This is a genomic window from Serratia sp. TMDUHS_CL, from assembly GCF_037137105.1.
Lineage (GTDB): Bacteria > Pseudomonadota > Gammaproteobacteria > Enterobacterales > Enterobacteriaceae > Serratia > Serratia nevei.
In genome coordinates this window covers 1-230,686 of record NZ_JBBBDV010000008.1, presented here as the reverse complement: position 1 = coordinate 230,686, position 230,686 = coordinate 1, and the positions used below count along the sequence as shown (strand labels likewise).

At 60.3% G+C, this 230,686-nt stretch carries 203 protein-coding genes, 4 tRNA genes, 1 riboswitch and 2 other annotated features; of the genes, 132 read left to right on the top strand and 75 right to left on the bottom strand.

Annotated elements, in window-relative coordinates; all coding sequences use genetic code 11:
- The first annotated feature begins 116 nt into the window (after window positions 1–116).
- From deoC to deoD, 4 genes are all read left to right on the top strand, one after another.
- Complete coding sequence (gene deoC, locus WCL58_RS16430; protein WP_004933072.1) at window positions 117–896, top strand: deoxyribose-phosphate aldolase; 780 nt, start codon at window positions 117–119, stop codon at window positions 894–896.
- A 66-nt stretch (window positions 897–962) separates the two neighbouring features.
- Complete coding sequence (deoA, locus tag WCL58_RS16425) at window positions 963–2,285, top strand: thymidine phosphorylase (RefSeq protein ID WP_336851377.1); 1,323 nt, start codon at window positions 963–965, stop codon at window positions 2,283–2,285.
- A 70-nt stretch (window positions 2,286–2,355) separates the two neighbouring features.
- Window positions 2,356–3,579, top strand: coding sequence for a phosphopentomutase (deoB, locus tag WCL58_RS16420; RefSeq protein ID WP_049198074.1), 1,224 nt, complete (start codon window positions 2,356–2,358; stop codon window positions 3,577–3,579).
- A 96-nt stretch (window positions 3,580–3,675) separates the two neighbouring features.
- The gene (deoD, locus tag WCL58_RS16415) at window positions 3,676–4,407 is read left to right on the top strand and encodes a purine-nucleoside phosphorylase (protein WP_336851376.1); all 732 of its coding nucleotides are present in this window, start codon (window positions 3,676–3,678) and stop codon (window positions 4,405–4,407) included.
- 169 nt (window positions 4,408–4,576) lie between these two features.
- On the opposite strand, the gene WCL58_RS16410 is transcribed toward deoD, so the two are convergent.
- Window positions 4,577–5,260 (bottom strand): YtjB family periplasmic protein, encoded by a 684-nt coding sequence (locus WCL58_RS16410; RefSeq protein WP_336851375.1) that lies wholly within the window; start codon window positions 5,258–5,260, stop codon window positions 4,577–4,579.
- A 110-nt stretch (window positions 5,261–5,370) separates the two neighbouring features.
- Between WCL58_RS16410 and serB the strand changes: the two genes are divergently transcribed.
- From serB to WCL58_RS16390, 4 genes are all read left to right on the top strand, one after another.
- Entirely contained in the window at window positions 5,371–6,348 is a 978-nt protein-coding gene (gene serB, locus WCL58_RS16405) for a phosphoserine phosphatase (protein WP_016929162.1), read from the top strand.
- A gap of 19 nt (window positions 6,349–6,367) precedes the next feature.
- Entirely contained in the window at window positions 6,368–7,753 is a 1,386-nt protein-coding gene (radA, locus tag WCL58_RS16400) for a DNA repair protein RadA (RefSeq protein ID WP_025159617.1), read from the top strand.
- Window positions 7,754–7,811: 58 nt separating this feature from the next.
- Window positions 7,812–9,083, top strand: a complete 1,272-nt coding sequence (nadR, locus tag WCL58_RS16395) for a multifunctional transcriptional regulator/nicotinamide-nucleotide adenylyltransferase/ribosylnicotinamide kinase NadR (RefSeq protein ID WP_336851374.1) — start codon at window positions 7,812–7,814, stop codon at window positions 9,081–9,083.
- A 133-nt stretch (window positions 9,084–9,216) separates the two neighbouring features.
- Window positions 9,217–10,650, top strand: a complete 1,434-nt coding sequence (locus WCL58_RS16390) for a glycosyltransferase family 39 protein (RefSeq protein WP_141957928.1) — start codon at window positions 9,217–9,219, stop codon at window positions 10,648–10,650.
- Between the two features lie 31 nt (window positions 10,651–10,681).
- On the opposite strand, the gene WCL58_RS16385 is transcribed toward WCL58_RS16390, so the two are convergent.
- The gene (locus WCL58_RS16385; RefSeq protein WP_164268589.1) at window positions 10,682–11,683 is read right to left on the bottom strand and encodes a zinc-binding alcohol dehydrogenase family protein; all 1,002 of its coding nucleotides are present in this window, start codon (window positions 11,681–11,683) and stop codon (window positions 10,682–10,684) included.
- A 97-nt stretch (window positions 11,684–11,780) separates the two neighbouring features.
- Between WCL58_RS16385 and WCL58_RS16380 the strand changes: the two genes are divergently transcribed.
- Window positions 11,781–12,692, top strand: coding sequence for a LysR family transcriptional regulator (locus WCL58_RS16380; RefSeq protein WP_038878520.1), 912 nt, complete (start codon window positions 11,781–11,783; stop codon window positions 12,690–12,692).
- 30 nt (window positions 12,693–12,722) lie between these two features.
- On the opposite strand, the gene ettA is transcribed toward WCL58_RS16380, so the two are convergent.
- From ettA to WCL58_RS16360, 4 genes are all read right to left on the bottom strand, one after another.
- Entirely contained in the window at window positions 12,723–14,390 is a 1,668-nt protein-coding gene (gene ettA / locus WCL58_RS16375) for an energy-dependent translational throttle protein EttA (RefSeq protein ID WP_025159620.1), read from the bottom strand.
- A 142-nt stretch (window positions 14,391–14,532) separates the two neighbouring features.
- A complete protein-coding gene (locus WCL58_RS16370) occupies window positions 14,533–15,030 on the bottom strand; it encodes an OmpA family protein (RefSeq protein WP_033649136.1) in 498 nt (165 codons plus the stop codon).
- Window positions 15,031–15,068: 38 nt separating this feature from the next.
- The gene (locus WCL58_RS16365) at window positions 15,069–16,316 is read right to left on the bottom strand and encodes a diguanylate cyclase domain-containing protein (RefSeq protein ID WP_038878524.1); all 1,248 of its coding nucleotides are present in this window, start codon (window positions 16,314–16,316) and stop codon (window positions 15,069–15,071) included.
- Window positions 16,313–16,918 carry a YfiR family protein gene (locus tag WCL58_RS16360; RefSeq protein WP_060422355.1) on the bottom strand — a complete coding sequence of 202 codons (606 nt, stop codon included), beginning with the start codon at window positions 16,916–16,918 and terminating at the stop codon, window positions 16,313–16,315. The genes WCL58_RS16365 and WCL58_RS16360 overlap by 4 nt, the downstream gene beginning before the upstream one ends.
- A gap of 639 nt (window positions 16,919–17,557) precedes the next feature.
- Between WCL58_RS16360 and sltY the strand changes: the two genes are divergently transcribed.
- Window positions 17,558–19,486, top strand: coding sequence for a murein transglycosylase (sltY, locus tag WCL58_RS16355; RefSeq protein WP_226908226.1), 1,929 nt, complete (start codon window positions 17,558–17,560; stop codon window positions 19,484–19,486).
- 54 nt (window positions 19,487–19,540) lie between these two features.
- Window positions 19,541–19,870, top strand: coding sequence for a trp operon repressor (gene trpR, locus WCL58_RS16350; protein ID WP_016929152.1), 330 nt, complete (start codon window positions 19,541–19,543; stop codon window positions 19,868–19,870).
- 11 nt (window positions 19,871–19,881) lie between these two features.
- Here the strand turns inward: trpR and yjjX are convergent, their stop codons facing one another.
- Window positions 19,882–20,400, bottom strand: a complete 519-nt coding sequence (gene yjjX, locus WCL58_RS16345; protein WP_060422361.1) for an inosine/xanthosine triphosphatase — start codon at window positions 20,398–20,400, stop codon at window positions 19,882–19,884.
- A 101-nt stretch (window positions 20,401–20,501) separates the two neighbouring features.
- Between yjjX and gpmB the strand changes: the two genes are divergently transcribed.
- Complete coding sequence (gpmB, locus tag WCL58_RS16340; protein ID WP_038878534.1) at window positions 20,502–21,149, top strand: 2,3-diphosphoglycerate-dependent phosphoglycerate mutase GpmB; 648 nt, start codon at window positions 20,502–20,504, stop codon at window positions 21,147–21,149.
- Here gpmB and robA read toward each other — a convergent pair.
- Window positions 21,146–22,015, bottom strand: a complete 870-nt coding sequence (gene robA, locus WCL58_RS16335) for an MDR efflux pump AcrAB transcriptional activator RobA (RefSeq protein WP_038878537.1) — start codon at window positions 22,013–22,015, stop codon at window positions 21,146–21,148. The genes gpmB and robA overlap by 4 nt on opposite strands.
- 342 nt (window positions 22,016–22,357) lie before the next feature.
- Here robA and creA point away from each other — a divergent pair, with 342 nt between their 5' ends.
- Window positions 22,358–22,837, top strand: a complete 480-nt coding sequence (gene creA, locus WCL58_RS16330) for a protein CreA (protein ID WP_038878540.1) — start codon at window positions 22,358–22,360, stop codon at window positions 22,835–22,837.
- A gap of 52 nt (window positions 22,838–22,889) precedes the next feature.
- Here the strand turns inward: creA and arcA are convergent, their stop codons facing one another.
- Window positions 22,890–23,606 carry a two-component system response regulator ArcA gene (gene arcA / locus WCL58_RS16325; RefSeq protein ID WP_004933003.1) on the bottom strand — a complete coding sequence of 239 codons (717 nt, stop codon included), beginning with the start codon at window positions 23,604–23,606 and terminating at the stop codon, window positions 22,890–22,892.
- 630 nt (window positions 23,607–24,236) lie between these two features.
- Here arcA and WCL58_RS16320 point away from each other — a divergent pair.
- The 5 genes from WCL58_RS16320 (at window position 24,237) to thrC (ending at window position 29,968) form a co-directional block, all read left to right on the top strand.
- On the top strand, window positions 24,237–24,923 hold the full coding sequence (locus WCL58_RS16320) for a tRNA/rRNA methyltransferase (RefSeq protein ID WP_060422374.1): 687 nt from the start codon (window positions 24,237–24,239) through the stop codon (window positions 24,921–24,923).
- 194 nt (window positions 24,924–25,117) lie between these two features.
- Entirely contained in the window at window positions 25,118–25,204 is an 87-nt protein-coding gene (thrL, locus tag WCL58_RS16315; RefSeq protein WP_071532847.1) for a thr operon leader peptide, read from the top strand.
- Window positions 25,143–25,260, top strand: a sequence feature (Thr leader region). Its footprint overlaps the gene before it by 62 nt.
- A gap of 24 nt (window positions 25,261–25,284) precedes the next feature.
- The gene (thrA, locus tag WCL58_RS16310; protein WP_336851373.1) at window positions 25,285–27,744 is read left to right on the top strand and encodes a bifunctional aspartate kinase/homoserine dehydrogenase I; all 2,460 of its coding nucleotides are present in this window, start codon (window positions 25,285–25,287) and stop codon (window positions 27,742–27,744) included.
- 1 nt (window position 27,745) lies between these two features.
- A complete protein-coding gene (gene thrB, locus WCL58_RS16305; RefSeq protein WP_016929148.1) occupies window positions 27,746–28,675 on the top strand; it encodes a homoserine kinase in 930 nt (309 codons plus the stop codon).
- Window positions 28,676–28,678: 3 nt separating this feature from the next.
- Entirely contained in the window at window positions 28,679–29,968 is a 1,290-nt protein-coding gene (gene thrC, locus WCL58_RS16300) for a threonine synthase (RefSeq protein WP_060422384.1), read from the top strand.
- A 46-nt stretch (window positions 29,969–30,014) separates the two neighbouring features.
- On the opposite strand, the gene yaaA is transcribed toward thrC, so the two are convergent.
- Together yaaA and WCL58_RS16290 are read right to left on the bottom strand one after the other, a co-directional pair.
- The gene (yaaA, locus tag WCL58_RS16295; protein WP_060440926.1) at window positions 30,015–30,791 is read right to left on the bottom strand and encodes a peroxide stress protein YaaA; all 777 of its coding nucleotides are present in this window, start codon (window positions 30,789–30,791) and stop codon (window positions 30,015–30,017) included.
- A 106-nt stretch (window positions 30,792–30,897) separates the two neighbouring features.
- On the bottom strand, window positions 30,898–32,334 hold the full coding sequence (locus WCL58_RS16290) for an alanine/glycine:cation symporter family protein (protein ID WP_308343194.1): 1,437 nt from the start codon (window positions 32,332–32,334) through the stop codon (window positions 30,898–30,900).
- A 383-nt stretch (window positions 32,335–32,717) separates the two neighbouring features.
- Here WCL58_RS16290 and tal point away from each other — a divergent pair, with 383 nt between their 5' ends.
- The 3 genes from tal (at window position 32,718) to WCL58_RS16275 (ending at window position 35,842) form a co-directional block, all read left to right on the top strand.
- Entirely contained in the window at window positions 32,718–33,671 is a 954-nt protein-coding gene (tal, locus tag WCL58_RS16285) for a transaldolase (protein ID WP_004932982.1), read from the top strand.
- 151 nt (window positions 33,672–33,822) lie between these two features.
- Window positions 33,823–34,410: a molybdopterin adenylyltransferase gene (gene mog / locus WCL58_RS16280; protein WP_004932980.1), complete on the top strand. Its 588-nt coding sequence runs from the start codon at window positions 33,823–33,825 to the stop codon at window positions 34,408–34,410.
- 124 nt (window positions 34,411–34,534) lie between these two features.
- The gene (locus WCL58_RS16275) at window positions 34,535–35,842 is read left to right on the top strand and encodes an MFS transporter (protein WP_060422391.1); all 1,308 of its coding nucleotides are present in this window, start codon (window positions 34,535–34,537) and stop codon (window positions 35,840–35,842) included.
- Between the two features lie 44 nt (window positions 35,843–35,886).
- Here WCL58_RS16275 and satP read toward each other — a convergent pair whose 3' ends face one another.
- Window positions 35,887–36,486, bottom strand: a complete 600-nt coding sequence (gene satP / locus WCL58_RS16270) for an acetate uptake transporter (RefSeq protein WP_025301520.1) — start codon at window positions 36,484–36,486, stop codon at window positions 35,887–35,889.
- Between the two features lie 324 nt (window positions 36,487–36,810).
- Between satP and dnaK the strand changes: the two genes are divergently transcribed.
- The 4 genes from dnaK (at window position 36,811) to nhaR (ending at window position 42,435) form a co-directional block, all read left to right on the top strand.
- Window positions 36,811–38,724, top strand: coding sequence for a molecular chaperone DnaK (gene dnaK, locus WCL58_RS16265; RefSeq protein WP_004932972.1), 1,914 nt, complete (start codon window positions 36,811–36,813; stop codon window positions 38,722–38,724).
- Window positions 38,725–38,830: 106 nt separating this feature from the next.
- Entirely contained in the window at window positions 38,831–39,940 is a 1,110-nt protein-coding gene (gene dnaJ, locus WCL58_RS16260; protein WP_336851372.1) for a molecular chaperone DnaJ, read from the top strand.
- Between the two features lie 236 nt (window positions 39,941–40,176).
- On the top strand, window positions 40,177–41,343 hold the full coding sequence (nhaA, locus tag WCL58_RS16255; RefSeq protein WP_033649145.1) for a Na+/H+ antiporter NhaA: 1,167 nt from the start codon (window positions 40,177–40,179) through the stop codon (window positions 41,341–41,343).
- Between the two features lie 192 nt (window positions 41,344–41,535).
- Window positions 41,536–42,435 carry a transcriptional activator NhaR gene (nhaR, locus tag WCL58_RS16250; RefSeq protein ID WP_004932962.1) on the top strand — a complete coding sequence of 300 codons (900 nt, stop codon included), beginning with the start codon at window positions 41,536–41,538 and terminating at the stop codon, window positions 42,433–42,435.
- Between the two features lie 71 nt (window positions 42,436–42,506).
- Here nhaR and rpsT read toward each other — a convergent pair whose 3' ends face one another.
- The gene (gene rpsT / locus WCL58_RS16245; protein ID WP_033637053.1) at window positions 42,507–42,770 is read right to left on the bottom strand and encodes a 30S ribosomal protein S20; all 264 of its coding nucleotides are present in this window, start codon (window positions 42,768–42,770) and stop codon (window positions 42,507–42,509) included.
- A gap of 390 nt (window positions 42,771–43,160) precedes the next feature.
- Here rpsT and ribF point away from each other — a divergent pair, with 390 nt between their 5' ends.
- Genes ribF through ispH form a run of 5 tightly spaced genes read left to right on the top strand, consistent with a single transcriptional unit; the run spans window position 43,161 to window position 48,877 of the window.
- Window positions 43,161–44,099 carry a bifunctional riboflavin kinase/FAD synthetase gene (gene ribF, locus WCL58_RS16240; RefSeq protein ID WP_033637054.1) on the top strand — a complete coding sequence of 313 codons (939 nt, stop codon included), beginning with the start codon at window positions 43,161–43,163 and terminating at the stop codon, window positions 44,097–44,099.
- Window positions 44,100–44,131: 32 nt separating this feature from the next.
- On the top strand, window positions 44,132–46,948 hold the full coding sequence (ileS, locus tag WCL58_RS16235) for an isoleucine--tRNA ligase (protein ID WP_038873361.1): 2,817 nt from the start codon (window positions 44,132–44,134) through the stop codon (window positions 46,946–46,948).
- A gap of 13 nt (window positions 46,949–46,961) precedes the next feature.
- A complete protein-coding gene (lspA, locus tag WCL58_RS16230) occupies window positions 46,962–47,471 on the top strand; it encodes a signal peptidase II (protein WP_038873364.1) in 510 nt (169 codons plus the stop codon).
- 1 nt (window position 47,472) lies between these two features.
- Window positions 47,473–47,943, top strand: a complete 471-nt coding sequence (fkpB, locus tag WCL58_RS16225; RefSeq protein WP_033637057.1) for an FKBP-type peptidyl-prolyl cis-trans isomerase — start codon at window positions 47,473–47,475, stop codon at window positions 47,941–47,943.
- Window positions 47,924–48,877 carry a 4-hydroxy-3-methylbut-2-enyl diphosphate reductase gene (gene ispH / locus WCL58_RS16220; RefSeq protein WP_038873368.1) on the top strand — a complete coding sequence of 318 codons (954 nt, stop codon included), beginning with the start codon at window positions 47,924–47,926 and terminating at the stop codon, window positions 48,875–48,877. Before fkpB ends, ispH begins: the two co-directional genes overlap by 20 nt.
- A gap of 273 nt (window positions 48,878–49,150) precedes the next feature.
- On the opposite strand, the gene WCL58_RS16215 is transcribed toward ispH, so the two are convergent.
- Window positions 49,151–50,056 carry a LysR family transcriptional regulator gene (locus WCL58_RS16215; RefSeq protein ID WP_227818464.1) on the bottom strand — a complete coding sequence of 302 codons (906 nt, stop codon included), beginning with the start codon at window positions 50,054–50,056 and terminating at the stop codon, window positions 49,151–49,153.
- A 212-nt stretch (window positions 50,057–50,268) separates the two neighbouring features.
- Between WCL58_RS16215 and pvcA the strand changes: the two genes are divergently transcribed.
- From pvcA to kefC, 8 genes are all read left to right on the top strand, one after another.
- Window positions 50,269–51,234 carry an L-tyrosine isonitrile synthase gene (gene pvcA / locus WCL58_RS16210; RefSeq protein WP_060422401.1) on the top strand — a complete coding sequence of 322 codons (966 nt, stop codon included), beginning with the start codon at window positions 50,269–50,271 and terminating at the stop codon, window positions 51,232–51,234.
- Window positions 51,235–51,330: 96 nt separating this feature from the next.
- Window positions 51,331–52,194: a TauD/TfdA dioxygenase family protein gene (locus tag WCL58_RS16205; RefSeq protein WP_049272798.1), complete on the top strand. Its 864-nt coding sequence runs from the start codon at window positions 51,331–51,333 to the stop codon at window positions 52,192–52,194.
- Between the two features lie 24 nt (window positions 52,195–52,218).
- Window positions 52,219–53,478, top strand: coding sequence for a glycosyltransferase (locus WCL58_RS16200; RefSeq protein WP_194573093.1), 1,260 nt, complete (start codon window positions 52,219–52,221; stop codon window positions 53,476–53,478).
- Between the two features lie 263 nt (window positions 53,479–53,741).
- Complete coding sequence (gene dapB / locus WCL58_RS16195) at window positions 53,742–54,563, top strand: 4-hydroxy-tetrahydrodipicolinate reductase (RefSeq protein WP_336851371.1); 822 nt, start codon at window positions 53,742–53,744, stop codon at window positions 54,561–54,563.
- A gap of 470 nt (window positions 54,564–55,033) precedes the next feature.
- Complete coding sequence (carA, locus tag WCL58_RS16190; RefSeq protein WP_141957952.1) at window positions 55,034–56,182, top strand: glutamine-hydrolyzing carbamoyl-phosphate synthase small subunit; 1,149 nt, start codon at window positions 55,034–55,036, stop codon at window positions 56,180–56,182.
- 16 nt (window positions 56,183–56,198) lie between these two features.
- A complete protein-coding gene (carB, locus tag WCL58_RS16185) occupies window positions 56,199–59,423 on the top strand; it encodes a carbamoyl-phosphate synthase large subunit (protein WP_033649161.1) in 3,225 nt (1,074 codons plus the stop codon).
- Window positions 59,424–59,594: 171 nt separating this feature from the next.
- Complete coding sequence (gene kefF / locus WCL58_RS16180; RefSeq protein WP_060422413.1) at window positions 59,595–60,152, top strand: glutathione-regulated potassium-efflux system oxidoreductase KefF; 558 nt, start codon at window positions 59,595–59,597, stop codon at window positions 60,150–60,152.
- On the top strand, window positions 60,145–61,998 hold the full coding sequence (gene kefC, locus WCL58_RS16175; protein WP_038873391.1) for a glutathione-regulated potassium-efflux system protein KefC: 1,854 nt from the start codon (window positions 60,145–60,147) through the stop codon (window positions 61,996–61,998). The genes kefF and kefC overlap by 8 nt, the downstream gene beginning before the upstream one ends.
- 35 nt (window positions 61,999–62,033) lie before the next feature.
- On the opposite strand, the gene WCL58_RS16170 is transcribed toward kefC, so the two are convergent.
- A complete protein-coding gene (locus tag WCL58_RS16170; RefSeq protein ID WP_015376619.1) occupies window positions 62,034–62,648 on the bottom strand; it encodes a LysE family translocator in 615 nt (204 codons plus the stop codon).
- 126 nt (window positions 62,649–62,774) lie between these two features.
- On the opposite strand from WCL58_RS16170, the gene WCL58_RS16165 reads away from it, so the two are divergent.
- The 4 genes from WCL58_RS16165 to WCL58_RS16150 all read left to right on the top strand — a co-directional run bounded on the left by WCL58_RS16165 (window position 62,775) and on the right by WCL58_RS16150 (window position 66,732).
- Window positions 62,775–63,575, top strand: coding sequence for a threonine/serine ThrE exporter family protein (locus WCL58_RS16165; RefSeq protein ID WP_060426347.1), 801 nt, complete (start codon window positions 62,775–62,777; stop codon window positions 63,573–63,575).
- A complete protein-coding gene (locus tag WCL58_RS16160; RefSeq protein ID WP_033637072.1) occupies window positions 63,572–64,036 on the top strand; it encodes a threonine/serine exporter in 465 nt (154 codons plus the stop codon). Before WCL58_RS16165 ends, WCL58_RS16160 begins: the two co-directional genes overlap by 4 nt.
- A gap of 143 nt (window positions 64,037–64,179) precedes the next feature.
- Window positions 64,180–64,662 (top strand): type 3 dihydrofolate reductase, encoded by a 483-nt coding sequence (gene folA / locus WCL58_RS16155; protein WP_038873402.1) that lies wholly within the window; start codon window positions 64,180–64,182, stop codon window positions 64,660–64,662.
- 180 nt (window positions 64,663–64,842) lie between these two features.
- On the top strand, window positions 64,843–66,732 hold the full coding sequence (locus WCL58_RS16150) for a PhoX family protein (protein ID WP_336851370.1): 1,890 nt from the start codon (window positions 64,843–64,845) through the stop codon (window positions 66,730–66,732).
- Window positions 66,733–66,779: 47 nt separating this feature from the next.
- Here the strand turns inward: WCL58_RS16150 and apaH are convergent, their stop codons facing one another.
- The 6 genes from apaH to lptD all read right to left on the bottom strand — a co-directional run bounded on the left by apaH (window position 66,780) and on the right by lptD (window position 73,541).
- Window positions 66,780–67,631: a bis(5'-nucleosyl)-tetraphosphatase (symmetrical) ApaH gene (gene apaH, locus WCL58_RS16145; RefSeq protein ID WP_336851369.1), complete on the bottom strand. Its 852-nt coding sequence runs from the start codon at window positions 67,629–67,631 to the stop codon at window positions 66,780–66,782.
- Between the two features lie 2 nt (window positions 67,632–67,633).
- Complete coding sequence (gene apaG / locus WCL58_RS16140; RefSeq protein ID WP_016929119.1) at window positions 67,634–68,011, bottom strand: Co2+/Mg2+ efflux protein ApaG; 378 nt, start codon at window positions 68,009–68,011, stop codon at window positions 67,634–67,636.
- A gap of 12 nt (window positions 68,012–68,023) precedes the next feature.
- The gene (rsmA, locus tag WCL58_RS16135; protein WP_060422426.1) at window positions 68,024–68,842 is read right to left on the bottom strand and encodes a 16S rRNA (adenine(1518)-N(6)/adenine(1519)-N(6))-dimethyltransferase RsmA; all 819 of its coding nucleotides are present in this window, start codon (window positions 68,840–68,842) and stop codon (window positions 68,024–68,026) included.
- Complete coding sequence (pdxA, locus tag WCL58_RS16130) at window positions 68,835–69,827, bottom strand: 4-hydroxythreonine-4-phosphate dehydrogenase PdxA (protein WP_142110718.1); 993 nt, start codon at window positions 69,825–69,827, stop codon at window positions 68,835–68,837. The genes rsmA and pdxA overlap by 8 nt, the downstream gene beginning before the upstream one ends.
- Entirely contained in the window at window positions 69,814–71,115 is a 1,302-nt protein-coding gene (surA, locus tag WCL58_RS16125) for a peptidylprolyl isomerase SurA (protein ID WP_048232625.1), read from the bottom strand. Before surA ends, pdxA begins: the two co-directional genes overlap by 14 nt.
- A 65-nt stretch (window positions 71,116–71,180) precedes the next feature.
- Entirely contained in the window at window positions 71,181–73,541 is a 2,361-nt protein-coding gene (gene lptD, locus WCL58_RS16120) for an LPS assembly protein LptD (RefSeq protein WP_060422429.1), read from the bottom strand.
- A 228-nt stretch (window positions 73,542–73,769) separates the two neighbouring features.
- Here lptD and djlA point away from each other — a divergent pair, with 228 nt between their 5' ends.
- Window positions 73,770–74,591 carry a co-chaperone DjlA gene (gene djlA / locus WCL58_RS16115; RefSeq protein WP_015376627.1) on the top strand — a complete coding sequence of 274 codons (822 nt, stop codon included), beginning with the start codon at window positions 73,770–73,772 and terminating at the stop codon, window positions 74,589–74,591.
- Between the two features lie 45 nt (window positions 74,592–74,636).
- On the opposite strand, the gene rluA is transcribed toward djlA, so the two are convergent.
- From rluA to WCL58_RS16100, 3 genes are all read right to left on the bottom strand, one after another.
- Complete coding sequence (gene rluA / locus WCL58_RS16110; RefSeq protein ID WP_336851368.1) at window positions 74,637–75,287, bottom strand: bifunctional tRNA pseudouridine(32) synthase/23S rRNA pseudouridine(746) synthase RluA; 651 nt, start codon at window positions 75,285–75,287, stop codon at window positions 74,637–74,639.
- A 57-nt stretch (window positions 75,288–75,344) separates the two neighbouring features.
- Window positions 75,345–78,251, bottom strand: coding sequence for an RNA polymerase-associated protein RapA (gene rapA, locus WCL58_RS16105; protein WP_070915012.1), 2,907 nt, complete (start codon window positions 78,249–78,251; stop codon window positions 75,345–75,347).
- A gap of 247 nt (window positions 78,252–78,498) precedes the next feature.
- A complete protein-coding gene (locus WCL58_RS16100; RefSeq protein ID WP_084826860.1) occupies window positions 78,499–80,865 on the bottom strand; it encodes a DNA polymerase II in 2,367 nt (788 codons plus the stop codon).
- A gap of 214 nt (window positions 80,866–81,079) precedes the next feature.
- Between WCL58_RS16100 and WCL58_RS16095 the strand changes: the two genes are divergently transcribed.
- Window positions 81,080–81,856, top strand: a complete 777-nt coding sequence (locus WCL58_RS16095; RefSeq protein WP_038873425.1) for a DedA family protein — start codon at window positions 81,080–81,082, stop codon at window positions 81,854–81,856.
- A 29-nt stretch (window positions 81,857–81,885) separates the two neighbouring features.
- Here WCL58_RS16095 and ilvN (WCL58_RS16090) read toward each other — a convergent pair whose 3' ends face one another.
- From ilvN (WCL58_RS16090) to sgrR, 7 genes are all read right to left on the bottom strand, one after another.
- Window positions 81,886–82,179: an acetolactate synthase small subunit gene (gene ilvN, locus WCL58_RS16090; RefSeq protein ID WP_016929110.1), complete on the bottom strand. Its 294-nt coding sequence runs from the start codon at window positions 82,177–82,179 to the stop codon at window positions 81,886–81,888.
- A 3-nt stretch (window positions 82,180–82,182) separates the two neighbouring features.
- Window positions 82,183–83,877, bottom strand: a complete 1,695-nt coding sequence (gene ilvB / locus WCL58_RS16085; protein WP_038873428.1) for an acetolactate synthase large subunit — start codon at window positions 83,875–83,877, stop codon at window positions 82,183–82,185.
- 111 nt (window positions 83,878–83,988) lie between these two features.
- Entirely contained in the window at window positions 83,989–84,102 is a 114-nt protein-coding gene (gene ivbL / locus WCL58_RS16080; protein WP_154747116.1) for an ilvB operon leader peptide IvbL, read from the bottom strand.
- 88 nt (window positions 84,103–84,190) lie between these two features.
- On the bottom strand, window positions 84,191–84,895 hold the full coding sequence (gene thiQ, locus WCL58_RS16075) for a thiamine ABC transporter ATP-binding protein ThiQ (RefSeq protein ID WP_038873430.1): 705 nt from the start codon (window positions 84,893–84,895) through the stop codon (window positions 84,191–84,193).
- Complete coding sequence (thiP, locus tag WCL58_RS16070) at window positions 84,882–86,489, bottom strand: thiamine/thiamine pyrophosphate ABC transporter permease ThiP (RefSeq protein WP_336851367.1); 1,608 nt, start codon at window positions 86,487–86,489, stop codon at window positions 84,882–84,884. The genes thiQ and thiP overlap by 14 nt, the downstream gene beginning before the upstream one ends.
- Window positions 86,465–87,451, bottom strand: a complete 987-nt coding sequence (thiB, locus tag WCL58_RS16065; protein WP_060440784.1) for a thiamine ABC transporter substrate binding subunit — start codon at window positions 87,449–87,451, stop codon at window positions 86,465–86,467. Before thiB ends, thiP begins: the two co-directional genes overlap by 25 nt.
- A gap of 57 nt (window positions 87,452–87,508) precedes the next feature.
- A riboswitch (TPP riboswitch) is annotated at window positions 87,509–87,627 on the bottom strand.
- A 37-nt stretch (window positions 87,628–87,664) separates the two neighbouring features.
- A complete protein-coding gene (gene sgrR, locus WCL58_RS16060; protein ID WP_060440783.1) occupies window positions 87,665–89,326 on the bottom strand; it encodes an HTH-type transcriptional regulator SgrR in 1,662 nt (553 codons plus the stop codon).
- Window positions 89,327–89,416: 90 nt separating this feature from the next.
- Here sgrR and sgrT point away from each other — a divergent pair, with 90 nt between their 5' ends.
- From sgrT to WCL58_RS16045, 3 genes are all read left to right on the top strand, one after another.
- Window positions 89,417–89,590 (top strand): glucose uptake inhibitor SgrT, encoded by a 174-nt coding sequence (gene sgrT, locus WCL58_RS16055; protein WP_004932838.1) that lies wholly within the window; start codon window positions 89,417–89,419, stop codon window positions 89,588–89,590.
- Between the two features lie 154 nt (window positions 89,591–89,744).
- A complete protein-coding gene (locus WCL58_RS16050; RefSeq protein WP_060422450.1) occupies window positions 89,745–90,941 on the top strand; it encodes an MFS transporter in 1,197 nt (398 codons plus the stop codon).
- A gap of 144 nt (window positions 90,942–91,085) precedes the next feature.
- Window positions 91,086–92,558 (top strand): DASS family sodium-coupled anion symporter, encoded by a 1,473-nt coding sequence (locus WCL58_RS16045; RefSeq protein WP_070915003.1) that lies wholly within the window; start codon window positions 91,086–91,088, stop codon window positions 92,556–92,558.
- A 37-nt stretch (window positions 92,559–92,595) separates the two neighbouring features.
- Here WCL58_RS16045 and leuD read toward each other — a convergent pair whose 3' ends face one another.
- From leuD to leuA, 4 genes are read right to left on the bottom strand one after another with little or no spacing between them, the layout of a single operon-like run.
- Window positions 92,596–93,198, bottom strand: coding sequence for a 3-isopropylmalate dehydratase small subunit (gene leuD, locus WCL58_RS16040; protein ID WP_060422456.1), 603 nt, complete (start codon window positions 93,196–93,198; stop codon window positions 92,596–92,598).
- A gap of 9 nt (window positions 93,199–93,207) precedes the next feature.
- On the bottom strand, window positions 93,208–94,608 hold the full coding sequence (gene leuC / locus WCL58_RS16035) for a 3-isopropylmalate dehydratase large subunit (protein ID WP_084826856.1): 1,401 nt from the start codon (window positions 94,606–94,608) through the stop codon (window positions 93,208–93,210).
- A 1-nt stretch (window position 94,609) separates the two neighbouring features.
- Window positions 94,610–95,701, bottom strand: a complete 1,092-nt coding sequence (gene leuB / locus WCL58_RS16030; protein ID WP_033649192.1) for a 3-isopropylmalate dehydrogenase — start codon at window positions 95,699–95,701, stop codon at window positions 94,610–94,612.
- A gap of 2 nt (window positions 95,702–95,703) precedes the next feature.
- A complete protein-coding gene (gene leuA, locus WCL58_RS16025; RefSeq protein WP_004932820.1) occupies window positions 95,704–97,278 on the bottom strand; it encodes a 2-isopropylmalate synthase in 1,575 nt (524 codons plus the stop codon).
- A gap of 872 nt (window positions 97,279–98,150) precedes the next feature.
- Between leuA and leuO the strand changes: the two genes are divergently transcribed.
- The 5 genes from leuO (at window position 98,151) to cra (ending at window position 105,125) form a co-directional block, all read left to right on the top strand.
- Window positions 98,151–99,098: a transcriptional regulator LeuO gene (gene leuO / locus WCL58_RS16020; protein ID WP_060440779.1), complete on the top strand. Its 948-nt coding sequence runs from the start codon at window positions 98,151–98,153 to the stop codon at window positions 99,096–99,098.
- A 466-nt stretch (window positions 99,099–99,564) separates the two neighbouring features.
- A complete protein-coding gene (locus WCL58_RS16015; RefSeq protein ID WP_100396046.1) occupies window positions 99,565–101,373 on the top strand; it encodes an AMP-dependent synthetase/ligase in 1,809 nt (602 codons plus the stop codon).
- Window positions 101,374–101,689: 316 nt separating this feature from the next.
- The gene (gene ilvI, locus WCL58_RS16010; RefSeq protein WP_043148148.1) at window positions 101,690–103,408 is read left to right on the top strand and encodes an acetolactate synthase 3 large subunit; all 1,719 of its coding nucleotides are present in this window, start codon (window positions 101,690–101,692) and stop codon (window positions 103,406–103,408) included.
- Between the two features lie 2 nt (window positions 103,409–103,410).
- A complete protein-coding gene (gene ilvN, locus WCL58_RS16005; protein ID WP_004932806.1) occupies window positions 103,411–103,902 on the top strand; it encodes an acetolactate synthase small subunit in 492 nt (163 codons plus the stop codon).
- A gap of 218 nt (window positions 103,903–104,120) precedes the next feature.
- Entirely contained in the window at window positions 104,121–105,125 is a 1,005-nt protein-coding gene (cra, locus tag WCL58_RS16000; RefSeq protein ID WP_004932801.1) for a catabolite repressor/activator, read from the top strand.
- Between the two features lie 37 nt (window positions 105,126–105,162).
- On the opposite strand, the gene WCL58_RS15995 is transcribed toward cra, so the two are convergent.
- The gene (locus WCL58_RS15995) at window positions 105,163–105,603 is read right to left on the bottom strand and encodes an L-alanine exporter AlaE (protein ID WP_084826854.1); all 441 of its coding nucleotides are present in this window, start codon (window positions 105,601–105,603) and stop codon (window positions 105,163–105,165) included.
- Window positions 105,604–106,466: 863 nt separating this feature from the next.
- Here WCL58_RS15995 and mraZ point away from each other — a divergent pair.
- The 16 genes from mraZ (at window position 106,467) to lpxC (ending at window position 124,318) form a co-directional block, all read left to right on the top strand.
- The gene (gene mraZ / locus WCL58_RS15990) at window positions 106,467–106,925 is read left to right on the top strand and encodes a division/cell wall cluster transcriptional repressor MraZ (RefSeq protein ID WP_025159638.1); all 459 of its coding nucleotides are present in this window, start codon (window positions 106,467–106,469) and stop codon (window positions 106,923–106,925) included.
- 2 nt (window positions 106,926–106,927) lie between these two features.
- The gene (gene rsmH, locus WCL58_RS15985; RefSeq protein WP_049200285.1) at window positions 106,928–107,869 is read left to right on the top strand and encodes a 16S rRNA (cytosine(1402)-N(4))-methyltransferase RsmH; all 942 of its coding nucleotides are present in this window, start codon (window positions 106,928–106,930) and stop codon (window positions 107,867–107,869) included.
- Entirely contained in the window at window positions 107,866–108,186 is a 321-nt protein-coding gene (gene ftsL / locus WCL58_RS15980; RefSeq protein WP_015376645.1) for a cell division protein FtsL, read from the top strand. Before rsmH ends, ftsL begins: the two co-directional genes overlap by 4 nt.
- Window positions 108,187–108,228: 42 nt before the next feature.
- Complete coding sequence (locus tag WCL58_RS15975; protein ID WP_004932790.1) at window positions 108,229–109,992, top strand: peptidoglycan glycosyltransferase FtsI; 1,764 nt, start codon at window positions 108,229–108,231, stop codon at window positions 109,990–109,992.
- On the top strand, window positions 109,979–111,466 hold the full coding sequence (gene murE, locus WCL58_RS15970) for a UDP-N-acetylmuramoyl-L-alanyl-D-glutamate--2,6-diaminopimelate ligase (protein WP_060422468.1): 1,488 nt from the start codon (window positions 109,979–109,981) through the stop codon (window positions 111,464–111,466). The genes WCL58_RS15975 and murE overlap by 14 nt, the downstream gene beginning before the upstream one ends.
- Complete coding sequence (murF, locus tag WCL58_RS15965; protein ID WP_308343203.1) at window positions 111,463–112,824, top strand: UDP-N-acetylmuramoyl-tripeptide--D-alanyl-D-alanine ligase; 1,362 nt, start codon at window positions 111,463–111,465, stop codon at window positions 112,822–112,824. The genes murE and murF overlap by 4 nt, the downstream gene beginning before the upstream one ends.
- A complete protein-coding gene (gene mraY / locus WCL58_RS15960) occupies window positions 112,818–113,900 on the top strand; it encodes a phospho-N-acetylmuramoyl-pentapeptide-transferase (RefSeq protein WP_004932782.1) in 1,083 nt (360 codons plus the stop codon). The genes murF and mraY overlap by 7 nt, the downstream gene beginning before the upstream one ends.
- Before the next feature lie 2 nt (window positions 113,901–113,902).
- Complete coding sequence (gene murD / locus WCL58_RS15955) at window positions 113,903–115,222, top strand: UDP-N-acetylmuramoyl-L-alanine--D-glutamate ligase (RefSeq protein ID WP_033641855.1); 1,320 nt, start codon at window positions 113,903–113,905, stop codon at window positions 115,220–115,222.
- On the top strand, window positions 115,219–116,421 hold the full coding sequence (gene ftsW / locus WCL58_RS15950) for a cell division protein FtsW (protein WP_038873480.1): 1,203 nt from the start codon (window positions 115,219–115,221) through the stop codon (window positions 116,419–116,421). Before murD ends, ftsW begins: the two co-directional genes overlap by 4 nt.
- A gap of 3 nt (window positions 116,422–116,424) precedes the next feature.
- Window positions 116,425–117,489, top strand: a complete 1,065-nt coding sequence (gene murG / locus WCL58_RS15945) for an undecaprenyldiphospho-muramoylpentapeptide beta-N-acetylglucosaminyltransferase (RefSeq protein ID WP_004932773.1) — start codon at window positions 116,425–116,427, stop codon at window positions 117,487–117,489.
- An 84-nt stretch (window positions 117,490–117,573) separates the two neighbouring features.
- Window positions 117,574–119,049, top strand: a complete 1,476-nt coding sequence (gene murC / locus WCL58_RS15940) for a UDP-N-acetylmuramate--L-alanine ligase (protein WP_025301571.1) — start codon at window positions 117,574–117,576, stop codon at window positions 119,047–119,049.
- Window positions 119,042–119,962 (top strand): D-alanine--D-alanine ligase, encoded by a 921-nt coding sequence (locus WCL58_RS15935; RefSeq protein WP_060422478.1) that lies wholly within the window; start codon window positions 119,042–119,044, stop codon window positions 119,960–119,962. Before murC ends, WCL58_RS15935 begins: the two co-directional genes overlap by 8 nt.
- A 1-nt stretch (window position 119,963) precedes the next feature.
- On the top strand, window positions 119,964–120,815 hold the full coding sequence (gene ftsQ, locus WCL58_RS15930) for a cell division protein FtsQ (protein ID WP_004932761.1): 852 nt from the start codon (window positions 119,964–119,966) through the stop codon (window positions 120,813–120,815).
- Window positions 120,812–122,068, top strand: coding sequence for a cell division protein FtsA (gene ftsA / locus WCL58_RS15925; protein WP_004932758.1), 1,257 nt, complete (start codon window positions 120,812–120,814; stop codon window positions 122,066–122,068). The genes ftsQ and ftsA overlap by 4 nt, the downstream gene beginning before the upstream one ends.
- Before the next feature lie 74 nt (window positions 122,069–122,142).
- Window positions 122,143–123,297, top strand: coding sequence for a cell division protein FtsZ (gene ftsZ / locus WCL58_RS15920; protein ID WP_004932757.1), 1,155 nt, complete (start codon window positions 122,143–122,145; stop codon window positions 123,295–123,297).
- Window positions 123,298–123,400: 103 nt separating this feature from the next.
- Complete coding sequence (lpxC, locus tag WCL58_RS15915; protein WP_004932754.1) at window positions 123,401–124,318, top strand: UDP-3-O-acyl-N-acetylglucosamine deacetylase; 918 nt, start codon at window positions 123,401–123,403, stop codon at window positions 124,316–124,318.
- 104 nt (window positions 124,319–124,422) lie between these two features.
- Here lpxC and WCL58_RS15910 read toward each other — a convergent pair whose 3' ends face one another.
- Window positions 124,423–124,938, bottom strand: coding sequence for a DUF721 domain-containing protein (locus WCL58_RS15910; protein WP_033637110.1), 516 nt, complete (start codon window positions 124,936–124,938; stop codon window positions 124,423–124,425).
- Window positions 124,939–124,964: 26 nt separating this feature from the next.
- On the opposite strand from WCL58_RS15910, the gene secM reads away from it, so the two are divergent.
- The 3 genes from secM to mutT all read left to right on the top strand — a co-directional run bounded on the left by secM (window position 124,965) and on the right by mutT (window position 128,771).
- Window positions 124,965–125,495: a secA translation cis-regulator SecM gene (gene secM, locus WCL58_RS15905; protein ID WP_038873490.1), complete on the top strand. Its 531-nt coding sequence runs from the start codon at window positions 124,965–124,967 to the stop codon at window positions 125,493–125,495.
- Window positions 125,496–125,577: 82 nt separating this feature from the next.
- Window positions 125,578–128,286 (top strand): preprotein translocase subunit SecA, encoded by a 2,709-nt coding sequence (gene secA / locus WCL58_RS15900; RefSeq protein ID WP_038873493.1) that lies wholly within the window; start codon window positions 125,578–125,580, stop codon window positions 128,284–128,286.
- Between the two features lie 80 nt (window positions 128,287–128,366).
- On the top strand, window positions 128,367–128,771 hold the full coding sequence (gene mutT, locus WCL58_RS15895) for an 8-oxo-dGTP diphosphatase MutT (RefSeq protein ID WP_060440772.1): 405 nt from the start codon (window positions 128,367–128,369) through the stop codon (window positions 128,769–128,771).
- 39 nt (window positions 128,772–128,810) lie between these two features.
- Here mutT and yacG read toward each other — a convergent pair whose 3' ends face one another.
- From yacG to coaE, 3 genes are read right to left on the bottom strand one after another with little or no spacing between them, the layout of a single operon-like run.
- The gene (gene yacG / locus WCL58_RS15890) at window positions 128,811–129,002 is read right to left on the bottom strand and encodes a DNA gyrase inhibitor YacG (RefSeq protein ID WP_004932737.1); all 192 of its coding nucleotides are present in this window, start codon (window positions 129,000–129,002) and stop codon (window positions 128,811–128,813) included.
- Between the two features lie 51 nt (window positions 129,003–129,053).
- Window positions 129,054–129,806, bottom strand: coding sequence for a cell division protein ZapD (gene zapD / locus WCL58_RS15885; RefSeq protein WP_336851366.1), 753 nt, complete (start codon window positions 129,804–129,806; stop codon window positions 129,054–129,056).
- 5 nt (window positions 129,807–129,811) lie between these two features.
- Window positions 129,812–130,426, bottom strand: a complete 615-nt coding sequence (coaE, locus tag WCL58_RS15880) for a dephospho-CoA kinase (protein ID WP_100396053.1) — start codon at window positions 130,424–130,426, stop codon at window positions 129,812–129,814.
- Between the two features lie 362 nt (window positions 130,427–130,788).
- Here coaE and WCL58_RS15875 point away from each other — a divergent pair, with 362 nt between their 5' ends.
- A complete protein-coding gene (locus WCL58_RS15875) occupies window positions 130,789–131,832 on the top strand; it encodes a GMP reductase (RefSeq protein WP_015376656.1) in 1,044 nt (347 codons plus the stop codon).
- A 51-nt stretch (window positions 131,833–131,883) separates the two neighbouring features.
- On the opposite strand, the gene hofC is transcribed toward WCL58_RS15875, so the two are convergent.
- From hofC to nadC, 4 genes are all read right to left on the bottom strand, one after another.
- Window positions 131,884–133,083 carry a protein transport protein HofC gene (hofC, locus tag WCL58_RS15870; protein ID WP_336851365.1) on the bottom strand — a complete coding sequence of 400 codons (1,200 nt, stop codon included), beginning with the start codon at window positions 133,081–133,083 and terminating at the stop codon, window positions 131,884–131,886.
- The gene (gene gspE / locus WCL58_RS15865; RefSeq protein ID WP_084826848.1) at window positions 133,080–134,522 is read right to left on the bottom strand and encodes a type II secretion system protein GspE; all 1,443 of its coding nucleotides are present in this window, start codon (window positions 134,520–134,522) and stop codon (window positions 133,080–133,082) included. Before gspE ends, hofC begins: the two co-directional genes overlap by 4 nt.
- Before the next feature lie 5 nt (window positions 134,523–134,527).
- Entirely contained in the window at window positions 134,528–134,965 is a 438-nt protein-coding gene (gene ppdD / locus WCL58_RS15860) for a prepilin peptidase-dependent pilin (protein WP_084826847.1), read from the bottom strand.
- 190 nt (window positions 134,966–135,155) lie between these two features.
- Window positions 135,156–136,046, bottom strand: coding sequence for a carboxylating nicotinate-nucleotide diphosphorylase (gene nadC, locus WCL58_RS15855; protein WP_102985451.1), 891 nt, complete (start codon window positions 136,044–136,046; stop codon window positions 135,156–135,158).
- Window positions 136,047–136,130: 84 nt separating this feature from the next.
- Here nadC and ampD point away from each other — a divergent pair, with 84 nt between their 5' ends.
- Together ampD and ampE are read left to right on the top strand one after the other, a co-directional pair.
- The gene (gene ampD, locus WCL58_RS15850; protein ID WP_084826845.1) at window positions 136,131–136,727 is read left to right on the top strand and encodes a 1,6-anhydro-N-acetylmuramyl-L-alanine amidase AmpD; all 597 of its coding nucleotides are present in this window, start codon (window positions 136,131–136,133) and stop codon (window positions 136,725–136,727) included.
- A complete protein-coding gene (gene ampE, locus WCL58_RS15845) occupies window positions 136,727–137,581 on the top strand; it encodes a beta-lactamase regulator AmpE (protein WP_126191778.1) in 855 nt (284 codons plus the stop codon). The genes ampD and ampE overlap by 1 nt, the downstream gene beginning before the upstream one ends.
- A gap of 60 nt (window positions 137,582–137,641) precedes the next feature.
- Here the strand turns inward: ampE and hemL are convergent, their stop codons facing one another.
- Window positions 137,642–138,931 carry a glutamate-1-semialdehyde 2,1-aminomutase gene (gene hemL / locus WCL58_RS15840; RefSeq protein WP_049272773.1) on the bottom strand — a complete coding sequence of 430 codons (1,290 nt, stop codon included), beginning with the start codon at window positions 138,929–138,931 and terminating at the stop codon, window positions 137,642–137,644.
- 174 nt (window positions 138,932–139,105) lie between these two features.
- Between hemL and clcA the strand changes: the two genes are divergently transcribed.
- Together clcA and erpA are read left to right on the top strand one after the other, a co-directional pair.
- Window positions 139,106–140,545, top strand: coding sequence for a H(+)/Cl(-) exchange transporter ClcA (gene clcA, locus WCL58_RS15835; protein ID WP_047728941.1), 1,440 nt, complete (start codon window positions 139,106–139,108; stop codon window positions 140,543–140,545).
- Window positions 140,546–140,634: 89 nt separating this feature from the next.
- Complete coding sequence (erpA, locus tag WCL58_RS15830) at window positions 140,635–140,979, top strand: iron-sulfur cluster insertion protein ErpA (RefSeq protein ID WP_033649222.1); 345 nt, start codon at window positions 140,635–140,637, stop codon at window positions 140,977–140,979.
- 56 nt (window positions 140,980–141,035) lie between these two features.
- On the opposite strand, the gene WCL58_RS15825 is transcribed toward erpA, so the two are convergent.
- From WCL58_RS15825 to mtnN, 4 genes are all read right to left on the bottom strand, one after another.
- Window positions 141,036–141,284 carry a hypothetical protein gene (locus WCL58_RS15825; RefSeq protein ID WP_139159353.1) on the bottom strand — a complete coding sequence of 83 codons (249 nt, stop codon included), beginning with the start codon at window positions 141,282–141,284 and terminating at the stop codon, window positions 141,036–141,038.
- 200 nt (window positions 141,285–141,484) lie between these two features.
- Window positions 141,485–142,099: a TRIC cation channel family protein gene (locus WCL58_RS15820; RefSeq protein WP_038873529.1), complete on the bottom strand. Its 615-nt coding sequence runs from the start codon at window positions 142,097–142,099 to the stop codon at window positions 141,485–141,487.
- Window positions 142,099–142,884, bottom strand: coding sequence for a vitamin B12 ABC transporter substrate-binding protein BtuF (btuF, locus tag WCL58_RS15815; protein ID WP_064290783.1), 786 nt, complete (start codon window positions 142,882–142,884; stop codon window positions 142,099–142,101). Before btuF ends, WCL58_RS15820 begins: the two co-directional genes overlap by 1 nt.
- 22 nt (window positions 142,885–142,906) lie before the next feature.
- Window positions 142,907–143,608 carry a 5'-methylthioadenosine/S-adenosylhomocysteine nucleosidase gene (gene mtnN / locus WCL58_RS15810; protein ID WP_049200308.1) on the bottom strand — a complete coding sequence of 234 codons (702 nt, stop codon included), beginning with the start codon at window positions 143,606–143,608 and terminating at the stop codon, window positions 142,907–142,909.
- Between the two features lie 129 nt (window positions 143,609–143,737).
- On the opposite strand from mtnN, the gene dgt reads away from it, so the two are divergent.
- A complete protein-coding gene (dgt, locus tag WCL58_RS15805; protein WP_336851364.1) occupies window positions 143,738–145,255 on the top strand; it encodes a dGTPase in 1,518 nt (505 codons plus the stop codon).
- A gap of 179 nt (window positions 145,256–145,434) precedes the next feature.
- Window positions 145,435–146,874, top strand: coding sequence for a serine endoprotease DegP (degP, locus tag WCL58_RS15800; protein WP_033637134.1), 1,440 nt, complete (start codon window positions 145,435–145,437; stop codon window positions 146,872–146,874).
- 67 nt (window positions 146,875–146,941) lie between these two features.
- Here the strand turns inward: degP and barA are convergent, their stop codons facing one another.
- Entirely contained in the window at window positions 146,942–149,668 is a 2,727-nt protein-coding gene (gene barA, locus WCL58_RS15795) for a two-component sensor histidine kinase BarA (RefSeq protein ID WP_336851363.1), read from the bottom strand.
- A gap of 66 nt (window positions 149,669–149,734) precedes the next feature.
- Between barA and rlmD the strand changes: the two genes are divergently transcribed.
- The 8 genes from rlmD to WCL58_RS15755 all read left to right on the top strand — a co-directional run bounded on the left by rlmD (window position 149,735) and on the right by WCL58_RS15755 (window position 160,700).
- Window positions 149,735–151,084 carry a 23S rRNA (uracil(1939)-C(5))-methyltransferase RlmD gene (gene rlmD, locus WCL58_RS15790; protein ID WP_060706237.1) on the top strand — a complete coding sequence of 450 codons (1,350 nt, stop codon included), beginning with the start codon at window positions 149,735–149,737 and terminating at the stop codon, window positions 151,082–151,084.
- A 9-nt stretch (window positions 151,085–151,093) separates the two neighbouring features.
- Entirely contained in the window at window positions 151,094–153,325 is a 2,232-nt protein-coding gene (gene relA / locus WCL58_RS15785) for a GTP diphosphokinase (protein ID WP_060422513.1), read from the top strand.
- Between the two features lie 102 nt (window positions 153,326–153,427).
- On the top strand, window positions 153,428–154,222 hold the full coding sequence (gene mazG, locus WCL58_RS15780; RefSeq protein ID WP_336851362.1) for a nucleoside triphosphate pyrophosphohydrolase: 795 nt from the start codon (window positions 153,428–153,430) through the stop codon (window positions 154,220–154,222).
- A 348-nt stretch (window positions 154,223–154,570) separates the two neighbouring features.
- The gene (gene pyrG / locus WCL58_RS15775) at window positions 154,571–156,208 is read left to right on the top strand and encodes a glutamine hydrolyzing CTP synthase (RefSeq protein WP_102985444.1); all 1,638 of its coding nucleotides are present in this window, start codon (window positions 154,571–154,573) and stop codon (window positions 156,206–156,208) included.
- 81 nt (window positions 156,209–156,289) lie between these two features.
- Entirely contained in the window at window positions 156,290–157,585 is a 1,296-nt protein-coding gene (gene eno, locus WCL58_RS15770; protein ID WP_038873548.1) for a phosphopyruvate hydratase, read from the top strand.
- A 297-nt stretch (window positions 157,586–157,882) separates the two neighbouring features.
- The gene (locus WCL58_RS15765) at window positions 157,883–159,073 is read left to right on the top strand and encodes an NAD(P)/FAD-dependent oxidoreductase (RefSeq protein ID WP_102985443.1); all 1,191 of its coding nucleotides are present in this window, start codon (window positions 157,883–157,885) and stop codon (window positions 159,071–159,073) included.
- Window positions 159,070–159,474, top strand: a complete 405-nt coding sequence (locus WCL58_RS15760; protein ID WP_180548120.1) for a hypothetical protein — start codon at window positions 159,070–159,072, stop codon at window positions 159,472–159,474. The genes WCL58_RS15765 and WCL58_RS15760 overlap by 4 nt, the downstream gene beginning before the upstream one ends.
- A 29-nt stretch (window positions 159,475–159,503) precedes the next feature.
- Window positions 159,504–160,700, top strand: coding sequence for a methionine gamma-lyase (locus WCL58_RS15755; RefSeq protein ID WP_336851361.1), 1,197 nt, complete (start codon window positions 159,504–159,506; stop codon window positions 160,698–160,700).
- Between the two features lie 36 nt (window positions 160,701–160,736).
- Here the strand turns inward: WCL58_RS15755 and WCL58_RS15750 are convergent, their stop codons facing one another.
- From WCL58_RS15750 to WCL58_RS15735, 4 genes are all read right to left on the bottom strand, one after another.
- Window positions 160,737–162,131 (bottom strand): amino acid permease, encoded by a 1,395-nt coding sequence (locus WCL58_RS15750; RefSeq protein ID WP_087762922.1) that lies wholly within the window; start codon window positions 162,129–162,131, stop codon window positions 160,737–160,739.
- Between the two features lie 102 nt (window positions 162,132–162,233).
- The gene (gene hutH, locus WCL58_RS15745) at window positions 162,234–163,769 is read right to left on the bottom strand and encodes a histidine ammonia-lyase (protein WP_019455102.1); all 1,536 of its coding nucleotides are present in this window, start codon (window positions 163,767–163,769) and stop codon (window positions 162,234–162,236) included.
- Entirely contained in the window at window positions 163,766–165,457 is a 1,692-nt protein-coding gene (gene hutU / locus WCL58_RS15740) for a urocanate hydratase (protein ID WP_041033306.1), read from the bottom strand. The genes hutH and hutU overlap by 4 nt, the downstream gene beginning before the upstream one ends.
- Window positions 165,458–165,832: 375 nt before the next feature.
- Window positions 165,833–167,173 carry an MFS transporter gene (locus tag WCL58_RS15735; RefSeq protein WP_336851360.1) on the bottom strand — a complete coding sequence of 447 codons (1,341 nt, stop codon included), beginning with the start codon at window positions 167,171–167,173 and terminating at the stop codon, window positions 165,833–165,835.
- A gap of 327 nt (window positions 167,174–167,500) precedes the next feature.
- Between WCL58_RS15735 and queE the strand changes: the two genes are divergently transcribed.
- A complete protein-coding gene (queE, locus tag WCL58_RS15730) occupies window positions 167,501–168,172 on the top strand; it encodes a 7-carboxy-7-deazaguanine synthase QueE (protein WP_047728915.1) in 672 nt (223 codons plus the stop codon).
- 29 nt (window positions 168,173–168,201) lie between these two features.
- Here queE and queD read toward each other — a convergent pair whose 3' ends face one another.
- Window positions 168,202–168,561, bottom strand: coding sequence for a 6-carboxytetrahydropterin synthase QueD (gene queD / locus WCL58_RS15725; protein ID WP_004932638.1), 360 nt, complete (start codon window positions 168,559–168,561; stop codon window positions 168,202–168,204).
- Window positions 168,562–168,997: 436 nt separating this feature from the next.
- Between queD and cysJ the strand changes: the two genes are divergently transcribed.
- The 3 genes from cysJ (at window position 168,998) to WCL58_RS15710 (ending at window position 173,311) form a co-directional block, all read left to right on the top strand.
- Complete coding sequence (gene cysJ / locus WCL58_RS15720) at window positions 168,998–170,800, top strand: NADPH-dependent assimilatory sulfite reductase flavoprotein subunit (RefSeq protein ID WP_336851359.1); 1,803 nt, start codon at window positions 168,998–169,000, stop codon at window positions 170,798–170,800.
- On the top strand, window positions 170,800–172,515 hold the full coding sequence (gene cysI / locus WCL58_RS15715) for an assimilatory sulfite reductase (NADPH) hemoprotein subunit (RefSeq protein ID WP_038871907.1): 1,716 nt from the start codon (window positions 170,800–170,802) through the stop codon (window positions 172,513–172,515). Before cysJ ends, cysI begins: the two co-directional genes overlap by 1 nt.
- 61 nt (window positions 172,516–172,576) lie before the next feature.
- On the top strand, window positions 172,577–173,311 hold the full coding sequence (locus WCL58_RS15710) for a phosphoadenylyl-sulfate reductase (protein WP_336851358.1): 735 nt from the start codon (window positions 172,577–172,579) through the stop codon (window positions 173,309–173,311).
- A 55-nt stretch (window positions 173,312–173,366) separates the two neighbouring features.
- Here the strand turns inward: WCL58_RS15710 and WCL58_RS15705 are convergent, their stop codons facing one another.
- Window positions 173,367–174,437 (bottom strand): aminopeptidase, encoded by a 1,071-nt coding sequence (locus WCL58_RS15705; RefSeq protein WP_060422571.1) that lies wholly within the window; start codon window positions 174,435–174,437, stop codon window positions 173,367–173,369.
- A gap of 260 nt (window positions 174,438–174,697) precedes the next feature.
- On the opposite strand from WCL58_RS15705, the gene cysG reads away from it, so the two are divergent.
- The 5 genes from cysG to WCL58_RS15680 all read left to right on the top strand — a co-directional run bounded on the left by cysG (window position 174,698) and on the right by WCL58_RS15680 (window position 179,537).
- Entirely contained in the window at window positions 174,698–176,128 is a 1,431-nt protein-coding gene (cysG, locus tag WCL58_RS15700; protein ID WP_060440757.1) for a siroheme synthase CysG, read from the top strand.
- A gap of 22 nt (window positions 176,129–176,150) precedes the next feature.
- Window positions 176,151–177,059 carry a sulfate adenylyltransferase subunit CysD gene (gene cysD / locus WCL58_RS15695; RefSeq protein ID WP_004932620.1) on the top strand — a complete coding sequence of 303 codons (909 nt, stop codon included), beginning with the start codon at window positions 176,151–176,153 and terminating at the stop codon, window positions 177,057–177,059.
- A gap of 11 nt (window positions 177,060–177,070) precedes the next feature.
- On the top strand, window positions 177,071–178,498 hold the full coding sequence (gene cysN / locus WCL58_RS15690; RefSeq protein WP_084826840.1) for a sulfate adenylyltransferase subunit CysN: 1,428 nt from the start codon (window positions 177,071–177,073) through the stop codon (window positions 178,496–178,498).
- Complete coding sequence (gene cysC / locus WCL58_RS15685) at window positions 178,437–179,126, top strand: adenylyl-sulfate kinase (protein ID WP_336851357.1); 690 nt, start codon at window positions 178,437–178,439, stop codon at window positions 179,124–179,126. The genes cysN and cysC overlap by 62 nt, the downstream gene beginning before the upstream one ends.
- Window positions 179,127–179,210: 84 nt before the next feature.
- Window positions 179,211–179,537: a DUF3561 family protein gene (locus tag WCL58_RS15680; RefSeq protein ID WP_164119960.1), complete on the top strand. Its 327-nt coding sequence runs from the start codon at window positions 179,211–179,213 to the stop codon at window positions 179,535–179,537.
- A 52-nt stretch (window positions 179,538–179,589) separates the two neighbouring features.
- Here WCL58_RS15680 and WCL58_RS15675 read toward each other — a convergent pair whose 3' ends face one another.
- The 3 genes from WCL58_RS15675 to WCL58_RS15665 form a co-directional block, all read right to left on the bottom strand.
- On the bottom strand, window positions 179,590–180,312 hold the full coding sequence (locus WCL58_RS15675; protein ID WP_336851356.1) for an amino acid ABC transporter ATP-binding protein: 723 nt from the start codon (window positions 180,310–180,312) through the stop codon (window positions 179,590–179,592).
- Window positions 180,296–181,015 carry an amino acid ABC transporter permease gene (locus tag WCL58_RS15670; RefSeq protein ID WP_042706788.1) on the bottom strand — a complete coding sequence of 240 codons (720 nt, stop codon included), beginning with the start codon at window positions 181,013–181,015 and terminating at the stop codon, window positions 180,296–180,298. Before WCL58_RS15670 ends, WCL58_RS15675 begins: the two co-directional genes overlap by 17 nt.
- 114 nt (window positions 181,016–181,129) lie before the next feature.
- Window positions 181,130–181,900: a basic amino acid ABC transporter substrate-binding protein gene (locus WCL58_RS15665; protein ID WP_039568898.1), complete on the bottom strand. Its 771-nt coding sequence runs from the start codon at window positions 181,898–181,900 to the stop codon at window positions 181,130–181,132.
- Between the two features lie 403 nt (window positions 181,901–182,303).
- Here WCL58_RS15665 and ftsB point away from each other — a divergent pair, with 403 nt between their 5' ends.
- The 8 genes from ftsB (at window position 182,304) to rpoS (ending at window position 188,609) form a co-directional block, all read left to right on the top strand.
- Window positions 182,304–182,624: a cell division protein FtsB gene (ftsB, locus tag WCL58_RS15660; RefSeq protein ID WP_016929043.1), complete on the top strand. Its 321-nt coding sequence runs from the start codon at window positions 182,304–182,306 to the stop codon at window positions 182,622–182,624.
- A 3-nt stretch (window positions 182,625–182,627) separates the two neighbouring features.
- Window positions 182,628–183,335 (top strand): 2-C-methyl-D-erythritol 4-phosphate cytidylyltransferase, encoded by a 708-nt coding sequence (ispD, locus tag WCL58_RS15655; RefSeq protein WP_060422529.1) that lies wholly within the window; start codon window positions 182,628–182,630, stop codon window positions 183,333–183,335.
- A gap of 10 nt (window positions 183,336–183,345) precedes the next feature.
- Window positions 183,346–183,819 (top strand): 2-C-methyl-D-erythritol 2,4-cyclodiphosphate synthase, encoded by a 474-nt coding sequence (ispF, locus tag WCL58_RS15650; protein ID WP_336851355.1) that lies wholly within the window; start codon window positions 183,346–183,348, stop codon window positions 183,817–183,819.
- A gap of 4 nt (window positions 183,820–183,823) precedes the next feature.
- Window positions 183,824–184,870 (top strand): tRNA pseudouridine(13) synthase TruD, encoded by a 1,047-nt coding sequence (truD, locus tag WCL58_RS15645; RefSeq protein WP_336851354.1) that lies wholly within the window; start codon window positions 183,824–183,826, stop codon window positions 184,868–184,870.
- Complete coding sequence (gene surE / locus WCL58_RS15640) at window positions 184,851–185,612, top strand: 5'/3'-nucleotidase SurE (protein WP_084826836.1); 762 nt, start codon at window positions 184,851–184,853, stop codon at window positions 185,610–185,612. Before truD ends, surE begins: the two co-directional genes overlap by 20 nt.
- The gene (locus tag WCL58_RS15635) at window positions 185,606–186,232 is read left to right on the top strand and encodes a protein-L-isoaspartate(D-aspartate) O-methyltransferase (protein ID WP_047728898.1); all 627 of its coding nucleotides are present in this window, start codon (window positions 185,606–185,608) and stop codon (window positions 186,230–186,232) included. Before surE ends, WCL58_RS15635 begins: the two co-directional genes overlap by 7 nt.
- Before the next feature lie 325 nt (window positions 186,233–186,557).
- A complete protein-coding gene (gene nlpD, locus WCL58_RS15630) occupies window positions 186,558–187,556 on the top strand; it encodes a murein hydrolase activator NlpD (RefSeq protein ID WP_038871876.1) in 999 nt (332 codons plus the stop codon).
- Window positions 187,557–187,610: 54 nt separating this feature from the next.
- The gene (rpoS, locus tag WCL58_RS15625; protein ID WP_004932578.1) at window positions 187,611–188,609 is read left to right on the top strand and encodes an RNA polymerase sigma factor RpoS; all 999 of its coding nucleotides are present in this window, start codon (window positions 187,611–187,613) and stop codon (window positions 188,607–188,609) included.
- Window positions 188,610–188,688: 79 nt separating this feature from the next.
- On the opposite strand, the gene mutS is transcribed toward rpoS, so the two are convergent.
- The 4 genes from mutS to WCL58_RS15605 form a co-directional block, all read right to left on the bottom strand.
- Window positions 188,689–191,244: a DNA mismatch repair protein MutS gene (gene mutS, locus WCL58_RS15620; RefSeq protein ID WP_336851353.1), complete on the bottom strand. Its 2,556-nt coding sequence runs from the start codon at window positions 191,242–191,244 to the stop codon at window positions 188,689–188,691.
- Window positions 191,245–191,553: 309 nt separating this feature from the next.
- Complete coding sequence (locus tag WCL58_RS15615; RefSeq protein WP_336851352.1) at window positions 191,554–192,546, bottom strand: Vgb family protein; 993 nt, start codon at window positions 192,544–192,546, stop codon at window positions 191,554–191,556.
- Between the two features lie 29 nt (window positions 192,547–192,575).
- Complete coding sequence (locus WCL58_RS15610; RefSeq protein WP_336851351.1) at window positions 192,576–193,547, bottom strand: aldo/keto reductase; 972 nt, start codon at window positions 193,545–193,547, stop codon at window positions 192,576–192,578.
- A 12-nt stretch (window positions 193,548–193,559) separates the two neighbouring features.
- Complete coding sequence (locus WCL58_RS15605; RefSeq protein WP_319856707.1) at window positions 193,560–194,360, bottom strand: SDR family NAD(P)-dependent oxidoreductase; 801 nt, start codon at window positions 194,358–194,360, stop codon at window positions 193,560–193,562.
- 106 nt (window positions 194,361–194,466) lie between these two features.
- On the opposite strand from WCL58_RS15605, the gene WCL58_RS15600 reads away from it, so the two are divergent.
- The 6 genes from WCL58_RS15600 (at window position 194,467) to chbG (ending at window position 200,673) form a co-directional block, all read left to right on the top strand.
- A complete protein-coding gene (locus WCL58_RS15600) occupies window positions 194,467–195,360 on the top strand; it encodes a LysR family transcriptional regulator (RefSeq protein WP_087762915.1) in 894 nt (297 codons plus the stop codon).
- Window positions 195,361–195,778: 418 nt separating this feature from the next.
- On the top strand, window positions 195,779–196,096 hold the full coding sequence (locus WCL58_RS15595) for a PTS sugar transporter subunit IIB (RefSeq protein WP_004932561.1): 318 nt from the start codon (window positions 195,779–195,781) through the stop codon (window positions 196,094–196,096).
- 12 nt (window positions 196,097–196,108) lie between these two features.
- Window positions 196,109–197,470 (top strand): PTS N,N'-diacetylchitobiose transporter subunit IIC, encoded by a 1,362-nt coding sequence (gene chbC / locus WCL58_RS15590; protein ID WP_049200339.1) that lies wholly within the window; start codon window positions 196,109–196,111, stop codon window positions 197,468–197,470.
- A 43-nt stretch (window positions 197,471–197,513) separates the two neighbouring features.
- Window positions 197,514–198,899: a glycoside hydrolase family 1 protein gene (locus tag WCL58_RS15585; RefSeq protein ID WP_336851350.1), complete on the top strand. Its 1,386-nt coding sequence runs from the start codon at window positions 197,514–197,516 to the stop codon at window positions 198,897–198,899.
- 15 nt (window positions 198,900–198,914) lie between these two features.
- Window positions 198,915–199,763 carry a transcriptional regulator ChbR gene (chbR, locus tag WCL58_RS15580; protein WP_060425318.1) on the top strand — a complete coding sequence of 283 codons (849 nt, stop codon included), beginning with the start codon at window positions 198,915–198,917 and terminating at the stop codon, window positions 199,761–199,763.
- Window positions 199,764–199,911: 148 nt separating this feature from the next.
- Complete coding sequence (gene chbG / locus WCL58_RS15575; protein ID WP_336851349.1) at window positions 199,912–200,673, top strand: chitin disaccharide deacetylase; 762 nt, start codon at window positions 199,912–199,914, stop codon at window positions 200,671–200,673.
- 9 nt (window positions 200,674–200,682) lie between these two features.
- On the opposite strand, the gene WCL58_RS15570 is transcribed toward chbG, so the two are convergent.
- Window positions 200,683–202,062, bottom strand: coding sequence for an MFS transporter (locus WCL58_RS15570; RefSeq protein ID WP_049200345.1), 1,380 nt, complete (start codon window positions 202,060–202,062; stop codon window positions 200,683–200,685).
- Window positions 202,063–202,305: 243 nt separating this feature from the next.
- Here WCL58_RS15570 and pncC point away from each other — a divergent pair, with 243 nt between their 5' ends.
- The 3 genes from pncC (at window position 202,306) to recX (ending at window position 204,543) form a co-directional block, all read left to right on the top strand.
- Window positions 202,306–202,794: a nicotinamide-nucleotide amidase gene (gene pncC / locus WCL58_RS15565; protein ID WP_049272557.1), complete on the top strand. Its 489-nt coding sequence runs from the start codon at window positions 202,306–202,308 to the stop codon at window positions 202,792–202,794.
- 111 nt (window positions 202,795–202,905) lie between these two features.
- Entirely contained in the window at window positions 202,906–203,970 is a 1,065-nt protein-coding gene (recA, locus tag WCL58_RS15560; protein WP_004932541.1) for a recombinase RecA, read from the top strand.
- Window positions 203,971–204,030: 60 nt separating this feature from the next.
- On the top strand, window positions 204,031–204,543 hold the full coding sequence (gene recX, locus WCL58_RS15555; protein WP_060440746.1) for a recombination regulator RecX: 513 nt from the start codon (window positions 204,031–204,033) through the stop codon (window positions 204,541–204,543).
- Window positions 204,544–204,583: 40 nt separating this feature from the next.
- Here the strand turns inward: recX and WCL58_RS15550 are convergent, their stop codons facing one another.
- Window positions 204,584–204,727, bottom strand: a complete 144-nt coding sequence (locus tag WCL58_RS15550; protein WP_162091232.1) for a hypothetical protein — start codon at window positions 204,725–204,727, stop codon at window positions 204,584–204,586.
- Between WCL58_RS15550 and alaS the strand changes: the two genes are divergently transcribed.
- From alaS to luxS, 10 genes are all read left to right on the top strand, one after another.
- The gene (gene alaS, locus WCL58_RS15545) at window positions 204,677–207,304 is read left to right on the top strand and encodes an alanine--tRNA ligase (RefSeq protein ID WP_336851348.1); all 2,628 of its coding nucleotides are present in this window, start codon (window positions 204,677–204,679) and stop codon (window positions 207,302–207,304) included. The two genes, WCL58_RS15550 and alaS, sit on opposite strands and share 51 nt — an antisense overlap.
- Before the next feature lie 252 nt (window positions 207,305–207,556).
- Window positions 207,557–207,742: a carbon storage regulator CsrA gene (gene csrA / locus WCL58_RS15540; RefSeq protein WP_004091602.1), complete on the top strand. Its 186-nt coding sequence runs from the start codon at window positions 207,557–207,559 to the stop codon at window positions 207,740–207,742.
- Between the two features lie 311 nt (window positions 207,743–208,053).
- Window positions 208,054–208,146: transfer RNA gene (locus tag WCL58_RS15535), tRNA-Ser, on the top strand.
- A 3-nt stretch (window positions 208,147–208,149) separates the two neighbouring features.
- A tRNA-Arg gene (locus WCL58_RS15530) sits at window positions 208,150–208,226 on the top strand.
- A gap of 58 nt (window positions 208,227–208,284) precedes the next feature.
- Window positions 208,285–208,361 (top strand) — tRNA-Arg (locus WCL58_RS15525).
- A 52-nt stretch (window positions 208,362–208,413) separates the two neighbouring features.
- Window positions 208,414–208,490: transfer RNA gene (locus WCL58_RS15520), tRNA-Arg, on the top strand.
- A gap of 175 nt (window positions 208,491–208,665) precedes the next feature.
- The gene (yqaB, locus tag WCL58_RS15515) at window positions 208,666–209,232 is read left to right on the top strand and encodes a fructose-1-phosphate/6-phosphogluconate phosphatase (RefSeq protein ID WP_033637176.1); all 567 of its coding nucleotides are present in this window, start codon (window positions 208,666–208,668) and stop codon (window positions 209,230–209,232) included.
- On the top strand, window positions 209,229–209,657 hold the full coding sequence (locus tag WCL58_RS15510) for a YqaA family protein (RefSeq protein WP_004932520.1): 429 nt from the start codon (window positions 209,229–209,231) through the stop codon (window positions 209,655–209,657). Before yqaB ends, WCL58_RS15510 begins: the two co-directional genes overlap by 4 nt.
- An 82-nt stretch (window positions 209,658–209,739) precedes the next feature.
- Window positions 209,740–211,302, top strand: coding sequence for a glutamate--cysteine ligase (gene gshA / locus WCL58_RS15505; RefSeq protein ID WP_049273626.1), 1,563 nt, complete (start codon window positions 209,740–209,742; stop codon window positions 211,300–211,302).
- 166 nt (window positions 211,303–211,468) lie between these two features.
- Entirely contained in the window at window positions 211,469–211,984 is a 516-nt protein-coding gene (luxS, locus tag WCL58_RS15500; RefSeq protein WP_019455133.1) for an S-ribosylhomocysteine lyase, read from the top strand.
- A gap of 66 nt (window positions 211,985–212,050) precedes the next feature.
- On the opposite strand, the gene WCL58_RS15495 is transcribed toward luxS, so the two are convergent.
- The gene (locus WCL58_RS15495) at window positions 212,051–213,340 is read right to left on the bottom strand and encodes an HlyC/CorC family transporter (RefSeq protein WP_038871814.1); all 1,290 of its coding nucleotides are present in this window, start codon (window positions 213,338–213,340) and stop codon (window positions 212,051–212,053) included.
- Between the two features lie 42 nt (window positions 213,341–213,382).
- The gene (locus WCL58_RS15490) at window positions 213,383–214,174 is read right to left on the bottom strand and encodes a cytochrome C assembly family protein (RefSeq protein ID WP_004932506.1); all 792 of its coding nucleotides are present in this window, start codon (window positions 214,172–214,174) and stop codon (window positions 213,383–213,385) included.
- Window positions 214,175–214,343: 169 nt separating this feature from the next.
- Between WCL58_RS15490 and ffh the strand changes: the two genes are divergently transcribed.
- From ffh to rplS, 5 genes are all read left to right on the top strand, one after another.
- The gene (gene ffh, locus WCL58_RS15485) at window positions 214,344–215,705 is read left to right on the top strand and encodes a signal recognition particle protein (protein WP_004932504.1); all 1,362 of its coding nucleotides are present in this window, start codon (window positions 214,344–214,346) and stop codon (window positions 215,703–215,705) included.
- A 214-nt stretch (window positions 215,706–215,919) separates the two neighbouring features.
- On the top strand, window positions 215,920–216,168 hold the full coding sequence (rpsP, locus tag WCL58_RS15480; RefSeq protein WP_004932501.1) for a 30S ribosomal protein S16: 249 nt from the start codon (window positions 215,920–215,922) through the stop codon (window positions 216,166–216,168).
- An 18-nt stretch (window positions 216,169–216,186) separates the two neighbouring features.
- On the top strand, window positions 216,187–216,735 hold the full coding sequence (rimM, locus tag WCL58_RS15475; protein WP_019455135.1) for a ribosome maturation factor RimM: 549 nt from the start codon (window positions 216,187–216,189) through the stop codon (window positions 216,733–216,735).
- A 52-nt stretch (window positions 216,736–216,787) separates the two neighbouring features.
- Window positions 216,788–217,555, top strand: a complete 768-nt coding sequence (trmD, locus tag WCL58_RS15470) for a tRNA (guanosine(37)-N1)-methyltransferase TrmD (protein WP_004932485.1) — start codon at window positions 216,788–216,790, stop codon at window positions 217,553–217,555.
- Between the two features lie 48 nt (window positions 217,556–217,603).
- The gene (rplS, locus tag WCL58_RS15465) at window positions 217,604–217,960 is read left to right on the top strand and encodes a 50S ribosomal protein L19 (RefSeq protein WP_015376707.1); all 357 of its coding nucleotides are present in this window, start codon (window positions 217,604–217,606) and stop codon (window positions 217,958–217,960) included.
- Between the two features lie 142 nt (window positions 217,961–218,102).
- Here rplS and WCL58_RS15460 read toward each other — a convergent pair whose 3' ends face one another.
- From WCL58_RS15460 to WCL58_RS15445, 4 genes are all read right to left on the bottom strand, one after another.
- Window positions 218,103–218,330: an ogr/Delta-like zinc finger family protein gene (locus tag WCL58_RS15460; RefSeq protein WP_016929021.1), complete on the bottom strand. Its 228-nt coding sequence runs from the start codon at window positions 218,328–218,330 to the stop codon at window positions 218,103–218,105.
- Between the two features lie 65 nt (window positions 218,331–218,395).
- Window positions 218,396–218,911, bottom strand: coding sequence for a lysozyme (locus tag WCL58_RS15455; protein ID WP_180548132.1), 516 nt, complete (start codon window positions 218,909–218,911; stop codon window positions 218,396–218,398).
- Complete coding sequence (locus tag WCL58_RS15450) at window positions 218,895–219,116, bottom strand: HP1 family phage holin (protein ID WP_336851347.1); 222 nt, start codon at window positions 219,114–219,116, stop codon at window positions 218,895–218,897. Before WCL58_RS15450 ends, WCL58_RS15455 begins: the two co-directional genes overlap by 17 nt.
- A 250-nt stretch (window positions 219,117–219,366) precedes the next feature.
- A complete protein-coding gene (locus WCL58_RS15445; RefSeq protein ID WP_047728881.1) occupies window positions 219,367–220,131 on the bottom strand; it encodes a DUF481 domain-containing protein in 765 nt (254 codons plus the stop codon).
- Window positions 220,132–220,637: 506 nt separating this feature from the next.
- Here WCL58_RS15445 and WCL58_RS15440 point away from each other — a divergent pair.
- Together WCL58_RS15440 and tyrA are read left to right on the top strand one after the other, a co-directional pair.
- A complete protein-coding gene (locus WCL58_RS15440; protein WP_038871801.1) occupies window positions 220,638–221,714 on the top strand; it encodes a 3-deoxy-7-phosphoheptulonate synthase in 1,077 nt (358 codons plus the stop codon).
- A gap of 3 nt (window positions 221,715–221,717) precedes the next feature.
- Window positions 221,718–222,839: a bifunctional chorismate mutase/prephenate dehydrogenase gene (gene tyrA / locus WCL58_RS15435; protein ID WP_049273621.1), complete on the top strand. Its 1,122-nt coding sequence runs from the start codon at window positions 221,718–221,720 to the stop codon at window positions 222,837–222,839.
- A 61-nt stretch (window positions 222,840–222,900) separates the two neighbouring features.
- Here the strand turns inward: tyrA and pheA are convergent, their stop codons facing one another.
- The 4 genes from pheA to bamD all read right to left on the bottom strand — a co-directional run bounded on the left by pheA (window position 222,901) and on the right by bamD (window position 225,735).
- Entirely contained in the window at window positions 222,901–224,058 is a 1,158-nt protein-coding gene (gene pheA / locus WCL58_RS15430) for a bifunctional chorismate mutase/prephenate dehydratase (RefSeq protein ID WP_060425327.1), read from the bottom strand.
- Window positions 224,059–224,100: 42 nt separating this feature from the next.
- Window positions 224,101–224,227: a sequence feature (Phe leader region), on the bottom strand.
- On the bottom strand, window positions 224,179–224,226 hold the full coding sequence (locus tag WCL58_RS15425) for a hypothetical protein (RefSeq protein WP_101428074.1): 48 nt from the start codon (window positions 224,224–224,226) through the stop codon (window positions 224,179–224,181). (Overlaps the previous feature by 48 nt.)
- Window positions 224,228–224,349: 122 nt before the next feature.
- Window positions 224,350–224,691, bottom strand: coding sequence for a ribosome-associated translation inhibitor RaiA (gene raiA, locus WCL58_RS15420; RefSeq protein WP_004932457.1), 342 nt, complete (start codon window positions 224,689–224,691; stop codon window positions 224,350–224,352).
- 312 nt (window positions 224,692–225,003) lie between these two features.
- Entirely contained in the window at window positions 225,004–225,735 is a 732-nt protein-coding gene (gene bamD / locus WCL58_RS15415) for an outer membrane protein assembly factor BamD (RefSeq protein ID WP_004932456.1), read from the bottom strand.
- Window positions 225,736–225,866: 131 nt separating this feature from the next.
- Between bamD and rluD the strand changes: the two genes are divergently transcribed.
- The 3 genes from rluD to clpB all read left to right on the top strand — a co-directional run bounded on the left by rluD (window position 225,867) and on the right by clpB (window position 230,279).
- A complete protein-coding gene (gene rluD, locus WCL58_RS15410; protein ID WP_004932452.1) occupies window positions 225,867–226,844 on the top strand; it encodes a 23S rRNA pseudouridine(1911/1915/1917) synthase RluD in 978 nt (325 codons plus the stop codon).
- Window positions 226,844–227,575 (top strand): purine nucleoside phosphorylase YfiH, encoded by a 732-nt coding sequence (gene yfiH, locus WCL58_RS15405; RefSeq protein WP_197802423.1) that lies wholly within the window; start codon window positions 226,844–226,846, stop codon window positions 227,573–227,575. Before rluD ends, yfiH begins: the two co-directional genes overlap by 1 nt.
- Before the next feature lie 130 nt (window positions 227,576–227,705).
- A complete protein-coding gene (gene clpB, locus WCL58_RS15400) occupies window positions 227,706–230,279 on the top strand; it encodes an ATP-dependent chaperone ClpB (RefSeq protein WP_025301647.1) in 2,574 nt (857 codons plus the stop codon).
- The last annotated feature ends 407 nt before the right edge of the window (window positions 230,280–230,686 follow it).

Sequence of the window (230,686 nt, the reverse complement as noted above, 5' to 3'; positions counted from 1 at the left end):
TGGCCATGTGCGGTGAGAAGGATCTCAGTTGCCGCCGAGGGAACGCCGTTCCCCTGCGCTATCTTCATGGAACCAAGTCCGCTCGCCAACACCCAGGTACTCAGTTGGAGAGTTTTATGACCGAATTAACCGCAGCAGCGCAACGTGCGCTGAACCTGATGGATTTAACCACGCTGAATGATGATGACACCGACGAGAAAGTGATCGCCCTCTGTCGTCAGGCCAACAGCCCGGCCGGCCACACGGCGGCCATCTGCATCTACCCGCGTTTTATCCCGGTAGCGCGCAAGGCGCTGCGTGAGCAAGGCACGCCGGATATCCGTATCGCCACCGTGACCAACTTCCCGCATGGCAACGACGATATCGACATCGCGCTGGCGGAAACCCGCGCGGCCATCGCCTATGGCGCGGATGAAGTGGACGTGGTGTTCCCTTACCGCGCGCTGATCGCCGGCAACGAACAGGTCGGCTTCGAGCTGGTGAAACAGTGCAAGCAGGCTTGTCAGGCGGCCAACGTGCTGCTGAAAGTGATCATCGAAACCGGTGAGCTGAAGCAGGCCGACCTGATCCGCAAGGCGTCCGAAATCGCCATCAAGGCCGGGGCGGACTTTATCAAGACCTCCACCGGCAAGGTGCCGGTCAACGCCACGCTGGAAAGCGCCGAGCTGATGATGTCGGTGATCCGCGATCTGGGCGTGGCGAAGACGGTGGGCTTCAAGCCGGCCGGCGGCGTGCGCACCGCAGAGGATGCGCTGCATTATCTGCAACTTGCCGATCGTATTCTGGGCGAAGGCTGGGCCGATGCGCGGCATTTCCGCTTTGGCGCTTCCAGCCTGCTGGCCAGCTTGCTGACCGCGCTGGGCCACCAGACCCAGACCGCCGGCGGCGGCTACTGATCGATTTCGTTGGCGGGCGCCAGGCGCGCCCGTCTGCACCGACTCTCGGCGACACAGGGGGATGCCTTGTTCCTGGCTCAAGAAATTATTCGTAAAAAACGCGACGGCCAGCCGTTAAGCGAAGCGGAAATCCGCTTTTTCATCAACGGCATTCGCGACAACGTGGTGTCGGAAGGGCAGATCGCCGCGCTGGCGATGACCATTTATTTCCATGACATGAGCATGCCGGAGCGCGTGGCGCTTACCATGGCGATGCGCGATTCCGGCACCGTGCTGGATTGGAAGAGTCTGGCGCTGAACGGCCCGATCGTCGACAAGCATTCGACCGGCGGCGTGGGCGACGTGACCTCGCTGATGCTTGGCCCGATGGTGGCGGCCTGCGGCGGCTATGTGCCGATGATCTCCGGCCGCGGCCTGGGGCATACCGGCGGCACGCTGGACAAGCTGGAAGCCATTCCGGGCTTCAATATTTTCCCGGACGATAATGCCTTCCGCAAAATCATTCAGGACGTCGGCGTGGCGATCATCGGCCAGACCAGCTCGCTGGCGCCGGCGGACAAACGTTTCTATGCCACCCGCGACATTACCGCTACCGTGGATTCGATCCCGCTGATCACCGCCTCCATTCTGGCCAAGAAGCTGGCGGAAGGGCTGGATGCGCTGGTGATGGACGTGAAGGTCGGCTCCGGTGCCTTTATGCCGACCTATGCGCTGTCGCAAGACTTGGCGCAGGCGATCGTCGGCGTGGCCAACGGCGCGGGCTGCAAGACCACCGCGCTGCTGACCGACATGAACCAGGTGCTGGCCTCCAGCGCCGGCAACGCGGTGGAAGTGCGCGAAGCGGTGCGCTTCCTGACCGGCGAATACCGCAACCCGCGCCTGCTGGAAGTGACGCTGGCGCTGTGCGTGGAAATGCTGCTGTCCGGCGGCCTGGCGCAAGACGAGGCCGACGCGCGCGCCAAACTGCAGGCGGTGCTGGACAACGGCAAGGCGGCGGAGGTGTTTGGCCGCATGGTGGCGGCGCAGCAGGGGCCGATAGACTTCGTCGAACGCTACGATAGCTATCTGCCGGCGGCAACGCTGAGCAAGCCGGTGTATGCTGAAAAGCCGGGCATCATCAGCGCCATGGATACCCGCGCGCTGGGCATGGCGGTGGTTTCGCTGGGCGGCGGCCGTCGCCGGGCGAGCGACGCCATCGACTACAGCGTTGGTCTGACCGAGGTGGCGCGCCTGGGCGATAAAGTGGATGCCCAGCAGCCGTTGGCGATGATCCACGCCAACGATGAAGAGAGCTGGCAGCAGGCGGCCGATGCGGTGCGCAGCGCAATGACGCTGAGCGACAAGGCGCCGGAAGCGACGCCGGTGGTGTGTAAGCGTATCACGGAATAACCCAAGAATCAGGAACGGCCGCGGCTTTTTCGCGGCCGTCCAAAGCGTGAGAACACGCAGGAGAGTACAGATGAAACGCACATTTATTATGGTATTGGACTCCTTCGGCATCGGTGCCAGCGAAGACGCCGAACGTTTTGGCGACCAGGGTTCCGACACCCTGGGCCACATCGCCGAGGTTTGCGCGCGCGGTGAGGCCAACGTGGGCCGCCAGGGGCCGCTGACGCTGCCTAACCTGAGCCGTCTGGGCCTCGGTAAAGCGGCGGAAGAGTCCACCGGCAACTTCCCGCAGGGGCTGGATCGCAACGCCGACATCATCGGCGCTTACGCTTACGCCAGCGAGCTCTCTTCCGGTAAAGACACGCCGTCGGGCCACTGGGAAATCGCCGGTGTGCCGGTGCTGTTCGACTGGGGCTACTTCACGGACGAGCACAACAGCTTCCCGCAGGCGCTTCTGGACAAACTGGTCGAGCGCGCCAAGCTGCCGGGTTACCTGGGCAACTGCCACTCATCCGGCACCGTGATCCTCGATCAGCTGGGCGAAGAGCACATGAAAACCGGCAAGCCGATTTTCTACACCTCCGCCGACTCGGTGTTCCAGATCGCCTGCCATGAAGAAACCTTCGGCCTGGATCGCCTGTATGAGCTGTGCGAAATTGCGCGTGAAGAGCTGACCGAAGGCGGCTACAACATCGGCCGCGTGATCGCGCGTCCGTTCGTCGGCGACAAGCCGGGCCACTTCCAGCGCACCGGCAACCGTCACGATCTGGCGGTAGAGCCGCCGGCGCCGACCGTGCTGAAAAAGCTGGTGGACGAGAAAGGCGGTGAAGTGGTGTCGATCGGTAAAATCGCCGACATCTACGCCAACGTCGGCATCACCAAGAAGGTGAAGGCGACCGGCATCGACGCGCTGTTCGACGCGACCCTGATCGAAATGGAAAAGGCCGGCGACAACACCATCGTGTTCACCAACTTCGTGGACTTTGACTCCTCCTATGGCCACCGCCGCGACGTGGCGGGCTACGCTGCCGCGCTGGAGCTGTTCGACCGCCGCCTGCCGGAGCTGCTGAAGCTGGTGAAAGACGAAGACATCATCATCTTCACCGCCGACCACGGCTGCGACCCGACCTGGCCGGGCACCGACCACACCCGCGAACACATCCCGGTGCTGGTTTACGGCCCGAAAGTGAAGCCGGGCTCGCTGGGCCACCGCGAGACCTTCGCCGACATCGGCCAGACCGTCGCCAATTACTTTGGCCTGTCGCCGATGGATTACGGTAAGAGCATGTTTTAATTCGTGAGTCTCAGACGGCGGCGCAGCTGGCCGCCGTCTGACATGCCACGGTTTATACGTTTAACGCTATTTAATACGATTTAAAGGAAGAAAATTATGGCTACGCCGCACATTAATGCTGAGATGGGTGATTTCGCTGACGTAGTACTGATGCCGGGCGATCCGCTGCGTGCAAAATACATCGCCGAAACTTTCCTGGAAGGCGCGGTGGAAGTGAACAACGTGCGCGGCATGTTGGGCTTCACCGGCACCTACAAAGGCCGCCGCATCTCCGTAATGGGCCACGGCATGGGCATCCCGTCCTGCTCCATCTATGCGCGCGAGCTGATCGCCGAATTCGGCGTGAAGAAGATCATTCGCGTGGGCTCCTGCGGCGCGGTGCGTGACGATATCAAACTGCGTGACGTGGTGATCGGCATGGGCGCGTGCACCGACTCCAAGGTGAACCGTCTGCGCTTCAAGGACAACGACTACGCGGCGATCGCCGACTTCGACATGGTGCGCAACGCGGTCGACGCGGCGGCGGCGCAGGGCATCCCGGCGCGCGTGGGCAACATCTTCTCCGCCGATCTGTTCTACACGCCGGATCCGGACATGTTCCAGGTGATGAAGAAGTACGGCATCCTGGGCGTGGAAATGGAAGCGGCCGGCATCTACGGCATGGCGGCGGAGCTGTACGAAGAGTTCGGCTGCAAGGCGCTGACCATCTGCACCGTGTCCGACCACATCCTGCGTCACGAAGCGACCACGGCGGCGGAACGCCAGACCACCTTTAACGAAATGATCGTTATCGCGCTGGAATCCGTGCTGCTGGGCGACAAAGCGTAATACCCCGGCGGGCGTCATCATGGAGCCCGCCCGTCAATCTATTCATTCCGCTTGGCCAGTTTTGGCTAACGCTTTACCTTTCAATTGGTTGTGGATCCCGTTGTTACGGACAATCTATTCACCGAAAGGACAAGAAAACGGCACGAGCGCATTCAGCGCCCAGCCTGACTTACCCCTTCTTCGGCGCTTCCTGTTTTTTCTCCGGCGCATCCTCTTCGTCGTCTTCCACCGTATTGCCTTCTGCCAACGGCGTGTTGGCGGTCAACAGGTACGGTGACTGCTGCCAGCGGCTGCGGCGGTGTTGCAGCAGGGTGCGCGCCAGAATGATGCCGATCGCCAGCGCCAGCAGGATCATCAGGCGCAGCAGGTTGGTGGTGTTGTCCACCTGCTTGGATTCGGTCGCCAATACGTGGGTGTCGAGGGTGATGCGGATAAAGCCGATCGGGCCGTCTTTGCCCTGAATGGATTCGACCAACTGGTGGTTGAAGTAGCTGCCGGCGCGTTTGCCGTCGAGCGACAGGCGATCGCGTATACTTATCTGTTCCCCGGCGTGAGAGACCAACGTGCCGTCCAGCTGATACACGCTGACGTCGAGAATGCGGCTGTGATCGGTGAGCTGCTTGAGGATGGCGTCGATGCGCGGGGTGTTGCCGTCGTCGTCCAGTAGCGTCGCCAGGCTGTAGGCGACCTGTTTGGTCAGCGTCTGCGCCAGTTCTTCAACCTGCTCGGATCGCGCCATTTGGTGACTCAGGCTAAAATAAGAGGCGCCCTGCATCAGCAGCACCAGCAAAGCCAGGCAAATCAGGATAATAGCGGTGCGGTGCAGGCGAAATTTCAGTTTAGCGCGAGCCATGCAGGTTCCTTGGGCATCGGGGACACTTTATGTTGCCAGAACCGCTGGCGATAGGATAGCTTGATGCGTCGTTTTATCATGCAGCGTTTTTGTCCATTCAGGAGTCAATGATGTCAAACAGTCTGACCTATTGCGATCTTCCGGCGGAGATCTCTCAATGGCCGGGTCTTCCCCTTTCGCTCAGCGGCGACGAAGTGATGCCGCTGGACTACCGGGCGGGCAATACCGGGTGGCTGTTATACGGCAGAAAGCTGGACAAGGCGCGCATTACGCAATTCCAACGTAAGCTCGGCGCGGCGATGGTGATCGTCACCGCCTGGGGCGTGGACGACTATCAGGTGGTGCGGTTGGCGGGCACGTTGACGCCGCGCGCCAAGCTGTTGGCGGCGGAGAGCGGGCTGGACGTGGCGCCGCTCGGCAAGATCCCACACCTGCGCACGCCGGGGCTGCTGGTGATGGACATGGATTCGACGGCGATCGAGATCGAGTGCATCGACGAGATCGCCAAGCTGGCGGGCGTCGGCGAGCAGGTGGCGGAAGTCACCGAGCGCGCGATGCGCGGCGAGCTGGACTTTACCGCCAGCCTGCGCCAGCGCGTCGGCACGCTGAAAGGGGCCGACGCCAACATCCTCAAGCAGGTGCGCGACGAGCTGCCGCTGATGCCGGGGCTGACCAGCCTGGTGGGCAAGCTGCAGGCGATGGGCTGGCATGTGGCGATCGCCTCCGGCGGCTTCACCTACTATGCCGAATACCTGCGCAACCGGCTGCGGCTGGTGGCGGCAGCGGCCAATGAGCTGGAGATCCGCGACGGCAAGCTGACCGGCGAAGTGCTGGGGCCGGTGGTGGACGCACAGTTCAAAGCCGACACGCTGCTGCGGCTGGCGGAAAAGCTTGAGATCCCGCTGGCGCAGACCGTGGCCATCGGCGACGGCGCCAACGATTTGAAAATGATGCAGGCGGCGGGGTTGGGCATCGCCTACCACGCCAAACCGAAAGTGTATGAAAAAGCGCAGGTGGCGATCCGGCATGCGGATCTGATGGGCGTGCTGTGTATTCTCACCGGCAGCCTGAAACACGAAGTGCGATAACGAAAGATTGAGGTAAGACGTGGCAAAAGCGGCAAAACGGGCATTTGTGTGCAATGAGTGCGGGGCGGACTATCCGCGTTGGCAGGGGCAGTGCAGCGCCTGTCATGCCTGGAACACCATCACGGAAGTGCGTTTGGCCGCGTCGCCCGCAGCGGCGCGCAACGATCGCCTCAGCGGTTATGCCGGCGACGCCGGCGTCAGCAAGGTACAGAAGCTGTCGGAAATCAGCCTTGAGGCGCTGCCGCGCTTCACCACCGGCTTTCTCGAGTTCGACCGCGTGCTGGGCGGCGGCGTGGTGCCCGGCAGCGCCATTCTGATCGGCGGCAACCCCGGCGCCGGCAAGAGCACCCTGTTGCTGCAGGTGCTGTGCAAACTGTCCGAACAGATGAAAACCCTGTACGTCACCGGCGAGGAGTCGCTGCAGCAGGTGGCGATGCGCGCTCACCGTCTGGGGCTGCCGACCGGCGGCCTGAACATGCTGTCGGAAACCAGCATCGAGCAGATCTGCCTGATCGCCGAGCAGGAGCAGCCGAAGCTGATGGTGATCGACTCGATCCAGGTGATGCACATGGCGGACATTCAGTCTTCGCCGGGCAGCGTGGCGCAGGTGCGGGAAACCGCCGCCTATCTGACGCGCTTCGCCAAGACGCGCGGCGTGGCGATCGTCATGGTCGGCCACGTCACCAAAGACGGCTCGCTGGCCGGGCCGAAAGTGCTGGAACACTGTATCGACTGTTCGGTGCTGCTGGATGGCGACGCCGATTCCCGCTTCCGCACCCTGCGCAGTCACAAGAACCGCTTCGGCGCGGTCAACGAGCTGGGCGTGTTTGCCATGACCGAACAGGGGCTGCGCGAAGTCAGCAACCCTTCGGCGATCTTCCTCAGCCGCGGCGACGAAGTCACCTCCGGTAGCTCGGTGATGGTGGTGTGGGAAGGTACCCGGCCGCTGCTGGTGGAGATCCAGGCGCTGGTGGATCACTCGATGATGTCCAACCCGCGCCGCGTGGCGGTGGGCCTGGAGCAGAACCGGTTGGCGATCCTGCTGGCGGTGCTGCACCGGCACGGCGGGCTGCAGATGTCGGATCAGGACGTGTTCGTCAACGTGGTCGGCGGGGTAAAGGTCAGCGAGACCAGCGCCGATCTGGCGCTGCTGATGTCGTTGGTTTCGAGCCTGCGCGATCGGCCGCTGCCGAACGATCTGGTGGTGTTCGGCGAAGTGGGGTTGGCGGGGGAGATTCGCCCGGTGCCGAGCGGCCAGGAGCGCATCTCCGAAGCGGCCAAGCACGGCTTCAAGCGCGCCATCGTGCCGCACGGCAACATGCCGAAGAAGCCGCCGGCCAACATGCAGGTGTTCGGGGTCAAGAAGCTGGCGGACGCGCTGGACGTGCTGGAAGAGTTTTATTAATGTCGCCGACGGCGAGAAAGATATGCTATTTTGTTTAGCATACTAAACGGAGGTGGCCATGCCGCAATTTGATTACCTGAAGACGTCCATTAAGCAAAAGGGCTGTACTTTGCAGCAGGTGGCGGATGCCAGCGGCATGACCAAAGGCTATCTCAGCCAGCTGTTGAACGACAAGATCAAAAGCCCGAGTGCGCAAAAGCTCGAGGCGCTGCACCGTTTTCTCGGGCTGGAGTTCCCGCGTAAAGAGGTTAAAGTCGGCGTGGTGTTTGGTAAATTTTACCCGCTGCACACCGGCCACATCTACCTGATCCAGCGCGCCTGCAGCCAGGTGGACGAGCTGCACGTTATCTTGTGCCATGACGAGCCGCGCGATCGCGAGCTGTTCGAGAACAGTTCGATGTCGCAACAGCCGACGGTCAGCGATCGCCTGCGCTGGCTGCTGCAGACCTTCAAGTACCAGAAAAACATCCATATCCACTCGTTCGACGAGCGGGGCATCGAACCCTATCCGCACGGCTGGAACGTGTGGAGCGACGGCATGAAGGCCTTTATGGAACAGAAGGGCATCGTGCCGAGCTTCATCTATTCCAGCGAAGCGCAGGATGCGCCGCGCTACCGCGAGCATCTGGGCATCGAAACCATTTTGGTCGACCCCGAGCGTTCGTTCATGAACATCAGCGGCAATCAGATCCGCCAGGATCCGTTCCGCTATTGGGACTACATCCCGACCGAGGTGAAGCCGTTCTTCGTGCGCACCGTAGCGATCCTCGGCGGCGAATCGAGCGGCAAGTCGACGTTGGTCAACAAGTTGGCCAACATCTTCAACACCACCAGCGCCTGGGAATATGGCCGCGATTACGTGTTTTCGCACCTGGGCGGCGACGAGATGGCGCTGCAGTATTCCGACTACGACAAAATTGCCCTCGGGCAGGCGCAATACGTGGATTTCGCGGTCAAGTACGCCAACAAGGTGGCGTTTATCGATACCGATTTCGTGACTACGCAGGCGTTTTGCAAAAAGTACGAAGGGCGTGAACACCCCTTCGTGCAGGCGCTGATCGACGAATACCGTTTCGATCTGGTGATCCTGCTGGAAAACAACACGCCGTGGGTGGCGGACGGCCTGCGCAGCCTCGGCAGCACCGCCGATCGCCTGGCGTTCCAGCGCCTGCTGGAGGAGATGCTGCGTGCCAACAACATCGAGTACGTGCACGTTGAGTCCAGCGATTACGAAGAGCGTTTTCTGCGCTGCGTCGAGCTGGTGCAACAGCTGCTGGCGGCGGACGCCGGCCGGTTGAGCGCGCCCGCCCATCGTCACGCGGCAGGCTGAGTAAAATTAGCGTAATGTGCGATCGAGGCGGCAGAAACGCCACCCAGGTGCACATTTAACGGCTTGTTTAAACATGGTTCATTCGACAGCGACTAAGTTAAGATTTTCTTTACAATAACGCTTAGAAGAAGACATGTCTTATCGCTTACTCGCTCTCTGGTTGGTCTGCTATGCCGCAGCCTGGACGCTGCTGACTGTTCATCTCGATCCTACCCTGCCTTACGACGCCGTCGAGGCGCTCAACTGGGGCCTCAACGGCGAGTGGGGCTCACCGAAAAATCCGTGGCTGGTCGGTGCGGCGATGCATCCGGCGATCTGGCTGTCGTGGCTGCCGCTGAACGTTTACTGGTATGGCGGGCACTTCATCGCCATCGCCATCGGCATGTTGGGCGTCTGGCTGTTGGCGCGGCGTCTGAGCGGCAGCACCTTGCTGGCCTGGATGGCGCTGCTGACGCTCAACCTGTCCGGCATCATTAATTTCGACATTATTCCCTACAACGACAACTACCTGTTGGTGATGCTGTGGCCGTGGATGGCGCTGTTCTTCCACATGGCGATCTCGCGTTCGGCCAACTGGTGGCCGGCCTTCGCATTGGTGGCCGGTCTGGCGATGATGGCGAAATACTCGACCTTCGCCTTCGTCTATTTCGTGGCGCTGTCGACGCTGTTCGTACCGCAGGTCCGCCGCTGCTATCGGCAGCCGCAGTTCTATCTGGCGGTGGCGATCTGGCTGGCGTTGGTGTTGCCGAACGTGTTCTGGCTGTGGAACCACGACTTTGCCGCCTTCAAATGGGTGGATTCGCAGATCAAGATGCAGCTCAACCTCGACATGCTGCAGTCGCTGCTGCTGGTGTTCTATCCGTCGCTGGTGCTGTGGGCGATCCTGCGGCGCAGCGGGGCGGTGCTGGCCTGGCCATCGGCGTTGCCGATGCGGGTGCTGTTGTGGATCTATCTGTTGCCGCTCGGCATTATCACTTTCTGGTTCTCCTTCAACGTCGGCGGCCGGTTGACCGAGTGGCTGCAGCCGTTCTTCATGCTGGCGCCCGCGCTGCTGGTCGGCTGCGTGCGTCAGCCGCCGGTGCGTTCACTGCGCGCGGCGACCCTCGGGCTGATGTGCGCAGCGCTGGCGGTCTATCTGGGATATGCCGCAGTGATGCTGGGCAACGTGCGCAACGCCGGCCAGAAAATGGTGGGTATCAAGGCGTTCAGCGCCGGGGTGGAGCGGCAGTGGCAGGAGCGGTATGGCGTCGATCTACGCTACGTTGGCGGCGAATACCTGTCGCAGTGGATGACGGTGTACGCCGGTTCCCGGCCGCAGACCATTACGCGCTGGTCCAATCATACGCGCCCGAATATCTACAACGTCAACATCAGCTATCCGCAGATTGCGCAGCACGGCGTCGCCCTGTTCGGCCGGTTGGGCGAAGACTGCGCGCACAGCGACTTCGGCGGTGAGTTGGCCCACTGGCCGAAGATGCGCCTCGATTGGCAGCAGACGCTGACGTTCCGCGCCGATCCGCATGCCGACGAGCAGACGCTGTGCGTCGGCTTCGTCCGCCCGCAGTAACGGCGGCGCAGGGCGCCGCCGCGATTCAGACTTAGTAAGCGATAACCAGCTTGCCTTGCATATGACCGCCGAGCAACTGTCGATGCGCGGCGGTCAGCGTGTCTACCGACAGCCCGTGCAGGGTTTCGCTCAGCGTGGTGCTCAGCTTGCCTTCGTCCAGCAACTGCGCCATCTGCTGCAGGATCTTGCCTTGCTGCGCGATGTCCGGGGTGGTGAACATGCTGCGGGTGAACATGAATTCCCAGTGCAGCGCGGCGCTTTTCAGCTTCAGCGCGTTTTGATCCAACGGCTGCGCGTTCTCGACGATGGTGCAGATATGGCCCAGCGGCGCGACCAGCTCGGCCATCACCGGCCAGTGGCCGTCGGTATCGTTCAGGCACAGGATGTAATCCACCTGCTCGATGCCGTGCTGAGCCAGGTTGCCTTTCAGATCGCGGTAGTCCACCACCAGATCGGCGCCGCGTTCACGGCACCAGGCGGCGGATTCCGGCCTTGAGGCGGTGGCGATCACTTTCACCTTGCTGCGCAATGCGGCCAGCGGAATGGCCAGCGAGCCGACTCCGCCGGCGCCGCCGATGATCAACAGCGTCTTGTGCTCCGGCGCATTGTGAATGTTCAGATGTTCGAACAGCGCCTCCCAGGCGGTGAGGGCGGTGAGCGGTAGGGCGGCGGACTCGGCCCAGTTCAGGCTGCGCGGCTTGTGCGCGGCGATGCGTGAGTCGATCAGCTGGTGGCTGCTGTTGCTGCCGGGACGGGTGATGTCGCCGGCGTACCAGACTTCATCGCCGGGCTTGAAGCCGCTGACGCCGCTGCCCACGCCCACCACGATGCCGCTGGCGTCCCAGCCGAGAATGCGCGGCTGCTGCAGGCCGCTTTTCTGCAGACCGGCGTGCACTTTGGTGTCCACCGGGTTGACCGACACGGCTTTCACCTCCACCAGCAGATCGTACTGGCCGGGAACCGGCATCTCCGGTGAAATTTCGATGAAACCGGCGGGGTTCTGCGGGTCTACGGCAATGGCTTTTATCGACATGATTGTACTCCTTTCAAATGATGCCCCCAGTGTAGACCCGCGGCAGTGGGGTGATAAGATGGACAATATCTAACTGAGTGTTCGTTTAGGGTGAACAATGGAATTCAAACAGCTGCAGGACATGGCGCTGTTCGCGCTGGTGGCGGAGTGCGGCAGCTTCACCGCCGCCGCACAGCGCGTGGGATTGCCGAAATCCAGCGTCAGCCAGCGCATCAGCCAGCTCGAACAGACGCTGGGGCTGCGCTTGCTCAACCGCACCACGCGCCAGCTGAACCTGACCTTCGCCGGTGAGCGCTATCTGGAACATTGTCAGGCGATGATGTCCGCCGCCGAACGCGCCGATCTGGCGCTGCAGCGGCTGCGCGATAACCCGAGCGGCCGCCTGCGCATCTCGACGCCCGCCGGGCTGGGGGCGACCCTGGTGGCGCGGCTGGCGGCGGATTTTCAGCGCCAGTACCCGGACGTTTCGCTGGAGGTGTCGGTGTCCGATGCCATGGTGGATCTGGTACAGGAAGGCTTCGATGCCGCGTTGCGCACCGGCAAGCCGCAGGATTCTTCGCTGATCGGTCGCCGTCTCGGGTATGCGCCGCGCTATCTGTTGGCGGCGCCGTCCTATCTGGCGCAGCATCCGCCGATCGAACACCCGCAGCAGCTGCAACAGCATCGCTGCATCGCCCACCGCGCCTGGACGGCCTGGAATCTGCGCTGCGGCGACGACTACTACCGTTGGCAGCTGCCGCTGGCGCACACCACCGACAACCTGCTCTATGCGCGTGAATGCGCTATCGCCGGTGCGGGGATCACGTTGTTGCCGGCGTTTCTCAGCCGCGAGGTGGTGGCGCAGAAGCTGTTGGTGGAAGTCTTGCCGGCGTGGCGCGCGGAGGGTAATGAGCTGTATCTGGTCTACCCGAGCCGCAAGCTGAATTCCCCGGCGCTGGCCTGTTTTATCGATGTGGTGCTGCAGCACCCGGCGTTTGACGACTACGCGCGCGAGCTGGCGCGGGAATAAAAAAAGGCGCCGCATGCGGCGCCTGGGGGATTACTTGGCGATCTTCTTGTACTTGATGCGGTGCGGCTCGAGCGCGTCGGCGCCCAGCGTACGCTTCTTGTACTCTTCGTACTCGGTGAAGTTGCCTTCGAAGAATTCCACCTTGCCCTCGTCCTGGTAGTCCAGGATGTGGGTGGCGATACGGTCGAGGAACCAACGGTCGTGCGAGATCACCATGGCGCAGCCAGGGAATTCCAGCAGGGCGTTTTCCAGCGCGCGCAGGGTTTCGATATCCAGGTCGTTGGTCGGTTCATCGAGCAGCAGCACGTTGCCGCCAACCTGCAGCAGCTTGGCCAGGTGCAGACGGCCACGCTCACCGCCGGACAGCTCGCCCACGCGTTTGCCCTGATCGACGCCCTTGAAGTTGAAGCGGCCGACATAGGCGCGGCTCGGCATCTCGGTGTTGCCGATGCGCATGATGTCCTGCCCGCCGGAGACTTCTTCCCACACGGTTTTCGAGCCGTCCATGCTGTCGCGGAACTGATCGACGGACGCCAGCTTGACGGTATCACCCAGCACGATGCTGCCGGAGTCAGGCTGTTCCTGACCGGACATCATGCGGAACAGCGTGGATTTACCCGCGCCGTTCGGGCCGATGATGCCGACGATTGCCCCTTTCGGCACAGAGAACGACAGGTCGTCGATCAGCAGGCGGTCGCCGTAGGACTTGCGCAGGTTGCTGACTTCGACCACTTTATCGCCCAGGCGTGCGCCAGGTGGAATGAACAGTTCGTTGGTTTCGTTGCGTTTCTGGTATTCGGTGTTGTTCAGCTCTTCGAAGCGGGCCAAACGGGCCTTGCCTTTGGACTGACGTCCTTTGGCACCCTGACGCACCCACTCCAGCTCTTTCTCGATCGACTTACGACGAGCGGCTTCGGCGGAGGCTTCCTGCGCCAGACGCGCGTCTTTCTGCTCCAGCCAGGAAGAGTAGTTGCCTTCCCATGGAATGCCCTCGCCGCGGTCCAGTTCGAGGATCCAGCCGGCCACGTTATCCAGGAAGTAACGGTCGTGGGTGATTGCCACCACGGTGCCTTCGAAATCGTGCAGGAAGCGTTCCAGCCAGGCCACGGACTCGGCGTCCAGGTGGTTGGTCGGTTCGTCCAGCAGCAGCATGTCCGGTTTTTCGAGCAGCAGGCGGCACAGCGCTACGCGGCGACGCTCACCCCCGGACAGGTGGGCGATTTTGGCGTCCCAGTCCGGCAGGCGCAGCGCATCGGCGGCGCGTTCCAGTTGGGCGTTGAGGTTGTGACCGTCGTGCGCCTGAATGATCTCTTCCAGGCGGCCCTGTTCGGCGGCCAGCTTGTCGAAGTCTGCGCCTTCTTCCGCGTACAGCGCGTACACTTCGTCCAGGCGTTTCAGCGCGCCGACCACTTCTGCCAGCGCTTCTTCCACCGATTCACGCACGGTGTGTTCGAGGTTAAGCTGCGGCTCCTGCGGCAGGTAACCGATCTTGATGCCCGGCTGTGGGCGCGCTTCCCCTTCGATGTCGGTATCGATGCCGGCCATGATGCGCAGCAGGGTGGACTTACCGGCGCCGTTCAGGCCCAGTACGCCGATTTTGGCCCCAGGGAAGAAGCTCAGGGAGATGTTTTTCAAAATATGACGCTTCGGCGGTACGACCTTGCCGACGCGGTGCATGGTATAGACGTATTGAGCCACGTTGCTCTAAGCCTCTCTATATCAGTATTTATAGGATGTCTGGCGGCATGAGTGTAGCCCGTTTCGATCTCGGATCCCAGACATCGCTCAGCGATCGCTAAGTATAACCGTTTATGCGCCGATAAAGGCGCATATTGGTGGCTTATGGCGTGACGACGATCGCGACGCGGCGGTTTTCCGCGCGGCCGCTGGAGGTGCGGTTATCGGCAACGGGATCGCGCTTGCCCATGCCGCGGGTTTCGATATTGGCGCGCGGAATGCCGACGCTGGCCAGCAGGTCGGCCACCGCATCGGCGCGGCGCAGGGAGAGCTGATCGTTATAGCTGTCTTCACCGTAGTTGTCGGTATGGCCGTCCAGGCGGAACTTGGTGATGCCGACGCTCAGCAGCGCACGGCCCATCTTCTGCACCGTCTCGGTGCTTTCCGGGTTCAGCTTGCCGATGTTGTTGCCGAACAGCACCTTATCCGACAGGCCAAACTCCCAGCCGTTATCGGTCAGCTTGAAGCCCTGCGATTGCAGCAGCGCGATCTGCTCGGGCGTCAGGCCCTGCGGCTTGCTCTGGCAGCCGGCGAGCGCCAGCAGGGCGACGAACACCATCGTCAGCAGTGAAAAACGACCTTTAAACAGTTGCTGTATCATAGTCAAAATCCCTAGTTCAAGTGTTATAGCCGGGGCTCTTATTTATGTATAGCCAGCCGCCAGCCTCCGTTATAACGATGCTTTGCCTGATACATCGCATCGTCAGCTTCGTGCAAAAGACCCTGAGGCGTCGAGGCGTGATCAGGGTACAGCGCAATACCGATACTCAGAGAGGTAATGACCGCCTCGTCGTTCGGCAAAATGACCGGTTGCGTCATGCAGTCGATGATGTTGTCAGCGATCTGCAGGACATCTTCCGTGCCGTGTACCGGCGCCAGCAGCACGGCGAATTCATCCCCGCCCAGACGTGCGACCAGATCGGTCTCGCGCAGCTGCGCGCGAATGCGTCCGGCAATGGTGGTCAGCACCGCATCGCCTGCGGCGTGGCCGTAACTGTCGTTCACTTCCTTGAAGCGATCGCCGTCGATAAACAGCACCGCCAATTTTGCCGGCGGCTCGATATCGCCCAGGGCGCGGCTCAGCCGCCCTTCGAAGAAGGCGCGATTCGGCAAGCCGGTCAGGCTGTCGTGCGTCGCCCGGTGGGCCAGCGAGTCGTTCTCCTGCTTCAGGTGGGCCTGCCAAGCCTCCAGCTCGTCGAGCAAGCCGTTGAAATCGTTGCTGAGCTCATGCAGCTCGGCGATCGGCGCCGACGGCACCCGCAGGCCGAAGGTGCGATCGCGGCGCACCGCGTGCGCCACGTTGGCGATGTCGTCCAGCGAACTGACGATGCCGACCAGCATACGGCGCGACAACACCAGGGCGCACAAGGTACTGAGCACCAGGCAGGCGATCATGCCGACCATGCCGCGCAACAGGAAACGCAGCAGGCTGCCGCCGTTGCCGCTCAGCCAGACCTGGCCGACCTGCTTACCCTCGTGGGTGATGGGCAGGATGACCGGTTCGGGCAGCGCCCAGTGTGCGACGATCTGCTCCAGGCCGTGCAGCGGCCCATCGGTGGGATGGCGCCAGTTGGCCAGCATCTTGCCGTTGTTGTCGAGGATCCGCGCGTCCGATACTTCTTCGTTGGAGGCGATCAGCATCAGCGCCTCGCGCGCGGCGGTGCGGTCTTCAAACACCACGGCGGCCTCGACGGTATAACTGATGGAGCGCGCGATCAGGTGCAGGTTGTGGTTGGCATAGGCGCGCAGTGCAAACAGCGCCACCAGCGTCAAAAAGATGCCGGCGGTGCCGACGGCGATCAGCGCCAGCCCAAGATGCACCCGCTGCAGCACTCGGCCCAGCGTCGGGCGCGCATTGCCGGAACGGTTTTTACGCAACAGCCTCATAGCGGCGGCGCCTGTTTGCGTGCCAGCTGCAGCACGTTGGGGTGGACGCGCACGCCGCTGCGCGCCAGGGCGTCCAGGTTGACCTTGAAGCTGGCCTGATCCCCATCGATCTGCAGGCAAAATGCGCTGCCGGCGGAGCATTCGCTATCGTTCTCGCTGATGCTGAGAATGGAGTTGCCGGAAATGCGCTGCATGAAATTTTGTCTCTGCGCGGCGGTGATGTTCCCTAAGTAGATAACATCGCAGCCGGTACTCAGCGTTGGGCTGTCGAACGGCACGCGCTCGGCTTTAATCGGACGCGGGGCGCTGAGCAGGATCGGATCGAACAACCCTTCGGCATACTGGGTGGGTGCGGTCACGCACAACCGGATCGGATTGGGTTCACGCGACCAGCGGGCGTAGCTGATGATGCCGACCACCACGGTCGTTACGGCGTGCGTGCGCTTTTGATAGGGATCATCGGCGGCGCGCGCAGGCCCGGGCAACGTCAGCAGCACCAACAAAACGATCAGCAATAGGCGACCGATATTCAGGCGTGCGGCATGGAAGCCCGGCACGGGGCTTTTTGCGCAACGCATCGCTATCGCGGTCTTACTTGCCATTTTCACCCGCCATTCCGGCCTGATCCACCGCCCGCAGGCCGTGGCCTGACAAGGAAAAATCCGGCCCGCTTGAAGGGACAATCGTTTTGCTGAAAGCTGTCAGTCGCACTGCCTAATGAACACTATCTAACCCATAATTGGCGCGGATTGTATTATAAGATGTCTTCGTTGGGCGCTTTATGTGCTGTTTTCTCGGAATTATCCTACTTATTTTTGATAGTATAAAAATGCCTACCCGGGTTTGCCACCGCTTTTCTGCAAAGTTGGCGCGTTTGGCCAGCTGTCAGGCGATTTGCGCAACGACTGCGTCATTTCGAAAATGTAATAATGTGATAGCTAATAATTAAAAAGTATTTTACTTCTCCAATAAGCACCGGGACGGCTAATAAAAATCCGGTGGCTGGAAATATCCCGCCGGCCTGATTTGTCAGCCAAAGTAAACGTTTTTTACCTGGCTCCCGTCATGGCGATACACTTCTTCTTCTACAGTATTGAATGGATAAGCGATTGCGCTGTCTATGGTAGATATCTGCGTCCGGGCCGTGCGCCCGGCTTTATTTTGTCCCGCGGCGCCGTGGCGCGGCGGTCACCGGGGAGCTGGGCGGCTCCTGCGGTATAACCAGTGAGGAAAGAGCGAGGATGGTCAAGGTGGACAAGCGACGGCTGTTGGCGATGGGGCTGTGCCTGACGGCGTTTTCCGGCGCGGCGCTGGCGGATTCTCTGGATGCGCAACGTCAGCGTTACCAGCAGATCAAACAGGCGTGGGACGGCAATCAGATGGACGTGGTGGCGCAGCTGATGCCGACGCTGCGCGATTACCCGCTTTATCCTTACCTGGAATACCGCGAGCTGACGCAGGATCTGAGTCAGGCGGGGTTCTCCGAGGTGAACGACTTTATCAAACGCAACCCGACGCTGCCGCCGGCGAAATCACTGGCGCCGCGCTTCGTCAATGAGCTGGCGCGTCGCGAAGACTGGCGCACCCTGTTGGCCTTCAGCCCGCAGCCGCCCAAACCGGTGGCGGCGCGCTGCAACTATTACTACGCCAAGTGGGCCACCGGCGATCAGCAGGCGGCCTGGAGCGGCGCCGACGAACTGTGGCTGAACGGCAAAACGCTGCCGAGCGCCTGCGATCGGCTGTTCAGCGTCTGGCGCGGCGCGGGCAAGCAGACGCCGCTCGATATTCTGGCGCGCATGAAGCTGGCGCTGAAAGAGGGTAACAGTTCACTGGTCAGCAACCTCTACAGCCAACTGCCGGCCGACTACCAGACCATGGGCAACGCCCTGGTGCGCTTGCAAAACGATCCGACCACCGTGGAAGCCTTCGCCCGCAGCGTGGGGCCGACCGACTTTACCCGCGCCGCCACCGGCATCGCCTTTGAGCGCCTGGCGCGGCAGGATGTGGAAAACGCGCGGGCGATGATCCCGACGCTTGCGCGGCTGCAGAAAATGAGCGACGACGAGCGGCTGGGGCTGGAAGAGGCGGTGGCCTGGCGCCTGATGGGCAGCGATGCCACCTTTGAACAGGCGCAGTGGCGCGATCAGGTGATCCTGCGCAGCCGTTCGCCTTCGCTGCTGGAGCGCCGGGTGCGCATGGCGCTGGGTAACGGCGATCGGCAGGGCGTGGCGACCTGGCTGGCGCGCCTGCCGGAAGAGTCGCGCAACAAGGATGAGTGGCGCTACTGGCGCGCCAGTCAACTGATGGACGAAGGGAAACGCGCCGAAGGCGAGGAGATATTGCGTAACCTGATGACCGAACGCGGCTTCTATCCGATGGTGGCGGCGCAGAAGCTGAACGCCACTTATCCGGTGATGGTGGCGGTGGCGGCCAAGCCGCGCGCGTCGCTGACCGACGGGCCGGAAGTCGCCCGGGTGCGCGAGCTGATGTACTGGAATATGGACAACCTGGCCCGCAGCGAGTGGGGTTCCTACGTCGCCAGCCGCAGCCGGCCGGAACAAGAGGCGCTGGCGCGTTACGCCTTTGAGCAAAAATGGGCCGATCTGAGCGTGCAGGCGACCATCGTCGGCAAGCTGTGGGATCACCTGGAGGAACGCTTCCCGGTCGCCTGGCCGCAGGAGTTCCGCCGCGCCACCGATGATAAGGGGATCACCACCAGCTATGCGATGGCGATAGCGCGTCAGGAGAGCGCCTGGAATCCGAAGGCACAGTCGCCGGTTGGCGCTTCCGGCCTGATGCAGGTGATGCCGCGCACCGCGCAGCATACGGTGCAGATGTTCAACATCCCCGGTTACGTCGGCCCGAGCCAGCTGTTCGATCCGCAGACCAACATCACCATCGGCACCAGCTATCTGGAGTCGGTCTATCAGCAGTTCGGCCGCAACCGCATCCTGTCGACCGCCGCCTATAACGCCGGCCCGTCGCGGGTGAACACCTGGCTGGGCAACAGCTCAGGGCGGATCGATCCGGTAGCGTTTATCGAAAGCATTCCGTTCTCGGAAACCCGCGGCTACGTCAAGAACGTGTTGGCCTATGACGCGTTTTACCGCTATCTGACGCACCGGCCGGCCAAGGTGCTGACCGACGCCGAGTGGCAGAGACGTTATTGATTTTGACGGCCCTATGGTATGCTGCTGTACTAGTTAAATAGTATGGTGGCTGCCATGACGCAATTATCGTTAAACGACCCCGCTCTTTCAGAACAAGGCAATGAGGATTGGCTGCGCTTCGTCGCGCTGCTGCAGAATTCGTTTGCGCAAGAACTGCATCAACCGCTGCTGCAGCTGATGCTGACGCCGGACGAGCGCACCGCGCTGGGCACTCGGGTACGGATCATTCAGGAACTGATGCGCGGCGAAATGAGCCAGCGTGAGCTGAAAAATGAACTGGGCGCGGGGATTGCCACCATCACCCGCGGATCGAACAGCCTGAAAGCGGCTTCACCGGCGCTGAAACAGTGGCTTGAGCAGCAGTTGCTGCACGACGCGCCCTAACAGGCTCGGGGTTATTGCTGATAGATGGCGTTGTGGAACGGCACCAGCGCCAGCAGCAGCGCCTGATGATAAACGCTGGTGCGGCTCAGCCGGCCGTCGGTGAAGACGCCGATGGCGCCGCCCTGACGCTTCACCTCGGGGTTGCCGGTGATTGCCGCCATTTCGCTGCCCAATTCGCGACCGTCGCGAATACCTTGTAAGATGACTTCCGGCAGCATCAGGCTCGCCGAGCGGGATTCGCCGCGGATGTGCGGGTTCTCGATGGTCATCCAGGCGAAGGTCATATTCTCTTCAATCCCGGCTTCTACGCCGACCCAAAAATCGGCCTCGGGCCTGACCTGGCGCGCTTCCATGACGCGTTGGCGCGAGCCGGTGCGCGTTTCGTGATTGCCTATCGGCTGCAGCGAGACGCCGCTGGCGACGTCGACGGCTTCAATGCGATAGTGGCCCGCGCCAAAGACGTCGTCGAAGGCCAGTTGAATAGCCTTGATCTTTGCCGGGTTGGTAGTTGCAGCGACAACATGGTACATAACGGGTTTGATATCCTTCTGGCCGATACGCCGGGCAGCGGCAAAAGCGCCGCCGGGCCGGGGATAAACGCAAATTTCACGCAGTATAACGGAAAACAAAAATGTTACAGGTATACCTCGTTCGCCATGGCGAAACGGAATGGAACGCGGCTCGCCGCATCCAGGGTCAGTCCGACAGCCCGTTAACCGCCATGGGTGAACACCAGGCCCGTCTGGTCGCCAGGCGCGTCAGCAAAGAAGGCATTACGCATATCATTACCAGCGATCTGGGGCGCACGCGCCGCACCGCGCAGATCATCGCCGAAGCCTGTGGCTGCGAAGTGATTTGCGATCCGCGTTTGCGTGAGCTGCACATGGGGGTTCTGGAAGAACGCCTGATCGACAGTTTGACGCCGCAGGAAGAGCAGTGGCGCAAACAGATGGTCGATGGTACTCCTGACGGCCGTATCCCTCAAGGCGAATCCATGGAGGAGCTGGGCGAGCGCATGCGTGCCGCGCTGGAGAGCTGCCTGATGCTGCCGGAAGGCAGCAAGCCGCTGCTCGTCAGCCATGGCATCGCGTTGGGGTGTTTGATCAGTACGGTGCTCGGGCTGCCGGCCTATGCGGAACGTCGCCTGCGCTTGCGCAACTGCTCACTGTCGCGCGTCGATCACCAGCAGAGCCCGTGGCTGGCTTCCGGCTGGATCGTGGAAACGGCGGGCGATGTCACGCATCTGGACATGCCCGCGTTGGACGAACTGCAGCGTTAACGTCGAATCGGGATCAGGTAATCGCACTTGATCTCGATAGGCGCCTGATGCGGACGGCGCTCGCCTTTCGGATAGAAACGCTCGATGTCGTGCCCCTTGCGGCGCGTCAACTGGAGCGCCGGCAGGCAGGTGCCATACACTGTCAGGATAAAGTCTTGCAGCCCCTCGGTAGGCCCTTCGTAGCTGAACATCGCGAATTCACCGCCCGGCAACACCAGCGGCTGGCCTTCCTGTACCTTGTCAGGCACCTGATCCGGCTCCAGCGCCGTGGTGTACAGCACTTCCTGTTCGTCGTCCTTCTCCTGGCTCGGGCGCGAGTGATGCAGCCCGTACAACACCGGCGGCAGGGTATCGACGTCACCGAGGAACTGGCGCCAGAACTGCGAGCGCAGTTCGGTGCGCACGGTGGTGATCTGTTCCAGCGTACAGGAATAGCTTTGGGTCAGGCCAACCAGATGCTTATCCGGCAACGAAACGAATTCCGGCTGCGGCAGGGTGAAGGCCCCCAGACGGATCGGCGGACAGATGCCGAACGCGTTCCAGTCTTCGGCACGGCGGTACAGCGCCGGCGTTTGCGCAAACTGTTTTTTGAAGGCGCGGGTGAAGGTCTGCTGCGAGTCGAAACGGTATTGCAGGGCGATATCCAAAATCGGCCGGCCGGTCAGACGCAGCGCGACGGCGGCTTTGGACAGCCTCCTTGCCCGGATGTAAGCACCGATGGCGTTACCGGTAATATCTTTGAACATCCGTTGCAGATGCCATTTGGAGTAGCCGGCCTTGGCCGCCACGTTATCCAGCGACAAGGGTTGGTCCAAATGGCTTTCCAGCCAGCTAAGCAGATCACGAATGATACCGGCTTGATCCATAGATCTTCCTCGTAAAGCTTGGGGGTAGGAACCCGAACTGTTGATTCGTCACGCTGGTGCTGCGCTATCAGACCGATCCATGAGCCATTATGCGTTGCACTCTTTGCCTCTGCTGCGCATGCCGCGCCAGAGTTGGATTGGGGTACACCGTAGTGGGCGCAAAGAAATAACGACGCCGCATCATAGCAATTTTTTTACTCCGCGACTCTCAAAGATTTTTGTCACGCTCTGTGCTAAAACGGACGGTGCGGACCCGTAAAAAACCGATTCCGTGAGCTTAGACATAAATAATGGCGATCGCCGAACCTATTTTTGCGGCAAGGTTATATCGGAGTTAAGTAAATGAAAAAAGGCTGGATATTTTTATTCGGTTTGGTTTGCGCAACCGTTGGCAGCGCACAGGCGGAGCAGGTAGGTTCCGTTGATACGGTGTTTAAATTGTTGGGGCCAGACCACAAAATCGTGGTGGAAGCGTTCGACGATCCGGATGTTAAAAATGTAACTTGTTATATCAGCCGCGCCAAAACCGGCGGCATCAAAGGCGGCCTGGGGCTGGCGGAAGACACCGCCGACGCGGCCATTTCCTGCCAGCAGGTGGGGCCTATCGAGCTGAGCGACAAGATCAAAAACGGCAAGGCGGAAGGCGATGTGGTGTTCCAGAAACGCACCTCGCTGGTGTTCAAGAAGCTGCAGGTGGTGCGCTTCTACGACGCCAAGCGCAATTCGCTGATTTACCTCAGCTACTCCGACAAGGTGATCGACGGCTCGCCGAAGAACGCGCTGAGCGCGGTGCCGATCATGCCGTGGGCCGAGACGAAATAAAAAAAACGGGGTTCAGCATGCTGAACCCCGTTTTCATGACGGCAGGCCGGAATTACTCTTCCAGATCGCCGCAGAAGCGGTAGCCTTCGCCGTGAATGGTGGCGATGATTTCCGGCGTGTCCGGCGTCGATTCGAAGTGTTTGCGAATGCGACGGATGGTGACGTCCACGGTACGGTCATGCGGCTTCAGCTCGCGGCCGGTCATTTTCTTCAGCAGTTCGCCACGGGACTGGATCTTGCCCGGGTTTTCGCAGAAGTGCAGCATGGCGCGAAATTCGCTGCGCGGCAGCTTGTACTGTTCGCCGGCCGGGCTGATCAGCGAGCGGCTGTTGATGTCCAGCTCCCAACCGTTGAACTTGTAGCTCTCGACCAGGCGGCGCTCTTCGCCCAGGCTGCCCAGGTTCATGGTGCGCGACAGCAGGTTGCGTGCGCGGATGGTCAGCTCACGCGGGTTGAACGGTTTGGTGATGTAATCGTCGGCGCCGATTTCCAGGCCGAGGATTTTATCCACTTCGTTATCGCGACCGGTCAGGAACATCAAGGCGACGCTGGCCTGTTCGCGCAGTTCGCGCGCCAACAGCAGGCCGTTTTTGCCTGGCAGGTTGATGTCCATGATGACCAGATTGATATCATTTTCAGACAGGATATTGTGCATCTCTGCACCATCATTGGCTTCATGAACAATGTAGCCTTCCGCCTCGAAAATGCTCTTCAGGGTGTTACGAGTGACTAACTCGTCTTCGACAATCAGAATGTGCGGGGTCTGCATATTTGCTACCTAAAATTGCCAACAAAATAGAAAATCGGAAGTACAGAAGTCTCTGTTTTCTTAGAGGAGGGCAGAGATAGCGCCACGTTCCCTCTCAGCAAATGACTAAAGTACGTAAACTCGTTCTTGATGCACTTTCCATCTCATGTCAACAAGATCGCTAGCCTGGTGGGGATGCTGTTCCCTACAACCCCTTGGGGTGCCAAATCGGCGCATATCCTAACCCCATTAACAGCAATATAACAGCGCGTGCCGAATTCATCACCCAACAAAACTACGCTTTGTTGACATATATCAAATTCAATTGTAGCACGTTAACAGATTTGTGAAAAACACTTACAGAAATGCCAGTTTAAGTCACAGAACCTCAAATTCTGTGAACGATTCAGCATTATCCGGCCCGATAGGATACAATTATTCGCTTATTGATCATCGTCTTGTTTTAACTCATTGATAAATAAATGCAGTAAAACATAAGCACGAATAATGACTATTACGACGGGTTTATTAGCTCAACGAGCCGTTTAATCTTGTTTGTTGCTATTAACGCGTTTATTGTTACGCAATTGTAAATATAAGCGGGCGCTGCGCCACCGTCAAAAACGCAGGCCCGCCTTCGGTGGAAGAGTGATGCAGCTTCATATTGTTTTAGTGGCTCCGGCGCGGCCGGAAAACGTTGGCGCGGCGGCGCGCGCGATGAAAACCATGGGCTTCACGTCGTTGCGCATCGTCGACAGCGAGGCGCACCTGCAGCCGGCGGCGCGCTGGGTGGCACACGGGGCCGGCGAGATCCTCGACGGCGTGCAAACGTTCGCCACGCTGGAGCAGGCGCTGGCGGACGTGGATTTCACCGTCGCCACTACCGCCCGCAGCCGCGCGCGTTTTCACTACTACTGCACGCCGCCTGAGCTGCTGGAACAGTTGAGCGAGCGTAAGCAGTGGGTCGGCCAGGCCGCGCTGGTGTTCGGCCGTGAAGATTCCGGCCTGACCAACGAAGAGCTGGCGCTGGCAGATTTGCTGACCGGCGTGCCGATGCAGGCGGACTATCCGTCGCTTAATCTGGGGCAAGCGGTGATGGTGTACTGCTACCAGTTGGCGAGCTTGATGGGCGTCAGCACGCCGCAGGAAACGGCGGCGTCGGAAGGGCAGCTCAAGGCGCTGCGCCGCCGTGCCGATGCCTTGTTGAACGCATTGGAGGTCGGCGATGACCAAAAATTGCGCGACTGGCTGCACCAGAGGCTCGGCGTGCTGCAACAGCGAGATACGGCGATGTTGCATACGTTGCTGCACGACATCGAAAAAAAACTCGCCAAGTGATAGCGGCTTCATCAAGCGGTTACCCAGAGTGATCCACTATTAAACCGGCTTTAAGTTGTTTTTTTGTTCTGTCATTTTGCTTTTTACCTCCGGTATCGCGCAATGTCGCCGCTGAACGGAAAATAAGCAAAAAAAAGAAATCGTTTGACTTGGGATAGCGATTGCTTTAACCAATAGAGGGGACAGAGTATTTCATGAGACAGACAGACAACATGCGCAATATCAGCCTGAATACCACAATTATTACCACCACCGATACCACAGGTAACGGGGCGGGCTGACGCGCACAGGAAACACAGAAAAAAGCCCGCACCTAATCAGTGCGGGCTTTTTTTTCGGCTTAAATTCGGAGAGATCACACATGCGAGTGCTGAAATTTGGCGGAACCTCGGTGGCGAATGCAGAACGTTTTCTGCGCGTCGCCGATATCATGGAGAGTAACGCGCGTCAGGGACAGGTAGCCACGGTCTTGTCCGCCCCCGCAAAGATCACCAACCATCTGGTGGCGATGATCGACAAAACGGTGGCAGGCCAGGACATTCTGCCGAATATCAGCGACGCCGAGCGGATCTTTGCCGATCTGCTGAGCGGCCTGGCGCAGGCGCTGCCGGGCTTTGAATACGACAGGCTGAAGGGCGTGGTCGATCAAGAGTTCGCGCAGCTCAAGCAGGTGCTGCACGGCGTTTCACTGCTGGGGCAGTGCCCGGACAGCGTGAACGCGGCTATTATCTGCCGCGGTGAAAAGCTCTCCATCGCCATCATGGAAGGGGTATTCCGCGCCAAGGGCTACCCGGTCACGGTGATCAACCCGGTGGAGAAACTGCTGGCGCAGGGCCACTACCTGGAGTCCACCGTGGACATCGCCGAGTCCACGTTGCGCATCGCCGCGGCGGCGATCCCGGCCGACCACATCGTGCTGATGGCCGGTTTCACCGCCGGTAACGACAAGGGCGAGCTGGTGGTGCTGGGCCGCAACGGCTCCGACTATTCCGCCGCCGTGCTGGCCGCCTGCCTGCACGCCGACTGTTGCGAAATCTGGACCGACGTCGACGGCGTGTATACCTGCGATCCGCGCACCGTGCCGGACGCCAGGCTGCTGAAATCGATGTCGTACCAGGAGGCGATGGAGCTCTCCTACTTCGGCGCCAAAGTGCTGCACCCTCGCACCATCACGCCGATTGCCCAGTTCCAAATCCCTTGCCTGATTAAAAACACTTCCAACCCGCAGGCCCCCGGCACGCTGATCGGCAAAGACAGCACCGATGACGCGATGCCGGTGAAAGGCATCACCAACCTGAACAACATGGCGATGATCAACGTCTCCGGCCCGGGCATGAAAGGCATGGTCGGCATGGCCGCGCGGGTGTTCGCCGTGATGTCGCGCGCCGGCATTTCGGTGGTGCTGATCACCCAATCCTCTTCCGAATACAGCATCAGCTTCTGCGTGCCGCAGGGCGAACTGCAGCGCGCCCGCCGCGCGCTGGAGGAGGAGTTCTATCTGGAGTTGAAAGACGGCGTGCTGGATCCGCTGGACGTCATGGAACGCCTGGCGATCATCTCGGTGGTCGGCGACGGCATGCGCACCCTGCGTGGCATCTCCGCACGCTTCTTCTCCGCGCTGGCGCGCGCCAACATCAATATCGTCGCCATCGCCCAGGGCTCTTCCGAGCGTTCAATTTCGGTCGTGGTCAGCAATGATTCCGCCACCACCGGCGTGCGCGTCAGCCACCAGATGCTGTTCAACACCGATCAGGTGATCGAAGTGTTCGTCATCGGCGTCGGCGGCGTCGGCGGGGCGCTGATTGAGCAGATCTACCGCCAGCAGCCGTGGCTGAAGCAAAAACATATCGACCTGCGGGTGTGCGGCATCGCCAACTCGCGCGTGATGCTGACCAACGTGCACGGCATCGCGCTGGACAGCTGGCGCGACGAGCTGGCCGGCGCGCAGGAGCCGTTCAATCTCGGCCGCCTGATCCGGCTGGTGAAGGAGTATCACCTGCTGAACCCGGTGATCGTCGACTGTACCTCCAGCCAGGCGGTGGCCGATCAGTATGTGGACTTCCTGGCGGACGGTTTCCATGTGGTGACGCCGAACAAAAAGGCCAACACCTCGTCGATGAACTATTATCAGCAACTGCGTGCGGCCGCCGCCGGTTCGCACCGCAAGTTCCTCTATGACACCAACGTCGGCGCCGGTTTACCGGTGATTGAGAACCTGCAAAACCTGCTGAACGCCGGCGATGAGCTGGTGCGCTTCTCCGGCATCCTGTCCGGTTCGCTGTCCTTTATCTTCGGCAAGCTGGACGAAGGGCTGTCGCTGTCGGCGGCGACCCTGCAGGCCCGGGCCAACGGCTACACCGAGCCGGATCCACGCGACGATCTGTCCGGTATGGACGTGGCGCGCAAGCTGCTGATCCTGGCGCGCGAGGCCGGTTACAAGCTGGAGCTGAGCGATATCGAGGTCGAGCCGGTGCTGCCGCCGTCCTTCGACGCATCGGGCGACGTGGATCAGTTCCTGGCGCGGCTGCCGGAGCTGGATAAAGAGTTCGCGCGCAACGTGGCCAACGCCGCCGAGCAAGGCAAGGTGCTGCGCTATGTCGGCCTGATCGACGAAGGGCGCTGCAAGGTGCGCATCGAGGCGGTGGACGGCAACGATCCGTTGTATAAAGTGAAGAACGGCGAGAACGCGCTGGCCTTCTACAGCCGCTACTATCAGCCGCTGCCGCTGGTGCTGCGCGGCTACGGCGCCGGTAACGATGTGACCGCAGCGGGCGTGTTCGCCGATCTGCTGCGCACACTGTCATGGAAGTTGGGAGTTTAATATGGTTAAGGTGTATGCACCGGCCTCGATCGGTAACGTCAGCGTCGGTTTCGATGTGCTGGGCGCGGCGGTTTCGCCGATCGACGGCACGCTGCTGGGCGACTGCGTCAGCGTCGAAGCCGCCGAGACGTTCAGTTTGCAAAATGCCGGGCGCTTCGTCAGCAAGCTGCCGGCCGAGCCGAAAGAGAACATCGTTTATCAATGCTGGGAGCGTTTCTGCCAGGAGATCGGCCGCGAAGTGCCGGTGGCGATGCGATTGGAAAAGAACATGCCGATCGGTTCGGGACTGGGTTCCAGCGCCTGTTCGGTGGTCGCCGGGCTGATGGCGATGAACGAATTCTGCGATCGGCCGCTGGATAAGACGACGCTGCTCGGCCTGATGGGCGAGCTGGAAGGCCGCATTTCCGGCAGCGTGCATTACGACAACGTGGCGCCATGCTACCTGGGCGGCCTGCAGCTGATGCTGGAAGAAGAAGGCATCATCAGCCAGGAGGTGCCGTGCTTCGACGATTGGCTGTGGGTCATGGCCTATCCGGGCATCAAGGTCTCCACCGCCGAAGCGCGCGCCATTTTACCCGCGCAATACCGTCGTCAGGATTGCATCAGCCACGGCCGCTATCTGGCCGGCTTTATCCATGCCTGCCACACCCGGCAGCCGCAGCTGGCCGCCAAATTGATGCAGGACGTGATCGCCGAACCGTACCGCACCCGGCTGCTGCCGGGCTTCGCCGAAGCGCGCAAGGCGGCGCAGGACATCGGTGCGCTGGCCTGCGGCATCTCCGGCTCCGGCCCGACGCTGTTCGCCGTCTGCAACGACGGCGCCACCGCGCAACGCATGGCCGCCTGGCTGCAACAACACTATCTGCAAAACGACGAAGGTTTTGTTCATATTTGCCGTCTGGATACCGCAGGCGCTCGACTACTGGGATAACGCATGAAACTGTACAACCTTAAGGATCACAACGAGCAGGTCAGCTTCGCGCAGGCGATCAAACAAGGCCTGGGCAAGCAGCAGGGGCTGTTCTTCCCGCTGGAGCTGCCGGAGTTCGAACTGACCGAGATCGACCAGCTGCTGGAGCAGGACTTTGTCACCCGCAGCAGCCGCATTCTGTCGGCCTTTATCGGCGAAGAGGTACCGGAAGCGGCGCTGAAGAAACGCGTGCAGGCCGCCTTTGAGTTCCCGGCGCCGGTGGCGAAAGTGACCGAAGACGTCTCTTGCCTGGAGCTGTTCCACGGCCCGACGCTGGCGTTCAAAGACTTCGGCGGCCGCTTTATGGCGCAGATGCTGGCGGAAGTGGCCGGCGATCAGCCGGTGACCATTTTGACCGCCACCTCCGGCGACACCGGCGCCGCCGTGGCGCACGCCTTCTACGGCCTGAAAAACGTCCGGGTGGTGATCCTCTATCCGCAGGGCAAAATCAGTCCGCTGCAGGAGAAGCTGTTTTGTACCCTGGGCGGCAACATTCACACCGTAGCGATCGACGGCGACTTCGATGCTTGCCAGGCGCTGGTGAAGCAGGCGTTCGACGATCAAGAATTGAAAGACGCGTTGCACCTGAACTCGGCTAACTCGATCAACATCAGCCGCTTGCTGGCGCAGATCTGCTACTACTTCGAAGCGGTGGCGCAGCTGCCGCAGGAAGCGCGCAATCAGCTGGTCATCTCGGTGCCGAGCGGCAACTTCGGCGATCTGACCGCCGGGCTGCTGGCCAAGTCGCTGGGCCTGCCGGTGAAGCGCTTTATTGCCGCCACCAACGCCAACGACACCGTGCCGCGCTTCCTGACCAGCGGCCAGTGGCAGCCGCACGCCACGGTCGCGACGCTGTCCAACGCCATGGACGTCAGCCAGCCAAACAACTGGCCGCGCGTGGAAGAGCTGTTCCGTCGTAAGGTCTGGCAGCTGAAAGAGCTGGGCCACGCGGCGGTCAGCGATGAGACCACCAAGGAAACGATGCGTGAACTGGCCGAGCTGGGTTATATCTCAGAACCGCACGCGGCCATTGCCTATCGCGCGCTGCGCGATCAGCTGCAGGAAGGGGAGTTCGGTCTGTTCCTCGGCACGGCGCATCCGGCCAAGTTTAAAGAGAGCGTAGAAGCGATCCTCGGCCAGGAACTGCCGTTGCCGAAAGCGCTGGCGCTGCGGGCCGATCTGCCGCTGCTGTCGCACACGCTGCCGGCCGGCTTTGCCGAGCTGCGCAAGTTCCTGATGGCGCTGCCGGCCTGAAGTTCGGCAGGCTAGAATCTGAAAAGCCGTCTTGCGACGGCTTTTTTTATGCCTGCTCCGGGCGTTTGAACACCAGTTCATTGCCCTGCGAGGCGGCTTCGTCGAAGGCGTAGCCTTCCAGGTTGAAGTCCACCAGCTGCTCGCTGCGCGTCAGGCGGTTCTTGATGATAAAGCGGCTCATCAACCCGCGCGCTTTCTTGGCGTAGAAGCTGATGACCTTGTACTTGCCGTTCTTCTCGTCGAGGAACACCGGTTTGATCAGCGCGCCGTGCAGTTTGGCCGGCTTCACCGCCTTGAAATACTCGTCGGACGCCAGGTTGACCACCACGTCGTCGCCCTGCTGCTCCAGCGCTTCATTGAGTTTCTGGGTGATCTGATCGCCCCAGAAGCTGTACAGATCTTTGCCTTTCGGGTTTTCCAGCTTGATGCCCATCTCCAGCCGGTACGGCATCATCAGATCGAGCGGGCGCAGCACGCCATACAGGCCGGACAGCATACGCAGATGCTGCTGGGCAAAGTCGAAATCGGCCTCGTTGAAATCCTGCGCCTGCAGGCCGGTGTAAACGTCGCCCTTGAACGCCAGCAGCGCCTGACGGGCATTGTCTGGGGTAAATTTGGGCTGCCACTCGCTAAAGCGCGCGGCGTTCAGCCCGGCCAGCTTGTCGCTGATGCTCATCAGGCTGGCGATTTGCGCCGGCGTCAGCTCGCGGCAAATTTTGATAAGCCGCTGAGACTTGTCCAGCAGTTCGGGCTGCGTGAAACGTTCTGTCGCCAGCGGGCTGTCGTAATCGAGAGTTTTTGCAGGGGAAATAATAACGAGCATGGCCAGATCCTGTTTATCCAAGTGCGGATACTGTAGCAAAAAGCGCGGGAAAAAGGGGCAATCGGTCCAATAGGCCGGGGCGCGCACCGCACGCGCCCCGGAAAACTCAGCGCGGTGGTTGATGACCGTCCCACACACCCGGCTCCAGCTGCGACTTCAGCTCCGGATAACGGTTGGCGTCGAAGGTCGGCAGCTTGCCCAGGCGGCGCTGGCGATGGTAGTCGTCGGCCAGCTTCAGCGCCACCCGCGACAGCAGCAGGATGGCCGTCAGGTTGGTGATGGCCATCAGCGCCATGGAGGTATCCGCCATTTTCCACACCAGCGGCAGCTCCGCCAGCGCGCCGAACATCACCATGCCCAACGCCACGCAGCGGAAAATGATCAGGCCGCCCGGATGGTTGTGCTCGAGGAACACCAGGTTGCTCTCGGCATAGGCGTAGTTGGCGATGATCGAGGTAAAGGCGAAGAAGAAGATGGCGATGGCGACGAACGGCGCCCCCCAACTGCCGACGGCAGTCGACAGCGCGCGCTGAGTCAGATCGATGCCGCTGATGCTGTCGGTCGGCTGATCGAGAATGCCGGAGGAGAGGATGATCGCCGCAGTGGCGCTGCAGATGACGATGGTATCGATAAATACCCCGAGCATTTGCACGTAGCCTTGCGAAGCCGGATGCGGCGGATAAGGCGAGGCGGACGCCGCCGCATTGGGCGCCGAACCCATGCCGGCTTCGTTGGAGAACAGGCCGCGCTGCACGCCCTGGGTCATCGCCTGGGAGATGCCGTAACCGACGGCGCCGGCCGCGGCTTCCTGCAGGCCGAAGGCGCTTTTGAAGATCAGCGCCAGGATCGCCGGCATGTGTTCGATGTTATGGCCAATCACCCAGAGGGCCAACAGCAGGTAGGCGCCCGCCATCAGCGGCACCACCAGTTCGGCCACTTTGGCAATGGAGCGAATGCCGCCGAAGATTACCACGCCGCTCAGCAGCACCAGGCCGATGCCGACGTGCAGCGGCTGCAAATGGAAGGCGACGGCGGAGGCCTGGGCGATGGAGTTGGCCTGCACGGCGTTGAATACCAGGCCGAACGCGATGATCAGGAAGATGGAGAACAGCACGCCCATCCAGCGCATGCCGAGGCCCTTTTCCATGTAGTAGGCCGGGCCGCCGCGGTAGTTGCCGTTATCGTCTTTGGTTTTGTAGAGCTGCGCCAGCGAGCTTTCCACAAAGGAGGTGGCCATGCCGATAAACGCCACCACCCACATCCAGAAGATGGCGCCGGGGCCGCCGGCGGTCAGGGCGATGGCGACGCCGGTCAGGTTGCCGGTGCCGACGCGCGCCGCCAGCGTGGTACACAGCGCCTGGAAAGAGGAGATGCCGGCGCTGTCGCTTTTATTGCTGTTTTTCAACACCGAGAACATGTGGCTGAAGTGGCGGAGCTGGATAAAGCGGGTGCGCAACGTGAAGTAGATGCCGGTGCCGAGCAGCAGATAAATCAGCACCGACCCCCACAAAATATTGTTTATAAAGTTCATCAGGTCCGTCAAGGGATCCCTCCTCTTATCGAAATTTAATGCGCACCTTGCAGCATCCACCGCAGGTGAAAAACATTGGCCTATTTTTTACAAGAGCTTAGCTGGAATTGGTCCGGCGTCAGTCGATTAAGATTTTTCGCAGATTAGCGGACGAATTGCATCAATTTTTTCGAATTTAACATAATTTATTCGGACAATAGCACGTTATTGCCTTTCCATCCGCTCGGTTATGGCGAAAGATATCGGCGTAAACGGTTGCTCGCCCAAGGATAAAACAGATGCTTGCGCGCCGCGGTTTTCCAGCCTTGCACCGGGCTTGGCGCATGTTATTATCAGGGTAGGGCATGGTTGAACAATGCCAAAAGTTCATGCACAAACGATGAGATAATGCCAACATGACCGACAAATTAACTTCCCTGCGCCAGCTGACCACGGTGGTTGCAGATACGGGTGATATCGCGGCAATGAAGCTGTATCAACCGCAGGACGCTACAACCAACCCTTCGCTGATCCTCAATGCAGCCCAAATTCCTGAATACCGCAAACTGATTGACGAAGCCATCGCCTGGGCGCGCGGCCAGAGCAGCGATCGCGAGCAGCAGATCGCCGACGCCGCCGACAAGCTGGCGGTCAACATCGGTCTGGAAATCCTCAAACTGGTTCCGGGCCGCATCTCCACCGAAGTGGATGCGCGTCTGTCTTACGACACCGTCGCCAGCGTGGCCAAGGCCAAGCGCCTGATCAAACTGTACAACGAAGCCGGCATCAGCAACGATCGCATCCTGATCAAACTGGCCTCGACCTGGCAGGGTATCCGCGCGGCGGAGCAGCTGGAGAAAGAAGGCATCAACTGTAACCTGACGCTGCTGTTCTCCTTCGCTCAGGCTCGCGCCTGTGCCGAAGCCGGCGTTTACCTGATCTCACCGTTCGTCGGCCGTATCCTCGACTGGTACAAAGCCAACGGCGACAAGAAAGAGTTCGCCCCGCACGAAGATCCGGGCGTGATCTCCGTGACCGAAATTTACCAGTACTACAAACAGCACGGTTACAACACCGTGGTGATGGGCGCCAGCTTCCGTAACGTCGGCGAAATCATCGAACTGGCCGGCTGTGACCGCCTGACCATCGCCCCTGCGCTGCTGAAAGAGCTGGCGGAGAGCGAAGGCGCGCTGGAGCGCAAACTGTCTTACACCGGTGAAGTGAAGGCGCGTCCTGCCGCGCTGACCGAACCTGAGTTCTACTGGCAGCACAACCAGGATCCGATGGCGGTTGAGAAACTGACCGACGGTATCCGCAAGTTTGCCGTAGACCAGGGCAAACTGGAAAAAATGATCGCCGACCTGCTGTAATTCCCGCAGATCGCGCAGTAAAAAGGTGGCTCAGGCCACCTTTTTTTATGCCCGACGCTCCCGTCGGCGGGGGAAGCCCTTATACTCTCGGCAATGACAACAGAACGGGAGACGAACCCGTTCGGACCCCATCAGGCTGTAGAGGTTACGCATGGATATTTTACGTATTGGTTTGGTTTCTGTTTCCGATCGCGCTTCCGGCGGTGTTTATCAGGATAAAGGCATCCCGGCGCTGGAAGAGTGGCTGAGCGGCGCGCTGGCGACGCCGTTCAAGCTGGAAACCCGGCTGATCCCCGATGAGCAGACGCAAATTGAACAGACGCTGTGCGAGCTGGTGGACGAAATGGGCTGCCATCTAGTGCTGACCACCGGCGGCACCGGGCCGGCGCGCCGCGACGTCACCCCCGACGCCACGCTGGCGATCGCCGATCGCGTGATGCCCGGCTTCGGCGAGCAAATGCGTCAGATCAGCCTACACTATGTGCCAACGGCAATTCTTTCTCGCCAGGTGGGGGCGATCCGCAAACAGGCGCTGATCATCAACCTGCCCGGCCAACCGAAGTCGATCAAGGAAACGCTGGAAGGGGTAAAGGATGAGCAGGGCAATGCGGTGGTACACGGCATCTTCGCCAGCGTGCCTTATTGCATTCAACTGCTCGACGGGCCTTACGTCGAAACGCACGCCGCGGTGGTAGCAGCATTTCGGCCAAAGAGCGCGCGTCGCGAGATAAACCTCTAAATTTCAGCATTCTGCGAGATCGGCTTCAGCCCGTCTGGTGTGAAAATAATTTGCCGCTATAGTAAGAATTCTTTTACAGAAAGCCTGCGGCTTTTATTTTTACAGCCTTTACCGACGGTGCCCTATGCCTCACGACACTAATCGCCGGCTGAACCGGCAAGACTACAAAACGCTGACGTTGGCCGCGTTGGGCGGCGCGCTGGAGTTTTACGACTTCATCATCTTCGTGTTCTTCGCTGCCGTGGTCGGCGATCTGTTCTTCCCGGCGGACATGCCGGAGTGGCTACGTCTGGTGCAAACCTTCGGCATCTTCGCCGCCGGCTATCTGGCCCGCCCGCTGGGCGGCATCGTGATGGCGCACTTCGGCGATCTGGTCGGCCGCAAGAAGATGTTTACCCTGAGCATTCTGCTGATGGCGTTGCCGACGCTGGCGATGGGCCTGCTGCCGACCTACGCCAGCATCGGCATCGCTGCACCGCTGCTGCTGCTGTTGATGCGCGTGCTGCAGGGTGCGGCGATCGGCGGTGAGGTGCCGGGCGCCTGGGTCTTCGTTGCCGAACACGTGCCGCGCCGGCGCATCGGCTTCGCCTGCGGCACGCTGACCGCCGGGCTGACGGTGGGCATCCTGCTGGGCTCGGTGGTGGCGACGGTGATCAACACTACGCTCAGCCCGCAGAGTATCGCCGGCGGCGGCTGGCGCATTCCTTTCCTGTTGGGCGGCATGTTCGGCCTGGTGGCGATGTACCTGCGCCGCTGGCTGCAGGAAACGCCGATCTTCATCGAGATGCAGGCGCGTAAAGCGCTGGCCGAGGAGCTGCCGCTGAAGTCGGTGGTGCTCAACCACAAGCGGGAAGTGGTGGTATCGATGCTGCTGACCTGGCTGCTCTCCGCCGGCATCGTGGTGGTGATCCTGATGACCCCGACCTATCTGCAAAAGCAGTTCGGCATTGCGCCGGCCTTGACGCTGCAGGCCAACAGCATCGCCACCATCATGCTGATCGCCGGCTGCATCGTCGCCGGTTTATCGGCCGATCGCTTTGGCGCCAGCAAAACGCTGGTGGTCGGCAGTGTGCTGCTGGCCGGCTGCAGCTGGCTGTTCTATCAAACGGTGGGCGTGCACCCGGAAATGCTGTTCGCCTGCTATGCGCTGGTGGGGTTCAGCGTAGGTGTGGTGGGGGCCGTGCCGTACGTGATGGTGCGGGCGTTCCCGGCGGAAGTGCGGTTTACCGGCATCTCGTTCTCATATAACGTCTCGTACGCTATTTTTGGCGGTTTAACCCCTATTTTTGTGACGCTGATCATGAAATTGACCCCGTTAGCGCCCGCTTACTACGTGTTGGCGCTGTCGCTCATCGGGCTGCTGCTCGGCTTCTACCTGCATCGCGATCTGAACAGCGAAGCCGGGGAGCGGCGAGCCGATTCCTACAGCTAAAAAAAAGCCCTGCACTGCAGGGCTTTTTCATCAGGGGAGGGCGATTACGCCGTGACCGGCGAGGCCGCGACGCGGGCCGGAGCCGGCTCGCCAATCGGCAGCACGGTGCGGCCGTATTGTTCGTTGAGCACTTCGGCCATCGCCAGGTAAATGGCGCTGGCGCCGCAGATGATGCCTTCATAGCCGGCGAAGGTCAGCAGCGCATGATTGCCGGTGATGTTGCCGACGGCCAGCAGGGCGAACAGCAGCGTGAGGCTGGCGAACACGAACTGCAGCACGCGGTTGGCGGCCAGGGTGCCGAAGAACATGAACAGGGTGAAGACGCCCCACAGTGCCAGGTAGATGCCCAGCACGTGCGCCTCGGTGGCCTCAGCCAGGCCCAGACGCGGCAGCAGCAGCAGGCCGACCAGGCTCAGCCAGAAGCTGCCGTAGGCGGTGAAAGCGGTCATGCCGAAGGTGTTGCCCTTCTTGTATTCCAGCAGACCGGCCAGGATCTGGGCCAGGCCACCGAAGAAAATCCCCATGCTGATGATGGCGGAGTTCAGTGGGAAAAAGCCCGCGTTGTGCAGGTTCAGCAAGACGGTGGTCATCCCGAAGCCCATCAGGCCGAGAGGGCCGGGATTCGCCAACTTGTTGGTGTGCATAAGTCCTCTGCGATAACAGAAAATTAACGGAAACAGCGAAGTAAAATAATAAATGGTCTGAATGGCCAAAAAATCGAAGTTTTCCACCAGAGCGCGCGCATCATAATGATCCCCGCAGCCGGAAACAATGATCTGAATGACGATAAAAAAAGAAATTTTTTTCGCCTTGCCCCTTGATGCCGGATTGGATGGCCCCATCTTATTTGCAACCGCAGTTGCTAACCGCGGGTCGCACTGAGATATCGGGCAGTTGAAAAGCAAAAAATCGCCCGCATATAGGTTAGCAACCTGACTGATTATGAATTTTTTAGTGGAGACGTTTAGATGGGTAAAATTATTGGTATCGACCTGGGTACTACCAACTCTTGCGTAGCAATTATGGATGGTGCCAAGGCACGCGTGCTGGAAAACGCCGAGGGCGACCGCACCACTCCTTCTATTATCGCATATACCCAGGACGGTGAAACTCTGGTTGGCCAGCCGGCTAAGCGTCAGGCAGTGACCAACCCTGAAAACACCTTGTTCGCCATCAAGCGCCTGATCGGTCGCCGCTTCCAGGATGAAGAAGCGCAGCGCGACAAAGCGATCATGCCGTACAAAATCGTCGAAGCCGACAACGGCGACGCTTGGCTGGAAGTGAAAGGCCAGAAAATGGCTCCGCCGCAGATCTCTGCGGAAGTGCTGAAGAAAATGAAGAAAACGGCGGAAGATTACCTGGGCGAACCGGTAACTGAAGCGGTTATCACCGTACCGGCTTACTTCAACGACGCCCAGCGTCAGGCGACCAAAGACGCCGGCCGCATCGCGGGTCTGGAAGTCAAGCGCATCATCAACGAACCAACCGCTGCGGCCCTGGCCTACGGTCTGGACAAAGAAGTTGGCAACCGCACCATCGCGGTTTATGACCTGGGCGGCGGTACTTTCGATATCTCCATCATCGAAATCGACGACGTTGACGGCGAAAAAACCTTCGAAGTGCTGGCGACCAACGGTGACACCCACCTGGGTGGCGAAGACTTCGACAGCCGTCTGATCAACTACCTGGTGGAAGAGTTCAAGAAAGATCAGGGTATCGATCTGCGCAACGATCCGCTGGCGATGCAGCGTCTGAAAGAAGCCGCTGAGAAAGCGAAGATCGAACTGTCTTCCGCTCAGCAGACCGACGTTAACCTGCCGTACATCACGGCAGACGCGACCGGTCCAAAACACATGAACATCAAAGTGACTCGCGCCAAACTCGAGTCGCTGGTTGAAGATCTGGTTGCACGTTCTATCGAGCCGCTGAAAGTGGCGCTGAAAGACGCAGGCCTGTCGGTTTCCGACATCCAGGACGTGATCCTGGTGGGCGGCCAGACCCGTATGCCAATGGTGCAGAAGAAAGTCGCAGACTTCTTCGGCAAAGAGCCGCGTAAAGACGTGAACCCGGACGAAGCGGTTGCCGTGGGCGCTGCGGTACAGGGCGGCGTGTTGGCCGGTGATGTGAAGGACGTTCTGCTGCTGGACGTGACCCCGCTGTCGCTGGGTATCGAAACCATGGGCAGCGTGATGACGCCGCTGATCACCAAAAACACCACGATCCCGACCAAGCACAGCCAGGTGTTCTCTACCGCTGAAGACAACCAGTCTGCGGTAACCATCCACGTGCTGCAGGGTGAGCGTAAGCGCGCCAGCGATAACAAATCTCTGGGCCAGTTCAACCTGGACGGCATTCAGGCGGCACCGCGCGGCATGGCGCAGATCGAAGTGACCTTCGATATCGATGCCGACGGCATCCTGCACGTGTCTGCCAAAGACAAGAACACCGGTCGTGAGCAGAAGATCACCATCAAGGCATCTTCTGGCCTGAACGAAGACGAAATCCAGAAAATGGTGCGCGACGCCGAGCTGAACGCTGAAGCCGACCGCAAGTTCGAAGAGCTGGTACAGACACGTAACCAGGCCGATCACCTGATCCACGGCACTCGCAAGCAGCTGGAAGAAGCGGGCGACAAACTGCCGGCGGAAGACAAAACGGCGATCGAAGCGGCGCTGAAAGATCTGGAAGCGGCGGTGAAAGGCGAAGATAAAGCCGAGATCGAAGCGAAGACTCAGGCTCTGGTGCAGGTTTCCGGCAAACTGCTGGAAATGGCCCAGGCGCAGCAGGCTCAGCAGGGTGCTGACGCCGGCGCGGACAACGCGGCGCAGAAAGACGACGACGTGGTTGACGCTGAGTTCGAAGAAGTTAAAGACAAAAAATAATCGCCCTTAAGCGGGCACGGGGCGGCCGAGATGCCGCTCCCGGAAACCAGCACGGGCGTCGAGGCAACTCTGCGCCCGTGCACGCATGTTAAGGGTAAGCGAAAGAATGGCGAAGAAAGACTATTACGAGATTCTCGGCGTCAGCAAGACGGCGGATGAACGTGAGATCAAAAAGGCGTACAAACGCCTGGCGATGAAATACCATCCTGACCGCAACCAGGAACAAGACGCCGAAACCAAGTTTAAAGAAGTTAAAGAAGCTTACGAAGTCCTGACCGACGACCAGAAACGCGCGGCCTACGACCAGTATGGGCACGCGGCCTTTGAACAGGGCGGCATGGGCGGCGGTGCCGACTTCAGCGATATCTTTGGCGACGTGTTTGGCGACATCTTCGGCGGAGGCCGCCGTCAGCGCGCCAGCCGCGGTTCCGATCTGCGCTATAACATGGAGCTGACCCTCGAGGAAGCGGTACGTGGCGTCACCAAAGAGATCCGCATCCCGACGCTGGAAGAGTGCGACGTCTGCCACGGCAGCGGCGCCAAGCCGGGCAGCTCGCCGGTGACCTGTCCAACCTGTCACGGCCAGGGCCAGGTGCAGATGCGTCAGGGCTTCTTCACCGTGCAGCAGGCGTGTCCGCACTGCCATGGCCGCGGTCAGATCATCAAAGATCCGTGCAACAAGTGCCACGGCCACGGCCGGGTAGAAAAATCCAAAACGCTGTCGGTGAAAATTCCGGCCGGCGTCGATACCGGTGACCGCATCCGCCTGGCGGGTGAAGGCGAAGCCGGCGAGCACGGCGCACCGGCGGGCGATCTGTACGTTCAGGTGCAGGTGAAGGCGCACCCGATCTTCGAGCGCGAAGGCAACAACCTGTACTGTGAAGTGCCGATCAACTTCGCCATGGCGGCGCTGGGCGGTGAGATTGAAGTGCCGACGCTGGACGGCCGGGTGAAACTGAAGGTGCCTTCGGAGACCCAAACCGGCAAACTGTTCCGCATGCGCGGCAAGGGCGTGAAATCGGTGCGTGGTGGCAGCCAGGGCGACCTGCTGTGCCGTGTAGTGGTGGAAACCCCGGTCAATCTGAACGACAAGCAGAAGCAATTGCTGCGCGAACTGGAAGAGAGCCTGGGCGGCCCGTCCGGTGACAAGAACAGCCCGCGTTCGAAGAGCTTCTTCGACGGGGTGAAAAAGTTCTTTGACGACCTGACTCGTTAACCTGCTGTTTCTGCTGGGTTATATTAGAACCCCGGGCGTCTGTCCCGGGGTTTTTATTTGCATGTTGCACCCCTAATTCCCTATAAATAATGTGACTTATTCGTGCTTTTAATCGGTTTTATCGAGTTATTTAGCATTTATAAACTTATTTTTTCGAACTAAAACGCCCTCTATACTCACTTCATGACTGTGGTTCGCAGGGCGCTACGCCCTGCACGGATTTGGAGAGACGTATTGTGACCAACATCATTCGTCAATTTTTACGTCAGGAAGCCGCGGGCGGCATCATTCTGATCGCGGCGGCGATCGTCGCCCTGATCATGGCCAACACCCCGGCGCAGGGGATCTATCAGGCATTCCTCAACCTGCCGGTGATGGTAAAAATTGCTTCGCTGGAGATCGCCAAGCCGCTGCTGCTGTGGATCAACGACGGCCTGATGGCCATCTTCTTCCTGGTGGTGGGGCTCGAGGTTAAGCGCGAGCTGATGCAGGGCTCGCTGTCCGGGCGTGACAAGGCGGTGTTTCCGGCGATCGCCGCGCTGGGCGGTATGCTGGCGCCGGCGCTGATTTACCTGCTGTTCAACGGCGCGGATGAAGTCACCCGCCAGGGCTGGGCGATCCCGGCCGCGACCGATATCGCCTTCGCGCTGGGCGTAATGGCGCTGCTGGGCAACCGCGTACCGACCAGCCTGAAAGTGTTCCTGCTGGCGTTGGCGATCATCGATGACCTGGGCGTGATTATCATCATCGCGCTGTTCTACACCCATGAAGTGTCGATGGTGGCGCTGGGCGTGGCGGCGGCGGCGACGGTGCTGCTGGCGGTGATGAACTGGCGTGGCGTGGGTAAAACCTCGCTGTACATGATGGTTGGCCTGGTGTTGTGGGTCGCGATCCTCAAGTCCGGGGTACACGCGACGCTGGCCGGGGTGATCGTCGGCTTTATGATCCCGCTGAACGTGAAGAAGGGGCCGTCGCCGTCGGAAACGCTGGAGCATGAGCTGCACCCTTGGGTCGCGTTTATGATCCTGCCGCTGTTCGCATTCGCCAACGCCGGGGTTTCTTTGCAGGGCGTATCGCTGGAAGGATTGACGTCGCTGCTGCCGGTAGGGATTGCGGCCGGGCTGTTTATCGGCAAGCCGCTGGGGATTTTCCTCTTCAGCCTGCTGGCGGTGAAAATGGGCATCGCCCGCTTGCCTGAGGGGATCGGTTTCAAACAGGTGTTTGCCGTTTCGGTGCTCTGTGGTATTGGTTTCACCATGTCGATTTTCATCGCCTCGCTGGCGTTTGGCGATGCGGATGCGGCGCTCAGCACCTATTCCCGCCTGGGGATCCTGCTGGGCTCCACTGCGGCGGCGGTGGTAGGGTATGGGTTGCTGCGTCTGGCGTTGCCGCGGGTGCGTTAATCCTGCGTGTGCCCGATAAGGGCACACAATAAAATGGCTGGTCGGAGCTGTGCGGTATAAAATATGTGCAGCTTCGGCCGTTCTTCGTTGGGACTAATGGGGCTATACGTTGTCTGAAGCAGGGAAAGGAAGTTTGTCGCTCGTCACGGCACACCGTTTGCCGCTGCGAAACGTTGTTAAGGAGAGCCGCTCGTGAGGATGTCGCATATCAACTTTAATCACCTTTACTATTTCTGGCAGGTCTGCAAGGCCGGTTCCGTGGTCGGTGCCGCCGAAGCGTTGTTTTTGACGCCACAGACCATCACCGGCCAGATCAAAGCGCTGGAGGAGCGGTTGGACGGCAAGCTGTTCAAACGCCAGGGGCGCGGGTTGGTACCTTCGGAGCTGGGGCAGCTGGTGTTCCGCTATGCCGACAAGATGTTTATGCTCAGCCAGGAAATGCTGGATATTGTCAACTACCGCAAAGAGTCGAACCTGCTGTTCGACGTTGGCGTGGCGGACGCGCTGTCGAAGCGCCTGGTCAGCCAGGTGTTGGAAACGGCGGTAGTGGTGGATAACGAACAGATCCACCTGCGCTGTTTTGAATCGACGCACGAGATGCTGTTGGAGCAGCTCAGCCAGCACAAGCTGGATATGATCCTGTCGGATTGCCCGGTGGATTCCAGCCAGCAGGAAGGGCTGTTCTCGCTGAAGCTGGGCGAGTGCGGCATCAGCTTCTTCTGCCGCCAGCCGGCGCCGGAGCTGCCATTCCCGGCCTGCCTGGAGCAGCGCAAGCTGCTGATCCCCGGCCGCCGCTCGATGCTGGGGCGCAAGCTGCTCAACTGGTTCAATACGCAGGGCATTCAGGTGGAGATCCTGGGTGAGTTCGACGATGCGGCGCTGATGAAGGCCTTCGGCATGTATCACAATGCGATTTTCGTGGCGCCGACGCTGTATGCGCAGGATACCTATAACGATGACAACGTGGTGGAGATTGGGCGCATCGACAGCGTGCAGGAGGAGTATTACATCATCTTCGCCGAGCGCATGATCCAGCATCCGGCGGTGCAGCGCGTGTGCAACAAAGACTTCTCGGCGCTGTTTTCCTGCTAGTGGTTCACTGAACGCAGGGCGTAAAAAAACCGGCCTGAGCCGGTTTTTTTATCAAGCAGATAACGAAATGCTTATTGCATTGCGTTGATGCGTGCAGTCAGGTTTGACTTATGACGCGCTGCTTTGTTTTTGTGGATCAGGCCTTTAGCTGCCTGACGGTCCACCAGTGGCTGCATTACCAGGAATGCAGTTTGTGCTGCTTCTTTGTCGCCAGCTGCGATAGCTGCGTCTACCTTCTTGATGAAGGTACGCACCATTGAGCGACGGCTAGCGTTATGCTTGCGGCGTTTCTCAGACTGTACGGCGCGTTTCTTAGCTGATTTGATATTAGCCAAGGTCCAACTCCCAAATATATTCTATTGAGGACAATTCAAAGGCCGAGGAATATGCCCTTTTAGCCTTCGTTTGTCAATGGATTTGTGCAAATAAGCGCCGTTTGTACAGGCGGCACTCGCTACGTTGTGATGGCGCAGGATTTTACCAGCTTCGCTCTTGGGAATACAGTGTTTCGCGAGAAAATTCGCCAATGTTTTGCCGCGGCGGACGCAAGCCGTTGGCCGCGGTCGAGAATCGGCCCGGCAGTGCCGGATAAACTGCGGCGAAGCCGTTTCACGCGCAGATTATCTCCGGTATGGTATGTCTATTACATAAAGGCACCAATCGCGGGTTAACCTTACCGGCTGTACAAGGTATAATCCGCCGATTTCCACTGTTTTGAGCCAGCTATGGAGCTAATTCGCGGCATTCACAATATCCGGGCGCGCCACCATGGTTGCGTGCTCACCATCGGCAACTTTGACGGCGTACACCGCGGTCATCAGGCGTTGCTGGAGCAGTTGAAGCAACAAGGGCAACGCCTCGGGCTGCCGGTGATGGTCATGATCTTTGAGCCGCAGCCGCTGGAGATGTTCGCCGCAGACAAGGCGCCGGCCCGTTTGACGCGCCTGCGCGACAAGGCCAACTACCTGGCGCAGGCGGGCGTCGACTACCTGCTGTGCGTCAAGTTCGATCCGCGTTTTGCCGCCAACACCGCGCAGGCGTTCGTCGCCGAGCTGCTGGTGGAAAAACTGGGCGTCAAATTCCTGATGGTGGGGGATGATTTTCGCTTTGGCGCCGGGCGTCAGGGCGATTTTCCGCTATTGCAGCAGGCCGGAAAAGAGTACGGCTTCGAGGTGGTCAGCACCCCGACCTTCCGCGAAGGCGAGCGGCGCATCAGCAGCACCGCGATCCGCACCGCGCTGAGCGAGGACGACCTGCCGCTGGCGGAGACCCTGCTGGGCCACCCGTACAGCATTTCCGGGCGCGTGGTGCACGGCGACGAGCTGGGCCGCACCATCGGCTTCCCGACCGCCAACCTGCCGCTCAAGCGCCTGGTGGCGCCGGTGAAAGGGGTGTATGCGGTAGAAGTGTACGGCCTGGGGCCGCAGCCGCTACCGGGCGTGGCCAATATCGGTACGCGCCCGACCGTCGCCGGCGTGCGCCAGCAGCTGGAAGTGCATCTGCTGGATGTCACAATGGATCTTTACGGGCGCCATATTGAGGTGGTGCTCCGCGCAAAATTGCGCAATGAACAACGGTTTGCTTCGCTCGATGCCCTGAAGCAGCAAATCGCCAATGATGTGGTGACGGCCCGGAAGTTCTTCGGGCTACAGACACCGGTTTAATCTCTATAGCCGAAAACGGAACCGAGAATCTAATGAGTGACTACAAGAATACCCTGAACTTGCCGGAAACAGGGTTCCCGATGCGCGGCGACCTCGCCAAGCGCGAACCTGGCATGCTGCAACGTTGGTATGAACAGGATCTGTACGGGATTATTCGTACTGCCAAAAAGGGCAAAAAAACCTTCATTTTGCATGACGGCCCTCCGTATGCGAACGGCAGCATTCACATTGGTCACTCGGTTAACAAGATTCTCAAAGACATTATCATCAAGTCGAAAGGGATGGCCGGCTTCGACTCGCCTTATGTGCCGGGTTGGGACTGCCACGGCCTGCCTATCGAACTGAAGGTTGAACAGCTGTACGGCAAACCGGGCGAGAAGCTGACGGCGGCCGAGTTCCGCCAGAAGTGCCGCGAGTACGCGGCCGAGCAGGTTGAAGGCCAGAAGAAGGACTTCATCCGCCTGGGTGTGCTGGGCGACTGGGATCGCCCATACCTGACCATGGACTTCAAAACCGAAGCCAACATCATCCGCGCGCTGGGCAAGATCATCAGCAACGGCCACCTGCTGAAAGGCGCCAAGCCGGTTCACTGGTGCACCGACTGCGGATCGTCGCTGGCGGAAGCGGAAGTGGAGTACTACGACAAGACTTCGCCGTCGATCGACGTGAGCTTCCATGCAGCAGACGCGGCTGCCGTGGCGGCCAAGTTCGGCGTGAGCCACTTCAACGGGACTATCTCCCTGGTTATCTGGACCACCACCCCGTGGACCCTGCCGGCCAACCGCGCGATCTCGCTGCATCCGGACTTCACCTATCAACTGGTGCAGGTTGACGGCCAGTGCCTGATCCTGGCGGCCGAGCTGGTGGAAAGCGTGATGAAACGCGCCGGCATCACCGAATGGACGGTGCTGGGCAGCTGCAAAGGCGCCGATCTGGAGCTGCTGCGCTTCAAACACCCGTTCATGGACTTCGACGTGCCGGCGATCCTCGGCGAGCACGTGACGCTGGACGCCGGTACCGGTGCGGTGCACACCGCGCCAGGCCACGGCCCGGACGACTTCGTGATCGGCCAGAAATACGGTCTGGAAGTGGCCAACCCGGTAGGGCCGAACGGCTGCTACCTGACCGGCACTTACCCGCTGCTGGACGGCAAGTTCGTCTTCAAGGCCAACGATCTGATCGTCGACCTGCTGCGTGAGAAAGGCGCGCTGCTGCACGTCGAGAAGTTCCTGCACAGCTACCCGTGCTGCTGGCGCCACAAGACGCCGATCATCTTCCGCGCCACGCCGCAATGGTTCGTCAGCATGGATCAGAAAGGCCTGCGTCAGCAGTCGCTGGAAGAGATCAAAGGCGTGCAGTGGATCCCGGATTGGGGCCAGGCGCGCATCGAAATGATGGTGGCCAACCGCCCGGACTGGTGCATCTCGCGTCAGCGCACCTGGGGCGTGCCGATGTCGCTGTTCGTGCACAAAGAAACCGAGCAGCTGCACCCGCGCACCGTTGAGCTGATGGAAGAAGTGGCCAAGCGCGTCGAGCAAGACGGCATTCAGGCCTGGTGGGATCTGGACGCGGCCGATATCCTCGGCGCGGAAGCTGCCGACTACGTGAAAGTGCCGGATACGCTGGACGTGTGGTTCGACTCCGGTTCCACCCACGCTTCGGTGGTCGACGTGCGCCCTGAGTTCCAGGGACACAGCGCCGACATGTATCTGGAAGGCTCCGACCAACACCGCGGCTGGTTCATGTCATCGCTGATGATCTCCACCGCGATGAAAGGCAAGGCGCCTTATAAAGAAGTGCTGACCCACGGCTTCACCGTCGACGGCCAGGGCCGCAAGATGTCCAAGTCGATCGGTAACACCGTCAGCCCACAGGACGTGATGAACAAGCTGGGCGGCGACATTCTGCGTCTGTGGGTGGCATCGACCGATTACACCGGCGAAATCGCAGTCTCCGACGAGATCCTCAAGCGTTCCGCTGATTCTTATCGCCGCATCCGCAACACCGCGCGCTTCCTGCTGGCCAACCTGAACGGGTTCGAGCCGAGCACCGATTGCGTGGCGCCGGAAGACATGGTGGTGCTGGATCGTTGGGCGGTCGGCCGTGCGCTGGCGGCGCAGCAGGATATCGAGCAGGCTTACGCCAACTACGATTTCCACGAAGTGGTGCAGCGTCTGATGCAGTTCTGCTCGGTCGAGATGGGCTCCTTCTATCTGGATATCATCAAGGATCGTCAGTACACCGCGAAGAGCGACAGCGTCGCCCGCCGCAGCTGCCAGACCGCGCTGTATCACATCGTGGAAGCGCTGGTGCGCTGGATGGCGCCGATCATGTCGTTCACTGCGGACGAGATCTGGGGCTTCATGCCGGGCAAACGCGCGCAGTACGTGTTTACCGAAGAGTGGTACGACGGCCTGTTCGGGCTGGCGGAAGGCGAGCCGATGAACGACGCTTTCTGGGCCGAACTGCTGAAAGTGCGCGGCGAAGTGAACAAGGTGCTGGAGCAGGCGCGTGCCGACAAACGCCTCGGCGGTTCGCTGGAAGCGGCGGTCACGCTGTATGCCGACAGCGAGCTAGCGGCGCGCCTGAACAGCCTGCAGGATGAGCTGCGCTTCGTGCTGCTGACCTCTGCGGCAAGCGTTGCGCCATTGGCGGATGCGCCGGCCGACGCGCAGGCTTCCGAGCTGCTGAAAGGGCTGAAGATCGCCTTCAGCACGGCACCGGGTGAGAAGTGCCCGCGCTGCTGGCATTACACCACCGATATCGGCCTGGTGGCGGAACACGCAGACATCTGCGGCCGCTGTGTGAGCAACGTCGCCGGTGACGGCGAGAAGCGTAACTTTGCCTGAGAACTCGCGCCTGATGAGTAAATCAATTTGTTCGACCGGCCTGCGTTGGCTGTGGGTTGTGGTGGCGGTGCTGGCGCTGGATTTTGGCAGCAAGCAGTGGATCCTCGCTAACTTTACGCTGGGCCAGTCCCAGCCGTTGATCCCGTCGTTCAACCTGTTTTACGCGCGCAACTACGGCGCTGCGTTCAGCTTCCTGGCCGACCATGGCGGCTGGCAGCGCTGGTTCTTCGCCGGCATCGCCATCGCCATCGTTGCGGTGCTGCTGGTGATGATGTACCGCAGCACCGCGCAGCAGAAGCTGAACAACATCGCCTACGCCTTTATTATCGGCGGGGCGTTGGGCAATCTGTTCGATCGCCTGTGGCACGGTTTCGTGGTCGATTTCATCGACTTCTACGTCGGTGACTGGCACTACCCGACCTTCAATCTGGCGGACAGCTTCATCTGCGTGGGCGCGGCGATGATCGTGCTGGAAGGTTTCCTGTCGCCGGCGAACAAAGACGCAAAGAGTAAAGGTGAGTAATATGACGGCTCAGGTTATCAGTGACAGCGCGGTGCTGGTTCACTTTACGCTGAAACTGGAAGACGGTTCGACCGCCGAATCCACCCGCAGCAGCGGCAAGCCGGCGCTGTTCCGCCTGGGTGACGGCAGCCTGTCGGCACCGCTGGAAGCGCAGCTGCTTGGCCTGCGCGCGGGCGACAAATGCGCCTTTACCCTGCAGCCGGAAGCGGCGTTCGGCGCGGAGAACCCGGATCTGGTCCAGTTCTTCTCGCGCCGCGACTTCGCGGAAACCGGCGTGCCGGACGTGGGCACCATCATGCTGTTTACCGCCATCGACGGCAGTGAAATGCCGGGCGTGGTGCGCGCGGTGGCGGAAGATTCGATCACCGTCGATTTCAACCATCCGCTGGCGGGCCATCCGGTGACCTTCGATATCGAAGTGCTGGAGATCGATCCGCAGCAGGAGGAGATGCATGCAAATATTGCTGGCTAACCCGCGCGGCTTCTGCGCCGGGGTTGATCGTGCGATCAGCATCGTGGAACGCGCGCTGGAACTGTATGGCGCACCGATCTACGTGCGGCATGAAGTGGTGCACAACCGCTACGTGGTCGACAGCCTGCGTGAGCGCGGCGCGGTGTTTATCGAAGAGATCGCGGAAGTGCCGGACGGCTCTATCCTGATCTTCTCGGCGCACGGCGTTTCTCAGGCGGTGCGCGCCGAAGCCAAGGCGCGCGATCTGACCATGCTGTTCGACGCCACTTGCCCGCTGGTGACCAAGGTGCATATGGAAGTGGCGCGCGCCAGCCGCCGCGGCACCGAAGCGATTCTGATCGGCCACGCCGGGCACCCGGAAGTGGAAGGCACCATGGGCCAGTACAGCAACCCGCAGGGCGGCATGTACCTGGTCGAGTCGCCGGAAGACGTGTGGAAGCTGCAGGTGAAAGATGAAAGCAACCTGTGCTTCATGACGCAGACCACGCTGTCGGTAGATGATACCTCGGACGTGATCGACGCCCTGCGCCAGCGTTTCCCGAGCATTATCGGCCCGCGCAAGGATGACATTTGCTACGCCACCACCAACCGTCAGGAAGCGGTGCGTAACCTGGCCGGCGATGCGGACGTGGTGCTGGTGGTGGGGTCAAAAAACTCCTCCAACTCCAACCGACTGGCGGAACTGGCGCAGCGCGTCGGCAAACCGGCTTATCTTATCGATTCGGCGGCGGATATTCAGGAGAGCTGGCTGAGCGGGGCGCGCCATATCGGCGTTACCGCCGGTGCCTCAGCGCCGGACGTGCTGGTGCAGGAGGTGATCTCTCGCCTCAAAGCGCTGGGCGGTATGGACGTGCATGAAATCAGCGGGCGTGAAGAGAACATCGTGTTCGAAGTGCCGAAAGAGCTGCGCGTGGACGTTCGTCAGATAGACTGACAGGCGCCGGCGGATGACAACGGGGAGCCCAGGCTTCCCGTTTTTTTGGGCATTCGCATGGCATTGAAAATAAAACGCTGCGCATATTCAAATTTTCTGCTAACTAAAGTCAAATTTATTCTGAGTATTTGAAATAGCGTCGGTGTCATTAATTATATAAGCTGACGAAAAGTCATTAATCAAGGTATCATTAGTCTGCAATCTAAATAAGGCCTGGCGTTGGCAAGGTGATTACAATAATTACAATAATGGGTGTTGCAGATGTTTCTTATTTTATTCCTGCCGAATATGTTCTAAGGCGTTTAATCCTTTCTCCTTTAAATAGAGCTTCATATGCTCCAGCAATCGTCGGACTTTTAATGGCTGAATCTCCCGACGCGGCATAATGGCATAGCAATTTATTTCCGGTAATCGCCAGTCGGGCAATATTTCAATCAGCTCGCCGCTGAGCAACTCACGCTCAACGTTGGCGAAGAAATTGCGAATGATACCCTTGCCGGTCAGCGCCAACTCCTTCATCGCCATACCGCTGTTGGTGAACAAGCGCCCGGTCATGCGCATGCGGTGTTCACCGCCGTCGCGATGGATCAGACGAACAAACTGCGGGTTTCCGAGCGGTGTAAAGGTCACCCAGTGGTGATGCGTCAGCGCCTGCGGCGAATCCGGCACGCCGTGGTGCGCCAGGTAGGCCGGCGAGGCGCACAGCACTTCGCGGCAGCGCGCCAGCCGGGTGGAAACGTAGCTGGAGTCGGCCAGCACGCCGCCGCGTATCGCCAGATCGATGCGTTGCGTGATGAGGTCTATCTTCTCATCGTGGATTTCCAGCCGCAGCGTGAGCCGCGGGTGCTCGTCGAGGAAGCTCTGCAGCGCCGGCACCAGATAGTGGGTGGCGAATTCGGTCGAGGTGGCGACGCGTAGTTCACCCACCAGTTCGCCACGCAGCGCGGCGATCCGTTGTTGGCCGCGTTCGGCGGCGTGGATCATCAGCAGGCAATCTTCATAAAAGCACAATCCGGCTTCGGTCAGACTCAATGAACGCGTCGACCGCAACAGTAATTGAATGCCCAGATGTTCCTCCAACTGGCGAATATGTTGGCTGACGGCCGAGGTCGTCATGCCCAATTCTTTTGCCGCCATGCTGAATGCGCCGCAATCGACCACTTTTGAGAAAATGGCCATGCGTTTTAAAATATTGCTCATAGTTTGTTAAGCACAACTTAACCAAGATTGTGAATTATACGGGCTAATAATATAGCACCATCTCTTCTATATTGCCTGAAGCATATAAACGCCGGGCTAATTATTATCTCGCAGAGGTTTTTTCTCTTTTTGATAAATCTTATTGCGCTTTTCAATAATACACCCGCGCCGCATCGCAACAGGAGCACATTGTGGACAGCGTTCAGAAAGATGAAATAGCGTTAAAAATCCTACGTGAATTATTGCAATACCGCCGCCGTTTCCCCGGTGGCGACACCTCAATTGCCGAAGAAGAACAACGGGTCACTCAGGTGCAATTGCCACGCATTCGGGCATTCATTGAAAACGAGCAGCGCATCGAATTCGTGCTGCCGGCCTTTCCGACCAAGTCGCCCAACACCAACAAGGTGATCGGCGCGGTGCCGGACATGGCGGAGCGGCTGTCGCTGATCTTCCTCAACTCGCTGTGCCAGCGTATTCAACTCTATTACCCGCCGGGTGCGCATATCGTTATCTGCTCCGACGGCCACGTGTTCGGCGATCTGATCCGCGTCAGCGACGAAGCGATCAACCACTATCAGCGCGAGATTGAAGGCCTGCTGCATGAAGTGGGTGCGACGCACCTGAGCGTGTTCAACCTCGGCGACGTCAAAGGCCTGGCGGAGCATACCGACGATTACGATCTGCTGCGCCGGCTGTTGGTGGACGGCTACGCCGAGTCGGAAGAGGCGATCAAGCAACAGCTGATGCAGGACGAACAGGGCCTCTTGCTGTACCGCGCCATCACGCGTTTCCTGTATGAAGACAGCCAACTGCCGGGCTACAGCGGTTCCAACGCCGCGCTGCAGAAGGACGCCAAGCAGCGCGCCTGCGGCGTGATCCAACGCAGCTGGGCCTGGGGCAACCTGCTGGCGCAACATTTCCCGGCTGCGATCCGCCTGTCGATTCACCCGCAGCCGGTCGACAGCCTGAAAATGGGCATCCACATGATGCCGACCAAAGACGACTGGCTGACGCCGTGGCACGGCGTGGCGGCGAACGTGAACGGCCAGTTCGTGCTGATGAAGCGTAAAGACGCGCAGAGCCTGGACGGCGAACTGGTGGAGATCCGCGGCACGCCGAGCCATTACCTGATCGAGCAGCCACAGATGGCCTGAGGCCGCCGCAGGCTTTTGCGCCCGGAATCCTGGCGGGCGCGTTTTTGACGGCACGTTGCCGTGTGAGCAGCACATTCGATGCAAGGAGAATCACCGATGAACAACCAACCGCTTAATTGCCATATCCAACCGAATACCCCGTTCGGCGCGATCCTGACGCCGCAGCACCCGGGGCAAAAGATCGGCGAGCTGCCGGTGGCGGCGCTGCGAGCGCTGGCGCAGGAACACCACTTGCTGGTGCTGCGCGGATTCGACTCCGGTTTCAGCGAGGCGGAAGTCCTGACTCGCTATGCCGAACAGTGGGGCGAAATCATGATGTGGCCGTTCGGTGCGGTGCTGGACGTGAAGGAACATCCGGACGCCAAGGATCATATCTTCGACAGCAGCTACGTCCCGCTGCATTGGGATGGCATGTATAAGCCGACCATCCCCGAGTTCCAGCTGTTCCACTGCGTAGCGGCACCTTCTCAGGACGAAGGCGGATGCACCACCTTCGTAGACACCACGCGGCTGCTGGCCAATGCGGACGAAGCGCTGCTGGATCAGTGGCTGTCGGTCTCGATCACCTACCGCATCAAGCAGGTGGTGCATTACGGTGGTGAGGTCTGTTCGCCGCTGGTGGTGCAGCACCCGAACGGCAGGGGGTTAATCATGCGCTACAATGAACCGCCGACGGAGGGGAAAAAATTCCTCAACCAGCATGCGCTGGAATATCACGGCGTGCCGGAACAGCAGCAGGAACAGTTCCATCACACGTTGCAGCAGCACCTGTACGATCCGCGTCACTATTATGCCCACCAATGGCAACAGGGTGACGTGGTGGTGGCGGACAACTTCTCGCTGCTGCACGGCCGTGAGGGCTTTACCGCCCGTTCCGCGCGTCATTTGCAGCGCGTGCATATTCAGAGCAACCCGGTGTGCGCCAATCTGGCGCTGAAGCCGGCCAACGCAGAAGCGTAAAGGAGCATTATGGCAAGGATACTGATGGCGGCGGTCGCCACTCCGGGGCACGTTTACCCGATGTTAGCCATCGCTCGCCACCTGATTGCCCAAGGGCATCAGGTGCGGGTGATGACCGGCGCGCTGTTTCGCGAACGCGCCGAGGCGGCGGGCGCGAACTTCGTGCCGTTCGACGCGCAGGTGGATTTCGACTATCGCCACCTGGAAGAGCACTTTCCGGCGCGCGCCGCGCTGCCGCCGGGCAATGCGCAGATGGCGCTGGCGCTGAAGGATTTCTTCGCCGCACCGATCCCGCTGCTGGATCGGCAGCTGCGTGCGGCCATCGCCGCCGAAAAGACCGATCTGCTGATGGTGGAGAACTGCTTCTACGGCGTGCTGCCGCTGCTGCAGTCCGCCGAGCGGCCGCCGGTCTTCGGTATCGGCGTTACGCCGCTGTCGTATTCTTCGCGCGATGCTATTTTTTATGGCCCGCGTATCCCGCCGGCGCTGCTGCCACAGGCGTTGACCCGTGAGCAGCTGGTGGATGAAGAAACGCGCGTGCTGCTCGATGAAGTACAGCAGAGCTTCGATACCGCGCTGGTGCAGGCGGGCGGGCGGGCGCTGGATCGCCCATTCACCGACGCGCTGATCGGCGGCTGCGAGCGTTTCCTGCAGCTGGCTACCACGGCGCTGGAATATGAGCGTGACGATCTGCCGAGCGGCGTGCGCTTTGTCGGCCCGCTGCGCAGCGGCGGCCAGCCGGCGGCGGAAGAGACGCTGTGGGAGGCGGACGACCGTCGGCCGTTGGTGATTGTGACACAGGGCACGCTGGCCAATGTCGATCTGCATCAGCTGATCGTACCGACGCTGCAAGCGCTGGCGCATTTGCCGGTGCGAGTGCTGGCCACGACCGGCGGACGGGCGACGGAAGGGCTGATGGAGGCACTGCCGGGCAATGCCAGAGTGCGGGAGTTCATCTCCTTCGAACGCTGGCTGCCGGAGACGGCGCTGCTGATCACCAACGGCGGTTACGGCTCGATCAACTATGCGCTGGACAGCGGCGTGCCGCTGATCGTCGCCGGCACCGGCGAGGACAAGCTGGAGGCGGCCGCGCGCGTGGTGGCCGCCGGCTGCGGCATCAGCCTGCACACCAGTACGCCGACCGCCGAACAGATCCTGGCGGCGGCGATGCGCATTCTGCAACAGCCGATCTATCGGCAACGCGCGGCGCTGGTGCGTGAGGACTATGCCCGCCACGACGCGCTGACGGCGATCGCCAACGAAGTGGCCGCCATTACCGCCTGACCTCGCCGTTCTTCCTTCCTCTGGCGCCGTTTTCGGCGCCTTTTTTCTGCATTTTTTTGCCATGAAAACTGCATGATTATGTACAATCGTCGCAGGCCGCCAAATCGGTTGAATGTTAATCTCACGACAGCGCCGCTGATGAGAACGGAGGAATATCATAATTTTCTAATTATGAAATGAATCCTCTGGCGACGCTGAAGCGGGGCGGTTACCCTGAATCGATAGCCTAATGGGATAGGCGTCAAATCAAGAAGAGAGCAAGCATGAGTGATTCACAAATCCGCATTGCGATTGCGGGCGCCGGCGGCCGGATGGGCCGTCAATTGATCCAGGCGGTGCAGCAGGCGGAAGGCGTGGTGTTGGGGGCGGCGCTGTCGCGCCCGGGCTCCAGCCTGGTCGGCGTCGACGCCGGCGAACTGGCGGGCATCGGCGCGCTGGGCGTCAAGGTGAGCGACAGTCTGGAGAAGGTGGCGAACGAGTTCGATATTTTGATCGACTTCACCCGCCCGGAAAGCACCCGGGGTTACCTGGATTTTTGCGTGGCGCACCACAAGGCGATGGTGATTGGCACTACCGGCTTCGATGACGCCGGCAAACAGGCGATCCGCGATGCGGCGCAGCATATCGGCATCGTGTTCGCCGCCAACTTCAGCGTCGGCGTCAACCTGGTGTTGAAACTGCTGGAGAAGGCCGCGCAGGTGATGGGCGACTATACCGATATCGAAATCGTTGAGGCGCACCACCGCCACAAAGTGGATGCGCCGTCGGGCACGGCGCTGGCCATGGGCGAAGCGATCGCCGGCGCGCTGGGGCGCGACCTGAAAAGCTGCGCGGTCTATGCGCGCGAAGGCCATACCGGCGAACGCGATCCGAAAAGCATCGGCTTTGCCACCATTCGTGCCGGCGACATCGTCGGCGAGCACACCGCGATGTTCGCCGACATCGGTGAACGGGTGGAAATTACCCATAAGGCCTCCAGCCGGATGACTTTTGCCAGCGGTGCGGTGCGTGCGGCTGCCTGGTTGCATAGCCGGGATAAAGGTATGTTTGATATGCGTGACGTGTTGAATTTGGACCAATTATAATTAATTTGCATACCATCGTGATGTGGTTGTATTGATCATAATGCTATGATAATCGGACAATAATTTTATTGTCCTTTTTTTTAACATGAAAAATTAAGCGTTGGTGTGTTTTTATTTCATTGATCGTTATTTATTGATGTTTTCCTTGCTAATCATCCCGTTTTTATCCACCAGATCTCATTTCAGCGTCTTTTGGAGCCCATTCTGGCGCCATTTTTCGTCATTCAGCCTCGCAACCGTTTTCCAGCCCCGGTTTTCTGTGTTTTTATCGCCGCTCAAGCCGCATGAGCGGCGAGAACTGCAAAAATAAAACAAAAAACGGCAGTTTGGGTAGACAAGCCGGACACTCATCATTAAAATGCGCCCAATTTGCCAAAAATTGGCCTCGCGGACGGTTTTTGCATTGATTTAGATCGCGATATCTGAATTAATATGCAAATATTGTGATTGATTATTCCTCGGAGGATGTTTTGATAAAGTCAGCGCTATTGGTTCTGGAAGACGGAACCCAATTCCACGGTCGGGCCATCGGGGCAGAGGGAACGGCAGTGGGGGAAGTGGTCTTCAATACGTCGATGACCGGTTATCAAGAAATCCTCACTGATCCTTCCTATTCCCGCCAGATCGTTACTCTTACTTATCCTCATATCGGCAATGTCGGCACTAATGCTTCCGACGAAGAATCCTCCGCAGTACACGCCCAAGGCCTCGTCATTCGTGACCTCCCGCTGATCGCCAGCAACTACCGCAACGAAGAAAGCCTGTCCGACTACCTCAAGCGTCACAACATCGTGGCAATCGCCGATATCGATACCCGTAAATTAACCCGCCTGCTGCGCGAGAAGGGCGCCCAGAACGGCTGCATCATCGCCGCCGACTCGACGGACGCCGCGCTGGCCCTGGCCAAGGCGCAAGGTTTCCCGGGGTTGAAGGGCATGGATCTGGCGAAAGAGGTCACCACCCAAGAGGCCTACAGCTGGCAGCAAGGCAGCTGGACGCTTGAAGGCGACCTGCCTGAAGCCAAGACCGCCGCGGAGCTGCCGTTCCACGTAGTGGCTTACGACTACGGCGCCAAGCGCAACATCCTGCGCATGCTGGTGGATCGCGGCTGCCGCCTGACCGTGGTGCCGGCGCAGACCCCGGCCGACGAGGTGCTGAAAATGAATCCGGACGGCATCTTCCTGTCCAACGGCCCGGGCGACCCGGAGCCATGCGACTACGCCATCGCCGCCATCAAACAGTTCCTGGAAACCGACATTCCGGTGTTCGGCATCTGCCTGGGTCACCAGCTGCTGGCGCTGGCCAGCGGGGCGAAAACCATGAAGATGAAGCTCGGCCACCACGGCGGCAACCACCCGGTGAAGGATCTGGACAACAACACCGTGATGATCACCGCGCAGAACCACGGCTTCGCCGTCGATGAAAACAACCTGCCGGCGAACCTGCGCGTCACGCACAAATCGCTGTTCGACCACACGGTGCAGGGCATTCACCGCACCGACAAAGCGGCGTTCAGCTTCCAGGGGCACCCGGAAGCCAGCCCAGGCCCGCATGATGCCGCGCCGTTGTTCGATCACTTTATCGAACTGATTGAGACTTACCGTTCTAACGCCAAATAATCAGGAGCAGTAAAAAATGCCAAAACGTACAGACATAAAAAGCATCCTGATCCTCGGCGCTGGCCCGATCGTTATCGGCCAGGCGTGTGAGTTCGACTACTCGGGTGCCCAGGCGTGTAAAGCGCTGCGCGAAGAGGGTTACCGCGTCATTTTGGTCAACTCCAACCCGGCGACCATCATGACCGACCCGGAAATGGCCGATGCGACCTATATCGAACCGATCCACTGGGAAGTGGTGCGCAAGATCATCGAAAAAGAGCGCCCGGATGCGGTGCTGCCGACCATGGGCGGCCAGACGGCGCTGAACTGCGCTCTGGAGCTGGAGCGTCAGGGTGTGCTGGCCGAGTTCGGCGTTACCATGATCGGCGCGACGGCCGATGCGATCGACAAGGCCGAAGACCGTCGCCGTTTCGACGTGGCGATGAAGAAAATCGGTCTGGACACCGCGCGTTCCGGCATTGCGCACACCATGGAAGAAGCGCTGGCGGTAGCCGCTGACGTCGGCTTCCCGTGCATCATCCGCCCTTCCTTTACCATGGGCGGCACCGGCGGCGGCATCGCCTATAACCGCGAAGAGTTCGAAGAGATCTGCGAACGCGGTCTGGACCTGTCGCCGACCAACGAGCTGCTGATCGATGAATCGTTGATCGGTTGGAAAGAGTACGAGATGGAGGTGGTGCGTGATAAGAACGACAACTGCATCATCGTCTGCTCCATCGAAAACTTCGACGCGATGGGCATCCACACCGGCGACTCGATCACCGTCGCACCGGCCCAGACCCTGACCGACAAGGAATACCAAATCATGCGCAACGCCTCGATGGCGGTGCTGCGTGAGATCGGCGTCGAAACCGGCGGCTCCAACGTGCAGTTCTCGGTCAACCCGAAAACCGGCCGCCTGATCGTTATCGAAATGAACCCGCGCGTGTCGCGCTCTTCGGCGCTGGCGTCGAAAGCCACCGGCTTCCCTATCGCCAAGATCGCCGCCAAGCTGGCGGTGGGCTACACCCTCGATGAGCTGATGAACGACATCACCGGCGGCCGCACCCCGGCATCGTTCGAACCGTCCATCGACTACGTCGTGACCAAGATCCCGCGCTTCAACTTCGAGAAGTTCGCCGGCGCCAACGATCGCCTGACCACCCAGATGAAGTCGGTCGGCGAAGTGATGGCCATCGGCCGCACCCAGCAGGAGTCGCTGCAAAAAGCGCTGCGCGGCCTGGAAGTGGGCGCTACCGGCTTCGACCCGAAAGTCAGCCTGGACGATCCGGAAGCGCTGACCAAGATCCGCCGCGAGCTGAAAGACGCCGGCTCTGACCGCATCTGGTACATCGCCGACGCCTTCCGCGCCGGTTTGTCGGTTGACGGCGTCTTCAACCTGACCAACGTCGACCGCTGGTTCCTGGTGCAGATTGAAGAGCTGGTGCGCCTGGAAGAGCAGGTGGCCGACGCGGGCATCAACGGCCTGAACAAAGCGTTCCTGCGCACCCTGAAGCGCAAGGGCTTCGCCGATGCGCGTCTGGCCAAGCTGGCCGGCGTCGCCGAGAGCGAAATTCGCAAGCTGCGCCACAGCCACGGCCTGCATCCGGTGTACAAGCGCGTGGATACCTGCGCGGCGGAATTCGCCACCGACACCGCCTACATGTACTCCACCTATGAAGAAGAGTGCGAGTCCAACCCGACCAACGACCGGCCGAAAGTGATGGTGCTGGGCGGCGGGCCGAACCGTATCGGCCAGGGCATCGAGTTCGACTACTGCTGCGTGCATGCCTCGCTGGCGCTGCGCGAAGACGGCTACGAGACCATCATGGTCAACTGTAACCCGGAAACCGTCTCCACCGACTACGACACCTCCGACCGCCTGTACTTCGAGCCGGTGACGCTGGAAGACGTGCTGGAAATCGTGCGCATCGAGAAGCCGAAGGGCGTGATCGTGCAGTACGGCGGCCAGACCCCGCTGAAGCTGGCGCGCGAGCTGGAAGCTGCGGGCGTGCCGATCATCGGCACCAGCCCGGATGCCATTGACCGCGCCGAAGACCGCGAGCGCTTCCAGCAGGCGGTCAACCGTCTGGGCCTGAAGCAGCCGGCCAACGCCACCGTCACCGCCATCGAGCAGGCGGTGGAGAAGGCGGCGGGCATCGGCTATCCGCTGGTGGTGCGCCCTTCCTACGTGCTGGGCGGCCGGGCGATGGAGATCGTCTATGACGAAACCGACCTGCGCCGTTACTTCCAGACTGCGGTCAGCGTGTCCAACGATGCGCCGGTGTTGCTGGACCGCTTCCTGGACGACGCGGTGGAAGTGGACGTCGACGCCATCTGCGACGGCGAGCGCGTGCTGATTGGCGGCATCATGGAGCACATCGAGCAGGCGGGCGTGCACTCCGGCGACTCCGCGTGTTCGCTGCCGGCATACACCCTGAGCCAGGAAATTCAGGACGTGATGCGTCGCCAGGTGGAAAAACTGGCGTTCGAGCTGCAGGTACGCGGCCTGATGAACGTGCAGTTCGCGGTGAAAGACAACGAAGTCTACCTGATTGAAGTGAACCCGCGCGCCGCGCGTACCGTGCCGTTCGTGTCCAAAGCGACCGGCGTGCCGCTGGCTAAAGTGGCCGCGCGCGTGATGGCGGGCAAAACGCTGGTTGAGCAGGGCGTGACCGAAGAAATTATCCCGCCGTACTACTCGGTGAAAGAAGTGGTGCTGCCGTTCAACAAATTCCCGGGCGTCGACCCGATTCTGGGGCCGGAAATGCGCTCTACCGGGGAAGTGATGGGCGTGGGCCGCACTTTCGCGGAAGCTTTCTCCAAAGCGATGCTGGGCAGTAACTCGGGCATGAAAAAGCAGGGCCGCGCGCTGCTGTCGGTGCGTGAAGGCGACAAGGCTCGCGTGGTCGATTTGGCCGCCAGCCTGCTGAAGCAGGGCTTCGAGCTGGACGCTACCCACGGCACCGCGGTTGTGCTGGGCGAAGCGGGCATCAACCCGCGCCTGGTCAACAAGGTGCACGAAGGGCGTCCGCACATTCAGGACCGTATCAAGAACGGCGAGTACACCTACATCGTCAACACCACGGCCGGCCGTCAGGCGATTGAAGACTCCAAGCTGATTCGCCGCAGCGCCCTGCAGTACAAGGTGCACTACGACACCACGCTGAACGGCGGCTTCGCCACCGCGATGGCGCTGAAAGCGGATCCGACCGAACAGGTCACGTCGGTGCAGGAAATGCACGCGCGCATCGGCAAATAACCGCGCGATAACGCTACGCCAGGGGCGCTGCAGATGCAGCGCCCTTTTTTATACAGCGAATTTGTCGGCTGGCGTTAAAAATTTCCGCTATCAATCAGTGGGCAAACTGTCACCCTGTGTGATTGGTATATGCTTGGTGTATTGGCAAGGAACGAAGGAACGACGATAACAATGATTCTGATAATTTATGCTCACCCGTATCCCCGGCATTCGCATGCCAATCAGCGCCTGCTGCAGGCGGTGAGGGATCTCCCCGAGGTAGAGGTGCGCTCGCTGTATGAGCTGTACCCCGATTTCAATATCGACATCAACGCCGAGCAGCGGGCGCTGGAGCGCGCCGACCTGGTGGTGCTGCAGCATCCGATGCAGTGGTACAGCTTCCCGCCGCTGTTGAAGCTGTGGATCGACAAAGTGCTGGAGCACGGCTGGGCCTACGGCCACGACGGCAACGCGCTGGTGGGTAAAGACTGCCTGTGGGCGGTGACCAGCGGCGGCGACGAGCACCACTTCGAGCTGGGCGACTTTCCCAACTTCGCCGCGCTGGCGCAGCCGCTGCAGGCCACGGCGATTTACTGCGGCATGAACTGGCAGCCTTTTTTCGCTCTGCATAACACCTTTACCTGCAACGAACCGGCGCTGCTCGCCGCCGGCGAAGCCTACCGGCAGCGGTTGGTCGACTACCTGATGGAACATGCCGAAGCGGAAACACGGGAGGCCAGCCATGGATAACCACCACATGATGATCGAGGGGCTGATCTACCTCGGCTCCGCCGCGCTGTTTGTGCCGATCGCGGTGCGACTGGGGCTGGGCTCGGTGCTCGGCTACCTGATTGCCGGCTGCATCATTGGCCCCTGGGGGCTGAAGCTGGTGTCGGATGCCGAGTCGATCCTGACCTTCGCCGAGATCGGCGTGGTGCTGATGCTGTTTATCATCGGCCTGGAGCTGGATCCCAAGCGGCTGTGGACGCTGCGCGCCTCGGTGTTCGGCGGCGGCAGCATTCAGATGGTGGGCTGCGGCCTGGCGCTGAGCGCCTTCTGTTACTTCCTGGGCCTCAACTGGAAGGTGGCGCTGTTGATTGGCCTGACGCTGGCGCTCTCATCCACCGCCATCGCCATGCAGGCGATGAGCGAACGCAACCTGACGCCGTCGCCGATCGGCCGCAGCGCATTTGCGGTGCTGCTGTTCCAGGATATCGCGGCGATCCCGCTGGTGGCGATGATCCCGCTGCTGGCCAGCAGCGGCGCCACCACCACGCTGGGCGCTTTCGTGCTGTCGGCGGCCAAGGTGGTGGGCGCGTTGACGATAGTGGTGTTGCTCGGCCGCTACGTCACCCGCCCGCTGCTGCACTTCGTCGCCCGTTCGGGCATGCGCGAGGTGTTCAGCGCCGTGGCGCTGTTCCTGGTGTTCGGTTTCGGCATCCTGCTGGAGATGGCCGGGCTGTCGATGGCGATGGGGGCGTTCCTCGCCGGGGTGCTGCTGGCGAGCTCGGAATACCGCCACGCGCTGGAGAGCGATATTCAGCCGTTCAAGGGGCTGCTGCTGGGGCTGTTCTTTATCGGCGTCGGCATGTCGATCGATTTCGGCACGCTGTTCCATCATCCGCTCCTGATCGCCTCGCTGCTGCTGGGCTTTATGCTGATCAAGGCGGCGCTGCTGTGGCTGATTGGGCCGCTGCTCGGCGTGCCGAAGCGCCAGCGCGGCCTGTTCGCCATTCTGCTGGGGCAGGGCAGTGAATTCGCCTTCGTGATCTTCAGCGCCGCGCAGCTGGCCGGCGTCCTGCCGGTCGAATGGGCCAAGTCGCTGACGCTGGCGGTGGCGCTGTCGATGGCGGCCACGCCGCTGCTGCTGGTGATCGCCGCGCAGCTGGAGAAAAATGCGCCGAAAGAGGAGCGCCCGGCTGACGTTATCGACGACGAGAATGCCAGCGTGATCATCGCCGGCTTCGGCCGTTTCGGTCAGATCGCCGGCCGCTTGCTGTTGGCCAACGGCGTACACACCGTGGTACTGGATCACGATCCGGACCATATCGAGACGCTGCGCAAATTCGACACCAAGGTGTTCTACGGCGACGCCACGCGCGCCGATTTGCTGGAGGCCGCCGGCGCCGCCCACGCCAAGGTGCTGATCAACGCCATCGACGACGTGGAAGACAGCCTGGCGCTAACCGAGCTGGCCAGACAGCACTTCCCGCATCTGAAGGTGGTGGCGCGAGCGCGCGACGTCGATCACTGGTATCAGCTGCGGCAGCTGGGGGTGGAAAAACCGGAGCGCGAAACCTTTGAAAGCTCGCTGCGCATCGGCCGTGAAACGCTTGAGCTGCTGGGGCTGGACGCCTATGAGGCGCGCGAGAAGGCGGATACGTTCCGCCGCTATAACCTGAAGATGCTGGAAGACACGCTGGAGAATTATCAGGACACCGAGTTCCGCATCGCCAGCCTGCAGCGGGCCAAGGAGATGCTCAGCGCGGCCATCGAGCAGGATCAGAATCGGCTGGCGCGGGTGCAGCAGACCGGCTGGCGCGGCAGTATCGACGGCAAGGCGCCGGAGGATGAAGTGGTGGAAGCCAAAGGATAAGAGTAGGGGCGCCAGATCGGCGCCCCTTTTTTTGCTTAGCTCAGTGCGACCTTGATGCCCAAGGCGATCAGCATACCGCCCAGCAGCTTGTCGACGATCTTCTGGGTCTTTTCCAACCCGCGACGCACCGGCCCGCTCTGGATCAGGAACACCAGCAGCGGCCACCAGATGACCGACAGGCCGAGAATAATCCCCGCGTACCACAGCTTGTCGCCCAGGCCGGAATCGATCTGCAGCACCTGGGTGAATACCGCCAGGAAGAATAGGGTGGCCTTCGGGTTCAGCAGGTTGCACAGGTAGCCTTGCGCAAAGGCGCTCTTCAGGCTGACCTGCTGCTGCGGCAGATTGCTGACGTTCATCTTGCCGCCGCCGCGCGACAGCAGCGCCTGGATGCCGATCCACACCAGATAGACCGCCCCGGCGTATTTCAGCAGGTTAAACAGCCACGGCGTGGTGGTGATCACCACCGCCAGCCCGGCGACGCAGTAGGACATGTGGGTGGCGACGCCGCAGATCACGCCGAAGGCGGTCATCATGGCGGCCAGCCGCGGATAGCGGGCGGCGTTTTTGATCACCAGGAAAAAATCCGGGCCGGGGGAGAGCATGCCGAGGGCGGCAATGCCGGCGACGAACAGCGAAGTTTCAAGCATGGGGCGTCTCGCGCAAAAGACAGAGTTCTGGCGATAATAACGCCGCTTCCTCTGATGCGCATCAACCCAATGAGGTATTGTTAGGCTCTATGATAATTATTCATCTACCGCCAGCGACGGAGCCCTATGCAGCAGACTAACGCCACAGACATGCCGGAACCGCACCGGCAACAGCGTGAAATAACCCGCCTGTGCATTCAATGCGCGCTGCTGCTGTTGCAGCACGGCGCTGAGAGCACGGTGGTGGAACAGCTGTCGACCCGCCTGGGACTGGCGCTGGGGATGGACAGCGTGGAAAGCTCGATCTCCGCCAATGCGGTGGTGTTGACCACCCTCAGCCACGGCGCCTGTCTGACCACCACCCGCAAGAACGTCGATCGCGGCATCAATATGCAGGTGGTGACCGAAGTGCAGCATATCGTGATCCTCGCCGAGCACCACCTGGCGGATGCGCACGACGTGGCGCGCCGTTTTGACAGGATCCGGCCGTTGCGCTACCCGCGCTGGCTGGTGGTGCTGATGGTGGGGTTGTCCTGCGGGTGCTTCAGCATGCTCAACGGTGGTGGCGCTGACGCCTTCCTGGTGACCTTTATCGCCAGCGGCACGGCGATGCTGGTGCGCCAAATTCTCACCGCCCGCCATATGAATCCGCTGATCAATTTTTGCCTGACGGCGTTTGTCGCTACGTCGATCTCCGGGCTGCTGCTGCGCCTGCCGGCGTTTAAGGACACCTCGAGCGTGGCGATGGCCGCCAGCGTGCTGTTGCTGGTGCCGGGCTTCCCGCTGATCAACGCGGTGGCCGATATGTTCAAGGGGCACGTCAATACCGGGCTGGCGCGCTGGGCGATGGCCAGCCTGCTGACGCTGGCGACCTGCATCGGGGTGGTGATGGCGATGTCGCTGTGGGATCTGCGGGGGTGGTCATGAGTCTGCTGTGGGCCTTGTTGCAGGAGATGTTGTTGGCGGCGGTGCCGGCGCTGGGCTTCGCCATGGTGTTCAACGTGCCGCTGCGCGCGCTGCGTTATTGCGCGTTGCTTGGGGCCATCGGGCGCGGTTCGCGCATGCTGATGATGCACGGCGGCATGAACATCGAGTGGGCCTCGCTGCTGGCGGCGATCCTGATCGGTATCATCGGTATCTACTGGTCGCGCTGGCTGCTGGCGCACCCGAAGGTGTTCACCGTGGCGGCGGTGATCCCGATGTTCCCCGGCATTTCCGCCTATACCGCGATGATAACTGTGGTAGAGATCTCACATTTGGGCTACAGCGAAGCCTTGATGGAGACCATGATCACCAACTTCCTCAAGGCCAGTTTCATCGTCGGTGCGTTGTCGATCGGCCTGTCGCTGCCGGGTCTGTGGCTGTACCGCAAACGCCCCGGCGTGTGAAATTTCCCGGCGGGAGATCGTTGGTTATTAGATATGCTGATAAGAGCTATCTTATATATTCATCTTGCTTGATTAGCCTATCGACGGCACTCAGGCCTTTACGTATAGTGTCACCAATTTTGCTGCCTACACAGGGTTAAACAATGATTATCAGCCTGATCGCTGCCTTGGCGGCGGATCGCGTTATTGGCATGGAAAACGCCATGCCGTGGCACCTGCCGGCGGACCTTGCGTGGTTTAAACGCAACACGTTGAATAAGCCGGTTATTATGGGCCGCAAGACCTTCGAGTCCATCGGCCGCCCGCTGCCGGGCCGCCACAATATCGTTTTGAGCAGCCGTCCGGGTAGCGAAGCCGGGGTGACCTGGGTGACCTCGATGGATGAAGCGCTGGCCGCCGCCGGCGACGTGGAAGAAGTGATGGTGATCGGCGGTGGGCGCATCTATACCCAGCTGCTGCCGCGTGCCGATCGCCTGTACCTGACGCACATCGACGCCGAGGTCGGCGGCGATACCCACTTCCCGGATTACGAGCCGGACGAGTGGGAAACCACGTTCAGCGAGTTCCACGACGCCGACGATCTGAATTCGCACAGCTACTGCTTCGAGATCCTGCAGCGCCGCTGATTTCAGCGCGTTAGCCAACTCTCCCCGGGGGCGCAAGCAATTGCGCCCCCGGCCTTTTTGCGCCCGTCGTCCGTAACCTTTCCGTCACATTACCTGATTAGTATGAAGCCCAACTCCGAGCGCCCCGGCAACTCTGGTGAATCTTGACCGCGGCGCCATAACTAAAAAGGTAACCACGCTATGACCAAGCAAATTGAGCAATTAGACGCCGACCGCCTGATCGATCCCACTCGCCGCAAACTGCTGCTCGGCAGCGCCGGCGCCGTCGGCCTGGCCGGCTTTCTCGGCGGCGGCATCTGGTCGGTCTCCGCCGAGGCGTTGGCCGAGGATCTGCCGCCGAACAAACTGCTGGGCTTTCAGGGCATCGCCGCCTCTACCGCCGACGAGGTGACCATCGCACCGGGCTACCGTGCGGAGGTGCTGATCTCCTGGGGGGAGCCGCTGGTGGATGGCGCACCGGCCTTCGATCCGCAGGGCAACAACAGCGCCGCCGATCAGGAAAAACAGTTCGGCGACAATAACGACGGCATGAGCTTCTTCCCGATCGACGATCGCCACGGCGTGATGGCCATCAATAACGAATACGTCAACGAGCAGTACCTGTTCGCTCACGGCGGCGCCAAGGCCACCAGTCTGGAAGAGGTGCGTAAATCGCAGGCGGCGCACGGCGTTTCCATCGTGGCGGTAAAGCGCGTCGGCGACGGCCAGCGGTGGGAAGTGGAGCGCCCGTCGCGCTATAACCGCCGCATCACCGCCAACACCGACATGCAGTTCAGCGGCCCGGCCGCCGGGCATCCGCTGTTGCAGACCGCCGCCGATCCGAGCGGGCGCAAGGTGCTGGGCACCTTCGGCAACTGCGCCAACGGCAAGACGCCGTGGGGCACCTATCTGACCTGCGAAGAAAACTTCGATACCTACTTCGGCACCCGCCAGGCCGATTACCCAACCACGCCGGAACAGAAGCGCTACACGCTGAAGGTCAGCGAGCCGGAGCGTAACTGGCCGGACTATGATGAGCGCTTCGACGTGGCGAAGAACCCCAACGAATTCAACCGCCATGGCTGGATCGTGGAGATCGATCCGCTGAATCCGACTTCGACGCCCATCAAGCACACTGCGCTGGGCCGCTTCAAGCATGAAAATGCGGCGGTGACCGTGGCCAAAGATGGCCGTCTGGTGGTGTACATGGGGGACGACGAGCGCGGCGAACATATCTATAAGTACGTTTCCAAAGGTGTGGTCGACGCCGCCAACCCGGCCAACAATCGCACGCTGCTGGACGAGGGAACGCTGTACGTGGCGCAGTTCGACGGCGACGACGCCGGCACGCCGCTGAAGGGCAAAGGACGCTGGATTGCGCTCGAATTCGGCAAGAACGGCCTGACGCCGGAGAACGGCTTCCGCGATGAGGCCGAAGTGCTGATCTTCGCCCGCAAGGCGGCGCAGCAGGTCGGCGCCACCAAAATGGATCGTCCGGAGTGGATCGCGGTGAACCCGCATGACGGCCGCGCTTACTGCACGCTGACCAACAACAGTAAGCGCGGTGAGGAAGGGATGCCGCTGAACGCCGCCAACCCGCGGCCGAACAATATCTATGGCCAGATCATTCGCTGGGACGAAGGCGGTGACGCCACCGCCGGCACCTTTGCCTGGGACATGTATGCGCTGTGTGGCAACCCGATTGCCCACCCGGAAGGCGTCAACCGCGGCACGCCGAACATCACGGCGGACAACACGTTCAACAGCCCGGACGGGCTGGGCTTCGATCGCGCCGGCCGCCTGTGGATCCTCACCGACGGCAAGTACAGCAACAAGGGGGATTACGTCGGGCAGGGCAACAACCAGATGCTGGTGGGTGATCCGGTCAGCGGCGAAATTCGCCGTTTCATGGTGGGGCCGAAGTCCTGCGAACTGACCGGCATCACCTTCACTCCGGACTACAAGACGATGTTCGTCAACGTGCAGCATCCGGGAGAAGAGGGCGATTCGCACTTCCCGAACAACAGCCCGCGCCCGCGTTCATCGGTATTGATGATCACGCGTGAAGATGGCGGGGTGATTGGGGCGTAAGGCAGTAAAGAGAACCAAGGCGGCCTGGGCCGCCTTTATGTTTGTTTTCAGGACGCGGTCAGTCTGCCGGCGTGGTCAGGCGCTTCGCCACGGTTGGCGGGCTGCGTGAAGTAACGGCGGTCTTCCCAGCGCAGCATCGTCAGATCGCCGCCCCAGCAGCAGCCGGTATCCAGCCCGATTACGCCTTCCGGCGTGCCCTTGCCTTCCAGCGAGGCCCAGTGACCGAAGACGATGGTGTATTCCGGATCCACCAGGCGCGGCAGCTCGAACCACGGCTTCAGCGGCGCCGGCGCGGTGCCCGGCGCATCTTTGCAGATCATGTCGAGCTGGCCGTTGGGGAAGCAGTAGCGCATGCGCGTGAGCGCATTGGTGCTGAAACGCAGGCGCGCCAGGCCGCTCAGTTCCGGCGCCCAGTTGTTCGGCATGTCGCCGTACATGGCGTCGAGAAACAGCGGGTAGCTGTCGCTGCTCAAGACCGCTTCCACTTCGCGCGCGCACATTTTCGCGGTGTCGATATCCCACTGCGGGGTGATGCCGGCGTGCGCCATCACCAGCTTTTGCTCATCGTCCACCTGCAGCACCGGTTGGCGGCGCAGCCAGTTGATCAGCTCGTCGGCGTCCGGCGCTTCCAGCAGCGGGGTGATGCGATCTTTGGGTTTGTTGCGGCTGATGCCAGCGTAGACCGCCAGCAGGTGCAGATCGTGGTTGCCCAGCACCATGCGCACCGCCGGGCCGAGCGAGCGCACGAAGCGCAGCACGTCCAGCGAGGCGGGGCCGCGCGCCACCAGATCGCCGGTCAGCCACAGCCGATCGCGCTCGGGATCGAAAGCAGCCTGAGCCAGCAGCGACTTCAGTTCATCGTAACAGCCGTGAACGTCGCCGATAAGGTATGTCGACATAATTAATGGATCAGCGTTGGAATGGCTAAGCGAAACACGGGAATAGCGGTGCGGAACGGTTGACCCTGATGGTCCACCATTTCGTAATGGCCTTCCATGGTGCCCAGCGGCGTTTCCAGAATGGCGCCGCTGGTATACTGAAACTCTCCGCCGGGCGGAATGACGGGCTGTTCGCCGATCACGCCTTCGCCCTGAACTTCGGTTTGGCGGCCGTTGCTGTTGGTGATCAGCCAGTAACGGCCCAGCAGTTGCACGTCGGTCCGCCCCAGATTGCGGATAGTGATGGTATAGGCGAAGACGTAACGCTCTTCTTCAGGGATCGACTGTGATTCCACATAGATGCTCTGAACCTGAATACACACGCGGGGCGAATCAATCATGACAACAACTCCTTATTGCTGCGGCGTCGGATTGGCTGACAGCCAGTTCGCCAGCTTGCAGTACTGCGCCACAGAAATATTTTCTGCTCTGAGCGAAGGATCGACGCCCAGCTCCGTCAGCTGCTCCGGCGTGAACAGGTCGCCCAGGCTATTGCGGATGGTTTTCCGCCGCTGGTTGAACGCCTGCGTGGTGATGCGGCTCAGCATGCGCACGTCGCCCACCGGGTTCGGCAGCACGCTGTGCGGCACCAGGCGCACCACGGCGGAATCGACCTTCGGCGGCGGCGCGAACGCGGTCGGCGGCACTTCCAGCACCGGAATGACGTTGCAGTAGTACTGCGCCATCACGGTCAAACGCCCGTAGGCCTTGCTGTTCGGGCCGGCCACCAGACGGTTGACCACCTCTTTTTGCAACATAAAGTGCATGTCGCGGATTGCCTGAGTATAGCTGAAAAGGTGGAACATCAGCGGCGTCGAAATATTGTACGGCAGGTTACCAAATACGCGCAGCGGTTGGCCAGCTTCCTCGGCCAGTTCGGCGAAATTCACCGTCATGGCGTCCTGCTGGTGGATGGTCAGCTTGTCTTTCAGCCGCGGGTGGTTCTCCAGCCGGGTGGCCAGATCGCGGTCCAGTTCGATCACCGTCATGCGGTCCATGCGTGCGCCGACCGGCTCGGTCAGGGCGCCGAGGCCGGGGCCGATCTCGACCACCGCTTCGCCCGGCTGCGGGTGAATGGCGGAGACAATGCTATCGATGACAAACTGATCGGTTAAAAAGTTTTGTCCAAAGCGTTTGCGGGCAAAGTGCCCTTGGTGGACTCTGTTATTCATTACAATTAATTATCATTTTAATGGCGAGATTCAGGGCCGTTTGGAAACTGCCGACATCGGCGGTGCCGGTGCCGGCCAGTTCCAGAGCGGTACCGTGGTCGACCGAGGTGCGTATGAAAGGCAAACCGAGGGTGATATTCACCGCGCGGCCGAACCCTTGGTATTTTAGCACCGGCAGCCCCTGATCGTGATACATCGCCAGCACCGCATCGGCATCTTGCAGATATTTGGGCTGGAACAGGGTGTCCGCCGGCAGCGGGCCGACAAGATGGATGCCCTCAGCGCGCAGCGCGTCGAGCGCCGGGATGATGGTGTCTATCTCTTCGTGCCCCATATGGCCGCCTTCCCCGGCGTGGGGATTCAGACCGCAAACGTAAATGTGCGGCCGGGCGATGCCAAATTTGGTTTTCAGATCGTGGTCGAGGATGCGGATGACTTCGAACAGGCTCTGTTGCGTGATGGCGCCCGGCACCGCCAGCAGCGGCAGGTGGGTGGTCGCCAGCGCCACGCGCAGCTCTTCGGTCGCGAGCATCATCACCACGCGATCGCAGCGGCTGCGATCGGCAAAGAATTCGGTATGGCCGATAAACGGCACGCCGGCGTCGTTGATCACGCCCTTGTTCACCGGGCCGGTGATCAGCGCAGCGAATTCGCCGTTCAGGCAGCCGTCGCAGGCGCGCGCCAGGGTTTCCACCACGTAGGCGCTGTTGCCGACGTTCAACTCCCCGGCGGTGACCGGGTGAGCGAGCGAGACCGGCAGCACGGTCAGCGTGCCGGCGCGTTGCGCTTCGGCCGGCTGCTGCGGCTGGTAGTCGTGCAGCGTCAGCGGCAGGCCCAAACGCTTGGCGCGTTCAAGCAGCAGGGCCGGATCGGCGCACACCACCAGCTCAACAGGCCAATCCTGTTGCGCCAGCGCTGCCACCAAATCCGGCCCTACCCCGGCGGGTTCGCCGGGGGTAATGACGACGCGTTTATTGCTGTGCATCGCTGCCATCGAGGATCTTCACGTAAGCCTGGGCGCGCTGTTCCTGCATCCAGGTCTGTGCTTCTTCGGCGAACTTACGGTTGAACAACATGCGGTAAGCGCGATCTTTTTGCGCGGCGTCGGTCTTATCCACCTGGCGGGTATCCAGCAGCTGGATCAGGTGCCAACCGAAGGAAGAGTGGACCGGCGCGCTGATTTCACCCTTGCTCAGCTTCAGCAACGCATCGCGGAAGGCCGGATCGTAGATGTCCGGGGAAGCCCAGCCCAGATCGCCGCCCTGCATGGCGGAACCCGGATCCTGCGACAGCTGTTTGGCTTCGTCGGCAAACTTGGCGCGGCCGCTCTTGATCGCTTCCGCAACGGATTGCAGCTTGGCGCGCGCCTGATCGTCGGTCAGCACCACCGAAGGTTTCAGCAGGATGTGACGGGCGTGCACTTCGGTAACCGACACCGACTGGCTCGCGCCGCGGATGTCGTTCACTTTCAGGATGTGGAAGCCGACGCCGGAGCGGATTGGGCCGACGACGTCGCCTTTCTTGGCGCTCACCAGACGTTCCGCGAACAGGGTCGGGATCTCTTGCAGCTTGCCCCAGCCCATGTTGCCGCCTTTCAGCGCCTGAGAGTCGGCGGAGTAGGTGATTGCCAGCTTGCCGAAGTCGGCGCCGCTGTTGATCTCGCCCACCAGGCGTTTGGCCAGCTCTTCGGCTTTGTCGACCTGCTGCTGAGACGGGTTCTCCGGCAGCGGGATCAGGATGTGGCTGATGTTCATTTCGGTGTCGCTGCCGTTCTGCGCGCCCACCTGTTTGGCCAGCGAGTCCACTTCCTGCGGCAGGATGGTGACGCGGCGGCGCACTTCGTTGTTACGCACTTCGGAGATCAGCATCTCTTTGCGGATCTGCGAACGGTAGGTGTTGTAGTTCAACCCTTCGTACGACAGGCGGCTGCGCAGCTGATCGACGCTCATCTTGTTTTGTGCGGCGATATTGGCGATCGCTTTATCCAGATCGGCGTCGGACACGGTGATGCCCATTTTCTTGGCCATCTGCAGCTGGATGTTATCCATGATCAGGCGTTCGATGATCTGATGGCGCAGCGTCTTGTCGTCCGGCAGCTGTTGGCCGGCCTGCTGGGCGTTGAGCTTCACTGACTGCAACAGACCGTTGACGTCGCTTTCGAGTACCACGCCGTTATCCACGACGGCGGCGACTTTATCCACTTCTTGGGGTGCTGCGAACGCGGCATTGGCGCAAACCACCAATCCGAGAATAAGCGTTCTCCAGTTCTTCATACATTTCCCATTATGTAATCCGCAAATGCGGGTGAAAGTTCTCGTTTTCAAAGTGTTGCAAAGCGTCAGAATGCGCGCTGATACGGCAGAATGCCGGAGCGCAGCATTTCTGCGGAGCCGAGACTATGATCGCTGCTCAGGCCGCGCAGTTCGACGTTGAACGAAACTCTGTTGTCGTAAACGCTGGTATTGTTGCTGTTGTTCCAGTCGGTGATCTTGCGCTCATAGCCCAGGGTCACTGCCCAGCAGCAGGTGTTGTACTTCAGCCCCACCAGCTGATCGGCGGATTGTTTGGCGCGGGTGTCGTAATAATACGCCCCGACCACCGCCCAACGATCGGCGATCGGCCAGCTGCCGGTGATGCCCACCTGCGAGATGCCGTCCTGGAAGGCCGGAACCGTTTTGGTGTTCAACGCCGTCTGGATATATTCCGGCGTGGCGTAACGGTAGTTCAGCTGCACCACGCGCTCGGCATCCTGGCGGTATTCCACCACGCCGTTGCCCAGCGAGACGCTGTTCAGGCGGGTGTCGTACTGCAGGCCGCCGCGCAGGCCCCAACGATCGTCGATTTTCCAATAGGTATCGCCGGCCCAGGCCACGCTGCCGGTATCGTCGTTGTTGTCGTACCCGGTTACCTGGTCGCCGGTGCGCGAACGGCTGAAGTAGTAGATTTGACCCACGGAAGCGTTAAAACGTTCAACCAGCGCGTCATCATAAATGCGGGTGGTCAAGCCGGTGGAGACGCGGTTCTGCGAAGCGATGCGATCCAGGCCGCTGTAGGTGCGGTCGCGGAACAGGCCGGAGTAGTCGGTCTGCAGCAGCGTGGTGTCGTAGGTGTAGATGTTGCTCTGGTCGCGGTACGGCACGTACAGGTACTGCACGCGCGGCTCCAGCGTCTGGGTGGCGCCTTCGGCCCAGATCATCGGTCGTTCGAATACCAGCTTGCCGTCAACCTTGAACTGCGGCAGTACGCGGTTGACCGAGTCATCAAGTTCCGGTGCAGCGACGCCTTTACGGCTCTGGTAGTTGGCGGCGAAACCGTCAGGAATATCCTGCTGGTAATGGGTCGCCATCACCTTGGCTTCGGTGTTCAGGCTGGCCCAGCCGTTGGTCAACGGCAGGTTGAGCGTCGGCTCCATATGCAGACGGGTGGCGTCCGGGCTGTATGGGTTGACGCTGGTGAACTTGGCCGCCTGACCGTAGATATGGAAGTCGAACGGGCCGAGGTCGTTCTTGTAGTAGTTCAGATCCAGCTGTGGCTGGACTTTATACGAGTCCGACTGTGAACGATCGGTGTCGTCGTAAATCTGGAACTGTTTGGAGCTCAGCGTGGCGTTCCAGTTCTCGTTGGCATAGCCGAGGCTGAATTTCTGCGTGGCGTAGCCGTCAGTGGTGGAACCGTACTTGGAATCCAGGTCGGTGAAGTATTTAGAGTCGCTGACCTTGGTGTAGTCGACGTTGAAGCGCCACACCTGATCCATGACGCCGTTGTGGTTCCAGTAGAACAGCCAGCGTTTGTTGTCGTCATGATCTTTGCCGTATTCCTTGTCGTCCGGCAGCCAGTCGAACTCCATCAGGCCGAGGCCCGGCTGCACCAGATAGCGGAACTCGGTCTGCCACTGCAGGCCGCGCTTGGACATATAGTGCGGTGTGATGGTGGCGTCGTAGTTCGGCGCGATGTTCCAGTAGTACGGCAACATGAACTCGAAGCCGTTGTTGCTGCCGTACTTGGCGTTCGGGATCAGGAAGCCGGAACGGCGCTTGTCGCCGACCGGCAGCTGCAGGTACGGGCTGTAGAACACCGGCACGCCGCCGATGCGGAAGCGGGCGTTCCACACTTCCGCCACCTGCTCTTCGCGATCGTGGATCACTTCGGAACCGACCACGCTCCAGCTGTCGTCGCCCGGCAGACAGGAGGTAAAGGTGCCGTTTTCCAGAATGGTGTAACGGTTGGCACCGCGCATCTTCATTTTGTCGGCGTCGCCGCGCCCCTGGCGGCCTACCATCTGGTAGTCGCCTTCATAGACGTCGGTATCTTTGGTGTTCAGGTTCGACCAGGCCTTCGGGCCTTTCAGTTTGATCTGATTGTCGCTGTAGTGCACGTCGCCGGTGGCGGTGACGGTACGCACCGGCTCCGTCTGGCCGGGTTTTTCCGTCTGGTTCAGCTCAACTTCTTTGGCGGTCAGGGTGCTGTTGCCCTGCTCGACGCGCACGTTGCCGCTGAACAGGGCACTTTTCGGGTAGTCGGCGCGCGAGTCATCGGCATTGATCGTCACCGGTTGGCTGTTCGGATCGCCGCTGACCAAAGGCTTGTCGTAAACGGGAACGCCAAGCATGCATTGCTCGGCCAGATCAGCCAGCGCATGCTGACTGTAGAGTGCCGTCCAAATCATCGTGGCCAGCAGTGTTGGGAAACTTTTTTTCATACGCGGTTTTGGTGTTCCGTCATCAGAGGCGTCATGTCCGGCAAACGGTCAGAGACTATATTACTCATCTGCGTTGCGCTAGTGCTAAATCCAGCCGTTTACTTGCGTCGTCGTTAGGCGCAAAGATAAATGACAGGTATGATAATCCAAATTCTAGGAAAAATCGCCTGCACCCTTTCCTGAAGCGAAGGGGAGTGGGCGGCTTTCGGCATGATAATTGAGGAGTATATGCAGTATTGGGGAAAACTGCTCGGCGTCATCGTCGCCATCTGGTCTGGCGCGGGATTCTGGGGTGTAGTTCTGGGGCTGATTATCGGTCATATGATCGATACGGCGCGCAGCAACAAGCGCAGCCGGGGGTTCTTCACCGACCAGCAAACGCGGCAAACGCTGTTTTTCCGCACCACTTTTCAGGTGATGGGCCACCTGACCAAATCCAAAGGACGCGTTACCGAGGCGGATATCCAGATCGCCAGCCTGTTCATGGATCGCCTGCAGCTGCACGGCGAAGCGCGCACCGCGGCGCAGCAGGCGTTCCGCGAGGGCAAACAGAGCCAGTTCCCGCTGCGTGAGACGCTGCAGCAGTTCCGCAGCATCTGTTTTGGCCGCTTCGATTTGATTCGGATGTTTCTGGAAATTCAGATTCAGGCGGCGTTTGCCGACGGCTCGCTGCACCCGAACGAACGCCAGGTACTGTACGTCATCGCCGAGGAGCTGGGTATTTCACGCGCGCAGTTCGACCAGTTCCTCAGCATGATGGAAGGTGGGCGCCAGTTCGGCGGCGGTCAGCAGGGCGGATATTCGCAGGGCGGCTATCAGCAGGCTCAGCGCGGCCCGACGCTCGACGACGCGTGCAAGGTGCTCGGCGTGCGCAGCAGCGACGATGCCGCCACCATCAAACGCGCCTACCGCAAACTGATGAGCGAACACCATCCGGATAAGCTGGTGGCGAAAGGCTTGCCGCCGCAGATGATGGAAATGGCCAAGCAGAAAGCGCAGGAGATTCAGGCGGCGTACGACCTGATCAAACGCGAGAAAGGCTTTAAATAAGCGATGTAAGCGGGCCCGGTATGCTGGGCCCGTTGGGTTTTAGCCTTAGAAATCCGGCTCGGCGCGAAAGTGCATCGGCGTCTGGAAGGCGGGGTGGGTGATGCGCAGCTCTTGCGCATGCAGCTGCAGCCGCGGTGCCATCGCCTTGGCCTCCGGCGGGGCGTAGAAACCGTCGCCGAGGATCGGATGCCCCAGCGCCAGCATGTGCACCCGCAGCTGGTGCGAGCGGCCGGTGATCGGCGTTAGCTTCACGCGGGTGCTGCCGTCGGCGTCGCGCGACAGCACCAGATACTTCGTTTGCGCCGCTTTGCCAGTGTCAAAACACACCTTTTGCAGCGGCCGGTTCGGCCAATCGCAGATCAGCGGCAAATCCACCAACCTCTCGTCATGCTCCATATGCCCCCAAACGCGGGCGATATAGGATTTCTTCGGTTCGCGTTCGCGAAACTGACGCTTCAGCTCACGCTCGGCGGCCTTGTTGAGCGCCACCACGATCACCCCGCTGGTGGCCATGTCCAGCCGGTGCACCGATTCGGCAGCCGGATGATCGGCCTGAATGCGGGTCATCAGGCTGTCTTTGTTTTCCGGCGCGCGGCCGGGCACCGACAGCAAGCCGCTGGGCTTGTTGACCACCATGATGTGTTCATCCTGATACAGGATGTGCAGCGGGTCCTGCGGGGGATTGTAGGGTTCCATCTTGGCTCCGCGATAAGGGCCGAGCGGGGAGGCGCTTGCCTCCCCGCGTCGCGCCGGTTACTGGTGGGTGACCACCACCAGACGAATGGCGTCCAGGCGCCAGCCGGCTTCATTGAGGTTGGCCAGCACCTGACGGCGGTTGAACTCCAGCGCTTCGACTTCGTCGTCGCGGATGTTCGGGTTGACCGCCTTCAGCGCTTCCAGACGCGCCAGCTCGGCGCTCAGCTTGTCGTCCGCCTCTTGCTTCGCCTGTTCGATAAGCGTGCGCGCCTGCGCTTCCACCAGGCTTTCCGCCTGCTGCAGCATGGCGTGCACGTCTTGCTGCACGGCGTTGACCAGCTTGCTGGAGGTGTGGCGATTGACCGCGTTCAGCTGGCGGTTGAAGCTTTCGAACTCGACCTGCGCCGCCAGGTTGGTGCCCTTGCGGTCCATCAGCATGCGGATCGGCGTCGGCGGCAGGAAGCGGGTCAGCTGCAGGTGCTTCGGCGCCTGGGCTTCTACCACGTAAACCAGCTCAACCAGCAGGGTGCCGACCGGCAACGCTTTGTTTTTCAACAGGGACACTGCGCAGCTGCCGGTGTCGCCGGACAGGATCAGATCCAGGCCGTTGCGGATGATCGGGTGCTCCCAGCTGACGAACTGCGCGTCTTCGCGCGACAGCGCCCGATCGCGGTCGAAGGTGACGGTGCAGCCGTCCTGCGGCAGGCCCGGGAAGTCCGGCACCAGCATATGATCGGACGGCGTCAGCACGATCAGGTTGTCGCTGCGGTCTTCCTGATTGATGCCGACGATGTCGAACAGGTTGAGCGCGAAGCCCACCAGATTGACGTCGTTATCCTGCTCGGCGATGGCGGCGGCCAGCGCCTGGGCTTTGTCGCCGCCGTTGGAGTGCATCTCTAGCAGGCGGTCGCGGCCCTGTTCCAGCTGCGCTTTCAACTGATCGTGCTGCTGGCGGCAGGCGTGGATGAATTCGTCGAAGCCTTCCTGTTCGGTCGGCGCGGCCAGATAGCCGATCAACTGCTCGTAGCAGCTGTCGTAGATGGTGCGGCCGGTCGGGCAGGTGTGTTCGAAGGCATCCAGCCCCTCGTGGAACCAACGCCCCAGCACCGCCTGCGCGGTGTGCTCCAGGTAAGGCACCATGATTTGGATATCGTGCATCTGGCCGATACGGTCCAGACGGCCGATACGCTGCTCCAGCAGATCCGGGTTGAACGGCAGATCGAACATCACCAGCTGGCTGGCGAACTGGAAGTTGCGGCCTTCGGAGCCGATCTCGGAACACAGCAGCACCTGTGCGCCTTCCTCTTCGGAGGCGAAGTAGGCGGCGGCGCGGTCGCGCTCGATGATCGACAGCCCTTCGTGGAACACCGCGGCGCGGATCGCTTCACGCTCGCGCAGCACCTGCTCCAGCTGCAGCGCGGTGTCGGCCTTGGCGCAGATCACCAGCACTTTTTCGTTGCGGTTGGCCAGCAGGTAGTCCAGCAGCCACTCGACGCGCGGGTCGAAGTTCCACCAGGTGGCGTTTTCGCCTTCGAATTCCTGGTAGATCTGCTCCGGGTACAGCATGTCACGCGCGCGCGCTTCGACGGACTTCTTGGCGCCCATGATGCCGGAGACTTTGATCGCGGTCTGATACTGGGTCGGCAGCGGCAGCTTGATCTGGTGCAGGTTGCGGTGCGGGAAGCCCTTCACGCCGTTACGGGTGTTGCGGAACAGCACGCGGCTGGTGCCGTGGCGATCCATCAGCATGGAAACCAGCTCCTGACGCGCCTGCTCGGCGTTGTCGCCTTCGCTGTTGGCGGCTTTGAGCAGCGGTTCGATGTCCTGCTCGTCGATCAGTTCGCCCAACAGGTTCAGCTTGTCATCGGCCAGGCGCTCACCGCTCAGCAGCAGGGTGACGGCGTCGGCCACCGGGCGGTATTTCTGCTGCTCGGCAACGAACTCGCCGTAGTCGTGGAAACGGTTCGGATCGAGCAGGCGCAGGCGCGCGAAGTGGCTCTGTTGGCCCAGCTGCTCCGGGGTGGCGGTCAGCAGCAGCACGCCGGGGATATGCTCGGCCAGCTGTTCGATCACCTGATATTCGCGGCTCGGCGCTTCTTCGCTCCAGGCCAGGTGGTGCGCTTCGTCGACCACCAGCAGATCCCACTGGGCGTCCGCCAGCTCTTCCAGGCGCTGCTTGTTGCGGCGCACGAAGTCCAGCGAGCAGATCACCAGCTGTTCGGTTTCGAACGGGTTGCTGCTGTCGAGCTTGGCTTCGGCGTAGCGGCTGTCGTCGAACAGCGAGAAGTAGAGGTTGAAGCGGCGCATCATCTCCACCAGCCACTGGTGCTGCAGCGTTTCCGGCACCACGATCAGCACGCGCTCGGCGCGGCCCGCCAGCAGCTGCTGGTGGATGATCATGCCGGCTTCGATGGTTTTGCCGAGGCCGACTTCGTCCGCCAGCAGGACGCGCGGCGCATGGCGCTGGCCGACTTCATGGGCGATGTGCAACTGGTGCGGGATCAGGCTGGCGCGCATGCCGCGCAGGCCGGCGAACGGCAGGCGATACTGCTCGCTCTGGTATTTGCGCGCGCGGAAACGCAGCGCGAAACGGTCCATGCGGTCGATCTGGCCGGCGAACAGACGATCCTGCGGTTTGCTGAAGGTCAGCTTGCTGTCCAGCAGGACTTCGCGCATCGCCACGCCGCTTTCCTGGGTGTCCTGGCGGGTGCCGATATAGGTCAACAGACCGTTTTCCTCTTTCACCTCTTCCACCTGCAGCTGCCATCCCTCGTGGCTGCTGACGGTATCGCCCGGGTTGAACATCACGCGGGTGATCGGCGAATCGTTTCTGGCATAGAGGCGGTTTTCACCGGTGGCGGGGAAAAGCAGGGTAATCATGCGCGCGTCCAGCGCCACGACGGTGCCCAGTCCTAATTCGCTTTCCGTGTCGCTGATCCAGCGTTGACCAAGAGTAAAAGGCATATATTGTCGGCTCGATTCTTTGTAAGTAAGTCTTGTTACCGGGCGGGAAGGGCCGCGGCACCTGTACTGAACGTCTGCTAATCCCGGTTTGTTTTAAATTTGACGGGCAATAGCCGTTCACGCCATGCAGACGTCGCGAGACGGCAGGGCTAAGCGTGGTTCAGTTTTGGGAAGGGCGCTATGGTAATGGAAGGCGGCGCGTTCGTCACCTGCAAAACCGGATGATTTTTCTTAACCTGGCGCAATCTCAAAACAGCCCCATCTGCCCGGTGACCAGCGTGGTGAAATCGTCGTGCAAGAAAGGGAGTATAGCGTCTGCCACCGGTTGCAGCTGGCGTTCGAGGTAATGCTGATAGTCGATGGGCGAATGGCGCGTTTCCAGCGGTTCCGGCCCGGCGACGGTCATCACGTAGCTGATCCAGCCGCCGTTCTGATACTGCAGCGGCCGCCCCTGGCTGCGGTTGTAGTCATCGGCGATGCGCGCGGCGCGGGCGTGCGGCGGCACGTTGCGCTGATAGTCGTCGAGCTTTCTGCGCAGGCGCTTGCGGTACACCAGCTGATCGTCGAAGTCGCCGTTCAGGGTTTTGCCGACGTAGTCGCGCACATAGTCCTGGTAGGGCTGCCGTTTGAAGATGCGCTGATAGAGCTGCTGCTGGAACTGCTGCGCCAGCGGCGTCCAGTCGGTGCGCACCGTTTCCAGACCTTTGTACACCATCTCTTCCTCGCCGCCGGCGCGTGCGATCAGGCCGGCGTAGCGCTTCTTGCTGCCCTGTTCGGCGCCGCGAATGGTCGGCATCAGGAAGCGGGAATAGTGGGTTTCGAACTCCAGCTCCAGCGCGTTCTCCAGCCCGAACTGCTGCTGCAGATGCTGCTGCCACCAGGCGTTGACCCGCTGCACCAGCGCCCGGCCGATCTGCGCCGCCTGCTGCTCATCATGCGGCTGTTTCAGCCACACGAAGGTGGAGTCGGTATCGCCGTAAATCACCTGATAGCCTTCGGCTTCGATCAGCTCGCGGGTTTGGCGCATGATCTCGTGGCCGCGCAGGGTGATCGACGACGCCAGCCGCGGATCGAAGAAGCGGCAGCCGCTCGATCCCAGCACGCCGTACAGCGCGTTCATGATGATCTTCAACGCCTGCGACAGGGGCTTATTGTGTTGGCGCTTGGCGGCTTCGCGCCCCTGCCAGATCTGTTCGACGATCGCCGGCAGGCAGTGTTTGCTGCGCGAGAAGCGGGCGTTGCGAAAGCCGGGCACCGAGTCGGCGTCATTTGGGTGGCGCATGCCTTCCACCAACCCGACCGGATCGATCAGGAAGGTGCGGATGATCGACGGGTACAGGCTTTTATAGTCCAGCACCAGCACCGAATCGTACAGGCCGGGCTGGGAGTCCATCACGAAGCCGCCGGGGCTGTGTTCCTCCGGCTGTTCGCCGAGGTTGGGGGCGACAAAGCCCAGGCGGTGCATGCGCGGCATATAGAGGTGGCTGAAGGCCGCGACCGATCCGCCGCTGCGATCGGCCGCCAGCCCGGTGACGGTGGCGCGTTCCAGCAGGAAGTTGAGCAGGTCGGCCTTGGCGAAGATGCGCGTCACCAGCTCGCAGTCCTTCAGGTTGTAGCGGGCCAGCGCCGGCTTGTCTTCGGCGAAGCGTCGGTCGATCTCCGCCATGCGCTGATAGGGGTTGTCGATCGCCTTGCCTTCGCCCAGCAGCGCCTGCGAAACGTATTCCAGGCTGAAGGAGGGGAAGTTCCAGGTGGCGGATTTCAGCGCTTCGATGCCGTCGATGATCAGGCGGCCGGCGGCGGCGGCGAAAAAGTGGTTCTGTTTGAAGCCGTGCTCGCGCCACTCCAGCAGGTTGCCGCCGCGCCCCAGCCGCAGCGGGATCTGGTAGCGTTCGGCGTGCTTTTGCAGCACCCGCAGATCGAACTGCACCAGGTTCCAGCCGATGATGGCGTCAGGATCGTGGCGCTCCAGCCACGCGTTCAACCGTTCCAGCAGCTGGGGGCGGCTGGCGCAGTATTCCAGATCGAAATCCAGCGGCGCATCGCCGCCGTTGGCCGGCCCCAGCATGTAGACCTGGCGCTGGCCGCAGCCTTCCAGCGCGATGGAGTAAAGTTCGCCGTGGGCGGTGGTTTCGATATCCAGCGACACCAGCCTGAGCGTCGGGCGGTAGTCCGGCGCCGGCTTCATCTGGCCATTGAGCAACGGCCCATCGCCGTTGCCCTGGCCGTTGAACCACACCGGCGCGGTGATGAAGCGTTCCATCAGGTAGCGCTCGGGCGGGCGAATGTCGGCCTCGTAGACCGTAACGCCGCCTTCCCGCAGCAGCTTTTCCAGCTTGATGAGCTGACGGTGCTGGCGGCAGTACAGCCCCAGCATCGGGCGGTGATGAAAATCCGTCAGCGCCAGCGGTTTCAGTTCGACTTGCCGTTCTTCGCGCAGCAGCTGTTCCGCGCGCGGCTTTTGTTCGGCGGGGATAAACGCCACCGAGGTTTGCGGCGGTAGACGCAACTGACGCGGGCCCGCGTCGGTCGCCAGCCAAAATTCGACCTCGGTGCCGGCGGGCGTGTCGCGCCAGTGGCGAGTGAGCAGGAAACCCTGTTGCAGTGCTGTCATAACCCCTTCGTCTTCCGCCGGGCGGCGTGCGCGACATTCAGCGAGATGCCGGTTTTGGCGCTAATATAGATAAATTATAGTATGGGTTTTTATACAGTGATTGTCCATTGCCGTGCGGCGTTGCCAAATACGCATACAATTCATCGATTGACTCGTCTGCGGCGGCACTGGAAAATCCTTCGCCCCTTTTGGCCGAATAATCCGCAGAGGTGTAATGGAAGCCTATTTACAAGATTTGATCACCCAGTCACTGGCTTTCACCCTGATGGTCGTCCTGCTGGTCGCTTTTCTCGAGTCGCTGGCGCTGGTAGGGCTGCTGCTGCCCGGCACGGTGATGATGGCCAGCATCGGCGCTCTGATCGGCAGCGGCAAGGTGGACTTCTACTACGCCTGGGCGGCGGGGATCGTCGGCTGCCTGCTCGGCGACTGGATCTCCTATTTCGTCGGCCGCGCCTTCAAAGGGCCCTTGCACCGCTGGTCATTCCTGAAGAAGAACAAAGCGCTGCTCGACAAAACCGAACACGCCTTGCACCAGCACAGCATGGCGACCGTTCTGATCGGCCGCTTCGTTGGCCCGACGCGCCCGCTGGTGCCGATGGTGGCCGGCATGCTCGATCTGCCGCCGTACAAGTTTGCCTTGCCGAACATCATCGGCTGCCTGACCTGGCCGCCGGTCTATTTCTTCCCCGGCATTTTGGCGGGCGTGGCGATCGACATTCCCGCCGGCGCCAACAGCGCGATGTTCAAGTGGCTGCTGCTCGCCGCGGCGCTCACCCTCTGGCTGGCGGTGTGGCTGAGCTGGCGCTGGTGGCGTGAGGGCAAGCGCAACGCCGATCGGCTGAGCCGTTGGCTGACGCCGCTGCGGCTGCGCGTGGTGTGCGCCGTGAGTTGGCTGGCGGCGCTGGCGGTCGGTTATCTGCTGAGCCAGCAGCCGCTGATGCCGGTGTATCGGCACCTGTTGTGGCAGGTGCTGTCCGGGCAATCATCATAATGGATAGGGGGCGTCAGCCCCCGTTCGCCTTACTGGAAGAACGCTTCCAGCTGTTCAAATACCCGCACGTCTTCGCTGTGGCGCTTCACCTGCAGCACGTCCTCCAGCTTTTCCACCTGGCTTATCATCTGCTCCAGCCGTTGGTCGTCGGCCACCAGTAGCCAAATGCGGCTCTGCTGGCCGTCCTTCAGCGGCAGGCACAGAATGCCTTCGACGTTGAACGCGCGGCGAGCGAACAGCCCGCAAACGTGCGACATGACGCCGGGATGGTTGCGCACGGCCAGCTCCAGGATCACCTGGGGTTTATCTTGTGGTTGCAGCATGGCTTATTCTCCAATCATGTCGATGTTGGCGGCGCCCGGCGGCACCATCGGGAACACTTTTTCGTTGATGTCGATCAGCGCGTGGATCAGGCAGGGGCCCGGGCGTTGGATCGCTTCGGCCAGTGCGGCCTGCGGATCTTCCGCGGCGTTCAAATCGCAGGTATCCAGCCCGAATCCGGCGGCGATCTTCAGGAAATCGGTGCGCTTCGGATAGGCGGCGGCGAAGATGCGCTGCTGGTAGAACAGGGTTTGCTGCTGGTGCACCAGCCCCAGCGCCTGGTTGTTCATCAAAATGATTTTCACGTCCAGATCGTGTTCGACCGCGGTGGCCATTTCCTGAATGTTCATCATCAGGCTGCCGTCGCCGGAGAAGCACAGCACTTTACGCTCAGGCTCCGCCAGCGCCGCGCCGATCGCCGCCGGCAGACCGAAGCCCATGGTGCCCAGGCCGCCCGACGTCAGCCACTGGCGCGGCCGGCTCAGCGGATAGGCCTGCGCCACCCACATCTGATGCTGGCCCACGTCGGTGGTGATAATGGCGCTGTCGTCCACGCAGCGCGCGGCGGCCAGCACCAGGCCGTAATGGCTCAGCGGATCGTCGGCGTTCGGCATGTTGAACGGGAACTCGCGTTTCAGGTCGTTGACGGTGCTCAGCCACGCGCTGCGCGGCTGCGTGTCGATCTGCGGCAGCAGCTGTTGCAGTACCTGGCCGACGTCGGCATGGATCGCCACGTTGGCCTGTTTGACCTTGCCCAGCTCGGCGCGGTCGATATCCACGTGAATGATGGCGGCGTTAGGGCAGAACTGCTCGGTTTTGCCGATTGCCCGATCGTCGAAGCGCGCGCCCAGCACGATCAGCAGATCGGCCTCCTGCAGAATGAAGTTGGTGCTGCGCGCCGCGTGCATGCCCAGCATGCCCAGCGACAGCGGGTGTTCCACCGGCATCGCCCCCAGCGCCATCAGCGTCATGGTGGTAGGCAGACCGGCGCGTTCGGCCAGTTCCAGCGCCTGCCGGTGAGCGTCGGCGCAGATGATGCCGCCGCCCAGGTAGAGGATCGGGCGTTTCGCCTGGTTGATCATCGCGGCGGCCTGCGAAACCAGCGCCGGATCGAAGCTCGGTGCGGCGTCCGGCACGGCGATCGGCGGCAGCTCTTCCAGGGTGATGGTGGCGGTCTGCACGTCTTTCGGCACATCGATCCAGACCGGGCCGGGGCGGCCGGACTCGGCGATGCGGAACGCGTCGCCGATCACCTGTGGCAGTTCGCGGATATCGCGTACCAGATGGTTGTGCTTGGTGATCGGAATGGAAATGCCGTAGGTATCCACCTCCTGGAAGGCGTCGGTGCCGATCATCGAGGAGGGCACCTGACCGGTGATGCACACCAGCGGGATGGAGTCGAGCTTGGCGTCGGCGATGGCGGTGACCAGGTTGGTGGCGCCCGGCCCGCTGGAGGCGATGCACACCGCCGCTTTGCCGTTGGCGCGCGCCATGCCCTGCGCCATAAAGCCCGCGCCCTGTTCGTGGCGCGCCAGCACGTGGTGTATGCGGGTGCTTTGGCTCAGCGCGTCATACAGCGGCAGCGCCGCGCCGCCGGGGATGCCGGCGACGGTGGTGATGCCCTGCCGCTCCAGCAGATGAACGATCAATTGTGCGCCGGTGAAGCTGGTGCCCGGCTGAGGCGTGCCCGAAGTTGCCATGTTCCTGTCCTTTCTCAAGGCCGGTGAGCTTTTCTGGGCAGGGTGCTAAAACAAGAAACCCCGCCCGGTTTGCGCCGGCGGGGTTTGGGAATCGATGCGTTGATTCGGACCCTACGGCGCATTGCCGACGACCACCACCACACGCACGACGACCACCGCGGCTGGTAGCGCGGTAACTAGTAGGGTCGAAGTCAGCGAGGATGCGATCACAGGGAACCTTATCATCAGTAAAAAAAGTCAGGTTTTTATAAAAACACAGGCGCAAAATTCGCACAACAGGTTTATTGCTGCAGCATAAAAAACGCGCGTCAGATCACGCTTTACCCGAAATGCCCAGCACGCGCGCTTCGGGCGCGCTGCCGTCCAGCAGGGCCTGCGTCGGGCCGTCGTAGTAGATGCGCCCGTCGACCACCAGCAGCGTGCGCGGCGCGATGCGCGCGGCGTCGTCGAGGTTGTGCGACACCATCAGCAGCGTCAGGTTGCGCTGTTCGCACACCGTCTGCAGCAGTTGCAGCATCTCGTTGCGCAGCGCCGGATCGAGCGCCGAGAAGGGCTCGTCGAGCAACAGGATCGGCCGTTGGCGAATCAAACAGCGCGCCAGCGCGGCGCGCTGACGCTGACCGCCGGAAAGCTGCGACGGCAGGCGCTCCAGGTGCTCCTCCAGACCGACCTGACGGGCGATATGCGCCCGCTGTTGGCGCTGCTGTTCAGTCAGGCGCAGACCGGGATCCAACCCCAGCCCGATGTTCTGCGCCACCGTCAGGTGCGCGAACAGGTTGTTCTCCTGAAACAGCATCGACACCGGCCGTTTGGCCGGCGGCGTGGCGGTGTGGTCTTCGTCGTTCAGCAGCAGCCGGCCGCTGGCCGCCGGCAGAAAACCGGCGATTAAACTCAGCAGGGTGCTTTTACCGGCGCCGCTGGGGCCGAGCACCGCGACGCGCTCGCCCGGCTGGATGCGCAGATCAAAGCGCATCGGCAGGTGTTCGTACAGATAGGTCAGTTTTTCAAGCGTCAGCATGGCGCCCCGGTAAGCGTTCGATCAGGGTAAACAGCAGGAAACACAACAGCAGCAACAGCAGCGCGGTCACCGCCCCGTCGTTGCTGCGATAGGCGCCAATCTGCTGATACAGGTAAAAAGGCAGGGTACGGAAATGCTCGTTGCCAAACAAGGCGACCACGCCGAAATCGCCGATCGACAGCACGCAGGCGAAGGCCAGCGCCTGCGCCAGCGGGCGGCGCAGCGCGCGCAGTTCGATCAGCCGCAGCCGTTGCCAGCCGTGGATATCCAGCGACAGGCACAGCGGGTTGTAACGTTCGGCGAGGTCGCGCATCGGGTTCTCCAACACCTTCAGCGCATAGGGCACCGCCATCAGCGCATTGGTGAGGATCACCAGCGCATAGGGCGACTGCGGCAGCCCGATCGTATCGCTCAGCAGCAGGAAGAAGCCGGTGGCCAGCACGATGCCCGGCATCGCCAGGATCACCATGCCGCTCAGCTCCAGCGCCTGGCCGCCGCGCAGGTGCTGCCGCAGCTTCAGCTCGCGGCTGCTCCACAGCAGCATCATCGTGAGCGCCACGCACAACAGCCCGGCGCCGAGGGCGATGCGCAGCGACGTGAACAGCGCCTGCCACAGCACCGGCTGGCGCAGCACGCTGACGACGGCCTGATTGGCGCCGTCGGCGATCACCGCCAGCAGAGGCGGCAGCAGCAGCAGCAGCGCGGCGGCGATCAGCAGAAAATCGCTGACGCGCCGCCACAGGTTGTCTTCCGGGTTGCGCCAGCGCTGGGCGTGGGTATGGCCCACCGGCAGCGCCTGGCTCAGCCGCTGGCTGATCAACACCAGCCCCAGACAACAGCTTAACTGGATCAGCGCCAGCATGGCGGCGCGGCCCAGATCGTAGTCGTAACTCAGCGCCTGATAGATCGCCAGTTCGATGGTGGTGGCCTGCGGCCCGCCGCCCAGCGACAGCACGGTGGCGAAGCTGGCGAAGCACAGCATGAAGATCAACGCGCCGCTCGGCAGGATCTGGCGGCGCAGCGCCGGCCATTCGACGAAGCGGAACTGCTGCCAGCCATTCATGCCCAGCTGGGCGGCCAGCTGGCGCTGCTCTACCGGGATATTCTCCAGCGCCTGCAGCAACAGGCGGGTGGCCAGCGGCAGGTTAAAGAACAGGTGCGCCAGCAGAATGCCCTGCAGGCCGTAGGGCGAGAAGCCATACTCGACGCCCAGCCAGCCGCACAGCGTCGCCAGCCAGCCCTGGCGCCCATAGACGCTGAGCAGGCCGAACACCGCCACCAGCACCGGCAGCACCAGCGTCATGGCGCACAGCCGCAGCAGCAGCTGCCGGCCGGGGAAGCGGCGGCGATAGAGCGCGCGCGCCAGCAGAACGGCGGGCAGCACCGAAATCAGCGCCGACAGCAGCGCCTGCCAAAAGGTGAAGCGCACCACGTGCCACAGGTAGCTGTCCTGCCACAGGGCGCGCCAGTCGCTGTCCGGCGCGTGACGCCATAGCGAGCCCATCGCCAGCGCGGCGACCAACAGGATCACGCCGGCGGCCAGCAGCCCCGGCCAGAGCCAGCGGGGGATCAGCGGCTGACGGCGGTTTGCCATGCCCGGATCCAACCGCCGCGTTGTTTGGCCACCTCTTCGGCGCTGTATTGCAACGCGGTATGCGGCACGTTCATCTGCTCAAAGCCGACGGGCAGTGGGGTGTTGATCACCGGGTACATCCAGTTGCCGGTCGGGATGGTGTTCTGGAAGGCCGGCGTCACCATGAACTGCATGAAGCGCTCCGCCAGCTCTGGCTGTTTGGCGGCCTTCAGCTTGCCCGCCACTTCCACCTGCAGGTAGTGGCCTTCGCTGAACGTGGCGGCGGCGTAGAGATCTTTTTTCTCTTCGATCAGGTGATAGGCGGGAGAGGTGGTGTAGCTGAGCACCAGATCGCCTTCGCCTTTCAGGAACAGGCCGTAGGCTTCGCTCCAGCCTTTGGTGACGGTGACGGTCTTCTTCGCCAGCTGCTGCCAGGCGGCCGGCGCCTTGTCGCCATACACTTTTTGCATCCACAGCAGCAGGCCGAGGCCCGGCGTGCTGGTGCGCGGATCTTCGTAGATCACTTTCCAGTTGCGATCGCTGCTGACCAGCTCCTGCAGGCTTTTTGGCGGGTTCTTCAGTTTTTCTTTGTTGTAGACGAAGGCGAAGTACCCGTAGTCATATGGCACGAAGGTCGCGTCCTGCCAGCCGCCCGGCACCGTCAGTTTGGCGGTGTCGACGCCGCTCGGCGCGAACAGGCCGGTTTGCTGCGCCGCCTGCAACAGGTTGTTGTCCAACCCCAGCACCACGTCGGCGGCGCTGTTCTTGCCTTCCATGCGCAGGCGGTTCAGCAGCGAGACGCCGTCTTCCAGCGCGACGAACTTCAGTTCACAGTCGCACTCGGCTTCAAAGGCTTTTTTCACCGCCGGGCCTGGGCCCCAGTCGGCGGCGAAGGAATCGTAGGTGTAAACCGTCAGCGTCGGCTTGGCGAACACCGGCGCGGCACACAGCAGCAATAAGCAGGGCAGATATGTTTTGACCACGTTGCACTCCTGAAAAATAAGGGGGCAAGGGCATCTGAGGGGGCGAGGCGGCGTCGCCGGTTCGCTGGGCTCAAATCCCTCCGCCGGTATTGACCGGATCAGGTTCGACGGGTGTGCTCTCAGCGGAAAATCGGGCTTATCACGCGGCCCGACTTACCGCACCCCGTTGAGACGGCGCTATTGTAAAGATTAACCGACCCGGGCGAAAGGCGCTTATGCCTCCGGCGGGGCAAACCAGGCGGACTTGAAGTCGAACCAGCCGAGGGTGTTCATCCGCACGCCGCGCATGCTGCGCTGGCCGTGCAGCTGCAGCCAGTGGTGGAACAGCGGATGCAGCTGGTGGTTGCTGACCAGACGCTGGCAGAACTCGGCTAGCGGCAAGCGGTTGGCGCGCCACAGCGCCGCGTCCTGCGCCAGATCTTCGTTCATGCAATGCTGCATCAGCGGCAGTTCGTACAGCGTGGCGAACAGCGAAAACTCCAGCGGCAGATAGAAGTTGGCGCTGCCGAGCCACAGATCGCTGCGCGCGTCGCCCTGGTGCCAGGTGGCGTAATCCACGCTTTGCACGATCAGGCGGATGCCGTGCTGTGCCAGCAGCGGTTCTATCGCCTGGCGGATGGCGTGAAACTCCGAATGTTCATTGAAGTGGGTCATCGTCAGTTCGGTCAGGCCCGCGGGCTTGGGCTGCTGCGCCAGCGTGCGGTTGTGGTGCCAGCGCGGCAGCAGGCCGTACGCCGGCGACCAATAGCGCTGGTAGAGCGGCCCGGCGTGGCTCAGCAGCGAAATGGGGTTGATCAATTCGCACAGCCAACTGCGAATGGCGGGGTCGGCGGCCAGCGGAGAACGCTGATCGAACAGCAGGAAATAGCAACCCTCTTCCAGCCGGCTTTCCAGCTCGCTGTTGCCGGTTTCATCGCCCTGCAGCTGCACGCCGGAGTGCACCAGCTCTTCGGAAAACTCCGGCAGCACCCAGATGTTCACCTCGTCGATCAGCGCCCGGTAGCCAAAATAGTCGTCGAAGGCGTGGATCTTCATCTGGCTGGGATGGTTGCGCACCATGCGGTAGGGGCCGGTGCCGACCGGATGGCGGGCGAAATCCGGCAGTTCGCGCCATTCGCGCGGCAGGATCATGGCCTGCACGCTGCCCAGCAGCCAGGGCAGCCAGTGGTCGGGGCTGCGCAGCTGCACGTCGATAACGAACGGCGTCGGCGAGGTGACGCTCTCGATATGCGAGAACAGCGGTTGCGAGGTCAGACGCGAGAGGGAAGTGATGACGTCCGCCATCTCCAGCTCGCGGCCATGATGAAAATGGATCGCCGGGCGCAGGTAAAACCGCCAGTGCAGAGGCGTCAGCGCCTGCCAATGGTGAGACAGATCGGACTCGAGTTCCCCGTTTTCCTCATTTATGCGCGTCAGGCCGTTGAAGATCTGACGCGCCAAATGGGTCTCCGAACGCCGCAGCGCCGAGCCGGGCAGCAGGTTGTACAGCTGCCGGTAGTAGAGCACCCGCAGGATGTGTTTCCCCTGGCGGAAGCTGCGCCCCAGCTGCGACAGCAGCATCTGGCGCACCACGTTTTTGTCGCCCACCAGCTGCACCAACTGATCGATGCGGTCCTGTTCCAGCAGCTCCTCGGCCCGCTGTTGCTGCAGCGCTAGGCCGGTGTAGTGGAAGGTTAACCGCGAACGCTTGCCGCGCCCCGACTCCGCCTGCCAGGTGAGCCAACCCTCCCGCTGCATGGCGCTCAGCAGGGAGCGCACGTGGCGCCGCGAACAGCTCAGCACCTCCGCCAGCGCCTGCAGTGTGGTGTCGGTCGTTTCACCGTGGCAACGTTGCCACAGACGGATGAACTGCTGCTGCAATCGGGACGTAGACATAAAAGAGGAACGCTCCTGCCTCAACTCGTCAATTTTTCTTTCCCTATATTACGCCGATAATTTTCATCAATGAAAGGGGAGGGCGTAATCATGAAAGCTTTCTTATCCAGACAGTTCTATCAACGCTATTTCAGCGCGGTGCGCCGCCAGCGCGCCGACTGGCTGAGCGTGGTGCCCGAACAGGCGCGGCTGGCGATGCTGGCGCACCTGACCCAGTGGGATATCAAAGAGATGACCGATAAGCAGTATCGCGAGCACCTGTAAGGGCGGCGGCAACAAGTTTCTGAGTAATGGTGCTGTTTCACCAGCCAGTGGGGCGACCCACTGGTTTTTTTATGCGTGGTCATGGCGATATGCTTGCATTTTTCTCGCCGTGACCTAAGGTTCATTCTTCTGCTTTAAGGTCAGGGAAGACGATATGCAACGCCTGAGCCGGTTGTCACTGCGCATCAACCCCATCTTTGCCGCATTCCTGCTGATCGCTTTTCTCTCCGGCATCGCCGGCGCGTTGCTGACGCCGACGCTCAGCCTGTTTTTGACCACCGAGGTCAAGGTGCGGCCGCTGTGGGTCGGCCTGTTTTACACCGCTAACGCCGTGGCCGGCATCGTGGTCAGCTTCCTGCTGGCCAAACGTTCTGACACCCGCGGCGACCGGCGCAGGCTGATCCTGCTGTGCTGCCTGATGGCGGTCGGCAACTGCCTGCTGTTCGCCTTTAACCGCGATTACCTGACGCTGATCACCGCCGGGGTGTTGATGGCGGCGATCGCCAACACCGCCATGCCGCAGATCTTCGCCCTGGCGCGGGAATACGCCGACAGCGAGGCGCGTGAAGTGGTGATGTTCAGCTCGGTGATGCGCGCCCAGCTTTCGCTGGCCTGGGTGATCGGCCCGCCGCTGTCGTTTGCGTTGGCGCTGAACTACGGCTTTACCGTGATGTTCCTGATCGCCGCCGCCACCTTCGCGGTCTGCGTGCTGCTGGTCGGATTCATGCTGCCTTCGGTGCCGCGCGCGGCGGATGGCGAAGGGTTGCGGGAAGGCGCTTCCGCGCCGATTGCGCCCGCCAGCGCCTGGCGCAATCGCGACGTGCGCTGGCTATTCATTGCCTCAATGCTGATGTGGACCTGCAACACCCTGTACATCATCGACATGCCGCTGTATATCACCGCCGATCTCGGCCTGCCGGAAGGGCTGGCCGGGGTGCTGATGGGCACCGCCGCCGGGCTGGAGATCCCGGCAATGCTGCTGGCCGGTTATTACGTCAAACGCTTCGGCAAGCGCAACATGATGCTGCTGGCGGTGGCGGCGGGCGTGCTGTTTTATCTCGGGCTGATAGTGCTGGCGGCCAAGCCGGCCCTGATCGCGCTGCAGCTGCTCAACGCGGTGTTTATCGGCATCGTCGCCGGTATCGGCATGCTCTATTTTCAAGATTTGATGCCGGGCCGACCGGGCGCCGCCACCACGCTGTTCACCAACAGTATCTCGACCGGGGTGATCCTGGCCGGGGTGCTGCAGGGGGCGCTGGTGGAGAACTTCGGTCATGGCTCGGTGTATTGGATGGCGGCGCTGTTGGCGCTGGCGGCGCTCTGGATGAGCGCCAAAGTGCGTGAAGTGTGAGGTCAAACGGCGGCATTCTTGATGCAAGTCATTGAGAAGGCTGAAACGGACGCCCAAGCTGAAGGCATATGGAGCGCGATCGTTGCGCCCACGCCCGTCTCGCTATTGAGACGCCGCCTTGTTGTTTAGAACAGTGGGAACGTTATGGATAAACTCACACCGCTCAAACCGCTTCCTTCCCTGTGCGCCCTCGCCGCCACGCTGATTATCTGGTTCCTCATTCCCGTGCCGGAGGGCGTTGCACCCAACGCCTGGCAGCTGCTGGCGCTGTTTATCGGCACCATCATCGCCATCATCGGCAAGGCGATGCCGATCGGCGCGGTCTCGGTGATCGCCATCGCCCTGGTGGCGGTGACCGGCGTCACCAACCCCGGCAAGCCGGGCGCCGCGCTGGACGACGCGCTCAGCGGCTTTTCCAACCAGCTGATCTGGCTGATCGGTTTTTCGATCATGATCTCCCTCAGCCTGAACAAAACCGGGCTGGGCGCGCGCATTGGCTACTACTTCATTTCGCTGTTTGGCAAAAAAACGCTGGGTATCGCCTATGCGCTGACGCTGGCGGAAACCACGCTGGCGCCGGTGACGCCGAGCAACACCGCACGCGGCGGGGGTATCATTCACCCGATCATGAAGTCGATCGCTGACAGCTTCGGTTCCAAACCCGAGCTCAATACCTCCGGTAAAATCGGTCGCTATCTGTCGCTGGTGAACTACAACATCAACCCGGTCACTTCGGCGATGTTTATCACCGCCACCGCGCCTAACCCGCTGATCGTCAGCCTGATTGCCAAAGGCACCCACGGCAGCTTCGAACTGTCCTGGTCGATGTGGGCAGTCGCCGCGCTGGTGCCGGGGCTGTGCTCGCTGATCGTGATGCCGTTGGTCATCTATCTGCTGTATCCGCCGGAGGTGAAAAGTACCCCGGACGCGCCGCGCTTCGCGCGCGAAAAACTGCAGGCGCTGGGGCCGGTGACGCTGCCGGAGAAAATCACCCTCGGGGTGTTCGCGCTGCTGCTGGTGCTGTGGGCTGGCATCCCGGCGATGATCTTCGGCCCGGCGCTGGCGGTCAATCCCACCACCGCGGCGCTGATCGGCCTGGCGGTGCTGTTGGCCACCGGCGTGCTGAGCTGGGAGGATGTGCTCAAGCATAAAGGTGCCTGGGACACCGTGGTATGGTTCTCGGCGCTGGTGATGATGGCCAGCTTCCTCGGCAAGCTGGGGCTGATCGGCTGGCTGTCGCAAACCGTGGGCAACGGCATCGACCATATGGGCATGAGCTGGGTGGGCGGCACGATCTTGCTGACCCTCATCTATTTGTATTCTCACTATTTCTTCGCCAGTACCACCGCGCACGTGACGGCGATGTTCGCCGCCTTCTTCGCCGCCGGCATCGCGCTCGGCGCGCCGCCGGCGCTGCTGGGCCTGATCCTGGCGTTCTCTTCCTCGCTGATGATGTCGCTGACGCATTACGGCACCGGCACCGCGCCGATCATCTTCGGCTCCGGCTACGTGACGCTGGGGGAATGGTGGAAAGCGGGGCTGGTGATGAGCGTGGTTAACCTGCTGATTTGGATGCTGATCGGCGGGGCGTGGTGGAAGCTGTTGGGCTACTGGTGAGGAAAATATTCACCCGCCGGGCGGCGGGTGAAGGGGATTAATTCAGAAACGCCGGCTGCTGCGCTTCGTAGCGGGAGATGTCCGCTTCGTGCTGCAGCGTCAGGCCGATGCTGTCCAGCCCGTTGATCATGCAGTGGCGGCGGAAGCTGTCGATTTCGAACGGATAGCTTTTTCCGCCGGCGTTGACCGTCTGGTTCTCCAGATCCACCACGAACTCCGTCCCTTCGTTGGCGCCGACCAGGTTGAACAGCTCATCCACCTGCTGCTCGCTCAGCGTCACCGGCAACAGCTGGTTATTGAACGAGTTGCCGTAGAAAATATCGGCGAAGCTCGGCGCGATCACCACTTTGAACCCGTAATCGGTCAGCGCCCAGGGCGCGTGTTCGCGCGAGGAACCGCAGCCGAAGTTCTCGCGCGCCAGCAGGATGCTCGCGCCTTTATAGCGCGGTTTATTCAGCACGAACTCCGGGTTCGGCTGTTGGCCGGCGTCGTCGAGGAAGCGCCAATCGTTGAACAGGTGCTGGCCGAAGCCGGTACGGGTCACCTTCTGCAAAAACTGCTTGGGAATAATGGCGTCGGTGTCGACGTTGGCCGCATCCAAAGGCACCACTAAGCCGGTATGTTGAGTAAATTTAGCCACGTTAGCCCCTTAGTGAATATCACGGATGTCGGCGAAGTGACCGGCGACGGCGGCCGCGGCGGCCATCGCCGGGCTGACCAGGTGGGTACGCCCACCGCGGCCCTGACGCCCTTCGAAGTTACGGTTGCTGGTGGATGCGCAGCGCTCGCCCGGATTCAGGCGGTCGTTGTTCATCGCCAGGCACATCGAACAACCCGGTAAACGCCATTCGAAACCGGCTTCGATAAAGATTTTGTCCAACCCTTCGGCTTCCGCCTGGGCCTTCACCGGGCCGGATCCCGGCACCACGATGGCCTGCACGCCGCTGGCGACCTTGCGCCCCTTGGCAATCGCCGCCGCCGCGCGCAGATCTTCGATGCGTGAGTTGGTGCAGGAGCCGATGAACACTTTATCGATCGGCACGTCGGTCAATTTGATGCCCGGTTTCAAATCCATGTAAGCCAAGGCTTTTTCCGCAGAGGCGCGCTCGACCGGATCGCTGAACGATTCCGGCGCCGGGATCGCCTGATTGACGGCGATCACCTGGCCGGGGTTGGTGCCCCAGGTGACCTGCGGCGCGATCTCTTCGGCGTGCAGCGTCACCACGGTATCGAATTGGGCGTCGGCATCGGACTTCAGCGTGCGCCAATAGGCGACCGCCTGCTCCCAGTTTTCGCCGGTTGGTGCGAACTGGCGCCCTTTCAGGTAGGCGAAGGTGGTGTCGTCCGGCGCGACCAACCCGGCCTTGGCGCCCATTTCGATCGCCATGTTGCACAGGGTCATGCGGCCTTCCATGCTCAACGCTTCGATTGCCTTGCCGCAGAACTCCACCACGTGGCCGGTGCCCCCGGCGCTGCCGGTTTTGCCGATCACCGCCAGCACGATGTCTTTGGCGGTGATGCCCACGGCGGCGTCGCCGGTGACTTCAATCTTCATGGTCTTGGCGCGGCCCTGCTTCAGGGTCTGGGTCGCCAGCACGTGTTCCACCTCGGAGGTGCCGATGCCGAACGCCAGCGAGCCGAAAGCGCCGTGGGTGGCGGTGTGCGAGTCGCCGCAGACGATGGTCATGCCCGGCAGCGTCATGCCTTGCTCAGGCCCGATCACGTGTACGATGCCCTGGAACGGGTGGTTCAGGTCATACAGCGAAACGCCGAATTCCGCGCAGTTCTTGATCAGCTCCTGCATCTGGATGCGCGCCATTTCGCCGCTGGCGTTGATGTCTTTGGTCTGGGTCGACACGTTGTGATCCATGGTGGCGAAGGTTTTGCCGGGTTGGCGCACCTTGCGGCCCATGGCGCGCAGGCCGTCGAACGCCTGCGGCGAAGTGACTTCGTGCACCAGATGACGGTCGATATACAGCAACGGCGTTTCGTTCGGCGCTTCGTGCACCACGTGGGCGTCGTACAGCTTCTGGTATAAGGTCTTGGCCATGTTATGCCCCCTGAGCTACAAAGCGAGCGATGATGTCGCCCATTTCATCGGTGCTGACGGCTTTGCCGTCACCGGCCAGATCGGCGGTGCGGTAGCCCTGTTCCAACGCCTGGTTGATGGCGCGCTCCACGGCGTCGGCCGCTTCATCGGCGCCCAGGCTGTAACGCAGCAGCAGGGTGGCGGACAGGATCTGCGCAATCGGGTTGGCGATGCCTTTGCCGGCGATATCCGGCGCGGAACCGCCCGCCGGTTCGTACAGGCCGAAGCCTTGCTCGTTCAGGCTGGCGGACGGCAACATACCCATCGAGCCGGTGATCATCGCGCATTCGTCGGACAGGATGTCGCCGAACAGATTGGAGCACAGCAGCACGTCGAACTGGGACGGATCCTTGATCAGCTGCATGGTGGCGTTGTCGATATACATGTGCGACAGCGACACGTCCGGGTAATCCTTGGCGACCTGATTGACCACCTCACGCCACAGGATAGAACTCTGCAGCACGTTGGCCTTGTCGATCGACGTCACCTTGTGGCGGCGCTTGCGGGCGGATTCGAAGGCGATGCGTGCGATGCGTTCAATCTCGAAACGGTGATACACCTCGGTATCGAAAGCGCGCTCCTGCATGCCCTGGCCTTCGCGGCCCTTCGGCTGGCCGAAGTAGATGCCGCCGGTCAGTTCGCGCACGCACAGAATGTCGAAGCCGCGGGCGGCGATGTCGGCGCGCAGCGGGCAGAATGCCTCCAGCCCTTGATACAGGCGTGCCGGGCGCAGGTTGCTGAACAGCTTGAAGTGCTTGCGCAGCGGCAACAGCGCGCCGCGTTCCGGCTGCTCGGCCGGCGGCAGGTGTTCCCATTTCGGGCCGCCTACCGATCCGAACAGGATGGCGTCGGCCTGCTCGCAGCCGGCGACGGTCGCCGGCGGCAACGGGCTGCCGTGGCGATCGATGGCGATGCCGCCGACGTCGTACTCGGCGGTGGTGATGCGAATGTCAAAGCGTTGACGCACCGCGTCCAACACTTTGCGCGCCTGAGCCATTACTTCCGGGCCGATGCCGTCTCCGGGCAAGACGGCAATGTGATAAGTCTTCGTCATGTTCACACCGTTTCCTGATTATTTTGATGTTTGTTTTGCTGCAGGCGCTGCTTTTCTTTTTCTACCTGCTGTGAGCGCCAAATATTGTTCAACACGTGCACCATCGCCTTGGCGGAGGATTCGACGATGTCGGTCGCCAGACCTACGCCGTGGAAGCGGCGGCCGTTGTATGAGACCACGATATCCACCTGGCCCAGCGCGTCGCGGCCATGGCCCTTGGCGGTCAGCTGGTATTTCACCAGCTCGATCGGGTAGTCGGTGATGCGGTTGATTGCCTGATAAACCGCATCGACCGGGCCATTGCCGGTGGCGGCCTCGGCTTTCTCTTCGCCGCCGCAGATCAGTTTCACCGAGGCGGTAGCCATGATGCTGCTGCCGGACTGCACGCTGAAGTAGCCCAGGCTGAAGTGCTCCGGCTCTTCCTGCTGTTTATTGATGAAGGCCAGCGCCTCCAGGTCATAGTCGAACACCTGGCCCTTTTTGTCGGCCAGCTTCAGGAAGGCGGCGTACAGGGTATCCAGGTTGTAGTCCTGCTCCTGGTAGCCCATCTCTTCCATGCGGTGTTTCACCGCCGCGCGGCCGGAGCGGGAAGTCAGGTTCAACTGCACGTCCTTCAGGCCGATCGACTGCGGGGTCATGATTTCGTAGTTTTCGCGGTTCTTCAGCACGCCGTCCTGGTGAATGCCGGAGGAGTGGGCGAAGGCGTTGGAGCCGACGATCGCCTTGTTGGCCGGGATCGGCATGTTGCACAGCTGGCTGACGATCTGGCTGGTGCGGAAAATTTCCTGATGATTGATGTTGGTGTGCACGTTCATGATGTCTTGGCGCACTTTAATCGCCATTATCACCTCTTCCAGCGAACAGTTGCCGGCGCGCTCACCGATGCCGTTCAGGGTGCCTTCCACCTGCCGGGCGCCGGCCTGTACCGCGGCGATGGAGTTGCCGACCGCCATGCCCAAATCGTCGTGGCAGTGCACGGAGATGATGGCTTTGTCGATGTTCGGCACGCGGTCATACAAGGTGGTGATGATGCCGCCGAACTGGTTCGGCGTGGTGTAGCCGACGGTGTCCGGGATATTGATGGTGGTGGCGCCAGCGTTGATGGCGGCTTCGACCACGCGGCACAGATTGTCGATCGGCGTGCGGCCGGCGTCTTCACAGGAGAACTCTACGTCGTCGGTGTAGTTGCGGGCACGTTTGACCGAGCGCACCGCCATCTCCAACACTTCGTCGAACGAGCGTTTCAGCTTCGATTCAATGTGCAGGGTCGAGGTGGCCAGGAACACGTGGATGCGGAACGCTTCGGCGACGCGCAACGCTTCTGCGGCCACGTCGATGTCTTTGTCTACGCAGCGGGCCAGGCCGCAGACGCGGCTGTTCTTGATCTGGCGCGCGATGGTTTGCACCGATTCGAAGTCGCCCGGCGAGGAGACCGGGAAGCCGACCTCCATCACGTCGACGCCCATTCTCTCCAGCGCCAGCGCAATCTGAATCTTCTCTTTTACGCTCAGGCTGGCCTGCAATGCCTGTTCGCCATCACGCAGCGTGGTATCGAAAATAATGACTTGTTGGCTCATCGGTGCATTCCTTATCGTGTTGATTTCACGCTAAGCGGGCAAAAAAAAACCCGCGCAGTAGCGCGGGTTTCTTATGGGTGATCGGCTGAGTCAGCTCCGAACTTCGCCCACAGGCATACCGCGCAAACAAGATGCGTTAAGTAGTAGGCCTAGTAGACGGTGAGTACGGATCATAAGGGTTCAGCTTCTCTTAAATGGGGTGTCTGCCTAATTTGATACGTGATTGCCCTGGCGATGTCAACACCTGATTGAATGCGGGGACAATGCATCGGCGAATCGGCCGAACAGAGGATCATGCGGCAAAAAAGCGACGCCCTAGAGAAAAAACGGGGCCAGTTTGCGTGCTGCTTAGCATAAACGAATCGAATATATACTGCGCTAATTGCTTCTGGATTTCGTTGCGTTAAGATTTGTGATGAAAAAATAAGAGGAATTAATCACGGGGGGCAATAAAATAACATTTTTAATACAAATGATTTAAATTGAATTCATATGATTAATCGATTGTTTTAGTCATAATATAACAAAATAATGCGTTTTTACACAAAGTGAGCGGTGTTTTTAGATGGTTTGATTGCTTATGATGTGTTTCTATAGTTTGTCTCATACTGTGCGGTTAGGTTGTTTAATTGTCTTAATCATTGTTGATACCTAATTATTAGTACCACCCAAGTGGCATTCTTCCCGCTGACGGGAGAAGCTGCTGACATGTATTCCACATACGACTTATATCGTGACGATAACACGAGGTTTTTTATCGGCTGATGGCGGTAATGGCAGGATTTGTCGTGCAAAGATAAGACAATGCGGCGTTTCATTGTTTGTCGAGCACAAGGATTAGATTATCTACACAGGATTTAGTGGAGTGAAATATGGCTGAATATGATTCAGAAATCGCCATGGTCAAAGAGCCGGCGGAGATTCATTTGCGCAGCGTCGATCTTAATTTGCTGACGGTGTTTGACGCCGTGATGCAAATGCAAAATATTACGCGAGCCGCTAATTCGTTAGGGATGTCGCAGCCGGCGGTGAGCAACGCGGTGGCGCGCCTGAAGGTGATGTTCAACGATGAGCTTTTCGTGCGTTGCGGGCGCGGGATCCAGCCCACCATGCGGGCCAGGCAGCTTTTTGGGCCGGTGCGGCAAGCGCTGCAGCTGGTGCAAAATGAGTTGCCGGGCGCCGAGTTCGAACCGCTGACCAGCACGCGAGCGTTCTCCCTGTCGCTGTGCAGCCCGCTCGATTTGCGTCTGGGCGCCGGGATAATCAATCACGTCAAACAGATCGCGCCGCAGCTTAACCTGCAAATAAAGTCGTACATCAACAATAATATTGAGCATCAATTGCGTTATCAGGACGTCGAGTTTGTCATCGGCTACAGCCGTTTCGAATCGGCGGAGTTTCGCAGCCTGGCGATGTTCGACGACGAATTAGTGCTGGCGGTTGCGCAGGCGCATCCGAGAATAGGCGAGGAAGTGACGCCGGAGCACATGCTGGCCGAGCAGCACGCTGCGGTTTCCCTGGAGAGTTTTGGATCGTTCAGTAAACCTTTTTATTTAGAGGAGCCGATGCTGCGCGCTGTGACGCAACAGTGCACTGATCTCTACAGCGTGTTGAATATGGTGTCGCAAACGGAAATGGTGGCGATTGCGCCCGCTTGGTTGGTGCGACAGCAGACGGAAGCGTTGAAAATAAAGGCGGTTCCTTTATGTGGCAACGAGAATAAAGCCACCTGCTATCTCTCCTGGCATGAATCCTCCGAGCGGGATAAAGGCCACCAGTGGATGAAATCCGTCCTGATTGAGGCGGGTAACCCAAAGTAAAGCGATAAAGAATGGGAGCCACATAAAGATAATATTCAACTGAGCGTTTTTTTCTCATGATAAAAACTAAGAACTATCTGTGTTTTTATTAAGATGTTTCTTGGTTTTACGGCGATAAAATAACTTATTTTCAGAGTGAGTTTGTTCGTTCAGCAAAAATAATTAATATAAATTAATATTCTGATTTTTACTTTCCGGCTGGTATTTTAAACTAACTCGATGCGGCGGCCCGGATGGGCCGCGTTTTATTGCCATCAGCAAACCTTTTCCTCCCCGTTTTTTCCAACCAATGAAAGTGCGGAAGCCGGACTGAGTTTTGGCTCACACTTCTACGCTGAAATCGCTTTTCCCCTTGCCTGAGACTAGGTAGACTGCGCAAAAAAAAGTAAACACGTGTAAGCTGAGATGAGGGCCGTAAGGCGTCGTTCCGGCTTAACTGTTTGATTCATTTCAGGCTTAGAGCACTATGATCACTAATCTGCTGCAATACCATTTGATCCATCGTATACAGCATCAAATCATCCACCGAGCCGATCGCACAGCTTTTCGCCAATGGTCGCCCAACGGCGAGTTGCAGCTGACCTGGGGAGAGGCCGCCACTCGTATTGACCGCATTGCCGCCGGGCTGCTGGGGCTGGGCGTCGAAGTACAAGAACGCATCGGTATTTTCGCCAATAACACGATGGCCTGGGCGTTGACCGATCTCGCTATCCTTCACCTGCGCGGCATCAGCGTTCCGCTTTATTCCACCAACACGCCGGCACAGGCGGCGTTCGTCACCAACGACGCCGACATCCGTATACTGTTCGTCGGCGAGCAGGCGCAGCTTGACGCCGCCATCGCGCTGCGCGGCGTCTGCCCGCAGCTGCGTCATATTGTCGTCTTCGACGAGGGGGCCGATCTGCGCGGCTGCGAGATCGCACAGCATCTGAGCACCTTCGAGCGCGCTGCCGATCCGGCGGCTTTTGCCGCTCAACGCCAGCAGCGTATTGAAGAGTGCGACCTGCAGGATCTCTTCACCCTGATCTATACCTCGGGCACTACCGGCGAGCCGAAAGGGGTGATGCTGGACTACCGCAACCTGGCGGCGCAGCTCTACCTGCATGATGAAAGGCTGACGGTCGGCGAAGAAGATGTGTCGCTCAGCTTCCTGCCGTTGTCGCACGTTTTTGAGCGGGCCTGGAGCTTCTTTGTGATGCATTCCGGCGCGCAGAACGTTTTCCTGCCGAACACCGACTGGGTGCGGGAAGCGATGGGGCAGGTCCGCCCGACGCTGATGTGTGCGGTGCCGCGTTTCTACGAGAAGATTTTCAGCGCGGTGCACGAAAAAGTGGCGCGCGCCCCTTGGCTGCGCCGTGCGTTGTTCCACTGGGCGATCGTCTGCGGCGAGCGCAAATTCCTGCAGGAGCGCGCCGGCAAACCGTTGGGCAAAGTGTTCGACTTCACCCACCGCTGGGCCGATAAGCTGGTGTTGAGCAAGCTGCGCGGTATCCTCGGCGGCCGGGTGCGCTTTTTGCCGGCGGCGGGCGCCAAGCTGGACGACAATGTGATCCTGTTTTTCCAGGCGATGGGCGTCAACATCAAGTACGGTTACGGCATGACCGAAACCTGTGCGACCGTCTCCTGCTGGGAAGAGGGGCATTTCCGCTTCGGCTCCATCGGTAAACCGCTGCCGGAGGTCGAGGTGCGCATTGGCGAGGAAAATGAAATCCAGGTGCGCGGGCCGATTGTGATGCGCGGCTATTTCAACAAACCTTTGGAAACCGCCGCGACCTTTACCGAGGACGGCTGGCTGAAAACCGGCGACGCCGGGGCGATCGATGAAGAGGGCAACCTGTTCATCACCGAACGCCTGAAGGATTTGATGAAAACCTCAGGCGGCAAATATATCGCGCCGCAGATGCTGGAAGGCACGCTGGCGCAGGATCGCTTTATCGAGCAGGTGGCGATCATCGCCGATGCGCGTAAATTCGTTTCCGCGCTGATCGTGCCGTGCTTTGAGTCGTTGGAAGAGTACGCGAAGTCAGTGAACCTGAAATACCAGGATCGCCTGGAACTGCTGCGCAACGGCGAAATCCTCGAGATGTTCGAAAAGCGCCTGCGCGAGATGCAAAAGGAGCTGGCGCGCTTCGAACAGGTGAAGAAGTTCACGCTGCTGCCGGCGGCCTTTTCGATGGAGCTGGGGGAGTTGACGCCAACGCTGAAGCTGCGCCGTAAAGTGATCCTGCAGCGCTATCAGCGTGAAATCGACTCGATGTACCAGGAACAGGCCTGACGCCGCCGCCGGGCCATGCACCCGGCCAAAAAAGCGGCATATCCTTCACCTGATTTAGTTCTGTAATTTTCCCCCTGTTCGAAACAATGCCTAGCCTGACAACCCCGAGGCTAGCGCATTGTTTTTATAAAGCCGCGATCTCCAGCTGCTTGGCAATAACCCCGCTACCGTTAAGCCATTTTGCCGTTTGCCTGCCCCATATTCTGACGTTATGTTAATTCGATAGCGACAACCCATAAAAACTTTGGGGCATTGCCCCGCAGCAGGCGCTACGTTCCGGCGCCAGAGAAGAATAAGCAAGCCTGGAGGCAAACCCATGGAGATGTTGTCAGGAGCCGAGATGGTCGTCCGATCGTTGATCGATCAGGGCGTTAAGCATGTATTCGGCTACCCCGGCGGGGCGGTGCTCGATATCTACGACGCTCTGCATACGGTAGGAGGGATCGATCATATTCTGGTGCGCCACGAGCAGGGGGCGGTGCACATGGCCGACGGCTACGCGCGCGCCACCGGTGAAGTGGGCGTGGTGCTGGTGACCTCCGGCCCCGGCGCCACCAACGCCATTACCGGCATCGCTACCGCCTATATGGACTCGATCCCGATGGTGGTGCTGTCGGGGCAGGTGCCCAGCTCGCTGATCGGCTACGACGCCTTCCAGGAGTGCGATATGGTGGGGATTTCTCGCCCGGTGGTGAAGCACAGCTTCCTGGTAAAACGCACCGAAGACATCCCGGCGGTGTTGAAGAAGGCGTTCTACCTGGCTTCCAGCGGCCGCCCCGGCCCGGTGGTGATCGATCTGCCGAAAGATATCGTCGGCCCGGCGGTGCGGATGCCTTATGCCTACCCGCAGGACGTGAGCATGCGTTCTTATAACCCGACGGTGCAGGGCCACCGCGGGCAGATCAAACGCGCGTTACAAACCATTCTGGCGGCCAAAAAGCCGGTGATGTACGTCGGCGGCGGCGCGATCAACGCCGGTTGCGAGGCCGAACTGTTGGCGTTGGCGGAGCAGCTGAACCTGCCGGTGACCAGCAGCCTGATGGGATTGGGCGCTTTCCCCGGCACCCATCGCCAGAGCGTCGGCATGCTCGGCATGCACGGCACCTATGAAGCCAACAAAACCATGCACCATGCCGACGTGATCTTCGCCGTCGGTGTGCGCTTCGACGATCGCACCACCAATAACCTCGCTAAATACTGCCCGGACGCCACCGTGCTGCACATCGATATCGATCCGACTTCGATCTCCAAAACGGTGGACGCCGATATTCCGATCGTCGGCGATGCCAGGCAGGTGTTGGTTCAGATGCTGGAGCTGCTGGCGCAGGACGAGAAAGCGCAGGATCACGACGCGCTGCGCGATTGGTGGCAGTCTATCGAGCAGTGGCGTGCCCGCGACTGCCTGGGTTACGACAAGCACAGTGGCACCATCAAGCCGCAGGCGGTGATCGAAACCCTGCATCGCCTGACCAAAGGCGACGCCTATGTCACCTCGGACGTGGGCCAGCACCAGATGTTCGCCGCGCTCTATTATCCATTCGACAAACCGCGCCGCTGGATCAACTCCGGTGGCCTCGGCACCATGGGCTTCGGTTTGCCGGCGGCATTGGGCGTCAAGCTGGCGCTGCCGGAGGAAACCGTGGTGTGCGTGACCGGCGACGGCAGCATTCAGATGAACATTCAGGAGCTGTCCACCGCGCTGCAATATAACCTGCCGGTGGTGGTGGTGAACCTCAACAACCGCTATCTGGGCATGGTGAAGCAGTGGCAGGACATGATTTATTCCGGCCGTCACTCGCAGTCCTACATGGATTCTCTGCCGGACTTCGTCAAGCTGGCCGAGGCTTACGGCCATGTCGGTATCGCCATCCGCACGCCGGATGAGCTGGAAAGCAAGCTGGCGCAGGCGCTGGCGGAAAAAGAGCGGCTGGTGTTCGTCGACGTGACCGTCGATGAAACCGAACATGTTTACCCGATGCAGATCCGCGGTGGAAGCATGGACGAAATGTGGCTTAGCAAAACGGAGAGGACCTGATCATGCGCCGTATTTTATCTGTCTTGCTGGAAAACGAATCCGGCGCTTTGTCGCGCGTGGTCGGGCTGTTCTCTCAGCGCGGTTATAACATCGAGAGCCTGACGGTGGCACCGACCGACGATCCGACGCTGTCGCGCATGACTATCCAGACCGTCGGCGACGAGAAAGTGCTGGAGCAGATTGAGAAACAGCTGCACAAGCTGGTGGACGTGCTGCGCGTCAGCGAGCTGGTGCAGGGCGCCCACGTCGAGCGCGAGATCATGCTGGTGAAGCTGCAGGCCAGCGGCTACGGCCGTGAAGAGGTGAAGCGCTGCGCCGACATTTTCCGCGGCCAGATCGTCGATGTGACGGCGACGCTGTACACGGTACAGCTGGCCGGCACCAGCGACAAGCTCGACGCCTTCCTGAGCGCAGTGCGTGAAGTGGCGGAGATCGTGGAAGTGGCCCGTTCCGGCGTGGTTGGCGTGTCGCGCGGCGACAAAATCATGCGCTGAGCGCGGTCTGGCGGCGAATAATCGGGGGCGCGGCGTGGCTGCGCCCTTTGTTTTTCGGTATTTTTTGCCCGATTGCTGGCACCTTTCGGCAAAAGCGGTTGCTAGGCAGTGTTTTCTGCTGTTAGATCGCAGAGGCTGGATTGAATAACCGTACGGGATGTCATGGTTAATCCGAGCACAGCCTTCACTTCTATTTTCAGCGTCATTAAGGGGTTAATGTGAAACTGGATGAAATCGCGCGTCTCGCGGGCGTTTCGCGCACGACGGCCAGTTACGTCATCAACGGCAAGGCGAAGCAGTATCGTGTCAGCGATAAAACCGTCGAGAAAGTGATGGCCGTGGTCAGGGAGCATAACTATCACCCGAATGCCGTCGCGGCGGGGCTGCGCGCCGGGCGTACCCGTTCTATCGGTCTGGTGATCCCGGATCTGGAAAATACCAGCTATACCCGCATCGCCAACTACCTGGAACGCCAGGCGCGCCAGCGTGGTTACCAATTGCTGATCGCCTGTTCCGAAGATCAGCCGGACAACGAAATGCGCTGTATCGAGCACCTGCTGCAGCGCCAGGTGGACGCCATCATCGTCTCCACCGCCTTGCCGCCGGAGCATCCTTTCTATCAACGCTGGGCCAACGATCCGCTGCCGATCATCGCGCTGGACCGCGCGCTGGATCGCGAGCATTTCATCAGCGTCGTCGGGGCCGATCAGGAAGACGCCTTTGCGCTGGCGCAGGAGCTGCGCACCTTCCCGGCTGAATCGGTGCTGTATCTGGGCGCCTTGCCGGAGCTTTCGGTGAGCTTCCTGCGTGAGCAGGGCTTCCGTCAGGCCTGGCAAGAAGATCCCCGCCACGTCGATTATCTGTACGCCAACAGCTATGAACGTGAAGCCGCCGGCGCGCTGTTTGCCGAATGGCTGAAAACGCACCCGATGCCGCAGGCGCTGTTCACCACCTCGTTCTCGTTGTTGCAGGGCGTGATGGACGTGACGCTGAAGCAACGTGGCCGTTTGCCGACCGATCTGGCGATTGCCACCTTCGGCGACCATGAACTGTTGGATTTCCTCGAGTGCCCGGTGCTCGCGGTGGCGCAGCGCCATCGTGACGTAGCCGAACGCGTGCTGGAGCTGGTGTTGGCCAGCCTGGACGAACCGCGTAAACCCAAGCCGGGTTTGACGCGTATCCGCCGTAATCTGTTCCGCCGCGGCAGCCTGAGCCGCAAATAGTCCGCTCTACAGGAGCCCGCTATGTCGGGCTCCTGGTTTAGACGTAGCCCACCACCCGGAACAGCCGCCGGCAATATTCCAGGAAATAGCCATACACCACGCCCATCGCCATGGAGACCAGCGCATTGCTGGTGACCGCCGCCAGCATTTGTTGACCGTCGGCGCCTACGCTCCACAGAATGGCGGCATAAACCGGCGATTGGAAGCTGACGTAGGCCAGCAGGTCGGCGAGGTTGCGCAGCACGAACTGGCCGCGTGGACAGCGGCGCGCCGTGCGGATAAACAGATCGCGATAGCGACCGTAAGGCCAGGCGATCAGGATGTTGACCGGGATCGACAGCAGGCGCGAAGAGAGGGATTGCTGGAAGCTCATGCCGGAGATCAACACTTCTATCGCCATGCCGGCGATAAAGCAGTACACCACCAGTGCGAACGTATCGGCAGCGGCGCTACGCCAGTGAGCGGCGGGCGAAAGCATGTGTTATCTCCCTTTGGTTAAAATTCTGTTAATTTATTAATTGTTGGCTGTTAAAGCTGCTTTTTTGCTTTTTATATAGTGTACTAATCTGCATTGTGTTTTTTAACTAGATTTATATTTTTATTTTTAACATTTGTTCGGTTTTTGTCCCGCAGAACCGGGCGATAGGAGAGGGTAGAGAGATTAAAATCGGCAATTTAAAATAAATTCATTAAAAACATACGGTTGCGATTTTTGGCGTCGAATGGGGATTTTTTCCGGCAAAAATTGTGGAAATAAAGGTGTAAGAAAATGAAACCATAATTGTAAACAGGTATTTTGGGAATAATCTTACCAAATTGATTTAAATCGAAATTACTTCTGCTCGTAATATCCGAACCATTTATTTTTATCGCGGCCGCATCACGGCCATGCAAATTGAAGTAAAATAGCGCCCGGTTTTACGGTGAATAACGATTGAGCGTTATTAACTCAAGGAGTTATGGCCTTATTCCGCGATCGGTTCGCCCAACGCCGAGCCTTGGCGGGCGCGGCTCGCCAGCGGTTACCGCACTGAGATTGCCGAGCTGAAAAATGAGACATGGCTTGCAGAAGGAAGTAATGAGTTAATTAATCGCCAGTTCGTCAGGTTTTTAATCAGATTCTTTCCGCTTAGAAAATTCTCTCCGTTTATCATGGTGTTAATTTTTAATCGTCGAATAATCAGAGTTTCTTTCGCGAGTCAGCTCCCAAAATGACCAGAGAAATATTGCCAAAGCGCTGGCGCTCTGGCTTGACAAGGTTTTCATACCCTCCGTAAACTCCATTGTGTGGGAATTTGTGGGGTAAAGTGGTGAAAACGGTCACTAAGGGGTAGCTCAGGAATGTTCCGTGGAGCGACGATGGTCAACCTCGACAGCAAAGGGCGGCTTGCCGTACCTACCCGATATCGGGAATTGCTCAACGAGGAATCGCAAGGCCAAATGGTCTGTACCATTGACCTCCATCAGCCCTGCCTGCTGCTTTATCCTTTGCCCGAATGGGAAATTATTGAACAAAAATTATCACGTCTGTCGAGCATGAATCCCGCCGAGCGCCGCGTTCAGCGCCTGCTGCTGGGGCATGCCAGTGAGTGTCAGATGGATAGTGCCGGTCGTTTGCTGTTAGCCAATACGCTGCGGCAACACGCCGGGCTCACGAAAGAAGTGATGCTGGTCGGTCAGTTCAACAAGTTTGAACTGTGGGATGAACAGACCTGGTATCAACAAGTCAAGGATGATATTGACGCTGAACAGTCGACTCAGGAACCGTTGTCTGAGCGGCTACAGGACTTGTCGCTATAAGCATGTTGGAAAACTATAAACACACCACCGTCCTGCTGGACGAAGCCGTCAACGGCCTCAACATCCGCAGCAACGGCATATATATCGACGGTACTTTTGGTCGCGGTGGCCATTCTCGTCTGATTCTGTCCCAGCTGGGGCCGGAAGGGCGCTTGCTGGCGATTGACCGTGACCCTCAGGCGATTGCAGCCGCCAAATCTATTGAAGATCCTCGTTTTACCATCGTACACGGCCCATTCTCCGAGTTGTCGCACTACGTGCGGGAACGTGAATTGGTGGGCAAGATCGACGGCGTTCTGCTCGATCTGGGCGTTTCTTCGCCGCAGCTTGACGACGCAGAGCGCGGATTCTCCTTTATGCGCGACGGTCCGCTGGACATGCGCATGGATCCGTCCACCGGCCTGTCCGCCGCAGAGTGGCTGATGAAGGCCGAAGCGGACGACATCGCTTGGGTGCTGAAAACCTTTGGCGAAGAGCGTTTCGCCAAGCGCATCGCACGCGCCATCGTGGAAAGAAACCGCGTGGAGCCGATGACGCGCACCAAAGAGTTGGCGGATCTGATTGCCGATGCCAGTCCGTTCCGTGAAAAGCACAAGCATCCGGCGACGCGCAGCTTCCAGGCGATTCGTATCTATATCAACAGCGAGCTGGAAGAGATCGAGCGTGCGCTCGACGGCGCGCTGGAAGTGCTGGCCCCACAGGGCCGTTTGTCGATCATCAGCTTCCACTCGCTGGAAGACCGCATCGTCAAACGCTTTATGCGTCACCATAGCCGCGGCGCCCAGGTGCCGGCGGGCATTCCGTTGACCGAAGAGCAACTGCGCAGCATGGGCGGGCGAACGCTGAAAGCGCTGGGCAAAATGATGCCTTCGGAAGCGGAAGTGGCGGACAACCCGCGTGCGCGCAGCTCGGTGCTGCGTATTGCTGAGAGGATGCCCGCGTGATCGGCAACGAACGCCACGGTTTGGTCGGGGTTATTGGCGGCGACCTGCTGCGCAACGCCAAGATCCCCCTGATTTTACTGATTGCGTCACTGGTCTCCGCGATTTTCGTGGTGACCACCGCGCACCGCACCCGCCTGCTGACCGCCGAGCGCGAACAGCTGGTTCTGGAGCGCGATGCGCTGGATATCGAGTGGCGCAACCTGATTTTAGAAGAGAACGCCCTCGGCGATCACAGCCGGGTTGAACGTATCGCGACAGAAAAACTGCAGATGCAACACGTTGATCCATCGCAGGAAAATATCATCGTTAAACAATGAATGGTTTAACCGGAATAATGACACGGAGTAGAAAGGAAACGCATGAAAGCAGCGCGCCCCGGTAAGTTGAGACGCCAGGAAGATCAGGCCAGCTTTGTCAGCTGGCGTTTTGCGTTGCTGTGCGGCTGCATTTTGCTGGCGATGGTTGGCCTGATGCTGCGCGTCGCGTACCTGCAGGTCATCAACCCCGATCGTCTGGTGAAAGAAGGCGACATGCGTTCGCTGCGCGTGCAGGAAGTGCCGACCGCGCGCGGCATGATCAGCGATCGCGCCGGCCGTCCGTTGGCGGTCAGCGTGCCGGTCAATGCGGTGTGGGCGGATCCGAAAGAGCTGAACGAGCGCGGCGGTATCACGCTGGACAGCCGTTGGAAAGCGCTTTCTGATGCGCTGAACATCCCGCTGGACCAACTCTCCAACCGCATCAACGCCAACCCGAAAGGGCGCTTCGTTTATCTGGCGCGCCAGGTGAACCCGGCGATCGGCGACTACATCCACAAGCTCAAGCTGCCGGGGATCTACCTGCGGCAGGAGTCGCGCCGGTACTACCCGGCGGGGCAGGTGACGTCGCACATCATCGGCGTGACCAACATCGACGGACAAGGCATTGAAGGCGTCGAGAAGAGCTTCGACCGCTGGCTGACCGGGCAACCGGGCGAGAGAACGGTGCGTAAGGACCGCTTCGGCCGGGTCATCGAAGATATTTCCTCCGTAGACAGCCAGGCGGCGCACAACCTGGTGCTGAGCGTCGATGAACGCCTGCAGGCGCTGGTGTATCGCGAGCTGAACAACGCGGTGGCGTTCAACAAGGCCGAGTCGGGCACTGCGGTGCTGATCGACGTGAACACCGGCGAAGTGCTGGCGATGGCCAACAGCCCGTCTTACAACCCGAACAACATGGCCGGTACGCCGAAAGAGACCATGCGTAACCGTGCTATCACCGATATTTTTGAACCCGGTTCAACCGTGAAGCCGATGGTGGTGATGACCGCGCTGCAAAACGGCGTGGTGAGAGAAAACAGTGTGTTGAACACCATCCCGTACCGCATTCAGGGCCACGAGATCAAAGATGTGGCGCGGTACTCGGAGCTGTCATTGACCGGGATCTTGCAGAAGTCGAGTAACGTCGGTGTTTCAAAGCTGGCGTTAGCGATGCCGTCCTCAGCGTTAGTAGATACTTACTCTCGTTTTGGGCTGGGAAAAGCGACCAATTTGGGGCTGGTCGGAGAAAGCAGTGGCATATACCCAAAAAAACAACGGTGGTCTGACATAGAGAGGGCCACCTTCTCTTTCGGCTACGGGCTGATGGTAACTCCGTTACAGTTGGCGCGAGTCTATGCAACGATCGGCAGCCTGGGCGTATATCGCCCATTGTCGATCACCAAGGTTGACCCTCCGGTCGCCGGCGAACGCGTTTTCCCTGAACCTCTGGTGCGCACCGTGGTGCACATGATGGAAAGCGTGGCCTTGCCGGGCGGCGGCGGCGTGAAAGCCGCCATCAAGGGATACCGTATCGCCATCAAAACCGGTACCGCGAAAAAAGTGGGCCCGGACGGCAAATACGTCAACCGATACATCGCTTATACCGCCGGCGTTGCGCCGGCAAGTAACCCCCGTTTTGCCCTGGTGGTCGTCATCAACGACCCGCAGGGTGGGAAATACTATGGTGGCGCAATCTCCGCGCCGGTGTTCGGTGCCATCATGGGCGGCGTATTGCGCACCATGAACGTCGAGCCTGACGCGTTGCCTACCGGTGACAAAAGCGAATTAGTGATTAACAAGAAAGAGGGTTCAGGTGGCAGATCGTAATTTGCGCGACTTACTCGCCCCGTGGGTGCCGACGGCACCTGGGCGCGCGCTGCGGGAAATGACATTAGACAGCCGTGTGGCGGCTGCCGGGGATCTGTTTGTCGCCGTTGTCGGCCATCAAACGGATGGACGCCGCTATATTCCGCAGGCCATCGCGCAGGGCGTCTCCGCCGTGATCGCCGAAGCTGACGGTCAGGCCGAAGACGGCGCCATCATTGAAATGCACGGCGTGCCGGTGATCTATCTGAGCCAACTGAACCAGCGCCTTTCCGCGCTGGCCGGGCGTTTTTACCACCAGCCGGGCGAGCGTCTGCGTCTGGTCGGCGTGACCGGTACCAACGGCAAAACCACCACCACCCAACTGCTGGCGCAGTGGAGCCAACTGCTGGGCGAAACCAGCGCGGTGATGGGCACCGTCGGCAACGGCCTGCTGGGCCAGGTGTGCCCGACCGAGAATACCACCGGTTCTGCGGTGGATGTTCAACACGTATTAAACGATTTGGCGGAACAGGGCGCGACCTTCGCCGCCATGGAAGTCTCTTCCCACGGTCTGGTGCAACACCGGGTGGCGGCGCTGCCGTTCGCCGCGGCGGTCTTCACCAACCTGAGCCGCGATCACCTGGATTACCACGGTGACATGGCCAATTACGAGGCGGCCAAATGGTCGCTGTTCGCCGCCCACAGCGTGGGGCAGGCGATCATCAACGCCGACGATGAAGTCGGTCTGCGCTGGCTGAGCAAGCTGCCGGATGCGGTGGCGGTGACGATGCAGGGCAACCTGCAGCCGGGCGGCCACGGCCGCTGGCTGAAAACCACGGCGGTCGATTATCACGACAACGGCGCCACCGTTCGTTTCAGCTCCAGCTGGGGCGATGGCGAGATCGAAAGCCGCCTGATGGGCGCTTTCAACGTCAGCAACCTGCTGCTGGCCTTGGCGACGCTGCTGTCGCTGGGCTATCCGCTGGAGGCGCTGGTGGAAACCGGCAGCCGCCTGCAGCCGGTCTGTGGCCGCATGGAAGTGTTTAACGCGCCGGGCAAACCGACGGTAGTGGTGGATTACGCCCACACGCCGGATGCGCTGGAGAAAGCGTTGGAAGCCGCGCGCCTGCACTGCCAGGGGCAGCTGTGGTGCGTGTTCGGCTGCGGCGGCGATCGCGACAAGGGCAAGCGTCCGCTGATGGGCGGCATCGCCGAGCAGTTCGCCGATCGCGTGGTGATCACCGATGACAACCCGCGTACCGAAGAGCCGCGCGCGATTATCAACGATATCCTGACCGGATTGCTGGACGCCGGGCAGGCGCTGGTGATCCACGGCCGCGCCGAAGCGGTGACCAGCGCCATCATGCAGGCGCAGGAACAGGATGTGGTGTTGGTGGCAGGCAAAGGCCACGAAGATTATCAGCTGGTGGGCAACCGCCGCCTGGATTACTCCGACCGTACGACGGTCGCCCGACTGCTGGGGGTGCTGGCATGATCCCTGTCTCTCTTCAGACACTGGCTGAGGTATTGAGCGCTGAACTGATCGGCGCCGATTGCCAAATTGTCGAGGTGACGACAGACACCCGCAAGGTGACCGCCGGTTGCCTGTTTGTGGCGCTGAAAGGCGAGCGTTTCGACGCTCACGACTTTGCGGTGGATGCCGTAGCCGCAGGTGCCGGGGCGCTGCTGGTCAGTAAGCGCTTATTGGTGGACGCGCCGCAGCTGGTGGTGCAAGACACCCGTCTGGCGCTGGGGCAGCTTGGCGCCTGGGTGCGTCAGCAGGTGCCGGCGCGCGTGGTGGCGCTGACCGGTTCCTCGGGCAAGACCTCGGTGAAAGAAATGACCGCCGCCATTCTGCGCGAATGCGGCGAAGTGCTGTATACCGCCGGCAACTTCAATAACGACATCGGCGTGCCGCTGACGCTGTTGCGTCTGGAGCCGCACCATGATTTTGCCGTGATAGAGCTGGGCGCTAACCATATTGGCGAAATCGCTTACACCACCGCACTGACGCGTCCGCAGACCGCTTTGGTGAACAACCTGGCGGCGGCGCACCTGGAAGGCTTCGGCTCGCTGGCCGGCGTCGCCCAGGCGAAAGGTGAAATCTTTACCGGCCTGCCGGCCGACGGCGTGGCGATCATCAACGCCGATAACAACGACTGGCCGCACTGGCAGAGCATGCTGGGCGGCAAAACCGTCTGGCGCTTCTCGCCGCAGGCTGCCGAAGGCGTGGACTTCTTCGCGGATAACGTGCGGGTGAACGGTGCAGGCACGCAGTTCACGCTGCACAGCCCGTTCGGCACCGCCGAGATCGCGCTGCCGCTGCCGGGGCGCCACAACGTGGCCAATGCGCTGGCGGCGACGGCGCTGGCGATGTCGGTGGGCGCCACCCTCGAAGCGGTGCGTCAGGGGCTGAAACAGCTGCAGGCGGTGCCGGGGCGTCTGTTCCCGGTGGCGCTGGCCGAAGGCAAGCTGCTGCTGGACGACAGCTATAACGCCAACGTCGGGTCGATGACCGCGGCGGCGCAGGTGCTGGCAGAGATGCCGGGCTATCGCGTGATGGTGGTCGGCGATATGGCCGAGTTGGGCGCGGAAGCGGAAGAGTGCCACCGTCAGGTGGGCGAAGCCGCCCGTCTGGCCGGCGTCGACAAGGTGATCAGCGTCGGCGGTTTGAGCCGCGTGCTGAGCGAAGCGTCCGGCAACGGCGAACATTATCAAGACAAGACAGCAGTGATCGCGCGCGTGGCGGAATTACTGTCGGAACATGCGGTCATTACCGTGTTAATCAAAGGTTCACGTAGTGCCGCAATGGAGCAGGTAGTACGCGCGTTACAGGAGAAAGCACCATGTTAGTTTGGCTGGCCGAGCATTTGGTCAAGTATTACTCAGGCTTCAACGTCTTTTCTTATCTGACGTTCCGAGCCATTGTCAGCCTGCTGACCGCACTGTTCCTGTCGCTGTGGATGGGCCCTCGGGTGATCAAGCGCCTGCAAGAAATGTCCTTCGGCCAGGTGGTGCGTAACGACGGCCCCGAGTCGCACTTCAGCAAGCGCGGCACGCCGACCATGGGCGGCATCATGATCCTGACCTCCATCACCATTTCGGTGCTGATGTGGGCTTACCCGTCCAACCCGTATGTCTGGTGCGTGCTGTTCGTGCTGGTGGGTTACGGCATCGTCGGCTTCGTCGACGACTACCGCAAGGTGGTGCGTAAGGACACCAAAGGGCTGATCGCCCGCTGGAAGTATTTCTGGCAGTCGGTGATTGCGCTGATTGTCGCATTCGCCATGTACGCCGTAGGAAAAGACACGCCAGCCACCGAGCTGGTTGTGCCGTTCTTTAAGGACGTGATGCCGCAGCTGGGCCTGCTGTACATCCTGCTGGCCTATTTCGTGATCGTCGGCACCAGCAACGCGGTCAACCTGACCGACGGCCTGGACGGCCTGGCTATCATGCCGACGGTATTCGTGGCGGCCGGCTTCGCGCTGGTGGCCTGGGCGACCGGTAACATGAACTTCGCCAACTACCTGCATATTCCGTATCTGCGTCATGCCGGTGAGTTGGTGATCGTGTGTACCGCCATCGTCGGCGCCGGCCTCGGGTTCCTGTGGTTCAACACTTACCCGGCCCAGGTGTTTATGGGCGACGTCGGTTCGTTGGCGCTGGGCGGCGCGCTGGGCACCATTGCGGTGCTGCTGCGTCAGGAGTTCTTGTTGGTGATCATGGGCGGCGTATTCGTGGTAGAGACGCTGTCGGTGATCCTGCAGGTGGGATCGTTCAAGCTGCGCGGGCAACGCATTTTCCGCATGGCGCCGATTCACCACCACTATGAATTGAAAGGCTGGCCTGAGCCGCGCGTTATCGTGCGCTTCTGGATCATTTCGCTGATGCTGGTGCTGATTGGCCTGGCAACGCTGAAGGTGCGTTAATCATGGCAGACTATCAGGGTAGAAAAGTCGTCATCATCGGGTTGGGCCTCACCGGCCTGTCCTGCGTCGATTTCTTCATGGCGCGCGGTGTGACGCCGCGCGTGATGGATACCCGTATCGCGCCGCCAGGCTTGGACAAACTGCCTGAGAGCGTGGAGCGTCATCTGGGCGATCTGAATCAGGACTGGCTGCTGGCGGCGGATCTGATCGTTGCCAGCCCGGGCGTCGCGCTGGCGACCCCGGCATTGAGCGCCGCGGCGGATGCCGGCGTGGAAATCGTCGGCGACGTCGAACTGTTCTGCCGTGAAGCGCAGGCGCCGATCGTGGCGATCACCGGCTCCAACGGCAAAAGCACCGTCACCACCCTGGTGGGCGAGATGGCGAAAGCCGCCGGTTGGGCGGTGGGCGTGGGCGGCAATATCGGCCTGCCGGCGCTGAGCCTGCTGCGTCAGGAATGCCAGCTTTACGTGCTGGAGCTGTCCAGCTTCCAGCTGGAAACGACGTATAGCCTGCGGGCGGCGGCGGCGACCATCCTGAACGTGACCGAAGATCATATGGATCGCTATCCGTTCGGCCTGCAGCAGTATCGCGGCGCCAAGCTGCGCGTGTATGAAAACGCCGCCGTGTGCGTGGTGAACGCAGACGATGCACTGACCATGCCGGTGCGCGGCGCCGACGAGCGCTGCGTCAGCTTCGGCGCCGACGTGGGCGACTATCACCTGAACCGTCAGCAGGGGGAAACCTGGCTGCGGGTGCGCGGTGAGAAAGTGCTGAATACGCGCGAGATGAAACTGACCGGCCGCCACAACTACACCAACGCCCTGGCAGCGTTGGCGTTGGCGGATGCGGTCAATATCCCGCGCGCGTCCAGCCTGAAGGCGCTGACCACCTTCACCGGCCTGGCGCACCGCTTCCAGCTGGCCTGGGAGAACAACGGCGTGCGTTGGATCAACGACTCCAAAGCCACCAACGTCGGCAGCACCGAAGCGGCGCTGAACGGCCTGCAGGTAGACGGCACGCTGCATCTGCTGCTGGGCGGCGACGGCAAGTCCGCCGATTTCTCGCCGCTGGCGCGCTACCTGCAGGGCGACAACGTGCGTCTGTACTGCTTTGGCCGCGACGGCGCCCAGCTGGCACAGCTGCGGCCGGAGGTGGCGACGCTGACCGAGACCATGGAGCAGGCGATGCGCACCATCGCCGGCCGCGTACAGCCTGGCGACATGGTATTGCTGTCGCCGGCCTGCGCCAGCCTCGATCAGTTCCGTAATTTTGAAGTGCGCGGCGATGAGTTCGCCCGCCTGGCGCAGGAGCTTGGCGGATGAAACTACGCTTGCCGAACTTCGGGCTGACAGAACGACTGAAAGACTGGGTGACCGGCGCGCGCGACAACGACGCGGTCAACATGGTGCTGTACGATCGCACCCTGCTGTGGCTGACCTTCGGGTTGGCGATCATCGGCTTCGTGATGGTGACCTCGGCGTCGATGCCGATCGGCCAACGCCTGGCGGACGATCCGTTCCTGTTCGCCAAACGCGACGCGCTGTACCTCGGCCTGGCGTTCGGCCTGTCGCTGGTGACGCTGCGCGTCCCGATGGAGATTTGGCAGCGCTACAGCAACGTGATGCTGCTGATGTCGATCGTGATGCTGCTGATCGTGCTGGTGGTGGGGAGTTCGGTGAACGGGGCCTCGCGCTGGATCGCGCTTGGCCCGCTGCGTATTCAGCCGGCGGAGCTGTCCAAGCTGTCGCTGTTCTGCTACCTGGCGAGCTATCTGGTGCGCAAGGTGGAAGAGGTACGCAGCAACTTCTGGGGCTTCTGCAAGCCGATGGGCGTGATGGTGGTGCTGGCAGTGCTGCTGCTGGCGCAGCCGGACCTCGGTACCGTGGTGGTACTGTTCATCACCACGCTGGCGATGCTGTTCCTGGCCGGCGCGAAAATGTGGCAGTTCCTGGCGATCATCGGCTCCGGCGTGTTCGCCGTGGTGCTGCTGATCATCGCGGAACCGTACCGTATGCGCCGCGTGACGTCGTTCTGGAACCCGTGGGCCGATCCGTTCGGCAGCGGCTACCAGCTGACCCAGTCGCTGATGGCGTTCGGCCGCGGCGAGTTCTGGGGACAGGGGCTCGGCAACTCGGTGCAGAAACTGGAGTATTTGCCGGAAGCACACACCGACTTCATCTTCTCCATTTTGGGTGAAGAACTGGGCTATATCGGTGTGGTTTTAGCCCTGTTAATGGTATTCTTCGTCGCTTTTCGCGCGATGTCCATCGGGCGCCGCGCGCTGGAGATCGACCAACGCTTCTCCGGCTTCCTGGCCTGCGCGATCGGCGTATGGTTCAGCTTCCAGGCGCTGGTTAACGTCGGCGCCGCCGCGGGCATGCTGCCGACCAAAGGTCTGACGCTGCCGCTGATCAGTTACGGCGGCTCGAGCTTGCTGATTATGTCGACGGCCATCGTGCTGTTGCTGCGAATTGATTATGAAACGCGCCTGACCAAGGCTCAGGCGTTTGTGAAGAGGTAAGGGATGAGCGGGAAACCTAAGCGTTTAATGGTGATGGCAGGCGGTACCGGCGGGCACGTGTTCCCGGGGCTGGCGGTCGCGCATCATCTGATGGCGCAGGGCTGGCAGGTGCGCTGGCTCGGAACCGCAGACCGAATGGAAGCCGATCTGGTGCCGAAGCACGGGATCGAGATTGATTTTATCCGCATCTCCGGCCTGCGCGGCAAAGGCCTGAAGGCCCAGCTGACTGCGCCGCTGCGGATCTGGCAGGCGGTGCGCCAGGCGAAAGCCATCATGCGCAGCTATCAGCCGGACGTGGTGCTGGGGATGGGCGGTTACGTGTCCGGCCCCGGCGGCCTGGCGGCCTGGCAGTGCGGCATCCCGGTGGTGCTGCACGAGCAGAACGGCATTGCCGGCTTGACCAACCGCTGGCTGGCGCGCATCGCCGCCAAAGTGATGCAGGCCTTCCCCGGCGCATTCCCGAACGCCGAGGTGGTGGGCAACCCGGTACGTACCGACGTGTTGGCGCTGCCGTTGCCGGCGGAGCGGTTGCAGGGGCGCGAAGGCCCGATCCGCGTGCTGGTGATTGGCGGAAGTCAGGGCGCGCGCGTGCTGAATCAGACAGTTCCTGAAGTCGCGGCGCGTTTGGGCGATAGAATTACGCTCTGGCATCAGGTTGGCAAGGGCGCGCTGGAAACGGTGCTGCGCGACTACGAAAGGGTAGGGCAGACGCAGCACAAGGTGACCGAGTTCATCGACGATATGGCCGCCGCCTACGCCTGGGCCGACGTGGTGGTCTGCCGCTCCGGCGCGTTGACCGTCAGCGAAATCGCGGCAGCGGGGCTGCCGGCGATCTTCGTGCCGTTCATGCACAAGGACCGTCAGCAGTACTGGAACGCGCGTCCGCTGGAAGAAGCCGGCGCGGCGAAGATTATCGAACAGCCGCAGTTCAACGCCGATGTGGTGGCTGAACTGCTGGCGAGCTGGGATCGCAAGACGCTGCTGGCCATGGCCGAGAAAGCGCGTGCGGTCGCCATTCCGGACGCCACCGAGCGCGTGGCGGCGGAGCTGGTGCGGCTCGCCAAGTAACGAGTGCAGGGGTTCGGTGCGCCGAACCTGAATAAAAGCAATGTGATGTAGGGCCGGGGTACCGGATCCGGATTAGAGAGAGTGATGAATACACAACAACTGGCGAAACTACGTACTATCGTGCCCGAGATGCGTCGCGTCCGGCACATTCACTTTGTCGGCATCGGTGGCGCCGGCATGGGTGGTATCGCCGAAGTGTTGGCAAACGAAGGGTATCAGATCAGCGGCTCCGACCTGGCGCCGAATCCGGTCACCCAACAGTTGAGCGCGCTCGGGGCGACGATTTATTTCAATCACCGTCCGGAAAACGTGCTGGATGCGAGCGTAGTGGTGGTTTCTACCGCCATCTCCGCCGACAACCCGGAGATCGTCGCCGCTCGTGAAGCGCGCATCCCGGTGATCCGCCGCGCAGAAATGCTGGCGGAGCTGATGCGTTTTCGCCACGGCATCGCTATCGCCGGCACGCACGGCAAAACCACCACCACGGCGATGGTTTCGAGCATTTACGCCGAAGCCCGCCTGGACCCGACCTTCGTCAACGGCGGGCTGGTGAAGGCGGCGGGCACCCACGCGCGACTGGGGTCCAGCCGTTATCTGATCGCGGAAGCGGATGAGAGCGATGCGTCGTTCCTGCATCTGCAGCCGATGGTGGCCGTGGTCACCAACATCGAAGCCGACCATATGGACACTTACCAGGGTGACTTCGAGAACCTGAAGCAGACGTTTATCAATTTCTTGCACAACCTGCCGTTCTACGGCCGTGCGGTGATGTGCATCGACGATCCGGTCGTGCGCGAGCTGTTGCCGCGCGTGGGTCGCCACATCACCACCTATGGCTTCAGTGAAGATGCCGATGTGCGCATCGAAGACTACCGGCAGATTGGGCCGCAGGGGCACTTTACCCTGAGCCGTCAGGACAAACCGTTGCTGACGGTGACGCTGAACGCGCCGGGCCGCCACAATGCGTTGAACGCGGCGGCGGCGGTGGCGGTGGCAACCGAAGAAGGCATCGACGACGAAGATATCCTGCGCGCGCTGGCGGGCTTCCAGGGCACCGGGCGTCGCTTCGATTTCCTCGGCGAGTTCCCGCTGGAGCCGGTCAACGGCAAAGCGGGCAGCGCGATGCTGGTGGACGACTACGGCCACCATCCGACCGAGGTGGACGCCACGCTGAAAGCGGCGCGCGCCGGCTGGCCAGACAAGCGTTTGGTGATGATCTTCCAGCCGCACCGTTATACGCGCACCCGCGATCTGTACGACGATTTCGCCAACGTGCTGTCGCAGGTGGATGTGCTGCTGATGCTCGACGTGTACGCCGCCGGCGAAGCGCCGATCCCGGGCGCGGACAGCCGTTCGCTGTGCCGCACCATCCGCAGCCGCGGCAAGCTGGATCCGATCCTGGTTTCCGATGCCGATACCGTGCCGGAAACCCTGGCGCAGCTGCTGCAGGATGAAGACCTGGTGCTGGTGCAAGGCGCCGGCAACGTGGGCAAAATCGCCCGTAAACTGGCTGAGCTGAAGCTGCAGCCGCCGAAGAAAGAGGAGGAGCACCATGGCTGATAAAGTTGCAGTTCTGCTGGGCGGCACCTCCGCTGAACGTGAAGTCTCCCTGCAATCCGGCGCCGCGGTGCTGGCCGGGTTGCGCGAAGCCGGTATCGATGCGCACGGCGTCGATACCCGCGATTTCCCGGTGACCCAGCTGAAAGAGCAGGGGTTCACCAAAGTGTTTATCGCGCTGCATGGCCGCGGCGGCGAGGACGGCACCCTGCAGGGGCTGCTGGAGTTCCTCGAACTGCCTTATACCGGCAGCGGTGTGATGGCCTCGGCGCTGACCATGGACAAATGGCGCACCAAAATGGTGTGGCAGTCGATGGGTTTGCCGGTGGCGCCTTACGTGGCGCTGAATCGCCAGCTGTACCTCGGCGGCGAAAAAGCGGCGCTGCTGGCACGCGTGGCGGAGCTCGGCCTGCCGCTGATCGTCAAGCCGAGCCGTGAAGGCTCCAGCGTCGGCATGAGCAAGGTCACTGAAAGCGCCGCGTTGGAAGCCGCGTTGGAAGAGGCCTTCCGCCATGATGACGACGTATTGGTGGAGAAGTGGCTGAGCGGCCCGGAATATACCGTGGCGATGCTGGGCGACCAGGTTCTGCCGTCGATCCGCATCCAGCCGGCCGGCGTGTTTTACGACTACCAGGCCAAGTACATTTCGGACGACACGCAGTACTTCTGCCCGAGTGGTTTGAGCGCCGAGCAGGAAGCCGAGATGGCGGCGTTGGCGCTGCGCGCCTATCGCGGCCTGGACTGCAGCGGCTGGGGCCGCGTCGACGTGATGCAAGACAGCGATGGCAGCTTCTATCTGCTTGAGGTGAACACCTCTCCGGGCATGACCAGTCATAGCCTGGTGCCGATGGCGGCGCGCCAGTTTGGATTAAGCTTCTCGCAGTTGGTGGCGAGAATTTTGGAGTTGGCCGACTGATATGTCGCAAGCTGCCCTGAATGCGCGCGATCGCGAGGTGGATAACGGCCCGCGCCGCAGCAATGGAACCCAGTTGGCGGGAATGATTTTCCTGCTGATGGTGTTGGGAACGGTCGTGTGGAGCGGTTGGGCGGTGCTTGGCTGGATGAAAGACGCCAGTCGCCTGCCGCTCTCAAGGCTGGTGGTGACCGGCGAACGCCACTACACCACCAACGATGATATTCGTCAGGCGATCCTGGCGCTGGGCGCGCCCGGCACCTTTATGACGCAGGATGTGGACGTCATCCAGCAGCAGATCGAACGTCTGCCGTGGATCAAGCAGGCCAGCGTGCGCAAACAATGGCCGGATGAGCTGAAGATCCATCTGGTGGAGTACGTCCCGGTGGCGCGCTGGAACGATTTGCACATGGTGGACGCCGAAGGTAAAGCGTTCAGCGTGCCGGCGGAGCGGGCGGGCAAACAGAAGTTGCCGCTGCTCTACGGGCCGGAAGGGAGCGAGCAGGATGTGCTGGAAGGCTATCGGGCGATGAGCGCCACGTTGGCGGCCAGCAAATATACGCTGAAAATGGCGGCGATGACCGCGCGCCATTCCTGGCAGCTGGCGCTGGACAACGATGTCCGGCTTGAGCTGGGGCGCGATGACCGCAACGGGCGTTTGCAGCGGTTTATCGAGCTTTACCCGGTATTGCAGCAGCAGGGCCAGGCGGAGAGCAAGCGTGTCAGCTATGTCGATCTGCGCTACGAGTCCGGCGCTTCGGTAGGGTGGGCTCCGGTGTTGGTCGATCCGCAGGCGCTTGGCGGTCAGCAAAACAGTAATCAGCAACAGAATCAGGCACAGGCAAAACAACAATGATCAAGTCGACGGACAGAAAACTGGTAGTTGGACTGGAGATCGGTACTGCAAAAGTCTCCGCGTTGGTAGGGGAAGTTCTGCCCGATGGCATGGTCAACATTATCGGGGTGGGCAGTTGCCCGTCTCGCGGCATGGATAAGGGTGGCGTAAACGACCTGGAGTCGGTGGTGAAGTGCGTACAGCGCGCCATCGATCAGGCCGAGCTGATGGCGGACTGCCAGATCTCCTCGGTGTACCTGGCGCTGTCGGGCAAACACATCAGCTGCCAGAACGAAATCGGCATGGTGCCGATCTCGGAAGAGGAAGTGACGCAGGACGACGTGGAGAACGTGGTGCACACCGCCAAATCGGTGCGCGTGCGCGACGAACACCGCATTCTGCACGTGATTCCTCAGGAATACGCCATCGATTATCAGGAAGGCATCAAAAACCCGGTTGGGCTGTCCGGCGTGCGTATGCAGGCCAAGGTGCATCTGATTACCTGCCATAACGATATGGCGAAGAACATCGTCAAGGCCGTGGAACGTTGCGGCCTGAAAGTTGACCAACTTATTTTCGCCGGTCTGGCCGCGAGCTACGCGGTGCTGACTGAAGATGAACGCGAACTCGGCGTTTGCGTGGTGGATATCGGCGGCGGCACCATGGATATGGCGGTGTACACCGGCGGTGCGCTGCGCCACACCAAAGTGATCCCTTATGCCGGGAACGTGGTCACCAGCGATATCGCCTACGCCTTCGGCACGCCGCCGACCGACGCGGAAGCGATTAAAGTTCGACACGGCTGTGCGCTTGGGTCGATTGTTAGCAAGGATGAGAATGTAGAGGTGCCTAGCGTCGGGGGACGTCCTCCGCGCAGTCTGCAAAGACAGACGCTGGCTGAAGTCATTGAGCCACGCTACACCGAACTGTTGAATCTGGTTAACGATGAAATTTTGCAATTGCAGGAGCAACTGCGTCAGCAAGGGGTGAAGCATCATCTGGCAGCCGGTATCGTGCTGACCGGTGGCGCCGCCCAGATTGATGGCCTGGCAGCCTGTGCGCAACGGGTGTTCCACACCCAGGTACGCATCGGCCAACCCTTGAACATCACGGGTCTGACGGATTATGCGCAGGAGCCTTACTACTCTACAGCGGTAGGTCTGCTGCACTATGGAAAAGAGTCTCACCTGAGCGGTGAGACGGAAGTAGAAAAACGCGCCTCGGTGGGCAATTGGTTTAAACGCATCAATAGCTGGCTGAGAAAAGAGTTTTAATGTTTCAACAAAGAGATCATGCTGAGTAATCTTTTTATGATCTCGCAGCGACAGGCACAAAACGGAGAGAAACTATGTTTGAACCAATGGAACTAACCAATGACGCGGTGATTAAAGTCATCGGCGTCGGCGGCGGCGGTGGCAATGCCGTTGAACACATGGTGCGCGAGCGCATCGAAGGTGTTGAATTCTTCGCTGTGAACACGGACGCCCAGGCGCTCCGCAAAACGGCGGTTGGCCAAACCATCCAGATCGGTAGCGGTATTACCAAAGGTCTGGGTGCGGGCGCGAACCCGGAAGTGGGTCGCAATTCAGCGGAAGAAGACCGCGAAGCCCTGCGCGCAGCGCTGGACGGCGCAGACATGGTCTTCATCGCGGCCGGCATGGGCGGCGGTACCGGTACCGGTGCGGCACCAGTGGTGGCTGAAGTGGCTAAAGATTTGGGTATTCTGACCGTGGCCGTGGTGACCAAGCCTTTCAACTTCGAAGGCAAGAAGCGCATGGCATTCGCGGAGCAGGGTATCGCTGAGCTGTCCAAACACGTGGACTCGCTGATCACCATCCCGAACGACAAATTGCTGAAAGTTCTGGGTCGCGGCATCTCTCTGCTGGACGCATTCGGCGCGGCCAACGACGTGCTGAAAGGCGCGGTGCAGGGTATCGCCGAGCTGATCACCCGTCCGGGCCTGATGAACGTCGACTTCGCCGACGTGCGCACCGTGATGTCCGAAATGGGCTACGCGATGATGGGTTCCGGCGTGGCTTGCGGTGAAGACCGTGCCGAAGAAGCGGCCGAAATGGCGATCTCCAGCCCACTGCTGGAAGACATCGACCTGTCCGGCGCGCGCGGCGTGCTGGTCAACATCACCGCCGGCTTCGACCTGCGTCTGGATGAGTTCGAAACCGTGGGTAACACCATCCGTGCGTTCGCGTCCGACAATGCTACCGTGGTTATCGGTACCTCGCTGGATCCGGAAATGAACGACGAACTGCGCGTAACCGTGGTTGCAACCGGTATCGGTATGGACAAACGTCCTGAAATCACCCTGGTGACCAATAAGCAGGCCAGCCAGCCGGTGATGGATCACCGTTATCAGCAGCACGGCATGTCGCCTCTGCCGCAGGAAGTGAAACCTGCCGCCAAGGTGGTCAACGACCAAGCTGCGCAGCCGAATAAAGAGCCCGACTATCTTGATATTCCAGCCTTCCTGCGTAAACAGGCAGACTAAGAATATCCTGAGAATTTGGAATCTCCGCTCTTTGTGCTAAACTGTCCCGCCGGCCATGCTGTATGCTTGGCTGGTAGGATGGATAACATTGCGAGATAAAACGATGATCAAACAAAGGACATTAAAACGTATTGTTCAGGCGACTGGCGTCGGTTTGCATACCGGCAAGAAAGTCACGCTGACAATGCGCCCAGCGCCGGCTAATACCGGGGTCATCTATCGTCGCACTGACTTGAATCCACCGGTTGATTTTCCGGCTGATGCAAAATCCGTGCGTGATACCATGCTCTGTACTTGCCTGGTGAATGAGCATGACGTGCGTATTTCGACCGTTGAGCACCTCAACGCCGCGCTGGCTGGGTTGGGCATCGACAACATCGTTATCGAAGTCGACGCCGCTGAAATCCCAATCATGGACGGCAGCGCCAGTCCGTTCGTGTTCTTGCTGCTGGATGCCGGCATCGAAGAACTGAACTCGGCGAAGAAATTCCTGCGTCTGAAAGAGACCGTGCGTGTTGAAGATGGCGACAAATGGGCCGAGCTGTCCCCGCATAACGGGTTCCGCCTGGACTTCACCATCGACTTCAACCACCCGGCTATCGACGCCAGCTCTCAGCGCTATCGTCTCGATTTCTCGGCTGAGTCGTTCGTTCGTCAAATCAGCCGCGCGCGCACCTTTGGATTTATGCGCGACATCGAATACCTGCAGTCCCGCGGCCTGGCCTTGGGCGGCAGCTTCGATTGCGCTATCGTGGTGGATGACTACCGCGTGCTGAACGAAGACGGCCTGCGTTTCGAAGACGAGTTCGTACGTCACAAAATGCTGGACGCCATCGGCGACCTGTTCATGTGCGGCCACAACATCATTGGCGCGTTCACCGCGTTCAAGTCTGGCCACGCGCTGAACAACAAACTGCTGCAGGCCGTGCTGGCCAAGCAGGAAGCGTGGGAATACGTGACCTTCCAGGACGAAGCCGAAATGCCGCTGGCATTCAAGGCACCGTCCACCGTATTGGCGTAAGGTCTGAATTCCTCGCCTGCTGCGAATAACGGCAGGCGCATCCTCTGGGAGCCTGAGAACTCAGGCTCGTGATGCGATCTGATGTTTTGCAGCTGTGTCGCTGATTACTTATCACGACTGGTTGTGTTGGTACCCTCTCCGGCCAATGCAGCCAGCCGTTCCAATATCTTGCGCAGTTTCTCCGGGCTACGGCTCGCCAATCCTCTCAGTTCTTCCGCACTTTCCAGACTCAAATGCCGCATCGGCACGGGTTTTTCCGGCGCTTTCTCTGCGTTTTGCACCTGGTGGCTGCCTTTCGCCATCAAGGCCGGATTAATCCTGATGTCGATCGACGACAATGATGGTAGAATTTGCGCTCGTAGTGCAGACAGCAAAGCGGGTTGTTCGTAGCGCAAGCGCATCATCCAACTGGCATTTGCCGTTTCGAGCACTAAAATACCCTGTCGGAAATTCGCGACGCGGCACCAGGGATGCAGGGGAGCAGGCAACAGGCCCTTCACTGCACGGTTAAGCTTGAGCAGCGCCACCGCGCGTTGCTGGACGTTATGCAGCGGCCCTTTGCTGCCGGCAGACGCGTCGTCGAACAGGACATCTAATAATTGTGGACGGCTATCGCGCATAATGGGCTCCGGCGGATTATAAACTCGTGATCGGTATTCTAAATCGTTGGCGACAATTTGGCAGACGTTATTTCTGGCCCCATCTCCTGTTAGGGATGGTTGCGGCCACGCTTGGCGCGTCTTCCAATTTGCCCGGCGCCCCCGATCAGGCCGCACTGCCGAATACGTCGTCCAGCCTTAACCGGCAAAATTCAGCCAACGGCACCTTCAACAGCCTGGCCCTGCTGCAGGACGCGCACCGTCGCCCTACCTTCAGCGTAGATTACTGGCAGCAACATGCGCTGCGCACCGTCATTCGTCACCTCTCTTTCGCGCTGGCGCCGCAGGCGGTTTATGCGCGGGTGCAGGAGAGCGAAGCCGAAGCCGAACCGCCTTTGCAGGTAGCGCAACTGGCGCTGCTTTCTACCCTCAACGCGCTGCTGACGCACGAGCCGAAGCCGCCGACCATCATTCGCCATACCCACCTTGAGGTGCTGCCAACGCTGGCACGGCACCAGACCGGCCTGTGGGTGGCGCAGGTACAGGGCATTCGCGCCGGGCCTGCCGCGCTCGTCTGACTCTGCCCTCAGGGCACAAAAACCATAAATAATAGCAAGTTGACTGCCGTATTCGGCCGTCATGACAGAGATATCAAACATCATGTTAGTGAAATTATTAACCAAAGTTTTTGGCAGCCGTAACGATCGTACCCTGCGCCGCATGCGCAAAGTGGTTGAGCAGATCAACCGCATGGAACCGGACATGGAAAAACTGTCCGATGACGAACTGAAAGCGAAAACCAACGAGTTCCGTGCGCGCCTGGAGAAAGGTGAGTCGCTGGAAAGCCTGATCCCGGAAGCCTTCGCCGTAGTGCGTGAGGCGAGCAAGCGCGTGTTCGGCATGCGTCACTTCGACGTGCAGCTGCTGGGCGGCATGGTGCTGAACGACCGCTGCATCGCCGAGATGCGTACCGGTGAAGGTAAAACCCTGACCGCGACGCTGCCGGCCTACCTGAACGCTCTGAGCGGCCGCGGCGTGCACGTCGTGACCGTCAACGACTATCTGGCGCAGCGTGACGCCGAAAACAACCGTCCGCTGTTCGAGTTCCTCGGCCTGAGCATCGGCATCAACCTGCCGGGCATGCCGGCGCCGGCCAAGCGTGAAGCTTACGCCGCTGACATCACCTACGGCACCAACAACGAATACGGTTTCGACTACCTGCGCGACAACATGGCGTTCAGCCCGGAAGAGCGCGTGCAGCGCAAACTGCACTATGCGTTGGTGGATGAGGTGGACTCCATCCTGATCGATGAAGCGCGTACGCCGCTGATCATCTCCGGCCCGGCTGAAGATAGCTCCGAGATGTACATCAAGGTCAACAAGCTGATCCCTAAACTGATTCGCCAGGAAAAAGAAGACTCCGACACCTTCAAGGGTGAAGGGCACTTCTCGGTGGATGAGAAGGCGCGTCAGGTCCACCTGACCGAACGCGGCCTGATCCTGATCGAAGAGATGCTGGTGGAAGCCGGCATCATGGATGAGGGCGAATCGCTGTACTCGCCGACCAACATCATGCTGATGCACCACGTTACCGCCGCGCTGCGCGCCCACGTGCTGTTCACCCGCGACGTTGACTACATTGTGAAAGACGGCGAAGTGATCATCGTCGACGAACACACCGGGCGTACCATGCAGGGCCGCCGTTGGTCCGACGGCCTGCACCAGGCGGTGGAAGCCAAAGAAGGCGTGGAGATCCAGAACGAGAACCAGACGCTGGCTTCGATCACCTTCCAGAACTACTTCCGTCTGTACGAGAAGCTGGCCGGGATGACCGGTACCGCCGATACCGAAGCCTTTGAATTCAGCTCGATCTACAAGCTGGACACCATCGTGGTGCCAACCAACCGTCCGATGATCCGTAAGGACATGCCGGATCTGGTGTACATGACCGAGAAAGAGAAGATCGGCGCCATCATCGAAGACATCCGCGAGCGTACCGCCAAAGGCCAGCCGGTGCTGGTGGGTACCATCTCAATCGAGAAATCCGAAGTGGTTTCCCATGAGCTGACCAAAGCGGGCATCGAGCACAAGGTGCTGAACGCCAAATTCCACGCCATGGAGGCGGACATCGTCGCCCAGGCCGGCCAGAGCGGTGCGGTAACCATCGCCACCAACATGGCGGGCCGTGGTACCGATATCGTGCTGGGTGGCAGCTGGCAGGCCGAAGTGGCGTTGTTGGAAGAGCCGACCGAAGAGCAGATCGAGGCCATCAAAGCGGCCTGGAAAGTGCGCCATGACGCGGTGCTGGCGGCGGGCGGCCTGCATATCATCGGCACCGAGCGCCATGAATCGCGCCGTATCGATAATCAGCTGCGCGGCCGTTCCGGTCGTCAGGGCGATGCCGGTTCATCCCGCTTCTACCTGTCGATGGAAGATGCCCTGATGCGTATCTTCGCGTCGGATCGCGTGTCCGGCATGATGCGCAAACTGGGTATGAAAGAAGGCGAAGCGATTGAGCACCCGTGGGTGACCAAGGCGATCGCCAACGCCCAGCGCAAGGTAGAGAGCCGCAACTTCGACATCCGTAAGCAGCTGCTGGAATACGACGACGTCGCTAACGATCAGCGCCGCGCCATCTACAGCCAGCGTAACGAATTGCTGGACGTGTCCGACGTGAGCGAAACCATCGCCAGCATCCGCGAGGACGTGTTCAAGAGCACCATCGACAACTACATTACGCCGCAGTCGCTGGAAGAAGAGTGGGACATTCAGGGGTTGGAAGAGCGCCTGAAGAACGACTTCGATCTGGAGATGCCGATCGCACAATGGCTGGACAAAGAGCCGGAGCTGCACGAAGAGACGCTGCGCGAACGCATTCTGGAGAACGCCAAAGAGCAGTACCAGCGTAAGGAAGAAGTGGTCGGCAGCGAAATGATGCGCAACTTCGAGAAGGGCGTGATGCTGCAGACGCTGGATTCCCTGTGGAAAGAGCACCTGGCGGCGATGGACTACCTGCGTCAGGGTATTCACCTGCGCGGCTATGCGCAGAAGGATCCTAAGCAGGAGTACAAGCGTGAATCCTTCAACATGTTCGCCACTATGCTGGAATCGCTGAAATATGAAGTGATCAGCGTGCTGAGCAAGGTTCAGGTGCGGATGCCGGAAGAGGTGGAAGCGCTGGAACAGCAGCGCCGTGAAGAGGCCGAGCGCCTGGCGCAGCACCAACAGCTGAGCCACCACGACGAGAACGCGCTGGTGACCGAAGATCCGAACGCGCCGGCGACCGCCGAGCGTAAAGTGGGCCGCAACGATCCGTGCCCATGCGGCTCCGGAAAGAAATACAAGCAGTGCCACGGCCGCCTGCAGTAATGCCGGCTGCGATTAATCGATAATACCCAGGGGTTCAGCTTGCTGAGCCCCTGTTTTTTGACACCCATCAGGAGGGTGAGATGAAACATCTGAATATCGCCGTGGGCATCATCCGTAATGCGCAACGGGAGATCTTTATTACCCGCCGCGCCGCCGACGCGCACATGGCCGGATTTTGGGAGTTCCCCGGCGGCAAGATCGAACAGGGTGAAACACCGGAACAGGCGCTAAGTCGCGAGCTGCGGGAAGAGACCGGTATCGAAGCCGAACGTGCCGAACTGTTGGAGGTGGTGGAGCACCGCTTCAGCGATCGCATCGTGACGCTGAATTTTTATCTGGTGGAAGCCTGGGCGGGCGAGCCGTTCGGCCGCGAGGGGCAACCGATGCGCTGGGTTAAACAGGCGGAGCTGCGTGAAGACGAGTTCCCGGAAGCCAACACCGGCATTATTCAGCTGCTGGTGGCGCAGGCGAACGCCGCGCAATAACAAGGTTGGCCTGGCGGGCACCAGGCCAATTGCGGACGATCAACGATCGTCCATTTCACTCCAGTCTTCGCTTTCCGACAGATCGCTGTTGCTCGGAATACGCTTCTCTTCATCGGCCCACTCGCCGAGATCGATCAGCTGGCAGCGCTTGCTGCAAAACGGCCGGAAGGGGCTAACTTCACCCCAAACCACGCCGGTGCCACAGGTTGGGCATTTTACTACGGTCGTCATAACGGTTCCTTACGCCTTCTATCAGTGCTGAGAAGGCTTTCTTGCACAAGTTCAACAACAGGCCAGTTCGAACGTCAGGCGTTCAGGCACCACGCCATTTTCGCTATCCAGCGGCAGGAAACGAATGGCATAGCGGGTCTTGTGGCCGGAAATCTGCGGATAAAGCTGCGGCGCCAGATGGAGGCGCAGGCGCAGCAGATCCGCCCCTTCGACGTTGTCCTGGAAAAAGCCGTTCAGGCTGATCTGATTGCGGAACGGCCCCGACTGACGGATCAGATCCAACACCATGATCAGCGCCTGGTTCAGCGGATCCAGCGACTGCAGCCAGGTGGCGACGTCGGCATCGCGATCCTGCTGCGGCGCGTGCATCCACATGTGCAGGGTCGGCAGATCGAAGCTGCAGCAGCCGCCGGGAATATTCAGCCGCTGGCGCACCAGGCCGATCAGCCGATCTTCGCGCAGCGCCTGGCCGAGGCGCGGCGCCGCCATCAGCGCCGATGAGCGCGACTTCAACTGGCCGCGCAGCTGGTCGATCAGCGCCATATCCACGCCCGGCACATCGGCCCAGGCCAACAGTTTCTGCTGCTGGCGCTCCAGCTCTTTGAGCAGTTCGGTGCGTACTTCGCCGCGCTCCAGCACGTCCAGCAAGTCGGAGACGGTGCGAAAGAAGGTGAGGGCGATGGCGGTTTCACTCAGGGCGCGTTGGCCGTGCAGCTGTTGCAGCAGAAATTCGATGCGTAGCCAGGTACGCATTTTTTCGTTCAGCGGGTGTTCAAAGAGAACGGTTGGGGAAACATCACTCATGCAGTTTAATCCTGTTGGGGCGCTGTTGCCGCCAGTTCAAGGTAGCGACGATGCAGTGCGGCGACCTGTGGCTCTATCCCCTGAGCGGCGCCGCTGTTGTCAATAATGTCATCCGCCACGGCGAGGCGCTGCCGGCGCGTGGCCTGGGCGGCGAGAATGCTCTGCGCTTGCTCACGGCTGACGCCGTCGCGCGCGATGGTGCGAGCCAGCTGAGTTTCGGCGTCGACGTCGATCACCAGCACCCGATCGGCGCGATCCTGCAGACTGTTTTCCACCAGCAGCGGCACCACCCACAGCACGTACGGGCTGGTGGCCTGCGCCAGTTGGCGCTGGGTTTCACGGTGTATCAGCGGATGCAGCAGCTGGTTCAGCCAGGTTTTGTCATCGGGATGGCTAAAGATGCGCTGACGCAGCGCAGCGCGGTTCAATGCGCCGTCCGGCAGCAACATTTCATTACCAAATCGCTCGGCGATCGCGGCCAAAGCAGGGGTACCCGGCTCGACGACCTGACGGGCGATCACGTCGGCATCGACGAGGGTTGCGCCGTGGCGCGCAAAGGCGTTCGCGACGGTCGTCTTGCCGCTGCCTATGCCCCCGGTCAACGCAACAATGTAGGCCATGGTGTTAGGTGCATCCGATGTTCATAAAAAAATAATAGTCGAATCATAAAGCGATCGCGCAGAAGTGCAAGTCGGCAGGCGGCGCTTGCGCGTCGGCACCGATCGGACGGCGAGAAAAAGCGCAGCGGCACGGCAAAAATGAGCGGGCAATCACACTGCGGTTATGCAGGTAAATTTGTCGGATTGTAGCGTAAATAAAGGCGAATTCGCAGTCTTGTTCGGCGATTATTAGCGCGTATTATAACGTCACTGGAACTGGCATTAATCTCGCCGCCGTCTTTTTGCGCCACTGGAAAGCCGTCGGGCAGAGGTTCGAATATCCTCCTTGCGATCCGTCGCCATTAACCAGGAAATCATAAGTCATGCGTATTGAAGAAGATTTGAAGTTGGGCTTTAAAGACGTGTTGATCCGCCCTAAGCGCTCCACGCTGAAAAGCCGCTCCGAGGTTGAACTGGAACGTCAGTTTACCTTCAAGCATTCAGGTTGCAGCTGGTCCGGCGTGCCGATTATCGCCGCTAACATGGACACGGTGGGCACCTTCCGCATGGCCGAGGCCCTGGCTTCTTTCGACGTTCTCACCGCGGTACACAAACATTACAGCGTCGAGCAATGGGCTGACTTCGTGCAGCGCATGCCGGAATCGGTGCTGCGCCACGTAATGGTGTCCACCGGCACCTCCGAAGCCGACTTCGCCAAAATGCAGCAGATCCTGGCCCTGTCTCCGGCGCTCAAATTCATCTGCATCGACGTGGCCAACGGCTACTCTGAACATTTCGTCGCCTTCCTGCAGAAAGCGCGCGAAGCCTGCCCGAATCACGTGATCTGCGCCGGCAACGTAGTGACCGGCGAGATGGTGGAAGAGCTGATCCTCTCCGGCGCCGACATCGTTAAGGTCGGTATCGGCCCGGGTTCAGTCTGTACCACCCGCGTGAAGACCGGCGTGGGCTACCCGCAGCTGTCGGCGGTGATCGAATGCGCCGATGCGGCCCACGGGCTGGGCGGCCAAATCGTCAGCGACGGCGGCTGCTCGGTGCCGGGCGACGTTGCCAAAGCCTTCGGCGGCGGTGCTGACTTTGTGATGCTGGGCGGCATGCTGGCCGGCCACGACGAGTGCGAAGGCACCGTGGTGGAAGAGAACGGCGAGAAGTTCATGCTGTTCTACGGCATGAGCTCCGAGTCGGCGATGAAACGCCACGTCGGCGGCGTGGCGGAGTATCGCGCGGCCGAAGGCAAAACCGTCAAGCTGCCGCTGCGTGGCGAGGTGGAGTTTACCGTGCGCGATATCCTCGGCGGCCTGCGCTCCGCCTGTACCTACGTCGGTGCCGAGCGCCTGAAAGAGTTGACCAAGCGCACCACCTTTATCCGCGTGGCGGAGCAGGAAAACCGCGTCTTCGGCAGCAAATAAGCCGCACCTTGCATTCGGGCGCAGCGCACAGCGGCGCCCGCTATCCTCTCTTTATCCCAGCACGCTGCCCAGTTGAAAGATAGGCAGGTACATGGCGATCACCAAAGCGCCGACAATCCCGCCCACCACCAGCATCAGCAGCGGCTCCAGCGTTTGCGCCAGCGTATCGGCCAGCTCGTGCGTCTGCCGTTCGTACCACTGCGCCAATTTATCCAGCAAGGCGTCCAGCGAACCGGATTCTTCGCCCACCCGCACCAGCTGCCGGCACAGCGGCGGAAACAGCGGTTGCAGGCCCAGGGCATGATGAAATGCCTCGCCTTCGGCGATCTGCCGCTGCACCTGCTCCAGCGCCTGTCGGTACAGCAGATGATCCGCCGCCAGTGCCGCCGCGTTCAACCCTTCCACCAGCGTCAGCCCCGCGCGTTGGGTCATGGTCAGAATACGAAAGGTTTGGCTCAGCGCGCCGCCGCTCACCAGCCGGGCGATCAGCGGCAGGCGCAGCAAGGCGGCCTGTTCACGTCGGCGCCATGGCGGGCGTGGATGCAGCCAGCGGCAATAGCCGAGCAGCAATGCGCCGAGCAGCAGCGCCAAATAGGGGCCAACGGCGATCAGCAGCGCGGACACCCCCAATAACCCTTGGGTAAACCAGGGCAGCGGCGCATCGAATGACTGATAAACCTTGGCGAATTCCGGCAGCACCATCACCAGCATCAGCACGCTGACCAGCAGCGCCACCGCACAGATGAAGAGGGGATACCGCAGCGCTTTGGTCACTTTGCGGCGCAGCATCAGCTGGGCTTCCTGTTGTTGTGCCAGCTGCAGGCAGCAGCGATCGAGGTTGCCGGTCAGTTCGCCGATGGCGATCAGTTGGCGATAGATAAGTGGAAAAACGCCTGGCTGCGCGGCAAGGGTTTCGGAGAGCGGCTGCCCTTCGCGCACCTGTTCTGCCAACTGGCGCAACAGGCAACGCCAGGCTGCCGAAGGGTGCTCTGCCGCCAGCAGCTGCAACGTATTGACCAGCGGCAACCCGGCCTGCAACAGGGTGGCGAGTTGGCGGGTGAAGTGGATTAAGGGTTCTCCGCGCCACTGGCCGAGCGTGATGCGTTTGCCGTGCCCAATCCGCCAAGGCTGCAGGCCTTGTTCGATCAGCAACCGGCTCACCTGCCGTTTTTCATCGCTCATCAGTTCGCCGCGGCGCAAGGCGCCCTGGGCGTCGAAAGCCTGCCAAAGGAACAGCCGGTGCGCTTTCATGGTGCGGTTACGCCGAGCTGGACGACGTCGATCACGCGGTACAGTTCTTCCAGCGAGGTCGTGCCTTCGCTGGCCAGCGCCAGCCCGGCCTGCAGCAGCGAAAGCTGCCCCTGCTCGCGGGCGACATCCGCCAGCAGGCTGGGCGCGGCGTTCGCCAGCAACGCCGCCTGTATTTCCGGCGTAATGGCCAACAGCTCATACACGCCGATGCGCCCATAGTAGCCGCCGAAGCAATGCTCGCAGCCGTCGGCGCGCCAGGCGGTCAGCGGCTCCGGCCAGACCGAGGTAGGAAAATGCGTCGGCTGGCTGTGCGGGTAGCGGCAGTGGCGACACAGCCTGCGCACCAGCCGCTGTGCGATGACCAGCTTCAGGCAGCCGGCGAGCAGGTAGCCGGGGATACCCATGTGCATTAGCCGCGTCAGGGTTTCGCCGGTGGAGTTGGTATGCAGCGTCGACAGCACCAGGTGGCCGGTTTGCGCGGCCTTGACTGCGATCTCGGCGGTTTCCGCATCGCGGATCTCGCCGATCATGATGACATCCGGATCCTGGCGCAGCAGGGCGCGCAGCACCCGGGCGAAACTCAGCTCGGTTTTGGCGTTGATCTGGGTTTGATTGACGCCGAACAGCGGTATCTCGATCGGATCCTCGACGCTGCACAGGTTGCTTTGCGCATCGTTCAACTGGCGCAGACCGCTGTACAGCGTGACCGTCTTGCCGCTGCCGGTTGGGCCGGTCACCAGGATCAAACCTTGCGGGCAGGCCAGCGCCGTCGCGTAGCGCGCCAGATCCGCCCGGCCCATGCCCAGTTGATCCAGCGGCAGCTCCTGCTGCTCACCTTGCTGAACGCGCAGCACCACCTTTTCGCCGTGCAGCGTCGGCAGGGTGGCGATACGCATGGCATAGCGCGCGCTGTCCAGCGTCAGGCTGAGTTGCCCGTCCTGAGGCTGACGGCGCTCGGCGATATCCAACTGGCCGAGGATCTTCAGCCGGGCGATGAGGCGCGCGGCCAGCTGCGGCGGCGGTGAGGCGAGGGTTTGCAGCACACCGTCGATGCGCAGGCGAATGCGAAAATGCTGCCGAAAGGGCTCGAAGTGGATATCCGAGGCGCGGCGCTGGATGGCCAGACGCAGCGTCTGGTTGATGAACTGCACCACCGGTGCATCGCCGTCGTCGGGGTAGGCGATGTCGGCGGTGTCTTCTTCGGCTGCCAGCGGCGCCGGCAGCGATTCGTGGCGTTGGTTCAGCGCCTGCTCCAGCCTGGCCGCCGGCCAGTGTTCCAGATGGATGCGCTTGCCGGTGGCGAAACGCAGCGCCGCCAGCAGCCCCTGCGGCGCTTCTTCGTTGAGCGCGATCGTGAGAGTGGTCGGGTCTTCGTTCAGCGCCAGCGCCTGATAGCGCCGGCACAGGGCGTGAACCTCTTCGCTGATTTGCGCGTTCATTGCCGTTACTCCGCCGCGTTGTCGAAGCGGAAGACTTCCTGGCACACCTCAACCAGCGTTGCGTTTTCGCTGCTGCACAGCCGGCTCCAGCGGGTCAGCCCATCGGCGTTCGCTTTGGGGGTTAATGCCACCGCCAGCCCCTGCAGCGTTTGGGTGCCGGTCAGCGTGATCACGCCTTTGGCGACTTTCACCCCGCTGACGTAACGCGACGTGCCGCTGGTGGGAATGCCTTTGCTGCCGGCCTCACAGCCGGTGGGGGCGCCTTCGTCCAGCACGCACAGCTCGACCGCCAGTTTATACGGCGCCATGGTTTGCAGCATGTCGGTCATTGCCGCTTTCTGGATGTAGCGCTGGTAGGCAGGGATGCCGATGGCGCTGAGGATGGCGATGATGGCGATCACCACCATCAGTTCTATCAGGGTAAAGCCGCGTTGCGTTTCCATGCGTTGTTTTCTCCATTGGGGTGTGGAAGACAACGGTAGCGGCTTGCTCGGGGGCTCGGCGAGGGGCTTTTGCGCGTTTCTCGGCGCGCTTCCATCAGTAATGATGTCGTTTGCAGCGGTGAAAAAAACGGTGAGAGGAGGTTCGCAATTTTACGGTAACGCCCCCGACAGCGGCCGGGGGCGAGGGGGATCATTTGAAGCGCATCGACAGATCGAGTGCAGTGATGTGCTTGGTCAGCGCGCCGACCGAAATGTAATCCACGCCGGTCTCGGCAAAGGTGCGCAGCGTCTCGCTGGTGACGTTGCCGGACACCTCCAGCTGGGCGCGGCCCTGGGTTTGAGCGACCGCCTGACGCATCATCTCGACGCTGAAGTTGTCCAGCATGATGATATCGGCACCGGCATCCAGCGCCTGCTGCAGTTCATCGAGCGATTCGACTTCCACTTCCACCGGCACGTCGGCGTGCAGCCAGAAGGCTTTTTCCACCGCGTTCTTGATAGAGCCGGAGGCGATGATGTGGTTTTCCTTGATCAGGAAGGCGTCGGACAGCCCCAGCCGGTGGTTGCTGCCGCCCCCGCACAGTACGGCGTATTTCAGCGCGGTGCGCAGGCCGGGCAGGGTCTTGCGGGTATCGAGCAGGCGAGTCCGGGTGCCTTCCAGCAGGGCCACGTAGCGGTTGACCTCGGTCGCCACGCCGGAGAGCGTCTGCACGAAGTTCAGCGCGGTGCGCTCGCCGGTCAGCATCACCCGCGCGGGGCCGCGCAGCCGGCAAAGCGGTTGGTTCGGCGTCAGGCGGTCGCCGTCCGCCACCAGCCACTCCACCTGCACCTGGTTGCCCAATTGAATAAAGACCTCATTCAGCCAGCGGCGGCCACAGAATACGCCGGCTTCGCGGGTGATGACGGTGGCTTCGGCCTGCTTGTCCGCCGGTAACAATTGCGCGGTAATATCGCGCCCGGCGTCGACTTCACCCCCCAGGTCTTCGCGCAGCGCCTGGGCGACGGCATAGGGAATATCACTTTCAATTCGTTCAAGAAGCTCGGTGCGGCGACTGTCGGCACTGTAGCGGCGTGTCGGCATGGAAAACTCCGAAATGGACGGTTAGATCGTAGGGGAACATGCTACTCTGTTGCAGGAATAAGTACCACCGCAGAGAGGTGTCTGATGCAGTTGGAAAATGGCTGGATTGTCGGGGTGACGCGAGTGCTCTCGCCGCACTGCGATCGGCGCCCGGATGACGAGCCCCCCTCGCTGCTGGTCATCCACAACATCAGCCTGCCGCCCGGCGAGTTCGGCGGCCCCTATATCGACCAGTTGTTTACCGGTACGCTCGATCCCGCGCAGCACCCCTATTTCGCCGAGATCCATCAGCTGCGGGTGTCGGCGCACTGTCTGATCCGCCGCGACGGGGAGATCGTGCAGTATGTGCCCTTCGACCAACGCGCCTGGCACGCGGGCGTTTCCCTGTATCAGGGGCGCGATCGGTGCAACGATTTCTCCATCGGCATCGAGCTGGAAGGCACCGATCTGTTGCCTTACACCGAGGCGCAATACCGCACGCTGCAGGCGGTCACCGCGCTGTTGGCCGAACATTATCCGCCGCTGGTGGCCAATATCGCTGGGCATTGCGATATCGCCCCCGGCCGCAAGACCGATCCCGGGCCGGCGTTCGATTGGGATCGCTATCTGGCATCTCTGGAACAACGCGATGCGCCCGCCGACGCTATGCTTGAGACAAGAAAAAGGGAGAGGAATCGCTAATGACGCTGTTTACGCTGTTGCTGGTTTTGGCCTGGGAGCGCCTGTTTAAGCTGGGAGAACATTGGCAGCTGGACCACCGTCTCGAAGTGGTGTTTCAGCGGCTGCATCGGGTTTCGCTGGCGCAGACGCTGGCGATGACCGCCGCTTGGATGGTGATCGTCTGGGGCGTTCTGTGGCTGTCTCACGGATTGTTCTTCGGCGTGGTGACGCTGCTGCTGTGGATCGTCATCGATCTGCTGTGCGTCGGCGCCGGCATCAAGCGCAAACACTACCGCGCCTACCTCAAAGCGGCGCGGCAGGGCGATACCCACGCCAGCGATCAGATGGCGGAAGAGCTGGCGTTGATCCACGGTTTGCCGGTGGACTGCAGCGAAGAGCTGCGCCTGCGCGAGCTGCAAAACGCGCTGCTGTGGATCAATTTCCGCTATTACCTGGCGCCGCTGTTCTGGTTCGTGGTCTTTGGGTCTTACGGGCCGATCGCGTTGGCGGGGTATGCCTTCCTGCGCGCCTATCAAACCTGGCTGGCGCGTCACAATACGCCGCTGGAGCGTTCGCAGTCGGGTATCGATCATCTGCTGAACTGGTTGGACTGGATCCCGGTGCGTTTGGCCGGGGTGGCCTACGCGCTGTTCGGCCACGGCGAGCGTGCGCTGCCGGCCTGGTTCGCCTCGCTGGGGGATCGGCATTCGTCGTCGTATCAGGTGTTGACGCGGCTGGCGCAGTTCTCGCTGGCGCGCGATCCGCATATGGACCCGGTGCAAACGCCGCGGGCGGCGGTGACGCTGGCTCGCAAGGTGACGATGATCATCGTGGTGGTGGTGGCGCTGTTGACCATTTACGGCACGCTGCTTTAAGCGGCTGCGAAAAACAAAACGGGCGCCGAGGCGCCCGTTTTTTTGGCCATTCGGCCGGGATTACAGCTTGGCGAAGCAGCGACGCGCGGCGTCGATGGTGCGCTGAATATCTTCCTTGCTGTGCGCCACGGACATGAAGCCCGCTTCGAAGGCGGACGGCGCCAGATACACCCCTTCCTCCAGCATCAGGTGGAAGAAGCGCTTGAAGCGTTCCACGTCGCACTGCATCACGTCCTGATAGCAGGTCACTGTCGGCGCGTCGGTGAAGAACAGGCCGAACATGCCGCCGACGTTGTTGACCACCAGCGGGATATTCTCTTCCTGCGCCGCATGCAGCAGGCCTGCGGCCAGCATTTCGGTCAGTTCGGTCAGCGTCTGGTGCACGCCTACCTGTGATACTTCGGTCAGGCAGGCATAGCCCGCCGCCATGGCGATTGGGTTGCCGGACAGGGTGCCCGCCTGGTAGACCGGGCCGGTCGGCGCCAGCGCGTCCATCACGTCGCGGCGGCCGCCGAAGGCGCCCACCGGCATGCCGCCGCCGATGATTTTGCCGAGGCAGGTCAGATCCGGCTCAACGCCGTAATAGGACTGTGCGCCGGCCAGCGCCACGCGGAAACCGGTCATCACTTCATCGATGATCAAGAGCGCGCCGTACTTGTCGCACAGGGCGCGCAGGCCCGGCAGGAATTCCGGCAGCGGCGGCACGCAGTTCATGTTGCCGGCAACCGGCTCGACGATGATACAGGCGATCTCGGACGGGTACTGCTCGAAGGCGGCCCGCACCGAATCCAGGTCGTTATAGGTGCAGGTCAGGGTGTGCTTGGCGAAGTCGGCCGGCACGCCCGGTGAGTTCGGCTGGCCGAGGGTCAGCGCACCGGAACCGGCTTTCACCAGCAGGCAGTCGGCGTGGCCGTGGTAGCAGCCTTCGAACTTGATGATTTTGTCGCGGTTGGTGTAGCCGCGCGCCAGACGGATGGCGCTCATGGTGGCTTCGGTGCCCGAGTTCACCATACGCACCATATCCATGGTAGGCACCAGTTCGGTGACCAGCTGCGCCATTTTGACTTCCATCTCGGTCGGCGCGCCGAAGCTCAGGCCGCGCTGCGCCGCTTCGATCACCGCGTCGCGGATCGCCGGGTGGTTGTGCCCCAGCACCATCGGCCCCCAGGAACCGACATAGTCGATATAGGCCTTGCCGTCGGCATCGAACAGGTAAGCCCCGTCAGCCCGCTCGATAAACAGCGGCACACCGCCTACGCCGGTGAATGCACGCACCGGAGAGTTCACCCCACCGGGGATCAACTGTTGCGCCTGGGCGTACAGACTTTCGGACTTGCTGTGTAGGCTCATAAATCGGCTCCTGGATTCTCTTTTGAATGATTTGACCGCGCTATTCTAGAGGAGAGCGCCGCGTTATGAAACGATCACAGTCAGATACCATTAACGGCAGCGCCCGCCACCGGGTTGGGGTAGAATAACCGCCTTGCCTATTTGTATTACAAATTACCTGACGAATTACTCGCGATGACGGAATCACAATCACAGCCAGTCGGGACGTTGAGCCCGCGTCTTAGCCGCAGCGATGCGGTGCGTCAGTTTATTCGCCGCGATAAGACCCCGGTGGCGATCCTGGTGATGGCCGCGCTGGTGGGGACGCTGGCCGGTTTGCTCGGCGTGGCCTTCGATAAGGCGGTGGAGTGGGTGCAGCAGCAGCGGCTGGCTTCGCTGGCGCAGGTCGCCGACTCCTGGCTCCTGGTGTGGCCGCTGGCGTTTATCCTGTCCGCCGCGCTGGCGGCGCTGGGCTATTACCTGGTGCGGCGCTTTGCGCCTGAGGCGGGCGGCTCGGGCATTCCGGAGATCGAAGGCGCGCTGGAGGAGCTGCGGCCGGTGCGCTGGTGGCGCGTGATCCCGGTGAAATTCATCGGCGGCATGGGCACGCTGGGGGCCGGCATGGTGCTGGGGCGCGAAGGCCCCACGGTGCAAATGGGCGGCAACGTCGGGCGCATGGTATTGGACGTGCTGCGCATTCGCGGCGCCGAGGCGCGTCATACGCTGCTGGCGACCGGGGCCGCCGCCGGGTTGTCCGCCGCGTTCAACGCGCCGCTGGCCGGCATCTTGTTCATCATCGAAGAGATGCGGCCGCAGTTCCGCTACAACCTGATCTCGATTAAAGCGGTGTTTATCGGCGTGATCATGTCGAGCGTGGTATTCCAGCTGTTTAACGGCCAGGGATCGGTGATCGCAGTCGACAAACTTTCTTCGGCGCCCATCAATACCCTGTGGCTCTATCTGGTGCTGGGGGCGATATTCGGTGCGGTGGGCGTGGGGTTCAACGCGCTGATTTTCCGCACTCAAGACATGTTTGCGCGCCTGCACGGCGGCAGAATGCGCAATATTTTGCTGATGGGCGGGCTGCTCGGCGGCGTGTGCGGCATTCTGGGGCTGATCCAGCCGGAGGCGGCGGGCGGCGGCTTTGGGCTGATCCCGATCGCCGCGGCGGGCAATTACAGCGTCGGCATGTTGATGTTCATCTTTATTACCCGCATCTTCACTACGCTGCTGTGCTTCGGCTCCGGCGCGCCGGGCGGCATCTTTGCGCCGATGCTGGCGTTGGGCACGCTGTTCGGCACCGCCTTTGGGCTGGCGGGGGCGCATCTGTTCCCGCAGTACGGCATCGAGGCGGGCACCTTCGCCATCGCCGGCATGGGGGCGCTGTTCGCCGCTACGGTGCGCGCCCCGCTGACCGGCATCGTGCTGGTACTGGAAATGACCGACAACTACCAACTCATTTTACCGATGATCATCACCTGCCTCGGCGCCACGGTGGTGGCGCAGCTGCTCGGCGGCAAGCCGCTGTATTCGTCGATCCTGGCCCGCACGCTGCAAAGGCAGGAGGCGCAGCTGGCGCGGGAAGCGGCGGAGAAAACAGGTAAGGAAAATACAACAAATGCGGTGAATACTTGAACGCAACACTCAGGTATCGGATAATCGTTAATATTAATCAGGCAGCCATAGTCGCGATCTGATGCTGAACAATGTTGGGAGTAAAGAGTATGAGTGATCAAACGGCACTGCCCCTGCAATTTACCGAGGCAGCAGCAAGCAAGGTTAAGTTCCTGATTGCTGACGAAGAAAATCCGAACCTGAAGTTGCGGGTTTACATTACCGGCGGCGGCTGCAGCGGATTCCAGTACGGCTTCACTTTTGACGACAAGGTCAACGATGGCGACATGACCATCGAGAAGCAGGGCGTGGCGCTGGTGGTCGATCCGATGAGCCTGCAGTATCTGGTCGGCGGCTCGGTGGACTACACCGAAGGGCTGGAAGGGTCGCGCTTCGTGGTGACCAACCCGAATGCCAAAACCACCTGCGGTTGCGGTTCGTCGTTCAGCATCTGAGTTTGCCTGTCAGAATAGCAACCCGCTCGCCTTCCGGCCGGCGGGTTTTTTTATGCCTACCATTCCACGAGGATCACTTCTGCACCGTTCTCCTGTGCCGGTGGGCTGTGGATGATGTTCGGCTGCGCCGTTGCGTGGCTGCATTCGGCCTGTGGGGCGGCGGCCTCGAGGCGCACGGCGCATTGCGGTTCAATGGTCAGAGTAACGCCGATCTGGCCGCTGACGGCATCGGCATACGCGGCGCCACTCAGCAGGGTGCCACAGCAGGCAAGCAGAATTTTTTTCATCATTGCGGGAATAGTCATCCGTAAGCCATCTTGTGATGACTTATCGGCAAAAAGTTAAAAAGTTTTAACAGCGCGGGAAAGGAATTAACCTGCGGATAACAGAATTTTACATCGTCACTACGCTATTTTTCGGTCGAAAATAATACCATCAACCCCGTTAATAGTCTAATAAATCACCAGGTGCGGCGTTGCAAAGCGTCGCCCCGCAGGGCGACGGCTCAGCGTTCGAGAATAAAGGCGGGCAGTTTGAGGTGCCAGCGGATGGCTGCGAGGCGAATGGCCAGGGTGATGATCATGCCCAGCATCATGGCCTGTTGCAGCGGCATGTGGAAGGTGTAAAACGCCGTGGCGTGCACGATGCCGCCGATGATGCAGGCGGTGGCGTAAATTTCGGTGCGCAGGATCATCGGGATCTCGCGTGCCAGCACGTCGCGGATAATGCCGCCGCCGACGCCGGTGATCACCCCCATGCAGATTGCCACCAGCGGGCCGGTGCCGGCCGCGAAGGCCTTGTTGACGCCGATGCCGACGAACACCGCCAGCCCGACGGCGTCCAGCACCGGCAGCACCCACTTCGGCAGCCGGCGCGGCTGGCGCACCAGCAGCAGCGTCAAGACGCAGGTGATCATCGCCACCACCAAATCGGTGGGATCCTTGACCCAGAACACCGGGCCGTTGGCCAGCGCCATGTCGCGGATGGTGCCGCCGCCGACCGCGGTGACCACACCCAAGACCAGCACGCCGAACGGATCCATGCGCAGCTTGCCGGCCAACAGCACGCCGGAGACGGCGAACACCGCGGTGCCGAGAATATCCAACCAGAACACCAGCATCAGCGGATCTCCGCCAGCTGGCGGCACAGCTGCTGCGCCGCCAACGCAATGCGCGGCCCGCCGCGGTTGAACCAGTCTTCGTTCAGCGCGATCACCGGCACCTGCAGCTGCGGGGCCCAGAAGGCTTTCACACTGGCGGCTTCTTTCGCGCCCCCGGTGATGACGATGGCCTGCGGCTGGCGCGCCAACACCTGCTCGCGGCTGATCTGCGGCCAAGGGGTGCGGCTGTCGGCAAAGACGTTCTGCCCGCCGCACAGCGCCAGCACCTGGCTTTGCAATGTGGCGCCGGCGCTGGTGAACAGCGGCTGGGTGCCGAACTGCAGCAGCACGCGCCGCGATGGGTTAGCGGCATACTGTTGTTTGAGAGCGGCGAACTGGCGGCGAAGGCCCTCCGCCGCCTGATGCGCCTGCTCCGGGTGCGGGCTGTATTGCGCCAGCTGGTCCAGCAAACCGGCGATCCCTTCGAGGGTGTCGGCGTCCGCATAGAAAATCGGGATGCCGAACGCGGCGAGCTGATCCAGCACGCGCTGCGGATTGCCGCCGCGCCAGGCGAGGATCAGGTCCGGCTTGAGCGCCAGCACCCGCTCCAGATTGATGCCCTGCCAGGAGGCTACCTGCTCCAGCTTGGCGGCCTGCGGCGGATAATCGGAATAGGCGCTCGCCGCCACCAGCACATCGCCCATGCCGGCGGCATAGGCGAGTTCGGTCGCGTTGGGCGCCAGGCTGATCACCCGCTGAGCGGCGCCGGCCGGCATGGCCAGCCAGAGCGCCAACAGACAGAGCATCGAGGTGAAGCGCAGCCTCACATCAACCGCGCTTGGCCAGGGTTTGCAGCATGGCGTTGACCATCAGCGTAGACTGCTTGGCCGCTACCACCAGGAACTCGTCAAAGCTCATGTGCGATTCGCTGTCGGCGACGTCGGAAATGGCGCGCACCACCACGAACGGCGTACCGAACAGATGGCAGACGTGGGCGATCGCTGCGGCTTCCATTTCCACGGCGGCGACGCGCGGGAAGGTGGCGCGAATGCGCGCCAGCGGCTCGGCGCCGTTGATGAAGGCGTCACCGCTGCAGATCAGGCCGCGCACCGCGTGCAGATCCAGTTGTTTGATGCAGCTTTCCGCCAGCGCGATCAGCGCGTCGTCGGCGACGAACGCCGCCGGGCAGCCGGCCATCTGGCCCGGCTCGTAGCCGAAGGCGGTGACGTCTGCGTCGTGGTAGCGCACTTCTTCCGACACCACGATATCGCCCACGCGCAGGGTGCTGGCCAGGCCGCCGGCGGAACCGGTGTTGATCACCAGATCCGGGCTGCAGTGTTCCAGCAGCAGGGTGGTGCCCATAGCCGCCGAGACTTTACCGATGCCGGATTTCAGCAGAGCCACGTCAACGCCGCCGATCTGGCCGGTGTAGATTTCGCAGCCCGCGCGCTGGATGGTTTGACGGTTTTCGATTTGATCGCGCAGCAGGGTGACTTCCTGCTCCATTGCGCCGATGATGCCTACTTTCATAAATAACACTCGCTGATTGGCCGTGAGAATTGCGGCATAGTCTATCATGGCTGTGTATGAGAGATAATGCGTTGCATCCGCTGCCGGGAATTGTTATCACGGGGGCAGGGCGCAACGGCGGAGAAACAGATGTCCGGGATCGACTTCAAGCAAAAAATCAGCTTCCAACGGCCTTTCAGCAAACCGAGCGAGGCCGAGGAAGAGTACGACATCGTGCGGCAATTCGAGAGCGATCGCGGGCGCATCGTCAACTCGGCCGCCATTCGCCGTCTGCAGCAAAAAACCCAGGTGTTTCCGCTGGAGCGCAACGCGGCGGTGCGCAGCCGCCTGACGCACTCGATGGAGGTGCAGCAGGTTGGGCGCCACATCGCCAAAGAGATCCTCAACCGCTTCAAACAGGCGGGGAGAATTGATGAGCTCGGCCTGACCCGGCTGCTCGATCCGTTTGAAAGCATCGTGGAAATGGCCTGCCTGATGCACGACATCGGCAATCCGCCGTTCGGTCACTTCGGCGAGTCGGCGATCAACGACTGGTTTGCCCAACGGCTCGATCCCGCCAGCTGCGGCAGCGAGCCGGGCAGCCACGATCGCTGCCAGGTGGCGACGCTGCGCCTGCATGAGGGGGAAAGCGATCTGAACCGGCTGCGCAGCCGGATCCGTCAGGATCTCAGCCACTTCGAGGGCAATGCCCAAGCGATCCGCATGGTGTACAGCCTGCTCAAGCTCAACCTGACCTACTCGCAGGTCGGCTGCATTTTGAAATACACCCGCCCGGCCTACTGGGCGAGCGACATCCCCGCCAGCCACAGTTACCTGATGAAAAAGCCCGGCTACTATCTGGCGGAAGAGGCCTTCGTCGATCGGCTGCGGCGCGAGCTGCACATGGGCGAGTTCGATCGTTTCCCGCTGACCTATATCATGGAGGCCGCCGACGATATCTCGTACTGCGTGGCCGATCTGGAAGACGCGGTGGAGAAGAGCATTTTCACCGTCGAGCAGCTGTATCAGCACCTGATTCAGGAGTGGGGCGAGGTGGTGCCGGGCGATCTGTTCGACAAGACCGTCGCCAGCGCGTTTCGCAAGATCGATCGCGGCGGCGCGCGGCGCAGCGCGGAAGATCAGTTCTTCATGTATCTGCGGGTGTTTACCGTGGCGCGGCTGGTGCCGCACGCGGCGCAGCGCTTTATCGACAATCTGGATGCGGTCTATCAGGGCAGTTTCAATCAGGCGCTGCTGGAGGACTCCAGCCCGGCGTACCGGCTGCTGAAAATATTTAAAAATGTGGCGTTCAAGCACGTGTTCAACCACCCGGAGGTCGAGCAACTCGAGCTGCAAGGCTACCGGGTGATCAGCGGCCTGCTGGACATTTACAGCCCGCTGTTGGCGATGTCGTTGGCGGATTTCAGCCAACTGGTGCGCGAGGACAGCCATCGCGCTTACCCGATCGAAACGCGCCTGTTCCACAAGCTGTCCACCAAGCATCGGCTGGCGTATGCGGAGGCGGTAGAGGGGCTGCAGCATTTATCGCCGGAGCAGCAAGCCATTCGGGAATATTATTTCCGCGCGCGTTTATTGCAGGACTATATCAGCGGAATGACCGACCTTTACGCCTATGACGAATATCGTCGATTGATGGCGGCGGAATAATTACGCTGAAGAATAATTTTAGCAATTCCAATCGGTTGGCTGTCTCGAGTTTTGTAAAGACGGACAATATTTGTTTACTATTGCCAATCATCTGTGCCGGAACTTCGGGCTATTAATTAACTCTGAATAAGCACGCAAGACAGCCATTCTTTTTGAACGACTTTATAAGAGACACACAGATGAAAAAAACCGCATTAGTTCTGAGCGCACTGGCATTCAGTATCGGTATGGCGATGGGCCCGGTCACGGCCAGCGCCGCTGAAACCGCCTCTTCCAGCACCCAACAGCTGCCGAGCCTGGCGCCGATGCTGGAAAAGGTAATGCCTTCCGTGGTGAGCATTAACGTTGAGGGCAGCACCACGGTCAATACGCCGCGCATGCCGCAGCAGTTCCAACAGTTCTTCGGCGAAGATTCGCCGTTCTGTCAGGACGGTTCGCCGTTCCAGGGCTCGCCGATGTGTCAGGGCGGCGAACAGCCTGGGCCGGATGGCCAGCCGCAGGGCACGCAGCAGAAATTCCAGGCGCTGGGCGCCGGGGTGGTCATCGATGCCGCCAAGGGCTACGTGGTGACCAATAACCACGTGGTGGACAACGCCAACAAGATCCAGGTGCAACTGAGCGACGGCCGCCGTTTCGACGCCAAGGTGATCGGCAAGGATCCGCGTTCCGATATTGCGCTGATCCAGCTGAAAGACTTCAAGAATCTGACGGCGATCAAGATGGCGGATTCCGATCAGCTGCGCGTTGGCGATTACACCGTGGCGATCGGCAACCCGTACGGGCTGGGTGAAACCGCCACCTCGGGCATCGTATCCGCCCTGGGGCGCAGCGGCCTGAACATCGAAAACTACGAAAACTTTATCCAGACCGATGCGGCGATCAACCGCGGTAACTCCGGGGGGGCGCTGGTTAATCTCAACGGCGAGCTGATCGGCATCAACACCGCGATCCTGGCGCCGGACGGCGGTAACATCGGTATCGGCTTCGCCATTCCGAGCAACATGGTGAAAAACCTGACGGCGCAAATGGTCGAATATGGCCAGGTGAAACGCGGCGAGCTGGGCATCATGGGTACCGAGCTGAACTCTGAGCTGGCCAAGGCGATGAAGGTCGACGCGCAGCGCGGGGCCTTCGTCAGCCAGGTGATGCCGAAGTCTTCCGCGGCGAAGGCGGGCATCAAGGCCGGCGACGTGATCGTCACCATGAACGGCAAGGCCATCTCCAGCTTCGCCTCGTTCCGGGCGGAGATCGGCACGCTGCCAGTCGGCAGCAAGATGTCGCTGGGCATTATTCGCGACGGCAAGCCGGTGACGATTGACGTCACGCTGGAGCAAAGCGCACAGACCCAGGTGGCCTCGGGCAATATCTACACCGGCATTGAAGGTGCCGAGCTGAGCAACACCCAGGTCGGCAACGTGAAGGGCGTCAAGGTCGATAGCGTGAAAGCCGGCAGCGCCGCGGCGCGCATCGGCCTGAAAAAGGGCGACGTGATCCTGGGCGTGAACCAGCAGCCGATCCAGAACCTGGGTGAGCTGCGTAAAATCCTCGACAGCAAGCCGTCGGTACTGGCGTTGAATATTCAACGCGGCGAGAGCCAGCTGTACCTGCTGGCGCAGTGATAGGCGTCAGGCGTTAAAAAAACAAAGGCACGCTGCGGCGTGCCTTTTTGCGTTATGGCCTGAGGATTCAGGCGGGTTGCGCCAGATGCGCGCGCGCCGCGTGGATCACCAGTTCAATCTCATCCAACAGCTCCAGCCACTCCGGCTCCAGTTCGTCGTTGGTGATGCCCTGACGCAGCTGCCGCTCGAGGTAGAAACACAGCTGCTTGAGGCGCGGCACGCCGCTGTAGCTGCAGCTGCCGTGCAGCTTATGGACCAGATCGAGGATCTCGTCGTCATGCTGGCCGTCGAGCAGCGCCTGTACCCGTTCGCGCACCTGCGGCAGGAAATCGAGCAGCATTTGCAGCAGATCGCGCGCCAGGTCCGGTTTGTTGGCCGCCTGACGCAGCGCCAGCGGCCAGTCGAGCGACAGCGGTGCGTCGTCGGCGATGGCGTTTTCCACGTCGCCGCTGTGGTAGCGCGACAGCACGCGGGTCAGCATTTTCTCGTCGATCGGTTTGGCCAGATAGTCGTCCATCCCGGCCTGCAGCAGGTGCTCGCGCTCGCCGCTGGCGGCATGGGCGGTAACGGCGACGATCGGCGTGGAGTTGTGATGCGGCAGCTGGCGGATCAGTTCGCTGGCGTGAATGCCGTCCATCTTCGGCATCTGAATGTCCATCAGGATCAAATCCAGCACGTTGTCGCGCGCTAGCGCCAGCGCTTCCTCACCGCTCTCGCACAGCAGGGTTTTTTCTACCTGTTCCCCCAGCAGCGTGCCGATCAGCTTCAGGTTGGCCGGGTTGTCGTCAACCGCCATCACCGTCAGCGGCAGGCGTTTACGCTCAGGCTGCGCGGTGAGGCGTGCCGGCGCTTCCATCCGGAGCAGAGGGAACAGTCGGGTGCTGGTGATCGGCTTGATCAGACAGCCGAGCGCGCCTTGTTGTTTAAGCAGCTCGGCGTCGATCTGCGCCTGGCACGGCAGCGCCAGAATCACCCGATCGGCCAGCTTCAGCGAGGCCAGCAATTTGTCCTCGTGCTGCGCCATGTTGTCGCGGAACGGGATAGGCACGCCGGCCAGCAGGAAGTCATAGTGGCCTGGCGGCAACTGGCCCAGCGTCGGCGAGTGGGTGATCACCAGCTGCGTGATGCTGAGCATGTTGAGCGTCGCCTGCGCCGCCGTCGGGTTGGACTCGATATAGGCGAGCGTTTTGCCGCTCAGATCCGGCAGGCTCGGCGCCAGCGACAGCATGCCCTCGTTCAGATCCAGCGTGATGTGGAACCAGAAGGTCGAGCCGCGGTTCAACTGGCTGTGGAAGCAGATATCGCCCCCCATTTCTTTCACCAGTTTTTGCGTGATCACCAGCCCCAGCCCGGTACCGCCGTGGCGGCGGGAGATGCTGGCGTCCGCCTGACGGAACGCCTGAAACAGCTGCGACTGCTGGCGTTCGGAGATGCCGATGCCGGTGTCGTGGATCTGCACTTCCACCTCCACCCGGCGATCCAGCTGTTTGCGCAGCTCGACGCGAATGTCGATATTGCCGGTTTCGGTGAACTTGATGGCGTTGCCCAGCAGGTTGGTGATGATTTGCTGCAGACGCAGCGAGTCGCCGATCACCTGCTCCGGCACGTCGTTGTGCACATCCAGCGTCAGCTCCAGCCCCTTGTCGTGGGCGCTGGGCGCCAGCAACACCACCACTTCGTCCAGCGTTTCACGCAGGGCGAAAGGAATATGCTCCAGCACCAGCTTGCCGGCTTCCAGCTTGGAGAAGTCCAGCACGTCGTTGATGATGGTCAGCAGGTTGTTGGCCGAGCGTTCGATGGTCTGCAAATAATCGGTCTGGGTCGCGCTCAGATCGGTTTTCAGCATCTGGCGGGTGAAGCCGATCACGCCGTTGAGCGGTGTACGCAGCTCGTGCGACATGTTGGCCAGGAATTCGGACTTGATGCGCGCCGCCTCCTGTGCGCGTTTTTTCGCCAGATCCAGCTCGACGTTCTGGATCTCCATCTGCTCCAGGGTTTCACGCAGGTCGGAGGTGGCCTGATCGATGTTCTGCTGCATCTCTTCGTGATAGGCGGTGAGCGACATCGCCATCGAGTTGATGCCGTTCTTCAGCATGTGCAGCTCGCCGAGCATGTAACCCTCCACGCGGCTGTCGAGCTGGCCGCGGCGGATACGGTCGACGGTGTTCACCATGTTGCGGATCGGGCCGGTCACGTCGCGCATCAGCCGGTAAGCGAACAGGATAGCGATGCACATGCACAGCAACAGCAGCAGGGTGGAGACGAAGACCTCTTTATATTGCTGCAGCCGCACTGACTGCAGATCCAGCTCGATCGCCACATAGCCCAGGTTGTTGTCGGGGTGGCTGCCGCCGTCGGCGGTTTCATCCGGATACTGGCTTTCCGACAGGATCGGCGTGCGCAGGATCAGCGAATCGCCGCGTCGGGTGAGCATCAGCTCGGTGGGCAACGGCACGCCTTTCGGCAGCTGTAGCTGAGCGAAGTTGTGATGATAATTGGAGGTGACGAACAAATTGTTCTGCGCATCGAACACGGTGATCGAACGCACGATGTCCGAATGGCGGCGGTGCAACAGGCTGACCAACTGCCTGACCGATTCGCGGCTGCGGAACGTCATGCCGTACTCGCTGGCCACCGCCAGCAGCTCGATGATGCTGGCGCCGGCGTCGACCAATTGCTCCTGCAGCTCGTTATAGCGGTGCACCACGAAGAAGGTGCTGAGCAGCAAACCAATCAGCAAGGTCGGGGCCAGAATCAGGATCATCATGCGCGCACGCAGGCTGTATTTGGTCATGGGATTCCAATGTGGGAGAATTGACAGCTGACACTAGCTTAATGAACCAGCACACAATCGACAAATATGGCGCAATTCTACTCTCCCAAACGCCGCGTGACGACCCGGCAGAGCTCACAAATCTTCACCGTGACGGTGAGCGATCTCGATCCTTTCGGCCAGGGCGTGGCGCGCCACGACGGCAAAGCGGTGTTCGTGCCGGGCGTATTGCCTGGCGAGCAGGCGGAAATCCAGCTGACCGAAGACAAGCGCCAGTTCGCCAAAGGCAAGCTCAAACGCTTGCTGAGCCGTAGCCCGCAGCGGGTGACGCCGCGCTGCCCGCATTTCGGCGTCTGCGGCGGCTGCCAGCAGCAGCATGCGGATGAAGCGCTGCAGCAGCAGAGCAAGGCGGCGGCGCTGGTGCGCATGATCGCCCGCGAAACCGGGGTGACCCCGCAGCAGGAACCGGTGATCGCCGGCCCGGAATACGGCTATCGCCGCCGCGCTCGCCTGAGCCTGGCATGGCAGCCGAAGTTGCAGCGCCTGATGATGGGTTTTCGACAGGCGGCCTCCAACGAGCTGGTGGCGGTGGAGCACTGCCCGGTGCTGCGGCCGGAGCTGGAACAGCTGCTGGCGCCGGTGCGCGCCTGCCTGAGCGGGCTGCAGGCGGTACGGCGGCTGGGGCATGTGGAGCTGGTGCTGGCGGACAACGGCCCGCTGCTGGTGCTGCGCCATCTCGACGCGCTGAAAGAGGCGGATCGGCAGGCGCTGTTGGCGTTTGGCGAGCGGGAAAACGTCGCCGTCTATCTGGCGCCGGACAGCGATCGCGTGGAGAAACTGTGCGGTGACACGCCGTATTATCAGGTTGACGGGCTACGCTTAGACTTCAGCCCGCGTGACTTTATTCAGGTCAATGACGCTGTAAACCAACAAATGGTGGCGCAGGCCCTTGAATGGCTCGATATTCAACCCAATGATCGGGTGCTGGACCTGTTCTGCGGCATGGGTAACTTCACCCTGCCGTTGGCGCGCCGCGCCGCTGCGGTGGTGGGCATCGAAGGTGTTGCCACGCTGGTAGCGAATGGGCAATATAATGCACATAAGAATAAGCTGAATAATGCATCGTTCTTCCACGAGAATCTGGAGGACGACGTTGCGCGGCAACCTTGGGCAGCACAAGGGTTTGATAAGGTGATGCTGGATCCCGCCCGTGCCGGTGCGGCCGGGGTGATGTCACACATTGTAAAACTGGCGCCGGCGCGGGTGGTGTATGTTTCCTGTAACCCCACCACGCTGGCTCGCGACAGCAAAGTGCTGTTGAGCGCCGGTTATCGTCTTGCGCGCGTGCGGATGTTGGATATGTTTCCGCACACGGGGCATCTTGAATCAATGGCGCTGTTTATCAACGAGCGCGCGCCAGAGGTCGCTGCAAAGTAGGGAGAAGTTATGGTTGCGGTAAGAAGTGCACATCTGAATACGGCGGGTGAATTCGCTCTCGATGAGTGGATCGCTGGCTTGGGGCTACCTAACCCGCAGTCATGTGAGCGATTGGCCGCAACCTGGCGTTATTGTGAGCAGCAGACCCAGAACCATCCCGACGCCTCGCTGCTGCTGTGGCGCGGTCTGGAGATGGTGGAAATCCTCTCGACGCTGAGCATGGACAACGACAGCATGCGCGCCGCGCTGCTGTTCCCGCTGGTGGACGCCGGCATCGTGCAGGAAGAGACCCTGACCGAAGCGTTCGGCAAGGGCATCGTCGCGCTGGTGCACGGCGTGCGCGACATGGACGCCATTCGCCAACTGAAAGCCACCCAAAACGACTCGATGGCCTCCGAGCAGGTCGACAACGTGCGCCGCATGCTGTTGGCGATGGTGGAGGATTTCCGCTGCGTGGTCATCAAGCTGGCGGAGCGCATCGCCCATCTGCGCGAGGTGAAAGACGCGCCGGAAGACGAACGCGTGCTGGCGGCGAAGGAATGTTCCAACATCTACGCCCCGCTGGCCAACCGGCTCGGCATCGGCCAGCTGAAGTGGGAGCTGGAGGATTTCTGCTTCCGCTACCTGCATCCGGAAGAATACAAGCGCATCGCCAAGCTGTTGCATGAGCGCCGCATCGATCGCGAACAGTTCATCGACGATTTCGTCGCCGGGCTGCGCACCGAGATGGCCAGCGAAGGCATTCGGGTGGAGATCTACGGCCGGCCGAAACACATCTACAGCATCTGGCGCAAGATGCAGAAAAAGCACCTGGCGTTCGACGAACTGTTCGACGTGCGCGCGGTGCGCATCGTGGCGGAGCGCCTGCAGGATTGCTATGCGGCGTTGGGCATCGTGCATACCCATTTCCGCCATCTGCCGGACGAGTTCGACGACTACGTCGCCAACCCGAAACCCAACGGCTACCAGTCGATCCACACCGTGGTGCTGGGGCCGCGCGGCAAAACCGTCGAGATTCAGATCCGCACCCGGCAAATGCATGAAGACGCCGAGCTGGGCGTGGCCGCGCACTGGAAGTACAAAGAGGGCGCGGGCGTGACCGTGCGCTCCGGCTACGAAGAACGCATCGCCTGGCTGCGTAAGCTCATCGCCTGGCAGGAAGAGATGGCGGACTCCGGCGAGATGCTCGACGAAGTGCGCAGCCAAGTGTTCGACGATCGGGTCTATGTGTTTACGCCGAAAGGCGACGTGGTGGATCTGCCGGCCGGCTCCACGCCGCTCGATTTCGCTTACCACATTCACAGCGACGTCGGTCACCGCTGTATCGGCGCCAAGATCGGCGGCCGCATCGTGCCGTTTACCTATCAGCTGAAGATGGGCGATCAGATTGAGATCATCACCCAGAAGCAGCCGAACCCGAGCCGCGACTGGCTGAACCCGAACCTGGGCTATGTCACCACCAGCCGCGGGCGCTCGAAGATCCATAACTGGTTCCGCAAGCAGGATCGCGACAAGAACATCCTCGCCGGTCGTCAGATGCTGGACAACGAACTGGAGCATCTCGGCATCAGCCTGAAAGAGGCCGAGAAGCTGTTGATCCCGCGCTACAACATGAACTCGCTGGACGAGGTGTTGGCGGCGATCGGCGGCGGGGACATTCGCCTGAACCAGATGGTGAATTACCTGCAGGGCAAGTTCAACAAGCCGAGCGCCGAAGAGCAGGATCGTGAGGCGCTGCGCCAGCTGGTGCAGCAGAAAGCGCCGCCGCCGACCCGCAACAAGGATAACGGCCGCGTGGTGGTGGAGGGCGTGGGCAACCTGATGCACCACATCGCCCGCTGCTGCCAGCCGATCCCAGGCGACGACATCGTCGGTTTTATCACCCAGGGGCGCGGTATTTCGATCCACCGTGCGGACTGCGATCAGCTGGTCGATTTGCAATCGCACGCGCCGGAGCGCATCGTCGATGCGGTATGGGGCGAAAGCTACTCCAGCGGTTATTCGCTGGTGGTGCGCGTGATGGCCAACGATCGCAGCGGGCTGTTGCGCGACATTACCACCATTCTGGCCAACGAAAAGGTCAATGTGCTGGGCGTCGCCAGCCGCAGCGATACCAAGAAGCAGTTGGCCACCATCGACATGGATATCGAAATTTACAACCAGCAGGTGCTGAGCCGGGTGCTGGCGAAGCTGAACCAACTGCCGGACGTGATAGACGCCAAGCGTTTGCACGGCAACTAAGCCCACATCGCCTTTCGGGCCGTATCGATAGCGGATGCGGCCCGAAATCCATGAATTCTGCGGGCGCTCCCCTGCGCCCCCATTCTTTCTCAGAGATTTTTTATGACCCAATCCACTCCGCTGCAGCGTCTGCTGAATATCATGAAAACGCTGCGCGACCCGCAGCTCGGCTGCTCGTGGGACCGCAAGCAAACCTTCGCCACCATTGCGCCTTATACGTTGGAAGAGACTTACGAAGTGCTGGACGCCATCGAACGGCAGGACTACGCCGATCTGCGCGATGAGCTGGGCGACTTGCTGTTTCAGGTGGTGTTCTACGCCCAGATGGGGCAGGAGCAGGGGCTGTTCGATTTTGATGAGGTGTGCACCGCCATCAGCGACAAGCTGGAGCGCCGACATCCGCACATCTTCGGCGACGCCGAGGGCGGAGACAGCGAAGCCGTGGCGGCGCGCTGGGAGCAGCTGAAGGCCGGTGAGCGCGCCGAAAAAGCGCTGCACTCGGTGCTGGACGACATTCCGCAGGCGCTGCCGGCGTTGATGAAAGCGCACAAGATCCAAAAACGCTGCGCTTCGGTCGGCTTCGACTGGAACACCCTGGGGCCGGTACTGGACAAAGTGTACGAAGAGATCGACGAAGTGATGCACGAAGCCCGCCAGGCGGTGGTCGACGAGAGCAAGCTGGAAGAGGAGATCGGCGATCTGCTGTTCGCCACGGTGAACCTGTCGCGCCATTTAGGCCACAAGGCGGAGAACGCGCTGCAGGCGGCGAACCGCAAGTTCGAGCGCCGCTTCCGCCAGGTGGAAGAGATTGTCCAGCAAAGCGGGCTGCGGCTTGAAGACGCCACGCTGGAGCAGATGGAAGAGGCCTGGCAGCAGGTGAAACGTCAGGAAAGTTGAATCGCCGCGACAATGTTGATCGCCGACAAGGTTCGCTCAAGCTGAAACGGTTAAGCTCTCGGTCAGATTAGAGGCGCAGGGCTGCCGTCGGCAGCGAAAGGCCAACAAACTGAAATCTAAGGCGTTTTATCGCTCCTGAGGGGCGGTAAAAAGAAATTTTCTCCGCTAACTCTTTGTATTTCCTGGAGGGTTTTGGGCGCGCCGGCGGAGTAAACCCTGATGAACACGGGAGGGCGGCCGAGATGATGGACAGCAAAACGATCGTTTGTAGGTCAGGAGAGGTTCGGGTATACTACTTTCCCGTCCTGGTTCTTCCATCGTCTTTAAACCTAAACTCTCAGGTTCAGCATGACAACTAATTATATTTTTGTGACCGGCGGGGTCGTATCCTCTCTGGGTAAAGGCATTGCCGCAGCCTCTCTGGCGGCTATTCTTGAAGCCCGTGGCCTCAACGTTACCATCATGAAACTGGACCCGTACATCAACGTGGATCCGGGCACCATGAGCCCGATTCAGCATGGGGAAGTTTTCGTCACCGAAGACGGCGCAGAAACCGATCTGGATTTGGGTCACTACGAGCGCTTCATCCGCACCAAGATGTCGCGTCGCAACAACTTCACCACCGGCCGCATCTACTCCGACGTGCTGCGTAAAGAACGCCGCGGCGACTATCTGGGCGCGACCGTGCAGGTCATTCCGCACATCACCAACGCGATCAAAGAGCGCATCATCGAAGGTGGCGAAGGCCACGATGTGGTGCTGGTGGAAATCGGCGGCACCGTCGGCGATATCGAATCGCTGCCGTTCCTCGAAGCCATCCGTCAGATGGCGGTGGAAGTGGGCCGCGAGCACACGCTGTACATGCACCTGACGCTGGTGCCGTACATGGCGGCGGCGGGCGAAGTGAAAACCAAGCCGACCCAGCATTCCGTAAAAGAGCTGCTTTCCATCGGTATTCAGCCTGATGTGCTGATTTGCCGTTCCGATCGCGCGGTTCCTGCTAACGAACGCGCTAAAATCGCGCTTTTCTGCAACGTGCCGGAAAAAGCGGTTATCTCTCTGAAAGACGTTGATTCTATTTATAAAATCCCAGGCCTATTGAAATCTCAGGGGCTGGACGATTATATTTGTAAACGATTCAGCTTGAACGCACCGGAAGCTAACCTGGCCGAATGGGAACAGGTGATCTACGAAGAAGCCAATCCGGGCGGCGAAGTGACCATTGGTATGGTCGGCAAATACGTTGAGCTGCCGGACGCCTACAAGTCGGTGATCGAAGCGCTGAAGCACGGCGGGCTGAAAAACCGTCTGACCGTGAACATCAAGCTGATCGACTCGCAGGACGTGGAAACCCGCGGCGTGGAAGTGCTGAAAGGGCTGGATGCGATCCTGATCCCGGGCGGCTTCGGCTACCGCGGCGTGGAAGGCAAAGTGATGACCGCACGCTATGCGCGCGAGAACAACATTCCTTACCTGGGCATTTGCCTGGGCATGCAGGTGGCGTTGATGGAGTTCGCTCGCAACGTGGCCGGCATGGAAAACGCCAACTCCACCGAGTTTATGCCAGACTGTAAGTACCCGGTAGTGGCGTTGATCACCGAATGGCGCGACGAAGACGGCAACGTCGAAGTGCGCAGCGAAGAAAGCGATTTGGGCGGCACGATGCGCGTAGGTGGCCAACAGTGCCACCTGAGCGACGACAGCCTGGTGCGTCAGCTGTACGGCGAACCGACCATTGTCGAGCGTCACCGTCACCGTTACGAAGTTAACAACATGCTGTTGAAGCAGATCGAAGCCGCAGGGCTGCGTGTCGCCGGTCGTTCCGCCGACAACAAGCTGGTCGAGATCATTGAACTGCCGAATCACCCGTGGTTTGTAGCCTGTCAGTTCCACCCGGAATTTACGTCTACGCCGCGTGATGGGCATCCGCTGTTCGCCGGCTTCGTGAAAGCCGCAGGCGAGCATCAGAAGCGCCAGGTGAAATAAAATATTTGGTAGGCGGCGCGCGGTGAGAACCGCGCGCTGTTTGTCTGGAGTTTTAGTTTAACTTGTACTGAGGAAAACCTAATGTCCAAAATCGTTAAAGTCATCGGTCGTGAAATCATCGACTCCCGCGGTAACCCGACTGTTGAAGCCGAAGTTCATCTGGAAGGCGGTTTCGTCGGCCTGGCTGCTGCGCCGTCAGGTGCTTCTACCGGTTCCCGCGAAGCGCTGGAACTGCGTGACGGTGACAAGTCTCGTTTCCTGGGTAAAGGCGTACTGAAAGCCGTTGCTGCAGTAAACGGTCCGATTGCTCAGGCAGTACTGGGTAAAGATGCCAAAGACCAGGCGAACATCGACAAGATCATGATCGATCTGGACGGCACCGAGAACAAATCCAACTTCGGCGCCAACGCCATTCTGGCGGTTTCCCTGGCAGCAGCGAAAGCGGCCGCAGCCTCTAAAGGCATGCCGCTGTATGAGCACATCGCTGAACTGAACGGCACCCCAGGCAAATTCTCCATGCCACTGCCGATGATGAACATCATCAACGGCGGCGAGCACGCTGACAACAACGTCGACATTCAGGAATTCATGATTCAGCCGGTTGGCGCGAAAACCCTGAAAGAAGCGGTGCGCATCGGTTCTGAAGTGTTCCACCACCTGGCGAAAGTCCTGAAAGCCAAAGGCATGAACACCGCCGTGGGCGACGAAGGCGGCTATGCGCCAAACCTGGGTTCCAACGCCGAAGCGCTGGCGGTTATCGCTGAAGCGGTAAAAGCGGCGGGCTACGAGCTGGGCAAAGACGTGACCCTGGCGATGGACTGTGCGGCTTCCGAATTCTACAAAGACGGTAAATACGTGCTGGCCGGCGAAGGCAATAAAGCCTTCACTTCCGAAGAGTTCACTCACTTCCTGGAAGATCTGACCAAACAGTACCCAATCGTGTCTATCGAAGACGGCCTGGATGAATCAGACTGGGCGGGCTTCGCTTACCAGACCAAAGTTCTGGGCGACAAAATCCAGCTGGTGGGCGACGATCTGTTCGTGACCAACACCAAGATCCTGAAAGAAGGCATCGAGAAAGGCATCGCTAACTCCATCCTGATCAAGTTCAACCAGATCGGTTCTCTGACCGAAACGCTGGCTGCTATCAAGATGGCGAAAGACGCTGGCTACACCGCGGTGATCTCTCACCGTTCCGGTGAAACCGAAGACGCGACCATCGCCGACCTGGCGGTAGGGACTGCGGCTGGCCAGATCAAAACCGGTTCCATGAGCCGTTCTGACCGCGTTGCCAAATACAACCAACTGATCCGTATCGAAGAAGCGCTGGGTGACCGTGCGCCGTTCAACGGCCTGAAAGAAGTTAAAGGCCAGTAAGTTCGACCGATTCGGTTGTTAAATAAAAACCCGCTGCGGCGGGTTTTTTTATCGGTAACTGTTGGAGCATTGTTTTATAAATAATAAGCTATTTATATTTTAGCTGTTATTTAAAGCGAAAATTCTACGATAAAAATAAAACACAGCCTTTTATATTCCATTTTTGTTTGCTTTATAAATATTCGTTACTAGACTGCCAATGAGGCAGAGTTATTTATCGCCGTCCTGCCGTTTAACTTTTTCACTCACGTAATGTTTAAATTCTGCCGGCTTGTTAACCGGTTGAGTGAGGGCTTGATGCGTCAGAGAATCGTTATTGTCGGCGGTGGGACCGGGGGCACGATATTGGCCAATTTGTTGGCCGCTAAACTGCACCAGGATATCTTGAATAATAAAGTTGAGTTGTTAATGATTTCCGATTCGCCGCTGCATTATTACAAGCCGGCGTTTATGTATGTCGCGTTCAATGCTTTTTTCAAGCAAGAGCTCCTTCGTTCTCAGCAGAGTTTATTGCGGCCGGAAATCCGATTTATTGTCGATAAAGTGGAATCTTTCGATTTAAAACAGCGATGTGTGGCCACGCAAAGCGGGAAAATTTATTCCTATGATTTTCTGGTGTTCGCCACCGGCTGCGTGCCGTGGCCGGAGCGCATCGAGGGATTGGCGCAGGCGGGCGATCATTTTTACCAGTATCAGGCCGCCAGGCGCTTGGCGCATAAACTGGCGACCATCGAGAAAGGGCGTATCTTTATCACCGTTTCTTTCCCCGAAACGCCCAACGTGCCCCACCAGTGCGGCATCGCGCCGATCGAAACCACGCTGATGCTGGACGACTACCTGCGGCGGCGCGGCGTGCGTAAAGCGGTGGAGATTGTGTACACCTACCCCACCATTTCCCAGCTGTTGCGCAATTGCCTGTTTTTGCAGCGTCCGACCGGCGAAGCGCTGCCCGCCATTTTTGCCGCACGCGACATTCTCCACCAGCGAGGGTTTACCCTCAGCCGGGTAGACGCCCAGCGTAACATCGCCTGTTCCGCTGAGGGGGAAGAGCAGCCGTTCGACATTCTGATGGCGACGCCGCCGATTCGCGCAGTCGAGGCGGTGCGCAATACCGGGTTGAGCGAGAGTCAAAACGGTGAAGGTTGGCTGCCGACCGATCATCAAACGCTGCAGGTCTATGGCCAGCAGGGCGTGTATGTCATAGGCGATACCGTGGATTTGCCGGTCAGCAAGGCCGGCGGTTCTTGCCATAATCAGGCGCCGGTCATTGCCGACAACATCGTGGCGGAAATGCGGCTGGGTCAAACCGTGAGCCATTATGACGGCAAGGTGCAGGCGGTCGCGCAAATGGGGTTGAATGCCGGCATGCCGCTGGTGTACGACTACCGTCACGACGTGCTGCCGACGCCCGCCACCAAGGTGGGCGGCATGCTGCGCAATGGGTTTAACCGCGGTCTTTACTGGGCCACGGTAAGGGGGCTGATATGACGGAAAGCACGGTGCATGCGGCTGACCTGCAATCATTGGCGGCGTTGCTCGAGAAACTGCAGCCGCTGCTGGCGGGCGGCCGGTTGGATAACGTGGTCGATCTGCTGTCGTTGCTGTCGGACGTGGTGGATATTGCCGACAACGCGCTGGTAGAAAAACTGGCAGGCGTGTTTGAAGGGCTGGTTACGGTCGGTTGGGAGGGAGGGACTGCGTTGAAGATGGCGCACAGCGAGCTGCAATTGAACCCGCCGCCCGCCAATTTTCGAGCGGCTTACGCCTTGCTGAAGCATCCGGATACTTTACTGGGCATCATGCTGCTGCTGCGTACTCTGCAAATCATCGGCGGGCGCACGCGGGACAGCGCGTTGCCGCTCTCGCTCCAGGATGAGCCATCGAATTAAGCTTTCCCACTCAGGTAAGGAGTTGCGTTATGTCCGCCATCACAACTGGCCACGCTTTCGCCACCCGCGCCATTCATTACGGCTACGATCCCCAGCAGCATCAGGGAGCGCTGTGCCCGCCGGTGTTTATGAGTTCTACCTTTACCTTTCCCACGGCGGAATATGGCGGCGCCTGCTTTGCCGGCACCGAGTCGGGGTACGTTTATTCGCGCATCGCCAACCCGACGTTAAACTTGCTCGAGCAGCGCATCGCCAACCTGGAAGAGGGGGAAGCGGCGGTGGCGTTCGCTTCCGGCATGGGGGCGATCACCGCGTGTTGCTGGACGCTGCTCAGTCCGGGTGATGAGCTGATCGTCGATGAAACCGTGTATGGCTGCACCTTCAGCTATTTCCACCACGGTCTGGCGCGTTTCGGCGTCAAGGTGACCCACGTCGATCTGACTCGGCCGGAGCGGTTGGCCACGGCGATAGGCCCGCGCACCCGGTTGGTATATTGCGAAACCCCGGCTAACCCCAACATGCGCTTGATCGATATCGCTGCGGTGGCGGAGATCGCACACCGGCATCAGGCGCTGTTGTTGGTGGACAATACCTACTGTACGCCGTATCTGCAGCGGCCGCTGACGCTGGGCGCCGATATTGTGGTGCATTCGGCCACTAAATATCTCGGCGGCCACGGCGACCTGCTGGCGGGGCTGGCGGTGACGCGTCGTGAACTGGCGCAGGCTATTCGGCTGGAAGGGCTGAAGGACATGAACGGGGCGGTAATGTCGGCGCAGGATGCCGCGTTGGTGCTGCGCGGGGTGAAAACCTTGCCGCTGCGCATGGACCGTCATTGCGATAACGCGCAGCGCCTGGCGGAGATGTTGACGGAGCATCCGGCGGTCGAGCGGGTATATTACCCCGGCCTGGCGAACTTCCCGCAGCATGCGTTGGCGCAGCGGCAAATGGCGCGCCCCGGCGGCATGCTGGCGTTTGAACTGCGGGGCGGCCTGCGTGCAGGCATTCGCTTCCTCAACGCGCTGCAGCTCATCTTGCGCGCGGTCAGCCTGGGCGATTGCGAAAGCCTGGCGCAGCACCCGGCCAGCATGACGCACTCGGCCTACACGCAGGAAGAGCGGAAACGGCACCACATCAGCGAGGGGCTGGTGCGGCTGTCGGCCGGGCTGGAGGCGTTTGACGATCTGCAGGCGGATATCCTGCAGGCGTTGGCGCAGGCGCAATAAAAAACCCGCCGCAGCGGGTTTTATTAGAAGTGAGCGTTACATCTGCTGCGTTGCCGCGCTCACCGGCGAGCCGCCGCCTTTCTTGCGCACCCACAGCCAGTAAGCCACGGTGAGTAAAGCGATCCACACCAGCCCGACGTACAGCGCGATGCGGCTCTCTTCGAAGTAGCCGAGCAGGCCGATGACAAATGCCATAAAGGCGGTCGCCAATGCCGGCGCCACTGGCCACCACGGCACCGGGAAGCTCAGCTGACGGGTTTCCTCCGGCGACAGCGTGCGGCGCATGACGATCTGCGACAGCAGGATCATCAGCCACACCCAGACGGTGGCGAAGGTGGCGATCGAGGCGATGATCATGAAGACCTTCTCCGGGATCAGGTAGTTGAGCACCACCGCCAGCAGCAGAGCGATCGACATCACCAGCACCGTCATCCACGGCACGCCGCTGGCGGTCAGTTTGGTGAAGCTGCGCGGCGCCTGGCCGTCCTGCGCCATGCCGTACATCATGCGGCCGGCGCCGAAGATGTCGCTGTTAATGGCCGAGATGGCGGCGGTGATCACCACCACGTTCAGCACGTTGGCGGCGGAGCTGATGCCGAGGTTGCTGAAGATCTCCACGAACGGGCTGCCGTTTTGGCCGATGCTGTTCCACGGATAGATCGCCATCAGCACCGTCAGCGTCAGCACGTAGAACAGCAGGATGCGCACCGGCACGGCGTTGATCGCTTTCGGCAGCACTTTGGCGGGGTCTTTCGCCTCGCTGGCGGTAATGCCGATGATCTCGATGCCGCCGAAGGCGAACATCACCACCGCCAATGACGCGACCACGCCGCCGATGCCGTTAGGCATAAAGCCGCCGTGCTGCCACAGGTTACTGATACCGGTGGCGTGCTGAGTTTGGCCGAAGCCGAACAGCATCACCGCCGCGCCGCCGACGATCATCGCCACGATGGCGGCGACCTTGACCAGCGACAGCCAGAATTCCAGCTCGCCGAATACCTTGACGCTGCACAGGTTGAGCGCGCCGATAAACAGAATGATGCTGAGCACCCAGACCCACTGGGCGACCTCCGGGAACCACAGCCCCATATAAATGCCGAAGGCGGTGACGTCCGCCAAGGCGACGATCACCATTTCGAAGGTGTAGGTCCAACCGGTGAGGAACCCGGCCAGCGGGCCGAGATAGTGGCTGGCGTAGTGGCCGAACGAGCCGGAAACCGGTTGGTGCACCGCCATTTCACCCAGCGCGCGCATTACCATGAACACCGCCGCGCCGCCCACCAGGTAGGCCAGCAGCACGGCCGGGCCGGCCAGCTGGATGGCGCCGGCGGAGCCGTAGAACAGGCCGGTGCCGATCGCCGAGCCGAGAGCCATGAAACGGATGTGCCGCGCGTTTAGTCCGCGTCTGAGTTGTGTCGTTTCGTTACGCATGTTGCTTCCCGTTAAGTGTTTGCCGAACAGGCACGCGCTGCCCGCGCCGGGTGGAACGCACCCGGCGGGGCAGAACAAACTGCGTGATTCAGTGTGTGATGATTATGCCTGGCTAGGCAGCAGCGCCGCAGGCAGCAGCGATGTCAGGTGACCGGCCGCCAAGAGTTGGCTGGCGGCTTCAATGTCGGGGGCGAAGAAACGGTCCTTGTCGTAGAAACTGACATGCTCGCGCAGCAGACGGCGCGCCTGCTCCAGACCTTCCGAGGTCTTCAGGCCGTTGCGGAAATCCAGGCCCTGGCAGGCGGCCAGCCATTCGACCGCCAGAATGCCGCGCACGTTGTCCGCCATGCTCCACAGGCGGCGACCGGCGGCCGGCGCCATGGAAACGTGGTCTTCCTGGTTGGCGGAGGTCGGAATGCTGTCGACGCTCGACGGGTGCGCCAGCGCTTTGTTTTCGCTGGCCAGCGCCGCGGCGGTCACCTGGGCGATCATGAAGCCGGAGTTCACGCCGCCGTTCTCCACCAGGAACGGTGGCAGCTGCGACATGTGCTTGTCCATCATCAGCGAGATGCGGCGTTCGGACAGCGAACCGATTTCGGCAAACGCCAGCGCCAGGTTATCGGCGGCCATCGCTACCGGTTCGGCGTGGAAGTTGCCGCCGGACAGCACGTCGCCCTGTTCGGCGAACACCAGCGGGTTATCGGAGACGGCGTTGGCTTCGATTTCCAGCACCTCGGCGGCCTGGCGGATCTGCGTCAGGCAGGCGCCCATTACCTGTGGCTGGCAGCGCAGGGAGTAAGGATCCTGCACTTTTTCACAGTTGCGGTGCGAGTCGGAGACTTCGCTGCGCGCACCGAGCAGGTGGCGATAGGCGAGGGCGGCGTCGATCTGGCCGCGCTGGCCGCGCACCTCGTGGATACGCGCATCGAACGGGCTGCGAGAGCCCAGCGCCGCTTCCACCGTCAGGCTGCCCGCCACGGTCGCGGCGGCGAACAGATCTTCGGCATCGAACAGGCCGCGCAGCGCGAAGGCGGCGGAGACCTGGGTGCCGTTCAGCAGCGCCAGGCCCTCTTTCGCCGCCAGCGTCAGCGGTTTCAGGCCGGCTTTGGCCAGCGCTTCGGTCGCCGGCAGCCATTGGCCCTGATGGCGCGCCTGGCCTTCGCCCAGCAGCACCAGGCTCATGTGCGCCAGCGGCGCCAGGTCGCCGGAGGCGCCGACGGAGCCTTTCAGCGGGATATGTGGATAAACTTCGGCGTTGACCAGTGCGATCAGCGCCTGAATGACTTCCAGACGAATGCCGGAGAAGCCGCGCGACAGGCTGTTGATCTTCAGCACCATGATCAGGCGCACCAGGTTGTCGTCGGTCGGCTCGCCCACGCCGGCGGCGTGTGACAGCACGATCGAACGCTGCAGGTTTTCCAGATCGTCGCGGGCGATGCGCGTCGAAGCCAGCAGGCCAAATCCGGTGTTGATGCCGTAAGTGGTGCGGTTTTCTTCAACGATGCGTTCCACGCAGGCCACGCTCTGCTGGATTGGCGCGTAGGCGTTGTCGTCCAGCGTCAGCGTCACCGGGTGTTGATAGACGTCGCGTAGCTGGGCCAGCGTCAGTTTGCCAGGGCGAATAGTCAGCGCTTTCATGCTTTTTCTCCTTGGGTCGCGGCAACCATCGGCAGGTTCAGGCCTTGCTCACGGGCGCAGTCGATAGCGATATCGTAACCGGCGTCGGCGTGACGCATGACCCCGGTAGCCGGGTCATTGTGCAGGACGCGGGCGATGCGCTCGGCGGCCTCGTCGGTGCCGTCGCAGACGATCACCATGCCGGAGTGTTGGGAGAAGCCCATACCGACGCCGCCGCCGTGGTGCAGGGAAACCCAGGTGGCGCCGCTGGCGGTGTTCAGCAGGGCGTTCAGCAACGGCCAGTCGGAAACCGCATCGGAACCGTCTTTCATCGCTTCGGTTTCACGGTTCGGGCTGGAAACGGAGCCGGAATCCAGGTGGTCGCGGCCGATGACGATCGGGGCGGACAGTTCGCCGCGGCGCACCATCTCGTTGAACGCCAGGCCCAGCTTGGCGCGCTGGCCAAGGCCAACCCAGCAGATGCGCGCCGGCAGGCCCTGGAAGCTGATGCGCTCGCGCGCCATGTCCAGCCAGCGGTGCAGGTGTTCGTCATCCGGGATCAGCTCTTTCACCATGGCGTCTGTTTTGTAGATGTCCTGCGGATCGCCGGACAGCGCCGCCCAGCGGAACGGCCCGATACCGCGGCAGAACAGCGGACGGATGTAGGCCGGCACGAAGCCCGGGAAGTCGAAGGCGTTGTCGACGCCGGTTTCTTTCGCCATCTGGCGAATGTTGTTGCCGTAGTCGAAGGTCGGCACGCCCATCTGCTGGAACGCCAGCATGGCTTTGACGTGATCGGCCATCGACTGTTTGGCGGCGGCGACCACTTTAGCCGGCTCGGTCTGGGCGCGCTGGCGATACTCTTCCCAGCTCCAACCCTTCGGCAGGTAGCCGTTCAGTGGATCGTGGGCGCTGGTCTGATCGGTGACCATGTCCGGGCGCACGCCGCGGCGAACCAGCTCCGGCAGAATTTCCGCCGCGTTGCCGCACAGGGCGATGGAGATGGCTTTGCCTTCTGAGGTGTATTTTTTGATGCGGGCCAGCGCGTCGTCCAGATCGTTGGCCTGCTCATCGACGTAGCGGGTTTTCAGGCGGAAATCGATGCGGCTCTGCTGACATTCGATGTTCAGCGAGCAGGCGCCCGCCAGCGTCGCGGCCAGCGGCTGCGCGCCGCCCATGCCGCCCAGGCCGGCGGTCAGTACCCAGCGGCCCTGCAGGCTGCCGTCGTAATGCTGGCGGCCCGCTTCGACGAAGGTCTCATAGGTGCCCTGAACGATGCCCTGGCTGCCGATGTAGATCCAGCTGCCGGCGGTCATCTGGCCATACATGGCCAGGCCTTTGGCGTCCAGTTCGTTGAAGTGTTCCCAGGTGGCCCAGTGCGGCACCAGGTTGGAGTTGGCGATCAGCACGCGCGGGGCGTTGCTGTGGGTTTTGAAGACGCCGACCGGCTTGCCGGACTGCACCAGCAGGGTTTCGTCTTCTTCCAGCGTTTTCAGTGTTTCGACGATCTTGTCGTAGCAATCCCAGTCGCGTGCGGCGCGGCCGATGCCGCCGTACACCACCAGCTCGTGTGGGTTCTCCGCAACTTCAGGATCGAGGTTGTTCATCAGCATGCGTAACGGCGCTTCGGTCAGCCAGCTTTTTGCGTTTAATTGTGTGCCGCGTGGCGCGCGTACATCGACATTGCGAACTTTGTTATTTGTAGTCACAGCAGTTTCCTCAAACAGTATCGGTGCAGATTCCATGCCGCGGTGGGGATGAGTACCACGGCATAACAATGCGTAGGGCTTATTAACATATACTTGTATGTACAAGCATGTGCAACACTGACCAGTTGCCGCTGAAAAGTGGCATAAGAAAAAGTTATTTTCTTTTTATATCAGGTTGATATGCGATTTTTCATCGCCGGCTTCATGTACGAAAAGCCGGAGAAAAGTGAGCTGTTCGGCAAAAATGAATTAAAAATGACTCATTTTTGGGCGGCTAGTCACAATATTTTTACAGACTGATTACAGTTGGCGGCGGAGGATAAACAAGCCCTATCACCGCGGGAAGAAAGCCCGCCGTGGGCGGGCTTGCCAGGCTCAGGCGGCCGGTTGCAGCATCGGCTTGCGGCTCATCTTGCACACCGTGGCGATGGCGGCGATCAGCGCCGGAACGCACAGGAACATCAGGATGCTCTGCACTTCCCACTGCATCGCCAGCAGTTGGGCGCCCATCATGGTGCCGGCGACGCCGCCGAAGCGGCCGATGCCCTGCATCCAGGCGATGCCGGTGGCGCGGCTGTGGGTGGGGTAGAAGGTGGCCGCCAGCGTTTGCAGTCCGGACTGCGCACCGTTCATGGTGACGCCCATCAGGAAGATGAAGGCGCCCAGCAATACGATCTGCTTGTCTTCGGTCGCCATCGCCACGATCAGCAGGGCGGTGACGACAAAGCCGCTCGAGACCACCTTGTGCGCATTCCAGCGATCCATCAGCCAGCCGGCTACCAGGATGCCGAGCGTGCCGCCGAAGGTGAACAGCGAGGTGAGCATCGCCGACTGTTCCAGCTGATAGCCCAGCCCCTGCATCAGGATTGGCATCCAGCTCAGCAACACGTAGTAGATCACCAGCCCCATGAAGTAGGTCACCCACAGCATCAGCGTGCCGAGCAGATAAGGGCGGCTGAACAGCAGGCCGACGCTGGTCTTGGCCTGCGTCAGCTTCTCTTCGTACAGGTAAAAACGCGTTACACCATCAAGGCTCTGGCTGACGAAGCGTTGCGCGATGCGCTTGATCTTCGCCGCATCCTGCCCGCGGTTGACCATATATTTGACCGATTCCGGCAGCAGCAGGATCAGCAAGACCGTCAACGCCAGCGGCGCAATGGCGCCGAGCAACAGCACGCTGTGCCAGCCGTAGCTCGGGATCAGCCACGATGAAATGGCAGCGCCGCCGGCCGCGCCCAGCGGAAAGCCGCAGTACATGGTATTGATCGCCAGCGAACGGCAGCGCTGCGGCGCGTATTCGGAGATCAGCGTGATGGCGTTGGGCATCGCCGCTCCCAGCCCGAGGCCGGTGAGGAAACGCCACAGCGTCAGGCTATTGAGCGAGCCGGCGTAGGCGGTGGCCAGGCTCGACAGGCCGAAGAACAGGCAGGAAAACACCAGCACGCGCTTGCGGCCGATGCGGTCGGAGATTGGCCCGGCGATCAGCGCGCCGAGCGACAGCCCCAGCAGCGCGGCGCTCAGCACCGGCCCCAGATCCTGTTTGACGATGCCCCAGTCTTTGGCGACCGAGGGGGCGATATAGCCCATGGCGGCGGTATCGAAACCGTCGATGGCGAGGATCAGGAATCCGAGAATGATCAGGGTCCAGTGAAACAGCGAAAACTTGCTGTCGTCGATGGCCTGCTGAATGTTCAACTCGCTGGTGGAATGAGTCATGGCACCCTCTAAACGCAGATGTAGTCGTGATGGATGGAACGTGGCCGAAACTGGCGCTCGGCTTGTGTTTGCTTGTATATACATCTGCGCGTCGGCGCTTTATGTCAAATATAATTATCTTATTTGTTAACTGCGTGTTGTTTTCTGTGGAGCAGGTTGCACCGCGGATGAAAGGCCAAAGCACGACTCACAAATTAAATGAGCGCCATTGGCGGTGGGATATGCTAGCGGCGGCGCGGAGAATAAAATTTAATACAATTTTGGCCGTTTGGTCGGCGGGCCGGAATCTGCGATAATCGCTTTTTACTTTTCCAGATTGAGAAACCGATGCAGTACCCGATCAATGAGATGTTCCAAACCTTGCAGGGCGAAGGCTTTTTCACCGGCGTGCCGGCCATTTTTATCCGCCTGCAGGGCTGCCCGGTAGGGTGCAGTTGGTGCGATACCAAACATACCTGGGAAAAGGAAGCCAATCGGGAAGTCGACCTGCAACGGATCCTGGTCAAAACAGAGGAAAGCGACGCCTGGGGCAATGCCGGCGCCGAGCAGCTGCTGGCGGTGATGCGCCAACAAGGTTACACCGCGCGCCATGTGGTGATCACCGGCGGCGAACCCTGCATCTACGATCTGACGCCGCTGACCGAGCTGTTCGAACAGCATGGCTACGGCTGCCAGATTGAGACCAGCGGCACCCACGACATTCGCTGTTCCGCCAAAACCTGGGTGACGGTTTCGCCGAAGGTGAATATGCGCGGCGGCATGAAGGTGTTGGATCAGGCGCTGCGGCGCGCCGACGAGGTGAAGCATCCGGTGGCGCGCGAGCGCGACATCGAGGCGCTGGACGCGCTGCTGGCGACGCTGCAGGACGACAAGGCACGGATTATTGCGCTGCAGCCGATCAGCCAGAAAGAAGAGGCGACCCGCCTGTGCATCGAAACCTGCATCGCGCGCAACTGGCGGCTGTCGATGCAGACCCACAAGTATCTGAACATCGCCTAAAATCAGGGCGCCTTTGGGCGCCCTTTCTTTTAACCTTTATATACGCATCCCGCAGTACAGGTCTCTTTCACCATCACCGCAGTCAGTTCCGGCAACTGGGGCTTGAGCTGCTGCCAAATCCAGGCGGCGAGCACTTCGCTGGTGGGATTTTCCAATCCTGGAATATCGTTCAGATAATGGTGATCCAACCGCTCCCAGATCGGGGAAAACACAGCCTTGAGCTCGGCGAAATCCATCACCCAACCGGTGTGGGGGTCCACTTCACCGGTCACTTCCAGACGCACCATAAACGAATGCCCATGCAGACGGCCGCATTTGTGGCCCTCCGGTACGTGCGGCAAACGGTGTGCGGCTTCAAACTGAAAATCTTTAAACAGCGTGGTTGCCATTATTACGGCCTCATTGACTCAAAAACCGCCGCATAGTACCGGAAAGCGCGCCTGCTTGCCATTTATACCGTTATGGTCTACCGCCACAGCAAACGCACCCGGTTAACACTTTTTTTGTTTGGTGTTTGCGGCACCTATCGGCTGGGGTAATGAGCCGAAATGTTGAACGGTGAAAAAATGATGAAAAAAAGTGCTTTATTTTCATCTGGATAAAAAACTTTGTTTAACGGTTTAAGCGTTATCCCTTACCAGAAAAACAGCTTAGTCATTTTGGTTATGATTTATTGCTATCCCTTATTTAATCGTTGCTATTCTGCTCGGTAACCTTACAAACTCTCCTGATCTTTTCCGCACACCCGACGCAGCGAAGAGACAGCGACTGGCACTGGCGCGCGCCTGGCAGGAAAGGCGCTAAGTATAGGAAATAAGTACAGCAATGACGACTCAGGCTCCTCCAACATCTTTGCTCCCGCTGACGCCCGAACAGCTGGCGCGCTTGCAGGCGACGATCGGCGACTATTCGCCGACGCAGCTGGCGTGGCTGTCCGGTTATTTTTGGGGCATGGTCAATCAACAGCCCGGAGCCGTGGCCATTGCGCCTGTCGCCCCTGCGGCTGCGGCCGCCATCACCATCATTTCCGCTTCGCAGACCGGCAATGCGCGCCGCCTGGCGGAGCAGCTGCGCGACGATCTGTTGGCCGCCAATCTGAGCGCCACGCTGATCAGCGCCGGCGACTACAAATTCAAACAGATAGCGCAAGAGCGCCTGCTGGTGATCGTCGCCTCCACGCAGGGGGAGGGCGAACCGGCGGAAGAAGCGGTGGCGCTGCATAAATTCCTGTTCTCGAAGAAGGCGCCGAAGCTGAATGATACCGCTTTTGCGGTGTTCGGGCTGGGCGACACCTCTTATGAGAATTTCTGCCAGTCTGGTAAGGATTTCGACGGCAAGCTGGCCGAGCTGGGCGCCGAGCGCCTGGTGGAGCGCGTGGACGCCGACGTGGAGTACCAGGAACTGGCCGCCGCCTGGCGCAAACAGGTGGTATCGGTGCTGAAGGCGCGCGCGCCGGCGGAAAGCGCCGCGCCGGGCGTGTTGGCCAGCGGCGCGGTCGATCTGATCGACAGCAGCCCGTACAGCAAGGAACAGCCGCTCACCGCCCAACTGGCGGTCAATCAGAAAATTACCGGCCGCGCGTCGGATAAAGACGTGCGCCATATCGAGATCGATCTGGGCGACTCCGGCCTGCGCTATCAGCCGGGCGATGCGCTCGGCGTATGGTTCGACAACGATCCGGCGCTGGTGGACGAACTGGTGCAGCTGTTGTGGCTGAAAGGCGACGAGCCGGTCGAGGTGGAAGGGCAAACCCTGCCGCTGGCGCAGGCGCTGCGCAGCCATTTCGAACTGACGCAGAACACCACGCCGATCGTCGATAAATACGCCGCGCTGTCGCGCGATGAAACGCTGATCGGCCTGTTGGCGGATAAAGCCGCGCTGCAGCACTATGCGCACAACACGCCGATCGTTGACATGGTGCGTCAGGCGCCGGCGGACCTGAGCGCCGAACAGCTGGTCGGTCTGCTGCGCCCGCTGACGCCGCGCCTGTACTCCATCGCCTCTTCGCAGGCGGAGAACGAAAGCGAAGTGCACATCACCGTGGGCGTGGTGCGTTACGACATCGACGGGCGCGCCCGCAGCGGTGGCGCCTCCGGCTTCCTGGCGGATCGCCTGGAGGAGGACGGCGACGTGCGGGTGTTTATCGAACACAACGACAATTTCCGCCTGCCGGCCAATCCGGAAGCGCCGGTGATCATGATCGGCCCGGGCACCGGCATCGCGCCGTTCCGCGCCTTTATGCAGCAGCGCGACGCCGACGGCGCCGACGGCAAGAACTGGCTGTTCTTCGGCAACCCGCACTTTACCGAAGATTTCCTGTATCAGGTCGAATGGCAGCGCTACGTGAAAGACGGCCTGCTGACCCGCATCGATCTGGCCTGGTCCCGCGACCAACAACATAAAATATACGTACAAGACAAACTGCGCGAACAGGGCGCGGAAGTGTGGCGCTGGATTCAGGAAGGCGCGCACATTTACGTCTGCGGCGATGCCAATCGCATGGCGAAAGACGTGGAAAACACATTACTGGAACTGGTGGCCGAGCACGGTGGCATGGATACCGAGCAGGCGGATGAATTTTTAAGTGAGCTGCGCCTTGAGCGCCGTTATCAGCGAGATGTTTACTGATGAGTGATAAACACCCCGGGCCTTTGGTAGTCGAAGGCAAACTGGCCGATGCGGAGCGCATGAAGAAGGAGAGCCACTTCCTGCGCGGCACTATCGCCGAAGATTTAAATGACGGCCTGACCGGCGGCTTCAACGGCGACAACTTCCTGCTGATCCGTTTCCACGGCATGTACCAGCAGGATGACCGCGACATTCGCGCCGAACGCGCCGAGCAGAAGCTGGAGCCGCGCCACGCCATGATGCTGCGCTGCCGCCTGCCGGGCGGCATCATCAGCCCGCAGCAGTGGCTGGGCATCGACAAGTTCGCGCAGGAGAGCACGCTGTACGGCAGCATTCGCATTACCAACCGCCAGACGTTCCAGTTTCACGGCATTCTGAAAGGCAACGTCAAACCGGTGCACCAGCTGCTGAACCGCCTGGGGCTGGACGCGCTGGCGACCGCCAACGACGTGAACCGCAACGTGCTGTGCACCTCCAACCCGGTGGAGTCCGAGCTGCATCAGGAAGCCTACGAGTGGGCGAAGAAGATCTCCGAACACCTGCTGCCGCGCACCCGCGCCTATGCCGAGGTGTGGCTGGATCAGGAAAAGGTGGCCACTACCGACGAAGAGCCGATTCTGGGGCCGACCTACCTGCCGCGTAAGTTCAAAACCACGGTGGTGATCCCGCCGCAGAACGACGTCGATCTGCACGCCAACGACATGAACTTCGTGGCGATCGCCGAAAACGGCAAGCTGGTAGGCTTCAACCTGCTGGTGGGCGGCGGGTTGTCCATCGAGCACGGCAACAAGAAAACCTACGCGCGCCAGGCCAGCGAGTTCGGCTACATTCCGCTCGAACATACGCTGGCGGTCGCGGAGGCCGTGGTGACCACGCAGCGCGACTGGGGCAACCGCACCGATCGCAAGAACGCCAAAACCAAATACACGCTGGAGCGCGTCGGGGTGGACGTTTTCCGCGCCGAAGTGGAAAAGCGCGCCGGCATCACCTTCGCGCCGATCCGGCCGTATGAATTCACCGGCCGCGGCGATCGCATCGGTTGGGTGAAGGGCATCGACGATCAGTGGCACCTGACGCTGTTTATCGAGAACGGCCGCCTGCTGGACTATCCGGGGCGCCCGCTGAAGACCGGCATGGCGGAGATCGCCAAGATCCATAAAGGCGACTTCCGTCTGACGGCGAACCAAAACGTGATCATCGCCGGCGTGCCGGAAAGCGAGAAGGCAAAGATCGAAGCCCTGGCGCGCGATCATGGCTTGATCGACGACGAGATCAGCGAGCAACGCAAGAACTCGATGGCCTGCGTATCGTTCCCGACCTGCCCGTTGGCGATGGCGGAGGCCGAGCGCTTCCTGCCGCAGTTCGTCACCAAGGTGGAAGGGATCATGCATCGGCACGGGGTGGGCGACGAGCATATCGTGCTGCGCATCACCGGCTGCCCGAACGGCTGCGGCCGCGCGCTGCTGGCGGAGCTGGGGCTGGTGGGCAAGGCGGTCGGCCGCTATAACCTGCATTTGGGGGGCAACCGCGAAGGCACGCGCATTCCGCGCATGTACCGCGAGAACATCAACGAAGACGAGATCCTGAGCGAGATCGACCTGTTGGTGGGGCGCTGGGCGAAAGAGCGTAATGCCGGCGAAGGCTTCGGCGACTTCACCGTTCGCGCGGGCATCGTCAAACCGGTGCTGGACCCGGCGCGAGATTTCTGGGAGTGAGGCCGGGCGGCCCCTGGGCAGAGGGGCCGCACAGGTAATTTCAAGTAGCAGGAGAGACAACATGGCTGAATTCGATCTGGCGGCGCTGAACGCGTTGCCCAAATCCGGGCAGGCGCTGGCATTGGCGGTGGTCAACGGCCAACTGGAGACCCTCAGCGCCGAACAGCGCGTTGCATGGGCGCTGGAGCATCTGCCCGGCGAGTTCGTACTCTCGTCCAGTTTCGGCATTCAGGCGGCGGTGTGTCTGCACCTGGTGACGCGCATCCGGCCGGATATCCCGGTGATCCTGACCGACACCGGTTACCTGTTCCCGGAAACCTACCGCTTTATCGATCAACTGACCGACCAGCTGAAGCTGAATCTGCAGGTGTTCCGCGCCGAACAGTCTCCCGCCTGGCAAGAGGCGCGCTACGGCAAGCTGTGGGAACAGGGCGTGGAAGGGATTGAAAAGTACAACCAGATCAACAAGGTCGAACCGATGAACCGCGCGCTGGAGACGCTGGGGGCACAGAGCTGGTTCGCCGGCCTGCGGCGCCAGCAGTCCGGCAGCCGCGCCAATCTGCCGGTGCTGGCGGTGCAGCGCGGGGTGTTCAAGATCCTGCCGATCATCGACTGGGACAACCGCAAGATTTACCAGTATCTGACCGAGCACGGGCTGAGCTATCACCCGCTGTGGGAGCAGGGCTACCTGTCGGTAGGCGATACCCACACCACCCAGAAGTGGGAACCGGGTATGAGCGAGGAAGAGACGCGTTTCTTCGGGCTGAAGCGCGAGTGCGGCCTGCACGAAGGCTAAACGAGGCGAATCACACGACAGGGCTCAGCAATGCTGGGCCCTGTTTTTTTGCGGGCTACTTTTTCTTCTGTGCTTTCGGCGGGTGCGCCTGTGCCAGCTCTTTGATCAGCGGCAGCAGGATCTGCACGCTGTCGCGGCTGCGTTTGTCGATCCGCCCCGGCAGGTAGCGATCCAGGTACTGCAGGTTGTCATACTGCGGGCGGTGCCAGGTAATGCCCTGCGGGAAGTGCGGGCTGACGGCGCGCTGCTGGTAGCCGTCTTTATCGCCCAGCGACCAGTTGGTGGCCTCCACCGACAGCACCGGGATGCCTGCGGCGTCGAATACCTCTTGATCGGAGCAGCAGCCGGTGCCCTTCGGATGCTGTGCGCTGCCCGGATTGCTGGCGGCGGCGATGCCGTAGCGATGGGCGATATCCAGCGCGCGATCGCGGGAGCGTTTCGCCATCTGCGGCGGCGTGTTGCGCCCGGCGTTGAAGTACAGACGATCGCCGGTGATCAGGCTGTCGAGGTTGATCACCAGCACGGTGTTGCTTTTCTCTTCCGCGCTCATGCGTTGCAGGTAGTTCTGTGCGCCCAGCGAGCCGAGCTCTTCGGCGCTGGTGGCGACGAAGCGCAGGCCGTAGGCGGTGGGGATGCTTTTCAGGCGCTCCGCCAGTTCCAGCATCACGCCGATGCCGGAGGCGTTGTCGTCGACGCCCTGCAGCGTCAGGCCGCCGAGGTTGTTATCCAGATCTTCGTCGCTCTGCGGCGTGTAGGTGTCGAAGTGGGCGACGATCACTATCTGTTTCGGGCTGTCGCCGTTGCGGGCGGCGATCACCGAGCTGGCGGTGACGTTGTTCCAGTTCTTCTTGCCGTCTTTGCTGGTGTAGAGGTAGCGAGTGTTGACGCTGCGAATGTCGCTTTGGTAACCCATCTTGGCGAACTGCTGCTTCAGGTAGTCGGCGGTGAGCAATTCGGCCGGGCTGCCCGCCATGCGGCCGGGGAAGTAAGTGGCGATGTGGCGGGTCTGTTCGGCGGCGAAACGGCCCATTGGCGCGTCTTTTGCGGGCTGTGCGGCACAAACGCTGAAGACGCCGCCGAGTGCGAGGGCCAGCAGGCTGGTCTTCAGGTAAAAACGGGAAAACATACCGAAAAATCCTTCTTTGCTATCGGCGCTGCCGATCATTTTTCTGCGGCACCCAGTATGAGACGCCGGGCGGCATTACACAATTTCCCCGTCTCTTAATTTTCGCGTGGACGCGCAAACCGCCGTGCGATTATCACCGTTTGCCTCCTGCGTTGCGGCCTATATTCCATAAAGGAACTAATCATTCCTTTTCGTCATTTCAGAGGCTAAATCTCAGCCCGTATAGTCACACTATCTTTCTGTTATATGAAAAGGCTGTTGTGGACTATCTACCAATATTCGCCGATCTGAAACAACGTCCGGTGCTGGTCGTTGGCGGCGGTGACGTGGCTGCGCGCAAAGTCGATCTGCTTCAGCGCGCCGGGGCTGAAATACGGATAGTTGCGCAGTCGCTCTCACCGGAACTGGAACAACAACGTCAGCGAGGGCAACTGCTCTGGCTGGGGAAAACCTTTGACCCGCCGCAGCTGGACGACGTGTTTCTGGCGATCGCCGCCACGGACGACAACGCGCTGAACGCCGCGGTGTTTGCCGAAGCGGATAAACGCCGGGTGTTAGCCAACGTGGTGGACGACCAGCCGCGCTGCTCGTTCATCTTCCCGTCGATCATCGATCGCTCGCCGCTGGTGGTGGCCGTATCGTCCAGCGGCCAGGCGCCGGTGCTGGCGCGGTTGCTGCGCGAAAAGCTGGAGGCGCTGCTGCCCGCCAGTTTGGGGCAGATGGCGCAGGTGGCGGGCCGCTGGCGCGGCCAGGTCAAACAGCGGCTGGCCTCGATCGGCGAGCGTCGCCGTTTCTGGGAGAAAACCTTCGGCGGCCGTTTCGCCACGCTGGTGGCCAACGGCCAGACGGCGCAGGCGGAGCGGCAGCTTGAGCAGGATTTGCAAAGCTTCGCCGCAGGCGATGAAGGCGCGCAGGGTGAGATAGCCTTGGTGGGCGCCGGGCCGGGCGACGTGGGGCTGTTGACCCTGCGCGGGCTGCAGGTGATGCAGCAGGCGGACGTGGTGCTGTATGACCATCTGGTCAGCGGCGAGATCCTCGATCTGGTGCGCCGCGACGCCGAGCGCATCTGCGTGGGCAAGCGCGCCGGCGCGCACTCGGTGATCCAGGAAGAGACCAACCGGCTGTTGGTGGCGCTGGCGCAGCAGGGCAAACGCGTGGTGCGCCTCAAGGGCGGCGACCCGTTCATCTTTGGCCGGGGCGGCGAAGAGCTGCAGGTAGCCGCCGCCGCCGGCATTCCGTTCCAGGTGGTGCCGGGCGTCACGGCCGCCGCGGGGGCGACCGCCTACGCCGGCATTCCGCTGACGCACCGCGACCACGCGCAGAGCGTGACCTTTATCACCGGCCACTGCCGCCCCGACGGCGATGGCCTGGACTGGGCCGATCTGGCCCGGGCGCGGCAGACGCTGGCTATCTACATGGGCACCATGAAGGCGGCGGACATCAGCCAACGCCTGATCGCCCACGGCCGCGCTGCCGATACGCCGGTGGCGGTGATCAGTCGCGGCACGCGCGCCGATCAGCAGGTGCAGATCGGCACGTTGGATCAATTGGAACATCTGGCCCAACGGGCGCCGCTGCCGGCGCTGCTGGTGATTGGCGAAGTGGTGGAACTGCACCATCAAATCGCCTGGTTCGGGCATCAATCGCAGACGGAAGGGGCCGCGCGCCCGGCCGTCGTGAATTTGGCATAGGCAAGGCTTTTAAGGACCTGTTATGGACGAAAAACGACTCACTCATTTGCGGCAATTGGAGGCGGAGAGTATCCATATCATCCGTGAAGTCGCCGCTGAATTCGCCAACCCGGTGATGCTGTATTCCATCGGCAAAGACTCTTCCGTGATGCTGCATCTGGCGCGCAAGGCGTTCTTCCCCGGCACGCTGCCGTTCCCGCTGCTGCACGTCGATACCGGCTGGAAGTTCCGCGAAATGTACGAGTTCCGCGATCGCACCGCGAAAGAGTACGGCTTCGAGCTGCTGGTGCATAAAAACCCGGAAGGGGTGGCGATGGGCATCAACCCGTTCGTGCACGGCAGCGCCAAGCATACCGACATCATGAAGACCGAGGGCCTGAAGCAGGCGTTGAACAAGTACGGTTTCGACGCCGCCTTCGGCGGTGCGCGGCGCGACGAGGAGAAATCGCGCGCCAAAGAGCGCATCTATTCGTTCCGCGATCGCTTCCACCGCTGGGATCCGAAAAACCAGCGGCCGGAGCTGTGGCACAACTACAACGGCCAGATCAACAAAGGGGAGAGCATCCGCGTCTTCCCGCTGTCGAACTGGACCGAGCTGGACATCTGGCAGTACATCTTCCTGGAAAAGATCGACATCGTGCCGCTGTACCTGGCGAAACCGCGCCCGGTGGTGGAGCGCGACGGCATGCTGATGATGGTGGACGACGATCGCATCGATCTGCAGCCGGGCGAAGTGATCAGCCAGCGCATGGTGCGTTTCCGCACCCTGGGGTGCTGGCCGCTGACCGGCGCGGTGGATTCGCAGGCGCAAACCCTGCCGGAGATCATCGAAGAGATGCTGGTCTCCACCACCAGTGAACGCCAGGGGCGGATGATCGACCGCGATCAGTCCGGCTCGATGGAGCTGAAAAAGCGTCAAGGGTATTTCTAAGGAGCCGCCGGATGAACAACGCAATTGCACAACAAATCGCTGACCAGGGCGGCGTCGAATCCTACCTGCACGCGCAGCAACACAAGAGCCTGCTGCGCTTTCTGACCTGCGGCAGCGTCGACGACGGCAAAAGCACCCTGATCGGTCGCCTGCTGCACGATACTCGCCAGATCTACGAGGATCAGCTGTCGACGCTGCACAGCGACAGCAAACGCATCGGCACCCAGGGCGAGAAGCTCGATCTGGCGCTGTTGGTGGACGGCCTGCAGGCCGAGCGCGAGCAGGGCATCACCATCGACGTGGCCTATCGCTATTTCTCGACCGAAAAACGCAAATTTATCATCGCCGATACCCCAGGGCATGAGCAGTACACCCGCAACATGGCCACCGGCGCCTCCACTTGCGATCTGGCGATCCTGTTGATCGACGCGCGCAAAGGGGTGCTGGACCAGACTCGTCGCCACAGTTTTATCGCAACCCTGCTGGGCATTCGCCATCTGGTGGTGGCGGTGAACAAAATGGATCTGGTGGACTACCAGGAAGCGGTGTTCGAGCAGTTCAAACAAGATTACCTGACCTTTGCCCAGCAGCTGCCAGGCGATCTGGACATCAAATTCGTGCCGCTGTCGGCGCTGGACGGCGACAACGTGGCGAGCGAAAGCGCCCATATGCCGTGGTACAGCGGCCCGACGCTGCTGGAAGTGCTGGAGAGCGTTGACGTGGTCAGCGAGCGAGAAAACCAGCCGCTGCGTTTCCCGGTGCAGTACGTCAACCGCCCGAACCTCGATTTTCGCGGCTATGCCGGCACGCTGTCCGCCGGCGTGGTGCGGGTGGGGCAACGGGTCAAGGTGCTGCCTTCCGGCGTGGAGTCCAGCGTGGCGCGCATCGTGACCTTCGACGGCGATCTGCAAGAGGCGGTCCCGGGCGAGGCGATTACGCTGGTGCTGAAGGATGAGGTGGACATCAGCCGCGGCGATCTGCTGGTCGACGCCGGCGAAAGCCTGCAGGCGGCGCAGAGCGCGCTGGTGGACGTGGTATGGATGGCCGAGCAGCCGCTGGTGCCGGGCCAGAGCTACGACATCAAGATCGCCGGTAAAAAGACCCGCGCCCGCGTGGAGAGCATCCGCCATCAGGTGGAGATCAATACGCTGGCGCAGCACCCGGCAGACACGTTGCCGCTTAACGGCATCGGTCTGGTGGAGCTGACCTTCGACGAGCCGCTGGTGCTGGACAGCTATCAGAGCAATCACGACACCGGCGGGCTGATCTTCATCGATCGCATGAGCAACGTCACGGTAGGCGCCGGTCTGGTGCGCGAAACGCTGCAGGCCACCCCGGCGGCGCACGGCGAGTTCAGCGTCTTCGAGCTGGAGCTGAATGCGCTGGTGCGCAAGCACTTCCCGCACTGGGGCGCACGCGATCTGCTCGGTGGTCGATAAGGTGGCCGCCGAACTGAGGGCGACCGGGCCGGACGATGAGAACGTGGTTTGGCATCCGCACGCGGTGACGCGCGCGGATCGCGAAGCGCGCAACGGCCATCGCGGCGCGGTGTTGTGGTTTACCGGGCTGTCCGGCTCGGGCAAATCCACCGTCGCCGGCGCGCTGGAGCAGGCGCTGCACGGGCTCGGCGTCAGCACCTATCTGCTGGACGGCGATAACGTGCGCCATGGCCTGTGCCGCGATCTCGGCTTCTCTGACGAGGATCGGCGCGAGAACATCCGCCGGGTGGGGGAAGTGGCCAAACTGATGGTGGATGCCGGGCTGGTGGTGCTGACCGCGTTCATTTCGCCGCACCGCGCCGAGCGGCAGATGGTGCGCGAGATGCTCGGCGACGATCGCTTTATCGAGGTGTTCGTCGATACGCCGTTGGCGATCTGCGAGGCGCGCGATCCCAAGGGATTGTATAAGAAAGCGCGCGCCGGCGAGCTGCGCAATTTCACCGGCATCGATGCGGTGTACGAGGCGCCGCAGCAGCCGGAAATCCACCTCGATGGCCAACAATTGGTAACAAATTTGATTGCGCAATTGTTAGACGTGTTGCGTGGTCAGGCTATTATCAAACCCTGAATTCAAAAAAAGCGTGTGGCGTTTTTCGCCATGCGCTTTTTACTCTAAGCCGCCGCAGAGCGAGCCGAATAACCAGGGATCACTATGCAAAATGTCACGCCTATCTTGATCGACTCCAAGCAGTCAAAACAGGAGAAAGAGGAGCCTTCTTATTCTTTCCTGGGCGGCGTCAGCGGCTTTGTTTTCTACTGGCTGGCGTTCGCGTTGCCGTTTTTGGTTTACGGTTCCAACACGCTGTTTTTCCTGCTCTATACCTGGCCATTCTTCCTGGCGCTGATGCCGCTGTCGGTGCTGATCGGCATTACCCTCAGCATGCTGCTGCGCGGTCGTCTGATCCTGACGCTGTTGCTGACCGGCGTCGTTGTGCTGTGCCTGTTCTGGCTGGTATTCAGCTTCCTGACCGGGTGGTGAGAGAGCGGGCGCCGATGCCGGCGCCCGCAGGATTGCAAAGCCGTGCCGAAGGTTACAAAACTTTGCTCAGAAATGCCTGAGTGCGCGGATTGGTTGGCTGGCTGAAGATCTGCTGCGGCTTTCCCTCTTCCTGAATGATCCCTTGATCGATAAACAGCACCCGGTCCGCCACTTCGCGGGCAAAGCCCATCTCATGCGTGACGACCACCATGGTCATGCCCTCGTGGGCCAGCGACTTCATCACCGCCAACACTTCGCCCACCAGCTCCGGGTCGAGCGCGGAAGTCGGCTCGTCGAACAGCATGATCTTCGGCTCCATCGCCAGCGCGCGGGCGATCGCCACCCGCTGCTGCTGGCCGCCGGACAGGCTGTTGGGGTAGGCGTCTATCTTGTCGAGCAGCCCGACCTTGTGCAGCAGCTGCTCGGCTTGCGCGATGGCTTCGGCGCGCGGCCGTTTCTTCACGCTCACCGGTGCCATGATGATGTTTTCCAACACCGTCATGTGCGGGAACAGGTTGAAGCGCTGGAACACCATACCTACGCTTTCACGCATCTTGTTTAGGTCGGTTTTTTGATCGTGAACGGCGAAGCCGTTGACCTCGATCTCGCCGCCGGAGAGCGTTTCCAGCGCGTTGATGCAGCGCAGGAAGGTGCTCTTCCCGGAGCCGGAAGGGCCGATGACGCACACCACTTCGTTGGCGGCGATCCGGCAGGAAATGCCGCGCAGCACGTGGCTCTCGCCGAACTGTTTTTGCAGGTTATGTACGCGAATCACTTTTACCGAACCTCTTTTCCATGTGTTGCACCAGCAGCGAGAGCAGGAAGGTGATGACCCAATAGACCAGCGAAATGGTCAGGTAGGGCTCCCAATAGGTGGCGTAGGCGCCGGAGACGGTGCGGGCGGCATAGGCCAGATCCGCCAGGCCGATGGCGGAGGCCAGCGACGAATCCTTGACGATAGCGATGGCGTTGTTGCCCAGCGGCGGCAGCATGCGGCGGAAGGCCTGCGGCAGGATCACCTGGCGCATGGTCTTGCCGTAGCTCATGCCCAGCGAGCGCGAGGCCTCCATCTGGCCGCGGTCAATCGACTGGATCCCGGCGCGGAATATTTCCGACACATAGGCGCCGGCGTTGAGCGTGATCGCCACTACGCAGGAGAGAAAGGCACCGTAGTCAGCGCGCAGCGCGCGGGCAAAATCGACGCTCATCAGGCCGCTGGTGACCAGCAGGCCGTCGCGCGGGTTGATGAACAGCGGCACCAGCGCGAAGTGTACCACCATGATCTGCACGAACAGCGGCGTGCCGCGAAAGGCGCTGATGTAAATGCGCACCGGCCACTGAACGCCGTAATGCAGGATGGGTTTCCAGATGCCGTGCGGCGCCTGCGCCAAACGGCCCAGCCCGAGGATCAATCCCCAGGTGGTGCCCAGCAGCACGCAGATGATGGTGCATTTGATGGTCATCCAGGCACCTTCCATAAACAGCGGCGCGTATTCCTGGATGATCTCCCAGCGGAAGTTCAAAGGGTGTTCCTTCTTGGTAGGCTGAAATGGTGGTGCGCCGACGGCCTGGCGGGCACCGGCGACAGGGCATTATTCCGCCGGCAGCGTCGGTACGTTGCTGTCGAACCAGGTTTGGTAAATCTTGGCGTAGGTGCCGTCGGCGACGATTTTCTTCAGGCCGGCGTTGATCTTGTTACGCAGTTCGTCGTTGCCTTTGGCGACGGCGATGCCGAAATACTGGCGCTCGAACTTGGCGTCGGGCACCAGCTTGAAGGCTTTCTCAGGGTGGGTTTTGATATAGAACTTGGCCACGCCGACGTCGCCGACCGCCGCGCCGATGCCGTCTTCATACAGCTCCTGCAGCATCAGCGGGGTATTGTCGAAGCGCTTGATGGCGGTGCTGTTTTTGCCCAGCACGTCGGACACCACGATGTCGCCGGTGCTGGAGTTCACCACGCCGACCTTCAGCGCTTTCAGCGCGGCGATGGAGTCTACCGTCGAGTCCTGCGGCACCACGATAGCCTGCTCGGCCGGGAAGTAAGGCGCCGAGAAATCAACCATTTGTTTGCGCTTGTCGGTGATGGTGATGCCGGAAATGATGATGTCGCGATCGCCGGAATTCAACGTGGCGAAGATCCCCTCCCACGGCGTATTGATCAGTTTGATCTGGAAGCCTTCGGCTTTGGCCACCGCTTTGATGATGTCGATGTCGAAACCTTCCAGCTGTTTTTGGCTGTTTTCAAACTCGAACGGCCGATAGGTGCCGCCGGAACCGACGACGTAGGTAGGTTCAGCCGCCAACGCGGCGGTGGAGAAGGTGGCGGCCAGGCAGGCGCCGATCAGAACTAAACGTTTTAACATCGCGATCCCCGATAATGAAAGGTTATATATTGGAATTATTTATGCACTAGTAGTGCATAAAAATAAGCCTCAATGAATGAAAGCACAACCCCTGCATAAGGATTATTCTTTCTATGGTGGTAAATATTCACTTTTTGCATTGTGGCGGAGTAAGCGATGGGGCAGAAAGCGGCGGTGCAGTGGTTCTTGCTGCATAATGGGTGAAGGGCAGTGTGTGCCTCATTGGAAAACGCGTCGTGCGCATCGGGTGTAAGGGGCTTTTTTTGCCGCTTTCGCCGCGGAATTGGGCGATAAACTCGGGAACCCTTCATCCGTATTCTGAATTTGGCGTTGAAATGCCGCTCTCAGTGTGGAGTCCAACGAAAAGTTGTGGGATGATTGGTCGGTTTTTCAGGGGGCGGAGATGGGAAAACTTACGCTGCTATTGCTGGCATTGCTCGGTTGGTTACAGTATTCACTGTGGCTGGGCAAAAATGGTATTCACGATTACGTGCGAGTCAATGAAGACGTTGCGGTCCAACAGGGCAACAACGCCAAGTTGAAAGCGCGTAACGATCAGCTGTTTGCCGAAATCGATGATTTGAACGGCGGTCAGGAAGCGATCGAAGAGCGAGCGCGTAATGAGCTGGGCATGATCAAGCCCGGTGAGACTTTCTATCGTCTGGTTCCTGACCAATCCAGACGCAACGCGGCGTCTTCCTCGCAAAATAACGCACAAAAATAACGCATGAATCACTCCGCAGGCACCTTTCCCTCGGTGATTGCCGTCCTGCCCGCTGCCGGTATCGGCAGCCGCATGCAGGCGGAATGCCCGAAGCAATATTTAACCATCGGCCGGCACAGCATCGTCGAGCACGCCATCCACGCCCTGTTGCGTCATCCGCGCATTGAGCGGGTGATCGTGGCGATCGGCCCCGAAGATCGCCAGTTCGAACAGTTGCCGATCGCCCAGGATCCGCGGGTGATCGTCACCGAGGGCGGCAGGCAGCGCGCCGATTCGGTGATGGCCGGGCTGAAGCTGGCGGGCGATGCGGACTGGGTACTGGTGCACGACGCTGCACGCCCCTGCCTGCACGCCGACGATCTCGAGCGCCTGCTGGCGATCACCGCACACAGCAAGGTCGGCGGCATTCTCGCCGCCCCGGTGCGCGACACCATGAAACGCGCCGAACCCGGCCGCGAAACCATCGCCCACACCGTCGAACGCCAGGATCTGTGGCACGCGCTGACGCCGCAGCTGTTTCCGCTGCCGCTGCTCAAGCAGTGCCTGCAGCGCGCGCTGGATGAAGGTGCGAACGTCACCGACGAAGCCTCGGCGCTGGAGCATTGCGGTTATCATCCGCAGCTGATCGCCGGCCGGGCGGACAACATTAAAGTAACGCGGCCGGAGGATTTGGCGCTGGCGGCGTTTTATTTGACTCAGTTGGACAATTAAGGAGCGCATCATGCGTATCGGTCACGGTTTTGACGTACATAAATTCGGCGGCGAAGGCCCGCTGGTGATCGGTGGCGTTCGCATCCCTTACGACAAAGGTTTGCTGGCCCACTCCGACGGCGACGTCGTGCTGCATGCCGCGACCGACGCCCTGCTGGGCGCGGCGGCGCTGGGCGATATCGGCAAGCTGTTCCCCGATACCGATCCGGCGTTCAAAGGCGCCGACAGCCGCGAACTGCTGCGCGAAGCCTGGAAACGCATCCGCGCCAAAGGATACCGCCTCGGCAACCTCGATATCACCATCATCGCTCAGGCGCCGAAAATGGCGCCGCACATCCCGCAGATGCGCGTCTTCCTGGCGGAAGATCTGCAGTGCCATATGGATGACGTCAACGTGAAGGCCACCACCACCGAGCAGCTCGGTTTCACCGGGCGCGGCGAGGGCATCGCCTGCGAAGCGGTCGCCTTGCTGATCAAGGAATAACCGCATGAATATGGCGAATCTGACCTGGCTGCATGGCCGGCCGCAGAGCACCGGGGTGTTGAAAGCCAATCCGGAAGATTTCGTGGTGGTGGAAGACCTGGGCTTTGCGCCGGACGGTGAAGGCGAGCACGTACTGGTGAACATCCGTAAAAACGGCTGCAATACCCAGTTCGTGGCCGATTATCTGGCGCGCTTCGCCGGTATTCACGCCCGTTCCGTCAGCTATGCCGGCTTGAAGGATCGCCACGCGGTGACCGAGCAGTGGTTCTGCCTGCATATGCCGGGTAAGGACACGCCGGATTTCTCCCGGTTTACGCTGGAAGGCTGCGAGGTGCTCTCGTACGCCCGCCATCTGCGTAAAATGCGCATTGGCAACCTGAAGGGCAACCACTTTACGTTGGTGCTGCGCCAGATTTCCGACCGGCAGGACGTGGAACGCCGCCTGCAGGCCATCGCCGCGCAGGGCGTGCCGAATTACTTCGGCAGCCAGCGTTTCGGCCGCGGCGGCAACAACCTGGTGATGGCGCGCCGCTGGGCGAATGACGAAATTCGCGTCAAAGAGCGCAGCAAGCGTAGTTTCTACCTGTCCGCCAGCCGCAGCGCGCTGTTTAATCAGGTCGCGAGCAGGCGCCTGGCCGACGGCCTGCAGCGCACCGTGCTGGAAGGTGACGCCCTGCAGCTGAGCGGCCGCGGCAGCTGGTTTGTCGCCAAAGCTGATGAACTGGAGACGCTGCAACAGCGCTTGGATGCCGGCGAGCTGGTTGTCACCGCGACGTTGCCGGGCGACGGCGAGCCGGGTACTGCCGGCGATGCGTTGGCATTTGAACAACAATGCTTGGCGGAGCAGCCGGAATTGCTTACGCTTTTAAAGCGTGAGCGTGTCGAACCCGCTCGTCGGGCCCTGCTGCTGCAGCCGCAAAATATGCTGTGGAACTGGTGGGATGACGTTTCCGTGGAACTGCGCTTCTGGCTGCCGGCAGGCAGCTTCGCCACCAGCGTAGTTCGCGAGATCATGCAGCAGGATGACAGTGATGCGGATATTGCTGAGTAACGATGACGGCGTCAGCGCTCCGGGCATTCAGGTGCTGGCGGCGGCGCTGCGGGAATTCGCCGAGGTGCAGGTCGTGGCGCCGGATCGTAACCGCAGCGGCTCTTCCAATGCGCTGACGCTGGAATCGCCGCTGCGCACGCAGACGCTGGCCAACGGCGATATTGCGGTGCTGCAGGGGACGCCGACCGACTGTGTCTATCTTGGTGTCAACGCACTGATGCACCCGGCACCGGATATCGTGGTCTCTGGCATCAACGCCGGGCCGAATTTGGGCGACGATGTCATCTATTCCGGCACCGTCGCAGCGGCGATGGAGGGCCGGCATTTGGGGCTGCCCGCATTGGCGGTGTCGTTGAACGGCCACCAGCACTATGCGACTGCCGCCGTCATTACCTGCCGTATCCTGCGCGCGTTGCGGCGAGAGCCGTTGCGTACCGGAAAAATCCTGAATATCAACGTACCGGATCTGCCCCTGGCGGAGATTAGAGGCCTGCGCGTTACCCGCTGCGGCAGCCGCCATCCCGCCGACAAGGTGTTCTGCCAGCAGGATCCGCGCGGACAAAATCTCTACTGGATCGGGCCGCCTGGTGATAAATTTGATGTCGGGCCGGATACCGACTTTGCGGCGGTGGAACAAGGCTATGTGGCGATCACGCCGCTGCAGGTGGATTTGACCGCCTACGCGGCGCAGGAAGTCGTGAAAACATGGTTAACCAAGGCAGAGGTTAGCGGGGAATGGTGAACAAGCGTATGCAAACATTGCTGACGCAGCTGCGGCAGCAGGGGATCCGGGACGAAAAGCTGCTGCGGGCGATCGAAGCGGTGCCGCGTGAGCGTTTTGTCGACGAAGCGCTGGATCATAAGGCCTACGAAAACACCGCGCTGCCGATCGGCTCCGGCCAGACCATTTCCCAGCCTTATATGGTGGCGCGGATGACCGAACTGCTGAATTTGAAGCCCACTTCACGGGTGCTGGAGATCGGCACCGGTTCCGGTTATCAGACCGCTATCCTGGCACATCTGGTGCAACACGTTTGTTCCGTCGAGCGCATCAAGGGGCTGCAGTGGCAGGCCAAGCGCCGCCTGAAGCAGCTCGATCTTCATAATGTTTCCACCCGCCACGGCGACGGCTGGCAGGGCTGGGCATCGCGCGGTCCGTTCGATGCGATCATCGTCACCGCCGCACCGCCGGAGATCCCGCAGGCGCTGGTGGAACAATTGGACGACGGCGGCATTTTGGTGCTGCCGGTGGGCGAGCAGGCCCAAACCCTCAAACGCATTCAACGCCATGGCAACGAGTTCGTTGTCGATGCGGTGGAAGCGGTGCGCTTTGTCCCGCTGGTGAAAGGCGAATTGGCCTAGCGATTGTCTGATTTTTCGACAGTCTGCAAAATCTGTTGCACTTTCATCACGTCCGGATAAGGTTTTCTCGTTCCAATCAGGCTAATTTTCACTAGAATTGGCCTTTCTACGTAGTTGTCTTATGGTGCGGCAACGCCAATGTGGTTAGCATTGGCGCGCGTTTTGATGCTCCGGCGGGAGATGACCTGGCGTTCAGGGATCGGCCGGCGGCGCCTTTACATCGCAGGGACTGGGAAGTGGCAAAAGCTCGGCTACGATGTAAAGGGTATTTTGGATATATCACTGATATTGCTGTCATGGGGGAAGCATGAGCACGGGAAGCCCAATGATTACGTTACGCCGGGTAGCGGTGTGTACGATGGTAAGTTTGTGGTTGGCGGGTTGTACGAACAATGCCTCGACGTCGGCCCCTATCAGCAGCGTGGGTGGCGGCGGTGCCGTTCCATCCGGCAATAATAATGGCGGGGCGCAGCAGGTCAGCCCCGAGGGCCGCATTGTCTATAACCGCAGTTATAACGCTATCCCTAAAGGGAGCTACAGCGGCGGTGAAACCTACACGGTCAAGCGCGGCGACACGCTGTTTTATATCGCCTGGATCACCGGCAACGATTTCCGCGACCTGGCGCAGCGCAACAATATTCCTGAGCCATACAGCCTGAATGTTGGCCAAACCATTCAGCTTGGTAATGGTTCTGCCAACGGCGGCGGCGGCATGCTGGCGACGACAGACGCGACCAAAGGCGGCGTTCCGAAGCCACCTTCCAGCTCCCAGATCCAGACGGCAACGGTTGATTCTCAATCAACTAACGCGTATTCTGAAAACTCGGGTAAACAGAATGTAGGTAAGATGTTACCTGCAGCAGGTGCCGCAGCGGTTGGGACCGCGACTGCGCCTGTTACCGCACCGGAAGCCGCTCCACCCGTGAGCAGCACCGTCAGCAACAGTTCTCCGGTCAGTACCTGGAGATGGCCGACTGACGGTAAGATTATTGATAACTTTTCCTCATCAGAAGGTGGGAATAAGGGCGTCGATATCGCCGGTTCCCGTGGGCAGCCTATCTTCGCTACCGCCGATGGCCGCGTAGTGTATGCCGGCAACGCTTTACGGGGTTACGGTAATCTAATCATCATCAAACACAATGATGATTACCTGAGCGCCTACGCTCATAACGACACAATGCTGGTCCGGGAACAACAAGAAGTGAAGGCGGGTCAAAAAATAGCCACCATGGGTAGCACCGGTACCAGTTCAGTACGTTTGCATTTTGAAATTCGTTACAAGGGGAAATCCGTAAACCCGCTGCGTTATCTTCCGCAGCGATAGATTGGGCAGAATACGCTGAGATTCTGCTCGCGGTATCACGGGTAGGAGCAGCATATGAGCCAAAATACGCTGAAAGTTAACGAGTTACATGATGATGCGGATTTCGACGAGAATGGAGCTGAGGCTGAGTCGTTTGATGAAAAAGCGCTGGTAGAAGAAGAGACCAGCGAGAACGATTTAGCGGAAGAAGAGCTGTTGTCTCAAGGCGTTACGCAACGCGTATTGGATGCGACGCAGCTCTATCTGGGTGAGATCGGTTATTCACCTCTGCTGACCGCAGAGGAAGAAGTCTATTTTGCGCGGCGTGCTCTGCGCGGTGACGTGCCGTCCCGCCGCCGCATGATTGAAAGCAACCTGCGGCTGGTGGTGAAAATCGCCCGCCGCTACAGCAACCGCGGTCTGGCGCTGCTGGATCTGATCGAAGAGGGTAACCTCGGTCTGATTCGCGCAGTGGAAAAATTCGACCCGGAACGCGGTTTCCGCTTCTCCACTTACGCAACCTGGTGGATTCGTCAGACGATTGAACGGGCGATCATGAACCAAACCCGTACCATTCGTTTGCCTATCCATATCGTCAAAGAACTGAATGTCTATCTGCGCACCGCGCGCGAGCTTTCCCACAAGCTGGATCATGAACCGAGCGCTGAAGAGATTGCCGAGCAACTCGACAAGCCGGTGGATGACGTCAGCCGCATGCTGCGTCTGAATGAGCGCATCACCTCGGTGGATACGCCGCTGGGCGGGGATTCGGAGAAAGCGCTGCTGGACATTCTGGCCGACGAGAAGGACAACGGGCCTGAAGACACCACGCAAGACGACGATATGAAGCAAAGCATCGTCAAATGGTTGTTCGAACTGAACGCCAAACAGCGTGAAGTGTTGGCGCGCCGTTTCGGCCTGCTGGGCTATGAAGCGGCGACGCTGGAAGACGTAGGCCGGGAGATTGGCCTGACGCGTGAGCGCGTCCGTCAGATTCAGGTTGAAGGCCTGCGCCGCCTGCGTGAGATTCTGCAGATGCAGGGCCTGAGCATTGAGGCGCTGTTCCGCGAATAACGCCGGTTGTTGAACCGCATCAAATAAAAACGGTGAGCATGATGCTCACCGTTTTTTTATGCCCGCGTTTGGCGCCAGACTACACCATATTTTTCAGCCGGTAGATCCATTCCAGCGCCTGGCGTGGCGACAGGGAATCCGGATCCAGCGCCTCCAGGGCTTCTACCGCCGGCGAGGTCTCTTCCTGCAGCAGCGTCATCTGGGTGGCATCGACGCTGCCCGAGGCGGTGTGGCTGGAGATAGACTCCAGCTCGCGCAGCTTCTGACGGGCGCGCTTGATGACGTCGCGCGGCACGCCGGCCAGCGCGGCGACCGCCAGGCCATAGCTTTTGCTGGCAGCCCCGTCCTGCACGCTGTGCATGAAGGCGATGGTATCGCCATGTTCGAGCGCGTCCAGATGCACGTTGACCACGCCTTCCATTTTCTCCGGTAGCGTCGTCAGCTCGAAGTAGTGGGTGGCGAACAGCGTCATCGCCTTGATGCGGTTGGCCAGGTTCTCGGCGCAGGCCCAGGCCAGCGACAGGCCGTCGTAAGTGGAGGTGCCGCGGCCGATTTCATCCATCAACACCAGGCTGTGCTCAGTGGCGTTGTGCAGGATGTTGGCGGTTTCGGTCATCTCCACCATGAAGGTAGAGCGGCCGGAAGCCAGATCGTCCGCCGCGCCGACGCGGGTGAAGATGCGATCCACCGGGCCGATAGTGGCCTTGGTGGCCGGCACGTAACTGCCGATGTGCGCCATCAGCACGATCAGCGCCGTTTGCCGCATATAGGTACTTTTACCGCCCATGTTCGGGCCGGTGATGATCAGCATGCGGCGCTGTGGCGACAGGGTGAGCGGGTTGGAGATAAACGGCTCACTCAGCACCTGCTCTACCACCGGGTGGCGACCTTCGGTAATGCGGATCCCCGGCTGTTCACTCATGGTTGGGCAAGCGTAGTTCAGGGTATCGGCGCGCTCGGCCAGGTTGGCCAGCACGTCCAGCTCGGCCAGTGCGGTGGCGCTTTGCTGCAGTTCCGCCAAGTGCGGCAGCAGCAGATCAAACAGCTCGTCGTACAGGCTTTTCTCGATCGCCAGCGCCTTACCCTTGGAGGTGAGCACTTTGTCTTCGTACTCTTTCAATTCCGGGATGATGTAGCGCTCGGCGTTTTTCAGCGTCTGGCGGCGCACATAGTGGATCGGCACCAGGTGGCTTTGGCCACGACTGACCTGAATGTAGTAGCCGTGTACGCCGTTAAAACCGACCTTGAGCGTATCCAGCCCCAGTTTTTCACGCTCGCGGATCTCCAGCCGATCGAGGTAGTCGCTGGCGCCGTCGGCCAGTGCGCGCCACTCGTCCAGTTCGCTGTTGTACCCGGGGGCGATCACGCCGCCGTCGCGCACCAGCACCGGCGGCGATTCAATGACCGCGCGTTCCAGCAGCTCACGCAGCTCGTCGAACTGGCCCACCTGTGACAGCAGCTGCTGCACGTGCGGGGTGTCCACGTCTTGCAGCAGCGCGCGGATGTCCGGCAGTTGCTGGAAAGCATGGCGCATGCGCGCCAGATCGCGCGGCCGCGCGGTGCGCAGCGCCAGACGCGCCAAAATTCGCTCCTGATCGCCCACCTGACGCAGAGAAGGCTGCAGATCGCTGAACAGGTCCTGCAATGCGCCGATCGCCTGTTGGCGGGCGGTGAGAACCTTGATATCGCGGGTCGGCATGTGCAGCCAGCGTTTCAGCATGCGGCTGCCCATCGGCGTGACCGTGCGATCGAGGATCGCCGCCAGCGTGTTGTCGCTGCCGCCGGACAGGTTTTGCGTCAGCTCCAGATTGCGGCGGGTCGCGGCGTCCATGATGATGCCGTCCTGCTGGCGCTCCATGGTGAGGCCGCGAATGTGCGGCAGTGAAGTGCGCTGGGTATCTTTGACGTACTGCAGCAGGCAGCCGGCGGCGCGCAGCGCCTGGTGCGCCTGCTCGACGCCAAAGCCGGTCAGATCGCGGGTGCCGAACTGCAGGTTGAGCTGCTGACGCGCGGTCTCAAGCTCGAATTCCCACAGTGGGCGGCGGCGCAGGCCGTGGCGCTGTTCTATGAGCGCCATTTGTTCGAAGGTTTCCGGGTAGAGCAACTCGGCCGGATTGGTGCGCTGCAGCTCGGCGGCCATGGTTTCCAGATCCTGCGGCTCGGCGACGCGGAAGCGGCCGGAGCTGACGTCCAGTGTGGCGTAGCCGAAACCGCGCGCGTCCTGCCAGATCGCCGCCAGCAGGTTGTCCTGACGCTCTTGCAGCAGCGCTTCGTCGGTGATGGTGCCGGGGGTGACGATACGCACCACTTTGCGTTCGACCGGCCCTTTGCTGGTGGCCGGATCGCCGATCTGCTCGCAGATGGCGACGGACTCGCCGAGCTGCACCAGCTTGGCTAGGTAGTTCTCCACCGCGTGGTGCGGCACGCCGGCCATCGGGATCGGTTCACCCGCCGAGGCGCCGCGTTTGGTCAGCGAGATATCCAGCAGTTGGGAAGCGCGCTTGGCGTCGTCGTAAAACAGCTCGTAGAAGTCGCCCATGCGGTAGAACAGCAGGATTTCAGGATGCTGGGCCTTGAGGCGCAGGTACTGCTGCATCATCGGCGTATGCGAATCGAGTTTATCGGTGCTATTCATGCGATTATTTTTCCAATCCATTGAATGTAAAGGGAACTGTGATTTTCATTGTCGTCATTCGCTATCACATTGTTTCAGCAGGCGCCGCCCCATTCAGCGCTTGCCGGGCGGCGCAAATCAAATCATCAAAACGCCAGACGGCGCGCTCAAACCTGAGGTTTGCACAGACGCTTATACTAGCCCAGCGGGCAATCGGCTGTCACAGGTAAAAATGGGAAGCGTAGCGCAAGGCGGGTTTGTAACGCAGCGAGATTGTTGTTCGCCTGCGGACAACAACGCAAGTCGCCGCCCGCAGTGGTGGTGGAAAGGTTATTGCGCGGCGGTGAGAGGCAAAGGCAGTTGATAGAGGCGGAAGCTGTCGGGCACTTCGGTTTCATGGTCGGGCAGCAGGCGGTGGCGGATGCGCGATTCGCTGACGAAGGCGCAGCCTTGTGGCGTGATAGTCAGGTTGACCGGCGATTCCATGCCTTCGCGCAAGATCTCAATCCGGTGCATGCCTGCCGCCTTGGGGGAAGGGATCCGCAGGATCCGCCCCTGGCCGCTCTGGATCCCGTTTTCCAGCACGATCAGCGCGCCGTCCGGTGCCAACCCCATCCCGTCCGGGTTTTCGATGAGGCGCGGCAGCTGCATTTCCGTCAGCTGCGGCTTCGGATCGTTATAGCTGAGGGCGTAGAGCTTACCGGTGCCGAAATTGGCGACTGCCATCAGCCGGTCGTCGAGCAGCACGATCCCGGCGGCCCCCAACCCGCTGGGAGCCACCAATTGCGGATCCCGATACAGCGTACTGAAGGCCGTTTCGCCCGGCCGCAGGCGCAGGATGCCGCCGCCGCGGGTTTCCGTCACGTACACCGTGCCGTCTGCGCCGAGCACGATATCGTTGCCCATTTCCCCCGCCGGCAGCGCCAGGCTGCGGTTGAGGGTGCCATCCGCGACGTTCAGCGCATAGATGCGGTTGGCGCGCGTTTTGCCGCCGGAGAGAAAGTCCGGCGAGTTCCCCCACAGCAGCCCGCGCCGTTCGTCCAGCCGCAGCGCGTTTGAGGCGAACACCGTGTCAGCGCCGGGGAAGAAGGTTTCCCACGCCTGACCCGGCCGTTTGCGCAGCACGTTGCCGCTGGTGATCAGCCCGACATACAGCGTACCGTCCGCCGCGCGGGCGATGCCGTTGGGGTAAAGTGCGCCGGGCGGCAGCGTTATGCTGCTTTCCGTGCAGTCTGCGCTGACGGCGGCCTGCGCCGGCGCGCTAAGGGTGAATGCGGCAGCGAGGGTGAACAACGCCGCTCGCGCGGTAACAGCGTATGACATGTTTCTCTCCGGGAATGAGGGAAAAGGGGCTACCAGCGCTCGGGGCGGGCAGCGTGTGCCATTGGCGCCTCCAGCGCGGCCACGTCTTCCGGCGATAGCCTGAGGTCGAGCGCCGCCAGCGCATCCTGCAGATGGTGTGGCTTGGACATGCCCACCAGCGGCGACGCTACGCCGGGTTTGGCCAACAGCCAGGCCAGCGCGATCTGCGCCGGTGGAACGCCGCGCGTGGCCGCCACCTCCGCTACGGCAGCGACGGTGCATTCCACCTCGTTTCTGCCGCCGTACCAACGGGGCGCCTGTTCGTCGGTGGCGGCGCGCAGCGTGCCGCCACTGCCGGAGCCGGCCAACACGCCGCGAGCCAGCGGCGACCAGGGCGTCAGGCCAAGACCTTCCTCCAGGCACAGCGGGATCAATTCTTCTTCGTCTTCACGCGTCACCAGGTTGTATTGACTTTGCAACGAAATAAACGGCGCCAGGTGGTGCTGACGTTGAAAGGCCAGCATTTTCATCAGGCGCCATGCGTGCAGTGAAGACGCGCCGAGATAGCGGATCTTGCCCGCCCGCACCAGGCCGTCGAGGGTGTCGGCAGTTTCTTCGATCGGCGTTTCGGTGTCGAAGCGGTGCAATACGAACAGATCGAGGTAATCCGCTCCCAGCCGCTGCAAGGAGGCGTCGACGCTGTGCAGCAGGTGCTTGCGCGACAGCCCGCGGCTGTTCGGCTGCGCGTCCATCGGAAAGTAGGCTTTGGTGGCGATCACCACGTCTTCACGACGGGCGAACGCCTTCAGCGCGCGGCCGAGAATGCGCTCGCTTTCTCCGCCGGAGTAAATGTTGGCGGTATCGAAAAAATTGATGCCTGCCTCCAGCGCCTCGCGGATCAAGGGGCGCGCTTCGTCTTCCTTCAACACCCAGGGCCGCCAGGCCGGATCGCCGTAGGTCATGCCGCCCAGACAAAGGCGGGACACCTGCAGGCCGCTGTCGCCAAGCCGAACGTAGTTCATGGCGTCGCCCCCTCAGCGCATGCCGGCGATGGTGTAACCGCCGTCCACCAGCAGGCTTTGGCCGGTAATGAAGCGGGCTTCGTCCGTCGCCAGCCACAGCGCCACATCGCCGATGTCTTCCGATTCGCCCAGGCGGCCGGCGGGCGTGTGGGCGATAAAGGGCGCGAACGCCGCGCTGTCGGCCACGCTGCCGCGCGCCATCGGCGTGTCGATGATGCCGGGGTTGATATTGTTGACGCGGATGCCCTGGCCGCTGTATTCGAGCGCCACCGCGCGGATCATCGCGTCGAGCGCGCCTTTGCTGGCGGAATAGCTGGATGAGCCGGCGAGCGCGCCGTGGGTCAGCCAGGAGGAGGTGTTAACGATCACGCCGCCTGAATGCTGCGCCAGGAAGGTTTCAATCTCGTATTTCATCGCCAGCCAGACGCCACGAAGGTTAATGGCGATCACGCGGTCAAAATCCTCGCTGCTCTGTTCGGTGATGGGGGCGAAGTTGCCGATGATGCCGGCGTTGTTGAAGGCGACGTCGAGCCGGCCGTAGTGGGCGGTCACCGTGGCGATCAGCCTGCGGATGTCGTTTTCCAGGGAGACGTCGGCCACGATGGGCAGGGCGTCGCCGCCGGCGAGCGCGATGTCGCGCGCCGTGGCTTCGATTTCCGCCGCACGCCGGCCGGCCAGCGCCACTTTTGCACCTTCACGGGCATAGGCCAGCGCGGCTGCACGGCCGATACCGGTGCCGCCACCGCTTACCAGCACGACTTTGTCAGCCAGACGGCGCGGCGTTTCATGAGTTGGAGCTGTAGCATTAATCATCGCATCGATACCTGGTAATGGGTTCGATCGCAATGCTATGTTGTTAGATGACGGATAACTATCCGCTAAAAATTCATCTCACTATTAGATAATTTATATTAATAGCATGAAGAAACCCGAATTGTCCGGCCTGGCGGCCTTCGTGGCTATCGCCAGTGAACGCAGCTTCCGCCGCGCCGCCGCCCGACTGGGCGTGACGCCACCGACGCTGACCCACACCCTGCGCGAACTGGAAGCGCAGGTGGGCATTCGCCTGCTGAACCGCACCACCCGCAACGTCTCGCCGACGGAGGCCGGTGAGCATCTGTTGGCACAGCTGGTGCCGGCCTTTACCGACATCGACGCCGCGCTGGAGAGCCTGAATGTGTTTCGCGAAGGGCCACGCGGCCTGGTGCGCATCAACGCGCCGCGTTCGGCGATCGATCTCGCCATCGTGCCGCATCTGGGGCGGTTGGCCAGCGAGTACCCCGGCATTACGCTGGAGGTGGTGGCGGACGAAGGGTTTGCCAACATCGTCGAGCAAGGCTTTGACGCCGGTATTCGGCTCGGCGAGGATCTGCACAACGATATGCGTGCGGTGCGTCTGACGCCGGATCTGCGTTTTGCCATCGTCGCTACGCCGGACTATTTTCAACGGCACGGCGAACCGACGCATCCACAGGATTTGCTGCAGCACCGCTGCATCGGTTGGCGCAAGGCCTCTTCGGGCGAGCGCTACAAATGGGCATTTCAGCAGGGCGAGCAGCGATTTTCCGTGGCGGTCAACAGCCCGCTTATCGTGGATGACGCCAGGCTGTTGCTGCAGGCGGCGTTGGCGCACGTCGGCATCGCTTTCGCCATCGAACAGGAGGTGGAAGAACACCTCGCGAGCGGGCGGCTGCGGCGGGTGTTGGCCGACTGGTGCGCGCCGTTTCCCGGTTTTTATCTCTATTATCCCAACCGCAGGAATCATTCCGTGGCGCTGGCCACGGTGATCGAGTTGCTGCGTCTGCCCACCTAATCTTCTTCACCGGCCATCGCGTTCGGATGGCAAGTAAGCGAATCAAGCTTGAACTATTTTTACTCCCTCTTCGTTTGTTCGGGCGCAAATAATCCCTTAAATTCCCGGCGAGTTTATAACTGGCTGTTTATAATTGATATTTGAGTATTTATTGCGAATATTCCGAGTTTTAATCGGTTATTTGAGAGCCCGGTCACACTATTTTTTTATGTGAAATGTGAAGGGGGTCAAGCCAGCAGGTCAAGGAGAGACGGTTATTATCCTCGCTGGCTTACCGATCCGTTTTTCATGCTCCGTATACTGTCTGCAACCAGGGCAACGTGACGGAAATTTTCATAAGGAATGTGCGTGAAGCAATCGTGATTGCATCTGGCATACAAATAACACGGGGTTTTTTTGATTATCTGAGGTGCTTGGTATGGAAAAGAAAAAAATCTATCTGTTTTGTTCTGCCGGTATGTCCACTTCCCTGTTGGTATCAAAAATGAAGGCGCAGGCCGAGAAATACGAAGTACCGGTGATCATCGCCGCCTATCCGGAGGCGCTGGCCGCGGAGAAAGGCGTTGAAGCGGATCTGATCCTGCTGGGGCCGCAGATCGCCTACACCTTGCCGGAAGTGCAAAAACAGCTGCCCAACAAACCTGTTGAAGTCATCGATCCGCTGCTGTACGGCAAGGTCGATGGGCTGGGGGTGCTGAAGGCCGCGGTGGCCGCCATCAAGAAAGCCAATCAATAACAGGAGGCCGCCGTGAATACCCTCATTGCCTCGCTCGAGAAGGTTATCCTGCCTTTCGCCGTAAAAATCGGTAAGCAGCCCCACGTCAACGCCATCAAAAACGGCTTTATCCGCCTGATGCCGCTGACCTTGACCGGGGCGATGTTCGTGTTGATCAACAATGTGTTTCTGAGCTTCGGCGAAGGATCGTTCTTCTATTCGCTGGGCGTGCGCCTGGATGCCTCCACCATCGAGACGCTGAACGGCCTGAAGAGCATCGGCGGCAGCGTTTACAACGGTACGCTGGGGATCATGTCCCTGATGACGCCGTTCTTTATCAGCATGGCGTTGGCCGAAGAGCGCAAGGTCGATCCGTTGGCCTCGGCGCTGCTGGCGGTGGCGGCCTTTATGACCGTCACGCCGTTTAACGTCGGCGAGGCCTATGCGGTGGGCGCCAACTGGCTGGGCGGCGCCAACATCATTTCCGGTATGGTGATCGGGCTGGTGGTGGCCGAGATGTTCGCTTTTATCGTGCGGCGCAACTGGGTGATCAGCCTGCCGGACAGCGTGCCGGCTTCGGTGTCGCGCTCCTTCTCGGCGCTGATCCCCGGTTTCATCATCCTCTCCATCATGGGGCTGGTGGCGTTCGCGCTGGCGCACTGGGGCACCAATTTCCACCAGATCATCATGGACGGCATTTCGGCGCCGCTGGCCAAGATGGGCAGCGTGGTGGGCTGGGTGTACGTGCTGTTCTCCTCGCTGCTGTGGTTCTTTGGGGTGCACGGCTCCATGGCGCTGGCGGCGCTGGACAGCGGCATCATGACGCCGTTCGCGCTGGAAAACGTGGAGCTTTACAACAAATACGGTTCGGTCGAAGCGGCGGTGGCCGCCGGGAAAGAGTTCCACATGTGGGCGAAGCCGTTTGTCGACTCCTACATTTACCTCGGCGGCACCGGCTCGACGCTGGGCCTGATCATCGCCATCTTCATCGCCTCGCGCCGCGAAGATTACCGCCAGGTCGCCAAGCTGGCGACGCCGTCCGGCATCTTCCAGATCAACGAACCGATTCTGTTCGGCCTGCCGGTGATCATGAACCCGGTGATGTTCATTCCGTTCATCCTGGTGCAGCCGGTACTGACCATCATCACCTCGCTGGCTTATTACTCCGGGCTGATCCCGCCTATCACCAACATCGCGCCCTGGACCATGCCGGTCGGCCTGGGGGCGTTCTTCAACACCAACGGCAGCATCATGGCCCTGTTGCTGAGCCTGTTCAACCTGGCGGTCGCCACCGTGATTTATCTGCCGTTCGTGGCGATCTCCAACAAGGCGCAGAGCCAGATCGACGCGGCGACGGAAAGCGAAGAAGACATCGCCAAGGCGCTGAAATTCTAACAGTGGAACGGGGCGGCGTGGCCGCCCCGCGAGGGACGCGAGTATGGAATATCAATTTGCCGACGGGTTCTGGTGGGGCAGCGCCACCTCCGCGCCGCAGTCTGAAGGGGCGGCCGCACGGGACGGCAAGAGCCGCAACATCTTCGACTATTGGTACGAGATCGCGCCCGAGCGCTTTCACGATCGGGTGGGGCCGGGCGAGGCCTCAACCTTTTACGACCATTTCCGTACCGATATCGGGCTGCTCAAAACGTTGGGCCACAATACCTTTAGAACGTCGATCTCGTGGTCGCGGCTGATCCCGGACGGCGACGGCGAGGTGAACCCGCAGGCGGTGGCGTTCTATAACGCGATGATCGACGAACTGCTGGTGCAGGGCATCACCCCGTTTATCAATCTCTACCACTTCGATATGCCGCTGTGCATGCAGCAGCGCGGCGGTTGGGAAAGCCGGGCGGTGGTCGAAGCCTATGCGCGTTACGCCGACATTTGCTTCGATCTGTTTGGCGATCGGGTCACCCACTGGTTCACCTTCAACGAGCCGATCGTGCCGGTGGAGGCCGGTTACCTGAATGACCTGCACTACCCTTGCGTAGTGGACTTCAAACGGGCGGTCACCGTGGCGTATCAAAGCGTACTGGCGCATGCCATGGCGGTGCAGCGTTTCAGAGCGCGGGAGCTGCCGGGCAATATCGGCATCATTTTGAACCTGAGTCCGACCTATCCGCGTTCCGATGCGCCGGAGGATCGGCAGGCCGCGCACGACGCCGATCTGCTGCTCAACCGCAGTTTCCTCGATCCGGTCGCCAAAGGGCGTTATCCGGCGGCGTTGCTGCAGCTGCTGGAGCGGCATGGGCTGATGCCCCACTGCGAACCGCAGGATGCGCAGCTGATTGAAGACGGCGTGGTGGACATCCTCGGCGTCAACTATTACCAACCGCGCAGGGTGCAGGCGAAAGAGGGGCGCCGTGCCGAGGGGCCGATCGCATCGCCGGAGGATTTGTTCAGTTACTATGCAATGCCGGGCCGCAAAATCAATCCGCACCGCGGCTGGGAGATCTACGAAAAGGGGCTGTACGACATCCTGATGGATCTGAAAGAGAACTACGGCAATCTGCCTTGTTATATTTCGGAAAACGGCATGGGCGTTGAGGGCGAAGAGGCGTTTATCGGCGCCGATGGGCGGGTGGAGGACGATTACCGCATCGACTTTATTCGCGAGCACCTGAAATGGCTGCACCGCGCGCTGGCGGAAGGCTCGCAGTGCAAAGGCTATCATCTGTGGACCTTTATCGACTGTTGGTCCTGGCTGAACGCCTACAAGAATCGTTATGGGCTGGTGCGGCTGGATCGGGCGGATCAGCGCCGCACCATCAAGAAAAGCGGCTACTGGTTTGCCGAGGCGGCCAGACGCAACGGATTTGACTAACGGGAGGCCGGCGCCGTGTCCGACAACCGAATTTCGCTGAGTGCGAACGACGTGAAGCTGATTCGCGAGCAGGATTTTTTTAACTGCAAAGATTTTCACCTGTTTATCTACAACAAGGTGGAAAGCGCCACCGGGCTGCATCAGCACGACTATTACGAGTTCACCATCGTACTGAGCGGCAAGTGCTACCAGGAGATCAACGGCAAGCGGGTGCTGCTGGAACGCGGGGATTTCGTCTTTATCCCTATCGGCTCCTACCACCAGAGCTTTTACGAGTTCGGCGCGACGAAAATCTTCAACGTGGCGGTCAGCAAAGCGTTCTTTGAAGAGCACTATTTGCAGCAGCTGCCGCGCTGTTTCGTCGCCTCGCAGGCCTACAGCCTGAGGAGCGAGTTTTTGGCCTATATCGAATCGGTGGTGAGTTCGCCGCAGTTTCGCGAGGATGATTTCGCCGAATTTCTCGAAACGCTGACTTTCTATGTGATCAGCCGCATTCGTCACTATAAGGAAGAAAACGACGGCGGCGATGATATCCCGCAGTGGCTGAAGAACACCCTGGCCGGCATGCATGACAAGGCGATGTTCGGCGAAAGGGCGTTGGCGAACATGGTGGCGCTGTCGGGGAAGACCCAGGAGTATCTGACCCGGGCGATGCGGCGTTACTACCATAAGACGCCGATGCAGGTAATCAATGAGATCCGCATCAATTTCGCCAAGACGCAGCTGGAGGTCACCAACTCTTCGGTTTCCGATATCGCCTTTGATTCCGGCTATGGCGATGTCAGCCTGTTCATTAAGAACTTCAAGCGGCTCACCGACGTGACCCCAGGCAACTACCGAAAAAAGTGCTACGGCCCTCTTTAGGGCCGCTCCCGATCAGTATCAACGCCGATATGCCGATGAGCTTCAGGCCGCCGGCCGGTTAATCATTCTATTTTTACCTTAGCGAAGGGGAATGCCGCGTCGGTCGGTCGGGCTTCCCTTGCCAAAAATCCATCTCGCGGGAGCCATTATGGAAAAACTACTGATCGTGAATGCCGACGACTTCGGCCTGAGCAAGGGGCAAAACTACGGCGTCATCGAGGCGTATCAGCATGGCGTGGTTTCCTCTACCACGGCGATGGTGAACGGCGGCGGCGCCCAGCACGCGGCGGCGCTCAGCCGGCAATATCCGGGATTGCCGATCGGGCTGCATTTCGTTTTGACCCATGGCAGGCCGCTGGGCGCCATGCCTTCGCTGGTCAACGAGCATGGCGAACTGGGGAAATGGCTGTGGCGCCGCGCCGAGGCCGGCGAGCTGCAGCTGGACGAGATTCAGGAGGAACTGCAGCGCCAGTTCGCGCGGTTTGTGACGCTGTTCGGCAGGCCGCCGACGCACATCGACAGCCACCACCATGTGCATATGCAGCCGCAGATTTACCCGCTGGTGGAGGCGTTTGCGCAGGCACAGGGTCTGCCGCTGCGCCTCGATCGCGAAGAGGCGAAACGGCGCGATATTACGTTGCAGACACCCTGTAGCACCGACGCGTTTGACGCGGGATTCTACGGCGAGACGATTTCCGAAGCCTTGTTTTTACAGAGGCTGGCGTGCGCCGACGAGCAGGGCGTAGAGTCATTGGAAATGATGTGCCACCCGGCGTTCCTCGACGCGACGATCCTGCAGAGCAAATACTGTCATCCGCGCCTCGTCGAGCTGGAGGTGTTGACCGCGCCGACGCTGAAAGCGGCGATCGCCGAACGCGGTTTTATGCTGGGCTCCTTCCAGGATCTGTAGCGCCGCCGTTTACAGCATAGCGTGCGCCTTTTTCAGGCCGGTATCCTCTTGCGGATCGGCCCCCTGAGGCAGGGGCTCCGCCTCCTGTTCCTCGGGCTGCGGCTCGTCGACATCGGGCGCCGCTTCCGGCGGCGGCATGGTGTCGTGAATGATCTGCTCATCGAAGGTCGGATTGAGCGCCGGCGACAGCGGCGAGCTGGCGAGGCTGTCCGGCAGCGGAATATGCGGCACCGGTGCGTCCTGCGCCAGCTGAGGTTCCTCCGCTTTCGCCGTGCGGCTGAGGGCTGCCAGCAGCACGCCGCACAGGGCGAAGAAGGCGTACAGGATATTACCGCCAAGCGGCTCGATCAGCGCGCCGACCGCCAAGGGCCCGATGCTGGCGCCGACGCCGAACGCCATCAGCAGACAGGCGGCCAGTGAGACGCGGCGCTCCGGCTCAATCAGATCGTTGGCCAGCGCCACGACCAACGGGTAAAGCGTAAACTGCAGCATGCTGACGACGAATCCCACCGCCAGCAGCAGCGGGAAGTCGATGTGCGGCAGCAGCGCCAGCGGCAGCGCCGCCACGATCAGGAAAATAGCGTTGAGTCGCATCAGCAACGGGCGGCTATAGCGATCCGACAGCCAGCTGAGTGGGAACTGCGCCACCAGCCCGGCGAAGATGGCCAGTGCCATGAACAGGCCGGTTTGTTGAGTGGTTAAGGACTGCAGGCTGGCATAGACCGGTGCCAGCCCGTAAAACGAGCCCACCACCATGCCGATCACCAATGTGGTGGCCAGCACCTTGGGAATGGCGCCGACAAAGTAGCGCAGCTCCATCGGCGCCGGCGACATGTGGCGCGCATTGGTGCGGGTGGTGAGGGCGATGGGCACCAGACAGAGCGCGAAGCACAGCGCGATCACCAGCAGCGTGGTGATGCCCAGGTTGCTTTGCAGCATCAGCACGATCTGGCCCAGCGACATGCCGAGATAGGTCGCCGCCATATAGAAGCCGAACACCATGCCGCGCTGGTTGGATTCCGCCTGGTCGTTCAGCCAGCTTTCCAGCACCATGTACTGACACATCATGCACAGCCCGATCACCAGGCGCAGGGCGACCCAGGCGGGAATGAACTCCGTTAGGCCGTGCCCCAGCACTGCAGCGGTAATGATGCCGGCGCAGGCCACGTAGGCGCGGATATGCCCGACGCGGGCGATGAGAAAGTGGCCGACCTTGCCACCGATCACCAACCCGATGTAGTTGGCGGCGATGATGGCGCCGATCAGCGCGCTGCTGACGTGGATGGAGGCCAGCCGCAGCGAGACGTAGGTGGTGAGCAGGCCCGAGCCCAACAGCAGCAGCAGGGTGGTGGTGTACAACGGCAAGAATACGCCCAACGTTTTTTTCACGCTATCATCCTAATCTCTTCTGGTGCGCCCTGAGGCCGCCGCCGCAGCGTGCCGCCTCCGTGATGTTCCTTGTGCTGGTGCGCCGCCGCTCGCTGGGGCGCTTCTTTTGATACTAGCAGCTTGGCTGGGCGCTTAAAACCGCACCTCCTGCGAGGCGCTGCGCATTTCCACGCGTCGGCCGCCGCATCGCCTTGATAAATGCTACTATCGGGCGCATATACCTGAATTCGCGAGGGAGAGGTTATGAGTGAAAACCAACTGCGCCGGCTCAGCGTGCTGGTGGGGGAAAAACTGAAGGCACAGGGCCGCTGGATCACCTGTGCGGAATCCTGCACCGGCGGCGGTATTGCCAAGGCCATTACCGATATCGCCGGCAGCTCCGCCTATTTCGATCGCGGTTTCGTCACCTACAGCAATGCGGCGAAGCATGACCTGCTAGGGGTGCGCGAAGCCACGTTGGCGGCGCACGGCGCGGTCAGCGAAGAGGTGGTGCGTGAGATGGCGATAGGGGCGCTGCGGGCGGCGCAGGCCGATCTGGCGCTATCGGTGAGCGGCATCGCCGGCCCGGACGGCGGCAGCGCGGAAAAGCCGGTCGGTACCGTGTGGTTCGGCTTCGCCGGCAGCGATGGCCGGGGGCTGTCGCGTAAGATGCAATTCGAGGGCGACCGCGACGCGGTGCGGCTGCAGGCGACGATTTTCGCGCTGCAAACCGCCATCGATGAATTTTTGTAAATTAGGCTTGATACTGTATGACCATACAGTATAATTAGTGACATTTCCTGCACAACATACATTCAGTGGCAGTGTGGGGTAACACCGGCATTGCGAAACGAAGGAGCAAAAATGGCTATTGATGAGAACAAGCAAAAGGCGTTAGCTGCGGCACTGGGCCAGATTGAGAAACAGTTCGGCAAAGGCTCCATCATGCGCCTGGGTGAAGACCGCTCCATGGACGTGGAAACGATCTCCACCGGCTCACTGTCACTCGATATCGCTCTGGGCGCCGGCGGCCTGCCGATGGGCCGTATCGTCGAAATCTACGGCCCGGAATCCTCTGGTAAAACTACCCTGACGCTGCAGGTGATCGCCGCTGCGCAGCGCGAAGGCAAAACCTGTGCGTTCATCGATGCCGAGCACGCGCTGGATCCTATCTATGCGAAAAAGCTGGGCGTCGATATCGACAACCTGCTGTGCTCCCAGCCGGACACCGGCGAGCAGGCGCTGGAAATCTGTGATGCGCTGACTCGCTCCGGCGCGGTTGACGTTATCATCGTCGACTCCGTGGCGGCGCTGACGCCGAAGGCGGAAATCGAAGGTGAAATCGGCGATTCGCACATGGGCCTGGCGGCACGCATGATGAGCCAGGCGATGCGTAAGCTGGCCGGCAACCTGAAAAACGCCAATACCCTGCTGATCTTCATCAACCAGATCCGTATGAAAATTGGTGTGATGTTCGGCAACCCGGAAACCACGACCGGCGGTAACGCCCTGAAGTTCTACGCTTCGGTGCGTCTGGATATCCGCCGCATCGGCGCCATTAAAGAGGGCGACGAAGTGGTGGGCAGCGAAACCCGCGTGAAAGTGGTGAAGAACAAAATCGCTGCGCCGTTCAAGCAGGCTGAGTTCCAAATCATGTACGGCGAAGGCATCAACAGCCGTGGCGAGCTGGTCGATCTGGGCGTGAAGCACAAGATGATCGAAAAAGCCGGCGCCTGGTACAGCTATAACGGCGAGAAGATCGGTCAGGGCAAGGCGAATGCCTGTAACTTCCTGAAAGAAAACCCGGCTATCGCCGCTGAGCTGGATAAGAAGCTGCGTGACCTGCTGCTGCACAGCGGCGGTGAACTGGTGGCCGCTTCCGGTGACGATTTCGAAGACGACGAAGCGGAAACCAGCGAGCAGTTCTAATCGCTGAAGATATTCGCCGCCGTTTGTGTGGCGCATATCCCATAAATTCAGGTTTGAATGATGAATGACTTGCTAAGCCGCGCCATGCGCCTGCTGTCGCAACGCGATCATAGTGAAGCTGAACTGCGCCGCAAACTTGCGGCGCAGCCGTTTGTGGCGAAAGCCCGTTTTGGCGGCAGGGGGCCACATGCGCCGGCATCATCGCCGGGGGCTGAAGAGCCGGTGGATCCTGCGCTGATCGAGCAGGTTATTGCCTACTGTTACCAGCATAATTGGCTAGACGATAAGCGTTTCGCTCACAGCTACATCGGCAGCCGCAGCCGCAAAGGTTACGGTGCGCAGCGTATCCGCAGTGAACTGATGCAAAAGGGCGTCGACAAAGCGCTGGTGCAGGACGCGCTGGCAGAATGCGACATCGACTGGTGTGAACAGGCGAAACAGGTGGCGCAGCGAAAATTTGGCGATGCGTTGCCAACCGATTGGAAAGAGAAAGCCAAAGTGCAGCGCTATCTGCTCTATCGCGGCTTCTTCCAGGAAGAAATTCAGTCAATTTACCGTGATTTTGCGCAATGAGCGCACACGGGGTTTTACTTCCCTCTGAAGAAAATTTATCTTATCCCCACTTTTTGTTCGTGAGCTGGTTGTCATCGTCGGGATGACGCGTCACCGGCTCACGTGTCGTTATTCTAGCCTTTCCAGGAAAATTATGAGCAAGAGCACCGCTGAGATCCGTCAAGCGTTTCTCGATTTCTTTCATAGTAAGGGTCACCAGGTTGTAGCGAGCAGCTCCCTGGTGCCTAACAATGATCCGACATTGCTGTTTACCAATGCCGGCATGAACCAATTTAAGGATGTTTTCCTGGGGCTGGACAAACGCGCCTATTCCCGTGCCACCACCTCGCAGCGCTGCGTGCGCGCAGGCGGCAAGCACAATGACCTGGAAAACGTCGGCTATACCGCCCGTCACCACACCTTCTTTGAAATGCTGGGCAACTTCAGCTTCGGCGATTACTTCAAGCATGACGCGATCAGCTACGCGTGGGAACTGCTGACCGGTGAAAACTGGTTCAACCTGCCGAAAGAGCGACTGTGGGTCACCGTGTATGAAACCGATGACGAAGCGTTCGACATCTGGCAGAAGCAAATCGGCGTACCGGCCGAGCGCATTATTCGCATCGGCGACAACAAGGGCGCGCCTTTCGCTTCCGACAACTTCTGGCAGATGGGCGACACCGGCCCATGCGGCCCGTGCACCGAGATTTTCTACGATCACGGCGATCACATCTGGGGCGGCCCTCCTGGCAGCCCGGAAGAAGACGGCGACCGCTACATCGAGATCTGGAACATCGTTTTCATGCAGTTCAACCGCCAGTCCGACGGCACCATGCTGCCGCTGCCGAAACCTTCGGTGGATACCGGTATGGGCCTGGAGCGCATCGCGGCGGTGTTGCAGCATGTGAACTCCAACTACGAAATCGATCTGTTCCGTACCCTGATCGCCGCCGTGGCAAAAGTGACCGGTGCAACCGATCTGGACAACAAATCCCTGCGCGTTATCGCCGACCACATCCGTTCCTGCGCCTTCCTGGTGTCGGATGGCGTGATCCCGTCTAACGAAAACCGCGGCTACGTGCTGCGCCGCATCATTCGTCGCGCGATCCGCCATGGCAACATGCTGGGCGCGAAAGACACCTTCTTCTACAAGCTGGTGGCGCCACTGATCGAAGTGATGGGCCCGGCGGCCGACGAACTGAAACGCCAGCAATCGTTGGTGGAGCAGGTGCTGAAAACCGAAGAGGAGCAGTTTGCCCGCACGCTGGAGCGTGGCCTGGCGCTGTTGGACGAAGAGCTGGCCAAGCTGCAGGGCGATACCCTGGACGGCGAAACCGCTTTCCGTTTGTACGATACCTACGGCTTCCCGGTCGATCTGACCGCTGACGTCTGCCGCGAGCGCGGTCTGAAAGTCGATGAAGCGGGCTTTGAAGAAGCGATGGAAGCGCAGCGCTGCCGTGCGCGCGAATCCAGCGGTTTCGGCGCCGACTACAACAGCCTGATCCGCGTGGACGGCAGCAGCCAGTTCAGCGGTTACGATCACGACGAGCAGCAGGCAACTGTCATCGCGCTGTTCCGCGACGGCCAGCCGGTCGATCGGATCAACGCCGGCGAAGAGGCGGTGGTAGTGCTGGATGAGACGCCGTTCTACGGTGAATCCGGCGGCCAGGTCGGCGATAAAGGCGTGCTGAAAGCCGCCGGCGTAGAGTTTGTGGTCAACGACACCCAGAAATACGGCCAGGCTATCGGCCACCAGGGCAAACTGGCGCAGGGCTCGCTGAAGCTGAACGATCGCCTGGATGCGCAGATCGACGCTGAGCGCCGCAACAGCATCCGTCTTAACCACTCCGCGACTCACTTGCTGCACGCCGCGCTGCGCCAAACGTTGGGTGACCACGTCGCGCAGAAAGGCTCGCTGGTTAACGACAAATATCTGCGTTTCGACTTCTCGCACTTCGAAGCGATGAAGCCGGAGCAAATCCGCGCGGTGGAAGATCTGGTGAACCAGCAGGTGCGTCGTAACCTGCCGGTACAGACCGAGCTGATGGCGTTGGAAGATGCCAAAGAGAAGGGCGCGATGGCGCTGTTTGGCGAGAAGTACGATGACAACGTGCGCGTACTGACCATGGGCGACTTCTCCACCGAGCTGTGTGGCGGTACTCATGCCAGCCGCACCGGCGATATTGGCCTGTTCCGTATTCTGAGCGAGTCGGGCACCGCGGCGGGCATCCGTCGTATTGAAGCGGTGACCGGCGCAGGCGCTATCGCCACGCTGCACCAGCAAAGCGATTTGTTGCAAGACGTTGCGCAGCTGGTTAAGGGCGACAGCAACACCCTGACCGATAAAGTGCGCTCGGTGCTCGATCGCACCCGCGCGCTGGAAAAAGAACTGCAGCAGTTGAAAGATCAGCAGGCGGCGCAGGAAAGCGCGTCGCTGTCCAGCCAGGCAAAAGTGGTTAACGGCGTGAAGCTGTTGGTCAGCCAGTTGGACAATGTCGAAGCCAAAATGCTGCGCACCATGGTGGATGACCTGAAAAATCAATTGGGTTCAGCCATCATCGTGTTGGCAACGACGGCTGATGACAAAGTCAGCCTGGTTGCAGGCGTGACCAAGGATCTGACTGACCGCGTGAAAGCCGGCGAGTTGATTGGCAACGTGGCGCAGCAGGTAGGCGGCAAGGGCGGTGGTCGCCCTGATATGGCGATGGCGGGGGGGACGGATATCAACGCCCTGCCAGCGGCGTTAAACAGCGTAGAAGCCTGGGTGGCCTCGAAGCTGTGAACATAAATAAATAGCACGCACAAACGCCATAATACTTTGTTGATTATGGCGTTTTCATACTGTGCTAACACAATTTAGTTACAATTGCGGGAACAAAGTTTTTCAGGTCGGCTAAACTTACCATTATCTGAGGTGGGACCAAGTCTGCTTACACTTATTGTGGGTTGCGCGGCTTACGTTTTCACCACATATGATGGATAATGACGGGGAAACTGAGAGACCCGACTCTTTTAATCTTTCAAGGAGCAAAGAATGTTAATTCTGACTCGTCGAGTTGGTGAAACCCTCATGATTGGCGATGAGGTTACGGTCACTGTGCTAGGGGTAAAAGGCAACCAGGTGCGTATTGGTGTGAACGCCCCCAAAGAGGTTTCGGTTCACCGTGAAGAAATCTATCAGCGCATTCAGGCAGAGAAGTCTCAGCAGACGACTTACTGATTCCGAAGCAGCGTCTCGTTGCCAGACGAGACGCTACTGCATCGTTTTACCCACTTCTTTCGTTCTTCCCCTCTCTTTTTCGCGATTATTTTCCCGGTTAGTTTTCTGCTTTGTTGCTACAGACGCTGCGGTTGCCTGTTGATAAAACGCCCTTTTTGCCGTGAAATCGCCCATGTTGGGTGCGAATTGTGCAAACGCGCATGAGTTGGGAAAAATTGTTTGACTTAAAAGTCGGAGAAAGTAATATGTGCGCCACGCAGTGCCGATGAGCTTCTCTAAAGCAAGTTAGGCACAATTCGAAAGAAGCGTATGGTGAGGTGGCCGAGAGGCTGAAGGCGCTCCCCTGCTAAGGGAGTATGCGGTCAAAAGCTGCATCCGGGGTTCGAATCCCCGCCTCACCGCCATTTGCATCCGTAGCTCAGCTGGATAGAGTACTCGGCTACGAACCGAGCGGTCGGAGGTTCGAATCCTCCCGGATGCACCATATTAGCCGTATGGTAGAGTTGGGAACAAAGTACCATAGGGTATCAAAGAATTACTGTGCATCCGTAGCTCAGCTGGATAGAGTACTCGGCTACGAACCGAGCGGTCGGAGGTTCGAATCCTCCCGGATGCACCATTCTTTAAGTCTGGCTTCATTAGCGAAGCAGGCAAGCAGTAAAAATAGTAATGCATCCGTAGCTCAGCTGGATAGAGTACTCGGCTACGAACCGAGCGGTCGGAGGTTCGAATCCTCCCGGATGCACCATCTAAGAGAAACCCGCTTCGGCGGGTTTTTCGCTTTTCAGCATTTAGCCATTCTCTCTCCCCCGTCCTCCTTTGCGCCCGATCGGGCACAGCACATTCCGTTATGACGCAGTCAGCGACAACCCAACGGCTTTACGCTAAAGTAGTTTTCTTTCCTCAACGATCATGGAGTAACGATGTACGACCGCTATCAGGGTCTTATTTTCGACATGGACGGCACGATTCTGGACACCGAGCCAACGCACCGCAAAGCGTGGCGTGAAGTGCTGTCCCGTTATGGCATGACGTTTGATGAAGCGGCCATGGTGGCGCTGAGCGGTTCACCGACCTGGCGCATCGCCCAGGCGATTATCGCCAGCCATCAGGCCGATCTCGATCCCCATCACCTGGCCGCGGAGAAAACCCGCGCGGTGGAGGCGATGCTGTTGGACAGCGTGCGCCCATTGCCGCTGATCGAGGTGGTGAAGTCCTATCATGGCCGCCGTCCGATGGCGGTCGGTACCGGCAGTGAGCACCGCATGGCGGAAATGCTGCTGCGTCATCTTGGCCTGTTCAACTGCTTCGACGCGATCGTCGGTGCGGACGACGTGCAGCGCCACAAACCGGAGCCGGACACCTTCTTGCGCTGTGCCGAACTGATCGGCGTGCCGCCGGAAAAATGCGTGGTGTTTGAAGACGCCGATTTTGGCATTCAAGCGGCGAAAAGTGCCGGTATGGCTGTGGTAGACGTCCGCACGCTGTGAGTAGTACGCTAGCCGTAATATCGTTATTTGGCAGTAGCTTCCTCAGTGCGACGCTGCTGCCGGGAAATTCAGAAATCGTTCTGGTCGCCTTGCTGACCCAGAGTCGCGTCTCGCCGGAGTTGCTGGTGCTGGCCGCGACCCTGGGCAATACGCTGGGTGGCTTGACCAATGTCATTATCGGGCGCCTGTTACCGGCGTTGAAACCACAGCGGGGGCTGGCAACGGCGCTCGGGTGGCTGCAACGCTTCGGCCCGGCTGCGCTGCTGCTCAGCTGGGTGCCGGTGGTGGGCGATTTGTTGTGCGTGTTGGCAGGTTGGCTGCGCATGCCCTGGGGCTCTGTCGCGCTGTTTCTGTGTATCGGAAAGGCGCTGCGTTACATCGTTTTGGCTATGATAACGGTACAGGGCATCGCCTGGTGGCAGTAACCAAGTGAATATAACTCAATATTCTCTCGGGTGCGGATTCAGTATGCTTACGAGTTATTGTTTTTAGAAGCGGGAGGTCAATTTGATCCCGGACGTATCACAGGCGCTTTCTTGGTTGGAAGCCCATCCCCAGGCATTAAAAGGTATTCGTCGTGGCATCGAGCGTGAAACGCTGCGGGTCACGCCGAACGGCACCTTGGCGACCACCGGGCACCCGGAAAAGCTGGGCGCGGCATTGACGCACCACTGGATCACCACGGATTTCGCCGAAGCGCTGTTAGAGTTCATTACGCCGGTTGATGACAACATCGATCACCTGCTGACGTTCCTGCGCGATATTCATCGTTACGTGGCGCGCAATATCGGCGATGAGCGCATGTGGCCGCTCAGCATGCCGTGCTTTATTGAAGCCGAGCAGGATATCGAGCTGGCGCAGTTCGGTTCGTCGAACATTGGCCGCATGAAGACGCTGTACCGCGAAGGGCTGAAGAATCGCTACGGCGCGCTGATGCAGACCATTTCCGGCGTGCACTACAACTTCTCGCTGCCGCTGGAGTTTTGGCAGGCCTGGGCCGGCGTGCAGGACGCAGAAAGCGGTAAAGAGCAGATCTCGGCGGGGTATTTCCGCCTGATCCGCAACTATTACCGTTTCGGTTGGGTGATCCCGTATCTGTTCGGCGCATCGCCGGCCATTTGTTCTTCGTTCCTCAAGGGGCGTGAGACCAATCTGCCGTTCGAGCGCACCGAGCAGGGGATGTGCTACCTGCCGTACGCCACCTCGCTGCGTCTGAGCGACCTGGGTTACACCAACAAGTCGCAGAGCAATTTGGGCATCACCTTCAACGATCTGCACAGCTATGTGGCCGGTCTGAAGCGGGCGATCGCGACGCCGTCCGAAGAGTTCGCCAAGCTGGGCGTGAAAGAGGGCGATCGCTACCTGCAGCTGAACAGCAACGTGCTGCAAATCGAGAACGAGCTGTATGCGCCGATCCGGCCGAAGCGCGTGACCCAAAGCGGCGAGACGCCGTCGGACGCGCTGCTGCGCGGCGGCATCGAATATATCGAAGTGCGTTCGCTGGATATCAACCCGTTCTCGCCAATCGGCGTGGACGCGGTGCAGGCGCGTTTCCTGGATCTGTTCCTGGTGTGGTGCGCGCTGGCCGATGCGCCGGAGATGAGCAGCGATGAACTGCTGTGCACGCGCAAGAACTGGAACCGGGTGATTCTGGAAGGGCGCAAGCCGGGCCAGACCATCGGCATCGGCTGTGGCGCCAGCCATGAACCGCTCGAAAAAGTGGGTAAGGCGCTGTTCGCCGATCTGCGTCGGGTGGCGGAAGTGTTGGACGGCGAAGCCGGCAACCGTCAATACCAGCAGGTGTGTGATGAGCTGGTTGCCGCGTTCGACGATCCTGAGTTGACCTTCTCTGCGCGCATTCTGAAGGCGATGAAGGCGGAAGGCACTGGGCGCGTCGGGTTGCAGCTGGCGGAGCAGTATCGTAAGACGTTGCTGGAAGAGCCGTTGGAAATCCTGAACGAAGCCGAGCTGGATAAAGAGCGGGAAGCCTCGTGGCAGCGCCAACGCGACATAGAAGCCAATGATACGCTAAGCTTTGAAGCGTTCCTGAAGCAAAACGGCGGAAGCTGAAAAAGAAAAAGGCCACATCAATGTGGCCAAATATGCATCTCTGATGACAGGGATGATGATAACAAATGCGCGTCTTTCACATACTCAGACTCGCAGGGTTGGAAAAGGTTTCCCGGTTAGGAAAAAAAGTTTCGAAATAAATGCTCTTTTACGAGGAGGTAGCGAAATGCCATTGCTGGATAGCTTTACCGTCGATCATACCCGTATGGCAGCTCCGGCTGTCCGCGTTGCGAAAACCATGAAAACGCCTCATGGCGATACCATCACGGTGTTTGATCTGCGCTTTTGCCGCCCGAACCTGGAAGTGATGCCCGAGCGCGGCATTCACACGCTGGAGCACCTGTTCGCCGGCTTTATGCGTGACCACCTGAACGGCCAGGGCGTGGAGATTATCGACATCTCCCCGATGGGCTGTCGTACCGGTTTCTACATGAGCCTGATCGGCGTGCCGGAAGAGCAGCGCGTAGCCGATGCGTGGAAAGCGGCGATGGCCGACGTGCTGAAAGTAACCGACCAGCGCAAAATCCCTGAGCTGAACGAATACCAGTGCGGCACTTACCATATGCACTCGCTGGAAGAAGCGCAGGAGATCGCCAAGCACATCCTGGATAACGACGTGGTGGTTAACCACAACGACGAGCTGGCGCTGCCGAAAGAGAAGCTGCAGGAACTGCATATCTAGCCGCGAGTTTCCCGCAGAGATAAAAAAAGACGCGATTTCGCGTCTTTTTTACTTTCAGACTGGCGGTCAGTGATGGCCGACGCTGGACTGCAGCGAGGTGATCGGCGTGACTCGCACCTGTTTGATCATGTTGCCCTGCACGTCGAGAATGTCGATATCGTAATGGCCGATACGCACCCGGGTGCCGGTTTCAGGGATCTCTTCCAGCTCTTCGAGCAGCATGCCGTTGACGGTGCGGGCCTCGCTGGCCGGCAGGGTCCAGTTGAAGGCCTTGTTCAGTTCGCGCACGTTGGCGGTACCGTCGATCAAGACCGAGCCATCGCTCTGCGGCGTGACCTCTTCCGCCAACGTTGGTGACATCGAGGTGGTGAAGTCGCCGACGATCTCTTCGAGAATGTCTTCTACCGTGACCAGGCCCTGAATGTCGCCGTACTCGTCGACCACGATGCCGACCTTCTCTTTGTTGCGCTGGAACTTCACCAGCTGCACGTTGAGCGGCGTGCCTTCAGGCACGAAGTAGATCTCATCGGCGGCGCGCAGCAGGTTCTCTTTGTTGAACTCTTTTTTCTCGGTCATCAGGCGGTAGGCTTCGCGCACGCGCAGCATGCCGATCGCGTCGTCCAGCGAGCTGCGATACAGCACGATGCGGCCGTGCGGCGAGTGGGTCAGCTGGCGCATGATCGACTTCCAGTCGTCGTTGACGTCGATGCCGACGATCTCGGTGCGCGGCACCATGATGTCGTTAACCGTCACCTTTTCCAGATCCAGCACCGAAATCAGCATGTCCTGGTTGCGTCGGGAGATTTGCGACTGGGATTCGCGCACGATAGTGCGCAGTTCATCCTTGCTGACGGCGTCGCTGATGCGCACGTTGGTGCGGATGCCGAACAGGCGCAAGGTCAGGCTGGTGATGCCGTTGAGCAGCCAGACCAGCGGGAACATCACCTTTTGCAATGGGGCCAGCAGGACGCTGCTGGGGAAGGCAATACGTTCCGGATAGAGGGCGGCGAAGGTCTTTGGCAGCACTTCGGCGAACAGCAGCACGGCGAAGGTCAGTATGCCGGTCGCGATCGCCACGCCGAGATCGCCATACAGCCGCATGCCGACGATGGTCGCCAGCGCCGAGGCGAGGATGTTGACCAGGTTGTTGCCGATCAGCACCAGGCCGATCAGCCGATCCGGTTTTTGCAGCAGCTTCTCCACCCGACGCGCCGAGCGGTTGCCCTGTTTGGACAGGTGACGCAGGCGATAACGGTTGAGCGTCATCATGCCGGTTTCGGAAGCGGAGAAGTAAGCGGAGACCACGATCATGATCACCAGGATAATGATGAGGGTCCCCGTCGACACATGCTCCAATGCAGTATTCCTTATAGAGAGGGAGAATTGAGCCGGGCTGGCTTAGCGCACCATCACCTGCTGAATCAGACGGCTGCCGAAGTAGGCGAGCGTCAGCAGGAAAGCGCCGGCGAAGCTGAACCAGACGACGCGGCGGCCGCGCCAGCCTTCATGGTAATGGCCCCACAACAGCACGATATACACGAACCAGGCCATGATCGACAGCACGGCTTTATGCACGTTCTCTTTGCTGAACAGATTATCCATGTACAGCAAGCCGGTGCACAGGGTGAGCGTCAGCAGCACCACGCCGATCTGGGTGATATGGAACATCTTGCGCTCGATGCTCATCAGCGGCGGCATGTCGGCGCTAAAGGTCAACTTCTTGTTTTTCAGAAGGTAATCGAGCCAGGCGAGCTGCAAGGCGTAGAGCGCGGCGATGATCAGGGTAGCGTAAGAGAACAGCGCCAGGCCGATATGCACCATCAGTTCCGGGCTGGCTTCCAGGTGAGTGATGAACTCGCCGGGCATGAAGCTGGCGAAGGCCAGGTTGATCATCGCGAAGCTGTAGACGATCGGCAGCAGGAACCAGCCGCGGTCGCGCGAGGCGACGAAGGTCATCACCGAGCAGATGATCAGGCTGACGATGGAGCCAATGTTCAGCAGGCTGAGATTCTGCCCGGCGCTGACGTCAAAGATGCGCTGCTGCAGCGCGATGGCATGGCAAATCAGCGCCACCACCGCCGAGACGAGGGCAAGCCGACGGTATGCGCTGTTCTTCCGCAACAAGCTGGGAATGATCAGTCCAAGGCTGAGCAGGTAGGCCATCAAAGCCACAATGGAGAAAACTGGCATAGCGTTTAATTTTGCTTCGGCGTGGTTAATTGGAGTGTCAGTATAACGTTGCGCGCGTTTCACTCCAACCTATCTCCAACGCTGAGGCAGAGATCCGCCGCGCTTCGTGTTATCATCGGCGCAATTGTGTCGCCGGAGCGGCCTGTCATTACACGTTGAGCATGAGACGATGTTTGAAAATTTAACCGATCGACTGTCGCGCACGTTGCGCAATATCAGCGGCCGCGGGCGGCTGACCGAAGAGAATATCAAGGAAACCCTGCGTGAAGTGCGCATGGCATTGCTGGAAGCGGACGTTGCGCTGCCGGTGGTGCGCGACTTCATCAACCGCGTCAAAGAGAGCGCGGTCGGCCATGAAGTCAACAAGAGCCTGACGCCGGGGCAGGAGTTCGTCAAGATCGTCAAAGGCGAGCTGATCGCCGCGATGGGCGAAGTCAACACCGAGCTGAATCTGGCGGCCCAGCCGCCGGCGGTGGTGCTGATGGCGGGCCTGCAGGGTGCCGGTAAAACCACCAGCGTCGGTAAACTCGGCAAATTCCTGAAAGAAAAACAGAAGAAGAAAGTGTTGGTGGTTTCCGCGGACGTTTATCGCCCGGCGGCGATCAAACAGCTGGAAACGCTGGCGGAAGGCGTCGGCATCGATTTCTTCCCGTCTGACGTCAAAGAAAAACCGATCGACATCGTCAATCGCGCGCTGCAACAGGCCAAGCTGAAGTTCTACGACGTACTGATCGTCGATACCGCCGGCCGTTTGCACGTTGACGAAGCGATGATGGACGAGATCAAACAGGTGCACGCGGCGATCAAGCCGGTGGAAACCCTGTTCGTGGTCGACGCCATGACCGGCCAGGACGCCGCCAATACCGCCAAGGCGTTTAACGAAGCGCTGCCGCTGACCGGCGTGGTGCTGACCAAGGTCGACGGCGACGCGCGCGGCGGTGCCGCGCTGTCCATCCGTCATATCACCGGCAAGCCGATCAAATTCCTCGGCGTGGGCGAGAAGACCGAAGCGCTGGAGCCGTTCTACCCGGATCGCGTGGCATCGCGCATCCTGGGCATGGGCGACGTGCTGTCGCTGATCGAAGATATCGAAAGCAAGGTCGACCGCGAGCAGGCGGAGAAGTTGGCCAACAAGCTGAAGAAGGGTGACGGTTTCGATCTGACCGACTTCCTGGAGCAGCTCAAGCAGATGCGCAACATGGGCGGCATGGCCAACATGCTGAGCAAGCTGCCGGGCGCCGGCCAGCTGCCGGACAACGTCAAGTCGCAGATGGACGATAAAGTGCTGGTGCGCATGGAGGCGATCATCAACTCGATGACGCTGAAAGAGCGCGCCAAACCGGAAATCATCAAGGGCTCGCGCAAGCGCCGCATCGCGATGGGGGCCGGCATGCAGGTGCAGGACGTCAACCGCTTGCTGAAGCAGTTCGACGAAATGCAACGTATGATGAAGAAGATGAAGAAAGGCGGTATGGCGAAGATGATGCGCGGCATGAAAGGTATGATGCCGCCGGGCTTCCCAGGCCGCTGATGGGCCTCCGCACGCCGAGTGCGGGCGCTTTCAGCATTCGCCGTTCGCGGTGAAAACCGCCCGAAATTTGACAGGCTGCAAAAGTTGTCCCCTGCGATCGACGCTTTAGATTGCTTTTTGCGCCAAAATGAGTAAAATTTTCGGGCTTTTTATATTGCAACCGGGCCCCGTCCCTCAATGGGGCCCGGCTGTTTTATTAACTAAAGAGGATGTTATGGTAACAATTCGTTTGGCACGTGGCGGCGCTAAAAAGCGTCCGTTCTATCAAGTAGTAGTGACCGACAGCCGCAACGCTCGTGATGGTCGTTTCATCGAGCGCGTAGGCTTCTTCAACCCGATCGCTTCCGGTCAGGCTGAAGCACTGCGTCTGGACCTGGACCGCATCGAGCACTGGGTTGGTCTGGGTGCAACCGTTTCTGATCGCGTTCACGCGCTGATCAAAGACGCTAAGAAAGCAGCTTAATCTGTCGCGGTGGTGGCAATGAGCAAGCAACTCAAACCGGTAGCGCCTAAGCAGCCGATTGTACTCGGTAAAATGGGGTCCGCTTACGGCATTCGTGGTTGGCTCAGAGTGTTTTCATCCACCGAGAACGCCGAAAGCATTTTTGACTATCAGCCGTGGTTTATCCAGCAGGCGGGTCAGTGGCAGCATATCGAGTTGGAAGACTGGAAGCGCCACAGTCAGGATCTGATCATCAAGGTCAAAGGCATTGACGATCGGGACGCGGCGAATCTGCTGACTAATCGCGAGATTATGGTGGATTCTGAGCAACTTCCTCCGCTGGAGGGTGACGATTACTACTGGAAAGACCTGATGGGCTGCCAGGTAGTCACCACCGCCGGCTACGAGCTGGGTAAAGTCATCGATATGATGGAAACCGGCTCGAACGATGTGATGGTTGTGAAAGCGAACCTGAAAGATGCGTTCGGCATGAAGGAGCGGTTGATTCCGTTTCTTCATGGGCAGGTTATCAAGAAAGTCGATCTCACTGCCCGCGTGATTGAGGCAGATTGGGATCCTGGTTTTTGACCCCCGGATCAAACGGTCGAAGCAAGTGGAATAACGGTAAGGGGATTGGCTTGTGTTCATCGGTATTGTAAGCCTGTTTCCTGAGATGTTCCGCGCTATCACCGATTACGGGGTGACTGGCCGGGCAGTAAAAAATGGCCTGCTGAGCGTGCAGTGTTGGAGTCCTCGCGACTTCACCTACGACCGGCATCGCACCGTGGACGATCGCCCTTATGGCGGCGGCCCGGGAATGCTGATGATGGTGCAACCTTTACGGGAAGCCATTCATGCGGCGAAAGCAGCGGCAGGCGAGGGAGCAAAGGTGATTTATCTGTCACCTCAGGGGCGCAAGCTGGATCAAACCGGCGTATGCGAACTGGCGGCCAATCAGAAGATGATTCTGGTGTGCGGCCGTTACGAAGGGATAGATGAGCGCGTAATCCAAACCGAAATTGACGAAGAGTGGTCAATCGGCGATTACGTTCTCAGCGGCGGGGAACTGCCGGCGATGACCCTGATTGATTCAGTCGCCCGTTTCATACCGGGTGTGCTGGGCCATCAGGCCTCAGCGGAGGAAGACTCCTTCGCCGACGGATTGCTGGACTGCCCGCACTATACCCGCCCAGAGGTGTTGGAAGGGATGGAAGTACCGCCGGTTCTACTGTCGGGCAACCATGCCGAGATACGTCGCTGGCGCTTAAAGCAGTCGCTGGGCCGAACCTGGCTTAGAAGACCTGAACTTCTAGAAAGCCTAGCTCTGACTGACGAGCAAGCGGTGTTGCTGGCTGAGTTCCAACGGGAACATCAGGCCAGGCAACAGGACTATGAAGGAAACGTCTGACATCAGACGGGACCGATATATCAGTTTACCTAGGGTAAGAGACATATTATGAGCAACATTATTAAGCAACTTGAACAAGAGCAGATGAAACAAGACGTACCTGCATTCCGTCCGGGTGATTCCGTGGAAGTGAAGGTATGGGTCGTTGAAGGTAGCAAAAAACGTCTGCAGGCATTCGAGGGCGTGGTTATCGCTATCCGTAACCGCGGTCTGCACTCTGCATTCACTGTTCGTAAGATTTCCAACGGCGAAGGTGTTGAGCGCGTATTCCAGACTCACTCCCCAGTAATCGACAGCATTACTGTTAAACGTCGTGGTGCCGTTCGTAAAGCTAAACTGTACTACCTGCGTGAACGTACTGGTAAGGCTGCTCGTATCAAAGAGCGTCTGAACCGCGTTAACTAACGCTGCATCCAAAAGTTAATAGTTATCAGGGGTTGGCCTATGCCAACCCCTTTTTTTATCTGAAAATCCGGCTGCGTTGCATTTGCGAGATTTGGCCACGTTGTAGCGACATTAAAAAGCCTGCATCAGCAGGCTTTTTGCATTACAGCGCGGCGGCGCTTTGTTTATGCTGATTCTCCGGCGGGTGCGGCTGCGCCGGGACAATGTCATCGCCGGGCTTGACGATCACCCGTGCAACGGATTCGTGCGTGGCGAACGTGCAGCTGCAGTTGATGTTGCGGCATTGATGGTAACGCTCTTTGGTCGACTCGCTCAGATAGCGACTGGAGCGAGTGTGGGCCACGTGACCGCATAGTGGACAGTGCATCATAAGAACCCCCCTTGAACAAATTAAGTGAAATTGTTGTGGCATCACCACTTAGGCGAGCGAGCCCGTCATGATGAGGCAATGCCTTGCAAGCACAGTGCGCGTTCCGTGGCGCGTCGCTGTTCCAGCCCCTTGTTTTTCTTTCCGTTTACGTAAACCCAACGTGGCAACTGATCGCAAGCCTGTTGCCACTGGCGCTGCTGCAGCAGCGTGACCAGCGTGGAGTGGCAGGCGGCGCTGATGCCCACGTTGAAGGCAAAGGCGATCACCGCGTCATAGGTTTCTTGTGGGAGCGTTTGCGGCAGGCAGCCGGCCATGCCACGCTCGGTGCGGCGAACATCGTCTACCAAATCCACAGCGGCTTGCCGCTCATCGATAGCCTGGCCCGGGATGACGCCGGCGGTGTGTCCAATGCCCTGTGTCCACACTCCGGCGCTGCACTGGTAAGGCGACAGGCGGCAACCTTCGAGATCGGCGATCAGCCTGAGGCCGGCTTCTGAGGTTTGCAGCTCGCCAAATGACGGTAACAGCACGGCGATGGCCAAAACGGCGGCGACGCTGCAGCGCTTAACGATTGCACTCATCGTAAATTTTCCTCCGTGATGCCGCATTGCGCTCAATAGCCTTCAAGATCTGCAGGTTTTTACGTCGGTAGTACCAGTTCACCAGAAACGTGCCGATTCCTACCGCCGCACCGACTAAAAAGGCAATGTCCTGCGGAGAGAGCCTGCCGAGCCAGGCGAGAAACAGCGCCATGGCGTAGGTGATGAATGAGGTGATTTTCTCCATAGCTTATGCTCACTTTGTTTACAGTCTCTCGGAGCTGGGGGTTATCGATGCGTTGTTGGCCACTCGCTATCGAAATCCATCATGCCACGAGGCTGTATAATAATTACTGTATATGCATACAGTATTAAGCTATTTGCTAAAGTCGTCAATGGGCGAGATGAATATTTTTAGCAGATTGTGCAAGAGAGAGCGGCGGGTATAAAAAAAGCCCATCGATGATGGGCTTCGAGAGATTCTGGGCGGGGGGAGGTTACAGGCCGTAGACCAGCGTGACCGAGGTGGTGGTATCGGTGTTTTTCGGTGCGGAGGCCGGCGGTTTGCTGTTGTAGGTCACGGTGTAGGCCACGCGCAGTGAGAAGCGATCGTTGATCGCCACGTTCAACGCGCTTTCCGAGTTCAGCGTGGTTTCCTCGTTCGCCAGCGCGGAAACGCCCTGAATGAACTTGGTGTTGTCGGTCAGCTGATAGGAATAGTTGGCCGCACCGTAGGCCAGCCCTTTGGTCGAGCGGCCGCCGCCGTGGTATTCGTCATGGCGTACGCCGGGACCAAATTCCACCCGCAGATCGCTGAGCGGCCCGTTGAGGAGTTGGCGGCCGTAACCGCCGGTCAGCGTGGAGCGCGAGTCATAACCGTTGAAACGGTCGCTCAGCCAGCTGGCCTGGCCGAACAGGTAGTTGCGATCGGTCAGGTTATAGCGCGTACGGCCACCGGCCTGGTACTTTTCGGACGAGCGCACGTTGGAGGAGGTGGTGTTGTTGGCCGCCCCCCACAGGCTATATGCCGCGTCGGTATTGAACCAGGTCATATTGGTGTTGGCCAACAGGGTGGAGCTTTGCGAGTTGCCGGACTGGGCGTTGTAGCCCGCCTGCACGTTGCCTTCGAACGGTTTCTTGGCGGTGGCCGGATCGTCCATCGCGGTGAAAAGCGTATTGTCGGCAAGGGCTGAAACACTGGTGAAAGTCGTTAAGCAGCAAATATACAGCGGAAAAGCGCGACGAGCGCGAGAAGAGAGCATCTTGGATCCAGTTGTTAAGGGTGGTTATTGTTGATGACGGTCACATTATATCGGTTCACTTCGGCGACAAAAATAGCCGCCATTAGCTTAAGTTTTTAATTTTTATTCCTCATTTATTCGCTTTTCTTCTACTTAAATTCATCGCTTTCGGCGGCATTTCGTGCTGAGCCTGACGGTATCCGCTACTGTCCGTTCGTGGGCGCCGAGACGGGCGGTGTATCTTCCCTGTAAAACTAATTGTACAAATATGTTTACGATTGGGTGTTTTGGTTCGCAGGGAGCCTAGGCGCGTTTTGATGATCCTGTAATTTCATTATATTATTGATTTAAATGAATTTAATTGTATTTTATTGATATTTTTATACATGTTTTTTTATAAGCAAAAGCACGGTAATTTTTTATTTACGGAAATTGGATTGAAATCTTTACATTGCGTGATAAGGTAGAGCCCTGAAACGCTCAATGTTCCATTTCAACGCATAACGCCAAACGACAGGAATAGCATCATGCAAAAAGACGCGCTCAATAACGTACATATCAGTGCAGAACAGGTTCTCATCACGCCGGAGGAGCTGAAGAACCAGTTCCCGCTTAGCGCCGACGACGAAAATGAAATCGCCACCGCGCGCAACACCATCGCCAACATTTTGCAGGGGCGCGATCATCGCCTGTTGGTGGTGTGCGGGCCTTGTTCGATCCACGATCCGGATGCGGCGCTGGACTACGCCCGTCGTTTGAAAACCCTGGCGGCTGACTTGAGCGATCAGCTGTATATCGTTATGCGCGTCTATTTTGAAAAACCCAGAACCACTGTCGGCTGGAAAGGTTTGATCAACGATCCGTACATGGACGGTTCGTTTGACGTTGAAGCAGGCTTGCATATCGCGCGTCGCCTGTTGCTGGATCTGGTGGGCATGGGCTTGCCGTTGGCTACCGAAGCGTTGGATCCGAACAGCCCGCAGTACCTGGGGGACTTGTTCAGCTGGTCGGCGATCGGCGCGCGCACCACCGAATCGCAGACCCACCGCGAAATGGCTTCCGGCCTGTCGATGCCGGTCGGGTTCAAAAACGGCACCGACGGCAGTCTAGGCACCGCCATCAACGCCATGCGCGCCGCCGCTATGCCGCACCGCTTCGTCGGCATCAACCAGGCGGGCCAGGTTTGCCTGCTGCAGACGCAGGGCAACCCGGACGGGCACGTGATCCTGCGCGGCGGCAAAACCCCGAACTACAGCGCCGAGCACGTTGCGGCCTGTGAAAAACAGATGCTCGAGGCGGGACTCCATCCGTCCTTGATGATAGATTGCAGCCATGGCAACTCGAATAAAGACTATCGCCGTCAGCCGGCGGTGGCCGAGTCCGTGGTGGAGCAGATCAAAGCGGGCAACCGTTCGATCACCGGCATTATGCTGGAGAGCCATCTGCATGAGGGCAATCAGTCTTCCGAACAGCCGCGTGCAGACATGCGTTACGGTGTGTCCGTCACCGACGCCTGCATCGACTGGGAGAGCACGGAAACGCTGCTGCGTCATATGCATCAGGAACTCGGCGCTGCGCTGACGGCACGCACGGGAGAAAAGTAAGTTATGGTGGCAGAACTGACCGCGCTGCGCGATCAAATCGACGAGGTGGACAAAGCGTTGCTGGATCTGCTGGCAAAACGCCTGCATCTGGTAGCGGAAGTGGGGGAGGTGAAAAGCCGCCACGGTTTACCGGTTTATGTGCCGGAGCGCGAGGCGGCGATGCTGGCCTCGCGCCGTCAGGAGGCGGAAAACCTCGGGGTGCCGCCGGATTTGATTGAGGACGTCTTGCGCCGCGTGATGCGCGAATCATACGTCAGCGAGAACGATAAAGGCTTTAAAACCCTGTGCCCGCAGCTGCGGCCGATCGTCATCATCGGCGGCAACGGCCAGATGGGCCGGCTGTTCAACCGTCTGCTGACGCTGTCGGGTTATCAGGTCAGGGTATTGGATCAGGAAGATTGGCCACAGGCGGAACAGCTGTTGGCCGACGCCGGCATGGTGATCGTCAGCGTGCCGATCCATGTGACAGAGCAGGTGATAAGCCGCCTGCCAACGTTGCCCGACGACTGTATTCTGGTGGATTTGGCGTCGGTGAAGAACCGTCCGCTGCATGCGATGCTGGCGGTGCACAACGGCCCGGTGGTGGGGCTGCACCCGATGTTCGGCCCGGACGTGGGCAGCGTGGCGAAGCAGGTAGTGGTCTACTGCGATGGCCGCCGGCCGGAGGCTTACCAGTGGTTGCTTGAACAACTGCAGGTGTGGGGGGCGCGGCTGCATCGCATCAGCGCGGTCGAACACGATCAAAACATGGCGTTTATTCAGGCGCTGCGGCACTTCGCCACCTTCGCCTACGGGTTGCACCTGGCGGAAGAGAACGTGCAACTGGAGCAACTGCTGGCGCTCTCCTCGCCGATCTACCGGCTGGAGCTGGCGATGGTTGGCCGCCTGTTTGCGCAGGATCCGCAGCTGTACGCCGACATCATCATGTCGTCGGAGGAAAATGTGGCGCTGATTAAGCGTTACTACCAGCGCTTCGGCGAGGCGATAAAGTTGTTGGAGCATGGCGACAAACAGGCGTTTATCGACAGTTTCCGCAAGGTGGAGCACTGGTTCGGCGATTACGCCCAGCGCTTCCTGGTGGAGAGCCGCACGCTGTTGCGGCAGGCTAACGACAGCCGGCAGTAAAACGCGGGTGGTAAACGTAAAGGTAAGGGGTTCGGCTTGGCCGAACCCTTTTTTTATGGTTTCAGGATGGGTTGACCGGCACCACGGTGTCGCTCGGGTAACAGCCCAGTACCTTCAGCGAGCGGGTGATTGGTGCCAGATCGCGCAGCGCTTTTTGCATCGCGTCGGCACGCAGATTGGCCTGCACATCGATATAAAACATCTCTTCCCACGGATTGCCGTTGATCGGGCGTGACTCCAGCTTGGTCATGATGATGCCGTTGTCGCGCAGAACCAGCAGCGCTTCGACCAGTGCGCCGGATTGCTGGCCGGTCGCCATGATCAGCGTGGTTTTGGCCGGCACCTGTTCGGAGACGTCAATCGCTTTACGCGCCAGGACGATAAAGCGGGTGATGTTCTGCTGCTGGTTGGCAAGGTTGTGTTCCAGCACCTGCAGCCCGTACAGTGCGCCGCCGGCTTCGCTGCCCAGCGCCGCTACCTTCGGTGAATTCAGCTTGGCGACTTTCTCCATCGCGGCGGCGGTGCTTTCGGTGTATTCGATTTTCCAGTGAGGGAAGCGGTTCAGGAACTGGCTGCACTGCTGGAACGGCTGCGGGTGACTGTAGACGGTTTCAATCTGGCTCAAATCACTGTCGCCGGCAATCAGAACGCAGTGGTTGATCGGGTTAGTCAGCTCGCCGACGATCGACAGACTGGTGTGTTGCAGCAGATCGTACACCTCGTTAATCGAGCCGGAGCTGGTGTTCTCGATCGGCAGTATCGCGTAGTCCGCCTGGCCGGTTTCCACCTGGGTGAAGATATCCTGAAACTTCTGGCAGCCGCATTCGATCAGCTGATCGAAATGGCGGGCGGCGTATTGACGCGCCGCCAGATGTGAATAAGAGCCTTTCGGGCCGAGGAAGGCGATGCGGGCGGAGTGCTGGCTGACGGGGTTGAGCTGGTGCTGCAGCAGCGCCTGTTGGGTCAGAACGGAGTCTTCAATGATCAGTTGGAACAGGCGGGTGACGTAGAAGCCGTCCAGATCGTAAGGTTTGGCGGCGGCGATCAGCGCGTCCAGCAGGTCGCGCTCGCGTTCTTTATCGCGGATCGGGCGGTGAGAGTGCAGCTTGGTCTTGCCGACTTCGATCGCCAGCTCACGGCGTTCCGCCAGCAGGGCCAACAGTTTCAAGTCCAGTGCGCTGATGCGCTCGCGCAGCACCAATAACGGGTTGTCAGTCATAATCAGCTTCCGCCTTCAGTTCTTATTCGTTGTAAAATAGCCATAAAAAAAGCCCCCTGTTTCCAGGAGGCCTTGTTGTTCGTCTTCGCATTCTTTCTCACACGACGAAACGCCTCCCAGTCAGGGGAAGGTAAAAAAGAATGCGAAGAAAAACGGTGTGCGTGGCATGGTCTACCTAAGGTTAATGCGATCAGGTTTTAAAGTAACCGCTGGCCTTTACCCCGTCAACAAAAATACCCGACAAAAAACGCGCCCTCGGGCGCGTTTGATGCGGCAATTGCTGTCGGACGGTTATTCTTGCTCTTGCGTGACTTCCGGCACGATGTCTTTCACGCTGGCATTGCAGCGGCGCGCTTCGCCTTTGTGCTGCACCTTGTTCAGCTGGCGCTCCAGCTTGGCGATCAGCTCATTAACGGCGGTGTACATGTCATCATGTTTGGCGCTGGCGACCAGCGGGCCGTTAGGCGTGGTAATGGTAGCGTCGGCGACAAACCCCTGCGGTTCTTTAGATAAGACGATATGTGGGTTTATCAGCTGGGTCTGCCATTTTTCCAGTTTGGTGAGACGGTCTTCGACGTGATTGCGGATTGCGGGAGTGATATCCATTTGTTTGCTGGTAATGTTCAATGTCATATAACTTACCTCTCTGTCTTTCCGTCTTGGTGAATCCAGCATACCCCGCTTTTTGTTTAAATGCGTGATGTAAATCACGATTTTTTGTCACTTTTTGCAAAGTTAGTTCAATCTGTGATTCAGCATCTGAATTGGTTATCTAATGCTTGAGAGTTGCCGCCGGATGGCGCATTATCGATGAGTTGACCGGTGAGGGGCGCTAGCTAACACCGTGTTTTTACTTGTGTATTTCTCCAGTAAAAAACCGGTCCACGCCAATGAAAACGGCAGCCGAGGCTGCCGTTTTGTTTTTCTGTCGTTGCCGACGCGCGGTTATTGCGGGTTGGCGGCGATCACTTTGGCCACTTTGTCAGCCTGGCCGTTCAGCTGCAGCTGCTTGTAGGCATTTTCCATCAGCGGCAACACGTCGTGCGTCGCTTTGGTATCCGGGAATTCACGCAACATCTGCTCGGCGCGATTAACGACCGCGACGTAAGCACCGCGTTTAGTGTAGTATTCCGCCACCGAAAGCTCATACTTGGCCAAGCGGTCTTTCAGATACACCAAACGCTTGTTGGCGTCGGTCGCGTATTGGCTGTTCGGGTATTGCTGAATCAACTGGCTGAAGTCGCGGAACGCAGCGCGAGCGTGCTGAGGATCGCGGTCAGAACGGTCAACCCCGAAGAAGCCCTGCAGTGCGCTGTCATCGAGCGCCATGTCGGTCAGGCCGCGCATGTACATCACGTAATCGATGTTCGGGTGCGTCGGGTTCAGACGCATGAAGCGATCGATGGATGCCTGAGCCATCGGCAAGTCGGCAGCCTTATAGTAGGCGTAAATCAAATCCAGCTGGACCTGCTGGGAATACGGCCCGAAAGGATAGCGGTTATCTAACGCTTCGAGTTGCGTAATCGCGCCCTTGAAGTTACCGTCCTGCAGTTTTTGCTGCGCGGTAGCATAGATTTCCGAAGGTGGGTTGTCGGGAACCGCATCCTTGGATGTGGAGCAACCTGCCAGCGCCAGGCTCAACGTGGCTGCCGCCACCAGATATTTCATACGCGTCATGACGTTTTGATTATCCTCAGGGTGTTATTCCGGGAGACTGTCCGTTAAGCTCCCGACAAAGACCAGGTACAATAGCACATTATATTAAACGGCATCGCCGTGAAAACCCAACGTTAACGAAGAAGCTGCATATGGCACAACAAGTACAACTCACCGCAACGGTGGCCGAATCTCAACTCGGACAACGTTTAGATCAGGCTTTGGCCGAATTGTTCCCTGATTATTCACGATCTCGCATAAAAGAGTGGATCCTGGGCGATCGGGTGAAGGTCAATGGCAAAACGTCAAACAAACCGAAAGAGAAGGTGCTGGGCGGAGAGACCGTCGCCATCGATGCACAGATTGAAGAAGAGGCGCGTTGGGAGCCCCAGGATATCGCGCTGGATATCGTCTATGAAGACAGCGACATCCTGGTGATCAACAAACCGCGCGATTTGGTGGTACACCCTGGCGCCGGTAACCCGGACGGCACGGTGCTCAATGCGTTGCTGCATCATTACCCGGAAATCGCCGACGTGCCGCGTGCCGGCATCGTACACCGTCTGGATAAAGACACCACCGGCCTGATGGTGGTGGCGAAAACCGTGCCGGCGCAAACCCGGCTGGTAGAAGCGCTGCAGGCGCGTGAAATCACCCGTGAATACGAAGCGGTGGCGATCGGCACCATGACCGCCGGCGGCACGGTAGAAGAGCCAATCGCGCGTCACTCCACCAAGCGCACCCACATGGCGGTACACCCGATGGGTAAACCGGCGGTGACGCACTACCGCATTATGGAACACTTCCGTGCGCACACCCGTCTGCGTCTGCGCCTGGAAACCGGCCGTACTCACCAGATCCGCGTACACATGGCTTACATCAGCCATCCGCTGGTGGGCGATCCGCTGTACGGCGGCCGTCCACGTCCGCCGAAAGGCGCTTCGGAAGCCTTCATCAACACGCTGCGCGGCTTTGACCGCCAGGCGCTGCACGCCACCATGCTGCGTTTGTATCATCCGATCAGCGGTATCCAGATGGAGTGGCATGCGCCGCTGCCGCAGGACATGGTCGATCTGATCAACGCGCTGAAGGCGGACACCGAAGAATTCAAAGATCAGATGGACTGGTAATGAATTCACTCATTCTGCCCGACTGGCCGTTGCCTTCCGGCGTTAAGGCCTGCAGCACCACGCGCGGCGGCGGCACCAGCCTGCCGCCTTATGACTCGCTGAACCTCGGCACCCACGTCGGTGACGAGGAGCAAGCGGTGAAGCGCAATCGGGAACGGTTGGTTACCGCCGCCGGCTTGCCGCAGATGCCTGTATGGCTCGAGCAAGTACATGGCACCCGCGTGGTGACGTTGACGGGGCAAGCGCCCGCCGATCTGCGGGCGGATGCGGTGTACAGCAACGTGCCGGGGCAGGTGTGTGCCGTGATGACGGCGGATTGTCTGCCGGTGCTGTTCTGCTCGCAGAACGGCGATGAAGTGGCCGCCGCCCACGCCGGCTGGCGTGGGTTGTGCCATGGCGTGCTGGAACAAACCGTGGCGGCGTTCAGCGCCGCACCGGGCCAGATCCGCGCCTGGCTGGGGCCGGCGATTGGCCCGCAGCAGTTTGAAGTCGGGCCGGAGGTGCGTGCCGCCTTTATCGCGGAAGACGCCGAAGCCGCGGCGGCGTTTATGCCGCACGGCGATAAGTTTTTGGCTAATATCTACTTACTGGCGCGCCAACGTTTGTTGCGGGCAGGCGTGCAGGCCATCTATGGTGGTGACCGCTGCACGGTTAACGAAAAGAGTCATTTTTTCTCCTATCGACGCGATGGAATAACCGGACGTCTGGCAAGTTTAATCTGGCTGATATAACCTATTGAATTAGGACGATCCAACGACGCATGGCGTTGTACCGAAAATTTAGCGTCGAGATAACCTTGAAAATTTGAGGGATGACCTCATTTAATCTCCAGTAGCAATTTCGACCCATCTTGGAGGTGTTATGCGTCTGGATCGTCTTACCAACAAATTCCAGCTTGCCCTCGCCGATGCCCAGTCACTAGCCCTTGGGCACGACAACCAGTTTATTGAACCGCTACATCTGATGAGCGCCCTGCTCAATCAGGAAGGGGGCACGGTTCGTCCACTATTAACTTCCGCAGGTATCGATGCCGGGCGCGTGCGCACCGAAATCGAACAGGCGCTGTCCCGTTTACCGCAGGTAGAAGGCACCGGTGGTGATGTTCAACCGTCCCACGAGCTGGTGCGCGTCTTGAACCTGTGCGACAAGCTGGCGCAGAAGCGCGCGGACAAATTCATTTCTTCCGAGCTGTTTGTGCTTGCGGTGCTGGAAGACCGCGGCTCGTTGACCGACTTGTTGAAAGCGGCAGGCGCAACGGCCGACAAAATCAGCAAAGCCATTGAACAAATGAGAGGCGGTGACAGCGTGGAAGACCAAGGCGCCGAAGACCAACGGCAAGCATTGAAGAAATACACGATCGATCTGACCGAACGCGCCGAGCAGGGCAAACTTGACCCGGTAATCGGCCGTGACGAAGAGATCCGCCGCACCATCCAGGTACTGCAGCGCCGTACCAAAAATAACCCGGTGCTGATCGGCGAACCTGGCGTGGGTAAAACCGCCATCGTCGAAGGCCTGGCGCAGCGCATCATCAACGGCGAAGTGCCTGAAGGGCTGAAGCACAAGCGCGTATTGTCCCTCGATATGGGCGCCTTGATCGCCGGCGCCAAGTACCGCGGCGAGTTTGAAGAGCGCCTGAAAGGCGTGCTCAACGATCTGGCCAAGCAGGAAGGCAGCGTTATCCTGTTTATCGACGAACTGCACACCATGGTTGGCGCCGGTAAGGCGGATGGCGCGATGGATGCGGGCAACATGCTCAAACCGGCTCTGGCACGCGGCGAGCTGCACTGCGTCGGCGCGACTACGCTCGACGAGTATCGTCAGTATATAGAGAAGGATGCGGCGCTCGAACGTCGTTTCCAGAAAGTGTATGTGGCGGAGCCGAGCGTGGAAGACACCATCGCTATCCTGCGCGGCTTGAAAGAACGTTACGAGCTGCACCACCACGTGCAGATCACCGACCCGGCCATCGTGGCGGCGGCAACGCTTTCACACCGTTATATCGCCGATCGTCAATTGCCGGACAAGGCTATCGACCTGATCGACGAAGCGGCGTCCAGCATTCGTATGCAGATGGACTCCAAGCCGGAATCGCTCGACAGGCTTGAACGCCGCATCATTCAGTTGAAGCTGGAACAACAGGCGTTAAATAAAGAGTCTGACGACGCCAGCAAGAAACGCCTGGACATGCTCAGCGACGAGCTGGGACAGAAAGAGCGCGAATATTCGGAGCTGGAAGAAGAGTGGAAAGCGGAAAAAGCCTCGCTCTCCGGCACCCAGAACATCAAGGCCGAACTCGAACAGGCCAAAATCACCCTGGAGCAGGCGCGCCGCGTCGGCGATCTGGGGCGGATGTCGGAACTGCAGTACGGCAAAATTCCTGAGCTGGAGAAACAGCTCGCCGCCGCCACGCAGGCCGAAGGCAAGAGCATGAAGCTGCTGCGCAACCGGGTGACCGATGCGGAGATTGCTGAAGTGCTGGCGCGTGCGACCGGTATCCCGGTTGCCAGAATGCTGGAAGGGGAGCGTGACAAACTGCTGCGCCTGGAGCAAGAGCTGCATTCGCGGGTTATCGGCCAGGACGAAGCGGTCAGCGCGGTCTCGAATGCTATCCGCCGCAGCCGCGCCGGATTGTCCGATCCTAACCGGCCGATCGGTTCGTTCCTGTTCCTGGGCCCGACCGGGGTGGGGAAAACCGAGCTCTGCAAAGCGCTGGCTTCGTTCCTGTTCGACAGCGACGACGCCATGGTGCGTATCGATATGTCCGAGTTTATGGAGAAACACTCCGTTTCTCGTCTGGTCGGCGCGCCTCCGGGTTATGTCGGCTATGAAGAGGGCGGTTACCTCACTGAGGCCGTGCGCCGCCGGCCTTATTCGGTGATTCTGCTGGATGAAGTCGAGAAAGCGCACCCGGACGTATTCAATATTCTGTTGCAGGTGTTGGATGACGGCCGACTGACCGATGGTCAAGGTCGTACCGTCGATTTCCGCAATACCGTGGTGATCATGACGTCCAACCTGGGCTCCGATCTGATCCAGGAGCATTTCGGTCAGATGAACTATGCACAGATGAAAGAGTCGGTGATGGAGATGGTGAGTCACCACTTCCGTCCGGAGTTCATCAACCGTATCGACGAAGTGGTGGTGTTCCATCCGCTGGGCGAGAAACACATTGCTGCAATTGCCAAGATTCAGCTGTCGCGTCTGTACAAGCGTTTGGAAGAGCGCGGTTACGAAGTGACCATGACCGAACCGGCCCTGGCGCTGTTGAGCAAAACGGGTTACGACCCTGTATATGGTGCGCGTCCGTTGAAACGCGCTATTCAGCAGGAGATCGAGAACCCGCTGGCGCAGCAAATCCTGTCCGGCAAGTTGATCCCCGGCAAGCTGGTCACGCTGGATGTGGAAAACGACCATATCGTTGCACGCCAATAACGGCAATCGAGTGTCATAAAGATGAAAGGGAGCGGGTGACCGCTCCCTTTTCTTCATCTTTGTTTGTCCCTATTTACAGGGTTTGCCGCTATTACTGCGCTAAAAGCGGTATTTTTTGACTAATAAACATCCTAAAAAGGCATTTTGGGTGATTATTTGAGCGATTGAAAAGTTTTTTGCAATTAGGGGTTGCGGCCCGCCGAGAACTCCCTATAATGCGCCTCCACTGACCGGGAACAACGACTGACAAGCCGCCGGGTCAGCGAGAGGGAAGCGAAATAAATGCTTGACTCTCCGGGCGAAAAGCGTAATATACGCAGCCCGCGCCGATGAGTTTCTCGGCACTGCTCTTTAACAATTTATCAGACAATCTGTGTGGGCACTCCACAAGACGATATCCAGCATCC

Bases quoted from the DNA above. Each gene is read 5' to 3' on its own strand.
- WCL58_RS15455 (WP_180548132.1), bottom strand. From the start codon at position 218,911: ATGAGTGCAATCGTTAAGCGCTGCAGCGTCGCCGCCGTTTTGGCCATC.
- mraY (WP_004932782.1), top strand. From the start codon at position 112,818: ATGTTAGTTTGGCTGGCCGAGCATTTGGTCAAGTATTACTCAGGCTTC.
- WCL58_RS15750 (WP_087762922.1), bottom strand. From the start codon at position 162,131: ATGCGTAACGAAACGACACAACTCAGACGCGGACTAAACGCGCGGCAC.
- ilvI (WP_043148148.1), top strand. From the start codon at position 101,690: ATGGAGATGTTGTCAGGAGCCGAGATGGTCGTCCGATCGTTGATCGAT.
- WCL58_RS16050 (WP_060422450.1), top strand. From the start codon at position 89,745: ATGCAACGCCTGAGCCGGTTGTCACTGCGCATCAACCCCATCTTTGCC.
- pyrG (WP_102985444.1), top strand. From the start codon at position 154,571: ATGACAACTAATTATATTTTTGTGACCGGCGGGGTCGTATCCTCTCTG.
- lspA (WP_038873364.1), top strand. From the start codon at position 46,962: ATGAGTAAATCAATTTGTTCGACCGGCCTGCGTTGGCTGTGGGTTGTG.
- coaE (WP_100396053.1), bottom strand. From the start codon at position 130,426: ATGGCCTACATTGTTGCGTTGACCGGGGGCATAGGCAGCGGCAAGACG.
- bamD (WP_004932456.1), bottom strand. From the start codon at position 225,735: ATGACGCGTATGAAATATCTGGTGGCGGCAGCCACGTTGAGCCTGGCG.
- WCL58_RS16170 (WP_015376619.1), bottom strand. From the start codon at position 62,648: ATGCTTGAAACTTCGCTGTTCGTCGCCGGCATTGCCGCCCTCGGCATG.
- ampE (WP_126191778.1), top strand. From the start codon at position 136,727: ATGACGCTGTTTACGCTGTTGCTGGTTTTGGCCTGGGAGCGCCTGTTT.
- truD (WP_336851354.1), top strand. From the start codon at position 183,824: ATGAATATGGCGAATCTGACCTGGCTGCATGGCCGGCCGCAGAGCACC.
- csrA (WP_004091602.1), top strand. From the start codon at position 207,557: ATGTTAATTCTGACTCGTCGAGTTGGTGAAACCCTCATGATTGGCGAT.
- deoD (WP_336851376.1), top strand. From the start codon at position 3,676: ATGGCTACGCCGCACATTAATGCTGAGATGGGTGATTTCGCTGACGTA.
- hemL (WP_049272773.1), bottom strand. From the start codon at position 138,931: ATGAGCCTACACAGCAAGTCCGAAAGTCTGTACGCCCAGGCGCAACAG.
- WCL58_RS16015 (WP_100396046.1), top strand. From the start codon at position 99,565: ATGATCACTAATCTGCTGCAATACCATTTGATCCATCGTATACAGCAT.
- murG (WP_004932773.1), top strand. From the start codon at position 116,425: ATGAGCGGGAAACCTAAGCGTTTAATGGTGATGGCAGGCGGTACCGGC.
- thrC (WP_060422384.1), top strand. From the start codon at position 28,679: ATGAAACTGTACAACCTTAAGGATCACAACGAGCAGGTCAGCTTCGCG.
- surE (WP_084826836.1), top strand. From the start codon at position 184,851: ATGCGGATATTGCTGAGTAACGATGACGGCGTCAGCGCTCCGGGCATT.
- btuF (WP_064290783.1), bottom strand. From the start codon at position 142,884: ATGCTCTGTCTGTTGGCGCTCTGGCTGGCCATGCCGGCCGGCGCCGCT.
- trpR (WP_016929152.1), top strand. From the start codon at position 19,541: ATGACGCAATTATCGTTAAACGACCCCGCTCTTTCAGAACAAGGCAAT.
- WCL58_RS15935 (WP_060422478.1), top strand. From the start codon at position 119,042: ATGGCTGATAAAGTTGCAGTTCTGCTGGGCGGCACCTCCGCTGAACGT.
- kefF (WP_060422413.1), top strand. From the start codon at position 59,595: ATGATTCTGATAATTTATGCTCACCCGTATCCCCGGCATTCGCATGCC.
- leuA (WP_004932820.1), bottom strand. From the start codon at position 97,278: ATGAGCCAACAAGTCATTATTTTCGATACCACGCTGCGTGATGGCGAA.
- WCL58_RS15670 (WP_042706788.1), bottom strand. From the start codon at position 181,015: ATGGAAGGTGCCTGGATGACCATCAAATGCACCATCATCTGCGTGCTG.
- degP (WP_033637134.1), top strand. From the start codon at position 145,435: ATGAAAAAAACCGCATTAGTTCTGAGCGCACTGGCATTCAGTATCGGT.
- WCL58_RS15610 (WP_336851351.1), bottom strand. From the start codon at position 193,547: ATGAACTACGTTCGGCTTGGCGACAGCGGCCTGCAGGTGTCCCGCCTT.
- raiA (WP_004932457.1), bottom strand. From the start codon at position 224,691: ATGACATTGAACATTACCAGCAAACAAATGGATATCACTCCCGCAATC.
- WCL58_RS16160 (WP_033637072.1), top strand. From the start codon at position 63,572: ATGAGTCTGCTGTGGGCCTTGTTGCAGGAGATGTTGTTGGCGGCGGTG.
- chbG (WP_336851349.1), top strand. From the start codon at position 199,912: ATGGAAAAACTACTGATCGTGAATGCCGACGACTTCGGCCTGAGCAAG.
- alaS (WP_336851348.1), top strand. From the start codon at position 204,677: ATGAGCAAGAGCACCGCTGAGATCCGTCAAGCGTTTCTCGATTTCTTT.
- ilvB (WP_038873428.1), bottom strand. From the start codon at position 83,877: ATGGCAACTTCGGGCACGCCTCAGCCGGGCACCAGCTTCACCGGCGCA.
- ispD (WP_060422529.1), top strand. From the start codon at position 182,628: ATGAATCACTCCGCAGGCACCTTTCCCTCGGTGATTGCCGTCCTGCCC.
- WCL58_RS15595 (WP_004932561.1), top strand. From the start codon at position 195,779: ATGGAAAAGAAAAAAATCTATCTGTTTTGTTCTGCCGGTATGTCCACT.
- yaaA (WP_060440926.1), bottom strand. From the start codon at position 30,791: ATGCTCGTTATTATTTCCCCTGCAAAAACTCTCGATTACGACAGCCCG.
- carB (WP_033649161.1), top strand. From the start codon at position 56,199: ATGCCAAAACGTACAGACATAAAAAGCATCCTGATCCTCGGCGCTGGC.
- WCL58_RS15705 (WP_060422571.1), bottom strand. From the start codon at position 174,437: ATGTTTTCCCGTTTTTACCTGAAGACCAGCCTGCTGGCCCTCGCACTC.
- rpoS (WP_004932578.1), top strand. From the start codon at position 187,611: ATGAGCCAAAATACGCTGAAAGTTAACGAGTTACATGATGATGCGGAT.
- lpxC (WP_004932754.1), top strand. From the start codon at position 123,401: ATGATCAAACAAAGGACATTAAAACGTATTGTTCAGGCGACTGGCGTC.
- WCL58_RS15550 (WP_162091232.1), bottom strand. From the start codon at position 204,727: ATGAAAGAAATCGAGAAACGCTTGACGGATCTCAGCGGTGCTCTTGCT.
- rpsP (WP_004932501.1), top strand. From the start codon at position 215,920: ATGGTAACAATTCGTTTGGCACGTGGCGGCGCTAAAAAGCGTCCGTTC.
- hutH (WP_019455102.1), bottom strand. From the start codon at position 163,769: ATGAAAGCGCTGACTATTCGCCCTGGCAAACTGACGCTGGCCCAGCTA.
- WCL58_RS15490 (WP_004932506.1), bottom strand. From the start codon at position 214,174: ATGCCAGTTTTCTCCATTGTGGCTTTGATGGCCTACCTGCTCAGCCTT.
- WCL58_RS15635 (WP_047728898.1), top strand. From the start codon at position 185,606: ATGGTGAACAAGCGTATGCAAACATTGCTGACGCAGCTGCGGCAGCAG.
- thiQ (WP_038873430.1), bottom strand. From the start codon at position 84,895: ATGCTGACGCTTGAAAAACTGACCTATCTGTACGAACACCTGCCGATG.
- rplS (WP_015376707.1), top strand. From the start codon at position 217,604: ATGAGCAACATTATTAAGCAACTTGAACAAGAGCAGATGAAACAAGAC.
- ileS (WP_038873361.1), top strand. From the start codon at position 44,132: ATGAGTGACTACAAGAATACCCTGAACTTGCCGGAAACAGGGTTCCCG.
- apaH (WP_336851369.1), bottom strand. From the start codon at position 67,631: ATGTCGACATACCTTATCGGCGACGTTCACGGCTGTTACGATGAACTG.
- ftsQ (WP_004932761.1), top strand. From the start codon at position 119,964: ATGTCGCAAGCTGCCCTGAATGCGCGCGATCGCGAGGTGGATAACGGC.
- ilvN (WP_004932806.1), top strand. From the start codon at position 103,411: ATGCGCCGTATTTTATCTGTCTTGCTGGAAAACGAATCCGGCGCTTTG.
- leuC (WP_084826856.1), bottom strand. From the start codon at position 94,608: ATGGCCAAGACCTTATACCAGAAGCTGTACGACGCCCACGTGGTGCAC.
- recX (WP_060440746.1), top strand. From the start codon at position 204,031: ATGAATGACTTGCTAAGCCGCGCCATGCGCCTGCTGTCGCAACGCGAT.
- WCL58_RS15445 (WP_047728881.1), bottom strand. From the start codon at position 220,131: ATGCTCTCTTCTCGCGCTCGTCGCGCTTTTCCGCTGTATATTTGCTGC.
- folA (WP_038873402.1), top strand. From the start codon at position 64,180: ATGATTATCAGCCTGATCGCTGCCTTGGCGGCGGATCGCGTTATTGGC.
- mutT (WP_060440772.1), top strand. From the start codon at position 128,367: ATGAAACATCTGAATATCGCCGTGGGCATCATCCGTAATGCGCAACGG.
- WCL58_RS16095 (WP_038873425.1), top strand. From the start codon at position 81,080: ATGGAAGCCTATTTACAAGATTTGATCACCCAGTCACTGGCTTTCACC.
- leuO (WP_060440779.1), top strand. From the start codon at position 98,151: ATGGCTGAATATGATTCAGAAATCGCCATGGTCAAAGAGCCGGCGGAG.
- kefC (WP_038873391.1), top strand. From the start codon at position 60,145: ATGGATAACCACCACATGATGATCGAGGGGCTGATCTACCTCGGCTCC.
- rimM (WP_019455135.1), top strand. From the start codon at position 216,187: ATGAGCAAGCAACTCAAACCGGTAGCGCCTAAGCAGCCGATTGTACTC.
- deoB (WP_049198074.1), top strand. From the start codon at position 2,356: ATGAAACGCACATTTATTATGGTATTGGACTCCTTCGGCATCGGTGCC.
- robA (WP_038878537.1), bottom strand. From the start codon at position 22,015: ATGGATCAAGCCGGTATCATTCGTGATCTGCTTAGCTGGCTGGAAAGC.
- murC (WP_025301571.1), top strand. From the start codon at position 117,574: ATGAATACACAACAACTGGCGAAACTACGTACTATCGTGCCCGAGATG.
- serB (WP_016929162.1), top strand. From the start codon at position 5,371: ATGTCAAACAGTCTGACCTATTGCGATCTTCCGGCGGAGATCTCTCAA.
- WCL58_RS15875 (WP_015376656.1), top strand. From the start codon at position 130,789: ATGCGTATTGAAGAAGATTTGAAGTTGGGCTTTAAAGACGTGTTGATC.
- WCL58_RS16100 (WP_084826860.1), bottom strand. From the start codon at position 80,865: ATGACAGCACTGCAACAGGGTTTCCTGCTCACTCGCCACTGGCGCGAC.
- nlpD (WP_038871876.1), top strand. From the start codon at position 186,558: ATGATTACGTTACGCCGGGTAGCGGTGTGTACGATGGTAAGTTTGTGG.
- ispH (WP_038873368.1), top strand. From the start codon at position 47,924: ATGCAAATATTGCTGGCTAACCCGCGCGGCTTCTGCGCCGGGGTTGAT.
- surA (WP_048232625.1), bottom strand. From the start codon at position 71,115: ATGAAGAACTGGAGAACGCTTATTCTCGGATTGGTGGTTTGCGCCAAT.
- ftsB (WP_016929043.1), top strand. From the start codon at position 182,304: ATGGGAAAACTTACGCTGCTATTGCTGGCATTGCTCGGTTGGTTACAG.
- pdxA (WP_142110718.1), bottom strand. From the start codon at position 69,827: ATGCACAGCAATAAACGCGTCGTCATTACCCCCGGCGAACCCGCCGGG.
- pheA (WP_060425327.1), bottom strand. From the start codon at position 224,058: ATGACTGACAACCCGTTATTGGTGCTGCGCGAGCGCATCAGCGCACTG.
- thrA (WP_336851373.1), top strand. From the start codon at position 25,285: ATGCGAGTGCTGAAATTTGGCGGAACCTCGGTGGCGAATGCAGAACGT.
- WCL58_RS16370 (WP_033649136.1), bottom strand. From the start codon at position 15,030: ATGATACAGCAACTGTTTAAAGGTCGTTTTTCACTGCTGACGATGGTG.
- ftsA (WP_004932758.1), top strand. From the start codon at position 120,812: ATGATCAAGTCGACGGACAGAAAACTGGTAGTTGGACTGGAGATCGGT.
- WCL58_RS15450 (WP_336851347.1), bottom strand. From the start codon at position 219,116: ATGGAGAAAATCACCTCATTCATCACCTACGCCATGGCGCTGTTTCTC.
- WCL58_RS15460 (WP_016929021.1), bottom strand. From the start codon at position 218,330: ATGATGCACTGTCCACTATGCGGTCACGTGGCCCACACTCGCTCCAGT.
- WCL58_RS15605 (WP_319856707.1), bottom strand. From the start codon at position 194,360: ATGATTAATGCTACAGCTCCAACTCATGAAACGCCGCGCCGTCTGGCT.
- WCL58_RS16205 (WP_049272798.1), top strand. From the start codon at position 51,331: ATGAACAACCAACCGCTTAATTGCCATATCCAACCGAATACCCCGTTC.
- creA (WP_038878540.1), top strand. From the start codon at position 22,358: ATGAAAAAAGGCTGGATATTTTTATTCGGTTTGGTTTGCGCAACCGTT.
- rluA (WP_336851368.1), bottom strand. From the start codon at position 75,287: ATGGAACCCTACAATCCCCCGCAGGACCCGCTGCACATCCTGTATCAG.
- WCL58_RS15755 (WP_336851361.1), top strand. From the start codon at position 159,504: ATGTCCGCCATCACAACTGGCCACGCTTTCGCCACCCGCGCCATTCAT.
- cysN (WP_084826840.1), top strand. From the start codon at position 177,071: ATGAACAACGCAATTGCACAACAAATCGCTGACCAGGGCGGCGTCGAA.
- ppdD (WP_084826847.1), bottom strand. From the start codon at position 134,965: ATGGAAACGCAACGCGGCTTTACCCTGATAGAACTGATGGTGGTGATC.
- thiP (WP_336851367.1), bottom strand. From the start codon at position 86,489: ATGGCAAACCGCCGTCAGCCGCTGATCCCCCGCTGGCTCTGGCCGGGG.
- WCL58_RS16165 (WP_060426347.1), top strand. From the start codon at position 62,775: ATGCAGCAGACTAACGCCACAGACATGCCGGAACCGCACCGGCAACAG.
- dnaK (WP_004932972.1), top strand. From the start codon at position 36,811: ATGGGTAAAATTATTGGTATCGACCTGGGTACTACCAACTCTTGCGTA.
- mazG (WP_336851362.1), top strand. From the start codon at position 153,428: ATGACCCAATCCACTCCGCTGCAGCGTCTGCTGAATATCATGAAAACG.
- WCL58_RS15910 (WP_033637110.1), bottom strand. From the start codon at position 124,938: ATGCGCGATAGCCGTCCACAATTATTAGATGTCCTGTTCGACGACGCG.
- yjjX (WP_060422361.1), bottom strand. From the start codon at position 20,400: ATGTACCATGTTGTCGCTGCAACTACCAACCCGGCAAAGATCAAGGCT.
- recA (WP_004932541.1), top strand. From the start codon at position 202,906: ATGGCTATTGATGAGAACAAGCAAAAGGCGTTAGCTGCGGCACTGGGC.
- ribF (WP_033637054.1), top strand. From the start codon at position 43,161: ATGGAGCTAATTCGCGGCATTCACAATATCCGGGCGCGCCACCATGGT.
- rlmD (WP_060706237.1), top strand. From the start codon at position 149,735: ATGGCGCAATTCTACTCTCCCAAACGCCGCGTGACGACCCGGCAGAGC.
- ffh (WP_004932504.1), top strand. From the start codon at position 214,344: ATGTTTGAAAATTTAACCGATCGACTGTCGCGCACGTTGCGCAATATC.
- rsmA (WP_060422426.1), bottom strand. From the start codon at position 68,842: ATGAATAACAGAGTCCACCAAGGGCACTTTGCCCGCAAACGCTTTGGA.
- rsmH (WP_049200285.1), top strand. From the start codon at position 106,928: ATGTTGGAAAACTATAAACACACCACCGTCCTGCTGGACGAAGCCGTC.
- sltY (WP_226908226.1), top strand. From the start codon at position 17,558: ATGGTCAAGGTGGACAAGCGACGGCTGTTGGCGATGGGGCTGTGCCTG.
- queE (WP_047728915.1), top strand. From the start codon at position 167,501: ATGCAGTACCCGATCAATGAGATGTTCCAAACCTTGCAGGGCGAAGGC.
- ampD (WP_084826845.1), top strand. From the start codon at position 136,131: ATGCAGTTGGAAAATGGCTGGATTGTCGGGGTGACGCGAGTGCTCTCG.
- yqaB (WP_033637176.1), top strand. From the start codon at position 208,666: ATGTACGACCGCTATCAGGGTCTTATTTTCGACATGGACGGCACGATT.
- dapB (WP_336851371.1), top strand. From the start codon at position 53,742: ATGAGTGATTCACAAATCCGCATTGCGATTGCGGGCGCCGGCGGCCGG.
- leuB (WP_033649192.1), bottom strand. From the start codon at position 95,701: ATGACGAAGACTTATCACATTGCCGTCTTGCCCGGAGACGGCATCGGC.
- mutS (WP_336851353.1), bottom strand. From the start codon at position 191,244: ATGAATAGCACCGATAAACTCGATTCGCATACGCCGATGATGCAGCAG.
- WCL58_RS15585 (WP_336851350.1), top strand. From the start codon at position 197,514: ATGGAATATCAATTTGCCGACGGGTTCTGGTGGGGCAGCGCCACCTCC.
- WCL58_RS16150 (WP_336851370.1), top strand. From the start codon at position 64,843: ATGACCAAGCAAATTGAGCAATTAGACGCCGACCGCCTGATCGATCCC.
- yfiH (WP_197802423.1), top strand. From the start codon at position 226,844: ATGAATTCACTCATTCTGCCCGACTGGCCGTTGCCTTCCGGCGTTAAG.
- cysC (WP_336851357.1), top strand. From the start codon at position 178,437: ATGCGCTGGTGCGCAAGCACTTCCCGCACTGGGGCGCACGCGATCTGC.
- ilvN (WP_016929110.1), bottom strand. From the start codon at position 82,179: ATGCTGCAACCACAAGATAAACCCCAGGTGATCCTGGAGCTGGCCGTG.
- WCL58_RS16385 (WP_164268589.1), bottom strand. From the start codon at position 11,683: ATGTCGATAAAAGCCATTGCCGTAGACCCGCAGAACCCCGCCGGTTTC.
- lptD (WP_060422429.1), bottom strand. From the start codon at position 73,541: ATGAAAAAAAGTTTCCCAACACTGCTGGCCACGATGATTTGGACGGCA.
- gpmB (WP_038878534.1), top strand. From the start codon at position 20,502: ATGTTACAGGTATACCTCGTTCGCCATGGCGAAACGGAATGGAACGCG.
- cysJ (WP_336851359.1), top strand. From the start codon at position 168,998: ATGACGACTCAGGCTCCTCCAACATCTTTGCTCCCGCTGACGCCCGAA.
- gspE (WP_084826848.1), bottom strand. From the start codon at position 134,522: ATGAACGCGCAAATCAGCGAAGAGGTTCACGCCCTGTGCCGGCGCTAT.
- luxS (WP_019455133.1), top strand. From the start codon at position 211,469: ATGCCATTGCTGGATAGCTTTACCGTCGATCATACCCGTATGGCAGCT.
- arcA (WP_004933003.1), bottom strand. From the start codon at position 23,606: ATGCAGACCCCGCACATTCTGATTGTCGAAGACGAGTTAGTCACTCGT.
- ftsZ (WP_004932757.1), top strand. From the start codon at position 122,143: ATGTTTGAACCAATGGAACTAACCAATGACGCGGTGATTAAAGTCATC.
- WCL58_RS15710 (WP_336851358.1), top strand. From the start codon at position 172,577: ATGGCTGAATTCGATCTGGCGGCGCTGAACGCGTTGCCCAAATCCGGG.
- mraZ (WP_025159638.1), top strand. From the start codon at position 106,467: ATGTTCCGTGGAGCGACGATGGTCAACCTCGACAGCAAAGGGCGGCTT.
- mtnN (WP_049200308.1), bottom strand. From the start codon at position 143,608: ATGAAAGTAGGCATCATCGGCGCAATGGAGCAGGAAGTCACCCTGCTG.
- dgt (WP_336851364.1), top strand. From the start codon at position 143,738: ATGTCCGGGATCGACTTCAAGCAAAAAATCAGCTTCCAACGGCCTTTC.
- pncC (WP_049272557.1), top strand. From the start codon at position 202,306: ATGAGTGAAAACCAACTGCGCCGGCTCAGCGTGCTGGTGGGGGAAAAA.
- WCL58_RS15440 (WP_038871801.1), top strand. From the start codon at position 220,638: ATGCAAAAAGACGCGCTCAATAACGTACATATCAGTGCAGAACAGGTT.
- WCL58_RS15825 (WP_139159353.1), bottom strand. From the start codon at position 141,284: ATGACTATTCCCGCAATGATGAAAAAAATTCTGCTTGCCTGCTGTGGC.
- djlA (WP_015376627.1), top strand. From the start codon at position 73,770: ATGCAGTATTGGGGAAAACTGCTCGGCGTCATCGTCGCCATCTGGTCT.
- nadC (WP_102985451.1), bottom strand. From the start codon at position 136,046: ATGCCGACACGCCGCTACAGTGCCGACAGTCGCCGCACCGAGCTTCTT.
- cysI (WP_038871907.1), top strand. From the start codon at position 170,800: ATGAGTGATAAACACCCCGGGCCTTTGGTAGTCGAAGGCAAACTGGCC.
- ispF (WP_336851355.1), top strand. From the start codon at position 183,346: ATGCGTATCGGTCACGGTTTTGACGTACATAAATTCGGCGGCGAAGGC.
- rapA (WP_070915012.1), bottom strand. From the start codon at position 78,251: ATGCCTTTTACTCTTGGTCAACGCTGGATCAGCGACACGGAAAGCGAA.
- thrL (WP_071532847.1), top strand. From the start codon at position 25,118: ATGAGACAGACAGACAACATGCGCAATATCAGCCTGAATACCACAATT.
- sgrR (WP_060440783.1), bottom strand. From the start codon at position 89,326: ATGTCTACGTCCCGATTGCAGCAGCAGTTCATCCGTCTGTGGCAACGT.
- WCL58_RS16045 (WP_070915003.1), top strand. From the start codon at position 91,086: ATGGATAAACTCACACCGCTCAAACCGCTTCCTTCCCTGTGCGCCCTC.
- ftsW (WP_038873480.1), top strand. From the start codon at position 115,219: ATGAAACTACGCTTGCCGAACTTCGGGCTGACAGAACGACTGAAAGAC.
- WCL58_RS15680 (WP_164119960.1), top strand. From the start codon at position 179,211: ATGCAAAATGTCACGCCTATCTTGATCGACTCCAAGCAGTCAAAACAG.
- cysD (WP_004932620.1), top strand. From the start codon at position 176,151: ATGGACGAAAAACGACTCACTCATTTGCGGCAATTGGAGGCGGAGAGT.
- satP (WP_025301520.1), bottom strand. From the start codon at position 36,486: ATGCACACCAACAAGTTGGCGAATCCCGGCCCTCTCGGCCTGATGGGC.
- WCL58_RS16320 (WP_060422374.1), top strand. From the start codon at position 24,237: ATGCAGCTTCATATTGTTTTAGTGGCTCCGGCGCGGCCGGAAAACGTT.
- WCL58_RS15760 (WP_180548120.1), top strand. From the start codon at position 159,070: ATGACGGAAAGCACGGTGCATGCGGCTGACCTGCAATCATTGGCGGCG.
- ivbL (WP_154747116.1), bottom strand. From the start codon at position 84,102: ATGATAAGGTTCCCTGTGATCGCATCCTCGCTGACTTCGACCCTACTA.
- queD (WP_004932638.1), bottom strand. From the start codon at position 168,561: ATGGCAACCACGCTGTTTAAAGATTTTCAGTTTGAAGCCGCACACCGT.
- barA (WP_336851363.1), bottom strand. From the start codon at position 149,668: ATGACCAAATACAGCCTGCGTGCGCGCATGATGATCCTGATTCTGGCC.
- relA (WP_060422513.1), top strand. From the start codon at position 151,094: ATGGTTGCGGTAAGAAGTGCACATCTGAATACGGCGGGTGAATTCGCT.
- murF (WP_308343203.1), top strand. From the start codon at position 111,463: ATGATCCCTGTCTCTCTTCAGACACTGGCTGAGGTATTGAGCGCTGAA.
- mog (WP_004932980.1), top strand. From the start codon at position 33,823: ATGGATATTTTACGTATTGGTTTGGTTTCTGTTTCCGATCGCGCTTCC.
- clcA (WP_047728941.1), top strand. From the start codon at position 139,106: ATGACGGAATCACAATCACAGCCAGTCGGGACGTTGAGCCCGCGTCTT.
- WCL58_RS15765 (WP_102985443.1), top strand. From the start codon at position 157,883: ATGCGTCAGAGAATCGTTATTGTCGGCGGTGGGACCGGGGGCACGATA.
- apaG (WP_016929119.1), bottom strand. From the start codon at position 68,011: ATGATTGATTCGCCCCGCGTGTGTATTCAGGTTCAGAGCATCTATGTG.
- erpA (WP_033649222.1), top strand. From the start codon at position 140,635: ATGAGTGATCAAACGGCACTGCCCCTGCAATTTACCGAGGCAGCAGCA.
- WCL58_RS15820 (WP_038873529.1), bottom strand. From the start codon at position 142,099: ATGCTGGTGTTCTGGTTGGATATTCTCGGCACCGCGGTGTTCGCCGTC.
- rluD (WP_004932452.1), top strand. From the start codon at position 225,867: ATGGCACAACAAGTACAACTCACCGCAACGGTGGCCGAATCTCAACTC.
- clpB (WP_025301647.1), top strand. From the start codon at position 227,706: ATGCGTCTGGATCGTCTTACCAACAAATTCCAGCTTGCCCTCGCCGAT.
- secA (WP_038873493.1), top strand. From the start codon at position 125,578: ATGTTAGTGAAATTATTAACCAAAGTTTTTGGCAGCCGTAACGATCGT.
- WCL58_RS16200 (WP_194573093.1), top strand. From the start codon at position 52,219: ATGGCGGCGGTCGCCACTCCGGGGCACGTTTACCCGATGTTAGCCATC.
- fkpB (WP_033637057.1), top strand. From the start codon at position 47,473: ATGACGGCTCAGGTTATCAGTGACAGCGCGGTGCTGGTTCACTTTACG.
- WCL58_RS15615 (WP_336851352.1), bottom strand. From the start codon at position 192,546: ATGTCATACGCTGTTACCGCGCGAGCGGCGTTGTTCACCCTCGCTGCC.
- WCL58_RS16390 (WP_141957928.1), top strand. From the start codon at position 9,217: ATGTCTTATCGCTTACTCGCTCTCTGGTTGGTCTGCTATGCCGCAGCC.
- tal (WP_004932982.1), top strand. From the start codon at position 32,718: ATGACCGACAAATTAACTTCCCTGCGCCAGCTGACCACGGTGGTTGCA.
- WCL58_RS15735 (WP_336851360.1), bottom strand. From the start codon at position 167,173: ATGACTCATTCCACCAGCGAGTTGAACATTCAGCAGGCCATCGACGAC.
- WCL58_RS15600 (WP_087762915.1), top strand. From the start codon at position 194,467: ATGAAGAAACCCGAATTGTCCGGCCTGGCGGCCTTCGTGGCTATCGCC.
- sgrT (WP_004932838.1), top strand. From the start codon at position 89,417: ATGAAAGCTTTCTTATCCAGACAGTTCTATCAACGCTATTTCAGCGCG.
- eno (WP_038873548.1), top strand. From the start codon at position 156,290: ATGTCCAAAATCGTTAAAGTCATCGGTCGTGAAATCATCGACTCCCGC.
- yacG (WP_004932737.1), bottom strand. From the start codon at position 129,002: ATGACGACCGTAGTAAAATGCCCAACCTGTGGCACCGGCGTGGTTTGG.
- tyrA (WP_049273621.1), top strand. From the start codon at position 221,718: ATGGTGGCAGAACTGACCGCGCTGCGCGATCAAATCGACGAGGTGGAC.
- WCL58_RS16360 (WP_060422355.1), bottom strand. From the start codon at position 16,918: ATGGCAAGTAAGACCGCGATAGCGATGCGTTGCGCAAAAAGCCCCGTG.
- WCL58_RS15995 (WP_084826854.1), bottom strand. From the start codon at position 105,603: ATGCTTTCGCCCGCCGCTCACTGGCGTAGCGCCGCTGCCGATACGTTC.
- WCL58_RS16275 (WP_060422391.1), top strand. From the start codon at position 34,535: ATGCCTCACGACACTAATCGCCGGCTGAACCGGCAAGACTACAAAACG.
- hofC (WP_336851365.1), bottom strand. From the start codon at position 133,083: ATGAAAGCGCACCGGCTGTTCCTTTGGCAGGCTTTCGACGCCCAGGGC.
- WCL58_RS15665 (WP_039568898.1), bottom strand. From the start codon at position 181,900: ATGTTAAAACGTTTAGTTCTGATCGGCGCCTGCCTGGCCGCCACCTTC.
- WCL58_RS16410 (WP_336851375.1), bottom strand. From the start codon at position 5,260: ATGGCTCGCGCTAAACTGAAATTTCGCCTGCACCGCACCGCTATTATC.
- murD (WP_033641855.1), top strand. From the start codon at position 113,903: ATGGCAGACTATCAGGGTAGAAAAGTCGTCATCATCGGGTTGGGCCTC.
- WCL58_RS15975 (WP_004932790.1), top strand. From the start codon at position 108,229: ATGAAAGCAGCGCGCCCCGGTAAGTTGAGACGCCAGGAAGATCAGGCC.
- deoC (WP_004933072.1), top strand. From the start codon at position 117: ATGACCGAATTAACCGCAGCAGCGCAACGTGCGCTGAACCTGATGGAT.
- zapD (WP_336851366.1), bottom strand. From the start codon at position 129,806: ATGAGTGATGTTTCCCCAACCGTTCTCTTTGAACACCCGCTGAACGAA.
- WCL58_RS16365 (WP_038878524.1), bottom strand. From the start codon at position 16,316: ATGAGGCTGTTGCGTAAAAACCGTTCCGGCAATGCGCGCCCGACGCTG.
- thrB (WP_016929148.1), top strand. From the start codon at position 27,746: ATGGTTAAGGTGTATGCACCGGCCTCGATCGGTAACGTCAGCGTCGGT.
- WCL58_RS16215 (WP_227818464.1), bottom strand. From the start codon at position 50,056: ATGGCCATTTTCTCAAAAGTGGTCGATTGCGGCGCATTCAGCATGGCG.
- WCL58_RS16380 (WP_038878520.1), top strand. From the start codon at position 11,781: ATGGAATTCAAACAGCTGCAGGACATGGCGCTGTTCGCGCTGGTGGCG.
- dnaJ (WP_336851372.1), top strand. From the start codon at position 38,831: ATGGCGAAGAAAGACTATTACGAGATTCTCGGCGTCAGCAAGACGGCG.
- nadR (WP_336851374.1), top strand. From the start codon at position 7,812: ATGCCGCAATTTGATTACCTGAAGACGTCCATTAAGCAAAAGGGCTGT.